Origin of the sequence: Solidesulfovibrio fructosivorans JJ] (genome assembly GCF_000179555.1) — a bacterium.
GTDB lineage: Bacteria > Desulfobacterota > Desulfovibrionia > Desulfovibrionales > Desulfovibrionaceae > Solidesulfovibrio > Solidesulfovibrio fructosivorans.
Window position 1 is genome coordinate 1 of record NZ_AECZ01000002.1, and the last position, 224,976, is coordinate 224,976.

Consider the following 224,976-nt stretch of genomic DNA (forward strand, 5'->3'; position numbering starts at 1 on the left):
TTGAAGGGGGGTCCGGGGGGAAACTTTTTTCAAAAAGTTTCCCCCCGGCCGCCGGAGGCGTCCCACCTCCTCCTACCTTAAATCGAACGCCACCTTGACGCTGCCTGTGGCGCGCTTGTCGAAGGCGGTGCGAAAGGCGTCGGCGTAGGCTTCCAGGCGGAAGGTGTGGGTGAGCAGGCCCTCGGTCGGGTAGCGGCCCGAGGCGAGAAGTTCGAGGGCCAGGGCGTAGGTGCGCACGCGCTGCCCGGGGCGGCGCGGATCGGGCGCTTCGGCGCAGCCCGACGACCCGGCCACGGTCAGCTCCCGGAACCACAGGCTGGAAATATCCACATCCTTCAGGCGCGCCCCGGCTCCGACCATGACGTATTTGCCGCCGGCGCGAAGGGCCAGCAGCCCGGTCTCGAAGGTGGACGACGCGCCCACGCAGTCGAAGACCATGTCCACGCCGCCCTCGATGTTGCCGCCGCCGAGGCTCGTGGCCACGAAGCGCCCGTCGACGGCCGCGGCCAGATCCTTTTTGTTTTTCGCCCGAACGATGGCGTCCGCGCCGCCGGCCTCGGCCAGGGCCGCCTGCGCGGGATGGCGCGCCGTGACCAGCACTTTGGCGTCGCTGCCGAGCCCGCGCAGGCAGCGCACCACATGCTGGCCCAAGATGCCCGCGCCCATGACCAGCACCGTCGCCCCCGGGGCCGGGAAATGCTCGAGCACGGGCTGGAGCGCCGAGGCCAGGGAGTCGGTCAGCACCGCCTCCTCGTCGGAGAGTCCGTCCGGCACCGGCAGGATGCGCGAAGGATGCGCGGCCGTGCGTTCGGCCATGGCCCCGCCGGCGCGGCGGGTAAAGCCCAGAAACGACCCCGGCGGCAGGTCGCCGTCGAGAAAACGCTCGCAGCGGTTGTAATGCCCCTGGCTGCACGGTCCGCACGGGGGCAATCCCCGCACGGCGCAGGGGAGTCCCGGCTCGACCACCACCCGCGCCCCGGCGGCAAGGCCGATTTCCGGCGCGTCCTCGGCCAGACCGGCCACCATCTCGTGGCCCAAAATGAAGGGCAGGCTGGCGTAGGGTTCGAGCAGCGGCGATTCCTTGCCGCGCAAGAGCCCGAGGTCCGAGCCGCAGATGCCGCACATCCGGGGAACAAGCGGCAGCCAGCCCTTGGGCGGATCGAAGGGCACGGTGGCCAGGCCCAGCGGGGCCAGCCAGGGAAAAAAGCGCCTGGGCGCGATCCGCGAGGCGGCGGCGCAGGCGAGATAGCGCGCGACGCTGCGGCGATAGACCAATGCCTTCATGATGGATGGTTTCCTTTCGTTGCCCGGGAGAGGGGTGAATGGCTTGAAATCACGGCGCAATCACGTATAAGGAAGTGACCGTTGCCGGCGCTTCGCCGCCGCGTGACACCCGGGCCATATACCACAAGCGGCCCATCCTCAAGGACCGACAAGGAGACGCACATGCTGATTAAGGATTGGATGAGCAAATCCCCGGTCACGGCCAAGCCCGCCACCTCCATCATGAAGGCGGCGAAAATGATGAAGGAAAACGGGTACCATAGGCTGCCCGTCGTGGACGACAACGGCCGGCTGGTCGGCATCGTGTCCGATCGGGACATCAAGGAAGCCTCGCCCTCCAAGGCCACGACGCTTGACATGCATGAGCTGTACTACCTGCTTTCCGAAATAAAGATCGGCGACATCATGACCAAGACCGTGGTCGCCGTCACGCCGGACGACACCGTGGAAAAGGCGGCCGTGCTGCTTTTGCGCCACAACGTCGGCGGGCTGCCCGTCGTCGACGACGACAACAAAGTGGTCGGCGTCATCACTGACAGCGACATCTTCAAGGTGCTCGTCAGTATCACCGGCGTCTTGAACGGCGGCCTGCAATTCGCCCTGGACCTGCCCGACATCTCGGGCAGCCTCAAAAGCGTGCTCGACGACCTCAAGACCCACGACGTGCGCATCATCAGCATCCTGACGTCCTATGACGAGGCCGCCCCCGGCCGGCGCACGGTCTACATCCGCGTGCATCCCATCGACGACGCTCAGGCCCAAAGCGTCATCGACCGCCTCGCCGCCAACCACCACCTGCTGTACTGGGCCAAAGACAACTTCTAGTCTTTCGCGTACGCCGTCCGGGCCGCCGACGCGGTCCGGGCGGTTGACGCCCGCCCGATCGTGCCTATTTTCCAGAAAGCTTCCGGCCGTCCACCCGGCGGCTGATGCGCGCACAAGGAGACGCAGATGCTTGAAGACCGCTATTGCCCGCATTGCGGGGCGAAACTCGAGTCCTGGCTGGGGCCCCCGGAATCGGGCTGGGGCGAAATTCTCGTTTGCAACAACAACGAGTGCTCCTTTTATCGCAATTCCCAAAAAGACATTCACTTCAAGGATGAGGACAACAGCCTGGGTTGCCGCTACGCCGAAAATCCGGACAACGGCTACTCCTCCTTCAACCTCCTCTCCTATTACAAATAGCCCGCCATCCCCCCGCTTCATGATCCCGACGCGCCGGCTCCGCCGGCGCGTTTTTGTTTGCGGCGTTCGGGGGAAGCCTCGCCCCACAACGGGATTTTCCCCGGGCCACCCTCCCAGGATTTTCAATGGCGACAGGCTGTTGTCCGCGCCAACCCCTGCCTGCCGGCAAACCCGGGAAAGGGCGCGCGCGAGAGGAATGGACCTTTTCAAGAAGGATTTCTTCACGTTAACAATTTGTTTTAAAAGGATTTCATCCAAAATCTCGCTTTGCCTTGCCTGTGACGGCGGCTTTCGACTATTGTGACCGAACGGTCGCGTCGCGGTGACGGGTGCATCCCAGCCCCGGCCCGGCCCCATGACCACGGAACAACCGCCATCCATGAGCCGCATCACCCTCACCAACAGCCAGGGCGTCCTGTGGGCCCGAATGGACGCCGTGCTCGGCGGCCAGCAGGCCCTGGAACTCGAAGCCGCCATCCTCGAAGCTGCCAGCCTCGGCCGCATCGCCGTCAGCGTGCTGGACTTGAGCCAGGTCCCGGCCATGGACAGCTGCGGCGTCGGCGCCCTGGTGCGGCTGCAAACCGCCCTGGCCACCAAAGGCCGACGCCTCATCCTCGCCAACCCCGTGCCGGCCGTGGCCGACGAGCTGCGCCTGCGCGACCTTTACGCCTTCTTCCATATCTCGAGCGACATCCGGCCCGAAATGGACGTCAACCGGCTCCTGCTCGCCCGCGACGCCTGATCCCCGCCGCTTGTTGACCCCGCCGTCGCTTTCGGTCAGACAATAGGCAAGGTCCTTTTTACGCCTGCCCCATGGCAGACGCCCTTGAACCATGCGTTGCAAAGGAGCCTCCCCATGTCCGATCCGAAAAAACTGGCCCAGTCCATCGCCTCCCTGTACCCCGAAATAAGCAAACACGGCATCGCCGTGTCCGTGGCCGAAGACGCGGCCACCGGCGACTGGCTCGTCACCATGACCCACGGCAAGCATACCCTGTCCACCCACCTGTCCAAAAAAGACGCCGACGACTGCCAAAACGGCATCCAGTGCGTCTCCCTCGGCATCCAGATCGGCCGCTTCGTCGAGGACTACTGCCTCGGCCAGGGCGACTGCCCGGTGTAACGGGGGGGCTGCCAGGCCAGGGCTCCGCCCTGGACCCGGCAGGAGAGGCTCCGCCTCTCCTGCACCTCTCCGCCGGGGGGCTTGATGCCCCCCGGACCCCCCTTTACCGGGTTGGGATGGTAAGGCGGGAGTGGGGTTGGTGGTGTTCGTGTTTGTCTTGTTGCCGCAATCGGCCCGGCGACACGAGGCGCTTCGCGCCTCGACGCCGGACACGATTGCGGCAACAACCGCGCCAGCGGCGAAGCGCCGCATTTTAAGAAAACAGCTTTCCGAATGTCGCCCCTTTGGGGCGACCGGCGTGGTGGAGTCGGAATTTGCTTGGGACGAGCCTGCCGCGAAGCGGCGGCAGCGTCCCGACAAATTCCGACTCCATCTTTATCCAGCCGCCCTCTCGCCAGCCAACGTCATCCTCGCCAGGCCAGAGCCGAGAAGGGGGGCCCGGGGGGCCCGTGGCCCCTCGGCGGGGTCCGGGGCGGCGCCCCTGCCAGGGTCCGGGGCGGAGCCCCGCTCCCTTCCTCCCTTCTTCCCGCCCTCCGCTATTCGCCGAGCGGGGCGATGCGCCAGATGTTGCGGGCGTATTCCATGACGGCGCGGTCGCTGGAGAAATAGCCCATGTTGGCGGTATTGAGGATGGAGGTGCGGGTCCAGGCTTCGGGGTCGAGGTAAAGGGCGTTGACCCGGTCCTGGGCTTCGATGCAGGGGCGGTAGTCGGCGGTTATGCAGTAGTAGTCGCCGTGGCCCAGCAGATTGTCGACGATGGGGGCGAACAGGTCGGGTTCGTTCGGGACGAAGTAGCCGCGTCCGATCATGTCCAGGGCTTCGGCCAGTTCCGGGTCGTCGGCCACGCGGCGGCGCGGGTCGAGGCCCCCGGCCCGGGCGGCTTCGACTTCGGGGGCGGTTAGGCCGAAGATGAAGATGTTGTCCGCGCCCACTTCCTGCATGATTTCGATGTTGGCCCCGTCGAGGGTGCCGATGGTGAGCGCGCCGTTGAGGGCGAATTTCATGTTTCCGGTGCCCGAGGCCTCCATGCCGGCGGTGGAGATTTGCTGGGACAGGTCGGCGGCGGGGATGACCTTTTCGGCTTGCGACACGCAGTAGTTGGGCAAAAAGAGCATGCGCAGCCGGCCTTTCATGGCGTTGTCGGCGTTTATGGTCTCGGCCACGGCGGTGATGAGCCGGATGATGCGCTTGGCCATGAAGTAGCCGGGAGCGGCCTTGCCGCCGATGAGGATGGTGCGCGGCGGCACGGGAAGCGACGGGTCGCGGCGCAGGCGGTTGTAGAGGGTGACGGCGTGCAGGACGTTTAGGAGCTGGCGCTTGTATTCGTGCATGCGCTTGACCTGGACGTCGAAGAGCGAGCCGGGGTTGATGCCGAGGCCGATCTTGCGCAGCACGTAGCGGGCGAGGCGTTTTTTGTTTTCGCGTTTGGCGTCGCGCCAGGCTTTCCGGAAGTCCGGGTCCTCGGCCAGGGGAATCAGCTCGGTCAGGCGCGTGAGTTCCGTGACCCAGTCCGGCCCGATACGGTCGGTGATGAGCCTTGAAAGCGCCGGATTGGCCTGGAGCAGCCAGCGGCGCGGGGTGATGCCGTTGGTGACGTTGGTGAATTTGCCGGGGTAGAAGGCGTCGAAGTCGGGGAAGACCTTTTCGCGCAGGATGTCGGAGTGGAGCTTGGCCACGCCGTTGACGGCGTGGCTGCCGACGATGGCCAGGTTGGCCATGCGCACGCGCGAGGAGCCCCGGTCGATGATGGCCATGCGCCAGATCTTGCCCTCGTCGCCGGGGTACTTGGCCCGGATTTCCTCCTGAAACCGGCGGTCGATCTCGGCGATGATTTCCACATGGCGGGGCAGCACGCGTCCCATGAGGTCGAGCGGCCAGGTTTCCAGCGCTTCGGGCAGGACGGTGTGGTTGGTGTAGGCGAAGGTGCGCCGGCAGATGTCCCAGGCCTCTTCCCAGGGCAGGAACTCCTCGTCCACGAGGATGCGCATGAGTTCGGCCACGGCGATGGTGGGGTGGGTGTCGTTGAGCTGGATGGCCACCTGGTCGGCGAAGGCGTCGAAGGACGGGCCGGATTTCTTGTGGCGGCGCAGGATGTCGCGCAAGGTGGCGGCGACCAGGAAGTATTGCTGCTTGAGGCGCAGTTCCTTGCCGGCCACGGGCTCGTCGTTGGGGTAGAGGACCTTGGAGATGTTTTCGGACAGGATCTTGGCCTGCATGGCCCCGACGAAATCGCCCTGGTTGAAATCGCGCAGGGAGAAGCCCTGGGACGAGGCGGCGGCCCAAAGGCGCATGTTGGTGACGTGTTTGCCGTCGTGGCCCGGGATGAGGATGTCGCAGGGCATGGCCATGACCGTGTCCGCGTCGACCCAGCGGTAGCGCAGGTTGCCCTTGTCGTCGTGGTAGGCTTCGCTTTTGCCGTTGAAGCGCACTTCGTAGAGGTGCTCCACCCGGTCGATGACCCAGGGGCTGCCGTGGCGTCGCCAGTTGTCGGCCCTTTCCTCCTGCCAGCCGCCCACGATGGTCTGATGGAACAGGCCGTAGTCGTAGAGGATGCCGTAGCCGTAGCCGGGGATGCGCATGGTGGCGATGGAGTCCATGTAGCAGGAGGCCAACCGCCCGAGCCCGCCGTTGCCAAGCCCGGCGTCGCGCTCCTCCTCGGCCAGGTCCTCGAGCCTGTAGCCCAAAGCCTCGGCTGTTTTGCGGCAGCCGTCCTCCAGGCCCATGTTGGTGACGTAGTTCATGAGGAACCGGCCGGGGAGGAACTCCATGGACAGGTAATAGACCCGCTTGGACATGGTGTCGTAGTAGGTCGCCTGGGTGGCGAGCCACATGCGGATGAGGCGGTCGCGGATGGCGTAGGCCAGGCCGGTGAAATAGCGGAACGGGTCGGGGGGATAGATGTCGTTGCCGAGGTTGGACAGGATATGGCGGCGGATATCATCGCCAAGGGACTCCAGGTGGAGGTCCGGAGTGGCGTCGGCTGGCATGGGCGTCTCCTGGTCCGAGGTGTGGGCGAAGACGGATCAATCGTATAGAATCTACGAAAGGGGCGGGGGAATGTCAAAGCTGGGCGGCCGGAACGCGTTGGGATAGAAAAAAGCCGGGGGACGCTAGCGGCGGACGTCCCCCGGCTTGCCCCCGACCGCCCGCGTGGGTCAAACGGGCGTCCGGGCGAAGGAAGCGGGGTGCCTAGGCCGCTTCCTGAAGGCGGTAGTTGCGCAGCGCGATGCGAAGCGCGGCCACGGGCCAGTTGTCGCAGCCGAGGTGTTCGACGACGCTGGTCATGCGCGGCTGGAAATCTTCGGTGGAGACGGCCTGGGCGTCGTAGACGTTCATGCCGATCACGGTGGCGAGCAGGGCGGCGGTGCACTCGCGGGTGAAATTGCAGCTTTCGACCGCCCCGCCGGCATCGATGATCACGTCGTTTTCGATGAGCAGCTGCACCTTGATGGCCCGGCCGCAGGGGGAGCATTCGCTCACGCCTTCGACGGTGTACCGGGTCAGGGGGGCTACGATCGGAAGAACCGTGGTGATGGTTTCGGGAGCGGTCATGGCGGTCTCCTTTATGATTCGGTCCGTTTGCTTTTTTGTTTTGCGTCTTGCGTGTTGCCTCTCTTTAAGCAACCGGTGTGCCATGCAGCGTATCATTTTGAAATAATAGATGATTCCTTGTATTGGTCTGATGATCGCACCGAAAGGAATATGGCATGTTGCAAAAACGCATCCGAGGTTCCGGGGGATTTTTTGCGAAACCAAGGAAAATGAGCCTGTTAGAGGAAAGAAGGGATGTTGCGTTTTTGCCTCAGGTTGCGGTATTGCACAAAGGCCAAAGCCGCGGTTTGAGAAAAATGTGACGAAGCCGAGGCAATACGAGGCCAGACTTGAGAAAAAAAGTACAATTGCCGGCTGACCCTGTGGCCCGCAACCTCGACGCCATCCTCGACAGCATCGAGGACGGCGTGCTCATCACCGACCACGAAGGGTACGCCCTCAAGGTCAACGCCGCCTACGAGCAACTCACCGGCATGACCAAGCCCGAACTCGTCGGCAAAAACGTCGAGGAGCTCAAAAAAGCCGGGCTGTTCAACATCGCGCCCATCACCCCCGAGATCGTGGCCACCGGCCGCCCGGCCTCCTCCATCCAGGTCACGCGCGACAACCGGTCCATGACCATCGACGGCAAGCCGGTGCGCGACCCGGACGGCAAGGTGAGCCTGGTCGTGCTCTACGCCCGGGACATCACGCTCATGGCCCGCATGCGCGAGCGCATCTCGCGCCAGCAGGAGCTGATCGAGACCTACCAGCACCAGATGGATTTCTTCATCCGCGAGGGTGGGGGCATCACCAACTTCATCGCCGAGAATTCGTCCATGAAGCGGCTGATGGACCTGCTGCGGCGGGTGGCGGCCACGGACGCCGTGGCGTTGGTGCTCGGCGAGACGGGGGTGGGCAAGGAGCTTTTCGCCCGCATGATCCACGAGGCGAGCCCCCGGCGCGACAAGCCGTTCGTCAAGGTGGACTGCGCCTCGATCCCGGAAAATCTCATCGAATCCGAGCTGTTCGGCTATGCCCCGGGCGCCTTTACCGGCGCGCATCCCAAGGGGCGGGTGGGCTTTTTCGAGATGGCCGAGGCCGGGACGATCTTTCTCGACGAGATCGGCGAGATGCCGCTTCTGCTCCAATCCAAGCTTTTGCGCGTGTTGCAGGACCGCGAGGTGATGCCGGTCGGCTCGAGCAAGGCGCGCAAGATCAACGTGCGGGTCATCGCGGCCACCAACCGCAACCTCGAGGCCGAGGCCCGCATGGGCACGTTTCGCAGCGACCTTTTTTTCCGGCTGCGGGTGGCGGTGCTGGAAATCCCGCCGCTTCGCGACCGGCCGGACGACATCCTGCCCCTGGCCCGGCTTTTTCTCCAGCGCTTCGGCTCGCGCTACCGCAAGCGGGCCACGTTGTCCCTCGAGGCCGAGCGGGTGCTGGCCCATTACAACTGGCCGGGCAACGTGCGCGAGCTGGAAAACCTGATCGAGGGGCTGGTCATCACTTGCGACAGCGAGATCACGGCCGACGACCTGCCGACCCCCATGCGGATCAAGGAATGCCTGCTGCCGGCGGCGGCGACCGGCGGACCGGTGGTGCCGGCGGCGGCCATGGGCGGCCCGGACGTGCCCGTGCCGGTCGAGGTCCCCACCGGATCGGCCGTGGCCGTGCCCATGGACTGGGAGCGTCCTTATAAGGAAGTGCTGGCCGTCTTCGAACGCGACTACCTGGAGCGGGCCATCGACCACTTCGGCTCGGTCAACGAGGCGGCCAAACGCCTCGGCCTCGACCGCACGACCATTTTTCGCAAAATGAAGAAGGCTTGCGGCGAGTAGGGCGGGGCGATCCGGGAGGAGGTCCTCGCCGTGGACGCCGTCCCGTTGGCTACGCCGCCGCGTTAGCGCTGCTGGGAAAAGGGCGCGCGCGGCACCGCGCCAAGGCCGAAGAGGTGCAAAACGACCACCACGAACAGCGCCCCGATGGCCCGCCGCATGGCCGTCAGCCGGGCCTCGCGGTAGGCGCTCATGATCCGCGGCGTATCCTGGGCTGGTATCGCGTGCTTCACCAGAAGCGCTTCAAAATCGTGGTCGGATTGCAGCTGATACATCTTCACCCGCTGGGCTTCCCGCTTCAGGGCCGGGGTGATCGGCAATTGCTCGATGTTGTATTTGAAGGCGCCGCTTAAGGAGAAAAGAAGCACCATGCCGATCACGGCGACGCCCAGGGCCTGCCCCACGTTGCGCGTCGAGGCCTGTATGCCGCCCGATTGGGCGGCGTCGCGGGCATTGACCGCCTGGGCGATGATCATGGAGGACTGGGAGGCGACAAAGCCTTGTCCCGCTCCGAGCAAGAAGAGTCCGACGATGAACCAGTCGTTTATTCCCTTGATATTCACGCCGATCCACAGGCAGAGACAGCCGAGCCCGGTGATGACGATGCCGCTTTTGCAAATGCTGTGCGGCGAGATGTTGTAGCACAGCTTCGGGATGCCCATCGAAAACAAAATCATCGGCACGGCCATGGCGATGGTGAGCAGGCCCGAGGCGGTGGGCGTATAGCCGGCGACCAGCTGCGCCCAGGTGACCACCAGAAATCCCACCGTGCCGAAGCAGATGTACAGATAGCTGGTCAAAAGCAGGCCGTCGCGGACCTGGCTGGTGCTGGTATAGGACGAGGGAAGCAGGCACGACTGGTACCGCTTTTCGACATTTCTTTCGAAAAAATACAGCCAGACCAGAAACACCCCCCCGGCCAACACGACGAGCAGGGCCGGCGACATGCCGAAGACGACAAAGGGCGCGTAGATCGGACGGATCATCCCCCAGACCGAGATTTGCGTGATGCCGTAGATCAGGCCGAGCAGTCCCACGGCCGCCAGAATCGCCCCACGGTAATCGAGCCTGATCCCGGAATCGGATTTTTTATCCTCCGGGAGGATGACCTGGGCGAGGAGCGCCTCCACGGCGAAGTAGGCGGCGAGTCCCGCGAAGGCCCAGCGCCAGCCCGCCCCGCTGATGACGTATCCGGCCAGGGGGGGGATGAGAATCGAGGAGAGTCCGGTGGCCGCCCCCATGCTGCCGAAGGCCAGCGCCCGATCCTTGCCTTCATAGAGCACGACGCAAAGTCCCAGTATCGAGGGCACAAGCAACGCCGCGCCAAGGCCGCACAACACCCTGCTGACCCAGCAAAGAAAAACCATATTGGGCGCGAGGGCGAGAGAGATTTCGCCAACGACCAATATGACTGAACCGATGATGTAATTCTTCTTCCAGCCGATGGCCAAGCCAAGCATGCCGCCGAACATCATCAGCGCCCCGGTGACGAGCGAATAGATGATATTGGCCAGCTGGATCTGGTTCATTGTCGCCTGGAACGATCCGATCAAGGCGTTCGTGATCAGGTTCATTGTGGAATTGTCGCCGCAGGTTCCTATTTGAGCCACCATAAGCATGGCCAGCGAACCATACTTGGCAAATGAAGCGTTCGTATTCTTCATGACTCGAATCCTTTCGGACAGCGGGTGGTTTCAGACGACAATTATTGGAACTCGGCGCGGGGTCGCCGGAGAAACGAGTATGGACATAAAGTGCTGTAACGCACTTTATTCCCGAATTCCATCGCAAAGGTGGCCAGGGATAGTTGTGAGACGCTTTTAATCGTGACGGTCTGCTTGGGAGTAACAGCCCGTCACGATTAAAAGTCTTTGGAAAGGGGGGCCGGGGGGAGTACCTTTCCGCAAGAAAGGTTTCCCCCCGGTCGCATCCCGCCCCCTATTGCTGTGCCGGCGGGGCGAGGTTGAATTCGGCGAGTCTGTCGTGGGTGGGGAGCTTTTGCAGCAGCGCGGCGACTTCCTCCGACGGTTCGGCCGGCGTGCCGCAGCCGCAGGAATTGGTCCCGGCGTCGAATTCCGGATTGGCGATGCGGCCCGCCTCGTCCAACACGAAAATCGCCTCCGCGCGCCGGTCTTCCTCATGGAGCGCGATTTCCTTCACCTCGCCCGCCCGCAACACCTCGCCCGAGGCCGTGACGATGGCCCTAAACGGCCCCCGGTAGAGCACCTTGCGCCGCACGGGCGCGGGCTGCGGCTTTCGCGCCACCACCGTGACCGAGTAGAACTGGTGGTCCTGCACCACGCGATACGGGAAGCGCCGCAGAAAGCGGATGCCGACGAACCCGGATTCCTCCAGGATGGCGACGAGGTCCTTTTGCGTCAGCGTCCCGGAGATGCACTCGCCGCGAAGCGTCGGGTCGTTGCAGATGGCGGCCGTGGCCGGTGTTTCCGTGGCCACGTCGGAAAAGACGATGCGCCCGCCGGGCTTCAAGATGCGGAAAATCTCGGCGTAGAGCCGGCGCTTTCGCGTGGAGAGGTTGAGCACGCAGTTGGACGTCACGCAATCGGCCGTGGCGTCGGCAAGGGGCATGGCCTCCAGGTAGCCCTGGAAAAAGACCGCGTTGGCATAGCCCAGAACCTCGGCCGTGGCCCCCGCCGCCGTGCGCGCCCGGGCCAGCATGGCCGGCAGCATGTCCAGGCCGATGACCCGGCCTTTCGCGCCCACCTTTTTGGCGGCGATCAGGCATTCCACCCCGGCCCCGCAGCCGAGGTCCACCATGGTCTCGCCAGGGGAGAGCCCGGCGTCGGCGATGGGCGAGCCGCAGCCGTAGCCACGCACCCGGTAGCGCTCGGGGATATGCTCCACCATGTCCAGCGGATAGTGGACCGGGTTGACGATGTCGCCTTTTTCCACCGCCGCCGCCTCGGTGTAGAAAGCCTTGATCTGCGACAGGCTGCCGGCGTCGGCGATGGACAGCAGGCAGTTGGTGTGGGCCAGGGCCACCTCGCCGTGGGCATGGCAGCTTTCGTGCATCTCGCCCATCTTGAGCGCAAGCCCCGGCCGCCCGGCGGGCAGTCGCGGGGAAACGACCCGGGATTCGCGCGCGATCATCCAGGTGGCCAACCGCTCGAGCAGCGGCTGATAGGGATCATGGCCCGAAAACGTGCCGCTGTGCCGGTAGGAGTGGTCCGGGTCGCCGCCGCCGAGAATGAAGCGCCAGGGCGCGTCGGACGCGGCGCAGGTGGCCTCGCGCAGGCCGGCCAGCACCGGGCTGCCCCTCCAGGCCGCTTCCAGGCCGCCGGCCGCGTCGCTTATGGGCGTGGCCAGGGCGTCCACGCCGATGAGCGCCGGGCTGGGGTAGAGCTTGTCGTCCGGCCCCACGGCCACGGACGTGTAGCCGGCGGTGGTGCCGTCGTGGCGCGTGCCGACCGGGGCGAAGACCTGGGTGGCCAGGGCTTCGAGATTGTCGATGCCAAGCCCCCGGGCTTCGGCCTGCTCGGCCGCGGCGACCACGCTGCGGTAGAGCGCGTCCAGGTCCGGCTGGTCGTCGTGTTCCGCCCGGCCCACGGTGAAATGCCACATGAGATGGAGCCCGGCCGCGCCGACGTCCGCCGCCACGGTAACGACCCCCGGCAAGTCGGCCAGGTTGTCGCGCGTGGGGCAAAAGGAGAGCGTCACGCCGTAGCCGAGGGCGCGGGCCGCGCGGACATCGGCCAGAAGGCGGGTGAACGCGCCGGCGCCGCGCAGCGCGTCGTGGCGCGCCTGCAAGCCGTCGCAGCTCACCTGGAAATGGAGCCGCTCCCGGGGCCAGCGGGCAAGGCCCGGGGTGGCGTCGCCAAATCCCGTGCCGTTGGTGAGCACCACCACATGGGCGGCCGGATCGGCCAGGGCGGCGTCGAGGATGGCCTCGAAGCCGGGGTGGAGAAACGGTTCGCCGCCGGTCAGCGCGAACACCCGGCAGCCGAGGGCCCTGGCCTGGGCGATGCGCGAAAGCGCCGTCGCCGTGGACAACTCGCGGGTCGCGGCCGGGCCGGAGCAGAAAAGGCAGTGGCGGCAGGCCAGATTGCACCGGTCCGTGACGTGGAGCCACAGTTCGGCCAGTCCGGTCAGGGGCAGGGCGGCGGCCCGGCCGGCATAGGGCGCGGGCGGGTTGTCGGGCAGGCGTTCCAGGAAAATAGATGCTTCAATGTCGGGGCGCAGGCCGTCTCCGGCCGCCAGCAAGGCGGCGTCTCCGGCGGCATTGGGCACAAACCAGTCCGGCGCGTCGGGGCGCAGGTAGATTGCGGCGTCATCATGGGCAATCCTGGTCCAAAGCGCGGCATCAAACGGCATAACATCCCTCGTTTGTAGACGATTTTGGTGTTGTGCACGGAGAAACCCGGCAGGAACTGCGATACGGCCTCATAAGGTAGCCCATGCGTCATATCGAGACAAGGGAAGCGCCGCAACGAAAGTTGTCACAGTAACCGAGATTGTGTTGGTGACGCCAATATTCTATGGCATGGTGCGTCGCCCGACGCATGTGACCCGCAAAATCAGCGACCGCCGAAAAACCAGGAGCCTGCTTGCCTTCCCTTCTTTCCCTCGCCAAACCGCCCCTCGGCCCCGTGCGTGATCCCATCGACCCGGATGTCTCCGCGCGCATCGACGTGTTGCGCGCCATCCTCATCGGCCTGATCGTGCTGTGCCACGGCGGCCGGTGGATCGGCGGCAGCGTGCCTCTCGCCTCGCCCGTCGTCACCTTCGTCCTGGCCATGATCAACCAGGGCTTGGACTGCGCGGTCATTCCGCTTTTTTTCGCCATCTCGGGTTTTCTGCTTTTGCGCAAGCTCGAGGCGACGCCCGCGGCCTATGGCCGGTTGTTGCGCGGCAAGGTCATCGCCATCGGCGTGCCGCTGCTTATTTTCAACGGCATCTGGATCGCCTGGCTGCTGGGCGTTGGCAGCATTCCGTTTTTCGCTTCCAAAAGCTTCGTTCTCAACGCCGGCATTGTGCAAAAGCTTCTCGGCATCGGCACGCCGCCGCTCAACTATCCGTTGTGGTTCTTGCGCGACTTGCTTTTTGTCTTTGCGGCCACCCCCCTGTTTTTGGTGTTTTTCCGCTGGCTGCCCCTGGGGGGGCTGGTGTTGCTCGGGCTTTGGTGGTTTCTGGGCGCGCCGGACCAGGATTACTCCCTGCCGGGGTTTTTCTTCGCCTTTTACGCCGGCGGGCTTTTGGTCAGGATGCGGGTCAACCTGCGCGATACGGCCGGTTGGGACAGGTATGTGCTGCCTCTGTTCGCCGGTTTTCTCGTCGTGCTCGGATTGCAGCCGTGGCTTGGGCTCGATGCGCCTGCCCAGGCGGGCCTCAACAAGGCGTACCAAATCGTGGGCGTGGCCGCGTTCTGGTGCATCTCGCGCCAGCGGTGGGTCAAGGGCAGCCGGATGCTGCACCGCATGGCGGCCATGAGCTTTTTCGTGTTCCTCACCCATGAGCCCACGGTGTCCGTCTCGCAGGCCTTGCTCATGCGGGTGTGGCAACCCGCCTCCACACTGGGCCAGCTTGTCGCCTATCCCGCGGTCGGGCTTGCGGCCATTGTGGGGCTTTCGCTGCTCGGCTGGGGGCTGGCGCTGTATGTGCCGAGGCTTTTTTCGGTGTTGACCGGCGCGCCGTTGCGGCTGCGTTTCGCCAAGCCTTCGCCTGAGCCGCGTGTACGGGCTGGCGACGGCCCCGCCGCCAGCGAACCGGCGAAGCGGTAGTCCGGGCGCGCAACTTCCCTTTCCCGCCGGAGCGTTTTGCCAAACGGCTCCATCCTGGTTTACAGGCTGGGTATGACGAAAACCAGCCTGTTTCCGCGTTGGACGGTGGCGGCTCCGGTCGTTGCCTGGGCGCTTTTGGCCGGGGTGCTGCTTGGCCTTGGCGGCTCCGTCTATGCCGCTGTGCTCATGGCCGGGCTTTTGTGGAGCGTCTTTGCCGGCGTGCACCATGCCGAGGTCGTGGCCCATCGGGTGGGTGAGCCGTTCGGGTCCCTGGTGCTGGCCGTTGCGGTCACCATCATCGAGGTGGCGCTCATCGTTTCGCTCATGGTGGCCGGGGGGCCTGAGGCCTCGGGGCTGGCGCGGGACACGGTGTTCGCGGCGGTGATGATCATTTTAAACGCCATTGTCGGCTTGTGCCTGCTCGAGGGCGGGGTGTTGCACAAGGAGCAGGTCTTTCGCGCCGACGGCGTGCGGGCCGCGCTGACGACGCTCGTCGCCATCTCCGTTTTGACGCTGATTTTGCCCAACTACACCACGAGCGTGCCCGGCCCGGTCTACAGCAAGGCGCAGCTCGTTTTTATCGCCATTGTCTCGGCGATCCTCTACGGCACCTTTCTGCTGGTCCAGAATGTGCGGCACCGCTGCTATTTTCTGGCCGAGGGCGATGGCGCGGGCGATGACGTCCATGCCGCGCCGCCGTCCACGCGAGGCGCGTTTTTCGCCGCCGGGCTGCTTCTCGGATGTCTGGGGGCGGTGGTGCTTTTGGCCAAGGCGCTGGCCCCGACCCTGGAGGCGGTGACGGAGGCCATCGGCGCGCCCACGTCTTTCGTCGGCGTGATCATCGCGGCCATCGTGCTGCTGCCCGAGGGCACGGCGGCGGTGCGGGCGGCGCACTGCAACCGGTTGCAGACGAGCCTCAACCTGGCGCTGGGGTCGGCGTTGGCCAGCATCGGCCTGACGATTCCGGCCGTGGCCCTGGTGTCGCTCGTCACCGGCATGCCGCTGTCGCTCGGCATCGACATGAAGGCGACGGTGCTTTTCATCTTGTCGCTTTTCGTTTCGGTGCTGTCCCTCGGCACCGGGCGCACCACGATTTTGCAGGGCGCGGTGCTGCTGGTGATTTTCGGGGTCTACGTGCTGACGGCGATTGTTCCGTAAGGGCGGGGAGATCAAGCTGTCTGAGGGTATCTGCTTAGAATAGCATGAGAAAATGTGAGGCTATTTGCAAAGGGATTGCAGAGCCCCCCTTCTATTTGATGGTTGCTCGTGCGTGATGCGTGCCGTGCTTTTTCCAATTGCGAGGTATCTTAAAGAGAGGATTTCGTAATACAACTTTATAAGTATTTTGCCTTATAGCCCTCTCACCAATTTCACCGAAAATAGAAGATTGATTTTTCTCTCCTGATTTTCCGGAATTTATGTTAAGATTATGATCTTTAGATAATGGTATAGAACACTTGCTGTCACAAGGTGTAGAGTTTTCTAGGCAAGTATCAGTGGCATTGCCTTGTTGGTAGACATACTTTCCAATGTAACTTCCAAGTGTGTAGAGTTCGAAAAGAAAAAGAAGTTTCATGACAGTCCAGACGCTGTTGCTTATTGCAGTTGCGTATAAGACAGAAAATAGCATGATGTGTAATGATTTGTATTGAGTGAAAAAAGCGTAGTGAGCTTTATATTTCCACTCTATAGCAGTAGTTGCCGCTGAGATTAGAATTAAATGGCAAGAAATAATATATAAGAAGTCTGGCAATAGGTGTTCATTCTTGATAAGTTCTTCTGGTAGTAATAAGAGTATCCAGGATGTGGCGATTGTTGCAGGAATAACTAGACCAGAAGAAAGGCCAAAAAGATGGATGAGACTGTCACCTCCCCTTATTGTGTGTTTGCATATTTTTGTCGATTTTTTTTAAGAAAAGATACTTCCTTGGCTTCCCAAATGGAAATTCGCAATAACGCTCCAAAGATACTGATTAAAGTTGCTTCTGAGACAATTAGGCCAAGCCATGCAAGTATAGGGAAAAATATACTTGATTTTATTATATAAATTTTCCCAATTGATTGGATAAAAATTGTCGATGAATTCTGTAACGTATTAAATATATCTGATTTTATTCCCAACGCCATGGCCGAAAAAAGGAATGCATGCGAGGACAGAAGCCAACCGAGCCTTCCTGAGAGAAGGTCGTATTCGGATTTGGTTTCTTGCCTAATACACTTGTATTCTTCTAATTCTGAGAGGGCCATGCCGAGGCGATAAGATATAACATATTATTTGTTGTCAATAAAAAAGCGGCAGACCTCAGGTCTGCCGCTTTTTTATTGGAAAAAATAATTCTCTACCCGACAACCACGTTGACCAGCTTGCCGGGCACCACGATGACCTTGCGCACGGTCTTGCCGTCGAGGTGCTTGGCCACGTTGGCGTCGGCCAGCGCCGCCTTTTCCAGGTCCGCCTTGGACGCGTCGCGCGCCACGCACACCTTGCCGCGCAGCTTGCCGTTGACCTGCACCACCACTTCCACCTCGTCGGTGACCAGGGCGGCCGGATCATGGGTCGGCCAGGGTTGGTCGAGCAGCAGCGTCTTGTGTCCGATTTGCTGCCACAGCTCCTCGCAGATGTGCGGCGCGATGGGCGAAAGCACGGTCAGAAGCGTGGCCACGGCCGAGGAGACGGCCTTGGCCCCCTTGGGCTCGGATTTCAGCGTCTCCACGTTGGCATACAGGAAATTGACCAGCTCCATGGCCGCCGCGATGGCGGTGTTGAACTGGAACCGTTCGCGGATGTCCGCCCCGGCCTTGGCCGCCGTGGCATGCTCGCGACGCCGCAGTTCGGCGAAGAGTTCCGGCAGGCCGCCCTGGCCGAGTTCCCCGGCCGGCGCGCAGGCCGCGACCGGCGACAGGACCGCCGCAAGCTCCTCGGTCACCAGCCGCCACAGCCGCGAAAGGAACCGCGACGCGCCCTCGATGCCCGTGTCGCTCCAGTCCAGGTCCTTTTCCGGCGGCGCGGCGAAAAGGATGAACACCCGCACCGTGTCGGCCCCGTACTTGGCGATCATATCGTCGGGGTCCACCACGTTGCCCTTGGACTTGCTCATTTTCGAGCCGTCCTTGATGACCATGCCCTGGGTCAGCAGGTTGGCGAAAGGCTCGTCGAAGGTGAGGTAGCCCAGGTCGCGCAGCGCTTTGACGAAAAAGCGCGAGTAGAGCAGGTGCAAAATGGCGTGCTCGATGCCGCCGATGTACTGGTCCACGGGCAGCCAGTACTTGGTGGCCTCGGGATCGAAGGGCCGGTCCCGGTCCCTCGCCGAAGCGAAGCGGATGAAATACCACGAGGACTCGAAAAAGGTGTCAAGGGTGTCCGTTTCACGCCGGGCCGGGCCGCCGCAGACCGGGCAGGCAACGTCGGTAAAGGACTTGGACACCGGAAGCGGCGAGCGGCCGTCGGGCAAAAGCGACAGGTCGCGCGGCAGCTCCACGGGCAGATCCTTTTCCGGCACCGGCGCCACGCCGCATTTGTCGCAGTAGATGACCGGAATGGGCGCGCCCCAGTAGCGCTGGCGCGAGATGTTCCAGTCGCGAAGCCGGTAGTTGACGCTTTTGGTGCCGCGTCCGGTTTCGGCCAGCCAGTCGATGATTTTGCCCTTGGCCTCTTCGTTTGGCAGGCCGGTGAACTCGCCGGAATCGACGAGTTTGCCCGGATCGCTGTAGGCGGCCTCCATGGCGGCCGGATCGAGGGTTTCGCCCTCGGGCGCGATGACGACCTTAAGCGGCAGGTCGTACTTGCGGGCGAACTCGAAGTCGCGCTGGTCATGGGCCGGAACGGCCATGACCGCGCCCGTGCCGTAGCCCATGAGCACGAAGTTGGCCACGTAGATGGGGATGGGCTTTCCGGTCGCCGGGTTGATGCAGGAGGCCCCGGTGAAAACGCCTTCCTTTTCCAGATCGTCGGCCCCGCGCACGATGCGGTCCATGTTGCGCACGGATTCGACGAAGGCGTTGACCGCCGTTTCCTGGGGCTTGCCCTTGATAAGCTTTTGCACCAGCGGATGCTCGGCGGCCAGGCTCATGAAGGTGGCCCCAAACAGCGTGTCCGGGCGGGTGGTGAAGACCTTTACGGAATCGGCCCCCTCGACGGGCTCGGCCAGCTTGAAGGTCAGCTCCGCGCCAACCGACTTGCCGATCCAGTTGCGCTGCATGGTGAGCACGCGCTCGGGCCAGCCGCCGACGAGCTGGGCCAGGTCGTCGAGCAGCTCCTCGGCATAGGCGGTTATGCGCAAAAACCACTGCTCCAGGTCCTTTTGCACCACCGGCTGGTCGCAGCGCCAGCAGCAGCCGTCGATGACCTGCTCGTTGGCCAGCACCGTGCCGCAGGTCTCGCACCAGTTCTGGGGCGAATATTTGCGGTAGACGAGGCCTTTTTCCAAAAGCTTTAGGAAAAAGCGCTGCTCATGGACGTAGTAGTCGGGATGGCAGGTGGCCAGCTCCCGGCGCCAGTCGTAGGAATAGCCAAGGCGCTTGATCTGCGTGCGCATGGACTCGATGTTGGAGAGCGTCCAGGCGGCGGGGTGCAGCTTGTGCTTGATGGCCGCGTTTTCGGCCGGCATGCCGAAGGCGTCCCAGCCCATGGGGTGCAGGACGTTGTTGCCTTCCATGCGCTTGAAGCGCGCCACCACGTCGCCAATGCAATAGTTGCGCACATGCCCCATGTGGATGCGCCCGGAAGGGTAGGGGAACATTTCGAGGACGTAGTACTTGGGGCGGGAGGGATCGGCCTCCACCTTGAAGTGGCCGCCTTCCTCCCAGATGGCCTGCCATTTTTTCTCGACGTCCTCGGGCACGTACTTGCTCATGGGGAAATGCTCCTTGGCGTGGGCGCTTGTGGGACACGCACGACGGCGTGGACGCAGTGCGGGTTAGAGGTCCTTGTGGATTTCGAATTCCCCGCTGTCAACGGCCTTGGCGATGGCGTCGAGGATGCCGTTGATGAAGTTGCGGGAGTTCTCGTCGCCGTAGCGTTTGGCCAGCTCGATGGCTTCGTTTAAGGCCACGCGCAGCGGAATGTCCGACCGGTAGAGGATCTCGTAGACAGCCAGGCGCAGGATGGTCAGCTCCACCTTGGCGATGCGGGACAGCTTCCAGTTCTTGGAAAAACGCACGATATGCGCGTCCAGTTCCCGCTGGTTGGTCCAGACGCCGGAGACGAGTTCCCAGGCGAATTCCTGGCCCGAGCCGTCCTCGCCTTCGGCCACGTCGTGGGGACAGCGGGCAAAGACCCGGCGCAGGGACCGCTCGTCGGCGGCGGATTCGAAAATAAGACCGTAGAGGCACTCGAAGGCCTGCTTGCGCGCCTTGCGGCGGGAAACGGGCTTCTTGTCCCCGTTGTGGGAGGCTTCTTCTGGCATGGGGGCGGCTTTTTCTGACATGGCGGTTTGGGCGGCGACGGGCATGGGTTAGAGTTGCTCCATAACCCGCACCATCTCGAGGACGGCGGCGGAGGCTTCCACGCCCTTGTTGCCGGCCTTGGAGCCGGCGCGCTCGATGGCCTGCTCCAGGGTGTCCACGGTCAGGACGCCGAATCCCACGGGCACGTTCGTTTCGAGCATGACGTGGGCGAGCCCCTTGACGCACTCGTTGGCCACGTACTCGAAATGGGGGGTGGCGCCGCGGATGACCGCGCCGAGGCAGATGACGCCGTTGTACTTGGCCGAGGCGGCCAGCTTCTTGGCGGCCAGCGGAATCTCGAACGCGCCCGGCACGCGCACGATGGCGATGTCGTCCCGGTCGGCCCCGTGGCGGGTCAGGTAGTCGATGGCCCCGCCCACGAGGCGGTCGGTGATGAAATCGTTGAAACGGCCGGCGACGATGGCGAATTTGAGGCCTTTGGCGTCAAGCTGGCCTTCGATGGTGGTCACGTGCTGCATGGCGATTCTCCCGGGCGGGGCCGCCCGTTTGGGGATTGCGAAATAACGTCTTCTTCCTGGCTACTCGGCCGCCTGCTGGTCGGGCAGATGGAGCAGATGCCCCATGCGGTCGCGCTTGGTGGTCAGGTAGCAGGTGTTCTCGGCGCAGGGACAGGTCTCGATGGGCACCCGGTCCACCACTTCCAGGCCGTAGCCCTCCAGCCCCACGATCTTTTTGGGGTTGTTGGTCATAAGCCGCATCTTGGATACGCCGAGGGCCACCAGAATCTGGGCTCCGGTGCCGTATTCGCGCAGGTCGGCCTTGAAGCCGAGCTTCAGGTTGGCGTCCACGGTGTCGAGGCCCTGTTCCTGGAGGGCGTAGGCCTTGATCTTGTTGGCAAGCCCGATGCCCCGGCCTTCCTGGCGCATGTAGAGGATGACGCCCTTGCCCTCGGCCTCGATCATGCGCATGGCCTCGTGGAGCTGGTTGCCGCAGTCGCAGCGAAGCGACCCGAACACGTCGCCGGTGAGGCACTCGCTGTGCACGCGCACCAGCACGGGTTCATCCGGGTGGATGTCGCCCTTGACCAGGGCGATATGGGTCTTGTTGTCCTCGCTGGCATCGAAGGCGATGGCCCGGAAGGTGCCGAAGGCTGTGGGCAATCCGGCTTCGGCCACCTTAGTCACGGCGAGCCGGCCGTACTTCATGCGGTAACGGATGAGGTCGGCCACGGTGGCGATCTTGATGTTGTGCTTCTCGGCGAATTCCATGAGGTCCGGCATGCGGGCCATGTTGCCGTCCTCGCGCATGATCTCGCAGATGACGGCGGCGGGCTTGAGTCCGGCGAGCCGGGCCAGGTCCACCGAGCCCTCGGTCTGGCCGGCCCGGTCGAGGACGCCGCCTTCCTTGGCCCGAAGCGGAAAGATGTGGCCCGGGGTGACGAGGTCGTCGGGACCGGCGCCGTCGGCCACGGCGGCCAGGATGGTGGTGGCCCGGTCGAAGGCGGAAATGCCCGTGGACACGCCGACCTTGGCCTCGATGGAAACGGTGAACCCGGTGCCAAACGGCGACTTGTTGTCGTTCGTCATCATGGGCAGCCCGAGCTGGTCGACCATGTCCGGGGCCAGCGACAGGCAGATGAGCCCCCGGCCGTGGGTGGCCATGAAATTGATGGCTTCGGGGGTGACCTTTTCGGCGGCTATGGTGAGATCGCCTTCGTTTTCGCGGTCTTCGTCGTCGACGAGAACAACCATCCTTCCGGAGCGGATTTCCTCGATGGCTTCCTCGATGGGGCTTATGCGCATTGTGGGTATACCTCGTTGGGGGGCCGTGATCCGGCGCCTGTGGAAAAGACCGAAGACCCGGCCGGGCCGGGTCCAAGGGGGAGATAATCTACGCGACCGGGGTTGGCAAGGCAAGAAGGCGAAGGCGTCGCGTCGCGAGAGCTCCTAGGAGCCGAGGGCGGCGCGCACGAAGGCCGCCGGCATCATCGTGGCCTTGCCTATGGCCGCTTCGTCCAGACCCGAGGCGGCCATGCGCCGCACCACCGTCTCCATGGGCTCGGCCACCTCGATGATGTGCCCTTCCGGGTCGCGCGCCCGGAAGCAGCGCTGGCCCCAGGGCTGTTCGGTGACGGCGCAAAGCGGCGCGGTCCGGGCGGCGACCGCCGCATACGCCGCGTCCAGTTCTTCCGTCTCGAAATAGAGTTCGAAATTGTCCCGGCCAAGGGGCCCCTCCGGCAGGGCCAGGGCGTCCCCGAATATGTGGGTGCCGGCCGTGTCCGCCCGCCACAAGGCAAACCCGGCGTAGACCACGTAGCCTTCGAGGATCAGGCTCGGCGTCTGGCCCAACACCTCTTCATAAAAGGCGCGGGCGGCCGCCATGTCGCGCACGAACACGCAGGGGCTGTGGAAGCGGATGGGCATGAAACCTCCTGAAGCAACGTGGTGGGGCCCCAATACCGGCTGACGGTCCGGCCGTCCAGCCCCGCCGCGGAACCGGCGTCGCAATTGACCGGCGGCCTGGACGTATGCCAGAATGTAAGGATCTGTTGCGGGGGTGTGCTTCGCGCCTGTCGCAAGCGATACGGTTGGCGACGGAATGCTGTGCTCTTGAGGTCGGATGGCATTTTCCTTTGACAAGCGGCTTTGCCCCGGGAGTCTGCGGGGTTTTCTTGTAGCCCTTGCCGGCCTTTTCGTTCTCTTGGCTGTTTGGCAAATTGTCGCAATAGCCATTTCCACCCTGCGTGACGTTCCCTTTCCCACACCGTTGCAGACCGGCCGCCGTCTCCTCGAGCTGCTCGCCGGCGCGCGACTGAACGGCCACGACATCCTGACCCATGTCCGGGCCAGTCTCGGCCGCTGGCTGGCCGGGCTGGGGATCGCCGCCACGGGCGGTATCGCCTACGGGGTGCTAGCGGCGCGGTTTCCGCTGTTCGAGGCCGCCGCCGGCCAGATCCCGCGCCTGTTCCTGCTCGTGCCCGGCCTGGCCTGGATCCCGGTGGCCATTTTGGCCTTCGGCATCGGCCCGGCGGCCACGGTGTTTATGATCGCGGCCACGGCCTTCGCCCCCATCGCCGTGGGCGTGCTTTCCGGCATCCGGGGCGTGGACCCGGCGCTGGTGCGCGCGGCCGGGATGCTCGGAGCCGGGAGAAACGCGCTTTTTTTCCGGGTGCTCCTGCCGGCCGCTCTGCCCATGGTCATAACCGGCCTGCGCATCGGCTGCGGCACGGGCTGGCGGGTGCTGGTCGCGGCCGAGATGGTCGTCGGCGCGGGCACCGGCCTTGGCTATTCCATCATCCAGGCCCGCTGGACCCTCGACTATCTTTCCTCCTTCGCCTGTCTGGTCATCATCTGCGCCATCGGCTTTTTCGTGGAAGGCGTGCTGCTCGGCCGTCTGGAGGCCGTGACCGTGCGGCGCTGGTCCCTGGACCGGGAGCGGCCGTGAACGGGGATGCGCGGGCCGTGGTACGCCTTGAGGCCGTGACCCACTGGTACGGGGCCGGGGGCAGGCCGGCCCGGCCGGTGCTGGCCGATTTTTCCCTGCTTGCCGCGCCGGGCGAGTGGCTGTGCGTGCTGGGACCGAGCGGCTGCGGCAAGACCACGCTTTTAAACCTCGTGGCCGGGTTTTTCGCGCCGCGCCGGGGGAAGGTGCTTTGCGGCGGCCGGTCCGTGGCCGGTCCCGGTCCGGACCGGGCCGTGGTCTTTCAGGAGGCGACGCTTTTTCCGTGGCTGACCGTGGCCGGCAACGTGGGCTTTGGGCTTAAGCGGCAGGGCCTTCGAGGCGAGGCCCACGATGCGGCCGTTGCCCGGGAGATCGCGCGCATGGGGCTTTCCGGCCATGCCGGCAAGTATCCCCACGCCCTTTCCGGCGGCATGCGCCAGCGGGTGGCCATCGCCCGGGTGCTGGCCCTGTCCCCGGCCGTGCTGCTTCTCGACGAACCCTTTTCCGCCCTGGACCTGCCCACGCGCGAGCGCTTGCAGGACGAGCTGCTCGCCATCTGGGCCGAGACCGGCGCGACCGTGCTCCACGTCACCCACAGCGTGGAAGAGGCGGCCTACTGCGGCGACCGTGTCCTGGTCATGCCGCGCGCCGGCGGCGGCTGCGTCGAAGAGGTTTCCGTGGACATCCCCCGGCCGCGCGCGCGGCTCGGGCGGGAGGTGATGGGGCTCGAGGCGCGGTTGCGGCACGCGTTGCGGGCCTGTCTGTTGCAAACGCCGGCCGCGACCGAGGAGGGAAAATCGTGAAACGGGGATGGATGCTGGCGGCGGCGCTTTGGGCGCTGGCCATGAGCATGTCGTGCGGCGCGGCCCTGGCCGGGGAAGGGCCCGCGTTGCGGCTGGCCTATCAGGACCGCATCGGCAGCGTGATGCCGATCATCGCCCTGCGCGAGGGCTATTTCAAGGAAGCCGGGCTCGATTTGACGCCGTTGCAGTTTTCCAGCGGTCCGGCCTGTTCCGAGGCGCTGTATTCCGGCGCGGCGGATGTCGCGGCCATGGGCGACACGGCGGCGCTGATCATGGCGGCGCGCGCCCCCGGCATGGTGATGCTGGCCAGCCACGCCACGGGCGAGGGACGCCACCGCATCATGGTCCGGGCCGATTCGCCGCTCAAAACCTTGGCCGATCTCAAGGGCAAGAAGCTCGGCGTCAAAAAGGGCACCTCCACCTACGGCGGGGTGCTGGCGGCGCTCGACAAGGCGGGCATTCCGGCCGGGTCGGTGGAGATCATCGATCTTTCGCCCTCGACCATGACCGAGGCGCTTTTCGCCGGCTCCATCGACGCCTTTGCCGCCAGCGAACCCACGCCGTCCGTGGCCGAGACCAAGGGCGCGCGCCAGCTCGTCGACCTGTCCGGGCTCGGCAACGAGTATCCGATCATGATGCTGGCCCGCAAAAAGTATGTCGCGGCCAACAAGAAGGCCCTGACCCTGTTTTTCGCGGCGCTTAAAAAGGCCGAGGCCTACGCGGCGGCCCATCCCGAGGAGACGGCCCGGATCATGGCCGCGCAGACCGGGTTGCCCCTGCCCGCGACCAAGGCGGCGCTGGCCCGGCATATCTACAAGCTGCGCCTGGACGACGGTATCGTGAAAAGCCTGTCCGCCACGGCGGATTTTCTGGTGCGCGAAAAGGTGCTCCCGGCCGCGCCGGACATGGCCGTGGTCATCGACCGGGAGTTCGTGAACTAAGCGCTAGCGGATGAAGTAGCCCACCGCGCGCCAGGTTCCGTCGGCCTGGCGCGCGAAGGTCACGGTCTCGACGGCGCTTTTCTTCTTGGCGAAGCGGGCGTCGAAGGCCATGACGACGTACGCGCCGTCCGGAGCGCCGGGCAGGGAGGTCTTGCTCTCGGCCCGGGCGAGGCTGCGGGAGGCGAGGGCGCCGAGGGGCTGGCGAAAGGCGGTCAGGGCCTTGATCCAGTTTTCTTTCGTGACGGCGGCCTGGAAAAAGGGCGCGGCTTCCTGCCAGCTCTTGCCGTAATCGCCGGCGTCGATGAGTCCGAGCCAGGCTTTCGCGGCGGTCACGGCCGGTTTCTCCGCGTCGGTCACGGTGGCGTCGGCGGCCGCCAGGGGCGCGGCCCCCAAAAGCAGGATCAGGACGAGCAAAGAAGCGATACGCGTTTTCATGAGGTACTCCAGGTGGGTAGGGAGATCAGAATCCGTGTTGTTTCAGGAAGCCTTCCGTGATCTTCGAGGCCTTCCCGGCCTTGGCCTCCTGCCAGGGCCCGAGCATGCGCAGCACGTATTTCCCCAGCATGTCCGTCTCCATATTGAGGGAGACGCCGGGCTTCCAGGCGGCGATGGTGGTCGCGCCCTGGGTCGAGGGAATGACGTTGACCGTGAGAAACCCGTCGCCGCAGTCGTTGACGGTCAGGCTCACCCCGTCGAGGGCCACCGAGCCCTTGGGCACCACGAACGGGGAAAATTCCTCGGGAAAGGTGATCTTGTAGCGCACAGACTGGCCGAGCCGCGTCACCGACTCCACGGCGGCCAGGCAGTCCACGTGCCCGGACACCAGATGCCCGCCGAGGCGGTCGCCAAGGGCCAGGGCGCGTTCCAGGTTGACCTGGCTGCCGGGCTTGAGCTTGCCGAGGCCCGACTTGGACAGCGTCTCGGCCGAGGCGTAGGCGGTGAATTCCCGGTCCTTGGCCGTCTCCACGGTCAGGCAGGCGCCGTTTACGGCGATGGATTCGCCGATGACGATATTGTCCAGGTCGAAAAGCGCCTGGATGCGAAAGCGCGTCTCGTCGCCGCGCGCGTCCATGGCCGCCACGCGGCCAAGTCCCATCACCAGTCCGGTAAACATCGCGTATCCTTGCAAGAAGGCGGCTCGGTCGCCGCCGGGGTCGTTAGTTGACGTTGACGGATCGCAGCACCGCGTCGAACCGCTTGATCTTGTGCTCCAGCCGGCTCTTGCGCATGGCCTGGCGCTTGTCTTCCCGCTCCCGGGGCGTGTCCGGCGGCCAGCCGTAGACGTCGTCCACGAGCTCGATGATTTTGCCCACGAGGTCGGCGAACGTGTGGTCCTTGGTGTCCTCCACGCCGCTGTCCCGCTTGCCCGCATGGCGCAGCGAGGCGTGGACCTGGAGATTGACCCAGGCGGCCCGCATGGGTTTGCCCAGGCGCAGATATTCGGCGTCCGACAGATTGGCGGCCAGATCCTCGCGCAGCACCGGCTTGGTCTTTTCCCACAAGGCGACGATGTGCTGCTTGTACGTGGCGTCCCCGGGCTCATCCACGGAAAAGGCGGGACGCTCGGCGGCGCATACGGGCCGAAGCCCCAACGAAAGGAGAATGGCGGCCAACAAAATGGCCAGCCGGCCTCGATGTGCGATGTTCATGCCGTGCTCCTTCCGGGGAAACGCGCCCTGCGGCGGTCAGGCCCCCTCGCGTTGCAGCAGGTATTTTTTCATGTCCACGCCCGGGCCGAATCCGACCAGGGCGCCGCTCGATCCCACTACCCGGTGGCAGGGGATGAGCAGCGGAAAGGGGTTGGCGGCCATGACCCGGCCCACGGCCCTGGCCGCCTTGGGCCGGCCCACCCGGGCGGCCAGCCAGCCGTAGCTGACTTTTTGCCCCAGGGGAACCCGGGTCAGGGCGTTAAGCACCTGCCGGGAAAAATCCGATACGCCCCGCCAGGAAAGCGGCAACTCGGGCCAGTCCGGCTCCTTGCCGGCCACATAGCGGCCAAGCGCTGCCTGCAAGGCCTCGCCGGCCGGGGTGGCAAGCGACGGCTCCTGTCCCTCGGACCACATGAGGCGCAGTTTGAGGACCTCGCCGCCGCCCCACTCGATGCCGAGCGCCAGCGGTTTCGCCACGCACATTTCGCTCAGGGTGGGGCTGGGGCTGCTCATGGTGTGTGCCTCCGGGTGTGGTGGGGGAGGAGGCGGGTGCCTCCGGCGGCCTGGGGGACCTTTTTTGAAAAAAAGGTTCCCCAGGACCCCTCCAAAAAACTTTTCATGGGATGCGACGCTGCCGAACGAGTAATGGGGGAATTATACGCGATGGCGCCCTGGGACGCCAGGGGACGTCAGGGGCGCGGCGTATCCCCATGGTCCTTGAGGGACGCCGCGATGTAGACCTTCAGCAACGATTGCCGGGTGATGCCGAGGCGCTTTGCCTGCTTGTCCAGGGCTTCCACCATCCACAAGGGAAAATCGACGTTCACCCGCTTGACGGTCTGATTGACGCGACTGGCCTTGGCAACGTCGAGCAGATCGCCGATATCCTCGCCGCTTTCGAAGAGCGCGTCGAATTCCTTAGCCTTCATACAGCAGCACCTCATTTTTCCTGGACCGCCTGGCGGAGATGATGCGCACCGCTTGGCCCCGAAAGGTGATGACCACGCTCCAATGCTTGCCGGCGATCCGGCCGATGGCGAGAAAACGGGGTTCATCTTCCGTTTTGGCGGGAATGACCAGTAAATCGGGATCATCCCAGAGCGCCTGAATCTCGATGAAGTCAATGCCGTGCTTGGTGCGGTTGGCGTGGCTTTTGTTCGTGTCGAATTCAAAACGCATATAAAAATAGTATAAAAAAAGGAGGGAAAGTCAACCGGCGCGGAGTGCGCCGCAGCGGCGTCACGGGGGTGGGCGAGTGGCGTCGCGGCGGCAGCCCTGCCGGATGTCGCCTTCTTCGAGGGCGGCGGCGATGGCCTCGCGCACCCCGCGCTTGTCCGCCGCCCAGGCCGGGGCGACGAGTTCCCCGGGCGCGGGGTCGGCGTTTAAGCGTTCGACCACGATGTCCGGCCGCAGCCGGGCGATGGCCTCGGCGACCGCCGCGACGTATGTCTCGCGTCCAGGCGGGACGTAGCCCCCGGCGGCGAAAAGTTCCGCCAGGGACGAGCCGGCGACGACCAGCGTGTTGTGGAATTTCACCCCGGTGACGGGAAGATCATTAATAAAGGAAACGGCGGCCCAAAAATCCGCGTTCGATTCCCCGGGCAGGCCGGCCATGAGATGGGCCGTGACGCGAAGTCCGGCTTCGGCCGTCCCCCTTGCCGCCAGGGCGAAGGCGGCCGCGTCGTGGCCCCGGTTGATGCGCGTAAGCGTCGCGTCGCGAACGGATTGCAGCCCCAGGTCCAGGCAGACGTAGGGAAGGGGCACGGCGGCGAGCAGGGCGGTTTTTTCCGCGTCCAGGCAGTCCGGCCGCGTGCCCAGGCAAAGCCCGCAGACGCCGGGCAGGGCGATAAGCTCCCCAAGAAGCCCCTCCAGCCGCGAGGCCGGGCCGTAGGTGTTGGAAAAGGACTGGAGATAGGCGATAAGCGCCTCGCCGCGTCCCCGGGCCGGCGCAGTGAGCTTGTCCCATTGCGCCCGGAGCCCGAAGCCTTTATGGTACAGTCCCGTTCCCGACCCGGTGGCGTTGCAAAAAAGGCACCCCGCGCGGGAAAGCGCGCCGTCTCGATTGGGGCAGGCGCTGCCCGCATCGAGCGGTATTTTTTTTGCCCGGCGGCCGAAAATCCGCCGAAAGGCCTGGGAAAGGGTATTGTAACGCTGGGTCATGGCCGGTCGCCGGGACGGGAAATCAACCGTTGACAACGCGGTGCGAATCGGCAAACACAACGCGTTTACGAGATCACGAGAGCCGAGTTTGCGGCAAGCGAGGCGCTATGTCCAGGATTTTGGATCGCATATTGGGCCTGTTCTCCAACGATCTGGCCATCGACTTGGGAACGGCCAACACGTTGGTGTTCGTCAAGGGCAAAGGCATCGTTTTGTCCGAGCCGTCGGTTGTGGCGGTGAAAAAGGATCCTCGCGGCGGCAACAAGGTGCTTTCCGTCGGCCTCGAGGCCAAACGCATGCTCGGCCGCACCCCGGGCAACATCGTGGCCATCCGGCCCATGAAGGACGGCGTCATCGCCGACTTCGAGGTGACCGAGGCCATGTTGCGCCACTTCATCTCCAAGGTGCACAATTCCAGACGGCTCGTGCGGCCGCGCATCATCATCTGCGTGCCGACGGGCATCACCCAGGTGGAAAAGCGCGCCGTCAAGGAATCGGCCCAAAGCGCCGGCGCCCGCGAGGTCTACCTCATCGAGGAGCCCATGGCCGCCGCCATCGGCGCCAACCTGCCCATCACCGAGCCGACCTCCAACATGGTGGTCGACATCGGCGGCGGCACCACCGAAGTCGCCGTGATTTCCCTTTCCGGCGTGGTGTATTCGAAATCCGTGCGCGTGGGCGGCGACAAGATGGACGAAGCCATCATGCAGTACGTCAAGCGCAAATATAACATGCTCATCGGCGAATCCACGGCCGAACAGATCAAGATCCAGGTCGGCTCCGCCCACCACTCCACCAGCTCCGGCGAGATGGAGGTCAAGGGCCGCGACCTGGTCACGGGCATTCCCCAGAACATCACCATCACTTCCGAGGAAGTGCAGAAGTCCATCTCCGAACAGGTGGAGAGCATCGTGCAGGCCGTGCGCATCGCCCTGGAACAGACGCCTCCGGAACTGGCCGCCGACATCGTGGACCGGGGCATCGTCCTGACCGGCGGCGGGGCGCTCTTGCGCGGCCTCGACCAGCTCCTGCGCGAGGAGACTTCCCTTCCCATCACCGTCGTCGAGGACCCCCTTTCGACGGTTGTCCTCGGGTCCGGCAGGGCCCTCGACAACCTGAACGTGCTGAAGGAGGTCACGATAGATTAAACCGTCCCCCCAGCGGATCGCGATTGGCCTGCTCATCGTCCTTTTTCTCTATCTGGGCCTTTTTACCTGGAACATCCGGACAGGCTACGTCGACACGCTGGCGAGCCATACCGGATTGGAATTCGCCAGGTGGGTCCTGGCTCCGGGAAAATGGGTTCATGGGCAGGTGGCGTCGTTTTGGACCCGCTACCTGTATTTCGTGGGCATCCGGCAGCAAAACGAAGAGCTGCGTCAGGAGCTTGCGGCCGCGAAAGACGAGCTGTCCAGGCTTCGCGAGAACGCCTCGGAAGTGGAGCGCCTGCACCGGCTGTTGTCCATGACTCCGCCCGGCGATTGGACGCGCCAGGGGGCGCGCGTCATTTCCCATCGCCTGGGGCCCAACGCCGCCCTGGAAACGTTTCTCATCGACAAGGGCAGCGCCTCGGGCGTGACCACCAATACCCCCGTCGTCTCTCCGGACGGGGTGGTGGGACGCGTGCTGCGCTATTCTCCGAGCGCGGCCACGGTGCTGCTCATCACCGACCCCAACAGCCGCATCCCCGTGCTTTCCCAAGCCAACCGCACCCAGGGCATCCTCAAGGGCGAGGGCCCCGGCCACGAGCTGATCCTCGAGTACGTGCCCCAGGGCGCGCCCATCGAGGAAGGGGAGGTCCTGGTCACTTCGGGCCTGGAGGAGATTTTCCCCAAGGGCATGCCCGTGGCCAGGGTGACGTCCGTGGGGCGCTACGGGGCTTCGCTTTTCCAGCTTATCCACGCCGCGCCGCTGTTCGATCCGTTGCGCCTTGAGGAAGTGGCCCTGCTGTTCCGGACGTCCGCCGCGGGCCAGCCCGGCTCCGTCGCCGCGGACAAGGCGGCCCGCTATCCCAAGTCCCCGGCGGCCATCGCCCCGGCCACGCGTCCCGGCGACGGGCAAAAGCCGGCCGACGTGCCCAAGACGCCAGCCGCGGCCGCGCGCCAGGAAGGCGTCGCCCCCGCTTCCGCGCCCCAGGCGGTCAAGGCCGCCCCCGCCGACGGACAAAAGCACGAGACCGCCCCCGCCGACAGGGGCGAGCGCAAAAAACGCCGGAAGCCGCCCCGGCACGCGACAGGCCAATGAACCTGGGCCGCATCGTTTTCTGGGCGCTTTTCACCGTCAGCGGGGTCTGGCTCGAAAACGCCATCCCCGGGGTGGACTTTCTGGCCCCTGGCCTTATCCTGGCCATGCAGGAAGAGAAGTGGACGGTGCCCATCTGGCTCGGGCTGGCCTGGCTTTTCATCCAGGAAGGCACCGGCAGCCTGGCCTTCGGCGCGGGGCTTCTGTGGTACGGCGGACTGGCCGGCCTGTACTTTTTCGGCCACTGGCTGTTCGAAGCCCGCAATTTCCTTTTCATGTTCATCGTGGGGCTGTGCCTCGGGGTCATGCATTTCGTGCTCGTGAACCTCATGGCCCTGCTTTTGGACTGGAGCGTCCCCCTGGAGCGGCTGCTCATGGAAAGCGTGATGCAAGCGTTGATCTTCCCCGTCGAATGGGGACTCATCTACCTGATCCACCGTTATCTCCCGGATACCCCCCATGCGGCTTGACAGCGAAGCGCCCCAGCAACAGGCGCCCCGTTCCGGGCTCGTCCTCATCCAGCTCCTGGTGCTGGGCCTTTTTTGCCTGTTCACCCTGCGCCTGTGGTATTTGCAAGTCCACAAGGGGGCCAAGTTCGCGGAGATGGCCCGGGACAACCAGCTGCGGCAAGTGCTCATCAATTCTGCCCGTGGCCGCATCCTGGATAGAAACGGCGTGCCCGTGGCCGTGTCCGAGCCCTCCTTCGCCCTGGGGCTCGTGCGCGAGGACTGCGAGGACGTGCCCGGGACCCTGGCCAAGGTTTCGGAGTGGACGGGCGTGGACAAGGCGGCGCTGGCCGAGACGTTTCGGCGCGGCAAAAAGCGCGTCAAGCCCTTCGAGCCGCTGATCCTCATCACCGACCTGTCCTACGAGGCCCTGGCCCGCATCGAGGCCAACGAGATGTTCTATCCCGGCCTCACCATCGTCATCCGCCAGAAGCGCTCCTATCCCACCGGCCCGCTCATGGCCCACGTGCTCGGCTACGTGGCCGAGGCCAACGAGCAGGAGCTGGAGAAAAATCCCGAGCTGTCCCTGGGCGATTCCGTGGGCAAGCAGGGCCTGGAATACGCCCTGGAGGACGTGCTGCGCGGCTCCAAGGGCAAAAAGCAGGTCGAGGTGGACGCCTTCGGCCGCCAGCACAACGAGCAGATCCTGGAGCCGCCCCAGGCCGGCAAGGACGTGACGCTCTCCATCGACGTCAAGCTCCAGGAGGCCTGCGCCAAGCTCCTGGAGGGCCAGGCCGGGGCGCTTGTCGTCATGGAGCCCGATACGGGCAAGATCAGGGCCATGGTCAGCGAGCCGAGCTTCGACAACAACCTCTTCGTGCTCGGCGTGCCCACGGACAAGTGGAAGGAACTGCGCGACGACCCCCGCCACCCCATCCAGAACCGGGTGACCCAGGGCATCTATCCGCCGGGCTCGGTCTTCAAGCTGCTCATGGCCGCGGCCGGCCTGTCCGGGGGCTACATCAAGCCCGGCGACGTGGTGAGCTGTCCTCCGGCCTACCGGGTCGGCAACCGGGAATTCCACGACTGGAAGAAATCGGGCTTCGGGTCGCTGGCCATGCGGGACGCCCTGGTCCATTCCTGCGACGTCTATTTCTACAAGCTCGGCGACCGCATCGGCATCGACCGCATCCACGAGTACGCCCTGGCCAGCGGTTTCGGCAAACGCACCGGCATCGACCTGCCCCACGAGAAGGCGGGCCTCATCCCGTCCAAGGAATGGAAGCGCAGGCGCTTCGGCGCCGCCTGGAACCGGGGCGAGACGGTCATCGCTTCCATCGGCCAGGGCTACGTGCTGACCTCGCCCCTCCAGATCACCCGCTACGTGGCCGCCCTGGTCAACGGCGGCAAGCTCATGAAGCCCGAGCTGGTGGAAACCGAAGCCCCGAGGGTGGACGCCGACTTGCCGCTCAAGGACGCCGACCGCCAGTTCATCGTGGACTCCATGGTCGCCACCGTGGAACGGGGCACGGGCAAGTCGCTTTACCGCCCCGATGTCGTCATCGGAGCCAAGTCCGGGACGGCGCAGGTGGTCAAGCTCGTAAACCCCGACGTGCGCGTCAAGGGCAAGTTCATGCCCTACGAGCAGCGCGACCACGCTTGGCTGGCGAGCTGGGGCAAGAAGGACGACAAGACCTACGTCGTGGTCTGCATCGTGGAGCATGCCGGCGGGCATGGCGGCGAAATCTGCGGCCCCATCGAGCGCAAGGTCTTCGAGGAGCTTTTCGGCCCCGCCCCGTCCAAAAAGGCCCGCCCCGCGGCCGCGCCCGAGGCCCCGGCCCCGGAACCCGACCCGACCGCCGCCCCGGGCGAAATCCCGGATTAGACCGCAAGTCAAGGACGTTTCATGCCGTTTGACCGCCGTCTGGTTTTTTCCGTCAACTGGCCCCTGCTGGGGCTGACCGCCCTGTTGTTCGGGGTCGGGGTGCTCAACCTCTACTCGGCCAGCGGCTTCCGCATGGGCGACGAACTGTCCCTGCAGCCCTATTACAACAAGCAGCTCATCTGGGGCCTGGGCGGGCTGTGCTGCATGCTGGCCATGGTGCTTTTCGACTACAAGCACCTGGCCACCATCGCCTGGCCCCTGGCCATTTTCGTGGCCGTGCTGCTGGTTATGGTGCTCGTTTTCGGCAAGACCGTGTCCGGGGCCAAACGCTGGCTGCCCATCGGCGGCTACGCCTTCCAGCCGAGCGAGCTGGCCAAGATCGCCATGCTTCTTCTGGCCGCCAAGATCCTCTCCAAACGCTCGGAGCGCATGGGCTGGATCGATCTGGCCGGCATTCTGGCCGTTTCGCTGCCCATGGCCGGGCTCATCATCGTCGAGCCGGACCTTGGCACCGGGCTCAACGTGCTCCTTTTGGTGTGCGGCCTGATCCTCTACCGGGGGCTCACCGGGCCCGTCTTCAAGACCCTGGCCATCGCCGGGCCGATCCTCATCCCCTGCGGCTGGTTTTTCCTCAAGCCGTACCAGAAGGGGCGCATCCTGACGCTCTTCGACCCCCAGCGCGATCCGCTCGGCGCGGGCTACCACATCATCCAGTCCCAGATCGCCATCGGTTCGGGCCAGATGTGGGGCAAGGGCTTTTTGGAGGGCACGCAAAGCCAGCTGCGCTACCTGCCGGAAAAGCACACCGACTTCGCCGTGGCGGTCTTCGCCGAGGAGTGGGGCTTTATCGGGGCCATCGCCCTGCTGACGCTTTTCTGCCTGTTTCTGCTGCAATTCTACGTCACGGCCAGGAACGCCAAGGACCGTTTCGGCAGCTATCTGGCGGCCGGGGTCTTCTTCTATTTCTTCTGGCAAATCCTCATCAATATGGGTATGGTGCTCGGCATCATGCCGGTCGTTGGCATCCCCTTGCCGTTTATCAGCTACGGGGGGAGCGCCACCATCGTGAACTTCACCCTCGTGGGCATCGTCGTCAACGTCTCCATGCGGCGCTTTCTGTTCAAGAAAGGCTAGCGACGGAGACCTTGCGACGCGCGGGGGTGGTCCGTCGCGCCGGCAGCCGGAGGACCACCGTGGGCAAGCACGACATCAACGCCTTTTTGGGGGCCGGAACGTCCTTTGTCGGGCGGCTGGCCTTTGAGGGCGTGGTGCGCATCGACGGGGCGTTCGAGGGCGAAATCGTCTCGTCCGGAACCCTTATCGTGGGCAAGGGCGCGCGGGTCGCCGGCCGGGTCGAGGTCGGACGGCTGGTGTGCGGCGGCGAGGTCGCGGCCGAGGTCACGGCCACGGTGCTGGTGGCCGTGCACGCCACCGGGCGCATGGCCGGGACGGTGCGCACGCCGGCCATGTCCCTCGAGGAAGGGGGACGCATCGAGGGCGAGGTGGCCATGGGCGAGGCGAACGATATTCGCCCGGATCAGGGAAACGGACCGGCGGCGCTGTGCGGCGACGAAGTCGCGCCGCAGGGGGTATGAGGCTGGCATAACAGGCGTTGTGCGGCTTTTCCGTCGTATCGCGGTTTCCCTTTTTGGCAAAAAGGGCTGGACAGGCCGGCCTAAATCCGCTACTGCCGCTTGCTGACTTTGCAAAAATTTTCACAACCTCCCGGAGGGTGCCGATGATTGACCTAAACGCAACGTTTTTCGTCCAATTCGTCAATTTTCTGCTCATCCTGATCCTGCTTAACGTCATCCTCATCGGGCCCATCCGTCGCATGCTCAAAAAGCGTGCGGCATTCATCGCCTCCCAGGTGGACGGCATCGACTCCTTCACCGCCTCCGCCGACACCAAGCTCAAGGACTACGAGGCCGCCCTCGACGCGGCGCGCCAGGCCGCCACGGCCGAGCGCGTGGCCATGAAGGAAGAAGGCCTGTCCAAGGAAAAAGATCTGCTCGACGCCGCCGCGGCCGATGCCGCCGCGACGATGAAGGCGGCACGGGGCGACATCGCCGCGCAGACCGAAGCGGCCCAGAAGGCGCTTTCGGCCAAGATATCCGGACTGGCTTCCAAGGCTGTTGCCAAGGTGCTCGCGGCCTAGGTTTCGGGGGGTTCACGTGGATTTCTCAAGGAAAGGGAGGGTTCAATTGAAAAAGCTCCACCTCATCGCCGCCGCTGTCCTGGTGCTCGGCGTGGCCGCCGTGGCCTACGCCTCCGGGGAGGCCGCGCACGGCGCGGAAGCGGCGCATCACGGGCTTAACTGGAAGGATTTCCTGTTTCGCGTGGTCAACTTCGTGCTGGTCTTCGGCGTGATCGCCAAGCTGGCCGGCAAGAAGATCGTGGGTTTCTTCCGCGGCCGCACGCAGCAGATTGAAAACCAGCTGTCCGACCTTGACGCGCGCAAGGCCGACGCCGCCAAGCGTCTGGCCGACATCGAGGCCTCGATCAGCAACCTGGCCGCCGAGAAGGCCGCCATCGAGCAGGAGTATCGCCGTCAGGGCGAGGCGTTGCGCGACTCCATCGTTGCCGCCGCCGAGGCCAAGGCCGTCCAGATCAAGGCTCAGGCCGCCACCGCCGCCGAAGCCGAGGCCAGGGTGGCCGTGCAGCAGATCCGGGCCGAGCTGGCCGAGTCCGTGGTGTCCGCCGCGGCCGCCATGCTGGAAAAGAAGCTCTCGGCCAAGGACCAGGAAAAGCTTGTGGATGAATACTTAACAAAGGTGGTGTTCAATTGACCGGCAACATCGTCGCGCGCCGTTACGCCAAGGCGCTCTTCGCGCTGGCCAAGAAAGCCGGCAAGAAGGCCCCGGCGGAGTACGGCAAGGACCTGGAGGCCTTTGCCGCCATCCTTGAGGCGTCTCCGGACCTGCTTAAGGTCTTCGCCAATCCCGTCATCGCCGCCGAGGACAAGAAGGCGGTGCTGGCCGGCGTGGTGGGCAAGCTTGGCCTTAAGCCCAATGTCGTCAACTTCCTTTCGCTTCTGGCCGACAAGGAGCGCCTGCCCATCATCCTGGAAGTGGCCGCCTACTACCGGTCGCTTTTGGACGAGACGGAAGGGGTGCTGCGCGGTGAGCTCGTCACCGCCTACGCCCTGGCCGACACCCGGCAGGACCAGATCAAGACCAAACTCGAAAAGCAATCCGGCAAAAAGCTGGTGCTGTCCTTCGCCGTCGATCCCGCCATCCTCGGCGGCGTGCTCCTCAAGGTCGGCGACAAGGTGTTGGACGCGAGCCTTCGCGCCCAACTTGAAATATTGAAAGAACAAATCAAGAGGGGTGAGTAGGGCCATGCAAATCAAAGCGGAAGAGATCAGCCAGATCATCGAACAGCAGATCCAAAACTACGAGTCTCGCGTGGAAATGAGCGAGACCGGCACGGTGCTGTCCGTCGGCGACCAGATCGCCCGCGTCTATGGCGTGAAAAACGCCATGGCCATGGAGCTGCTGGAGTTTCCGGGCGGCGTCATGGGTCTGGTGCTCAACCTGGAAGAGGACAACGTCGGTGTGGCCCTTCTCGGTGAGGACACCCACATCAAAGAGGGCGACCCGGTCAAGCGCACGGGCAAGATCTTCTCGGTGCCCGTCGGCGAAGCCGTCGCCGGCCGCGTCATCGACCCCCTGGGCAACCCCATCGATGGTCTCGGACCCATCGATGCCAAGGAAACCCGCGAGGTCGAAATCAAGGCTCCCGGCATCATCGCCCGTAAGTCGGTCCACCAGCCCATGTACACGGGGCTCAAGGCCATCGACGCCATGACGCCCATCGGCCGCGGTCAGCGCGAGCTGATCATCGGCGACCGTCAGACCGGCAAGACCGCCGTCTGCCTCGACGCCATCCTGGCCCAGAAGGGACAGGGCGTGTACTGCTTCTACGTCGCCATCGGCCAGAAGAAGTCCACCGTCGCCCTGGTCGCCGAGACCCTGCGCCGCTACGGGGCCATGGAATACACCACCATCATTTCGGCCACCGCTTCCGAGCCGGCCTCGCTGCAGTACATCGCCGCCTACTCCGGCTGCACCATGGCCGAGTATCACCGCGACAGCAGCCGCCACGCCCTCATCATTTACGACGATCTTTCCAAGCAGGCCGTGGCCTATCGCCAGATGTCCCTGCTGCTCCGCCGTCCTCCCGGACGTGAGGCCTACCCGGGCGACGTCTTCTACCTGCACTCCCGTCTGCTGGAGCGCGCCGCCAAGCTGTCCGACAAGCTCGGCGCCGGGTCGCTGACCGCCCTGCCCATCATCGAAACCCAGGCGGGCGACGTGTCGGCCTACATCCCGACCAACGTCATCTCCATCACCGACGGACAGGTCTACCTCGAGCCGAACCTGTTCAACGCCGGCATCCGCCCGGCCATCAACGTCGGTCTGTCCGTCTCCCGCGTCGGCGGCGCCGCCCAGGTCAAGGCCATGAAGCAGGTCGCCGGCACGTTGCGCCTCGACCTCGCCCAGTACCGCGAGCTGGCCGCCTTCGCCCAGTTCGGTTCCGACCTGGACAAGGCCACGCAGCTCAAGCTCAACCGTGGCGTGCGCATGGTCGAACTCCTCAAGCAGCCCCAGTACAAGCCCATGGCCGTTGAAGAGCAGGTCATCTCCCTGTTCGCCGGCACCCGTGGCTTCATGGACGACGTCCCGGTCGAGGCCGTGGGCAAGTTCGAGATCGCCATGCAGGAGTACTTCCACAACGCCAAGAGCGACATCCTGGCCGAGATCCGCGAGAAGGAAAAACTTGACGACGGGCTGATCGCCAAGCTCGGCGCGGCGATCGAAGAGTTCAAGAAGGGCTTCAAGGCCTAGCCGGCGCGTTGATCGAAAACAGAAGCTTGTTTTTGTCAACGTCACGACAGGCCTAAAGGGGGAGCCATGCCTGCGCTCAAAGACGTCAAGGTTAAGATAACTGCGGTCAAAAAGACCAAGCAGATCACCAAGGCCATGAACATGGTGGCCTCGGCCAAGCTGCGAAGCGCCCAGGCGCGCATCGAGCGGTTTCGCCCCTACGCCGACAAGTTTTACGAAATGCTCGGCGAACTGGCCAAGGGGGCCGATCCCTCGGTGCATCCGCTGCTCGAAGCCCGCGAGGAAGTGAAGACCGTGCTTTTGCTCGTCGTCACTTCGGATCGCGGCCTGTGCGGCGCCTTCAACCATAACATCACTTCGGCGGCGCTCAAGCTCGCCAGGGCCAAGGCCGCCGAAGGCAAGACGGTCAAGATCATGTGCGTCGGCCGCAAGGGGCGCGACACCTTCCGGCATACGGAGTTCGAGACCGTCGCCGCCTACGTCAACGAGATGAGTTCCTTCGACTTCACCCTGGCCTCGCGCATCGGCGCCGAGGTCATCGGCGGCTACGTCGGCGGAACCTACGACGAAGTGATCATGGCCTTCGGCAAGTTCGTAAGCCTTGCCCGGCAGGAAACCACCCTGCTGCCGGTTTTGCCCCTGTCCCCGGCCGAGGCCGGCGAAGAGGCGGCGGAGCCGGCCGGGCCCAAGGCCGAGTACATCTACGAACCGTCGGTGGAGGGCCTGCTTGCCGAACTCCTGCCCCGGTTCATCAATGTCCAGATCTACCGCGGCCTGCTCGATACTTCCGCCAGCGAGCACGCTGCCCGCATGCGGTCCATGGACAACGCCACCAGGAACTGCGACGACCTCGTCAGCTCGCTGACCCTGGTCTACAACAAGGCCCGGCAGGCGGCCATCACCAAGGAACTGATGGACATCGTCGGCGGTTCCGAAGCACTCAAGGGATAACCAAGGGGGCACCATACAATGAGCGCGACAAGCGGAAATGTCGGAAAAATCGTTCAGGTCATCGGCGCCGTTCTCGACGTCGAATTTCCTGAGGGCAAACTGCCGAGCATTTTGAATGCTCTGGAAATCAAAAACCCAAACAACCCCCATGCCGAAGACCTCGTGGTCGAAGTGGCCCAGCATCTCGGCGACAACGTCGTGCGCTGCATCGCCATGGACTCCACCGACGGTCTGGTGCGCGGCATGGAAGCCAAGGACACCGGCGCTCCCATCAGCGTCCCGGTCGGCAACGGCACCCTTGGCCGCATCCTGAACGTCGTCGGTCGTCCGGTGGACGAAATGGGCCCGATCGAGGCGACCGCCTCCCTGCCCATTCACCGTCCGGCTCCGCCCTTCGTGGACCAGTCCACGAGCATCGAACTGCTCGAAACCGGCATCAAGGTCGTCGACCTGCTGATCCCCTTCCCCAAGGGCGGCAAGATGGGCCTGTTCGGCGGCGCCGGCGTCGGCAAGACGGTTATTCTCATGGAGCTGATCAACAACATCGCCAAGCACCACGGCGGCCTCTCGGTCTTCGCGGGCGTCGGCGAGCGCACCCGTGAGGGCAACGACCTCTACAACGAGTTCAAGGAAGCCGATATTCTGGGCAAAGCTTGCCTTGTTTACGGCCAGATGAATGAGCCCCCCGGAGCCCGTTCGCGCGTCGCCCTGACCGGCCTGACCTGCGCGGAGTACTTCCGCGACGAGGAAGGCCAGGACGTGCTGCTGTTCATCGATAACATCTTCCGGTTCACCCAGGCCGGTTCCGAGGTGTCCGCGCTTCTCGGCCGTATGCCTTCCGCGGTCGGCTACCAGCCGACGCTCGGCACCGACCTCGGCGCCCTGCAGGAACGCATCACCTCCACCAAGAAGGGTTCCATCACCTCGGTGCAGGCCGTTTACGTGCCCGCAGACGACTTGACCGACCCCGCGCCGGCCACGACGTTCTCGCACCTTGACGGCACGCTGGTCCTCTCGCGTCAGATCGCCGAGCTCGGCATCTACCCCGCGGTGGACCCGCTCGACTCCACGTCGCGCATCCTGGACCCGCAGGTCCTTGGCGCGGATCACTACGGCACGGCCCGAGAAGTCCAGCAGATCCTGCAGAAGTACAAGGACCTTCAGGACATCATCGCCATCCTGGGCATGGACGAGCTCTCCGACGAGGACAAGCTCACCGTGTCCCGGGCCCGTAAGATCCAGCGTTTCCTGTCGCAGCCGTTCTTCGTTGCCGCCCAGTTCACCGGCAAGGAAGGCCGCTACGTGAAGCTCGAGGACACCGTCAAGGGCTTCAAGGAAATCATCGAGGGCAAGCACGACGAGATCCCCGAGGGTGCCTTCTACATGGTCGGCGACATCAACGAGGCCGTTGAAAAGGCCACGAAGGGTTAAACGTCATGGCCCAACTTCTCCTTGAAATCGTCACTCCGGACAAGCTCGTCTTGTCCCAGGACGTGGAGTATGTGGGCGCGCCGGGTCTGCTTGGCGAATTCGGCGTTATGGCCAACCACATCCCGTTTCTGTCCGCCCTTGGCATCGGTAGCCTGATGTACAAGGCCGGCGGGAAGGCTCACTACATCTTCGTTTCCGGCGGCTTTGCCGAGGTTTCGGGGAACAAGGTGACCGTCCTTGCCGAGGTGGCCGAGCGCCCCGAGGACATCGATGTGGAACGCGCGCGCAGAGCCCAGGAACGGGCCAAGCAGCGCCTGGAACGTGAACGCGAGAAGGTCGACTTCGCCCGGGCCCAGGCCGCCATGCAGCGTGCCTTCTACCGGATGAAGGTGCGGGAGACCGCCGGCTCCTTGGCGTCCACGGCCCACTAGTCGCAGACGCGAAACGACATGTAACACGGGCGCGGCCATTTGGTTGCGCCCGTTTTTTTTGCCCTCGCCTCGCCGCTTTTGTCCGGGTGCGTTTCCTGGTAGATTGGCGCCCGTCGGGGGGAAAGGGGAAGGTATGGCGAAATCGCTCTTGCTCGAAATCGTGACGCCGGACCGGCTGGTGCTGCGGCTTGACGTTGCATCCGTGACCGGGGCCGGCACGGCGGGCGCGTTTACCGCGTTGCCCCTGCATATTCCGTTTCTCACGTCCTTGACGGTCGGCTACCTGTCCTACCGCGTTGCCGGGGTGGTGAACTCCGTTTTCGTCTCCGGCGGCTTTGCCGATGTCACGTTTGACAAAGTCCTCGTTTTGGCCGAAGCGGCCGAACTGCCCGAGGAAATCGACGTGGACCGCGCCAGGAAGGCCCGGGAACGCGCTGCGGCCCGCCTCGCCGTCGAACAGCGGGAAGACATAGATTATGCCCGGGCCAAATCGGCCCTGCAGCGGGCGATCTTGCGCATCAGGCTGCACGAGCTCGGCAAGAGCGGCCTGGGACCACGCACGGGCGCCTAGCGTCGCCGGCCGCGAGCGGCCTGTTTTCGCCCGTGCCTTCCGGCGCGGCGCGTACATTTTTGCCTGACGGCGTTTGGAGATACGCATGAACGAGCGCATTGGCGCGTTGATTCTGGCGGCGGGAAAGGGGACGCGCATGAAAAGCGACGCCCCGAAAGTGCTCAAGACCCTGCTTGGCGAGCCCATGCTTTGGTATGGCGAGCGGGCCATGGCCGCCCTTTTGGGCGAGCGGGTGCTGACCGTCATCGGGCACCGCGCCGAAGCGGTCGAGGCCGCGTTTCCCGACCTCGCCGGCCGGTTCGTGCTCCAGGCCGAGCAGCTCGGCACCGGCCATGCCCTGTCCGTGGCTATGCCGCGCCTTGTGGACGAAGGCTACACGCATGTGCTGGTGGCCAACGGCGACGCGCCGCTGGTGACGGCCGAAAGCCTGGGCGCGTTTATCAAGGAAGCGCTCGACGCGGCGGCGGATGTCGCCTTCGTGTCCATTGAACTGCCCGATCCCGGCGCGTACGGCCGGGTGGTGCGCCAGGGCGGGGGCGTGCGCATCGTCGAGGCCAAGGATTACGATACGTCGCGTGACGGCCCGGCCACGGGCGAAATCAACGCCGGCGTGTATTTGCTGCGGCTGGAGGCGATCGCGCCGCTTCTGGCCAAATTGCGTAACGACAACAAAAACGGCGAATATTACATCACCGATCTGGTGGCGCTCGGCGCGGAAGCGGGGCTTGCCGTCCTGGCCGTCAACCGGGGCGACGATCCGGCCTATCTCGGCATCAACAGCCCCCGCGAACTGGTCGCAGCCGAGGAGGCGCTGCGCCGCCGCATCGTCGACGCCCATCTCGACGCCGGCGTGGTCGTCCGGGCGGCGGAGGCGGTGCGCATCGGCCCGCGCGTGACCATCGCCCCCGGCGTGGAACTGTGCGGCCCGCTGGAGCTTTACGGCGACACCAGCCTCGCGGCCGGGGTCACGGTCTGGTCACACTGCGTCCTCGCCCGCGCCGCAATCGGCGAAAACGTCACCTTGCATTCTTTTTGCCACTTGCAGGACGCGCGCGTGGCGGCCGGCTGCCAGGTCGGTCCCTATGCCCGGCTGCGCCCCGGAGCGCGGCTTCTGGAAGGGGCCAAAATCGGCAATTTCGTGGAAATGAAGAAATCGACCCTGGGGCCGGGCGCCAAGGCCAGCCATCTCACCTACCTGGGCGACGCCGACGTCGGGGCCGAAGCCAATATCGGGGCCGGCACCATCACCTGCAATTACGACGGCGTCAACAAACACAAAACCGTCATCGGGGCCCATGCCTTCATCGGCTCCAACAGCGCCCTGGTCGCGCCCGTGACCATCGGCGACGGGGCCCTTGTCGGGGCCGGTTCCGTGATTACTTCCAATGTGCCGGACGGGGCTTTGGCCCTGGGGCGCGGCAGGCAAGTGACAAAGCCGCGCAAATAAGATGACGGCTTGATTTTGGGACTGTTCGGGCGTAGATGGAAGCCATGGACATTTTCGATACGCTTGAGCAACGCGTGGAAGAGCTTGTGGCCCTCAAGAAGGCCTTGGAAGAAGAGAACGCGACGCTTCGGGCCGAGGTGGCCAGGCTTTCCGAAGAAAAGAAGGCCGTGGCCGAAAGGATCGACGGACTCCTGGCCAAGCTCCAGGTCGAACTGGAGCCGTAACCTCCCGATCGACGTCATATCAGCCGGGACGGCTGCGGGGTGTCGATGCCCAGTTATAATGTGTCCATTTTGGGCTTTGAGCTGTCTTTCAAGACGGACGCGCGCGAGCGGCGCGTCGAATCCGCCAGGGAACTGGTGGAGCAACGCTGCAACAACATGTTGAAGGCGGGCGGGAAAACTCTCGGTAAGGAGAAATTGCTGGCCTATGTCGCCTTGGGTCTGGCCGACGATGTGCTCATGTCTAACCAGCGGCTGACCGACCTCGAAACCCGGGTCGGGGCGCTGCTGACCAAGATAGATTGATTGCCGCCGTGTGGCGGCTGTTGGAAAGTTCCCTGGAGTGTGCGTGATTGTTGATTTATTTTTGAGCCGATACTCAAAAATAGGATGCCGCGACGTGTGGCTGGTGTGCGTGCCCGGCTGCGACCGGGTGGCCTGAAGGTCAAACAGGGGCGTCCGCCTTGGTTGCCAAGGTTCAAAAGAATTGACGACACGGCGCTCCGGGGCTTTTACATAAACCAGGCAAAGCGCGCCGGCGGCGCCCAAAACCGCCCGCAAGCCTCCCTGGAATCGCGCCAAACCCCTTGCGGCACGCTGCGGGCCGTTTCACGGATTTGAAAAAAAATCCGATCCCTTGCTTTTCGAGTCCCTTCCTCTCCCCGCTTCGGGAGAACCTATGGAATTCTCGACCATATTCATGGGAATTGTGGGCGTGGGACTCGGTCTGCCGGCCGGTTACTACCTCGACAAATGGATTTCCCAAAAAACCCTCAACGAGGCCAAAAGCCTGTCCGACCGCATCCTGGACGAAGCCCGCAAGGAAGCCTCCGCCCATAAGAAGGAAGTCGTTCTGGCCGCCCAGGACGAACTGTTCCGCCAGAAGCAGGAGCTGGAAAAGGAGTTCCGCGACAAGATTGCTTCCGTGGAGGACAAGGAGGAGCAGGTGCTGCGCCGTCGTGAGCGCCTGGAGGAAAAGCAGGAGCTGATCGTCCAGAAGGAATCCGAAATGCTGGCCACGGAAAAGCGCCTGACCGCCAAGGAGCGCGAGCTCGACGAGAAGGGCGAGGAACTTTCCCGGCTGGCCGTCGAACACGACAAGCGGCTCCAGGAGATTTCCGGGCTGACCATGGAGGAGGCCAAAAAGCGGCTCATGGACGAAATCGAGTCCAAGACCCGCCACGAGGCCGCCCGCATGATCCGCCAGATCGAGACCGAGGCCAAGGAAACGGCGGACAAAAGCGGCAAGAAGATCCTGGCGCTCGCCATCCAGCGCTATGCCGGCGATTTCGTGGCCGAGCAGACCGTCACCGCCGTGACGCTGCCGTCCGAAGAGATGAAAGGCCGCATCATCGGCCGCGAGGGCCGCAACATCCGCGCCCTGGAAGCCGCCACCGGCGTGGACCTCATCATCGACGACACGCCCGAGACCGTCATCCTTTCCGCCTTTTCGCCGCTCAAACGCCAGATCGCCAAGATGGCCCTGGAACGGCTCATCACCGACGGCCGCATCCATCCCGCCCGCATCGAGGACATCGTCCACAAGTGCGAGCAGGAACTCGACGTCAAGGTGCGCGAAATCGGTGAGCAGGCCACCTTCGACACCGGCGTCCACGGCATCCATCCCGAGCTCGTGCGCCTTCTCGGCCAGCTCCAGTACCGCACCAGCTATTCCCAGAACGTGCTCCAGCACTCCCTGGAAGTGGCCTCTCTGGCCGGCATCATGGCCGCCGAACTGAACCTCGACGTCAAGCGGGCCAAGCGGGCCGGGCTGCTGCACGATATCGGCAAGGCCGTGGACCACGAGATCGAAGGCCCCCATGCCCTTATCGGCGCGGACCTGGCCAAGAAATACGGCGAACCCGGCGACATCCTCCACGCCATCCAGGCCCACCACGAGGACGTGCCGCCCAAGTCCGTTCTGGCGACCCTGGTCCAGGCGGCGGACAGCCTTTCCGGCGCGCGTCCCGGCGCGCGCAAGGAGCTGCTTGAAAGCTACGTCAAGCGCCTGGAGGAGCTCGAGAACCTGGCCACGGACTTCGACGGCGTGTCCAAGGCCTACGCCATCCAGGCCGGCCGCGAGATCCGGGTCATGGTCGATTCCGAGAACGTGGACGACGACAAGACGTTTCTTTTGTGCAAGGACATTGCCAAGCGCATCGAGGACAACCTGACCTACCCCGGCCAGATCCGGGTCACGGTCATCCGCGAGAAGCGGGCTGTCGGCTTCGCCAAATAGGCGGGCTTTTTCGTGTCGGGGGCGCGTAAGCGCCCCCTTTGTTTTGCGGCATCGAAAATACGTCGGCAAGCCGCGGTCCATGGACACGCCCGATCCCCGCGCCCAGGCGGACGCGGCCGGCGTTGCGGGCGAGATTCTCCGACCCCGGCCGAAGGGAGCGGCCCGCCGCATGCGCATTCTTTTTCTGGGCGATATCGTCGGCCGGCCGGGCAGAAGCATCGTCTTCGAACGGTTGGGCCAGGTCCGGCGCGACCTGTCCCTCGATCTGGTCGTCGCCAACGGCGAAAACGCCTCGGGCGGCATCGGACTGACGGCCAAGGCGGCCCGGCAGTTGCTTGACGCCGGCATCGACGTCCTGACCGGCGGCAACCATATCTTCCGCCACAAGGACATCCTGCCGGTGTTCGCGAGCGAAGACCGCCTGTTGCGTCCGGCGAATTATCCGCCCGGCGCGCCGGGCGTCGGCTGGCGGGTCTACCGGCCGGCCGGCCTCCCCGCCTTCGCGGTCATAAATCTCCTCGGCCGGGTGTTCATGCCGGCCGTGGACTGTCCCTTCCGCGCCGCCGACGCCATCCTGGCCGAAATCCCCACGGACGTGACGCTGTGCCTCGTCGATTTCCACGCCGAGGCCACTTCGGAGAAAAAGGCCCTGGCCTACTACCTGGACGGCCGGGTCAGCGCCGTGCTCGGCACCCACACCCATGTCCAGACCAACGACGCCCAGCTTTTGCCCCGGGGCACGGCCACGCTCACCGACTGCGGCATGACCGGACCGGCCGCCTCGGCCTTGGGCATGGCCCCCGAAGAGGTCATCGCCCGCTATCTGACCGGGCTGCACCATCGCTTCGTCGTGGCCCGCACGCCGCCGGAAATGCAAGGCGCGCTGCTGGATGTTGACGCGGCCACGGGCAAGGTCGTAACTATCGCTGCCTGGCGACTGACGTAAGGGTCGCCGCAAACGGAGGAACCTGCCATGATCCGTCGCCTTCATGCCGTGGCCCTGGCCGCCGCGTTCGTCGTCCTGGCCGCCGGCGCCGCCCTGGCCGCACCCGAGCGCATGGCCATCTACATGACCGTGGCCGGACCGCTGGAGCTGGTGCGCGACGGCGCGACCTCCTCCATTCTGCTCGGCGGCAAGGTCATCCACCAGTCCCAGGGCGCGTCCCTGACCGCCCAGTCCTACATGAGCGTGGGCGATCCGTCCGACGGCTACGACGCGCTCCTGTTGCGCCATGGCGTTGGCGACGCCGAGTGCCCCATCACCTTCGACCTCGTCACCGTGGGGGCCGACAAGGCCTCCCTCGTCACGCCGAATATCAATAAATGTTCGCGGCTGGTGAGCATCAACGTCGACGGCGACAAGCTCATGCTGGTCACGGAAAAGCAAAACGGCCGTACCGAAGTCATCGAATACAACGACGCCAAACGTCGCGGCGGCGGCAAAAAACCATAAGGATACCCATGCTGCGCATCCTCGTGCTGACGGCTCTCATTCTTGCCTCGACCCTTTCCGGTTGCGGCGACGAAACGGTCTACGACTGGCAGCGTCCCCACGATACCTATCAGGTCGGCTCGTTCAGCAAATACCAGAACGCCGAGGCGCTCAAAAGCAAGCTGCAGAAAAACGGCTTCGACTGCCGCATCGAAACCGACATCAAGAACGGGCAGTTTTTTCTCAACGTGCTTGTCGACGTCTACAACAAGACCCCGGACACGCTGCCGCGGCTCGAACAAATAAGCGGCGTCAAGCCGTATCTGCGCGGTCCCAAGACCGGCGAAACGGCCAAGCCGGCCGCCCCGATCCCCGGCAAGGACATCTGATTTTCCGCGAGATTTCCGACAACCCAAAAGGACCCGTCTTGAACATCTTCGACGAACTCTCCTGGCGTGGCCTCGTCCACCAGACCTCCGACGACGCCGGATTGCGCGAGCACCTCGAGACTCCGGGCCGCGTGCTCTACTGCGGCTTCGACCCCACGGCCGACAGCCTGCACATCGGCAACCTGGTGCCGCTTCTGGCCCTGGCCCGCTTCGCCAAGGCCGGGCACAGGCCCCTTTTCCTGCTCGGCGGCGCGACCGGGCTTATCGGCGACCCCAGCGGCAAGGACAAGGAACGCCAGCTCAAGACCGCCGAGACCATTGCCGCCTCGGCCGAGAAGATAAAGACCCATGCCCTGGCCTTTTTCGCCCGCGTGGGCGTTGAAGGCGAGGTCACGCCGGCCAATAACCTGGACTGGACCCGGCCCATGTCCGTCATCGAGTTTTTGCGCGACATCGGCAAGCATTTCACCATCAACTACATGATGGCCAAGGATTCGGTGAAATCGCGCATCGGCCGCGAGGAGACCGGCATCTCCTACACCGAATTCAGCTACATGATCCTCCAGTCCATGGACTTCGAGCACTTAAACCGCACCCTCGGCTGCACGCTCCAGATCGGCGGCGGCGACCAGTTCGGCAACATCACCGCCGGCCTGGAACTCATCCGCCGCAAGACCGGCAACACGGCCTACGGTCTGACCTTTCCGCTGATCACCACCGCCTCGGGCGCGAAATTCGGCAAGAGCGAAAAGGGCGCGATCTTTCTCAACCCCGAACTGACCTCGCCCTACGCCTTCTACCAGTACTGGATCAACGCCGACGACCGCGACGTCTGCAACTTCCTGCGCTATTTCACGTTCCTGCCCAAGGAAGAGATCGACGCCCTGGCCGTGGAAACCGCCGAGCGGCCGCATCTGCGCGCCGCCCAGAAGCGTCTGGCCCGCGAAACCACCGCCATGATCCACGGCGAGGAGGAACTGGCCAAGGTCGAGGCAGTCACGGAAGCGCTCTTCGGCGGCGGCGAGCTCCACGCCGTGGACCCGGGAACCCTCAAGGCCGCCCTGGAAGCCGCGCCGGGACTCAATTTCGAGGCGCTCCCCGACGTGCCGCCGCTGCCCAAGCTCCTGGCCGATATCGGCCTGTGCCCGTCCAACTCCCAGGCGCGCAAGGACATCAAGGCCGGCGGCATCTACCTCAACAACGAACGCGTCCCCTCTGAGGACCGGGCCCTCGTTGCCGAAGACTTTCTCGGCGGCGACCTGCTCATCCTGCGCAAGGGCAAGAAGAACTACGGCGTCGTGACGTTGGGGTAGTGTAGGGGAGGCGGGAAGATGCGGGGCTCCGCCCCTGCACCCCGCCGGGAGGCCGCGGGCCCCCCGGACCCCCCATCCGGTGCGCTTTGGCCGGGCCGGGGAGGGGATGGCTGGCGTGAAGCCGGAGTGTGAAGATGGAGGCGGAATTTGCCGGGACGGTGCATGTCGCTTCGCGACAAGCTCGCCCCGGACAAATTCCGTCTCCACCACGCCGTCGCCCCTGCGGGGCGAAGGGTATCGAATTTTTACTGTGGAAGCCTCATGAGAGGCTCGTATTGATATCGCCCCTTTAAAAGTTTTTGGGGAGGGAGAGGGGGTCCGGGGGAGAGGGAACCCCTTTTTTCAAAAAGGGGTTCCCTCTCCCCCGGTTCATCCTCCCGCTCTTCCCCTCCCTTGGAGGCACTATGCTGGGTGCGCTGGCGCGGTTGGTGAAGGTGGAGCATTCGGTCTTCGCCCTGCCGTTTGCGTATATCGGGCTTTTTGTGGCTGCGGGCGGCTGGCCTGGCTGGCGGGCGTTCGTGCTGCTGACGCTGGCCATGGTGGCGATGCGCTCGTTTGCCATGGCGGTGAACCGGCTGGCCGACGTGCGTTATGACCGGGTCAATCCGCGCACGAGCCGTCGGGAGCTGGTGACGGGCGAGGTGACGCTGCGCCAGGCCTGGGTTTTCACGGCCGTGTGCGCGGTGGTTTTCGTCGCGGCCTGCGCGGGGCTCAACGCCTTGTGTCTGGCCCTTGCGCCGGTGGCGCTGGTCTGGGGCGCGTTTTACAGCGTCACCAAGCGGTTCACCTGGCTGTGCCATTTTGTTTTGGGCTCGGTGCTGGGGCTCGCCCCGGTGGCCGGGTGGCTGGCGGTGAAGCCGGAATTTTCCCTGGCGCCGATCCTCTTCGGCCTGGGCGTGACCTGCTGGACGGCCGGATTCGACGTGTTGTACGCCTGTCAGGACGTGGATTTCGACCGGGAGCAGGGCTTGTGGGCCATGCCGGCGAGATTCGGCGTGGGCACGGCGCTTAAGCTCGCGGCTTTTTCCCATGTCGACGCGGCGCTCTTTTTCCTTTTGGCCGGCTATGCGGCCGGTCTGTCCTGGATCTATTACGCGTTCTGGGCCGTGTGTTCGCTGGTGCTTTTGATCGAACATCGGCTGTTGTCCGAGGACGACCTGTCGCGGATCAACGTGGCCTTTTTCACGCTCAACGGCATTATTGCCGTGCTGCTTGGAATCGGGACGCTGTTGGCGGTATTTCTGGCCCGGTAGCGGGGGGATTCCATGAAGGCGCTGCTGCTGTTCCTGGTCGTATTTTTCCTGCTTTGGGACCTGGGCTGGATGGTGGCGGGCGTGCATCAGATGTTGCCGTGGCGGTTGCGCCGGCTGCGCGACGAAACCCCTCCCGGGCCGCAGGTGCTCGACGTACGCACCCCGGCCGAATTCGCGCTGTTCCATATTCCCGGCGCGATCAACAGGCCCGATGCCCTTCTCGCCGATCCGGCCGCACTTGGCCTCGACCCGAAACGTCCGGTGGTGGTCGCCTGCATGACCGGCCACCGGTCGCCCTTTGTGGCCAAACGGCTGGCCGCCCAGGGCTATGACGCCGCCAACCTCACCTGGGGCATGCTCGGCTGGAAACTCGCCGGCGGCAAATCCGTTTCCGGCGGCACACGGTAGGACGTTCCACACAACACCCATGGCCCCCATCATCTATCTTTTTCTGGCCGCGCTCGGCCTTTCGCTGCTGTTGACTCCCGTGGCGGGATGGCTGGGGCGGCGGTTTCGCATCCTGGCCATGCCCCAGGCCCGCACCGTGCACACCACGCCCATGCCCCGAAGCGGCGGGCTGGCGCTTTTTCTGGCGTTTTTCGGCTGTCTGGCCCTGGCCGGGACGCTGTTGCCGCCTTCCGTGACCGGCATCCTGTTCGACCGGCCCATGCGCTATGTCTACGCCGGGGCGGTGCTGATCTTCGCGGTGGGATTCGCCGACGACAAATGGACGCTGCCGTCCAAGCTCAAGCTGGCCGCCCAGATCGTGGCCGCCTGCGTGGCCTGTTTCGGCGGGGCGCGCATCGCCTCCTTCGCCATCCCCGGGCACTTCACCATCCATTTCGATCTGCTGTCCTACGCCGTCACGGTGTTCTGGTTCGTGCTGCTCATTAACGCCATCAACCTGATCGACGGTCTGGACGGCCTGGCGGCCGGGGTGGTTTTTTTCGCAAGCTCCGTGCAGGCGGTCTTGGCGGGCATGCGGGGCGAGGCGCACACGGCCGCGCTGTTCGCGGTCATGGCCGGGGCGACGCTCGGGTTTCTGCGCTACAACTTCAATCCGGCGAGCCTTTTTCTCGGCGACGGGGGCAGCTATTTCCTGGGCTACATGCTGGCCGCGCTTTCGGTTTCGGGCTCGGTCAAGAGCCAGGTCGGCGCGACGCTGCTCATGCCGCTTATCGCCCTCGGCGTGCCGCTGCTCGACACCATCACCGCGCCGCTACGGCGTTTTCTGCGCGGCCGCGACATGTTCGAGCCGGACAAGCGCCATGTGCACCACAAACTGCTCAGTCGCGGCTGGTCCCAGCGCAAGGTGGTGCTTTTCATCTACGCCATCACCATCTTCCTGGCTCTTTCCGCGCTGGTGCTGGTCAATTTGCGCAACGCCCCGGCCGGGCTGTTCCTGCTGGTCGTCGGCGCGGCGCTGGTGCTTCTGGTGCGAAAAGCCGGCTTTTTCAGCTACTTCGCCGTGGACAAGATCCTCGGCTGGCTGCGCGACGTGTCCGACGACACCGGCATCGCCCGGGAGCGGCGCACGTTTCTCAACCACCAGATCGAGATTTCCCAGGCCCCCGATATCCCCGCTCTTTGGGCACGCATGACCGCCGCCCTGGAGCTTTTGCGCTTCGACATGGCCGAGATGGTCCTTTCCGAAAACGGGGCCGGGTCTTGCCGCCTGCTGCCCGCGCCGCCGGGGAGTTCCCTCGCCGCCGATGCCGCCCCGGATGCCGCCTTTCGCTGGCGTCGGGAGGGCGGTGAAAAGTCGGACCGGGAGCTTTTGTGCTCGCCCGAGGTCATGAAGCTCGAGCTGCCGCTTCTGGGCAGGGACGGGCATGCCCTCGGGGCCTTGTGGCTGGTCAAGGACCTGGGCGCGGACCCGATCAACGAATTCACGCTGCGCCGGGTGGAAAACCTGCGCCGCACGGTGACCGCCACCCTGGAAAAGCTGGCCGCGTCATGAGGGTGTTGCAGGTCGGGAAGTTCTACCCGCCCGACCCCGGCGGCGTGGAAACGGCCACGCGACAGGTCGTGGAACAGCTCGCCGCCTTGGGCATGGAGCCGGGCGTGTTGTGCTTCGCCGGCGAGGGCCCCTACGACGACCTCGGGTTGCCCTGGCCCGTCTGGCGCGCCCCGGCCTTCGCCGCCGTCGCCAGCCAACCCCTGTCCGTCGTTTACGTGCGCCGGCTTGCCGCCCTGGCCCCCCATTTCGACGCGCTCCACGTCCACCTGCCCAATCCCCTGGCCGCCCTGGCCGTCTTTCTGGCCCGGCCCAAGGCCAGGGTCGTCCTGCACTGGCACAGCGACGTCATCGGCAAGGGAACCCTTGCCCGTCTGGTCGCGCCGCTCGAAGGCTGGCTGTGCCGCCGGGCCGATCTGGTCATCGGCCCGACCCCGGTGCACCTTGCCGCCTCCAACCGGGCGGCGGTGATCGCCCCCAAAGGCGCGGTGGTGCCCTTTTGCGTGGACCCGTCCATGCCCTCGCCCGCCGCCGCCGATGCCGCCCGGGTCGCGGCCCTGCGGCAACGCTTCGGCGGGCGCGGGATCGTTTTTTCCCTGGGACGGCTCGTGCCCTACAAAGGCTTCGACGTGCTCATCGAGGCGGCCAAGGCGCTTCCCGGCGACGTCCGGGTCGTCATCGGCGGCGGCGGGCCGCAAGCCGAAAGCCTCGCCGCCCGGATCGAGCGGGAAAATCTCGGCGCAAAGGTCTTTCTGGCCGGCCGCATCCCCGACGCCGCCATGCCCGACTGGCTGGCCGCCTGTGACGTCTTCTGCCTGCCGTCCGTGACCCGGGCCGAAATGTTCGGCATCGTCCAGCTGGAGGCCATGGCCTTTGGCAAGCCGGTCGTTTCCACGGACATCCCCGGCTCCGGCGTGCCCTGGGTCAATCGCCAGGGCGAAACCGGCCTTGTCGTGCCGCCGGGCGACGCCGCCAAACTGGCCGAAGCCCTGACCACGGTTCTGGCCGACGCCTCCCTGGCCGAGCGCCTGGGGCAAGGCGGACGCGCCGCCGTGGCCGGCCGCTTCTCGCCAAAGGCCGTGCGCCGCGCCCTGGCCGAGGCCTACGCCCGGCTGTAGAAACGATCGGTCTTCCTTTACAGCCGCCCATAACCCCGGCTATACCCGAAAAAAACGTAAAGGAGTGCGCCATGTCCGATCAGAAGTGCGGCTGCCCGTGCAGCGCGTTTTCCTCCATGACCTGGGCCGCCTCGGCTCTCGGGTTGCTCTACGTGATCTTCATGTTCTTCGAGGCCACCACCATCCGCTGGTGGATCATGCTGCCGCTGGCCCTGATCAGCTTCATTCTCTTCAATATCCAGCGCGGTCAGACCTCCGGTACGGAGAAAACCTTGTGCGCCTGGGGCTATTGGATCATCCTGATTGCCTTCATCATCCACGACATGTGCCTTTCCGGCCAGCTTGTGGCCGCCTACCAGCGCCTGACCGCCGCCGGCATTCCGCTGCATGGCTAAGCCCATCAGCCTGAATCTGCGCCGCATCTCGCCTCTGGCCACCCAGTCCGAACACGACCGGTTCGCCGTGGCGGATGCGGCGCTTTTGGCCCAAAAAGCCCGCGACGCCGCCGCCAATCCCCGCAAACGCGAGATCCACTGTTTTCACGCCGACAACGCGGCCAGCCTGCACCGCATGATAAACGCACTGCAGCCCGGTACCTACGTGCGGCCGCACCGGCACCTCGATCCGCCGAAAGACGAGGCCTTCGTGCTGCTCACCGGCAGGTTGGGCTTTATCTGCTTCAAGGATGACGGCGGCTTCGACCGCGAGGACTGCGCCATCCTCGACCGCGATCTGGGAACCTACGCCCTGGACGCGCCCGCCGGCGGCTGGCACGCCATCCTGGCCCTCGTCCCGGACACCACCCTCTTCGAAGTCAAACCCGGCCCCTACAGTCCTGCCTCGGACAAGGACTTCGCGCCCTTCGCCCCGGCCGATACCGACTCTGCCGCCCTGGGCTACCTCCAGGCCACCGAAGACCGCTTTCGCATGCTGCTGGGGCTTCCGGCCCGAGACTGGTAGCGAACGGAGGGGGCGGGGCTCTGCCCCGAACCCCGCCGGGAGGCCACGGGCCCCCCGGACCCCCCGTCCGGTGTGCTTTGGCCGGGCGGAGGCGGGGACGGTTGGCGCTCAGGCGGAGTGCGGAGAAGATGGAGGCGGAATTTGTCGGGACGGTGCATGTCGCTTCGCGACAAGCTCGTCCCAAGCAAATTCCGCCTCCACCACGCCGTCGCCCCTTCGGGGCGAAAAGGGTGGAGAAAGATCACCAGAGCCTTTTGAAAAATCCGTTCTTAAAATGCGGCGCTTCGCCGCTGGCGTGGTTGTTGCCGCAATCGCGTCCGGCGTCGGGGCGCGAAGCGCCTCGTGTCGCCGGGCCGATTGCGGCAACAAGAGCAACCCGACTCGCCCCGCACCGTCCACCTTCCCCGCCACCCACCATCCCAACCCGGTAAAGGGAGGTCCGGAGGGCATAAGCCCTCCGGCGGGGTCCGGGGCAGAGCCCCGGTTTCTACGACTCCAACATCCCCACCAACTCCCCGACGTTATCCGCCAGATAATCCGGCTTATGCGCGGCCAGTTCCGCGCGGGGCACGCGGCCGCTGGCCACGCCGGCTGTCAGGGTGCCGGCGGCCTTGCCGGTATCGAGGTCCATGGGGTGGTCGCCGACCATGAGCGACCGGGCCGGGGTGGCGCACAGGGCGGCGAGGGCGTCGAGGAGATGCCGGGGGTCGGGTTTGACGTGCCGGGCGTCGTCGCGGGCCAGGATGACGCCGACGAAGTCCCGGGCGTCGGGAAAGATGCGGTTTATGGCGGCCCGGCAGTTGCGGGTGATGATGCCGATCTTGACGCCTTTGCCGGCGAGCCGGGCCAGGGCTTCCCGGGTGTGGGGGAAGAGGGCGGCCCGGGCGGCGGCTTCGATTTCCTGGTCTTTTATGGCCTGGGCGACCTGGGCCAGGAAGCGGCCGGCGGCTTCGGGGGCGGCGGGGCGGATGCGGGCGGCGAGGGTGGCGGCGTATTCCAGGGCCGGCAGGCCGTTCGGGGGCGGCACTTCGGCCAGGTAGGGCCGGGCGGCGTCGGCGACACGGGCTTTCATGGCGGTGAAGTCGAGGACGAGTTCGGCGAGGGTTCCGTCGAAGTCGAAGACGACGGCGTCGGGGAGGGTACGGATGGGCGGCATGGCGAATGGGCCTCGCCCCGCATTGCCGTGCGGGGCCGCTGTGGTTATGGTGCTGCAATTTTTAGATGCGGCGGGCCGGTCTGGCAAGTCGTGAAACCCTTTTGCCCCTTTTTTTTGCCATGAGTGTAACCCACGACGTCGTCATTGTTGGCGCGGGGCCGGCCGGGGCCACGGCGGCCCAGGTGCTGGCCCAGAAGGGCGTGACGGTCCTTTTGCTGGATAAGGCGGAATTTCCCCGGGACAAGCTGTGCGCCGGGCTCTTGACCTGGAAGGCGGTGGACGTGCTGGAGCGCGTCTACGGCGATACGGCCGAGGGGCTTTTGGCCTCGGGCGTGTTCGATTCCGCCTCGCCCGGCTATCGCATCCGTTTCCGGGAGCGCACCATCGCTTCCGGGGAGATGTTTTATCCGTTTCATTTCACCATGCGCCGGGTGTTCGACAAGCATCTGCTCGACCGGGCCGTGCGTTCGGGGGCCCAGGCGCGTCTCGGCGAGGCGGTGACCTTCGTGGATCCGGTGACGGGCGTGGTCCGGCTGGCCGGGGGCGAGGCGTTTCGCGCCAGATATATCATCGGCGCGGACGGCGTGGCCAGTGTGGCGCGCCGGGCCTGTCCGTTCGATATGGCGGCCTGGAAGCACGGCATGGGCGGAGCCATGGAGTTTTACCTGCCTTATGGCGACCCGCGCCTGGCCGGAGCGGTGCACAAGGACCTGCGCGCGCCGTTCCCGACGGTCTACGCCGGTTTTCTGCGGGCCGGATATGGCTGGGTGTTCCCGCACAAGGACAAGCTCGCCATCGGCATCGGCGGCCACAGCCTGCTTCATGGCAAGGAGTTTCGCGGCAAGTTTCGCGAGTTCCTGGACTTCCTGGGCCTGCCCCGGGAGCTTGCCGACGCGTCCAAGGGGCACGGACTCCCCTACGGCAATTATCTGGAAAAGCCCTGGCACGGCCGGGTGCTGCTGGCCGGGGACGCGGCCGGGTTGGTGGAGACGCTTTTCGGCGAGGGTATCTATTATGCGCTGCGAAGCGGCGAGTTGGCCGGGGCGGCCGTGGCCGACGCTTTGACAAAGGGCCTGGACCCGACGATCCCTTACGGCAAGGGGCTCAAGCGCGATATCCTGCCGGAGCTTGTCTGGTCGCGCAAACTGCGCCGCGTGCTCTACGCCAGCCAGTCCTGGGGATTTTTGCCGCTTCTGTGCTTTGTCCGGGGCGGCGGACGGCTGCTCGGCGAGATGGTGCACGGCGTGCGGTCCTACCGTTTGCTGTTGCGCCGGGCCAAGGGGCCTCAGGAGTCGGCGTGGGGCGGGCGATGATGGGCGCGGGTCGCCCCCGGATCGCGGCCATGGGCCGTGTGCTGCTCGTGGTGGCGCTTATGGCCCTTGCCGTCCTGGCCGGATGCGCCGGCACGGCGAAGAAGAAGCCAGCGCCCAAGCCCACGGGTTTTTCCTCGGCCGACGAGAAAAGCGTCCACGAGTTCATGACGCGGTATCCGAACGCCGTCATGCGCGGCGACGTCCAGGAGCTGATGCGCCTTTATACCAACGACGCCAAAATCGTGCCGCTTTTGGGCGGGGTGATCCGTCCGATCCGGGCCGGGGAAATGAAAAAACGCCTGCCCGGAGTGGTGGCCGAGGAGCGTCGGGTGGGGCTTCGCGTCGTCTTCCACGAGCCCATGCACATCGAGGTCAAAGGGGAGCGGGCCTCGGTGCGGCTGGTGGCCTCGCTTTCCTGGAAGGACAAGGGCAAGGAGCACAAGGCGAACCTGAACTGCTTTTTCGGGCTCATCCAGGACGAGCACTACATCTGGCGCATCAAGGAGGCCCACGGCGAGCCGGTCAAGCAGGACTTCGTCCTGCCGCGGAAGAAAAAGCCGCTGCCCCCCCGCGATGCCAAACCGCGCCGGCCAAGGACAAAGCCGATCGTCATCAAGGGCGAGCCGGAAAACGTGGCGAGACCCGCGCCGCCACAAGAGACGCCCGTCCCAGAAGACACGGGACCGCAGGTTCCGCCGGCTCCAGCCCCAGACGTCGACAAAGGCCCGCAACCCCTTTTCTGAGCATGAAATCCCTGTAGTTGCGGTAATGCTCCGCCCCGGCCAGACGTTCGGCCAGGGGCACGAGCAGCCCCGCCATCCCGCCGGTCGTCGCGGCCGTGTAGTCGACCATGAGCAGATGGCCGCCCGGGCGCGTGACCCGCTCCATCTCGCGCGCCATGGCCAGCCGGTCGGGCTCGGCGTTTTCGTGCAGGGCCAGGGTGATGCAGGCCGCGTCGAAGGTCGCGTCGGCAAAGGCCAGCCGCCGGGCGTCCATGCGGGCGAAGGGGGAGCGGTCGCCGACCGTTTTGTGGGCCACGGCCAGCATGGCCGGCGAGGCGTCCACGCCAAGGGCGTGCAAGCCCGCCCGGCGCAGCATGAGCGTTTGCCGGCCCGTGCCGCAGCATACGTCCAGCACGCGGCCTGCCCCGAGCCGGCGAAGGGCGTCGCGCACCAGCCGGCGGATGGGATCGAGAAACAGCGCCGTGGCCGGGTCGTAGCCCAGGGCCATGAGGCGGTAGGGATCGCCGGCGCTCAATGGTTGCGGCCGAATATCTCGGTCATGGCCCGAAGCCTGGCCGCGAGTCCGTCCTCGAATTGGTCTTCCGTGGCCCGCCAGCCCCAGTTGCCCTTGGCCACGGACGGCATGTTCATGCGCGCTCCCTCGCCGAGGTTGAGCAGGTCCTGCATGGGGGTCACGGCCGTTGCCGCCGCGCTGCCCATGACCAGCCGGATAAGCTCCCAGGACGTCTGCTCCGGCGCGATCTCCCGGCCGAGGTAGGCGAAAAGCGCGCGGAGTCCCTCGGGACCGGCCTCGCCGCCCCGCGCCCAGCCGAGCGTGGTGTTGTTGTCGTGGGTGCCGGTGTAGGCCACGCAGTTGCGCTCGTAATTGTGCGGCGCGTCCCGGTTGGCGGCGATGCCCGGGCCGAAGGCGAATTGCAGGATCTTCATGCCGGGAAAGCCGAAAGCGGCCATCAACTCGCGCACCTCGGCCGTGATGACCCCGAGGTCCTCGGCGATAAGCGGCAGCGACGGGAACCGGCGCAGCATGGCCTTGAAAAGCTCCATCCCCGGCGCCTTGACCCAGGTGCCGCGCACGGCGGTCGCCTCGCCGGCCGGAATCTCCCAATAGGCCTCGAAGCCCCGGAAATGGTCCAGCCGGATGATGTCGTAGACGTCGAGGTTGTGGCGCATGCGGTGCATCCACCAGTCGAAGGCGGTGCGCTCATGGGCCGGCCAGTCGTAGACCGGATTGCCCCAGCGCTGGCCCGTCTTGCTGAAATAGTCCGGCGGCACCCCAGCCACGAAAAGCGGCCGCTTGTCCGCCCCGAGCTTGAAAAGCCCCGGATTGGCCCAGACGTCGGCGCTGTCCTGGGTGACGTAGATGGGCATGTCGCCGATGACCTGGATGTCGTTTTCCAAAAGATGCCGGCGCAGCGCCCGCCATTGGGAAAAAGCCAGGTATTGCACGAAGCGCAGGTACTCGATTTCCTCGGCCTGCCGTTCCCGCACCGCCGATAGCGCCTCGGCCCGGCGGTCGCGCAGCTCCACCGGCCATTCGGCCCAGCCCTGGCCGTCGCGCTCGCGCTTGATGGCCCGGAAAAGCGCATAATCGTCGAGCCAGTGGTCCGCGTCGTGGCAGAAAACGGCAAAGCCCGCGTCCGCCGCCAACCGCTCCCGGTTCTCGGCGAAGGCTCGGCGCATGAGCCCGTCCTTGTAGCTCTCCGCGCCCTCGTAGTCGGCCACGTTCGGCCTGTGTTGCGCATAGCCGCCTTCGATGTCCGCCTCCGTGAGCCAGCCGTCCGCCGCCATGCGCTCGGGGCTTACCAGCAGCGGATTGATGGCAAAGGCGGAATCGCTGCTGTACGGGGAATTGCCGATGTAGGTCGAGGTGGGATTGAGCGGCAGGATCTGCCAATAGGACTGGGCCGCCTTGGCCAGAAACCGGGCGAAACGCCTGGCCCCGGGGCCGAAATCGCCAATGCCGAACCGCGACGGCAATGACGTGATGTGCATCAACACACCACTGGCTCTGCGCTGCATGTGGACTCCTTTGCTGGGCGGAGGAGAGGATGGGGAGAGTGCGGGGGAGGGAACCCCTTTTTGCAAAAAGGGGTTCCCTCCCCCGCGCCCCCTCCCACCCCAAAAACTCCTCATGGGTGCCTAGGTCTTTCACCCTTACCATGACGGTTTTGCGCTTCGGAGGCAACTTTCGCGGGTGTCCGTTGTTCGGTGGGGCGTGCGTCGCCGACCGCCCACGCCCCACCGTATAATGGGGGTCCGGGGGAGCCGTGCTCCCCCGGCGGGGTCTGGGGCGGAGCCCCGGACCTTGTAGTCGCTCTTCTTCCTTACAGCACGTCCAGCCGCGACAGGTTCGGCACGGACAGGGCGTCGAGGGACGGGGTGGGGCCGAGGACCACGATGGCGGCGTCCTTGGCCGCGGCCTCGAGGGCCTCGCCGAATTCCCGGAACTGCCGGATGCTGGCCGAAAGCACCTGGCCGCGCATGGCGGCGCGGATCTCCGGCGTATCGCCCACGAGCCGGCGCACCATGGCCACGTGTCCCTTGGCGTCGGGCAGCATGTGGGCGTCGATGTCGCCGATGGTGCCGATGACGGCCCGGGTCATCTCCTCGGCGTCCAGGTTCGCCTCCAGGAGGTAGCGCCCGGCCTGGCGGAAGGTGTCTATCGTGGCGTCGGTATTGGGGTCGCGGTAGGAGACGAAGACGATCTGTCCCGCCAGCCGGTCCAGGGCGCAGAAGGCGCCGTACGCGCCGCCGCGCACCCGCACGCGGTCCCAGAGATAGGCCATGCGCAGATGGCGGGCGGCCACGAGGTTGGCCCCGTCGAAGGTCCAGCCCGTTTTGGACAGGTCCATGCCGACGCCGACGTAGTGCACCTGGGCCGGGATGGCGATGCCCTCGGCCGGCGGCACCTCGGGCCGGCTCCAGGCGGCCGGGGCGGGCTTGGCGGCGGGCAGGCGGTTTAAAAGTCCCGACACGGCGGTTTCCGTGATGGCCATGGCGTCCGGGGAGACGGTCAGGCCGGCGATGGCCCCCTCGCGGGTCAGCACCACGTCGCGCAGGGTCTCCAGGTCGCGGCGCACGGCGTCGTAATCCGTGTCGATGCGGTCGATGAGTTCGCGCAGATAGAAGAGCTGGGACACGCCGCGCAGGCGTTCGCCCACGCTTCCGGCCAGGGTGTAGCGGGCCCGCAGCCTCGATCCGGCCGTGGCGTGCCCGGCCGGGGCCAACTGGCGTTCCAGGCGCGATTTGGCCTCCAGGGCCATCTGGGCGAAGCGTTCCTTGTTGCCGAAGTCCGTGCCGCTGATGAGTTCCTCGAGGATGTCGAGAAACTCCTGCGCTTTTTCCAAGGTGGCCTTTCCCCGCAGCACCAGCTTGGCCAATGCGTCGTCGGGGCCGGTGCCCACGCGGCTCGCCACCAGCGCCTCGCGGGAGATGCCGCCGGTCTTGGCCGCGATGCGCCGGGTGAGGGTCACGGCGTCGGTGCGGTCGGTGCCGAGCTCCAAAAGCGCCCGGCCGAAAAGCGGCACCAGGGGCAAAAGGTGGTCCGGCACGCCGGAGAGGGGAAAACCCAGGTCGCAATAGACGATGCCCGAGGTCTCCAGGGGATGGAGAAACAGGGAGACCGGGGCGCGTTCCACCATGTCCTCGGGAATGGGCGTTTCGGCGACCGGCAGGTCGTCCAGGGCGAGGCTCGGAATCGTGGCCAGGTCCTCCGGCGTATCCGGGGTTTCCTGGAGCCGGCGCAGTTCCTCCTGTGCGTCGGCGATGGCCTTTTTCCCTTTTTCGTCAAGGCCGGCGGCGACGGCGTCCAGGTCGGCCCGTTCCTCGGCCAGCCGTTTGGCGTCGAGTTCGGTGTCGGGCACCAGCGACAGGGTGACGCGGTGGGGATTGTCCAGAAGGTAGGTGCGGATGGCCTCTTCGAGGACCTTTTCGCCGGCGGCGAGTCTGGTCTTCAGGCGATCGAGGGGGCCGGAAAAGCGCAGCGGCGAAAGCGGGTCGCCGTCGTGAAGCCAGGTGGTCAGCGTACGCAGCATGAGCGAGAGTCCGCGCGGAAACGAGCCGGTGTTGTTTTCCCGCAGCGCGAACTCCAGGGCGTTGACCCCGGCTTCCACGGCGTCGGCCGGCAGCCCGGAATCGGCCAGCCAGGTGAGCGTGCCCCGGATGAGCTTTTCCACCTCCGGGCTCGTGCCGGTCTTGATGCCTTTGAGGCCCACGGAGAAATACATCTGGCGCAGTTCGGTTTCCAGGCCGCCGCCGGCCAGGTCCTCGCCCAGGCCGCTGTCGAGCAGCGCCTTTCGCAGCGGCGAGGAGGGCAGGCCGATCAGCACGTGCTCCAGGACTTCCAACGTGAGCACGAGGTCCTGGTCCGCGGTCTCGGGCAACAGCCAGTTGACGGTGACGAAGCCCCGGTCGGCCTGGCCGGGCGCGGCGGCGTAGGGCATCTCCTTGTCGCGGGGGGCGGTGAAGGGGACCTGGACCGCGACGTGGGAATCGACCGGCCGGGCGTCGAAGCTGCTGAAATAGTCGTCCAGGATGCGCAGGCGTTCGTCCGGGTCGTCGTCGCCGGAGAAAAAGGCCCGGGCGTTGGAAGGATGGTAATAGGTATCGTGGAAGGCCTTGAATTCCTCGTAGGTAAGCGTGGGGATCACCTTGGGATCGCCGCCGGAATCCACGCCGTAGGTGGTGTCCGGAAAGAGCAGACGCTGGGAGAACTCGCCGAGCACGGAATCGGGCGAGGAGTAGGCGCCCTTCATTTCGTTGAAAACCACGCCGCTGCGCGTCAGCTCCTTTGTGGCGTTCCACTCGAAGTGCCAGCCTTCCTGGAGGAAGACGTGTCGTGGAATGCGCGGGTAGAACACGGCGTCGAGATACACGTCTATTAGGTTGTAGAAGTCCCGCAGATTGGTCGACGCAACGGGATAGCAGGTCTTGTCGGGATAGGTGAAGGCATTGAGGAAGGTCTGCAGCGACCCCTTGAGCAGCTCCACGAACGGTTCCTTGACGGGGTACTTGCGCGAGCCGCACAGCACCGAGTGCTCGAGGATGTGGGGCACGCCAGTGGAATTGGCCGGCGGGGTGCGGAAGCTTATGCCGAAGACCTTGTTGGCGTCGTCGAGGGAAAGCGACAGGACCTGCGCCCCGGTGCGGTCGTGGCGGGCCAGGACGGCCCTGGCGGCGTATTCGTCGAGGGTCTCGTCGCGAAGGACGGTGAATCCGAAAGTGGGGGACATCGTTTCTCCTGCGTTTTGCGTTGGGCTCCGGCCGATTTCGAGCCGGACGAATTTTTTCTACACTTTTAAGGGAAAGATGCTATAGCAGGGTCGTGACCGGCCACGGGTCCCGGCCGGTTTGGCAGGGGAAAAGAGGCGCATCCACTTGCGCTTGCTTGCAAAAAGCACTATACCTTTAACCGGAAACCTGAGGGAAGCCACCTGGAATTCGTTTTTTCCCAACTATTTGGGAAATATCCGGGAGGCGGGGTTCGCGTCCTTTCGCGGGCGGACCCTGTTTTTTGCGACGAAAGAGGGTGTTTTTTTGGCAAAGGTGAATCTCATTTCACTTGCTCCGAGGAGGGAGTTATGAACAAGAAACTTCAGATTTTGCTGGTGGCCGTGGTCACCTTGCTGCTGGGATTCAGCGGCCCGGCCATGGCGAAGAAGCAGGTTCCCAAGGTCGATAACTTCATCTATTTTATCGACCATTCGAGCTCCATGGCCTTCTCCTACAAGGGGCAGCGCTATGTGCAGTTCGGCGGTGTCTCTAAGATCATGATGGCCAAGTCCCTGGCCCGTGAGCTCAACAAGATGACCCCCGAGCTCGGCTACAAGGCCGGCCTGTACACCTTCGCCCCGTACAAAGAGTACGCCGCGATGGCTCCCTACAGCCAGGCCACCCTGGGCGCCGCTATCGAGAAGATCTCCACCGACTACAGCGTCTACGGCCGCATGACCCCCATGGGCCGTGGCCTGGAAGACCTGGACAAGCTGCCGCTGTCCACCCTGTCCGGCAAGACCGGCGTGTTCATCTTCTCTGACGGCGACTCCAACTGCGGCGTCGACCCGGTTGCCGTTGCCCAGTCCCTGAAGGCCAAATACGGCGACAACCTGTGCTTCTACATCGTCGACCTGTCCGACAGCAAGCATGGCCAGCAGGTGCTCAAGGCCATCGCCGCCATGGGCAAGTGCAACTGCATCGAGCTCGGCGAAGAGCTGCTGCGCAACGAAGCCGCCCGCGAGCGCTTCCTTGAGTGCGCCCTGTACGAGTGGATCGAAGACGAAATCGTCGTCTTCCGCAGCATCTACTTCGACTTCGACAAGTACAACATCAAGCCCGAATTCGTGCCCGTCCTCGAGGAAGGCACCGCCATCATCAAGTCCAAGCCGACCATGAAGGTTATCCTCGAAGGTAACACCGACAGCATCGGCACCCCGCAGTACAACATGAAGCTCGGCCAGCGCCGCGCCGACTCCGTCAAGGCCTTCTTCGTGAAGAAGGGCATCGACGCCAGCCGCATCGAGGCCATCAGCCTCGGCCTGACCGATCCGGTCGCCACCAACAAGACCGCTCAGGGCCGCGCCCTGAACCGCCGGTGCGTGATCAAGTTCAAGAATATGTAAGCGAGACGTAACCCGTCTCCCTGGCCAGACGCCCTTTGGGGCGTCTGGCCTTGTATTTTGAACGGAGCACTCGGATGCCAAGCGCCAGAACCTGTATCGCCTTCGCGTTCGTTCTCGCCGTCCTTCCCGTCGCCGCCTGGGCCGGCGTCAACATCTACCCCGCTGATGGTCCCGCCCCCACGCTCCACGTGGAAGAGCCCAAGCCGCTGGAATACAAAGTCCGCAAGGGTGACTCCGTGGCGGCTATCGCCAAAAAATTTTCCATCAACTCCAAGGAGTTGATGCAGGCCAACAAGCTGACCGATCCGCGTAAGCTCAAGGCCGGACAGACGCTCAAAATCCCGGGAAAAAACGCCGCTCCCGCCCCGGCCGCCGTGCCCGCCGTCGCGACGAAAAGCGCTCCCGCCGACACTAAGCCGGCCAAAACGGTCGCGGCGGCTCCCGCGCCCGCCGCGCCTGTCGTTGCCGATGCCGCCGCGCGCAAGGCCGGCAAGAAAGGCATGATTGTCGACCCGGGCGTGGATGAAAGCGCCCCGGTCAAAGGCAGGAAGGGCAAGAAGGGCAAATATGCCCCCGCCCCCGTGGTTGCGGCGCCGCCCATCGAAGTCACCGAAAAGATGCGATCCTCCTTCGGCAAGACCGGCGTCATCACGAACAATACCGACGTGCCGCAAAACATCCGCGACGAATTTCTGGTCTATGCCAAGAAGTGGGTGGATGAGCTCGACAGACTCGGCGTCGGCACCATCACCAACAAGAAGATCAAGCAGGTCGGCGACCACTGGGAAGCCAGCTACCGGGTCATCGTCCGGGAATCGCTCGGCGCGGAGGTCAAACGCGTGCAGTACACGCACACCCCGTATGTGGGCCACATCACCTACATGCAGCGTGTCTACACCTGCGATGCGCCGACCAAACAGGCGGCCCTGGCCGGGCCGTACACGTCCAAAGACGAGAACATCCGCGAGATTTTCAGCTACTCCGCCAAGAAGAAAGCCTGGCGCTAGTTTGCGGGAAGCGTGGAGAAGATGCGAGAGGGGGACCCTTTTTGAAAAAAAGGGTCCCCCTCTCGCGCTCTCCCCTCCCAAAAACTTTCAACGATTACGGCATATTCACAGACAACATGCCGTCATTATGAAAAGTCTTTGGAAAGGGGGTCTGGGGGAAAACTTTTCTTCAGAAAAGTTTTCCCCCAGATTTCTTTTTCAAAATTATCAGACCGCCTCGTCGGCGACAGGGTTTCGCAGCACGCCGTAGCCCTCGAGTTCGATTTCGCAGACGTCGCCAGGCTTGAGGAAGACGGGCGGGGTGCGGGCAAAGCCGACGCCGGACGGCGTGCCGGTGACGATGACGTCGCCGGGGGCCAGGGTCATGGCTTCGGAGAGCGCGGCCACAAGCGTGGGCACGTCGAAAAGCATGTCCGCCGTGGACGCTTCCTGCATGATCTCGCCGTTGACCGCCGCAGACAGGCGCAGGCCCCTGGCTCCGAGGGGCAGCTCGTCGGTGGTGCACAGTTCGGGGCCGAACGCGCCCGTATTGTCGAAATTCTTGCCCAAAAACCACTGGCTGGAGCGAAACTGGTAGTCGCGGACGGAACCCTCGTTGAAAAGGGCGTAGCCGGCCACATGGGCCAGGGCGGCCTCGGCCGGGATGTGTCGGCCGCCGATGCCAATGATCGCGGCCACCTCGGCCTCGAAATCGAGTTTCCGGGAGACACGGGGACGTAGCAGCGGGGCGTTGTGGCCGATGAGGGTCGTGGCCATGCGTCCGAAAAAGACGGGGTGCTCGGGCAGGCTCCTGGGGTCGATCTCGATGGCATGGTCCACGTAATTGAGCCCGACGCACAGGATCTTGTCGGGATGCGGCACCGGGGGCAGCAGGCGGACGGCGGAAAACCGCAGTTGCGCATGGGACGGGGCGCCAGCGGCGGCGGCTTCGGCGGCGGCAAGCCCGGCATCGCCCATGGCCAACAGGGACTTCATGTCCCGGGGCAGTTCCGGGGCGGCAATGGCCAGATCAATCAGGACATCGCCCAGCCGCGCACCAAGGCGCGGACCGTCGGCATGGGAAAAGGTGACAAGACGCATGGTCCCTCCTTTACGGCGACTGTGGGACTGTAGAAGGGGGGGCGGCGCGGGTCAAGAACAAGGCCGGAATCCTCGCCTTACGCGAAGGTCATGATCGTCTAGGGAAAAGGGGCAGAAAGGGCGTAAAGCCGATTTGGGGCCGGGAAAGGCCTTTTCAGCGTCCCTGAGGCAGGGACTGGACGTTTGCCAGCTCCGAAAGCACGGTCACAAGCGCCATGCCGCGAAGATCGGGCAGGGACAGGGAAGAAGACAGCTTTTCCAGCAGGCTCGTCTTTTTCTTGGGGCCCTTGAGCAGGGGGACGTCGCCGGTCAGGCCGGTTTCCTTTTTCAGGTAGTCCACGGCCTCTTCCTGGCCGCCGAGCTCGTCGACAAGGCCGAGTTCCAGGGCGCGCGCCCCGGTCATGGCCCGTCCGTCCGCAATGGCGGCGATGGCGTCCTTGGCCAGCTTGCGCTGCTTGGCCACGTCGCCGGAAAACTGCTTGTTGAGGTCGTCGATCAGGCCCTTGAGATAGGCGCGCTGGTCGTCGGTCAGGGGCTTGAAGGGGCTGCCCGCATCCTTGAGCTTGCCCGTGGTCAGGGATTCGAAGTCGATGCCGAGCTTTTGCAGCAGGTCGCGCACATTGGCGAATTGCGTCATGACGCCGATGCTGCCGGTGATGGTGCCGGGGTTGGCGAAGATGCGCCCGGCCGGACAGGCGGCGTAGTAGCCGCCCGAGGCGGCGACGGCGGAGAAGGAGGCCACGACCGGCTTGACCGCGCGCAGCTTTTTGACCGCCATGTACATTTCCTGGGACGGGCCGAAGGCTCCGCCCGGGGAATTGACGCGCAGAACCACGCCTTTGACCGACTTGTCCTCGCGCAGCTTGCGGATAAAGGCCACCACGTCCTCGGCGGCGACGATGGGGCCTTCGATGCGCACCACGCCGATGCGCGGTTCGGCCGCGCCAAGCAGGCTGCCGCCTTCCTCGTCGTGGCCAAAAACGCCGCAAGCGGCCGCGATCCCCAAAACGAGGATCACGGCCGCCACGGCAATAACCAGCCCGAAGAGTCCGGGGCGGCGTGAAGCGAAGGATTGGTTAGCGCTGGGCATCCTCTTCCAACTTCTGACGGAGGAGCTCGCCAAGGTTGCTGCCCGTGTCGGACGGACCAGCGGTGCGGAATTCCTTGGCCTTGCGTTTGTCCTCTTCGTCCTTGATGGACTTGATGGACAGGCCCAGGCGGCGTTCGTCGGCGCTGACGTGGATGACCTTGGCTTCGATCTCGTCCCCTTCCTTGTACAGCTCGGCCGGGGTCTTGACCTTCTTGCGGCTGATCTCCGAGACGTGGACCAAGCCCTCGATGCCTTCCTCGACCTCGACGAAGAGGCCGAAGTCGGTGATGTTGGTCACCGTGCCCTTGACCATGGTGCCGACCGGGTAGGTGTCGGGCACGCGGGTCCAGGGATCCTCGGAAAGCTGCTTGATGCCGAGGGTGAACTTCTCGTTTTCCTTGTCCACGGTAAGGACCTTGGCCATGACGATGTCGCCGGTCTTGAACATCTCGCCGGGGTGGCGGACCTTTTTGGTCCAGGAGATGTCGGAGACGTGGATCAGGCCGTCGATGCCGTCCTCGATGCCGATGAAGATGCCGAATTCGGTGATGTTTTTCACCGAACCCTCAAGGATGGTGCCCTCGGGGTACTTCTCGGCCACGATATCCCAGGGATTGGGCCGCACCTGCTTCATGCCGAGCGAGATGCGCTTCTTCTCGGGATCGACGGAAAGGACCACGACCTCGACCTCGTCGCCGACGTGGACCATCTGGCTCGGGTGGCGCAGCTTGCGGGTCCAGGACATCTCGGAGATGTGGACCAGGCCCTCGACGCCGGCCTCGAGCTCGACGAAAGCGCCGTAGTCGACCAGGTTGGTGACCTTGCCGGCGAGGCGGGTGCCTTCGGGATACTTGCCGGCGATGTTTTCCCAGGGGTCGGACACGAGCTGCTTCATGCCGAGAGAAACTTTCTGCTTCTCCTGGTCGAAGGACAGGACCTTCAGTTCCAGTTCGTCGCCGAGGTGCACAAGCTCCTTGGGGTGCTTGATGCGTTTCCAGGACATGTCGGTGATGTGCATGAGACCGTCGAGACCGCCGAGGTCGACGAACACGCCGTACTCGGTGATGTTCTTGACCCGGCCGGTGACGACCTGGCCTTCCTCGAGGGTCTTGAGCAGATCCTTGCGCATGGAATCACGGCGTTCCTCGAGCAGCACGCGGCGCGAAACGATGACGTTGCTGCGGCGGCGGTTGATCTTCAGAACGCGGAATTCGAACTCCTGGCCGACCAGGGCGTCCATGTCGGGCACGGGCCGCAGGTCGACGTGGGAGCCGGGCAGGAACGCTTCGACGCCACCAAGGTCGACGGTGTAGCCGCCCTTGATGCGGCGCACGATCCGACCGGTGATGACGTCATCTTTTTCCTGGATTTCCTCGAGCTTATCAAAAAGCTGCATCCGTTTGGCCCGCTCGCGGGACAGGTAGATGGTGCCTTCGGATTCGTTCTTGGAGACGACGTAGACGTCGATCTGATCACCGACGGCCACTTCGAGCTCGCCGGCGCCGTCTTGAAATTCACTGACGGGAATCTGGCCTTCGGACTTGAAGTTCACGTCGACGAGGACGTGCTCCTTGCCGATACGCACCACGACGCCCTGGGTGATGGAACCTTCTTCCAGGTCGCCGAAATCCTCATTGAGGTAGTTTTCGAGCGCGGCCTCGAAGTTGACTTCCATATCCGAGTTAGGGTTGGCATTCATTTCCGGGGTTTTGTCCATGAGTTGACCTCCAACGCGATCTATCCCTCGTAAAAAGGATTGTTGGTCGTAGCAGAAAGACCGCGAAGGCACAACTCCAATATCCCGGCGTTTTCAGGGAAAAAAAGGGCTTTTCAAAGGTTCCGCATGTGTCGGAAAGGGCGATAAAGTGCGCTGCGACCGCCGGTTGCGGGATAAAACTCGAGCGAGGTGATCGGAAAAAGTCGGGCAGGACCGCGTGTGGCAGGCCCAGACCGCTCCAGGCGTCGAAAAGCGCCGCGGCCCGCGTTTTTTATACGGCCCGCCCAAGGGGCCAGTCCGCCACGCTGCCGGAAAAGACGACGTGGAGCACGCCGCCGGAGCAGCCACCGTGGCGGGGGCAGTGTAACAGACCAAAAATAAAAAGTTTAGGAAGGGGAGAGCGCGAGAGGGGAGAACCCTTTGCAAAAGGGTTTCCCCTCTCGCATTCTTCCCCATTTCTATAAATCTTCTAGCTCAGCGCCACCACGTCGTAGTCCTTGGTTTCCTCGATGGTGGCGCTGACCATGGCTCCGGGCGCGACGCCGGGGCCGCTAACGTACGTCACCCCGTCGATCTCCGGGGCCTGGAACCAGCAGCGGCCGATGTGCAGGCCCGGCCATTCGCCGTGGACCGCGTCCACGAGAACCTCCTGTTCGGTGCCGGCGTATCGCTCCAGAAGATCGGCGCTGATTTCCTTTTGGGCGGCCATGATCGCGGCCATGCGGCGTTCCTTGACGTCCCGGCGCACCTGCCCCGGCATGGTCGCCGCCGGGGTGCCGTCCTCGCGGTGGTAGGGAAAGACGCCCACGTGCATGAGCCGCGTGCGCTTAACGAAGGCGAGCAGGGCCTCGAAATGGGCCTTCTTTTCGCCCGGCAGCCCCACGATGAAGGTGGAGCGCAGGGCCGCGTCCGGGAAATGCTTGCGCACGCGGTCGACGATCGTGTCCGCGTCCGCCGCCTTGGGCCGGGCCATGGCGGCCAGCATCTCCGGGTGGACGTGTTGGAAGGGGATGTCGAAATAGGGCACGAACGGCCGCCCCGCGCCGGCCAGGAAAGAGAGCAGGGACTCGGTCACGCCGGACGGGTAGAGATAAAGCAGACGCAGCCAGGAAAGGCCGGGCAGCGGCAGGAGCTTTTCCAAAAGCGCCTTGAGGCCTTCCTTCATGCCGAGGTCGCGGCCGTAGGCGGTCACGTCCTGGGCCACGAGCACCAGCTCTCTGGCCCCCTGGTCGATGAGCCCCTTGGCCTCGGTGATAAGCCCGTCGATGGGCCGGCTGGCCAGTTTCCCCCGGATGGCGGGGATGGTGCAGTAGCGGCAGGCGTGGTCGCAGCCCTCGGCGATCTTGAGATAGGCGTAGGAAGGGGGCGTGCTGCTTCGGCGTCCGGCCGGGGCGTCGGCGTCGGCCCCGAGCGCCGTGGCCAGGCGGCCGGGAATCAGGTCGAGCTCGGTCGGCAGGCCCCAGATGTCGACTTCGGGCAGGCCCTCCCGCAGCTCCTCGCCGTACCGGGCCGGCAGACAGCCCATGACCGCGAGCCTGGGCCTTGGGGAACACTCGCGGATGGTCGCGGCCAGCTCCAGGATGGCGCCTACGGATTCCTCCACTGCCGGGGCGATGAAGGCGCAGGTGTTGACCACGACCAGATCGGCCGCGGCCGGGTCGTCCACCATGACTGTGCGGAAGGGCAGGGCGCCGAGGGCGGTTTCGGTGTCCACGCGGTTTTTGGGACAGCCGAGGCTTACGGCGTGAACTTTGTATGTGTGGGCCATGTTCCGGCTTCCATCCTTGCGGGCGATGTCGGGCCGGGCTACCATGGGTGGTCTTAAATGGCAAAACCGCCGGCAGCGGCCGGCCCGGAGGGGCCATGCGCATCGACCCCGAACTGCCGCCCCGCCTTTGTCTTTTTGGCGACGGCCGACAACTTCTCGATTGTTTCGAACTGGTCCGGCAGGCGGGCGTGCGCGGTCCGGGCAGCGCCTTCGACGGCATGGAGCTTGCCGCCGCCCCGGCCGACGGCGACGCGACCCCGGCCGGACAGGCCCGGGAACTCGGCATCGGTTGGACCGAGGACGTTTCGGCTCTGCTCGAAAGCGAGTCCTCGGGCCTGGTCGTCCTCGTGACCGAGGGCGTGGGCCTGCCCTGCGCGCTGCCTGAGGGCTGGCGCATCCTGGCGCCCGAAGACGCCCGCCTGCTTTTCACCGTGGCCTCGCGCGCCGCCGAGGTCCAGGCCTGCCGGCCGGACATGGCCCGGGCCAGACGCCTGCTGGCCAACCTCTTCGACAACATGGACGACGAGATCGCGTTGCTCGCTCCGGACGGGACGCTCCTCGACGCAAACGCGAATCTGTCCAGACGCTTGGAACGGCCCCGGGAGGAACTCGTCGGCCTGCCGGCGCAGGAGGCCTTTCCGGATTTTCCTGATCTGGACGCTCCTGGAGAGGCGGGCGCGCCTTCTGTCCATGCCGCCCTGGCAGAGGGACGCAAGGCCAGCCGCGACGGGTCGCGGGTCGATCGGCGCGGACGGCTGCGCTATTTCCGCACCGCCTTTTATCCCGTGCCCGGCCCGAGCGGTCGGCCGGACCATGTGGCCGTGCTGCGCCGCGACATCACCCACGACGTCTTTCTGGAGCGCCGGCTGCAAAAATCCGAACGCCTGGCCGCCATCGGCGAGCTGTCCATGTTCATCTCCCACGAGATCCGCAATCCGCTTTTCGCCATCGCCGGTTTCGCCAACGCCCTGCTGCGGGCCAAGGACCTGGGCGAAGCCAGCCGGGAGAAGGCCTCCATCATTCTGTCCGAATCGCGGCGGCTGGACGAAATCCTCAAAGACATCACCAATTTCGCCCGCCCCACCGTGTCCAGGCCCGGCGAGGTCGATCTGGCCGACGTGGCCCGGCGCACCACGGCGCTCATGCGCCATGCCCTGGAGAGCCAGGGCATCACCGTCACCCTCGATCTCTCGCCGAACGCGCCCGTGGCCCGTGGCGATCCCGAGACGCTGACCCAATGCCTGGTCAATTGCCTCAAAAACGCCATGGAAGCCATGCCGGACGGCGGCCACATCATGGTATCCACCGGGCTGCGCGATGGCCGCGCCCTGCTCTCCGTCACCGACGACGGCCCCGGCATCCCCCCGGACATCCTGCCCCAGGTGTTCAATCCCTTTTTCACCACCCGCGACAAACGCGCCGGCCTGGGACTCGCCATGACAAAGAAGATACTGGAAGACCTGGGCGGCAGCGTGGAATTGGAAAGCGTTCCGGGAAACGGCACCACCGTGGTCCTTTCCCTGCCCCCGTACCTGGAACTGTCCCCCGAGGAGGTTTGATGGACAGGCTCGCCACGGCCGCGCCGACCCAAGTGGTGCTGGCCACCCGTAATAAGGGAAAAATAAAGGAATTAAACGCGCTGCTTATGCCGCTCGGCGTGCGCGTCGTCGGGCTCGACGCCTTTCCGGACATCGGCGACATCCCCGAGACCGGGGAGACGTTTCTGGATAACGCCCGCATCAAGGCCCAGGCCGTGTGCAAAGCCACCGGCCTCGTCAGCCTGGCCGACGACTCCGGGCTGTGCGTGGATGCGCTTTCCGGCGCGCCGGGCGTGCACTCGGCCCGCTTCTCCGGCGAACACGCCAGCGACGCCGCCAACAACGCCAAGCTGCTCGCCGCCATGGCCCATGTGCCCGAACGCGACCGGACCTGCCGCTTCGTATCCGTGGTCGTGGCCGCCTGCCCCGACGGCCGGGAGCTGACGGCCGAAGGGACCTGGGAAGGCCGCGTGCTCGCCGCGCCGGCCGGGAACGGCGGTTTCGGCTACGATCCGCTTTTTTTCGACTCCACGGCCGGCAAATCCTCCGCCGAACTGACGCCTGAGGAGAAAAACGCCCGCAGCCATCGCGGCAAGGCCCTGGCCAAGCTGGTCGCGGCCTGGCCGGGATTTTGGGGAGAAGAATAGGGGATAGGGGGTAGAGGATAGAGGGAGAAGGACGGCGGCAGGAGCGGGGTGCTGCCCCGGGCCCCGGCAGGAGAGGCTCCGCCTCTCCCGCACCTCTCCGCCGGGGGGCTTGATGCCCCCCGGACCCCCCTTGACCGGGTTGGGATGGCGAGCGGGGGCGGAGTTGTCGGGAGGCGGAACACGACGTTTGTCGCCGCGATCGGCCCGGCGGCACGAGGCGCTTCGCGCCCCGACGCCGGACGCGATCGCGGCGGCAAGGCGCGCCAGCGGCGAAGCGCCGCATGGAAAGACGAGGAGTGGGGAAGGCTGGTGGAGTGACGGCAATCTCGCACGAACGGGAGGACGCCATGACCAAGTCGTATCTGCTGTGCAAGTGCGCCGGGGAAGACCGGATTCCCCTGGTGGTCTTTACCGCCGACAACGTCGACGAAGCCCGCGAGGCCCCGACGTGGCTGCGGCGCAAGCATCCGGAACATCCCGGCCTGCGCTTGAAGCCCGGGGAATTCTTCGAGATAGTGGAGAAGGACCTTTGCCCGGCGGAAGAATGGGACGCGGCCCTGGCCCGTATCCATGCCGACGCTTCGGCAGCGAAAGGGTCCTGACGGGCCGCGTTCCGTGAGCCCGCGACGGCGGGCGAAAAACTACGGCATGCGCAGGTAGCGGGCGTCCATCCAGCCGGGAACGCCGGAATCCGACACCACGATGCGCGCCCAGCCGTTTTGATATTCATAGACCCGCACGGCCTGGCCCCGGTAGACCACGGTGCGCACGTCGCAGCCCGGAGACGGGCAGACCCGCACGTTGACCGAATCCGCGCCCACAACGCGCACGTATCCGGCCGGCGGCGGCGGCGTCAGGTCGATGGAAACGCTGCATCCCACGCCGAGGACCGTCAGCAACAGCAGCAGCCCCAAGGTGTTCGCAATTTTCGCTTTCATGGCTCCCCCTCGCGAAACTTCGCGGCATTTTGCGTTTTTATGCCTGACAGGGGATGCTTTGTCCAGGAATTCCTTGACTTTTTTCCAATATGATGGCTTTTCGAAGAACATGAAGCTGACCATTGTTGTGGACAACAATACGCTCATTGACCGCTACCTGCTCGGCGAGCCCGGCTTTTCCCTGCTGTTGCGCGACGGCGGCCGGCGGGTGCTTTTCGATTGCGGCTATTCCGACGTGCTGTGCAAAAACGCCGCCCGGCTCGGCATCGACCTGGGCGAACTCGACGTGGTCGCCCTGTCCCACGGCCACCTGGACCATACTTGGGGCCTGGCCCATCTGCTCTCCCTTTTCAACGACCGCGCCTGCGAGGGCCGCGTCGGTTCCCGGCCGCTCCTGGTGGCCCATCCCGATGCCTTTTTGCCCAAACGCGTCAGCGGCATGTTCATCGGCTCCATGGTCTCCGAGACAGCCCTGGGCGACCACTTCACCATGCGCCTGACCCGCGAGCCCTTGCGCCTGACGGATTGGCTCTTTTTCCTGGGCGAGATTCCCCGCCGCATTCCCTTCGAAGCGCCGACGCCCCTCGGCGTGCGCGTCACGCTCAAGGGCGCGGTCCCGGACCTGCTCCCCGACGATTCCGCCCTGGCCTATCTTGGGAAAAAAGGTCTCGTCATCATCACCGGCTGCGCCCATGCCGGCATTTGCAACATCGTCGCCCACGCCCGGGAAGTGACCGGCGAACGGCGCGTGTCGGCCATCATCGGGGGGCTGCACCTCCACGACGCCGCGCCCGACCGCATCGACGCCGTGGCCGCCTGGCTGGCCGAGGCCGGCGTCGCCGCCCTCTATCCCTGCCACTGCACCGGGTTCGCCGCCACCCTGGCCTTAAGCCGGGTCCTGCCCGTAAACGAAGTCGGTGCGGGCTTGTCCCTCACCTTCGACTAACCTTCCCGCCTTGCTCCGGAAACCCTTTGGCGGGAAAAGCCGCCAGGACCTTCCCCCGCTTTCGGCAAGGCCGCAAAGGAGATGCGCCATCATGTGGGACGCCAAGCCGCCCAGACACGATGTTTCCCGCTTAACAGACCAGGATATCTATCTTTTCAAGCAGGGCAACCACTTCGACTTGCCGGAGAAGCTCGGCTCGCAAGCCCTGACCGTGGAAGAAGAACCGGGCGTTCATTTCGCCGTCTGGGCCCCCAACGCCAAAACCGTGTCCGTCATCGGGGACTTCAACGGCTGGGAGCCGGGCAAACACCTCATGGCCCCGCGCCAGGACGCCTCGGGCATCCACGAATGCTTCATCCCCGGCCTCGGCAAGGGCGCGCACTACAAGTACCACATCGAATCGAGCGTGGGCGATTACCGGGCCGACAAGGGCGATCCCTACGCCTTCTACTGGGAAACCTCGCCGAGCACCGCCTCCATCGTCTGGGACCTCGACTACCAGTGGAACGACGCGACCTGGATGGCCTCGCGCCACGAGAAAAACGGGTTTTCCGCGCCGGTTTCCATCTACGAGGTGCACCTCGGCTCGTTTAGGCGCGTCCACGAGGACCGCTACCGGTCCCTGTCCTACCTGGAGATGGCCGACCATCTTACCGAACACGTGCTGCGCTGCGGTTTTTCCCACGTGGAGTTCCTGCCCATCATGGAGCACCCTTTCTTCGGCTCCTGGGGCTACCAGACGCTTGGCTACTTCGCCCCCACCAGCCGTTTCGGCTCACCCCAGGACTTCATGGCGCTCATCGACCGGCTCCACCAGAACGGCATCGGTGTCGTCCTCGACTGGGTGCCCTCCCATTTTCCCACCGACGGCCACGGCCTGTCCTTTTTCGACGGCACCCACCTCTACGAGCACGCCGACCCCAAAAAGGGCTACCACCCGGACTGGAACTGCTACATCTTCAATACCGGCCGCTACGAGGTCCGCGAGTTCCTCATCTCCAGCGCCCTGTTCTGGCTCAAGAACTACCACATCGACGCCCTGCGCGTGGACGCCGTGGCCTCCATGCTCTACCTCGACTATTCCCGCCGTGAGGGCGAATGGATTCCCAACATCCACGGCGGCCGGGAGAACCTGGATAATATCGCCTTCCTGCGACGCCTCAACGAAATGGTCTACAGCCGCTTCCCCGGCTGCGAAACCATGGCCGAGGAATCCACCTCCTGGCCCATGGTGTCGCGTCCCCCATACCTCGGCGGACTCGGGTTCGGCATGAAGTGGAACATGGGCTGGATGCACGACACCCTGCGCTACTTCTCCCGCGACCCGATCTTTCGCAAATACCACCACGGCGAACTGACCTTCAGCATCTGGTACGCCTTTTCGGAGAATTTCATCCTGGCCCTGTCCCACGACGAGGTGGTCTACGGCAAAGGCAGCCTGCTTCGGAAAATGCCCGGCGACGACTGGAAACGCTTCGCCAACCTGCGCTTGCTCTACGGCTACATGTTCGGCCATCCCGGCAAGAAGCTGCTTTTCATGGGCGGCGAGTTCGGCCAATGGCAGGAATGGAACCACGACGCCGAACCGCAATGGGAATTGCTCGACTCCCCCCCGCACCAGGGGGTCATGCAATGGGTCGCGGACTTAAACCGGGTCTACAAGGAAGAAACCGCCCTGCACCAGCGCGATTTCAAGCCCGAAGGCTTTGAATGGATCGATTACCGCGACGCCGAAGCCAGCGTCCTGGCCTTTCTGCGGCGCGGCAAAGACCCCGCCGACGTGCTGCTCGTGGCGCTCAACTTCACCCCCGTGCCGCGCGCCAGCTACCGTATCGGCGTGCCTATCCCCGGCCTGTGGACCGAACTGCTCAACAGCGATTCCAAGCTCTACGGCGGCTCCGGCCTCGGCAACGCCGGCGCGGTCATGGCCGAGGAAATCGAAAGCTTCGACCACCCCTATTCCCTCAACCTTACCCTGCCGCCTTTGGCCGTTGTGTTTCTGCGTCCGGCCCGGTGAGGGATGATGGAGCCGGCATGAGGCAATGAGGCTGGGGCGCCGCCCCAGACCCCGGCGGGGGCTCTGCCCCCGCACCCCGCCGGAGGGCTTATGCCCTCCGGACCTCCCTTTACCGGGCCGGGATGGTGGGTGGAAAAGCGGGGAGACGGTGCGGGGTGGGTTGGGTTGATCTTGTTGCCGCAATAGGCCCGGCGGCACGAGGCGCTTTGCGCCTCGACGCCGGACGCGATTGTGGCAACAACCACGCCAGCGGCGAAGCGCCGCATTTCAAGAACAAGACGGATAGATTTGAAAAGTTCGCCCCGAAGGGGCGACGGCGTGGTGGAGGCGGAATTTGCTTGGGACGAGCCTGCCGCGTAGCGGCGGCATCGTCCCGACGAATTCCGCCTCCATCTTCTCCGCACTCCGCCTTACCGGCAAGCCTCCGCCCCCCCCCCGTCTAGCCAAAGCACACCGGACGGGGGGACCGGGGGGCCCGTGGCCTCCCGGCGGGGTCCAGGGGCAGAGCCCCTGGCGAAGGGGTGCCGGGGAGGCGGAGCCTCCCTGGCCGCTCGTCAATCCGCCCAGACGACGCGGTTGCGGCCGGTGCGTTTGGCTTTGTAGAGGGCGGCGTCGGCGTCGGCGAGCATGTTTTCGATGGAGCCTTTGGGCTTGTCGCACAGGCCGATGCTGATGGTGACGCCGACGGAGATGTTGCCGGCTTTGGCTTTGGAGCGTTCGATGCTGTTGCGCAGGTCGTTGAAGGCGGCCAGGGCCTGTTGTCCTTCCAGGCCCATGGCCAGCACGCAAAATTCCTCGCCGCCCAGGCGCGCCACGATATCGCGGCCGCGGAAGCGGTTGGACAGGCCGTGGGCCACGTGCTTGAGCACTTCGTCGCCCACGGCGTGGCCGTAGGTGTCGTTGACGCGTTTGAAGTGGTCGATGTCGAGCATGGCCAGGGTCATGGGTTCTTCGCCCCGGGCCAGGCGCTTGTAGCAATCCTTGGATGTTTCGAAGAAGTGGCGGCGGTTGTAGAGGCTTGTCAGCGGGTCGCGGATGGAGGTCTCGCGCAGTTTCTGGATGTATTCGAGCATTTCCAGGTTCTGGGTGACGCGGCAGTAGAATTCCTCGCTGGAGAAGGGCTTGTTGAGGAAATCGTTGGCCCCGTTTTTGATGAACCGGGCGGAGAGGATGGTGTTGCCGTAGGCGGAGATGCCGATGACGGCCACTTCGTCCTTGCGTTTGCGGCGTCGGATCTGGCGGGTGAGTTCCACGCCGTCCATGCCGGGCATGAAGTAGTCGGTGATGACGACTTTGATTTCGGGGTGGCGCTCCAGCACGGACAGGGCGTAGGGGCCGTCGTCGGCCTCGTGGACGATGAATTCGTGGGCGGTAAGCAGGCGCACGAGGTGGTGGCGCACGGTCTGGGAGTCGTCGGCGACGAGGATATGGACGAACTTGTTGAGCGAGATGCGCCGCACGAGCGAGCACAGGTAATCGAGGCTGTCCGGGGATTCCTTGGACACGTAGTCCACGACTTTCTTGGCCCAGACGCGGTCGCGGACTTCGGATTCCACGTCCCCGGTGAAGACGATGGAGGGGATGCCCCGGGAGATGACGTAATCGACGATGCCGCCGTCGGGACAATCCGGGAGGTGCAGGTCGAGCAGGGCGACGAAAAATGTGTCATTGTCCGGATTTTCTTCAAGGATGTAGCGGGCTTCTTCGAAATTCGAGGCCCAGCAGACATTGAAGAACAGTTCATCCTCGATCTTGCGGATGAGAATGCGGGCAAAGACCTTGCTGTCTTCGACGATAAGTACTTTTTCCATGCGGGAACAACCGACCGGCACGGGACTACATAAATTTCAGGATAGTCGAGATCGGCCTGAAAAGCCAGTCGCCAGGCGGGTTATTTTGCCGCCACGTCTTGCGTTCGCCGCAGAAGCGACGGTAGGGTGCCGAAAAATGGACAGCAAGGAGGGGATATGCGCTGGGGAGCATTTGTGGCGGCGCTGGTCATGGTGTTGGCTTTGGGCCAGACGACGTGGGCCAAGGGGGGCGAGGGGTTTGCCGGAACGCCTTTCGGCAGCAGGCTTGCCGCGCTGCCGTCCTTTATGAAGCTCAAGACGGTGGGCGACATCAACTACGCCGTGAACCTCAATGAACCCTACAGGCTCAATGGCAAGGCGCCGGTGGTTTTTTACGGGTTCGTCCAGGGTCGGATGTTTGCGGCCTACGTGCGTCTGGACGGCATCATCGGCCATGCCGCGCTGGCCAAGCGGCTGACCGCTGAATTCGGCAAGCCGTCGATCATGACCGAGGGGGGCACCGAGATTCTGCGCTGGCGCAAGGGCGACCTCAAGGTCAAGCTCAAGTTCGATCCGGCGGCCGGTTCCCTCAAGCTCGCCTATTATTCCATCAGGTATGGTTCCCCGGCGGCCAGGGTCCTGGCCGAGCCGGACGCCGTCGATCTCGATGAACTGGCCCGCACCTATGAGAAGGACAAGATCGCCAAGGGCGTCACCCTGCCCAAGGGCCCGGCCCGCAAGTGGTATTCGCCCAATGACGCCGGCATCGCCGATCCGACTCGCACGATCCCTGGCAAGTGAGGGGCCCCGGGCGCTCCTGGATGAGCCGACCCGCACCCTGGTGGAGCGATTGCCCGAGGGGGTGGCGGTCCTTGACGCCTCGCGCGTTTTTGTGCGCGGCAATGCGTCGGGCCGCAACCTCTTGGAGGTCCCCGGGGCGGCCTGCCACCGGGTGATTTTCGGCCGGAACGCGCGGTGTCCCGGCTGTCCGTGCGACGGCGGCGACACGCCCGTCCAGGGGGCGCGGGCGGCCTGCGCTCCCCTGGCCGGGGACGGCGGCGCGTCGGCCGGCGCGGTGTGCGTGTTTTCCCCGGCCGTGGGGACGTTTGATCCGGGTCGACTGGCCGTGGCGGTCGAATGCGCCTTTGCGGCCGTTTTCGTGGTGGACCGCGATTTCCGCTTTCTTTACATCAATCGCGCCTTTGAGCGGTGGTATGGCCGCAGGCGGAGGGAGCTTCTTTCCCGGCCCATGGCGGACTGCATGGACGCCGAGGCATTCGCCCGTTTCCGGGCGACGGCCCTGGAGGTCTTCGACCGGGGGGCGATGCGGGAAGAAGAGGTGCGCCGCACCGTTGACGGGCGCGAGCGGAATTTTCAGACCACGCTGCTTCCGCTGGTCGGCGAGGACGGCGTCGTGGATGCCGTGTGCTGCCTGTTTACGGAGATCACCTCCCATCGCCGGGCGCAGCGCGAACTCGACGCCAGCCGGCGTCGCTACCAGGCCATCGTCGAGGACCAGACCGAGCTGGTGGTGCGCCTCGATGCCCGGTTGCGCCGGGTGTTCGTCAATCGGGCCGTGGCCAGGATCGCGGGCCGTCCCGTGGAGGACATGCTCGGCAGTCTGTTTCTGGAGGACGTGCCCGAGGGGGAGGGGCTGCGGGAGCGCATCCTGGCGTTGACGCCGCGCGCGCCGGTGGTGGATGTCCGCCATATGCTCACCCTGCCCGACGGCCATCAGCGCTGCCTGAACTGGACGGTGCGCGCCATTTTCGACGAGGCCGGGCGCGTCGGCGAATACCAGGCCATGGGCCGCGACGTGACGGCCTATTGGCGCATGGAACGGGAGCTCATACGCAGCGAGGCCAAGTACCGCGACATTTTCGAGCACTCGGCCGAGGGCATCTTCCAGTTCGATCCGGACGGGGCCATGGCCGCCTGCAATCCCGCCCTGGCCCGCATCCTCGGCTTTGCCTCGCCCGAGGAGGTCCTGCTCGAGCAGGGGGATCTTTTTTCCCGCATCCAGGCCCGGCAGCAGGACCGGCTGGAATTTTTGCGCCTGCTCGCCCAGCACGGGCGGGTGTTCGATTTCGAGATGCAGGTGGTGCGCCGCGACGGCCGGGCGGTCTGGGTGTCCATCAACGCCCGGGCGGTGCTCGACGAGTCGGGCCGGCTGCAGCGCGTCGAGGGCGCGGCCCGGGACATCACCGATCGCAAGCGCGCCGAGGAAGAGCGCATGCTTTTGGTCTCGGCCGTGGACCAGAGCGCCGAGGGGCTGGTCATCGTCAGCCGGGATTTCCGCCTGGAATACGCCAACCCGGCCTTCGCCCAGATTGTCGGCGGCCAGGGCGGGGCGGGCGGACTTGACCTGGAGCGCCATCTCGGCATCTTTCTCGGCGAGTCGGTGCGCAAGATGCTGGGGCTCGGCCTTCGCTGGTCGGGCCGGTTGCGCCTGCCCCGTTCGGACGGGGAGGAGGGCGTGGCCGAAACGCTCATTTCCCCGGTGCGCGACGCCGCCGGGCAGATCACCAACCACATCATGCTCGTGCGCGACATGACCTACGAGATGGGCCTGGAAAAGCGGCTGCGGCAAGTGGAAAAGCTCGAGGCCATCGGCGTTTTGGCCGGGGGCGTGGCCCACGACTTCAACAACATCCTGACGCCCATCCTGCTCAATACCGAGATGATTTTGGCCGACATCCCCTGGAAGGACCCGCTGCGAAAGCCGCTGGCCGATGTGGTTCGGGCCTCGGAGCGGGCCAGGGACCTGGTGCGCCAGCTCCTCACCTTCAGCCGCCAGGGCGAGCTGACCGTGGGGCCGCTGCCTTTGAACCCGCTGGTCAAGGAGACGCTCAAACTGGCCCGGGGCATGATCGAGAAGCGGGTGGAGATCCGCCAGCGGGTGTCGGAGCTGGCGCTCACCATCGAGGCCGATCCGGCCCAGATCCATCAGGTGCTCATGAACCTGTGCCTCAATGCCGCCCAGGCCATGCCCGAAGGCGGGGTGCTGGAGGTGGGGCTTCTCGCCATTCCCGAGCCGCCGCGGCCCCTCGGGCCGTGCCTCGCCGCCGGCACGCCGCTGACCGAGCTGCCGCCCGGACCGTACGCCAAGCTCTGGGTCTCCGACACCGGACACGGCATGACGGCGGATATCTGCGACCGCATCTTCGAGCCCTTTTTCACCACGAAAAAGCCCGGCCAGGGCACGGGCATGGGCCTGGCCGCGGTGCACGGCATCGTCAAGGGCTGCGGCGGGGCGGTGCTGGTGACGAGCGCCGTGGGGCGGGGAAGCCTGTTCGAGGTGTTCTTCCCCCTGATCCCCCGCCCCGGGTCCGAGAAGGGTCAGTTGATGGGCACGTCGAGCAGTTCGTAGCCCTTCCAGCCAGGGCCGTCGAAATGCCACCATTCCGACGGCAGCGGTTCGAAGCCTTCCTTGGCCATGGCCGCTTCCAGCCGCTTGGCGTTGGCCCGGGCGGCCGGGTCTCCGCCGGCGTAGTTGCGCCGCGCCTTTTCCGTAAAATCGTCGAATCCGGACGGCATGGGCATTTCCTGGCCCGTGGCGGTCACCAGGGTCAGGTCCACGGCCGCGCCCCGGTTGTGCTTGGACCCGGAGACGGGCTTGCCGTTTTTCTCCACGGGCTTGGCCACCCAGTCCTCGTTGGGCACCAGGGCCCAGAACTTTTTTTGGATGGAAAAGGGCCGGTAGCAGTCGAAGACCTTGAGCCCGAGGCCCTCTTTTTCGAGATTCGCCTGGACCCTGGCCAGCCGTTTGGCCACGTCGGCCCGCAGGAAGCAGCGGGCGGCCGGGTACACGGCGACATGGGTGAAATTGTCCGGTGTGGCGTAGCGCATGTCGAGTCGGATGTCCGGGGCGACGGTGGCGATGTCGACCAGCCCGGCCTCCTCTGGGGTGGCGGGGCCGGCGGCGTGGGCGGCGGGGGCCAGGAAGACGGCAAGGCACAGGGCGAGCAGGGCGACGGCGCGGCGTGTCATGGCAAGCCTCCGAGTGTTTTAGCCACAATGTCGTTTGGGCCGGGAATGTCAAGAAAAGGTCGGCGCGTCCCTTCCGCGCAAAAAAGGCCGGGCCCCAGAAGGGGCCCGGCCGGCGTCGGTCGTGGCGATGCGGACGTCTAGAACGTGTACTTGAAGCCGAAAGAGACCTTCCAGGCGTCTTCGGCCTTGTTGGCCAGGCGGCGGCCCCAGACGTTCTTCTGGAACTGGCTCGGATGGGCCCAACCGGTCTCGAGGATCAGGGCCAGGTTTTCGTAGAGCATATACTTGCTGTCGAAGTTGAGCCCGATGACCCACTCCTTGTCGGTCAGGTCGCGGCCCATCTGGAAGATGGGATTGCTGCCGAGAACGAAGTTGGCGTAGCGGATGGCCTTGGCCGAGTTGTTGCCGTGGACGTAGGCGAAGGTGAAGCGCTGGGTCAGCTTCTCGATGAAGCTGATGTTGTTGAGCGACGCGCCAAAGCCCCAGTTGCCCACGGGCGAGATGCCCATGTTGGAGCCCTTGACCAGTTCCTGGCCGCCGTCGAACAGGAAGCTGTTGCCGGCGTTCCAGGAGATGGTGCCGCCGTCGTGCTGGCCGCCGCGCCCGGAGCCGGGGAAGAAGTTCGGCATGCGCTCGGAGCCGTTTCTGGTGGAGCTGTCTTCGCCGGTGGACCAGAAGCCGAAGGCCTGGGGCGTGAGCACGTCCCAGCCGGTGTACTCGGCCGCGGCGTCGATGAACCAGCCGTTACGCACGTTTTTGGCGTACTCGTTCATGCCGTGCTGGCCCCAGATCACGTCGGCGTAGAACTTGAAGGGGTCGAGCGCCAGCACCTCGAGGGTCGTGCCGGCCCACATGGCGGTGATGAAGTTGTTCTTCCAGCCCACGGGCGCCATGCTGAAAAGGCCCGAGGAAATGAGGCCCTCGGCCCAGCCGGCTTCGGTCAGGTAGTGGCCGCCCTTGCCGCCGACGCCGAAAAGGGCCCACGGCGTGGCTTTGAAGCCGTCCATGGTGAACGGCAGGGCCAGCATGTAGCCTTCCTCGTTGGAGTAGATCGAGGTGGTGGTCGGGGCGTAAGTGCGGTCACTGGCGATGGTGCGCACGTAGGCCAGGACCATGGACAGGTGGTCCTGAATCAGCGGGGCGGTGATGATCAGCGACGAAACGTTTTCATCGAAGACCACGCTGCCGGCGAAGAAGGACGACTGCGGGATGGAGGCCGGCTGGAGACCGGCGCTGATCTGCACGTCGCAGCCCGGCCATTTGAACTGCAGGTAGGCCTGGTAGACTTCCACGGCCACGGTCGGGTTGGCGGCGGTGAAGGTGCCATGGCCCCAGACGTCTTCGACGAGGATGCCCAGGCGGAACTTGACGGCCTCGTTGGCGATGAAATCGGAACGCAGGCGGAAGCGTTCCCAGATCTCGAAGCGGTCCTCCGTTTGGGATCCGGCGGGCCGGATGTTGCCGGCCTCGTTGGTCCATTTGGCGGTGTTCCAGCCGGTGAAGTTCCGGTTGGCGAAAAAGTTGCCGTAGACGAGCGCATCGCCCGTCATCCGCACTTCGGTGGCTGCCTGGGCGCGGACGGCGGCCGTGAGCATGAGCGCGGCCGCGATGATGCACAAAAGACGTTTCATGTTCCCTCCTCCGTGGCGAGTGTTTCCCAATTCCCCAACCGACGCCTTGGAAAACGCGACGGACCCGGGCCGCCGCGCGGCCCGGGTCCCGGACGGCCGTAGCCTAGAAAGGCAGCGGCTTGCCCGCGAGTAACAAAAAGGCCGGGATGTAAAGCCCGACCGGGACCCATATGATCAGCGACCACGCCAGAAGCTTGGCCGACAGTTTCCCGTAGGCATTCAGCCACACTTCGAGGGTCAGCACGGTGTAGCCGGCACAGGCCAGCGTGAAATAATTGCTGCCTTTGACGTGGTAGTAGAGCAACATATAGATGAAGGAAATGATGGCCACGGTCAAGCTTACGTTGCCTACGGAACGCAGGTTGTCGAGCCCGGTCAGCAAGGCGTAGGCCACGACACAATACAGGAGCCCATGGGCAAAAAGCAGTCCAGCCGTGAACGCATCGTTTTGGATGGCGTTGACAAAAGCGCCGATCACGACGCAGATGCCCACTAAGCCGCAAATGGCGCCCGTTCCCTTGGCCTCGCCGTAGCCGAGAAAGAGCAGGGCCACAGGCAGCCACATCAAGGATATGGCGATCAAAATAGCCAGCGTCATCACTTCCCCCCACCGTTACTGGTTAAGCGTTTCTCACTCCTCCCATTACACCAAGCGTTTACGTCGTGAAGCCGCCGCGCCGCCGCGTTTAAGCGGCGCTGTCTCCGACAGTTTCCGGGCCTGGCGCGAAAGCCGACGCGCCGGCCGCGGGCCGGGTTCGCGCCATCGCGTCCCGGGGGCCGTTTTGGATGCTTCGCCTATGGCAAATACCGATCCGAAAAAAATAATGCTATATTTCAGTATGATATAAAATCATGTGGCGGTTGTGGGACGCGCGGTGGGACTTGGCCATCTTGATTTTCCAAGGAATTTCGGCGGGGGGGTGGTGAAAATTCAGACTATTGCTTGAAAAAACAATTTGTTATCGGTAATGGGAATTTTTGTCACAACCGGAAACAGTGTTGAGTCAAAGTTTCTCAACTTTTGTGACAGGGTAATATTTACCCGCAAAAAAAGTGCCCGGGAGGAAATGCCCCGAACCGGGAAACATGGCGGTCGTGTTGCAAGGCCGGGCAAGGCGGGCTACAGGTGGCCACAACGTAATCCGGGCGCGGGCGGACGCCCGGGCGTCCGGCGGGACGGCGGGCCGAAGGCGGCCGGCGCGTTTCCCCGGATGTGACGTGTCCTTAAAAGGAACAGTTGTTCTTTTCCGGGATAATCTATTCGAATAGTTGTTTTTTTCTGAAGATACGGACGTCTTTTCAAGGGACGCGACAGGAAGTGCAAGACCGCTTCGGAAAACGCCGGCAGGCGGCTTTCGCGAAGCCAAACGGACGCCTGATGTTACCATCGGCGGGGAGAGCGTATGTGCGGCATCATCGGGTACTGCGGGCATCGGCCGGCCGTTCCGGTCATCGTCGAAGGGCTCAAGCGGCTGGAATACCGTGGCTATGATTCCGCCGGCGTGGCGTTTCTGCAGGGCAAGGACCTCATTACGGTCCGGGCCGAAGGCAAGCTGGTCAACCTCGAGACCAAGCTCGCCGCCCAAAACGTCTACCTGGCCACCTCCGGCGTGGGCCACACCCGCTGGGCCACCCACGGTCTGCCCATCGAAAAAAACGCCCATCCCCACTGCGACGCCTCCCGCTCCATCGCCCTGGTCCACAATGGCATCATCGAGAACTACCAGGACCTGAAGAAAGAGCTGGCCGCGGCCGGCGTGCGCTTCGCCTCCGAGACGGACACCGAGGTCCTGGCCCAGCTCGTGGGCCATTACTATAAGGAAAAGGGCTCCCTGGCCGAGGCCATCTCCAAGGCCCTCTCCCGGGTCGAGGGCGCCTACGCCATCGTGGTGGTCAGCCGCGACAACCCGGGCATGCTCTACGCCGCCCGCAAGCAGTCGCCGCTGGTCATGGGCGTGGGCGTGGGCGAGAATTTCCTGGCCTCGGACATCCCGGCCTTTCTGCCCTACACCCGCGAGGTGGTCTTTCTCGACGACGGCGAGATGGCCCGCATCGACGCCGGCTCCTGGCAGGTCCTGGACGTGGCCACGCTCGCGCCGGTGAAAAAGGAGGTGCAGCACATCTCCTGGGACGTCAGCGCCGCCCAGAAGGGCGGGTTCAAGCATTTCATGCTCAAAGAGATTTTCGAGCAGCCGCGCGTCATCGCCGACTGTCTGGCCGGGCGGGTGCAGCGCGGCTCGGAGCGGGTCGCGCTGCCCGAGCTCGAGGCCATGGACGCTCCCGAGCGCCTCTTCATCGTGGCCTGCGGCACCTCGTACCACGCCGGGCTGTGGGGCATGTACCTCATGGAGCAGTGGGCCGGCATCCCGACCCGGGTGGAGATCGCCTCGGAGCTGCGCTACCGCGAACCGGTCCTCGGTCCGGGCGACACGGTGCTGGCCATCAGCCAGTCCGGCGAGACGGCCGACACGCTGGCCGGCATGCATCTGGCCAAGGCGCGCGGGGCGCGGGTCATCGGCCTTTGCAACGTGGTCGGCTCGAGCGTGGCCCGGGAGGCCGACGTGGTGGTCCATACCCAGGCCGGACCGGAAATTTCCGTGGCCTCGACCAAGGCCATGTGCTCCCAGCTCACGCTCCTCACGCTTATGGCCATGGTCTTTGGCCAGAAAAAGGGCGTGCTGCCGGCGGATGTGGCCGCGCACTGCGTGCCGGCCCTGGAAGGACTGCCGGCGCTTCTGGACGGCATCCTGCCGGCGCTTCGGGAGCGGGCCAAGGAGCTGTGCCGGGTTTACTCCGAGGCGAGGAGCTTTCTCTTTCTCGGACGCGGCCTGTGCTATCCCCTGGCCCTCGAGGGGGCGCTCAAGCTCAAGGAGATTTCCTACATCCACGCCGAGGGCTATGCCGCCGGCGAGATGAAGCACGGCCCCATCGCGCTGATCGACCCCAAGTTCCCCACCTTCGCCCTGGCTCCCCATGACGGGCTCTATCCCAAGGTCAAGTCCAACCTCCAGGAGGTCCAGGCGCGCGGCGGCAAGATCATCGCCCTGACCCAGCCAGGGGCCGACCTCGACGTGGACCACCCCTGGGAAATCCCTGCGGCCTGGGGCCCGCTGTCCACCTTCCTCATGCTGCCGGCGCTCCAGCTTTTCGCCTACGAGATGGCCGACTACCTGGGCAAGGACGTGGACCAGCCGCGAAACCTCGCCAAGAGCGTCACTGTGGAGTAGGCTGCCGGCGTGGTACGAATGACGGCGTTTTTCGGGCGGCTGGGCGGGATCCTGGCGGTCGTGGCGCTTGCGCTGCTTCTGGCGGCGGGAGCGGTTCGGGCGGCGGGCGTGGCCGCGGGCTATCAGGCGGCGGTCAAGGAATTCAAAGCCCTGCGCGACGATCCCGGTTCCAAGGACCGGCGCGACCTGTGGAAGGCGCTCGACGCCAAGCTGGCCGCCCTGGCCAAGGCGGCGGGCAAGGACCCGCTCGGGGCCAAGATTCTTTATTACGAGGCCTGGACCAACGCCGAGCTGGCGGAGCGGTCCTACCTGGACGCGGACTGGGAGGCGGCCGCTTCCCTCTACGCCCGGGTGGCCAAGGCCTACCCGCGCCATGCCTGGAGCGACGACGCCCTGCTGCGCCGGGCGGATATTCTGGCCGAGCACCTCAAAAAGCCCGACGCGGCCAAGGCGGATTTGCGCCGCATCCTGCGCGACCATCCCAAGGGCGACATGGCCGACCAGGCCAAAAAGCTTCTGGCCGCGGCGGAGGCCGACGCCGCCAAGGACAAGCCGGAGCCGGCCAAGGCCAAAGCCCCGGACAAGTCCCCGACCAAAGCCTCGGCAAGCGCCAAGGCCGCCGAGGCCCGGAAGTCCTCCGGCCCGCCTCCCGCCACCTCGGCCCGGCCGGCCGTGCTCAGGCGGGCGGTGGTCAAAACGGGTTCCGCCGGCGGCAGGCTCACCCTGACCCTGGACCGGGAAACGACCTATCGCTACCAGCTGCTCGACCAGAAGCGTTCGGACGGCGAGCAGGTCAAGCTCCTCTATATCGACCTGGACAACACCCGCACCGGCTCCGCCATTCCCTCGGAAAAGCGCTTCGCCAAAGGCGTGGTGTCCCGGCTGCGGGCCGGCTATTTCACGCCGGATACCGTGCGCGTGGTCCTCGAACTGGACGGGGTGCGGCAATACGAGATCCATTCCGAGGACGGGCCGTTTCGCATCGTCCTCGATCTGGACGGCGAATCCGGCGGCGGGAGCAAAGGCCAGTTTCGGGCCGAGGCCTCGGGCAAACGGGGCGGCAAGTCCGCCAAATCGGCGGACGAGGACGCGGCCTCGGGCAAAAAGGCCCAGGTGGCCAAGGCCGCGCCGGAAAAGGCGGACCGCAAGCCGCTGACACCGTCGGCGGCCGGAAAGAAGAACCTCGGCAGCCTGGTCGAGCAGCTCGGCCTTTCCGTGCGCACCGTCATGATCGATCCCGGACACGGCGGCAAGGACCCCGGCGCCCAGGGGCTTTACGGCGTGACCGAAAAGGACGTGAACTTGCGATTCGCCAAGGAGCTCGGCGCGATACTGCGCAAGCGGGGCTTCAAGGTCCTTTATACGCGCACCAGGGACGTGTTCATCCCCCTGGAAAAGCGCACGGAGATGGCCAACAGCCAGGGCGCGGACCTCTTTGTCTCCATCCACTGCAACGCCCACGGCGACCCCGGTTCCTCGGGGCTCGAGACCTATTCCCTGAACCTGGCCAATTCGCGCGACGCGGTGCGCGTGGCCGCCCGGGAAAACGCCGCCTCCCAGAAAAAGATCAGCGATCTCCAGGCGATTTTAAGCGACCTGATGCTGTCGTCCAAGACGTCCGAGTCCAAGGACCTGGCCAAATTCGTGCAGAAGCGGACCGTCAGCGAACTGCGCGGCAAGTACCGCATCCGCGACCGGGGACCCCACGAAGCGCCCTTTTTCGTGCTCATCGGGGCCAACATGCCGGCCGTGCTGGTGGAACTCGGTTACATCACCAATCCCACCGAGGCCAAGCGCCTGAGTTCAGACGCTTACCTGCGCAAGCTGGCCGACGGGCTGGCCGACGGCATCGTCGCCTACAAGAAACGCATCGAACGCTACGCCAAAATCTGACCAGAGGTTTTTCATGCCCCAGCCGCACCGCTTCGACGACCGCCTCATCGTGGCCCTGGACCTGCCCACGGCGCGGGAGGCCTTGGAGATGGTCGACCGCCTCGCCCCGGCGGTGGGATTTTTCAAGGTCGGCCTGCAACTTTTTCTCGACGCCGGTTTTTCCGTGTGCGACGCGCTGTCCAAGCGGGGCTTCAAGGTCATGCTCGACCTCAAGTTCCACGACATCCCGCAGACCGTGGCCCTGGCCACGCGCCAGCTCGCCGGCCACGACATCGCCCTGGCCACGGTCCACGGCTACCCGCAGGTGGTGGAGGCGGCGGCCAAGGCCAAGGGCGCGACCAAGGTCCTGGCCGTCACCGTGCTGACGAGCCTCGGCCAGGACGAATTGCAGCAGACCGGCTACGCCGGGTCCCTGGTCGACCTGGCCAGGGTGCGGGCCGAGGCCTCGCTCGCCGCCGGAGCCGACGGCGTCGTGTGTTCGCCCCTGGAGGCGGGAGCCCTGCGCCGGCGTCTCGGCGGCCTGCCCGTCATCGCCACCCCCGGCATCCGTCCCCTGGACAGCGCCCCGGACGACCAGACCCGCACCGCCACCCCGGCCGCGGCCATCGCCGCCGGAGCCACGCACATCATCGTCGGCCGCCCCATCACCAAGGCCCCCGATCCCCTCGCCGCCGCCCGGGACATCCTGCGGGAGATCGGTTAGCGCGGCGGGCGCGACCGCTTCCTCACGCCCGTCGCACCTCGACGGTGTTGTCGTTGAGCGTCGTGGCCTCGCCGATGTCCGAGAGGCGCTCGTGGTGCAGGGTGTTGACCAGATTGCCGTTGGCGGACTGGCTGGCCCGGAATATGCCGGCCGCGGCGACCGCGCCTTTGGCGACCAGGGGCGTGACGCGGGCGACGAAGGGCACCTCCCCGAGATCGTTATGCGCCGTGACGGCATCGCCGTCGGCAATGCCGCGCGCGGCCGCATCCCCGGGGTGCATGGCCAGGGTCATCGGCCCGCGACGCGTCACCAGTCCCTCGCGTTCCAGAAAAACGGAGTTGAGCGTCTCGACGCTCGGCGCGGCGATGAGCCGCAGGGGATAGGGACCGCCGTGGTTCTCCCGATACCCCGGCAGGGGCGCGGCCAGGGCGCTATTGACGATTTCCATCTTGCCGGACGGCGTTTTCCAGGCGGTGTGATCGGCATACGGGACTGATACCAGCCCGCCGCGTCGCAACGTCTCCCGTTGCCCGTCGGAAAGCCCCTGCAACGCGGGCATCGGATGGCGCAGCAGTTCTTCGAGAAGCGCTTCCTCGCCGCGATCGAAATGGCTGTCCGTATAGCCCATGGCCTGGGCGAGCAGGCGGAAGATGTCCCAGTTGCTTTTGCAGGCGCCCGGGGCGGGGATCGCCTTGTAGGCCGTGCCGAAGGTGCAGTAGCCGTAGGAGCTGTAACAATCGGTGTGTTCGACCGAGAACGTGGCGGGGAGGATGATGTCGGCATAACGCGCCGTGTCGGTCATGAACCGCTCGTGCACGACGGTGAAGAGTTCCGGGTTGCGCAGCCCGCGCCGGATGCCTTGCTGGTCGCAGACCGAACCGACCGGATTGCTGGCATACACATGCAGGCAACGGATCGGCGTTTGCGTTTGCCCGGGACGAAGCGCCGAGGCCAGCTTGTTGATGTTGACCCTGCGCGCGGTGTTTTTTCGCAAATCCGGGCGCGTGATGCGCCTTGCGTCCACATAGGGGCCGCCGCCGGGATCGCAGCCGCACAGCCCGCCTCCCCGGCGCTTCCAGGCTCCGGTGAACGCGGACAGGATGGTGATCAGGCGCACGGTCATGCCGCCGTTTCCGTGGCGCGAGTTGCCGCTGCCCAAAATGATGGCCGGCGCGGACGCGGCGGCATACTCCCTTGCCAGGGCGACGATGACGCGCGCGGGAACCCCTGTCACGCCCTGCGCCCATAACGGCGTGCTCGCGGCGAGGGAGGCCTTGAATTCCTCGAAGCCGAGGCTTTCCTTTTCCAGAAAATCGAAATCGGCCAGGTTCTCCGCGACCAGGACATGCATCATGGCCAGGGCCAGGGCCCCGTCCGTGCCCGGGGTGATCAGCACCACCTGGTCGCAGTGGGGAGCCATATCCTGCGCGTAGCTTTCGATAAGGACGACGCGCTTGCCGCGTTTTCGCGCCCTGAGCAGGTTCGCCATGCCTTGCAGCCGCGTGGCCTTCATGTTGGCGCCCCAGACGAGGAAGAAATCGCTGTCGTCGAGTTCCCTGGGGTCGAGGCAGCCGGTCTTGCCCACCACCGCCGCGTATCCGGCGCCCTTGGCCGAGGCGCACAGGGTCTTGACCAGGGAGCACGCTCCCATCCTGTTGAACAGGGCGTCGCCGCAGTTGCGCTGGATTAGGCTCATGACCCCCGAGTAGTAAAACGGCAAGATGGAGTCCGGCCCCGATTCGCGAAGCGCGCGTCGCCATTGCGCCGCGATGGCCGCAATGGCCTCGTCCCAGGAAATCGGCGCGAAACGGCCCGACCCTTTGGCGTCGACACGCGTAAGCGGCGTGAGAATCCGGTCCGGCGCATGGATGGATTTTTCGTAGCGCCGCATCTTGGCGCAGATCTTGCCGTGGGGCGCGGGGGCGTCGTGGTCGCCCTGCACGCCCACGATGCGTTCGCCGTCGGTTTTGACCAGCAGGCCGCAGGTGGTGGGACAGTCGTAGGGACAAATGGCTTTCTGGAATGGCATGCCGCGCTCGGAGAAGATGGTGATGCACAGGGCGTATCGTCGTCGATCCGCCTTCCCGCCTTGGAGAAACTATCGAAAGTTTTGGGGAGGGGAGAGCGCGAGAGGGGAACCCTTTTTTCAAAAAGGGTTCCCCTCTCGCATCCTCTTCTATCTCCCCCCCACACCGTGCTGGGTGAAACGGGCGCGTTTGCCTTCCTTGGCCGCTTCCCAGGTGGGTTCGCTCCAGGCAAGGGGCGTGGCGCGCGACGGCGTCACCTTGACCGGCGAGTCGTCGACGCCGGCCACGTCGACCTGCACGTCTCCGGGGATGGCCATGGCCTTGGGATTGAAGGAGGCGAAAAAGGCGGCGGCGTCGGCGACGGTTGCCGCGTCCCAGACCGCGCCGGGAAGTTTCCGCGCCACGCCGAGGGGGCCGGGCAGGGTGCGCACCTTGAAGACGAGGTCGTCCGGGTCGAGGATGGCTTCCAGGCGCGCGTTGTCCGCCTGGTTGCGGCCGATGACCAGCCAGCGGTTTCCCGTCCAGTATTGCCGGCCGATGTTGGCCAGGGCGAAATCCGCCGCCGTGGGCGCGGGCTTGTGGATGAAAAGCGGGAAGAAGCGCTTGGCCGAGGGCTCCTCGGTCAGCAGGCAGCCGCCGGCCGGGGTGGGAATCTCGGTCAGGCCGAAGGTCTTGGCCAGGACCATCTGATCCTTGCGGCCGCGTCCGGAGATGGCGTGGAGCCGCGTACGGTCCACGAGCCCGGACGTTTCGGCCTCGGTTTCGGGCAGGCGCTTTGCGCAAAGCGGCCGCAGGAGCAGTCCCCGCGTGGCCGAGTCGCGGCTGATGATGTTGAGCGCGTCCAGGCGCTGGGACATGGGCCGCTGGCCGAGGACCTCGCCGGAGATGACAAACGACGCGCCGTAGGTCGGCAGCAGCTCCTTGGCCAGGCGCAGCATGAGGATCTTGCAGTCCACGCAGGGGTTGAGAAATTTCCCCAGGCCGTGGGCCGGGCTGGCGGCCAGCATGGAGACGTAGGCGTCGGACACGTCCACCGGGACGATGTCGAGTCCGTAAATGTTTTTCCAATGGTCGATCTTGTCGGGTTTGCCGAAAAAGGGGCTGACAAAGTGCAGGCACAACACGTCGAGCCCTTGGGCCATGACGGTTTTGACGGCCAATATGCTGTCGAGGCCGCCGGAGAAAAGGGCCAGGGCGTGGTAGGATTTCATGCGGCGTAGCTAAGGGTTCGCCGGCCGCCTGGCAAGGGGCGCGGCCGGCGTCGCCGAAGTTGCCGGTCGGCAGGGATTTTGCTATTAAAACACCCTTTGCGCCCCACACTTTTTGCAGGAGTCGGCAAATGGCCCGCAAACCAGCCCAGTCCCCGGAAGATTTCCGTAACGAAGCCCTGGCCACCGCGCTCACCACCATCGAGCGCAAGCACGGCCAAGGCGCTGTCATGCGCCTGGACGACGCGGCCCATGTGAAGATTCCGTCCATCCCCACCGGCTCTATCGGTCTCGATCTGGCCCTTGGCATCGGCGGCATCCCCAAAGGCCGCATCACCGAGATTTACGGCCCGGAATCCTCGGGCAAAACCACGCTCGCCCTGCACATCATCGCCGAATCGCAAAAACTCGGCGGCACGGCGGCCTTCATCGACGCGGAACACGCCCTGGACGTCAACTACGCCCGGCGGCTCGGCGTCAATACCCCGGAACTGCTCATCTCCCAGCCCGACTACGGCGAGCAGGCCCTCGACATCGCCGACCTGCTCGTGCGATCGGGAGCCGTGGACGTGGTGGTCATCGACTCTGTCGCGGCGCTCATTCCCCAGGCCGAACTCGAGGGCGAGATGGGCGAGACCCAGGTCGGCGGCCAGGCGCGGCTCATGTCCCACGCCATGCGCAAGCTGACCGGCACCATCCACAAGTCGCAGACCTCGGTCATCTTCATCAACCAGATCCGCATGAAGATCGGCATGACCGGCTACGGCAGCCCGGAAACCACCACCGGCGGCAACGCGCTCAAATTTTACGCCAGCGTGCGCCTGGACATCCGCCGTATCCAGACGCTCAAGGACAAGGAAGAGACCTACGGCAGCCGCTGCCGGGTCAAGGTGGTGAAGAACAAGGTCGCGCCGCCGTTTCGCGAGGCCCAGTTCGACATCCTTTACGGCACGGGCGTTTCCCGCGAGGGCGAGCTCATCGACATGGGCGTGGACGCCGGCATCGTGGACAAGTCCGGGGCCTGGTTCTCCTTCGGTTCCGAACGTCTGGGCCAGGGCCGCGACAACGTGCGGGCCTTTCTCCAGGAACATACCGACATTCGCGGACAGATCGAAGGCAAGCTGCTCGAGCACCTGGGCTTCGCCGAGGGTACGCCGCCGCCCATCTCCCCCGAGGCCATCGAGGAAGAAGACGGCATGTAATGGAAAAGCCGGGGTGTCCTGCCCCGGCCCCGCCCCCTGCCTGGGGTCAAAAGGGATTCGACGATGTGCGCCAACGCGTTGGCGTGCCCGTCGAATCCCTTTTGGCCCCGCGAAGGGCGAATGCGCATTGAAACCATAACCCTGACCTTCTTATGAAAGGGGGGCCGGGGGGGAGACTCCCCCCGGTGGGGAGGTCCCGGAGGGCGACGCCGCTTCGGGCTCCCCCTCCAGCGGAGGCATACGACAATGATGACGGCTCATGAAATCCGCGCCAAGTTCCTGGACTTCTTCGCTGCCCAGGGTCACCAGAAAGTGGCCTCCTCCCCGCTGATCCCGCGCGAGGACCCTTCGCTGCTTTTCACCAACGCCGGCATGGTCCAGTTCAAGAAGGTCTTTCTCGGCCAGGACAAGCCCGGCTACAAGCGCGCCACCACCTCGCAGAAGTGCCTGCGCGTGGGCGGCAAGCACAACGATCTGGAAAACGTCGGCCGCACCGCCCGCCACCACACGTTTTTCGAGATGCTCGGCAATTTTTCCTTTGGCGACTACTTCAAGGAAGACGCCATCCGCTTCGCCTGGACCTTTCTGACCGAGGTCATCGGCCTGGACAAAAGCCGGCTCTACGCCACGGTCTACCAGGACGACGACGAGGCCTTCGGCCTGTGGCAGAAGGTGGCCGGGCTCAGCCCGGACCGCATCTACCGGCTGGGCGAGAAGGACAACTTCTGGTCCATGGGCGACACCGGCCCCTGCGGCCCCTGCTCGGAGATCATGTACGACCGGGGCGAGGAGGTTTCCTGCGGCCCCGATTGCGGCATCGGCACCTGCGACTGCGACCGGTATCTGGAAATCTGGAACCTCGTGTTCATGCAGTACGACCAGCTGGAGTCCGGCGAGCGCGTGGCCCTGCCGCGTCCGAGCATCGACACCGGCATGGGGCTCGAGCGCATCGCCGCCGTGGTCCAGGGCGTGCACTCCAATTTCGACATCGACCTGTTCCAGACCATCATCGCCACGGCGGCCTCCATTGCCGGCGTGACCTACGGCGCGACCGACGAGCAGGACACGGCCCTTCGCGTCATCGCCGACCACAGCCGGGCCGTGGCCTTTCTGGTGGCCGACGGGGTCATGCCCTCCAACGAGGGCCGGGGCTATGTGCTAAGGCGGCTCATTCGCCGGGCCCTGCGTTTCGGCAAGCTCATCGGCCTGTCCGATCCTTTCCTGTTCAAGACCGCCGGCACGGTGGTCGAGGTCATGGGCGACGCCTACCCCGAGCTTGTGGCCACGCGCGACTTCATGGAGCGCATGGTGCGCGAGGAGGAGGAGCGTTTCGGCGTGACCCTGGACAAGGGGCTGGCCATCCTGGCCGAGGAGCTCGACCGCATGGAGGCGGCCGGCGAAAAGACCATCACCGGACAGTTCGCCTTCAAACTCTACGACACCTACGGATTCCCGCTGGACATCGTCAACGACGTGGCCGGCAAGCGCGGCATCACCACCGACGAGGACGGCTACAAGGCCTGCATGGCCGAGCAGAAGGCCCGGGCGAAAAAGGCCTGGAAGGGCAGCGGCGAGACCGATCCGGCGGTGCTGTTCCTGGAGCTGCTCGAATCCGGCATGAAGTCCCGGTTCGTGGGCTATGAGACGCTTACGGCCCAAAGCCGCGTCAACGCGCTCATTTCCGCCGAGGGTCAGGCCGTGGAACGGCTCACCGCCGGCGAGACCGGCTACGCCGTGTGCGCCGTGACCCCGTTTTACGGCGAATCCGGCGGCCAGGCCGGCGACGTGGGCGCCATCACCACGCTGACCGGCAACGCCACGGTGACCGGCACCATCAAGGCCGGCCCGGAGCTGACCGCGCACCACATAACGATTGCCGCGGGCGAAATCCTGCTCGACCAGGAGGCCGATCTGGCCGTGGATACGGCCGTTCGCGCCGCGACCGCCCGCAACCACACCTGCACGCACCTGCTCCACAAGGCGCTTAAAAACGTGCTCGGCAGCCACGTCAACCAGGCCGGGTCGCTGGTGACCCCGGACCGGCTGCGCTTCGACTTCACCCACATCGCGGCCATGACCCCGGACGAGCTTTCCCGGGTGGAGGACGAGGTCAACGCGGCCATCCTCCTCGACGCGCCGGTGACGACCGAGGTCCTGCCCCTCGAGGCGGCCCGGGCCAAGGGCGCGACCGCGCTTTTCGGCGAGAAGTACGGCGATACGGTGCGCGTGGTCGAGGTGCCGGGCGTGTCCATGGAATTTTGCGGCGGCACGCACCTTTCCGCCACCGGCCAGGCCGGCAGCTTCCTGATTCTCGCCGAATCGGGCGTTGCCGCCGGCACGCGGCGCATCGAGGCGGCCACGGGGCTCAACACCATCAAGCACGTGCGCGAGATGCGCGGCGAGCTGGACGAAAGCCTGCACGCGGCCAAGGCCAAGGCCGGGGAGCTGCCCGGGCGTATCAAGAAGCTTCAGGACGACATCAGGGCTCTGACCAAGGAAAAGGAACAGCTCGCCGCCAAGCTGGCCTCGGGCCAGGGGCGCGACCTGCTCTCCGGCCTCGAGGAGATCGGCGGGGTGAAAGTGCTTTGCGCCAAGGTCGACGCGCCGAACATCAAGGCGCTTCGCGAGGCCATGGACGATCTGCGCAGCAAGGTTCCGTCCGGGGTCGTGGCCATCGCGGCCGAGCAGGACGGCGGCAAGGTGAGCCTCATCGTGGCCGTGAGCAAGGATTTGCACGGCCGTTTCACCGCGCCGGCGCTCATTAAAGAAGCGGCGGCGGCGGTCGGCGGCTCGGGCGGCGGCCGTCCGGACATGGCGCAGGCCGGCGGCACCAATCCGGCCGGCATCGAAGAAGCCTTCGCCAAGGTGCGGGCGGTGGTCGCCGGGTAATAGCGGCCGAGGAGACTCGGGGCGCCGCCCCGGACCCCGCCGGGGGGCTGCCGCCCCCGGGCCCCCCGATGCCGGGGAATGGGCCATGACAACTGTTGAGGGCGGTTCCGCAAGGAGCCGCCCTTTTTATCGGCGAAAAACGTCCTGGCTCAGGCGATGGCTTTGGCCGCGCCCGCCTCCCGGCCTTCCCGCTCGAGTTCGGACATGAGGGTTTCGAGGTCCTGGGTCTGCCGGGTCAGCTCGCCGACAGCCCGGGCCGCATCGGCCATGGAGCGCGAGGTGGCCTCGGAGATAGAATTGACCGCGTCGATGGAGCGGTTGATCTCCTCGCTGGTCGCGGATTGCTGCTCCGCCGCCGTGGCGATGGAGCGGACCTGATCCGAGGCGTCCTCCACCAGGTGCACGATTTCCGCCAGCGCCTCGCCGGCCGTGGTCGCCAGCCCGCTTGCCTCCTCGACGGCCTGGCCGGACTGGACGACGTTTTCCACGTTGCGGTTGGTGCCCTGCTGGATGCCCGAGATGGCCTCCCCGACCTCCTTGGTGGCGGTCATGGTTTTTTCGGCCAACTTCCTGACCTCGTCGGCGACCACGGCGAAGCCGCGTCCGGCCTCGCCGGCCCGGGCCGCTTCGATGGCGGCGTTTAAGGCCAGCAGGTTTGTCTGGTCGGCGATGTCGGAAATGACGTTCATGATGCGGCCGATGTCCTGGGCCTGATCGCCAAGCCGGCCCATGTCTTCCTTGAGGGCTTCGGACTGGCTCCGCACCCGGCCGATGCTTTCCACCATCTTGTTGACGACGTCCGCGCCGCTGCTTGCTTTCTTGCGCGCCGCGTCGGTCGTTTCGGCGGCGTTGGAGGCGTTCTTGGCCACCTCGAGCACCGTGGCGTTCATCTCTTCCATGGCCGCGGCGGTCTCGGCCATGCGTTGGGACTGGTCCTGGGCGCCGTGGTTGGAGTCGTCGATGTGGCTCGAAAGTTCCGACGAGGCCCGGGACACGATGCCGACGACGCCTTCGAGCCGGCCCGCCGCCTGGCAGAGCCCTTCGGCCCTGGCCCGGTGCGCTTGCCCCATGGCCTCCTCGGCGGCCTGGCGCGCCTGGTGGGCGGCCTGGGCCTTCTCCTCGCTGTCCCTGGTCTTGGCTTCGATGGCCGCGATGTTGGCCCGAAGCGTCTCGACCATGGTGTTGAGAGCGCGCTCCATGTGGGCGGCTTCGTCATTGCCGGCGGCGCTCAGATGGATGTCCAGGTCGCCGGCGGCGCAACGCATCGCCGCTTCGGTCGCCTGCCGGATGGGTTTGGTGATGGAGGCGATGATCACGAGGCACAAGCCGATCAGCACGAGAAGGCCCAGGCCGATGCCGGTGAAGATGCCCGTCAGCACGGAGCGGATGTGCTTTTCGTTCTCGGTCCGGATGGCCGCTTTGGCCCGCTCCACGTTGTCGATGTAGATGCCGGTGCCAATCCACATGTCCGTGCCGGGGATCATGGCGGCATAGGCCAGCTTCGGCTGGTCGCCCTGGCCCGGCTTGGGAAAGATGTATTGGACGAATCCGCCGCCGGCTTTGGCCTGTCGCAGCAGTTCGCGCACGTAGTACACGCCGTTCGCGTCCTTGGCCCCGCCGAGGTCCGTGCCCTGCTTGGCCTTGGCCGGAGGCAGCGCGACATTGACCGTCCCCTGGTAGACGAAGAAATAGCCCGATTGGTCCTTTTCGAAGCGGACCTGGTCCACCATGGCGCGGATGGTTTCGATGCGTTTGGCCGGATCCGTTTCGTTCCTGATGGCCTGGCCGAGGGCCTCGGCCAGGGTGTTGGAGGCCACGGCCAGCTTCTCGCGTTGCCCCTGCATCAGGATATCCTGGGTCGTCTCGATGGTATGGGTCGACTGTGTGCCCATGCCTATATAGAAAGTCAGTACGACCGCGCCGATAAAAAGCGCAAAAAGGACAAGCAGTAAAATAAAACGCCATGTGATGGATATCTTGCGGAGAACGGAGGTCCCCCCGCCGGATGCAACCGTATGCGCGCTCATGGCATCTCCCTTTGTCTTGTTGGCAAGACTATCGACAACTCTTTGCAAAACAATAGACTATAGCGAAGGGCAATGCAACGCGCAGGGCGATTTCCATACGCGGTCCATTCGGGCGGGCAGAGGGGCGGGGTGTTTCGCGGCGGGCGGGAACAGAGCGGGCGTCGCGGAAAAGCTATTGCACTGTTTCGTAGAAGTCGCAAAGCGCGCGAACGAGAAATTCCTCGTTCCAGACGTCTTCCATGAAGGCGCGCGATGTCGCGCCGATGTCCCGCCGCCTGTTCGGGGCGAGAATCAGTTCGCGCAGGGCGTTTTCCAATTCCGTCGCGTCATGGGCCAGGACCCAGGGCGGGGCGTCGCAGTGGAAAAAGTCCCTGATCGTGGCGATGTTCCAGTCGTCGAGCCCGGCGATGACCGGAGTGCCCTGGGAAAGCGCCTCCAGGGACGATATGCCGAAATAGCCCTGCATGTGATCGAAGACGATGTCGCAGGCCTGTTTCCGGGCCAGGCAGTCGGCGTGGCTGGCGTTCTCGATGATGTCCCAGGTGATCTCGGGAAGCTCGGCCTTGAGCCTTTGGCACACGGCCAGCAGCGTGTCCGTGTTTTTGAGACCCCTGCGGGTGGGGGAATGCCCGAGGCGCACCGTGCCGTCCGGCCGGCGCGGGTGCGGCATGTAGGCCGGGTCTCGTTCGGGCACGAGGTTCGGCTGCCAGCGCGCCCCGGGGAGTTTCGGCAGCAGGTCGGGCGTGGAGACGAGCAGGTTTTTGCGCCCGAGCTCCCGGTATTTCTTTTGGAAAAAGGCCGGGTCGGACCGGAACGCGTGGTGGCCGTGGTGGTGGTGGACGATCTTCTTGCCGGCCAGAAACGGCGCGGCGGTGATGTCGCCAAGCGGCATGTGCTCGTCGGCCAGCATGTGGAAGTGGAACACGTCGGCCGTTTCGAGCGCGTCCGCCAGTTCGTCGCGCCCGGCCGCGTCGAGCCAGGGCACGTGCAGGTCCTTGGGGTAGAGGTTGTTGTAGCGCAGCTGGGTCGTGACCAGCCGGCAGGTATGGTCGGTGAGCCGGTTGATGGCGCTTCGAAAAAGCGATGCCGTGCCGGCGGGATCGTTTTCCGCAATCATGACGATACGCATGGGGCGTCTGTAACCGCTTGGGCCGGGGAGTCAACAGGCGGCGCGCACGCCTTGCCCCGGGCAAAGCACAACGCCGCGGCCACGAGGCTGGCCGCGCCGGCGTCCACGGCCGCGGCTTCGAGGCTTTCCAGACGCGCGAGCAGCGGCTCGGGATCGGCGTCGCGCCGGGGCAGGCCCAGGCGTTGCAAGGCGTCGGCGACTTGCCGTCGCGCCTCGCCGCGCTGGCGCATGTCCCGGCGGCAGGCGCGGGCGTCGCTTGCGGCCAAGCCACGGATATCCCCGGCCTCCACCGCTGCGTCCTTGGCGCGAAGGGCCGCCGCGCGCCCGGCCCGGGCCCCGAACACCAGGCAGGCCGTGGCCATGGCCCCGCCCAGCCGGTTGGCCCCGTGCATGCCCGTGGCGCATTCCCCGGCGGCGAAAAGTCCGGGCACGTCGGTTGCTCCGGTGGCGTCGATCACCGCGCCGCCGTTGGCGGCATGGGCGGCCAACACCGCCTGGAACGTCGCCTCTCCCTCGGTGATGGCGGCGATCCCCAGCCCGTCGGCATGGTCCAGGACGAACCGGTCCAGGGCGGCGTCGGCAAGGCCGTGGCCGAGCGGACAATGCCCTTCGCGCCCGGCGGCCGCCGTGCGGACGTCCCCGGGCAGGGCGACGGACCGGCCGGCGTCGTCGCGAAGAACCGCTTCGCCGGTCGCCAGCCGCCATACGGGCCAAAACCGCCTGGTCGCGCTGTCCATCCACATCCACTGCATGAAGGCCGTGTTGGCCATGTCCGCCCCGGCCTCGGCCAGCATGCCGTGACCCCAGCCGCTGCCGCCCCGGCCGGCCTGGTTGTACAGCCACAGCCCGGCCGTGCCGCCCATGGCCGCGATCGTCTCGCGGGCCGGGGCGACGAATCGCCGTCCGGCATAATCCTCCACCAAGGCCCCGCGCACACGGCCGCCGTCCGGGTCGCGCAGCAGGGACAGGGCGGTCAGCCCCGGCGAAAAGCGCCCGCCCAGGGACGTCACGCGGCGGTGCAGGGCGTCGAAAGCGGCGGGCAGGTCCTCAAGGATCACGGCGCGGCGGGAATGCGGGGAAAAGCAGGACGGCTGACCGGCGGGATGGCCGTCCGCGTCACGCCGCGGGGACAGCCCCAGTTCCTCCAGCTCCCGGCAGCGCGCGGCCGCTTCGTCGGCCAGCGCGGCGACAAGGTCGGGGCGGACGAAGCCCGGGCGGCCAAGGGCGGTCGCCTCGCGGCAAAACGCCTCGCGCGCCGCGTCGTCGGCCGGCACGTGCAGACCGAGGCGGCCGTTGCGGTTGGCAAACGACGATCCCGTCGGCCCGGGCCAGGGCGCGACCACGGTCACGGCCGCCCCGGGAACGGCGGCGAGGGCCGCCCGGGCCGCGCACAGCCCGGCCAGCCCGGCGCCGAGGATCAAAACGTCACAGGGGGGCAGGGTATTGATGTCGAAATCCATACGGTGCGGCCTCCGGCGGCCATGGGGCGGGTTTTGGACAACGTCGCCCCTTCAAAAAATTTTCAGAGGGGCATGCGCGTGATGCTCCGGCATGGCTCTCCTCTTACACTGGTCCGGGAAGGCTGGGAAACCATTCTCCCCATGCGATGGCCGAAGAGGGGGTGTGTTTTCTTCGAAAAAATGCTATTGTGATTTTGAAACCCTTAAAAATAGGTGGTTGGAAGCGGCACGGCCTGTGCCGTCCGGGGGTGGCATTTTGACCCATTTTTTCCCGACGGCTAGCGCACTTTGTCTTTTTGATTCTAATAGGCTTGAATTCCATTATTTTTTGAAATCGGTCCGGAGGCGCTCCACGCCCCGGACCGGTGCCGGACGTATCCGGGGGAACCGCTTTCCGGGTGACTCTCCCCTGGGTGTTTTTGTTAATAGCCTGTGTATACAGGCTTTTTTTTGTTGGTCCGGTTATTGCTGTTTCCGGGGCAGGCGTGAGGAAGAAGGGCCTGCTTTGGCGTGGAAGACGGCAGACATGGCTCAAGGGAATAAGCCCCCTTAGATTGTGAAAATAATCACAATCTAAGGGGGCAGGAATGTAACGGGGATAACGGATCAAGGCCTTCCGGGCAGGAGAAAGGACGGTGGGCGTAGCGCCTCGTTTTTCCAAGAACTTTAAAATGCCACAAGGAGAGGTGTTTTTGTATGCAAAACTCAACTTGCCAAGCGGTCGGCGAATGCAGGGTGCCGGAACATGCGGTTCTGCCGCAGCCGCTGTACCGGGAAGTCGTTCAGTTTATTGAATCCCTCCCTCAGAAAGAGGGGCATCTCGTCACCGTGCTCCATAAGGCGCAAAGTGTTTTTGGCTATCTGCCCATCGAAGTGCAGCAGTTTGTGGCCGATCACATGGAAGTTCCCCTGGCGCAGGTCTACGGCGTCGTCAGCTTTTACACCTTTTTCACCATGGTGCCCAAGGGCAAGTATCCCATTTCCGTGTGCATGGGCACGGCCTGCTTCGTCAAGGGCGCGGACAAAGTGGTCCATGCCTTCAAAGAGCAGCTCAAGATCGATATCGGCGACGTGACCCCGGACGGCAGGTTCTCCATCGACACCCTGCGTTGCGTCGGCGGCTGCGCCCTGGCTCCCATCGTCATGGTCGGCGAGAAGGTCTACGGCAACGTGACGCCGGGGCAGGTCAAGAAAATCCTGGCTGAGTACTAGCGCAACCGCGTGCGATTTACAGATAAGGAGCGCGTTAAATGAGCACTATCCGATCCTTTGAAGATCTCAAGGCCAAGCGCCAGGAGATTCTTGACCGCAAGGCCGCCAGAAACGGCAAAACCATCATCAACGTGTCCCTGGCCACCTGTTCCATCGCCGCCGGCGGCAAGGTCGCCATGGAGGCCATGCAGGACGAAGTGGCCAAGAACGGGCTGACCGGCGTGGAATTCATGCAGTCCGGCTGCATGACTTACTGCTATGCCGAACCCACGGTGGAGATCACGCTGCCGGGCAAGGACCCCGTCGTCTTCGGCGGCGTGGACGAAAACAGGGCCCGGGAACTCGTCACCGAGTACGTCATGAAGGGCGAACCGGTCGAGGGAATCATCCCCGTCAACTACGAACGGGTAGTCCTGTAATAGCAACTACCGGGAGACGACGATATGGCAGCGACGACCACGGAAAAAAAGCAGCTTCGGATCGCCACCCGCAATTGCGGCTTCATCGATCCGGAAAGTATCGACGATTACATCGCCCTGCGGGGCTATGAGGGCCTGGCCAAGGTCCTGACCATGACCCCGGCCGAGGTGGTGGACCTGGTCAAGCGCTCGGGCCTGCGCGGCCGCGGCGGCGCGGGCTTCCCCACCGGCATCAAGTGGGGCATCGCGCTCGGCAACAAGGCCGACCAGAAGTACATGGTGTGCAACGCCGACGAAGGCGACCCGGGCGCGTTCATGGACCGCGCCGTGCTCGAGGGCGACCCCCACTCGGTGGTGGAGGCCATGGCCATCGGCGGCTACGCCATCGGGGCCACCCGGGGCACGGTCTACATCCGGGCCGAGTATCCCCTGGCCATCAAGCGCCTCAAAAAGGCCATCGACGACGCCCGCGAGTACGGCCTGCTCGGCGAAAACATCTTCGGCTCGGGCTTCGATTTCGACATCGAACTCAAGTACGGCGCCGGCGCGTTCGTCTGCGGCGAGGAAACGGCCCTGATCCGCTCCATGGAAGGCAAGCGCGGCGAGCCCGTGACCAAGCCGCCGTTCCCGGCCCAGTCCGGCTATTGGGAAAAGCCCACCATCGTCAACAACGTGGAGACCTTCGCCAATATCCCCGCCATCATCATCAACGGCGCGGATTGGTTCTCCGGCATCGGCACCGCCACCTCCAAGGGCACCAAGGTGTTCGCCCTGGCCGGCAAGATCCAGAACGTGGGCCTGATCGAAGTCCCCATGGGCATCAGCCTGCGCGAGGTCATCTTCGACATCGGCGGCGGCTGCCCCGACGGCAAGGCCTTCAAGGCCGTCCAGACCGGCGGCCCCTCCGGCGGCGCGCTGGCCAACAAGGACCTCGATGTGGCCATCGACTACGAGTCCCTGGCCGCCTGCAAGTCCATCATGGGTTCCGGCGGCATGGTCGTCATGGACGAGGACGACTGCATGGTCTCCGTGGCCAAGTTCTTCCTGGACTTCACCATGGACGAGACCTGCGGCAAGTGCACCCCCTGCCGCATCGGCTCCAAGCGCCTCTACGAGATCCTGGACCGGATCACCAAGGGCAAGGGCACCCGGGCCGACCTCGATCGGCTCAAGTCCCTGTCCGAGATCATCAAGGACACGGCGCTGTGCGGCCTCGGGCAGACCATGCCCAACCCCATCCTGTCCACCATGGATACCTTCGCCAATGAATACGAGGCCCATGTCGACGACAAGAAGTGTCCGGCCCACGTCTGCACGGCCCTGCTGACCTACACCATCGATCCCGCCAAGTGCACGGGCTGCGGCCTGTGCACCAGGGTCTGCCCGGTGGAGTGCATTTCCGGCACGAAGAAGCAGCCCCACACCATCGATACCACACGGTGCATCAAGTGCGGCGCCTGCTACGACAAGTGCAAGTTCGACTCCATCATCAAGCAATAAGGATCCAAGGAGGTCCGCAATGTCCATGCTGACAATAACCATAGACGGCAAAACGACGTCAGTGCCGGAGGGCAGCACCATCCTGGATGCCGCCAAGACGCTCGACATCGACATTCCGACCCTGTGCTACCTCAACCTGGAGGCCCTTTCGATCAACAACAAGGCCGCCTCCTGCCGCGTCTGCGTGGTCGAGGTCGAGGGCCGGCGCAACCTGGCCCCGTCCTGCGCCACCCCGGTCACCGACAACATGGTGGTCAAGACCAACACGCTGCGCGTCCTGAACGCCCGCCGCACCGTGCTCGAGCTGCTGCTGTCCGACCACCCCAAGGATTGCCTCGTGTGCGCCAAGTCCGGCGAGTGCGAGCTGCAGACCCTGGCCGAGCGCTTCGGCATCCGCGAGTCGCCCTATGACGGCGGCGAAATGTCCCACTACCGCAAGGACATCTCCGCCTCCATCATCCGCGACATGGACAAGTGCATCATGTGCCGCCGTTGCGAGACCATGTGCAACACGGTCCAGACCTGCGGCGTGCTCTCGGGCGTCAACCGCGGCTTCACCGCCGTGGTCGCCCCGGCCTTCGAGATGAACCTGGCCGACACCGTGTGCACCAACTGCGGCCAGTGCGTGGCCGTGTGCCCCACCGGCGCCCTGGTCGAGCACGAGTACATCTGGGAAGTGGTCGAGGCCCTGGCCAACCCGGACAAGGTCGTCATCGTCCAGACCGCCCCGGCCGTGCGCGCGGCCCTCGGCGAGGACCTCGGCGTCGCCCCCGGCACCTCGGTCACCGGCAAGATGGCCGCCGCCCTGCGTCGCCTGGGCTTCGACCACGTCTTCGACACCGACTTCGCCGCCGACCTGACCATCATGGAGGAAGGCTCGGAATTCCTCGACCGCCTGGGCAAGCACCTGGCCGGCGACACGAATGTCAAGCTGCCCATCCTCACCTCCTGCTGCCCGGGCTGGGTCAAGTTCTTCGAACACCAGTTCCCGGACATGCTCGACGTGCCCTCCACGGCCAAGTCGCCGCAGCAGATGTTCGGCGCCATCGCCAAGACCTACTACGCCGACCTGCTCGGCATCCCGCGCGAAAAGCTCGTGGTCGTCTCGGTCATGCCCTGCCTGGCCAAGAAGTACGAGTGCGCCCGTCCGGAATTCTCCGTGAACGGCAACCCGGACGTCGACATCGTCATCACCACCCGTGAGCTGGCCAAGCTCGTCAAGCGCATGAACATCGACTTCGCCGGGCTGCCCGACGAGGACTTCGATGCGCCGCTCGGCGCGTCCACGGGCGCGGCCCCGATCTTCGGCGTCACCGGCGGCGTCATCGAGGCGGCGCTGCGCACCGCCTACGAGCTGGCCACCGGCGAAACCCTTAAGAAGGTCGACTTCGAGGACGTGCGCGGCATGGACGGCGTCAAAAAGGCCAAGGTCAAGGTCGGCGACAACGAGCTTGTCATCGGCGTGGCCCACGGCCTTGGCAACGCGCGGGAACTCTTGAACCGCGTGCGCGCGGGCGAGACCTTCCACGCCATCGAGGTCATGGCCTGTCCGGGCGGCTGCATCGGCGGCGGCGGACAGCCCTACCACCACGGCGATGTGGAACTGCTCAAAAAGCGCACCCAGGTCCTCTACGCCGAGGACGCGGGCAAGCCGCTTCGCAAGTCCCACGAGAACCCGTACATCATCGAACTCTACGAGAAGTTCCTGGGCAAGCCGCTCTCCGAACGCTCGCACCAGCTGCTGCACACCCACTACTTCAAGCGGCAGCGCTTATAACAGAGGAAGAGTCTGGGAGGGGCGTCGCCCCTCCCAGACCCTCCTCACCAGAAGGGGCGCCGCCCCTTCTGGACTTCCCCGCCGGGGGGAATAATTCCCCCCGGCCCCCTTTAACGGGGCAAGGTTCTTTGACAGTGTTCCTCCTTAACTCCTCCCGTGGCAGGCTGGTGACCTGTCCGTGGCGCCGGAATCGACGCGGCGTCGGCTTACGAAGCAAGGCGTGCCGTCGCGTCGATTCCGGCGCCACATGACGGGGGGACCGGGGGGCATCAAGCCCCCCGGCGGGGTGCAGGGGCGGAGCCCCTGCCTCCAGGTGATCTTTCTCATAATTCGTGTTACCGAAGCCGCCGCAGCGTGCGCGGTGCGGCCGGATGGTCCGGTCCCCGACACACGCATGGGTCGCCACTTGGGGAGTTGTCACATGCGACAGGAAAGCGATGCCCTGGGAGCAAGGCAGCTCCCCGAGGGCGCCCTGTACGGCATCCACACGCTTCGGGCCGTCGAGAATTTCCCTCTATCCGAAACGCGCCTTTTCCCGGAATTCATCCGCGCCTACGCCATGGTCAAGGCGGCCTGCGCCAAGGCCAATCTGGACACCGGCCATCTGGACCCGGGGAGGGCCGGGGCCATCGTGGCCGCCTGCGACGAGATCGCCAAGGGCCGGCATGCCGACCAGTTCCCGGTCGATCCCTACCAGGGCGGGGCCGGCACCTCGACCAACATGAACGTCAACGAGGTGGTGGCCAACCGGGCCTTGCAGCTTTTGGGCAGGCTCCCGGGCGAGTATGATTTCCTTTCGCCCCTTGGCCACGTCAACCTGCACCAGTCCACCAACGACACCTACCCCACGGCGCTTAAGGTCGCGGCCTTGTGGCTGCTCAAGGAACTGGAAGCGGCCACGGCGCGTTTGCAGGAAGCCTTTCAGGAAAAGGAGGCGGCCTTTGCCCACGTGGTCAAGGTCGGTCGCACCGAGTGCATGGACGCCGTGCCGCTCACCCTTGGCATGGAGTTCGGGGCCTTTGCCGAGGCGATCTCCCGCGACCGCTGGCGCATTTTCAAGTGCCGCGAGCGCATCAAGCAGGTGTCCCTGGGCGGCACGGCCGTGGGCACCGGGCTTGGCGCGCCGCGCGAGTTCATTTTCCGGGCGGCCGAGCATCTGCGAAACCTCACCGGGCTGCCGCTTTCCCGGGCGGAAAATCTCGTGGACGCCACGGCCAATGCCGACCCCTTTGTCGAAGTCTCGGGTATTCTCTCGGCGTACGCAGCGAATTTACTGAAGATTTCCTCGGATCTGCGGCTTCTGGCCAGCGGCCCGGCCACCGGCATCGGCGAGATCCGCCTGCCCGCGCTCCAGGCCGGTTCGTCCATCATGCCCGGCAAGGTCAATCCCGTGATCCCGGAATGCGTGGGCCAGGTGGCCTTGCGCGTCGCCGCCAACCATCAGGCCCTGACCCTGGCCGCCGGCCTGGGCCAGCTCCAGATCAACCAGTTTTTGCCGCTGGTGACCCAGAGCCTGCTCGAGTCGCTGCGGCTCCTGCGCCAGGCGACGCGGCTTTTCGCCGACAAGTGCGTGGCCGGCATCACGGTCGACGAGGACCGCTGCCGGGAGCTGGTGGAAAAAAGCCATGCCCTGGCCACGGTGTTGGTGCCGGCGCTCGGCTACGAGGCCGTCTCGAAGCTCATGGCCGAAGCCGAGGCCAAGGGCGTGCCCCTGGCCGAACACCTCGAGGCCGCCGGCATCCTCTCCCGCGAAGCCGCCGACGCGCTGCTCTCGCCCAAACGCATGCGCAAGCTCGGCTATGAGGCCGGGGATTACGCGGATGTGATGGCGTCAGGGGAGAACCGGGGCTCCGCCCCGGACCCCGCCGAGGGGCCACGGGCCCCCCGGACCCCCCATAAAGGGGAGGAGAAGTGATGGAAGAGGGCGGACAGGAAATACGCGTGTACGCCGGGCTCGGCGAGACCGGGCTGCCCCAGGCCGTGGCCGGGGCCGACAGGCTCTTTTTCCACGCCGGCATGTATTCCAATTTCGGCCGGGACCCGGAAATGGCGGCGGCGCTCGAAACCGCGCTGACGCGGCCCGGCTTCGAGCGCCTGGACATCGTGTCCTTCGATCCGGTGGCCGGCGCGGCCTACTGGGAGGAGTTCCGGGCCATTTTGCGCCGGGATGTGCCGGAAGTGACCCTGCGCCGCGAATTCGCCGCCTCGGCCGCCTTTTGCGACGCCCTGGCCACGCGCCATCCGACCAAGGTCAGGCTTTTTCGGACAAAGGCCATGCCCCTGGCCCCGATCCTGCTCGTCGGCGACACGATCTTCGCCGGCCATTACCTCCATGGCTCCGTCCCCGCGCCCCAGGGCCTGTGGCTGGCCATCCCGGCCGATGTGGCCGATCTGCTTTCCCGGGCCGAGGACGACGCCTCGCCCGAGGTGCTGGACCCTGTGGCCAAAGGGGCCTACCGGCTGGTGTGCGAATGCGTGGCCGCGCGAAACGCCTCGCGCCGACTGGCCTGAGGTCCGGAAATTCCCATGCGTCCATCCGAGATCACGAAACTGCTCGCCGGCGCCGACGATGCAGGGCTTTTTTCCGCCGCCGACGCCTTGACGCGGCAGAACTTCGGCCTGGAAATCTACCTGCGCGGCATTATCGAGTTTTCCAACCACTGCGCCAACAACTGCCGCTACTGCGGCCTGCGCCGGGCCAACAGGGGGCTTGCCCGCTACCGCATGGATGTGGACGACATCCTGGTCGCGACCGCCCTGGCCGGGGAAGTCTCCATCGGCACGGTGGTGCTCCAGTCCGGGGATGATTTCGCCTATTCCAAGGAGGATATCGGCCGCATCGTGACCGGGGCCAAAGCGTCCTCGGGCGTGGCCGTGACGTTGTCCCTTGGCGACCGACCCGCCGCGGACCTCGATTACTGGCGTTCCTGCGGCGCGGACCGTTATCTGCTCAAGATGGAGACCTTCGACGAGGCGCTCTACGCCCGCTCCCGGCCGGGACTGACCGTGGCCGACAGGCTGGGGCGCATCGAGACGCTTCGCGCCGCCGGCTACGAGGTGGGCTCGGGCATCATCACCGACCTGCCCGGCATGACGTTGGATATTTTGGCCAGGGACCTCCTGCGCCTGGCCGAGTTGGACCTGGACATGATCGCGGCCGGACCCTTCGTGCCCCATCCCGACACGCCCTACGGGGCCGAGGCCGCCGGCTCCGTCCTGATCGCGCTGCGGGCCATGGCCATCCTGCGCTTGCTCAATCCCCTGGCCAACATCCCTTCCACCTCGGCCTTAAGCGCCCTTCGCGAAGGGGCCAGGGAGCAAGGGCTCACCGTCGGGGCCAACGTCATCATGCCGTCGCTGACCCCGGAAACCGTCAGCGCCGCCTATAACATCTATCCCGGGAAAAACGCTTTTCGCGCCGACGCCGCCTCGCGCGTGGAAGCCGCCCGCGCCGCCATACGCCGCGTGGGCCGCCTCCCGTCCACGGCCGTCGGCGGGTCAAAGAGGAGACGCCGTCATGGCTGAGTCCGAGACCAAGGCCCCGCGCGGGGTCCGGCTGGTCATCACCTTTGTCGGCCGGCGCAATGCCGGCAAGTCGTCGCTCATTAACGCCGTCACCGGCCAGGAAGTGGCCATCGTGTCCGATTTCGCCGGCACCACCACCGACCCGGTGGCCAAGCCCTACGAGCTGCTGCCGCTCGGGCCGGTCACCTTTTACGACACGGCCGGCCTCGACGACGTGGGCGAACTCGGGGCGCTGCGGGTGGCCGCCACCAGGAAGGTGCTGTGGCGCACGGACATCGCCGTGGTGGTGGCCGACGCCGCCGGGCTCACCGACGCCGAACGGGATATTATCGCCGACATCCGCCGCCTGGAGATTCCCATCCTCCTTGTCTGCAACAAGGCCGACCTGGCCGCGCCGTCCGAGGCCGACCTTACCTGGTGCCGCGACCAGGGCCTGCGAACCGTCGTGGCCAGCGCCGCCACGGGGGAGGGCGCGACCGAGGTCAAGGAGGCGCTCATCGCCCTGGCCCCGCCCGAAGCCGTGCGCGAGCCTGTCTTGGCCGGCGACCTTTTCGGCGAGGGCGACACCGTGGTCTGTGTGGTGCCCATCGACCTGGCCGCGCCCAAGGGCCGGCTCATCCTGCCCCAGGTCCAGGTGATCCGCGAGATTTTAGACGGCGACGCCACGGCCGTGGTGGTCAAGGAGCGCGAACTGGAAGCGGCGCTTTCCAACCTCCGCCGGCCGCCGGCCCTGGTCATCACCGACTCGCAGGTCATCCTCAAAGTCTCGGGCGACGTGCCCGAGGACGTGCCCCTGACCACCTTTTCCACGCTGTTCGCCCGGTTCAAGGGCGATCTGCCCACGCTCGCCGCCGGGGCCGCCACCATCGACAAACTGCGCGACGGCGATACCGTGCTCATGGCCGAGGCCTGCTCCCACCACGTCCAGGCCGACGACATCGGCCGGGTCAAGCTGCCCCGGTGGATCTCCCAGTACACGGGCAGGGACCTCGAATTCGAGATGTACTCGGGCCACGATTTCCCGGACGACCTGGAACGCTTCGCCCTGGTCGTGCACTGCGGCTCGTGCATGCTCGGGCGCATGGAGATGCTGCGGCGCATCAAGGAATGCCAGCGCCGGGGCGTGCCCGTGACGAATTACGGCGTGGCCATCTCCAAGGTCCAGGGCGTGCTGGAGCGCGTGTTGCGACCTGTGTTGCGTTAGAATTTTGAGGAAAGGGAATGCGAGAGGGGAACCCTTTTTGAAAAAAGGGTTCCCCTCTCGCGCTCTCCCCTCCCAAAAACTTCTACCGGTTACAGGCGCGGTAACGCTAACACTCTGTAACCGCTAAAAGTCTTTGGAAAGGGGGTCCGGGGGGAAACTTTTCTACAGAAAAGTTTCCCCCCGGTTGCCTCTCCCGCCTTCCCCCGCCACCCACTCCAGCACGCTGCGGATGCGGTGGCGGTAGGTGTGGCGGGTCGCGATCAGTTCGCGCCAGGCTGTTTTGAGGTCTTCGGCGTCATGGCTGAGGCGTTTGGCCAGGTCGGGGATGTCCCGGGCCGTCCGGTAGGCGATGGGCTTGGTCAATTCGGATGGGAAAATATCGAGTCCGGGCGTGTGGTCGGTGAGCAGGCATCCGCCGGCGGCCCAGACGTCGAAATGGCGCTGGGTCAGGCCGTGGGGCAACAGCGGGCTGACGGCCCCGACAACGGCCCGGGCCGAGGCGTAGAGCCCGGGAAGCGCCTCGCGGTAGGGCACGGGCGGCAGCCAGGCGAACGGCGCTTCGACGAGTTTCCGCCAGGCCGCGTCCCCGCACACGGCCAGTTTCCCGGTCCGGGCCGCCTCGCGGATGACCAGCCGTCGCCAGGCCTGGCCCGATTCCTCCGCGCCGTAGCCCACGCGACGGGCGTCGCGTCCGGGCCACAGGGACGCGACGCCAAGCCGCTTTTCCCACCAGCCGAAATCGGGACGCTCGCCGCGTGAAAGCAGGGCCATGGCCTCGTCCCACAGGGCGGGGTCGAGACGTAGGCCCGAGAAAAAAAGCGCCTTGTCCGGAAAGGCGCTGCGGCCGACGAAGAGGAGCTTGCCGGCAAGCTCCGGCCGGTCGGGCGTGGCCCTGAAAAAGGCAGGGTCCGCGGCCAGGGGCAGATGATGCACGGCCCTTGCGCCATGGCGCTTAAGCGGCTCCACGAACCAGTCGTCGGTGACGCAAAGGACCACGTCGCGCCAGGCGGTCGTCTTGACGCCGGACAGACAGTGAAAGGGGTTGTCCACGCACCAGACGACCACCGGCACCCCGGCCCGGGCCAGAAGCGCCTGGACCTCGCCGTGGCGGTCGAGGCCCGTGAAATTGACGGAGAAAAAGAGGGCCGGCCGCTCGCGCTCCAACGTGTCCAAGAGCCCGGCCCGGTCCACGACGCGCACGCTAAAGCCCTCGGCCTCGAATCCGGCCGTAAGGCCCGGGGCGACCAGCCCGCCCGTGTCCCGGGGCAGCAGGGCGATTTCCCCCCGGCGGGGGGCGTCGGGGACAACCGGCAGCAAAAGCGCCGCCCGCACCGGGCTCCAGAAGCGCGGGAAAAGGGTTCCGGCCTGCCGGTACAGCAAAATGTTGGCATGGGCGGCCAAAGCGGGATCGAAGGAGGCAAGCGGGGTCCAGCCGGCCGGGATGGCGGCGCGCCAGGCGGCGTCGGTCTGGGCGAGAAAGGCCGGGCACTCCAGGTAGCGCACCCGGGCCCCGGGCGGGAGCGTGGCGGCAAGCGCCTGGGGGGCGGGGCCGAGGCCGAGCACCAGCCAGTCCGGGCTTTCGGCGCGGGAGACGATCTCGTGGCCCGGGGCCAGGGTCTTGGCCGCGCCCAGTTCGTCGGTGACGCGCAGGCGGCTGGGGGATTGCGCCATGGTCCACGATCCTTCTTGCGGCCGGGGAGGCCGGCGGGGCATGGCCCGGATCGACCCGAAATCGCGGCCCCTGTCAAGGCGGGGCGGCTTGACAAGCCGGGCGCGGCCAAGGCATGGCGCGAACCATACCGTGATGCTTCCTGCCACCCGCCTTTTTCACGCGGCTCCGCTGCCGCTTCTGGTCACCGCGCTTTTCTTGGCGGCGGCGGTTTTTTTCGCCGCCCATGCCCACCTGACGGCCAGGCATCTCGCCTTCATCCCGGCGGGCCTTGCCGTAAGCGCCGCCTTGCTGGCCCTTGGGGACGCCCTGTCGCGCCACGCCGAGTCCCGGCGCGTGCGGCGGATGCTTGCGCGCCACGGCTTCGACGAACGGGTCTTCGACGCCATGGCCGCCTCGCGCTGCCAACGCGACGCCGCCCTTTGCGCGGCCGGGGAGACCGGTTTCCTGGCGCAGGCCCGGGCCTATTACCATTCCCTGGGCTACCGCTGGCACCACCTGCTTCCCGACGGCGCGAGGCGCGCGCCGTGGCGGCTTTTTGCCCCGCGTTTTTTCAAAAAGAGCTTTCTGGCCTTCGGCCATGCCCGCCGCGGGCGAAAGGAACCGGGCGGGCCGGGGAAAACCTAGTCGGCGGACCGCAGCGCGCCGTCCGCGTCCCGGGGGCCGACGGCCCGCCAGATCGCTTCCAGCACCGCCTCCACGCCCTCGCCGGTCAGCGCGGACATGAAAAGGACCTTCTGCCCGGCGGCCTCGGCCGCCTCCCGGCGCGCGGCCAGGTCTTCCGGGGGCAGCAGGTCGATCTTGTTGACCACGCGGATCTGGGGACGCTCGGCCAGGGCCGGGTCGAAGCGGCGCAACTCCTCGTCCACCACGTCGAAAGCCTCGAAGATGCCTTCCGGCGAGGCGTCCTCGGCCGAAACGACATGCAGCAGCACCCGCGTGCGCTCCACGTGGCGCAAAAACCGGTGCCCTAGGCCGTGGCCCAGATGCGCGCCCTCGATGAGCCCCGGAATGTCGGCCAGCACCAGCCGGTCGCCGTAGTCGTTTTCCACCACGCCGAGGTTGGGGGTGAGCGTGGTGAAGGGATAGGCCGCGATCTTGGGCCGGGCCCGGGACACGGCCCCGATGAAGGTGGACTTGCCGGCGTTGGGCAACCCGATGATGCCCACATCGGCCAGCACCTTGAGCACGAGCCGGATGCGGCGCTCCTCGCCCGGTTCGCCGGGCTGGGCGAAGCGCGGCGTGCGCATGGTGGCCGAGGCGAAGTGCAGGTTGCCCTTGCCGCCGCGCCCGCCCCGGCAGGCGACGAAGGTCTGCCCCGGTTCCGTCAGGTCCACGAGCAGGGGTTCCTCCGGGACCTCATCCTCATCCTCGTTCTCCACCTCCACCGGCGCCTCGTCCTCGCCCGCGTCTGCCTCGTCCTTTCCGATTTCGTACACGGGCTTGAACGAGGGGGGGGACTCCGGAACCTCCTGGTCCTCGGGGGCCGCTTCCGCGGGCTCCAGGGGGGGCAGTTCGTAGAGTTCGGTGCCGACGGGCACGTCGATAACGAGGTTCTCGGCCGCCTTGCCGTTTTTCTGGCGGCCCATGCCGCCCTCGCCGTTTCGGGCCTCGTAGATGCGCCTGAGGCGCAGGTCGTACAGGGTGAGCAGGTCCGGGTCGGCCCGGAAAACGATATCGCCGCCCTTGCCGCCGTCGCCGCCGTCCGGGCCGCCCCGGGGAATGAACTTCTCGCGGCGAAACGACACCGAGCCGCGTCCGCCCTTGCCCGAGCGGACGATGATCCAGGCCTCATCGACAAAACGCATAACCCCTCCGGTCGCCCTTCGCGTCGCGTCCCCGGAATCCGTGCCTACGGCTTCCGAAGCGGCTCCGTTCGAACAAGCTTGTTTTCAGGGACACAACACTTACGGCCGCAGTCTGGCGAGCCTGTCCTCGCGGCCCACCAGCACCAGCTTGTCGCCGGTCCCAAGCGGCTCGTCGGCCTTGGGGATAAAGGAATAATGTTGGACGTCCGCCCGCTTCCAGGCAATGACCTGGACTTGGTGCTTGTTGGTGAGATCGAGCTGGCGCAGAGTCCGGCCGGCCCAGTCGTCGATGCCGATCTCTTTTATGGCCACGTCCTTGTCCATGGGCAGGTACTCGATTAGCCCCGGGCTGGCTAGCTGGTGGGCCATGTTCTTGGCCGCGAAGCGTTCGGGGATGAACACCGTGTCCACGCCGATTTTCATGAGCAGCTTCTCGTGGTCCGTGGACACCGCCTTGACCCATACCTGGGGCACGCCGAGCTCCTTGAGGTAGAGCGAGATAAGGATGCTCGCCTCCATGGAGTGGCCCACGGAAACGACGACGTGGGACATCTCCTCCACATGGATCTGGGCCAGGGCCCGCTTGTCCTTGGCGTCGAGCTGGTAGACCTGGGTGAAGATGTTCTGGGCGTTTTTTACCTTTTCGGGATTGCCGTCCACACCGATCACCGGCCGCCCGAGCTCCACCAGGCAACGGCCCATGTGAAAGCCGAACTTGCCGAGCCCGATGATGCATACCTGATCTTGGGCCATCTTCCCTCCGCGAAAAAACGACATGGCGACGTTTACCCTATCATCATGCCCTGCTCGGGCCAGCGGTAGCGCAGGGGTTCCTGGAAGGCCTGGAGCACCGAGAGGAAAAGGATCGGGCCAAGGCGTCCCACGAACATGAGCAGGGTGATGGCGATCTTGCCGGCCGGCGTCAGGGTCGGGGTGATGCCCGTGGACAACCCCACCGTGCCGAAGGCGGAGACGACCTCGAAGAGGATCTCCAGGAACCGGCCGCCGGATTCCACATGCGGGGCCACCGCCCCTTCGGTAAAACACAAGAGCAGCACCGCGCCAAGCACCATTCCGCCGGCGAGCACGGTCAGGGTCACGGCCCGGTCGATGCCGGCCTCGTCCACGGCGAAACGGCCGATGACGGCCTGGCGGCGGCCGAACATGCGCGACTTGCCGAAAGCGCACAGCACGGCGAACGTGGTGGTCTTGATGCCGCCGGCGCAGGAGCCCGGGGAGCCGCCGATGAACATCAAAAAGACCATGATGACGAGCGAGGCGTCGGCCATGCGGCCGATGTCGAGGGTGTTGAACCCGGCCGTGCGGCAGGTGACGGACTGGAACAGCGCGGCCATGGCCTTGTCCGCGACCGACAACGCCCCGTAGCGGTCGCCCAGAAACTCGCCGAAAAAGATCATGCCCGCCCCGGCCAGAATCAAGACGGCCGAGACCGTGAACACGATGCGGGAATGCCAGGACAGGCGAAACACGCGGGTTTCGCGGCGGAAAAAACGCGCAACGCGCGAACGGGCCGCCCGGTAGCCCTCGATGAGCACGCCGAAGCCCAGGCCGCCGCTGACGATCAGCCACATGAAGACGCAGTTGATGCCCGGGTTGCCGACATAGGAGGCGAGGTTGTCCTCGCGCAGGGCGAAGCCCGCGTTGCAGAAGGCGGATATGGAATGGAACACGGCCGAATAGGGCGCGAAACCGACCGGGTCGAGGACGTACAGCCCAAGCGCGCCCACGGCCTCGATCACGGCCGTGACCAGCGCCATGCGGGTGAGGAAACGGCCCAGGTGGAAGGTCGTGTCGTGCAGCAGGCTTTGCCCCACGGCGATATGGTCGGCCAGGGAGACCCGACGTCGCCAGAGATAGAAGATGAGCGTGGAAAAGGTCATGATGCCGAGTCCGCCGAGCTGGATCAGGGCCAGGATGACGGTCTGGCCGAAAAGCGTGAACCGGGTTCCGGTATCGACCACGGTCAGTCCGGTGACGCAGGCGGCCGAGGTGGCGGTGAAAAGCGCGTCGAGAAACGACACCGCCCCGCCCCGGCAGCTTACCGGCTGGTGCAGCAAAAACGCGCCGACGAGGATGGCCCCGGCGAACACGTGGATGGGCAGCGCCAGGGGCGCGAACAGTTTCTTATGCCACATGGGGTCCGAAGGTAGCGCAGGGAACGTCGATTCTCCAAGGCCCCGCGCGCCAAAAAAATGGGGGGCTCGGTGGGAGCCCCCGCGCGGGAGATGAAGGAGAGGTCAGAACAATAGGGAGGTATTGTCTGCTCTGGGTCCCCTAATATCCAAATCCCGTGCCAATACATTCGATAAGATTTTCTCTTTTTATTCAAGCATGTTGACAGGATAAGTAAATATGTATAGGTTCCTGTCGCGTCAGAAAAGTGTCCTGTTTTACGGTAAAACCGGAGATGTTGCTGCAAAATGGGAAAATCGTGACGCCAAACCGAGTGGCGCTTGTACGGCAAGCGTGCGCGCTTGCCAAGGGAAAAGAAACCGGGGGAAAACCTTTCTTGCAGAAAGGTTCTCCCCCCGGGCCCCCTTTCCAAAGATTTACAGCGGTTACAGAGCGGTATCGTTTAGTCGCCTGTAACCGTTAAAAGTTTTGGGGCGGGGAGAGCGCGAGAGGGGAACCCTTTTTCAAAAAGGGCTCCCCTCTCGCATTCGCTTCCATTTCCCTTCCTACTTCTCGTCCGGCAGGAAAACGCGGATGATATCGTCGACCTGGGCTTCGGCCGCGGCCACCACGTCGGGCAGGCGCTCCACGGGCACGTCCAGGGTGTCCCAGGCGGCCGGGGACAGCGGCGGGGCGTAGACTTCGCCGCTCGAGCCCAGGCCGAGGGCCCCGACCATGGCGTCCGCCGTGTGGGTGAGGGCCGGCATGGGCATGCCCATGTGGGAGAGGTTGCCGTGGTGGTGGCGCACCGCCTTTTCCAGGCTTTCCGGAAAGCGCCATTTGCGCAGGAGCATGCCGCCGAGGGTGGCGTGGTCGAAGCCGAAGAGGCGTTTCTCGGCCTCGCGCAGCAGGATGCCTTCCCGCCGGGCCAGGGCGAGGGCGTGGGCGGCGTGGCGGGCCACGTTGCGGTAGAGCACCAGCCGGCCCATGTCGTGGAGGAGTCCGGCCACGAACAGCCGCTCCACGTCGAGCCCGGCCTCGGGGCCGGCCAGGGTCGAGGCGATCACGCCGCAGCCGACGCTGTGCTTCCAGAAGGCGCGCATGTCCACGAGCCCGCTTGGCAGGTCCTTGAAGATGGCGATGACCGAGATGCCGAGCGCCAGGGTGGTGAGCTGGCGGCTGCCGACGATGGTCACGGCGCGCGACAGGGTGTCCACCTTGACCGGGAAGCCGTAGAAGGCGCTGTTGACCAGGCGCAGGAGCTTGGCGGCCAGGCCCGTGTCCTTGCCGAGGGCGTCGGCCGCCTCCCGGGAGGTGCTGTTGGGGTCGTTTAACACCTCGTTTATGCGCACGAAGACGTCGGGCAACGAGGTGAGCTTGGGGTCGGATTCGATGATGGCCATGGGGCCGGGCGCCGGCGTTTCCGGCGCGGGCGGCAGCAGGTCCGCCGGTATCGGGCCGGGCAGGGACAAGCTGGCCGGGCCCCGGCAGACGAGTGTCCTAGCCGCCCGGGCCAGGCTCAGGTCGTAGAGCGCGGCCATGGCCGGATGGGCGAGGTCGGCATGGACGAAACGCGGGAGCAGGAGTTCCTTGGCCTCCTCGATCGCCTGGCTGTCCGGCGTGGTCTCCGGCGCGATTTCGGACGCTGGAAACTGCTCCGCGTCCTCGCTGCGGCAGACCGTGGCCGCGCCGACGCCCCAGACCGGGAACAGGCGCAGATGCCGTTCGGTCAGAACGGTTTGCTCCGGCAAAAGCAGCGTGCCGTCCCGCCGGCACACCGGCTCGGCCAGAATCATGCCCGCGGCAAGGGCGGCAAGGGGAAGGCTTGTGTTCATGGCATGGCCCCGGGAGGCGCGCACGGGCGGCCTGTTTGTCTCTTTGAGATAGGTATTCCGCGCGATTGTCAAGGAAGGCGGGCCGGGCCGCGCCGGCCCTGGAAAACGGACTGTACATTTTTCGGCTCGCCGCTACCATGCCGCCGGGAGCGTACACCACATGGTCAAAAAGCCGCTTGCGGTCGTGATGAGCCTCGATGTCGAGGAAGAGGGACTCTTTTCCGGTTCCTACCCTCGGGAGGGGGGAGGGCTGTCCAATATCCCCCGGCTGCGAAAGCTGGGCTTCCTGCCCCGGGACTTCGGCCTGCCGCTCACGTTTCTGTGCGATTATCCGGTGGCCGTCGACCCGGCCAGCGGCGAGACGATTCGCGACCTCGTCTCCCGCTTCGGCGGCGAGATCGGGGCGCATCTGCATCCCTGGAACACGCCGCCCTTTCCGGACATGCCCTGGCCCGAGCCGGTATCCACGGCCGTCATGCCCCTGGACGTCTTCCGGGACAAGCTGGCGACGCTCCAGCGGGCCGTGGCCGCCTTTGCCGGGGCCCCGGCCGTATCGTTCCGCATGGGCCGGTGGAACCTTTTCAAGCGGGCCATGGCCGTGCTGCCCGAGGCCGGTTTCCTGGTCGATTCGAGCGTTGCCCCGTTGCGCCATGTGCCGCGCGGGCCGGACCATTTCCTGGCCCCGGCCGATCCGTACTGGCTACGTCCGGCCGGGCCGGAGGGCAAAAAACTGCTCGAAGCGCCGACCACCCAGGTGCCGCTGGTGCCGGGAACGCCGCGACTGGCCCATGCCTTGGCCGGGCGGTTGCCCCGGAAAGCCGGGGACGCTGTGCTCGGGGGATTCATGAAAACCGCCACGCTCGGGGTCAATCCGGTCTGGATGCCCGAGGCCACCATGCGGCTGGCCGTGCGGACCCATGTCCGGCGCGGCGGCAGGGCGATCACCCTGTTCTGGCATTCCTCGGAGCTTTTGCCCGGGGCCAGCCCGCATTTTCCGGACGAGGCGGCGGTGGAGGCGTTTTTGGCGAAGGTCCGCCGCTTCGCCGGCTGGCTGCGGCGGACCTTCGACGTGCGCGGGACGACGCTCAAAGAGCTCGCCGGGCCGGCGTTCAGCTGGCCTGACAGGAGCCGTTCGTCGTCTCGTCCTTGTAGTACGGGGGAGTGGGGCTAGACAGGCTGCGGCCGTTCTTGTCGAAGATGGGGTAGCTTTTGCGGCCCCACTTCTGGAGGCGGAACTGGACAGAGGTGGCCAGCACGCCGAGGCCGTAGGTGCAGCTGCGGCGGAAGTTGATGGACGAGGCCTCCTCGAAGTACTTGGTCGGGCAGGACACCTCGCCGATGCGGAAGCCGAAGTAGATGGTCTGGGCCAGCATCTGGTTGTCAAAGACGAAGTCGTCGGAATTTTCCCAAAGCGGCAGGGTTTCCAGCACCTTCCGGGAGAAGGCCCGGTAGCCCGTGTGGTATTCCGAGAGCTTGGCCCCGAGCAGCAGGTTCTGGCTCAAGGTCAGGAAGCGGTTGGAAACGTATTTGTAGAGAGGCATGCCGCCGCGAAGGGCCGTGCCGCCGAGGATGCGCGAGGCGATGACCGCGTCGTATTCGTCGCTGGTCACCAGATTGGCCATGGCCGGGATGATCTTCGGCGTGTACTGGTAGTCGGGGTGGACCATGATGACCACGTCGGCGCCGGTCTTGAGCGCCTCGGCGTAGCAGGTCTTCTGGTTGCGTCCGTAGCCCCAGTTTTGTTCGTGGCGGAAGCAGCGCAGGCCAAGCCTTTGCGCCTGCTCAATGGTGTTGTCCCGACTGCAATCGTCGACGAGGATGACCTCGTCGACGATGTCCTTGGGGACTTCGTCATAGGTGCGTTCGAGGGTGGAGGCCGCATTGTACGCGGGCATGACCACCACCACTTTTTTTCCGTGCATCATGGGTTGTCGCTCCAGGGGGTCGCCGGATCGAAAATGAAACGGCGGAATGCGCCGCATGCAGTGACGCGGCCAAACGAGGCACTAATCCCGAAATCGGGGTGTCTGTCAACCTTTGCCGGGGGGGAGGATGGCGAAGAGGGTGCGAGAGGGGAACCCTTTTTGAAAAAAGGGTTCCCCTCTCGCGCTCTCCCCTCCCCAAAACGTTTAACGGTGACCGGTATGATAGCGATATCATATTGTAATTATTAAAAGTCTTTGGAAAGGGGGCCCGGGGGGAGAACCTTTCTTCAGAAAGGTTTCCCCCCGGCTCTTCTCCCCCCGACTCCATTACATGCGTTCCCGAAGCGGCCAGCCCAGGGGCGGCGGTTCGCGGGTGGGCAGCACGGCGCAGGCGTTCGGGCCGTCGCTTTGGGCCGGGACCACGCTTGCGGGCAGGGGCAGTCCGGCGAATCCCGTGTTCGCGAGGCCCACGTCCAGGCTGAGCCGTGTTCCGGGGGCGCTCCACAGTTGCGCCCCGCCGCCGGACAGGGCGAAGCGCACGTAGAGTTTTTCCGCCGGATGGGGCAGGCGCACCTCCCGGGCCATGCGCATTTTGCCGCCGTACCAGAAAAAATCCCCCGCGCTGCGCAGCTCTCCAAGCACGTGGTATGTCGCGCCGTCCGTGGAATAGGTTGCGCGCACGCGGTTGTGTCCCGTGCCGTCGGTCAAGACGCGCGGATACCAGGCCAGGCGAAAGCCGGTGATGGGGGCGGCGCCGGGGGCGGCGGTCACGGCGTAGGTCAGAAAACACGGCGCGTCGCCGGCGCAGGTAAGGGCGGGCGAGCCCGGCACGGCGGCCACGGCGTGGTCGAGGAGCGTCTGGGAGAGCAGGGCGGAAAGCGGCGCGTCGAAGCCCGGGGAAAAGTGGACCAGCCCTTTGCCGTCGGCGTCCAGGAGCAGCTTCGATCCGGCCGGGGCGGCGACCGGCAGGGTGAGGCGCGTTTTCCCGACGCGGACCGTCTGGCCGGCGAGGTCTCCGGAGGCGACAAGGCCCCTGGCGGTGATCGCCCGGCCGAAGCCGGGGAGGACCGGGCGCGGTGCGGACGATACGCTGGTGAAGGGGTGGCGCAGGCCGGGGTCGAAGTATCGGGCGCGGATATTGCCGGCGGCGTCGGTCAGGGTCGCGACCGGCGCGTCGTCCGGGTAGGTGGCCAGATAGGCGGCCAGGGCCTCGGGGCCGCCGAGCGACAGGTCCGGCCGGTCCGTGTCGGCGAAGCCGAAGAGCGTCTCCCCGCCGAGGACCGCCGCGCCGTCGAGGCCCGGCAGCACCCGGGTGTTGGCCGCGATGGCCGTTGCCCGGCGCTCCCAGACCGGCCTGACGGCAAGCGTGGGGGGCGAGGCCGGCGGGGCGAGGCGCAGGCCGGCGAATTCCAGCGCGCCGTCCACATGGCCGGGGTCGAGGCCGAGGGCGATGTAGACAAGCCCCGTGGCCGGGTCCGGAGCGGGCAAGTCCACGGTGAGGCGCTTATGCGTCGTGCCCGGGGCGAAATCGGCCGCCCGGACCGTGGCCGCCGTGACCAGGGCGTTCGGGTCCGTGCCCACGGCCACCGTGGCCGTGGTTTCCGGCAGGGAGGCCTTGCCCGGGCGCAGGGAGAAATCCACCGTGGCCCGCGCCTTGGCCTGCCCAAAGCCGGGCGGGGCGGCGAAGGCGAAAACGGCCCGACCCGGAATGCGGCAATCGTACAGGGCCAGGGTGGCGTAGCCGAGGTCCGGGGCCATGTTGTCGGCGCTGTAGACGTCGGCGAAAAAGGACAGATCGGCGAAGTCGGCGGCGTAGGGGACGTCCAGGGGCAGGGGGGACCGGTTGACCACGCCGCCTTTGGCGCTGTCGGCCCAGAAGCTCTTGGCCACGGGCACGAGGCCGGCAAGCGGCCGTTTGTGCACGAGGTCGTCCGGGGTGAGCAGGAAAAAGCGGCGGTAGCGGCGGTCGGGCAGGGCGGCGGCTGTGCGGAACGCGCCGCGCAGATACCAGTCGGCGACGATCTTCAGGTGCCGGTTGCGGTAGTAAAACAGCCAATCCACGTTGTCCTTGGCCGCGATCAGGTCGGCCAGCACGCTTTTGATGCTCGGGCTGTCGCGCTTCACGTAGATGGGCAGCGTCTCGAAGGTGGGCATGGAGCAGGCCGCGGCCAGAAGCACGGCCAAGGCCGTGACGCTTTTGGCGGACAGGCGGCGAAACAGCGCGCATACGGCCTCGATGCCGCCGGCGGCCAGGTAGACATAGAGAAAGAAGATATTGACCAGATAGCGGATGGAGACATGGATTTGCGTGGGCAGGGCGGCGGCCATGCCCAGGGCGCAAAGGGACCATATTCCGAGGGCGCAAAGGGGCCGCAGCCGGCCCATGGCGATGTGGCGCGCAAGCCCGACGCCGGCCAGCACGGCCAGAAAGGCCGGCCAGGGCGCGCCGCCCTGGTAGTAGGCGGCGGCGAAGGCCTTGAGCACGGCGGCGAATCCGGCCGAATCGAAACGGTCGCCTGTGGGGCCGTCGGCATGGATGGTGCGCACCTGGAAGATGTGGGCCGGCAGCCAGGGCAGGTAGGCCGCGAAGACCGCCACGGCGCAACAGGCCGCTTTTGCCAGGAGCCGCAGGGCCGCCCGCCGCTCGCGTCGCCACAGCAGGGCCGCCCTTGCCGCCACGATGAGCCCTTCGGCGAAAAACGTGGCCGCGGCCAGGTACGACGCGTAAAACATGAGGATATTGGCCAGGGTGAAGCCGATCCAGTCGCGCCGCCGGCCGGTCGCGGCCAGGGCCCGGGACAGGAAATAGAGCCCGAGCAGGGCGAAAAGCAGGTAGAGGGCGTAGGGCCTGGCCTCGCGCGAATAGTGGATGTGGAAAAGCGACAGGGCGCAGAGGGTCGCGGCGGCCATGGCCGTGGTGTTGGAAAAAAGCCGCCGGCCGAGCAACCAGACCACGGGGATGGTCAGGGTGCCGGCGATGACGCTCGGGAGCTTCACCGCCCAGTCCGTGGCTGGGAAGAGGACGAGGCTTGCGTGCACGAGCAGGTGGAAAAGCGGCGGCGAGGAGTCGAGGCTCACGTCGCTCGGCCCCTCGAAGGCCAGCGACGGCAGCATGTCGCGAAGCGGCCAGGAGGCCCGGCCGAGCGTCACGAATTCGTCCCACCACAGCCCCACCACATCCAGGGCGTAGAGCCGCAGCCACAGCCCGACGAGGGTCAGGCCGGCGATAAGGGCCCAGTCGGGCCCGAGGGAAAAGGCGCGACGCGGCGCGTGGCTGTCGGCAAAGGTCATGGCGCGGCCCTGCCGTCCAGGTTGGCGTCGAGGGTGGCGCGCTGGGCCGGGGTGAGTTCCCGAGCCGCCGTGGCGGCGGCGTCCCTGGCGGCCTTGGCCTCACCCGGCGAAAGTCCGGGCAGGCGCAGGGCCCGGCCCAGGTGCCAGTAGGCCCAGTACGGATCGGCCGGGACGCCCCGGCCGGCAAGCAGGGCCTGCCCGACGGCCAGATAGCCCTGTGGCGATCCGGCCCGGGCGGCCCGGAAAAACCAGGCAACGGCCAGGGTGGGATCGGGCGTCCCGTCCGCGCCTTCCAGGGCGAGCTGCCCACGGACCACGGCCGCGCCGGGGTCGCCGGCGCCGTAAGCCGCCTCCAGACAGGCGGCCGCGCCGGGAACGTCGCGGGGCGCGGCGGAAAGAAGGGCTGTCGCGGCCGCGACCAGAGCCTTGGCGTCGGCGGTTTCCCCCGCACCGGGACAGGCGGCGGCAAAGGCCGTCGCGGCCGCCAGCAGGACGCAGCCAAGGGCCGCGCAAAGGGCGGCAAGAAGGCGACGGGGAGCGCAATCGGCGGAAAAAGACGGTTGCGGCAAGAGCTAGGACCTTTTTTCGTGGGGATACTTGCAGGCGGGCCTGCCGTTGTCTTTGCCGAGCATGCGCACGAAGATCTCGCCCGTGGTCGAGGCGAAAACGATCTTGCGGCCGCGCTCGCCGCCCACGTTGGAGGCGGCCACCCGCAGTCCCAGTTCGGCCAGGGTGGCGAAGGCGATCTCCACATTGCGCCGCCCGACCGAAAGCTCGTCGGCGAAAAGGGCGCAGGCGCCGCCGAACACCTTGCACTCGATATGGTGCAGCGGCACGCCGCGATAGGTGAGCCGGTGGACCATAGTGGTGATGGCCGAGTCCACGAACTTGTAGGGCGTGCCCTCCGCGCCCTGAAGGCGATATTCCGCCGCCCTGGGCAGCAGGGCATGAAAGATGGCGGCCAGGCCGTGCCTGGGCGCGAAGAAGGTGACGGACACGCAGGACCCGAGCACGGTATGGGCCATGGTCGGCCGCTCGTAGAGTCCGCCTTGGGCCACGTTGAGGAAGGCCACGTTATGGCCGGGAAATCTATCTAGAAGGCCTTGCATGGGGGGGATCGTTTTCGAAGTCATCGGCCTCGAGCGGATTGTCGGCAAGGCCGAGGCTGGCCAGGGCTTCGAGCAATGTCTTCGGGGTGAAGGGTTTGGTGACGTAGGCCTGGGCTCCGGATTCGAACTGGGCGCGCAGCATGTTGCCCGGATCGTCGAGGCTGGAAAGCATGACGGCCGGCGTGCGGCGTTCCTCGGCGATGCCGTCGGCGGTTTCCTGGCGGCGGATGCCGGCCAGGGCGTCGTGGCCGGAAAGTTCGGGCATGAGAATGTCCATGACGATCAGATCGTAGGTCTGGCCTTTTTTTCGGGCGGCCTGAAACATGGCCAGGGCCTCGCGGCCGTTGGCGGCCTCGTCCGACGTGAAGCGGTCGCCCAGGGCCTGGATGATAAGATAGCGCTGGTAGCGGCTGTCGTCGACGATCAGGGCGCGAGGCATGGGTCACCCTCCGTTTTTTTCGTGTCGTGTCTTCGAGGTCCGTTATCCGTCTAGCCGGGCCGACAGAGTCATGAAATTCCCGTTGCGGCGGCGTTGTCGCCCGTGCCCTTGTCCTCGGCCAGCGCGGCGTGCAGCAGGCCCGGGACATCCACCACCAGGGCCATGTCCCCGTCCTCGGTGACCGTGGCCCCGAGCACGCCGGCCACCTTGCCGAGCGCCCGCCCCAGGTGCTTGAGCACCGCCTGCTTGCGCCCGACCACCCCGTCGACCACGAGTCCTGCCCGGCCTTCGTCGCGGCGCAACGTGACCACATGGGAGGTCTCCGGCGTGGGGCCGGGCAGGCCGAAAAAATGGCGCAGGCACACCAGCGGCATGGGCTCGCCGCGCAGTTCCATCACGCCCCGCCCCCGGTGCATGGCCGTCGCCGGCGGCAGCTCCAGGCACTCCTCCACATAGTCGAGGTGCAGGTAATACGTTTCCGCCCCCAGCCGCACTTCCAGACAGTCGATGATGGCCAGGGATACGGGCAGGCGGATGGTGAAGACGGACCCGGCCCCCGGGGTCGAGGCCACCTCGATGCGGCCACGCAGGGCGTCGATGCCCTCGCGCACGGCGTCCATGCCCACGCCCCGTCCCGATACCGCGCCCACCCGGTCGGCCGTGGACAGGCCCGGCAGGAAAATCAGCTCCAGAGCGGCGTGCGCATCATAGGGCCGGTCCGGGGGAATGCGCCCGGCGGCCACGGCCTTGCGCCACAGCTTGGCGGCGTCGATGCCCGCCCCGTCGTCGGCGATGGCGATGACCACGTCGTTGCCGTCCTGGCGGGCGGCCAGGCGTATGGTCCCGCGCCGGGATTTGCCCAGGGCCTGCCGGGCGTCGGGCGGCTCGATGCCGTGGTCCACGGCGTTTCGAAGCAGATGGATGCAAGGCGTATTGAGCTGTTCGATGACGGCCTTGTCAAGCTCGGTGTTCTCGCCGTCCATGACCAGCTCCGCGTCCTTGCCGAGCGTGGCGCAGGTGTCGCGCACCAGCCGGCGGTATTTGGGAAAGCTGATCTTGATGGGCAAAAGACGCAGGCCCAGCACCTGGTCGCGCAAAAGCGCCGCCAGCCGCTCCACCTCCTCGGCCACGTCGCGCAGCTCCTCGTCCGGGCGGCGGGCGGACAGGGCGGCCAGCCTCGCCTGGGCGATGCCGAGTTCGCCCACGCGGTCGACCAGGATGTCGAGTTCCCGGGCGTCGATGGCCAGCTTGCGGATGCGCTCGTCGGCCTTGGCCTCGCCCGGGGCCGTCTCTTCGACGGGTTGCGACGGTTGCGCGGGGGGCTGTTCGTGTTGTTCGAGCAGGGCGGCCATACGGGCCATTTCCGGGGCCACGTCGCGGCGGCTCCCGGCCACGGGGGCCTCGACCATGGTTTTGATCACGTCGAAAACGGCCAGAAGCTCGCCGATGAGCCCCCGGGTGACGGGCAGCCGCCCTTCGCGCACGGCGTCGAGGACCGATTCCACGGCATGGGCGAGCTCGGCCAGGTTCGCGGCCCCCACGGCCCCGGCGTCGCCCTTGATGGTGTGGGCGGCGCGAAACACGGCCGCCACCTTGGGGCCGAGCGCGTCCGGACCGGCGGATTCCAGGTCGAGGATGGCCGCTTCGATGCCGCTGAGCTGCTCCAGGCAGCTTTCGGCGAAAAGTTCGAGTATTTTGTCGTCTTCGACCATGGTCGTGGCGTGACTGGCACGCCACGGAAGTGTACGGGCCAAGGGCCCTGGAAGCAAGGAGCATCGGCGCGGAAAGGGACGCGGCGCGTACCCGGGGGGCCCCCTTGTCTTACGAAAGGAGTCCCCCAGGACCCCCTCCCCAAAGACTTTTCCCGATAACAGTATATCACCGTTGAAAGTTTTTGGGAGGGGAGGGCGCGGGAGGGGAACCCTTTTTTCAAAAAGGGTTCCCCTCCCGCATCTTCTTCCCTTCTAAAGCGCCCCAAGGGGCGCGCGGCGGTCGCGGACCACGGAATTGCCGGCCCGGGATTTGGCGAACTTTTTCACTTCCGCCACCCGGTGGCTCAAGTCCTCGAAGGTGATGGGCGTGGCGAACAGGCATTCCAGGATGCCGATGGACAGGGTGATGAAGGGAAAATCCTTTTCCACCCCGTCGCGGCTTTTGCCCCGGATGTAGCCGCGCTCACGGTCTTCCGGGGTGTAGAGCCTGGGGACCTCGGCGGCGAAGGCGGCGACCACGGCGTCGGCCACGGCGTCGGCCGCGCCGCGGGCGGCGATGACCACGAAGTCGTCCCCGCCGACGTGGCCCACGAAATCGCCGGGCGAGCCCTGGCGGGCGACGGCCTCGCGCAGGACCTGCGAGGTGAGCAGGATGACCTTGTCGCCCTGGCTGAAGCCGTAGACGTCATTGTAGACCTTGAAGTTGTCGAGGTCGACGTACATCATCGAGCAGGGCAGTTTTTCCCGGCCCCGGCGCTGGAATTCCTGTTCGATGGCCACGTTGCCGGGAAGCCCGGTCAGGGGATTGGAGCCCTTGGCCAGCTCCACCTGGACCTTGGCCAGGGTGTCGAGCATTTTTTGCACCGACACGGTGCCGCACAGCTCGCCGTCCCGGGTGATGACGATGTCGTCGTAAATCTTGGTGGCCACGCGGTTCATGGCCAGCCGGGCCGCCTCCTCGATGGGCGTGTCGCAATCCACGCACAACGGGCTTGCGTCCATGAGCCGGGTGATGCGTTTCCTGTGGTAGAGGTCCACGCCGAACTTGGAGGCCAGGGCCTTGTCCAGATTGTAGTTCATGAGCAGCCCGGCCGGGGCCTTGCCCTCCACCACCACCACGCTGCACATGGCCGGCTTGTCGGCCAGAAGCGCCTTGACGTCGCCCACGCGTTTTTCCGTGTCCACCTCCAGGCACGGGGCCAGCAGGTCGCCCACCGGGGAGGAGCATTTCCAGTCTCCGACGTTGGCGTGGCCAAAGCTGGCTTTCGGCGGTATGGGCATGCCGCCCTCGGGCTTGGGATAGGCCGGCGCGCCGAGGTAGTAGCCCTGGGCGGCGTGGACGCCCATGGAGACGAGGGAGCTTAAGGCCAGATCGGTTTCCACGCCCTCGGCGATGACCTTGGCCCCGATCTTTTCGGCCATGAGCACGAGGGTTTCGACCATCAGCCGCTTGAAGGGGTTGCATTCGATGTCGCTCGTCAGGGTGATGTCGGCTTTGAAGAAATCCGGGCGCAGCCGGGCCAAAAGCATCATGTTGGACTGGCCCGCGCCCACGTCGTCGATGGCGGTCAGGAAACCCAGGTCGCGGTAGGTGTCGAGGATGTCCGGCAGGGCGGCCAACTCGCTTATGGACAGGCGTTCGGAGAATTCGAGCACCATCTGGTTGCGTTCGAGATTGTACTCGCCGACAAGGCGGGCGAACTCGCGGGGTTGGCGGTCGTGGCCGGACAGGCTCGCGGGGCCGACGTTCAAGAAGAGTTTTTGCCGGGGATTGAGCCGCCCGACGCCGGAGACGGCCTGGCGCCACAGGCATTGTTCCACCTCCAGGGCCTTGTCCGTGGAGCCGAGCAGCTCGAAAAGCCGCAACGCGTCCTGGATGGGGATGCCGGAGCCGCTTCGGGCGTAGGCTTCCCAGCCGGAGGTCGCGCCGGTGGCCAGGTCGACCACCGGCTGGTAGACGACGCCCGTGAAACCCTGGGCGAAAAGGGTCTTGATTTCCGCCGGGGAGGGGAAGGCCGTCGCGTCGATTTTTTGCTGGGCCAGCCGCTTGGCCTTGCACACGGCGGCGAAAAGAACGGCTGTCTGGGACATGTCCCGGTCGGGCTCCAGCCGGGCGAAGCCCACGCGCAGGTCGATCTCTTCGCCGCACACCAGCCGCATCCGCTCGATGGCCGCCCCGGTAACGGCGGCCCGGTAGGCCAGGTAGAGGAAAAACAGCTCGTCGGGATCGCTGCCGTCGTGCTCGAAAAGCAGCACGTAGTCCCCGGGCGAGGCTTCCTGGATGAAGTGCAGCGCGCCTTCGGGGTAGATGGCGGCGAAGCGCTCGATGGCTTCGTCCAGGCAGGCGCGCAGGCAGGCCAGTCCCGCTTCCATGCCGATGCCGGAGTACTTCAGGTGAAAATCCGCCACCTGCAAGGTCAAGATGGCCAGGTCGCCTTCCAGGAGGTTGCCGGTGCATTCCAGAAGCGAGGCCAGGCGCGGCCGGACCTGGGGCACCTTGCCGGCCAGGGATTTGTTTTGTTCGAGCATGTGCTTGAACATGATCGAGGAATCGAAGAGTTGCTGGTTCACGCTCCCTCCCCAAAACGCCCCGGGCGCGCACGGTCTGCGCTTTTCCTAAGCCCGAATCCGGGAAAAAGCCCGTCGGCGGCGGCAAGGGCCGGTGACATTTCATTGACAAATTCGCGTCGCCTGTGATGATCGGAGTTTTTCGGATAGCCTCGGAAAGTCATGCGTGGGAAAATGCCGTTTGCGGGTCTGCTGGCCCTTCTGATTTTGCTGTCGTGCCGCGGGGGAGCGGCTCTGGCCGATGCGGCGGGGCTTGGCTTCGGCATCATTGCGACTTCCGCCTCGCAGACGCTGCTCGACGCCTGGCGGCCGCTTCTGGCCGACCTGTCCGCCTTTCTCGGGGAGTCCGTCTCGCCCAGGATCTATGACGACTATGCCGGCGTGATCTGGGCCATGGCCGCCGGCCGCGTCCAGGTGGCCTGGCTCGGCAACAAGTCGGCCATCGAGGCCGTGGACCGGGCCGGCGGCGAGGTCGCCCTGCGCAGCGTCGACCCGGCCGGGCGCACCGAATATTACTCCCATCTGCTCGTGCGCCGGGATTCCGGGCTGGCCGACGTCGAGACCGTTTTCGCCCGGGCGGGGCGGCTCACCTTCGGCGACGGCGATCCCAATTCCACTTCCGGCCACGCCGTGCCGGCCTACTATCTGTTCGCCTCCCGGGGCATCTCCCCGCGCGCCGTGTTCAAACGGGTGGTTTCGGGCAACCACGAGGAGAATTTCCTCGGCGTGGGCACCGGCCGCCTCGACGTCGCCACCGGCAACAGCGTCGATCTGGCGCGCCAGCGGCAGCGCTATCCCGGGTTCGCCCGGGATGTCGTGACCATCTGGACCTCGCCGCCCATTCCCTCGGACCCCATCGTCTGGCGGGCCGATCTTCCGGCCGGGCTCAAGGACCGCATCCGGGCCTTTTTCCTGGGTTACGGCCGGGCCGCCCCGGACAAACCGGCGACGCGACTGGCCCACGAGCGGAAGATCCTGGCCGCGCTCAGCCGGTCGGGCTTCGAAGCCTCCGACAACAGCCAGCTCACGCCCGTCCGCATCATCGAACTGTACCGCGAAAAGCTCCGCCTTGCCTCCACGAGCGGCCCGGACCGGGAGATGAGACGAAAACGGCTCGAAACCATAGAGGAACAACTGCGCCGGCTCCTGGCGATGCAGGCGAACATGTGACGCCGCGCCCAGAGGGTGGGGGCGTTTTATAAACGACATTTCACGGGCATGTCGCGTCAAAAGGGCATGCGCGAAGGTCGAGGATACGACACGAGCATGGCGATTTTCGGTAACCGTCCATACCTCGGGCTGGCCACCAGGGTCCTGCTTCCGGCCTTGGCCGTGGCCCTGACCGTGGCCGCGATCATGTATCTGGTCTTTACGGCCCGGTTCGCCCGGCAGGCCCAGGAGGACCTCAAAACCCGCCTGGACAGCCTGCTCACCGCCCAGGCCGCCGAACTCGAGGCCCCGGTCTGGGAATTCGACCAGGCCACCATCGACCGGCTTTTCCGCAGCTATGCCCAGAACCCGGACCTGCAATGGATCCGGCTCTACGACGCCAAGGGGACGCTCGTGGCCCATTCGGGCGCGGACCCGGGACCGGGCGTGCGGATCCTTACGGCCAGGCGGAACCTCATCCATCATGCCGGGGGCGAGACCTACGCCGTCGGCCGGCTGGAGGCCGCCTATCACGACGGTCGCATCCGCCAGGGGCTGGCCAGCCGGCGGGAAGCCGACCTGCCGACTGCGGCCGCGCTGATCGTGCTTTTGGCCGCCGGGCTTGTATGGGCCGTGCGCTGGCGCATCGGCATGCCGCTGGGGCGTCTTCGCGACGCGCTGACCCGCAGCCATGCCACCGGCCGGCGCGAACCCCTGCCTTGGACCAGCCGGGACGAGATCGGGCAGGTGGTCGCGGCCTACAATGCGCTGCTCGGCGAGATCAACCAGCACACCCGGCAGCTCGAGCGGGCCAACGACGAGCTGGAGACGGAAAACGCCCAGCGCCGGCTGGCGGAAAAGCGCTTGCTCCTTTTTAAAACCGCGGTGGAGGCCACGGACGCGGCCATGGTCATCACCGACCGCCGGTTGACGGTGCTGGAGGTCAACGCCGCCTGCCTGCGCATCACGGGATTCGCCGCCGGCGAGCTGCACGGGCGCTGCGCCCGGGAGACCTTTCTAGCCGCCCACGACGCGACCCTTCACCGGGCCATGCTGGACGGCCTCACCCGGCGCTCCGCCTGGTCGGGCGAATGCCCGGGCCGGTCGCGCTCGGGCAAGACGCTGCCGCTGCGCCTGTCCATAAACGCTCTGCCCCTCGACGACGACGCCGGCAGCCATCTGGTGCTGGTCTTTTCCGACGTCACCAAGGACAAGGCCACCGAAAAGCTCCTGAAAAACCTGGCCTATTCCGACGCCCTGACCGCGCTTCCCAACCGGGCCCTGTTCCTGGACAGGCTGGAGCGGGAAATTTCCATCGGCACGCGGCGTTCGCGCGGCTTTGCCCTGCTTTTTCTCGACCTCGACAACTTCAAATACATCAACGACAGCTTAAGCCACTCCGTGGGCGACCAGGTGCTTTCGCTCATTGCCGGGCGCATGCGCGCCTGCCTGCGCGACGAGGACACCCTGGCCCGCATGGGCGGCGACGAATTCACGGTGATTTTGCGCGAGACCACGGACCCGGCGGTGGCGGCGCGCCTGGGCGAGAAGCTCGTCGATGCGGCGTCGCGGCCCCTCAAGGTGGAGGGCGCGGCCATCGAGGTCGGGGCCAGCATCGGCGTGGCCCTTTTTCCGGCCGACGGCCGGGATTCGGACGCGCTCATGCGCAACGCCGACACGGCCATGTACCTGGCCAAGTCCGAGGGCGGCGGCCGGGTCCGTTTTTTCGAGCCCGCCATCGCCGAGGAGGCCAAGGCCCGCCTCGAACTCAAAAACAACCTCAAGCGGGCCATCGAGGAGAAGGCGTTCGTTCTGCGCTACCAGCCCATCGTGTCCATGGCCACGGGCGTGGCCGAACATTTCGAGGCGCTGGTCCGCTGGATGCGTCCGGACGGCATGGTCCCGCCGGATCGGTTCATTCCCCTGGCCGAGGAAACGGGGCTCATCATCCCCATCGGCCGGCTCGTGCTGGACATGGCCTTTGCCCGTCTGCGGCGGTGGCGCGAGGAGGGAAGCTCCATACGCCTTGCCATCAATATCTCGCGCAACCAGTTCCAGGACGAGGATTTCGTCGAGGACCTCATCAACAGGGCCCGGGCGGCCGAGGTCGACCCGGCCACGGTGGTGCTCGAGATCACCGAATCCATGATCATCGCCGACCCCCAGGCGGCCAAAGTCATCCTGGGACGGCTCATCGTCAGCGGCTTCCGCATCGCGGTGGACGACTTCGGCGTGGGCTATTCGTCCTTAAGCGTGCTGGTGGAATACCCGGTGCACATCGTCAAGCTCGACAAATCGCTTATCAAAAGCCTGGAATACGACGTGCGGGCCCGGTCCATGGTCTCGGGATTCATCGCGCTGTTCCAGCGTCTGGGCCTGGAGGTTGTGGCCGAGGGCGTGGAAACGGCCTCGCAGCACGAATTCTTGTCCCTGGCCGGCTGCGATCTGGCCCAGGGCTGGCTCTACGGCAAGCCGCTGCCCCCGGAGGCGGCAAGCGCCCTGGGCCGGGCGGCGGCCGTCCGGCCGGACAACGCGGCGGACGACCGGGACGCCGCGCCCTCCCGCAAGCAGTAGCGCCCCGTTATCCCGCCGCCAGCGTCTGGCCGAGGGCGGCGCTGGACGGCGTCCCCGGCCAGGCCATAACCGGAATCACGCCAAAGCCCACGATCGAACCCGAGTCCGCGTACAGGTATTGCAAGGTCTGCATGTCCAGCACGCCGAACATGGATTTGTAGGTGTCGGTCTCGTTGTAGGACATGACCGTGTAGTCGGTGTTGTCCAGGATATCCGGCAGGGTTTGCGTGTAGGCCGTGTCGTCGAGGCCCAGGGTGTGGCCGATCTCGTGCAGGATGGTCTCGTAGCCGAGCGTCCCCGGCCGCGCGTCGGCCAACGTCCCGCCCCACTCGGCGTTGTCCAGGTAGACGTAATCCTGGCGGTCGATGGTGGTCGTGCCGTCGTCGGCGGCGATGAGTACCTCGTTCGTGCTCGTCAGGGCCAGGGTGCCGGGATCGGCGATGTCCGCCGTGCCGAAGGCCACGTCGGCGCCGGAAACGTCGGCCGTTTCCACGAAATGGAGTCCGGTCAGCGGTTCGGCCGTGGCGTAGACGAGCCGCACGGCCGCCTGCTGTCCGAGGTCGAGGGGGGCGAAGTCGACGACCGTTTCGCCCGCCGGCAGGGCCGTGGTCATGAAGCCGTAGGTCACGGTCAGCCCTGTGGAGGGCGATTCCTCGGTCCAAAGGGGCAGTCCTTCCCAGACCAGGGAGTCGATCAGGACATCGCCGCTTAAGCTGGCGTAAGCGGCGGACAGGTCGGTTTGGGCCATGGGTTCCTCCGGCGGCGGGAAGCGCCGCGTTGCCGCTGCCTAAACGATGCTTCGGATGAAATCCACGCGCTTTCAAACGCCGGCGCGTTTTTTCTTCTGCACCCAGAACTGGTACATCTCGATAAACGTATCGGGATACTGTTGTTCGAAGGTGTTCCAGTCGGACAGGTTCGTTGCCGGCTGGTCGGACGGATGGAGCCGGCGGTAGGCTGTCAGGGGCGCGGCGTCGAGGTCGAAGCCCAGAAGCCGCAGTCCGTTGTCGTGGAGAAACGACTTGATCTCCAGCAGGTCGGTGGTGTGTTCGCAGACATGGAAGAGCATGTCGCGGCAGCCGCTTAAGCTGAAAAAATCGCACAGGAGCACCTGGCGCAGGGGATCGTCCGGCGGCAGGCGCAGCAGTTCCTGACGGCAGCGCCGCATGGACTCCGCCGTGGCCGTATAGCCCTTGGCCTGGAGAAAGACCCTGGCCCGCACGATGCCGCGCCTGGCCAGCGAGCTGTAAAAGCCGAGCCGCATGCAGCCGCCCGGGCGCAACAGCGTCAAGAGCGTGCGCCAGCCGGCGAAAGGATCGGCCAGATGGTGCAGCACGCCGGAGGCCTCGATGACGTCGAAGCGGCGGTCGAGCGCCCCGAGGCGCAGGATGTCGGCCTGGGCGAAGGCGATGTTTGTCGCACCGGCCTGGGCCGCCTTGCGTTTGGCGTAGCCGAGGCTGGCGAGGCTTAAGTCCAGGGCCTTGACGTCCGCGCCGCGAAAACGGCGGGCCGTCTCCAGGGCATGCTGGCCCGTGCCGCAGCCGGCCACGAGCACGTCGAGGCGGTCGTCGCGGCCAAGGGGCGTATAGGCGACCAGCGGGAAGCGGCGGCGCATGAAAGCGTCGAAGGCCACGGGCGCGTCCACCGGCGCGACCCGCACCCAGCGCGGGTAGGGGTTTTCCTCGTACTGCCGGCGCACGCGCAGCGACACTTCGTCGTCGATGGGGGTAAGGCGCTCCATGGATTCTCGAAGCCTCGCCTCGATGGCCGGTTGTCCCACCTGCTGGTCGACGACGGCGGCCAGGGGCTCGGGCCAGTCGCGACCGGGCAGCCGGTCGGCCCCGACAAGCGCGCCGAGCAGGCCGTAGGCCCCGGCGGCCGCGACCCACAGGGCCGGAAGCGGCCGGTCGGCGGCGAGAGCCTCTTCCAGCCCGCGCCGCAGCGCTTCGGCTTGCCCCGCTTCCGCCTCCGAGACGGCGAAGGCGTATTCGTTGATGCAGCATTGCCGGGCCAGGGCGGCGTAAAAGGCCAGCCCGGCCGGCTCGGCGAGGTCGTCCGGCGGCGTCTGGGCCGCGACGGTCAGGAGCGCCGCGCGGGCCAGGGTCAAAAAGCGCTCCATCTCCACGGTGGGCATGGGCGCGGCCGTAAGGAGCCGGGCGAGCAGCGGATGGGCGGCCAGTGCCGCCGCCCCGGCCGGGGCGAAAAGTTCCGTGGCGGGCACGGGCTCGGGCCAGGCCGCGACGGCCCGGCGCAGGCACGGCCCCACTTGCGCGTCGTGCTCCAGCACGCGCGCCGCCGGTCCGGCCAGCATTTCCGGCCGGTCCCACGGTCCGGCCAGCGCCCGGCCGAGCATCCCGAGGCCAGCCGCGTCCAGCTTCCAGGGCGGCAGGCGGCGCAAACAGGCGCAAAAAAGCCGCTTGGCCTCGATGCCTTCCCCGACGGCCAGGGAGTGCGTGACATATCCCATGGCCAGGGCCGGGTCGGCCTCCTGGGCGAGCAGACAGCCGGCGAGCAGGTCCAGGGCCTCGGGCTGGTCCGGGCGCAGATGCAGGGCGGCTTTGGCGCACGAGGCCGCTTCGGCGTGCAGGCCCAGGTCGGCCAGGATCATGCCCCGGCTGATCAGGGCGAAGCCGTACTGGGGATCGGCGGCCAGGGCCTGGTCGTAGCAGGCCAGTGCCTCCTCCAGCCGGCCCCGCGCCTTGAGCGTGTTGCCGAGGTTGTAGTGGGCCTTGGCGTGGCCGGGCGCAAGGGCCAGGGCGCGGCGGTAGCTTTGGGCCGCCTCCTCGTGGCGTCCGGCCGCCTCCAGGGCGGCCCCGCGATTGGTCAGGGCGGCGACCGAATCGGGGGTGAGCTCCAGGGCCCGGTCGTAGCAGGCCACGGCGGCTTCGAGGTCGCCGGTGTCGGCCAGGGCCAGGCCGAGGTTGGTCCGGATGTCCGCGACGTCGGGGGCCAGGGCGGCGGCCCGGGTCAGGCGCGCGACCGCTCCGGCCGCGTCGCCCCGGGTCAGGCGCAGCGTGCCGGAGACGCTGAAACCGAAGACGTCCTGCGGCAGCCGCAGGGCCAGGGCGTCGGCGCGGCGTTCGGCCTCGTCGCGGCCGCCGGCGTTGACGAGGGCCACGATGGCCAGTTTTTCCTCACGGACAGGATCCAGGCTTGCAGCGGGGGGAGCCTCCTCGGACATGCGCATACCGACCCTCCGGGGTTTTGGGAGTTACGGTCACGATTATCAGAAATCCCGGGCGCGACCAAGGCGTTTTCGCGGCCGGCCGGGCTTTTCGCCGCGCTTTACGCTTCTTCCGGACTGCGATATTTTGGGAAATGGCGGCGTGTCGGCAGGCGCGCCCGCGGCCCGATGTTCGGGGGCCGGGGCGGCCGACCGGATGCTTCGCCGGATCCCAAACGCCAGAAAACAAAGGAGGTATCGGGCATGGCGGTATTTCACTGCAAAAACGCGGACGATGTGCTGCGGGCCGTGAAGGACTACAACGTTTCGTTTGTCCAGTTCTGGTTCATCGATGTTCTGGGCGTGCTCAAAAGCTTCCAGATCACCCCCCGGGAACTTGAAAACGCCTTCGAGGAGGGCATGGGCTTCGACGGGTCCTCCATCACCGGGTTCACCAAGATCCAGGAATCGGACATGGTGGCCTTTCCCGATCCGTCCACCTTTCAGCTCGTCGCCTGGCGGCCGTCCGACCGTCCGGTGGCCCGGCTTTTTTGCGACGTGAAAAATCCCGACGGCACGCCCTTTGCCGCCGACTCCCGCTACGTGCTCAAGCGGATGCTCAAAAAGGCCGCCGACCTCGGCTTCACCTACTATGTTGGGCCGGAACTGGAATTTTTCCTGTTCGCCAATTCGACCCAACCGCAAATCCTGGACTACGGCGGCTATTTCGACGCCCCGCCGCGCGATTTGGCCAACGACGTGCGCCGCGACATCAATTTCGCCCTGGAATCCATGGGCGTGGCCGTGGAATACAGCCACCACGAGGTGGCCCCGAGCCAGCACGAGATCGACCTGCGCTACCAGGAAGGCCTCATCATGGCCGACTACGCCCAGACCTACCGGGTGGTGGTCAAGGAGATCGCCCGCAAGCACGGCTGCTACGCCACCTTCATGCCCAAGCCCCTGTTCGGGGAGAACGGCTCGGGCATGCACTGCCACCAGTCGCTTTTCCGGGGCTCGAAGAACGCCTTCTACGACGCCTCCGACGTCTACCACCTCTCGGCCGAGGCCAAGAGCTACATCGCGGGACTGTTGCGCCACGCCCCGGAATTCGCCTGCATCACCAACCAGTGGGTCAACTCCTACAAGCGGCTGGTGCCGGGCTACGAAGCCCCGGTTTACCTCGCCTGGGCCCGGCGCAACCGTTCGGCGCTCATCCGGGTGCCCATGTACAAGCCGGGCAAGGAAGCGGCCACGCGCATCGAACTGCGCAGCCCCGACCCGGCCTGCAACCTCTACCTCTGCTTCGCGGCCATGCTCGGCGCGGGGCTCAAGGGCATGGAGGAGGGCTACGAGCTGGAGCCGCCCATCGAGGAGAACATCTTCAAGATGACCGACGAGGAAATGGTGGCCAAGGGCATCTCCTCGCTGCCGGGCAGCCTGCGCGAGGCCGTGGACCATCTGGAGAAAAGCGAACTGATGCGCGAGGTGCTCGGCGACCATCTGCACGCGGCGCTGATCGAGAACAAGAAGGCAGAGTGGGACGCTTACCGGACCCAGGTCACGGAATGGGAGATCGAGCGCTATCTGCCGATTTTGTAATCCCTTCGCAACCGGTCCTTTTTGAAAAGGCCGACCGAAGGCGGCCTTCAGGCTGCCAACAAAGTCCCCGCCCCTGGCGGGGACTTTGTTGATCGTGCGCCGGAGCAAGAAAAGGAGGAGGCGTCACAACGACGTAAAAGGGGCGACAATGACCAGTATAACTATACTATTAAAAAGGGTATGCATTTTCGTATGGCGCTTGGCATTGCGGAATATCATCCGGGATAGTCTTTCTCATGATTTCCAAAATGCAAATGCGCAATACGGGAAGCGAAATATCCGCGAAGGCCAGGAAGTCTAGCCAGACAGCCAAACCATTTCCAACGTTCCTTATAAAAATCAAAATAGTTCCATTCCGTTACCAACTGGAGACAAGGATGCCATGCCGTTAGGTCTTTCGCATTTTTAACGCTCCATAAAAATTCCGGTACGCTGGCCGTCATCTTTACGGATTCATGTTTGTTGCTCTTGCCTACAAGGAAGGGCGGCAGTATTTCCAACAGCATTTCGGCACCAGCGAATCGATTCACCATCGCCCGGAACAACGGTCGCAATCTTTCTTCCGGAAAATACATGAACAAGCCTTCGGCGATCAGCAAGAAGGGCCCCCTGGCCTCGACGGCATCCATCCAGGATAGGTCGAAGACGGATTTGGCGATGCAGCGGCAGGTTTCATTCTCCGGAAAAAACCTGCGCCGCCAGGCGATGGCCTCGGGCAGATCCAGGTCGTACCAACAGACATTGCGGAGAGCCAGGCGATGGTACCTGGTGTCCAGACCCGCCCCAAGATTGATCACCACCACGTTTTCGTTGCGATGAAGAAAATCGCGCACAAAATCATCCAGAAGCATTGTCCGCACGGCAACGCCGACCTGTGTGAGGCGCGCCTTGTTGAATCTGGAAAAATCGTAGTCGATGCGCGCGAGCATTTCGACGGCCTTGGGATCACGAACGATGGGTCGCGCGGACAGTGTCTCCATGGCCTTCGCCCAAAGGGGTATGAGCATGGTTTCCGGAATGCCCCGGAGAGGCTCTTCCCTGCCATTGCCATGATCCAGGTGCGGTGCTTCCGCCACGCGGCTTTCCATATCGAGAGCCCGGTTCACGCTTTTTGTCCGGCGACAAGCAGGCTGCTCTGGTGATGCCCCGCCGACGCCACGGTGATGTTGTCGAAACCAACCTCGCGGAGGACGTTCTCGAGAAACTCCCGGCCGATGGCATGGGTGGAGTAGCCGGCCATGCGGGTCATGAATTCCCGTCCCTGAACAATGGAGGCGGGAACACGGCTTTCGGGGCTCATGTGATGGGAGACAACCCACCCCCCGGGCGTCAGGGCGGCGTGGAACATGGACAACACGTCCGCGAGGTTGTCCATGAAGCCATAAAGCACGTGGGAGACGAACAGCAGATCGTATCGTTCCGACTCCAGCGACGTCTTGCGCAGATCACAGGAAAAGGCGGTCATCCTGTCGGCATACCCCCTGGCGGCGATGCGGTCGGCCGCCGCCTCGGCCACTTCCGGCAGATCGACCAAGTCCGCCCGAAGACGCGGGTTTTTGTCGAGAAGGGCCATGGCGAAGGTGCCGTGGTTGCCGCCCACGTCGCACATGCGCCGCCATCGGTCGAACCCCGGCAAACCGGAGAGGAAGGCCACGGCTGCCTGCAGGGGGCCGATTCGGGCGAACTGCTCGGCGCCCTCCAGGGTGTCCTCCACCGCCCAAAGCGCGTCGGTATCACTGCGCAGGTCCGCCGTGCCGCGCAACAACCCCGTGAAATCCGTCGCAATGCTCCGGATGAATCGCTGGTTCAACTCCATGCCCTTGCCCATGAAAAACGGGGAGTCATGTCTGAGATATTCCGCGGCAAGGGGCGTTGCCCGATATGCTCCCGCGTCAGTGGCGAGCAGGCCAAGGGATGCCAGCAACGCAAGCAGCGCCTCTGTTTTCGCCTCTTGGAATTCGAATTTCGCGGCGACCTCACTCGGCGCGAGGGAGACGTCGGCCAGAACGTCGAAAATGCCGAGGCGCGTGCTTTCCAAGACGGCGCGGGAGGCTATTTCGGATATCGCCAGTGCCTCGAGGAGAGTGAAATCGGTTTGGGGAACGGACAAATTTTGCGTCATGGGAGAGCCTCCTTGTCGCATGACCAGCTGAAGGAAAAATATCGATAACGAGAATCATTGTCAATGACAACTCCCGTCGATCATCTCACATGTCAATTGTCCGGAGAGGCCGTGATTACAATCGCATATCGGAACGGGGGCTGCAAAACCAGCCATGGTGAGCCTTGTCCTTGCCTGGGCCTCGAACGGAATAATGCCGCTGCGACCGTCCGAAGAACCAAGAAGGGGACCCTCGACCATCTCTCGGCGGGCTTTGCCATGAGACGCCCGGTTTGGCCCAGGCGCGCCATGCCCGGCATTCGACGACCGGGCGCGCACTCCGGTCACGGTCTTCCGGACGGACCCACTTCCTGACAGCCTGGATACGCTCTTCTTCCAAAATTGTTATTTTTTGCTTGTCAGAGATGGCAAATTGTGCCAAGCAGACCTCGGTTTTTCCGTGTCTTCCGTGGTATGCTTCAAAAATGAAGGATGTTTCAAATTTGTAGGTTGTTTTCGACCCTCAGACACCCTTCTCGAAGCAAAACGAGACCGAGTTTCCAAAAAAATATTATAATTCGATATATTATTAAAATGGCCTGCTTTTTGCTGGTTACCGGTCCGCGGGGCCGAGGAGAGCGGCCCGCGCGATGCGATCATGGCAGCGGCGGCCTACGGCCGACAATATCACAACATCTTCTAAGATCAGGGGGGTTTATGGCACACAGACGGAATCTCTACAAAATGGGCGCGATGGCGGCCCTGGCCGTTTTGGCCCTGCCCGCGCTGGCCCTGGCCCAGGACGCGGCCGCCAAACCCGAGTTCCTGTCCATCATGGACGGCAACACCATGTGGACGCTCGTGGCCGCCACGCTGGTCATGTTCATGCAGGCCGGCTTCGCCATGGTCGAAACGGGTCTGACCCGCGCCAAGAACGCCGGCAACATCCTCATGAAGAACATGTTCGACTTCGCCGCCGGCTCCATCGCCTTTTTCCTGATCGGCTACGCGCTCATGTTCGGCGACGACATCGGCGGCTTCATCGGCTTTTCCAACTTCGGTCTGTCCCACGCCAATACCGCTTCCCCTGACGGCCTGTGGAACTACACCTACTGGTTCTTCCAGTGCGTGTTCGCCGCCACCGCCGTGACCATCGTCTCCGGCGCCATCGCCGAGCGCACCAAGTTCATCGCCTATCTGTTCGTCAGCTTCGTGGTCACCGCGCTGATCTACCCCATCTCCGGCCACTGGATCTGGGGCGGCGGCTGGCTGTCCAAGTTCGACGCGCCCATGATCGACTTCGCCGGTTCCACCGTGGTCCACTCCGTGGGTGGCTGGATCGCCCTGGCCGGCGCCATGCTCATGGGGCCGCGCATCGGCAAATACACCGCCGACGGCGTCTCCCGGGCCATCCAGGGCCATAACCTGCCGCTGGTCGCGCTTGGCGTCTTCATCCTCTGGTTCGGCTGGTTCGGATTCAACCCCGGCTCCACCACCGCCGCCACCGGCAACATCGGCCTGATCGCCGTGACCACCAACCTGGCCGCCTGCGCCGCGGCGCTGACCGCCATGATGACTTCCTGGATCCGCTACGGCAAACCCGACGTCTCCATGTCCCTTAACGGCGTCCTCGCCGGCCTGGTCGCCATCACCGCCGGTTGCGCCAACGTCTCGCCCATGGGCTCCATCATCATCGGGCTTTGCGCCGGCATCCTGGTCGTCCTGTCCGTCGAATTCATCGACAAGGTGCTCAAGATCGACGACCCGGTCGGCGCCATCTCCGTGCACGGCGTGTGCGGCGCGTTCGGCACCCTGATGGTGGGTCTGCTCGCCAGCCCGGATTTCGGCGGCGTGGCCGGCCTGCTCTACGGCGGCGGCATGGCCCAGTTCATCACCCAGGTCATCGGCGTGGGCGCGGTGTTCATCTGGGCCTTCGGCACCGGTTTCATCACCTTCTCCCTGCTCAAGGCCACCGTCGGCATCCGGGTCACCGAGGAAGAGGAACTCAAGGGCCTGGACATCACCGAGCACGGCTCCGAAGCCTACAGCGGCTTCCAGATCTTCATCACCGAATAAGCACGGGATACCGGGAGATTATATATGAAACTCGTTACCGCCTATTTCCGGCCTGAAATGCTCAATGCCGTCAAGCAGGCCCTGTACGCCAAGGGCATCCATGGCATGTCCGTCACCAACATTGCCGGCTGCGGCCGCCAGAAGGGCTACACCGAGCAGTACCGCGGCGTCATCGTCGAGGTAAACCTGCTCAAGAAGCTGCGCCTGGAAGTCGCCTGCGCCGACGGCAAGGTCGCCGACGTCATGGACGCCATTTCCTCCGGCGCCAAGACCGGTAAGGAAGGCGACGGCGTGATCTTCGTCCAGGACATCTCTGACGCCCGCCGCATCCGCACCGGCGAGAGCGGCAACGGCATCCTGGGCTAGCTTCTTCCCGCCCAGTCCGGAACCATCCGACAAAAAGGCCCCTTCCGCTCGCGGGAGGGGCCTTTTTGCGCGGCATTGGACGGGGAAACCGTGTCTCGGGAGGGCGTGACGGCCGTTCCGGGGCTGCCGGCCCGCCATGGGAGGACTGCTCGACGCGCCGGGAAAGGCGGAAGGCGCGGGTGGGGCTCCCCGCTTTCGCGCGCGGCAATGCCGCATGGAGACGCAGCCATCTTGACAGCAAAGCTGGACGGTGCGCATGTTGGCGACACTGGAGGGCTTTCATGGACGCTCCCGGCCCCGGCGATACGCGGCATTTTCGACAATTTTGCGATGCCCTGCCCGAGGCGGCCCTGCTTGTGGACGCCGAAGGCCGGGTCCGGCATGCCAATGCCGGGGCGGTGCGCCTTTTCGGCAATGTGTGCGGCCATTCCTGTCCCCTGCCCGGACCGTCCGCCCAGGACGGGGGCGACCGGGAATGGGCCGACGGCGGACGTCTCTACCACATCCGGCGCATCCGGCTGACCGCCGCCGACGGCAGCCTGTTTTTTCTGGATTGGATTCGGGACGCTTCAGAGCTCGCGGCGCTGCGGGGCCAGCTCGCCCGCTGCCAGCGACAGTTTTCGACCATCGTCGAAAACGTCATGGAAGGCGTGACCATCGCGGTGAACGGAAAGCTGGCCTACGTCAATCCCTTCATGGAACGCCTCACGGGCTACGACGCGGCCACCTTGCTCGCCAGGCCGTTTACCACGTTTCTCCACGAGGAAGACCGCGACGGCGTGCTGACGAACCACAAGCGGCGCCTGGCCGGCCAGCCCGCCCCGCCGGGCCAGGTTTTCCGCATCCTGACGCGGCGCGGCGAAGCCCGGTGGGTCCAGGCGGTTTCGGCCCGCATCGAATGGGAAGACGCGCCGGCATCGTTGAGTCTGCTGTCCGACATCACCCCCCAACGTCAGGCCCAGCTCGCCTTGGCCGAGCTTATCCGCGACCAGGAATCCCGCATCGCCAGCCGTACCGCCAGCCTGCGCGAGGCCAACCGCACCCTGGAAACCGCCAACGAACGGCTGACCCGCGAGATCGAGGAACACGAGCGCACCGCCCGGAAACTCACCGCCGCCCGCAAGAAGGCGAGCCAGGCGTCCAAGGCCAAGTCCATCTTTCTGGCCAACATGAGCCACGAGATCAGGACGCCCCTGAACGTCATCCTGGGCATGGCCGATCTGGCCTTGCGGCCGGACAGCCAGGGGCAGGTGGACCACGTGCGGGCGCTCGAAATGATCCGCGAGGCCGGCGCGTCCCTGCGCGCGCTCCTCGGCGACCTGCTCGACCTGTCCCGGATCGAGGCCGGCCGGCTCGATCTCGAATCCATCCCCTTTTCCCCGAGCCGGGTCCTCGACGCCGCCTTGTCCGGCCATGCGGTGCTGGCCGCGCGCCAGGGGCTCGCCCTCGAGGGCCATGTCGCCTCGGACGTGCCGGAGACCCTTGTCGGCGATCCCGGCCGGCTCGGACAGGTGCTGGCCAATCTGATCGGCAATGCCCTCAAATTCACGCCTGCGGGGCGTATCGACGTGTTCGTGCGCCGGGGCGACGGTGACAAGGAGGGCGGCTGTCCCGAGCCGGAAGTGGTTACCCTGCTTTTTTCCGTGCGCGACACGGGAGTGGGCATCGATCCGGAAAAGAGAAAGGCCATTTTTCAGAGCTTTCGCCAGGCCGACGAATCCATCACCCGGCAATATGGCGGTACGGGACTTGGGCTGGCCATCTGTCGCCGTCTGGTCGGCCTGCTCGGCGGACGTATCCGCGTCGCCAGCCGCCCCGGCGAAGGCAGCGAGTTTTCCTTCACCGCCCGCTTCGCCCTGCCGCAACCGGGGCAAACCGCTCCGGCGGAGCTTGGGGCCGCGCCGGGCGCGGGCGCAACGGCCGGGCCGCCCTTGCCGCCCCTGGATATCCTGCTGGCCGAGGATTCGGAGCTTTCCGCGGAAATGCTCCTGACCTTCCTCGTCCCCCGGGGACACCGGATCACGCGGGTGGTCAACGGCCGGGCCGCCCTGGACGCTCTGGCCATGGGCCGCTTCGATCTCGTGCTCATGGACATCCGCATGCCGGTCATGGACGGCCTGGCCGCCACCCGGGCCATCCGGGACGGGCGGGTGGAGGGCTGCGACCCGAATCTGCCCATCCTGGCCCTGACCGCCCATGGGGCCACCAAGGACCGGGAACGCATCCTGGCGGCCGGAGCCACGGATTACCTGTCCAAGCCCGTCAACCTGGACAAGCTGCTTGCGGCCATGGCCCGGATGACGACGGGAAAAGGCGGCCGCGCGTCGCCGCCGGCCGCTCCCGCGGCCAAAGCCGGGGCAACGCCGCCCGGCGGCGCGGAGGACGTCCCGTTCGATGCCGGCCGCGCCGAGGCGCTGGAGAATCTCGGCGGCGACAAGGACCTCTATGAGCGCCTGGTGACAGTCTTTTTACGGGATACGCCAAGGGATCTGGAACGGCTGCGCGTCGCCTTGGTCGAGAGCGATACGGAAGCCACGGTCCTCGTCGCCCATACCCTCAAGGGCAATGCCGCCGTGGTCGGGGCAAGCCCGGCCTCGGCCCGGGCCAGGATGCTGGAGATGGCCGCCCGCCAGGGGCTCACGGACGCGCTGCCGGGCTTGTACGACCCCTTGGCCGCGGCGTTTGGCCGGGCCCTTGAGGGCTTTGCCGCCAAGGGCCTCAAGCCGGCGTCGTCATAGGACGGCGCGGCCGGCGATCGTTTGGGGCGCGTCGTTCGCGCGCCGCGCCCGCTTCTTGCGCATGGGCTTTAGCCGACAAGGGCCTGGGCCACGGCCTCGAGCACCGTTTTGGCCTGCAGCGGTTTGGCCAGGGCGCATTTCGCGCCGTAGCTTCTGGCCCAGCCCAGCGTTTCGGTATCGGTGAAGGTGCTGCCGGCGCTCATGGCCACGATCGGCAGTCCCGGACGCATCTCCAGCAATTCCTTGATGGTGGCCAGTCCTTCCTTGCCGGGCATGAAGATGTCCACAAAGGCCATGTCGGCCGGGCTTTCCCGGAAGGCGGCCACGGCGGCGTCGCCGTCGGCGGCTTCCGCGACCGTGTGCCCGGCCTTTTCCAGAATGTCGCGCAGCATGGTGCGCGTGATCGCCGCATCGTCGACGACAAGAATCCGTGCCACGATGGTTCGCTCCTCTTACGCCGCGCCGCGTCTAGGCCGGCAGTTGCCCGGGGCCCGCATCGCCGGAGTCCGTGGATTGCATCCGGGCTATCAGTTCGTTCAATTCCGCGGCTTCCTCGTTGAGGCCGCGCACCGCCGTGACCGAAGCCTCCATGCCCTCGCGGATGTCCAAGGCCACGCGGCTGACTTCCTCCGTGGCCCGGCTGATCTGGTGGGCCGTGGCCGACTGCTGTTCGGCGGCCGTGGCGATGGTCCGGATCTGGTCGGCCGTGCTCTCGACCATGCCCACGATGGCGTCGAGGGCCGTGCCGGCCTTTTCGGCGATCCGGGTGCTGCGGGCGACGGCCTCCGCCGCCTTGATCGTTTCCTCGTTGCCGCGCCGCGCGCCTTGCTGCACGGCATCGATGGCCTGGCCCACCTCCCGGGTGGCGGCCATGGTCTTTTCGGCGAGCTTTCTGACCTCGTCGGCCACGACCGCGAAGCCCCGTCCGGCATCGCCGGCCCGGGCCGCCTCGATGGCGGCGTTTAAGGCCAGCAGGTTCGTCTGGTCGGCGATGTCGGAGATGACGTCCAGCACCTTGCCGATGCCTTCGGCGCGCTGGCCGAGTTCGCCCATGTCGGCGCGCAGTTTCTCGGCCATGGTCTTGACGTCCTCGATGGCCCGCATCACCTCGCGCACCATGTCCGAGCCCTGCCGCGCCTGTGACTTGGCATCCTCGGCGCTGCCCGCAGCGGCCCCGGCGTTCTGGGCGACCTCCAGCACGGTGGCGTTCATTTCTTCCATGGCCGTGGCCGTTTCCTCGGTGCGCCGTCGCTGGTTGGACACGCCGTCGCTCGTGCGGTCGATCAGCTCGGCCAGGGATTTGGCGTTGTCCGAAAGCCGGGTGGCAATGCCCTCGGCCGTGCCGGCGGCCTGGGCGATGAGGCTGTTTTGTTCGACCAGGGCTTCCTGCTGGAGTTTGACCCGGGTCAGGGTGGCCAGCATGGCGAACACGCCGAGCATGCGTCCGTCCTCCCCGCTTATCGGCGCGGCGTCGATCTTGACGAAGAACCGCTCGCCCCAGGCGTAGGTCCCGTCGTACTCCACGTTGGTCATGATCTCCCGGTGGCCGAGCACCTCACTTAGCGTCTTCGACACCGGGGGGTGCGCGGCGAAAACGTCGCGCAGGTTGCGGCCGGTGTAGTGCTCCGGCTCCTTTTTCTCGCCCAGGAAATGGGCCAGCCAGCGGTTGACCAGAAGCACCGTGCCGTCCGGGCCGGCCACCACGCAGGGCATGGTGATGGAGTCGAGGATGCCCCGGGCGAATTCCAGCTCTTCCTTGAGCTTGGCCACCATGGCCCGGATGGAGGACGCGAGCTGGGCCATTTCCGCCGTCAGTTCCGCCCCCACCGATGCGCCGAGTTCGCCGCCGGCCACCCGGTCGGCGTAATCCACGATGGCCCGGATGGGCCGGTTGACCAGACGGCGCATGATGAGAAACGTCAGCGCCGCCATCAGCACGAGAAAGGCGACGGAGGCGATGACGAGCTTGACCGCGATGGCGTGCACGGCCTTGTCCAACTGGGCCGATTCGTCGGCCACGGCCTGGTCGATGCCGTCGATATAGTCGCCCATGCCGATGATCCAGTTCCAGGGCCGAAACAGCATGACGTAGCTGAGTTTGGGGTAGAGCTCCTTGGTCGCGCCCCCGCCCGGCAACGGCTTGGACCAGTCGTAGGTCACGAAGCCGTCGCCGGTCTTTTCCACGGCCTCGAGCATGGCCTGGGCGATGTTCTTCGTGTTCGCCGGGAAATCCTCCACCGCGCCGTCGGCGCCGGATTGCAGGCTCCTCGCCCGGTTCTGGTCCGGCATGTCCATGACCTTGCCGTCGAAATCGGGCCGGATGGGGTGCATGACCATGCGCGGAACGGGTCTGGTCGTGTCGTAGATGAAGAAGTAGTTGCCGTCGGGCAGGCGCATCTTGGACACCTGCGCCTTGGCCTCTTCCCGAAGCCGGGCCGTGGCGTCCTCGATCCAGGCTCCGGAGCCGAAGACCCAGCCAAGTTGCGGCATAAGGCGCACGTAGGAGACCTTGGGCTTGGGATCGCCCGGCGCGTCGGGCTTGTCCCACATGTAGGACACCATGCCCTCGCCGGAGGCCTTGGCCACCTTGACCATGTCGTTGAAAAGCGCCACGCCCTTGGGGTCGCGGAAGCCGGAAAGGTCCTTGCCGTCCAAGGCGGGCTTTACGGGGTGCATGACCATGCGCGGAGTCAGGTCGTTGATCCAGATGTAGTTGCCGCCGTCGAAACGGGCGTCCCTGGCCATTTCCTTGATGCGGGCGAGCAGCTCCTCGCGGGGCATCGTGTCCTTGTGGGCGGCGTAAAAGGCCTCGGCCTGGTTGACCACGGCGTCGACCACGGCCTTCAGGCGGTCGTGGGCGCGTTTTTTGAGCGCCTCTTCGTCCTTGGACACGTCGTAAAAGTAGTTGATGACTCCGTAGACTTGCTTGACCGTTTCCATCTCCCGCGCTTTGGCCTGGGCGTAGAGCTTTCGCCGCAGGGCCCGGCCGTTGTCGTCGCGGTATGCGCCCAGTTCGTAAATGAAAAAGCCCACGGACAGCGCGGAGAGGGCCGTGAGCATGAGGATGCTGACAATGACGATCTTGAGGCTGATGGACCAGTCCTTGATGCTTGTCATGGCGTCTTCCCAGAGGCTCTCGCGGGTTGTCGTGCCCCGGGTCGGAAAGGAACCGACCGAAACAAGGTGTGTCAGAATGAAATATTCTATGAACGAAGAATTATCGGATGGCAAGGGCGCGCGCTCGGAACATCTTTTCTTTTGGCCGGACCTTTGGCATAAGGCTGGCAAGATGCGCCTATGATCACGTTCTACGAATTCGCCACCAATCTGTTCGACCCCATTCACGTCGTCTGGGAACACCCTAAAACACGCCGGGCCGTGGCCATAAGCCAGGTGCTCGCCTTTTGCGTCGGCCTTGTCGGCATCGAGCTCAACGTGCGGGGAGTTCTGCCGCCGTTTCTGGCCCGCATCACCCCGACGTCCCATTTCTACGCCATCAACCTGGCCTTCACGCTGGTGCTCGTCCAGGAGGTGATGGACCTCATCTTCGTGCTGCCCTGTTCGGTGACCAAATCCCTGGGCAAGCAGTTCGAGGTGCTGTGCCTCATCTTGCTGCGCGACGCCTTCAAGGAGCTGGTGCATCTGCACGAACCCATCGCCAGCGCGGATTTCGGCCATGTGCTGTTGCCCATGCTGGCCGACGGCGTCGGGGCGCTGCTCGTCTTTATCGGATTGGGATTTTATTACCGGCACTATCGGGCCCGGACCCAGGGGCCAAGGGGGCCGTGGCTTTACCCGTTCGTGGCCTACAAGAAGTTCCTGGCCTTTTGCCTGCTGGTTTTCTTTTTGTCCTTCGGCCTGTGGGTGGGCTGGCAGGAAGTCGTCTACGGACAGCATCACGACTTTTTCCTGATCTTTTACACGGTCCTCATTTTCAGCGACATCTTTATCGTGCTGTTGTCCCACACCTATCTGCCGGCGTTCGAATCGATTTTCCGCAATTCCGGTTTCGCGCTGTCCACGCTGCTGATACGGTTCGCCCTGGCCGCCCCGGCCTATTACGCGCCGCTTCTCGGCGTGTGCGCCATGGTGCTTGCTTACGGCGTTTTCGTGGCCAGCGACGCTTTCGCCAAGGACGGCTGATCCGGCCTGGGGCGTGGACATACGGAGGTCCGGCATGGAAACGGTTTATTCCTTTACGCCCATCGGCGTTATCCGCAGTCCCTATTCCAGTCTGGCCGGCATGCCGGTCCAGCCCGGCGGGGCGCGAAACGCCCTGGGCCGGCTGGAGCTTTTGCCCGAACTGGTCCCGGCCCTGGCCGACCTGACCGGGTTTTCCCACGTCTATCTCATCTACGTCTTCCACGCCTCGCGGGGGTTCGACCCGAGGGTGGTGCCCTATCTCGACGACACGCCGCGCGGGCTTTTCGCCACCCGCGCCCCAAGACGCCCCAACCCCATCGGGCTTTCGGTGGTGGCGGTGGAATCGGTTGCCGGCAATGTGGTGACCGTGCGGGGAGTCGATGTGCTCGACGGCACGCCGCTTCTCGACATCAAGCCCTATGCGCCGGGCTTCGACGCCCCGGGATGCGCGATACGCTGCGGCTGGATGGAGGGCCGCGACGGGGCCGTGGCTTCGACGCGGGCCGACGCCCGGTTCGCGCCCGAGGACGACGGGGAGGCGGAGAAGGTTTGAGTGCCCCGATCGGGGTTAGTGGCAGCGCAGTTTGCCCGCCTGGGCCGCGCCCACGGCGAAGATGAGCGGCCGCACCCCGGAGGCCCGGCCCACCTCGCCGCGCGTGGCCAGGGCTGCCCGCTTGTCGCCGTAGCGTCCGGCCAGCACCCGGTAGCGCCGGTCCTTGCCCTTTCCTTCCACAGCCACGCAGGCCGGGATGCCCCGGCGGCGGATTCTGGCGGCTTGCGCGTCGGCGTTGGCGGCATCGGCGAACAGCCCGGTCTGCAAGGCGTAAAATCCGGTTGCCGGCGCGGCGGCCGGCTTGGCGGCGGCCGGTTGGGCCGGGGGTCCCTTCGCGGTGGCGGCGGGTTTGCTTGCGGCCTCGGACGGTGCGGCCTTTGGCGCGGACTGTGGTTGGGGCGTCTCCGAAGCGGCCTCGGGGGCCGGCTTTGGCGCGGCTTCGCTTGTCGGGGCCGGGGCCGGGGCCGGGGCGGTGGGCGCGGCCGGCCGCGCGTTGGGAGCTGCTCCGTCCGGCGCTCCGGGCAGGGCTTCCTCGGCTGCGGGAGGAGTGACGATACTTCGGATCGCGGACCCGACCACGGTGAAGGACGCGGCGGCAAGCCGCGTTTCGCCGTCGTAGACCGCAAGCGACCATTGCCCGGGCATGGCCCGGCCCGGCGGATAAAATGCGTAGACGATGGCCGCCGGCTCCCCTTTTCGCGCCGATACGCGCCAGCGGTCCACGGCCGTGCCGTCGCCCGTCGCCGTGGGCCGCGTGAGCCGCGCTTCCAGGAGGACCGTCCCACCGCCCGCCTCGCCGGCCGGGGTGAAGCGGCAGCCGAGCCCCTTGTCCGTGTTCAGGACGGCTTCGCCCGGCCGCACGTCCTTGGCGGCGGGCCAACCGTCGGCAAGGCCGGGGTCCGTGGTCAGCGCCCCGCACACGTCGAAGCCGAAGGAGCCGGATCGGGGAGTCTCCTGCGCGGCGCAAAGCCTTGCGGGCGAAAGGGCCAGGGCCAGCAGCAGGCAGGCCGCGCCGAGACGGGACAGGGAGAGGCGTTCGGACATAGGCGGCGAAGCTATCCGGCGAGGTGCTCGAGCAGGCGTTTGGCCGGGGCGTAGTCGGGGTCGAGCTCCAAAGCGGCGCGCAGGCAGTCGCGGGCTTTGGCCAGGTTGCGGCAACGGTGGTGGGCCGTGGCGATGTTGTAGCCGACCGAGGGCGCCTGGGTCATGAGTGTCGGATCGGCCGCCAGGGCTTTTTCAAAAAAATCCAGCGCGATATCATGCTGCTTGCCGTCGGCGTGGGCGACGCCCATGTTGTAGAGCAGGCCGGCGTCCCCGGGGGCGATGTTCAGGGCCTTGGCGTAGTTTTCCACGGCCTGGGACCACAATCCCTGGCGGCGGAGCAATATGCCGCGATCGTTGAACATCCATAAATCGGCCTGGGACAGCGCCTCGCCCTTGGCCTCGATGGCCTCCGTGACGAAGCGCAGCGCCATCTCCTGGTCCTTTTCGCCGATCTTGCGGGCGATCTCCATCAGCGACTCGCTGACCATGTCCGAGGCCACCCGGGTGACCACGCGCCGGGCCTCCTCGAAACAGCCCTTGGCCTTCTCGGTGTCGCCTTTGGCCAGGTACGTCTCGCCGATTTCCACCTTGCGCTCGAAATTGAGTGGCGACAGGCTGTCCAGGCGCGTCAGGTAGGCCAGCCGCTTGTCCATCTCGCCGGATTCCCGGCACAGTTCGACGAGCCTTTTGAGCGGCTCGATAAAGAGCTTCTCCACCCGGGCGGCGGCCTGGTAATGCTTTTCCGCGGCCTCGTATTCCCCCCGCTTTCGCGCCACATCCCCCAAAAGCAGGTGGCACTTGAGGCTGTCGGGCTTGATCTCCATGGCCTTGGCCGTGATGCGTTGCGCCTGTTCCAGATCGCCCGATTCGATCAGCTCCGCCGCCCGGTCGAGGAGCACGCCGAGCTGGTTGTTGGGACGGATGGCGAAGGCGATCTTCTCGATGATGGCGTTGGCCGAGATGGGCTTGGTGATGAAGCTGTCGGCCCCGACCTCGTGGGTCAGCACCATCTCCTCCCGGGAGATCTCGGTGCTGGCCACAATCACCCGCACCCGGTCGGCATAGAAGTTCTTGAGCACCTTGATGGTCTTGATGCAGGTGGTCTTGCGCATGCGCCGTTCGAGAAAAAGCAGCAGCGGCACGGGCAGGCGCGTCACGGCCTTGTTGGCGAAGGTCACGGCCTCGTCGTATTCGGCGGTATCGCGGCATGTCGCCCGCACGTCCACGCGGATGCCGGCCAGGGTCAGCTTGACCATGCGGGCGAAGCTCTCGTCGTCGGTGGCGATGACCGCCATGCCGCCCGCGGCGAAATAGTCCAGGACGATGCGCTCGTAACGTCTGGTCGCCTGGTCCGTTTTGACGCGCATGATGTTGTTGGACATGGAAAACCTTTTCTATGTCTCCGGCAGGGCGTTCCTGACCCGGCGCAGAAGCGCCAGCAGCTCCGGGTCGGTCATGTCGGAGGCGGCGGTTTCGGTTGTGGGTGAAAGCACCTTGAGGGTTTGTTTGCGAAACGCGCCGAGGTCATGCAGACGTTCGATCAGCCCCGGGTCCACCACCTGTCCGGCCACGGCCGCCTTTTCGCCGGTGCCGAGACAGATGTCCTCTTCCAGAACCATGCCGGCCGTCAGGGACGTGACCGAGGCCTCGCCCCGGCTGTAGCCTTCCCGCGAGCCGGCCAGTACGCCGAGCAGTTCCAGCGCCTTGGGGTCGTAGAGCCCTTCGCGCTCGGCCATGACGGCCAGGGCCTCGTCGCGGCCGACCCCCGAGGTCAGCAACCGGTCGTAGTCCAGGGCCACCTTGAGCAGGCGCGAGCCGAGGGGAATTTGCTTGCCCGAGGGGCCGTCCGTTCCCTCGCCGGCAAAAGGCGTTTCCTGGTGGCGAATGATGTGGGCCACTTCGCCGAGTTTGGGGATATTGTCCAGAATGTCCGCGCCGATGGCCGGATGGCGGGCGAAAAGCGCGGCCCGCTCGCCCTTGAGGGTCCCTTTCGCCCGCAGGGTGGCGAACATGGATTCGGGCATGACCATGGCCCCGAGCTGGGACAGGATGACGGCCAGCTCGATGCGCCAGATATCCGGGGCGTCGCAGTAGCGGGCCATGTCCGTGACCAGCCGCTTGACCCGGGCCGAACGGGCCGTGGCCTCGGGATTGAGCAGCTCCAGCAGGTCGGTGAGCACCTTGATGATGCCGCGAAGCGACCCTTTGAGAAATTCCTTTTCACCCGTGACCTGGAGATACTGGGCCACGCCCGCCGCCAGGGCTTCCTCCAGTTCCTCCTCGGGGCAGGGCTTGGCCAGGAAGCGGAACACGCCGCCGACGTTGACGGCGCGCATGGCTTCCTCCAGGCCGGCATATCCGGTGAGCATGATGCGGATGGTGTCGGGACAGGCCTTTTTGAGCCGGGCAAGCAGTTCCAGGCCGTCGATGCCGGGCATGCGCAGGTCCGCCACGACCACGGCGTAGGGGCCGTTCTCGGTGACGGCCTCCAGGGCGCGAAGCGGCCCCTCGGCCACGTCGATGGCGAATTTGCGTCGCAGCTTGCGCTTCAGCGATGCGGTGAGTTCCGCGTCGTCGTCGACGAACAGTATTTTTTGTCTGACGCCCATGCCTGATGGATTGAAGTGGTTTTATGCGGTCCCGTCGCCGTTTTCCGCCGGAAACCGAAGGAAAAACGTGACGCCTTCCCCCGGCCGGTTCGCCACCTCGATGCCGCCGCCGTGGCGGGACATGATGGCCTGGCTTATGGCCAGCCCCTGCCCCGTGCCCTTGCCGGCGGGCTTGCTGGTGAAAAAGGGGTCGAAGATGCGTCCCTCGTCGGCCGGATCGATGCCGGCGCCGTTGTCCGCCACGGCGACGGTCACGCCCTGGGGCTCGAGGCTGGTGGCGATGGCGATGCGGCCGTGTCGCCAGGGCTCCCGGCCCACACGCTCCTCCACCGCCTGGGCGGCGTTTATGACCACGTTGAGCAACACCTGGGACACCTCGTGGGGTTGACCGTACACCAAAGGCAGCCCGTCAGCGAGTTTTAATTCCACCTCCGCCACGTGTTTCCAGGCGTTGCGGGTGATGGTGACGATGTCGCGCACGGCGGCGTTGATGTCGAAAAAAAGCGATTCCGCCGTGCCCGGGTGGGACATCTGGCGCATGGCCGCGATGATCTCGGACACCTGGCGCAGGCCTTTGCGGGAATTGGCGATGGCGGCGGGGATCTCCTGGCGCAGATAGTCGAGTTCCGCGTCCTCGAGCAGCGCTTCGAGCTCCTGGCCCACGGCGGCGATCTCCCCGCCGGCTCCGGCGGCCAGCGCGGCCAGACGCCGGCAGGCGTCGGCCACGCGCAGGATGTCCGTGAAGGATTCCTCGAGGAAGCCGACGTTGTAGGTCACGTACTGGACGGGGGTGTTGATCTCGTGGGCGATGCCGGCGGCCAGGCAGCCGATGGCCTGCATGCGCCGTTCCTGGAGCGTCTTGAACTCCCGGGCCTTGATTTCGGCCAGGTCCTGGCCGAGGAGGAGCACGCCGGGCCGGGACCCGGACGCGGCCGGCGGCACGGGGTTGACCGTGAGTCCCAGCATGCGTTCGTCTCCCCCCGGTATGCGGCAGCGCACCTCGTCCACGCGCACCGGGGACAGCCTGTCGCGGCTTGCGGCCACGGCCTCGCGCAGCGCCTGCCCCTCCCAGTCAAGGGGCAAGGCGAAGAAGTCCTTTCCCTTCGCCTCGCCGGCCGCGATTCCGAAGGCGGTTTCGGCGCCAGCGTTGAACCGGCGCACGCGATCCTCGCCGTCCAGGCTCACCAGGATGGAGCGGATGGAGGCGAGCAGCATTTCGATGTCCTGCCCGGCCATGGCCATCTCCCGTTCGGCCGAGACGCGCCGGCTGATGTCGCGCACGATTTCGGCCAGGCCGAAGACGCGGCCGTCCGGTCCCCGCAACGGATGGCAGACGCTTTCCACCTGGCGCGTCGCGCCGTCCGGCCCGACGACGTCGGCCACGCGGCTGACCGGCTCTTCGGCGGCAAGCGCCTGCTCGGCCAGACAAGGCCGGCAGGCCTCGCCCACGGCCGGGCAGGGGCGGCCCACGACGAACTCCCCGGGATAAAAACGGCGCAGGGCTCCGTTGGCGGCCACCACCTTGCGGTCCGTGTCCAGAAAGCACAGGCCCACAGGCAGCGCGTCGAGCAGGGCCTCGAAATACGGGGCGCGGAGATCGGGCCCGTTTTGGGGGCGTTGCGGGCGGGACCGGCTCACGAGGGCGTTTCCTCGATCCAGATGGCGAAAGCCGCCTTTCCGGCCGGCGTGTCGCAGCGGATGCCGAGCGACTCCTCCCGGGGATGGAAAAACGCGCCGTCGCGGGTCATGCGCATTTCGTGGGAAAGCAGCGAGGCGTCCCGCAGCATATCCTGGAAAAAAACCAGGACGCACGTAAAAAACGCGTCCAGGGGATTCTCGGCCGCCGTTGCGCCGGCTTCCCGGCAAAGACCGGCGGCGAGGGGGGCGCTTAGGCCGATGGCCGCGCACAACCGTCGGCGTCCGGAGAGAATGCCGGTGATGCGACCTGTTTCCGGGTAGACCGCCATGTCTTCGGGTTGGCCGAGGGCCGCCACCTCCAGCGTAAGCCCGGCGAACCGGCGCATGACCCGTTCCGTCGCCATGACCAGCAGTTCGGCCGCCTTGTTGTCGGCGAAAAAGTCCTGGATGTAGCGCAGGCTGACTTGGCCGGATTGGCGCAACGCGAAGTGGCGGCCCAAAAGCCGCTTGTACTGCTCCCGGTCGATGTGGCCGCGAAGGAGCAGGGCTTCGCCGAGATAGGTGTGGTGGACCTTCTGGAAAAACAGCAGCTGGTCGAGGTCCTTTCGGGAAAGCCGGCGTTCCTCCACGGCGATGTCGCCGAAAAGCCTGGGGTCGGCCCGCTGCCGCCGGCAGATGCCGTTCACTTCGCCGGGGCTGAGCACGCCCCTGTCCACGGCCATCTCGCCGATGCGCCGGTTGTGTTCCTTCTGGAAGCGCAGGCCGTCGGCAAGCTGTTCTTCGCTGATGGCCCCTTGCTCCACGAGAAAACGTCCAAGAAAATTCATGGCGATCCTCTTTCGATGCGACCGGACGCCGCCGGTCACCACTCGGCGAACTCGTCGTCGCGCCCGCGTTTCCCGAGGATATTCTCTTCCGCTTCCTTCTTCGAGACGGCGCGCAGAAGGCCTTGTCCTTCCTCGAAAGCGGGATTTATGGCCAGGCCCATCTCCAGAAATTTCCGGGCCAGCTTGAACTTGCCCTTTTCGTAATAGGTCCTGGCGATGTTGTAGAGCAGGTTTTCGTCCCGTTTTGTCAGGCGGTACGCCTTGAAATAATACCGCAGGGCCTGGGCATACATCTTGTGTTTGCGCATCTTGATGCCGAATTCGTTGAAAAGATGCTTGTGCTCCTCGCCGAAGGCCGCTTCCAGGGTGATGATGCGACGGCACACCAGGTTGGCGTTGTCCACCTCGCCCCGGTCGAGATAGGTGAGCCCCAGGCCGAAGGTGGCCCGGATGTGCTCCTCGTCCACGCGCAGGGCGTTTTTGTATTCGAACTCCGCGGACATGAACTCGGCCTGCTCCCGGTGCTCGTCGGCCGCGTCCACGGTTTCGCGCACCTGGCGCAACATGGGCAGGACCTTGTTCATGTACAGGTCGGGCTCCGGCAGGTAGTTCGAGAGCAACTCCTCCTTGGTCACGACCCGCGACTTGCCCGACGGGATGAAATGTTTGTTGAGGACGCGCAGGAGGTAGGAGCCGTCTTTTTGCTCCTCGGCAAAGACGTGGATGTTCTGCTGCACCTTGCGCTTGGTGGAGCCGAAGCCGATGACGGACTGCTCCTGGGTGGAAAAGACTCCCCGGAACAGTTCCTCCTTGGGGTGTCCCTGCGGCGAGGGGGACGAAGACGTGGCTTCCATGGCGGCGTCCTTACCCATCGAGGATCTTGGCGAAGGCCAGTTTTTCGGCCGGCGGGACCAGGACCCGCCAGCGCGGTTTCCTGCCCAGGTTCGCGGCGAGGTCGGCCAGCCGCCGTATGGACGCGGCATTGAGTTCGAGCCCTCGGCCGAGGGTCAGCTCCCCCTTGAGGTCGAGCACGTCCTGGTCGAGCAGCATGCCCGGGGCGAGTTCCTCGGCCTCGGCGAGACGGGGCTCGAAACCGTCCGGCAGGGTGGCCAGGGTTTCGAGGGCGTCGAGGATTTCCGGGTCGTACCAGCCGAGACGGTCGCGCATGCGCTCGATGGCCAGGGCCACGCCCTCGGCTTCCCGGCGCTTGTGCCGGTACATGGCTTCCAGGGTGTCGAAATCCAGGGCCACCTTGAGGATGCGCGCGCCGTAGGGGATCTGTTCCCCGCTGACGCCGTCCGGGGGCAGGCCGCCGCCGTCGTAGCGCTTTTCCTGATAGGCGATGATTTCGGCCACCTCGCGCAGGCGCGGGATGTTGGACACGAGGTCGGCCGCGATCTTGGGATGCATGGCGAATTCGTAGGCCTTGTCGCCGGGCAGTGGGTCGCCCCGGTAGGCCTTGCGCAAGGTGTCGGCCGGCATGGCGGCGCAGCCGATCTGGGACAGCATGGCGGCGAGTTCCAACCGCCAGGCTTCCTCCATGCCGAGGTACACGGCCAGATCCACGGCCAGGCGCTTGACCCGGGAGGACTTGCCGAAGGCTTCCGGGTTGACCATCTCGAGCAGGTTGGTGAGCAGCTTGATGGTGCCGCGCACCGTGCCCCGCAACAGCTCCTTTTCCGAGGCCAGAAGCTGGTGCTGGCGCAACGCCGCACCCAGGGCCTCCTCCAGCTCTTCTTCGGGGCAGGGCTTGGTCAGGAAGCTGAAGACCTTGCTTTTGTTGACCGCGGCCATGGCCACGGAAATGTCGGCAAAGCCGGTGAGGATCACTCGAACGGCATCGGGGCACAGTTCGCGCACCCGGCCCAGAAATTCCACGCCGTCCATGCCGGGCATGCGCAGGTCGGAGACGACCACCGCCACGTCGAGGCCTTCTTCGAGCAGCGTCAGCCCGATTTCCGGGCCCGCCGCCGTTTCCACCGTATATTGCTTGCGAAAGGCGCGGGCGTATGAGGCCAGAATCTCCTGATCATCATCCACGAACAGGATGCATGGCTTGTCCATGGGGGCTCCAGGGAGGACCGGCATGCGACGGATAACCGGCCCGATCCTCCCTGGATAGGGCATCTTGGACGGTTGTTCAAGACACGAGGCGTCCAGATAAGCTATAACGGATGTCAGGTTTGTCCCGGGGCCATCATCCCGGCGTGCGCGAACGGCGGCAGGACGGCGAGCAAGGCGGTTTTGCCCCGTCCGCTCCAGTCCCCAAGCGACAGGGACGCCTGCAGGCGGTAGGCCCCGGACTGCGCCAGGTCTCCGTCGCGGACGACATAGGTCAAAAAGCGCGTCTCGCCGTCTTCCGTCGTGATCGCCGCCTGCCACCTGGCCGTGGACCCGTCCGGCTTGCGCACCATGATGGCCGGGGCTGTCGCGGCGGTGATGTCCCGCCCGCAGTCAAGGACGATCCGGAGTCCCGCATCGCCCTGGTAAATCGCATCGGCCATGATCCCTCCTTATGCTCGCTCCGTTTCGATGGGGGAAGCCAGGCGTATGGCGACGGCAAAAGGCGACGCCTTTCGCGCCGTCGTCGTGATGGGCGAGGTCAGGCGCGCGACTTCGCGTACGGGGGCTTCCACGGCCAGGGATCGCGCCAGCAGGCCCAGCAGGGAAGCCGGCGCCCCGGCCGCGCTTGTCGGCGTGGCGGCGGCTGTCCGGGTGACGATCGGGGTTTGGACGGCGTACGGGGCCACGATGGCCACTGACGCCCCCGCATGTTCGCCCGTGGCGAACGATGAGGTCTCGGCCGCCACGCCGGCGTCGACCCTGGCCGCGTCATTGGCCTCCCGGGCCGTGGGGCCCAACGCGGTGGACGGGACGGCCGCCTTGGCCGCGCCGGTTCCGGATGCCGCGTTCGCCCCGAAAGACCCTTGCGCGGAAGATACCGCGACAAGCGTCGTCGGGACCTGCCAGGCGACATGCAGCTCGGGATATCCCGTGCCGTTGCCAAAGCAGTAAAACACGCGTTCGGCGCCGGAAGAGCTTGCGCTATCCAGCACAAAGATCTGCAGGGCGTTTCCCGCCGCCCACCCCGCCCGGTCCACGACCTCCTGGATGGCGGAAGCGATATCCGGAGAATCGTACGCCTGTGCCGTCCAGTCGCCGGGAAACCAGTCCACGCCGCTGGATTTCGCGCGGCTGTTGGCGTCGGCAATGGATGTCGGCGCGGACGGGGAGTCGGCCAGCTCGGCGCGAACGCTCCAGGCTATCGGCGACGAGGTATGGTTGCCGTTGGAGGTGAGCCGCAAGATCGCGGACGTGATCGTCGCCCCCTGGGGAATGGCGACATTTTGGAACCGTGCCCAGGCGCTTTCGCTGTTGCCGCTGTAGTTGCCCGCGGCGGCTGTCCGGCCGTTGTAGCCGGTTGATGAAAACCAGCCGCCGTTATTAAACCAATAGCCGGTATCCGTGGAGGTCGCGGGATGAAAGACGCAGCTCGCCATGGATGGGCCCTAGCGCATCACCACGACGCCGCCGGTGTCGAATTGCACCGTGAACGTGCCGCCCGTAACGCCTTTTTCCTCGCCGAAGTCGAGCAGGCACACCAGCGGACCGGTCAGCGCGCCCACGGTCTTGTCGGCATAGACGGCGGCAAAGCGGGCCGTGACCGTGGCTTCGGTCCAGCTCGGATCGTCGGCGTCGAGCACGGCCGCGTCGCCGGAAAGGGTCCAGGTCACCCCGGCGAGGGCCTTGCCGCCGCTCGTGTAGCCCGTGCCGGAGACTTCCTGTTCGGCCAGGTCGGCATAGACGGTGTGGCCGGCATTTGGCGTATGGGCGCTGGTGAGCAGGGCCAGACGCAGGGTGTCGGAAGCCAGGGCGAAGACGCCGTCGCCCAGGGACCGCTTGAACGCCGGATAGATCAGATTGGCCATGACTGTTCCTCCTTGGTTAGACCTTGTAGTTGTAGTTGTGGTTGTAGCTTTCCCGGAAGCCGTTCGACTTGGTGGTCGATTCGCTGACGGAGCGCTGGGTGGACTCGGTGGTGGAGGTGTTCGTGCGCTGGCCGATGGACTCGCTGTAGCCGATCTGGGCCGAGGCATTGACGGAGCTTAGGGCGCTGGCCGCCATCTGGGCCGAGACCTGGGCCCCGGAACGGATCTTCTCCGCTTCCAGGCGCAGCTCGCCGAGGGAATTTTGCAGCAGCATGTCCGCTTCCTTGATGGAGACCTCGGCCGCCTTGAGATAGGCGTCGATCTGGCCGGCATGGTCCTTGGCGCGCAGGTCGGCGTCGGCCCGGCGCGCGGCAAGGCGCGCTTCGTAGCCGCGAAGGGCCAGCTCCTTGTCCCTCAGCAGCGCCTCGGCCCTTGCCCGGGCCTGGGCCAGTTCGGCCTCGAAGCGGGACACGTCGGCCTTGTGGGCCTCGAGCCTGACCCGGTTTTCCTCGGACAAAACGGCCAGCCGCGTTTCCGCCACGGTTTTGGTCGCGGCCACGCGTTCGCCGTAGGCCCGCACTTGCTCGGCGTAGATGTGCGCCTTGGCCTCCTGGCCGGCCATGGCCGCGGCCTGGGCGTTGTAGCGGGAGGTGTTGGCGTTGACGCCCGCCACGTAGGCCTGGATTTGGGCCTCGTAGGCGTTTAAGCGGTCGCGGCCGAGGGCCGACTTGGCCGCCGCGCCCTCCATGCGGGCCTTGTAGAGCCCGACCAGGGCGCTGACCCCGGACAGTTCGGCCAGATACAGGTCGGCGGCGCGCTTTTGGGCCTCGCCGGAAAGCCGCGCCCCTTCGAGGCGCACCTTGTAGGCCTCGAGGTCGGACAGCGCCGCCCGGATGCGGGCCTCGAACACCGCCGCGTCGGCCTGGTAGCGGGCGAGCTGGGCGTTGTGGATGGCCACTTCGGCGTTGAGGGCCTCGTAGCCGTACTGGGCCAGCGCCTTGGCCCCGTCGAAGGCGCGGGCGGCGCGCTGGTTGAACAGCTCGATGTTTTGCGCCTCCAGGGCCAGCGCCTGTTCCACGGCGGCCCTGTCCGCCGCCACAGCCAGGTCGGCCTGCTTGGACAGGATATTGAGGTTTTCCTCGGCCAGCCGGTCGGCATGGTCGGCGTAGATCTGGCGCATGAGCTCGGCCATGGGACCGCTTAAGGCCGAAGCCCCCCGGGCGGCGAAAGCATCGCCAAGTTCGGTGAGCCGTTTGGCCAGCTCGTCCTCGGCCCGTTTTTGCGCCCGTTTCCAGAGTCTTTCCTCCAGCTCGGCCCCCTGGCCCGCGCCGCCGTCGACAAGGGCCTTGGCGAGCTTGCCCGCAATCGCCGCGCGCACCGGCGAGTCGTAGGCCTCCTCTCCCGGCAGGACGAAGAGGTTTCCCGGCGCGACAAGCTCGGGCATGGGCGGCCGTTCCCCCTCGAAGGTCGGGGTGATGGGGCCGGGCAGTTCGGGGATGGTGACGGCATCGAAGACCGGCGGATCGGGCAGGACGATGGCCGGATCGGCCGGGAATTCGATGTCCGGCACGCCCGGCGCGTCGCCCGGGGCCTCGGGCCAGGTCAGATCCGGATCGTCCGGCAGGCTGATCTCCGGCGGGGCGACGGTGAAGTCCGGCGTTTCGATGCCGTCGAGGCTGGTGGTGGCCAGTTGCGGGGCTGTCGGCGCGGCGACCTCGCCGAGGGTTACGGCCTCGAGGTTCGGAACATCGGGCAGACCGGCGTATTCCGGCGCGTCGGGCAGGTCGGGCAGGTCCACGGACGGGTAGGTGAGTCTGGCTACGCCGCCGAGCTGGTTTAAAAACGAGATGGCGGAAAGCCAGGCGTCGTTGGCGTAGTTCTGGGCCGTGTCGAACTTGTTGCGGACGATGCCGGCCGCGCCGGTGGAATCGCTCATGACGCCTCCTTGGGGATGATGATCGGGGTGAGCCCGGCGGCGGCCGCCTGGCCGAGCTCGTGGTCGTCGGCCACGAACAGGCCGGTGAGCCCTTCGAGCTGGAGCAGGTAGGCCTGGTCGGCGGACAGGGCGTAGTGGAAAAAGCGGGGCAGGGCCACGTCCATGACCGGATTCATGCGGTAGGCCCCGATGGCCGCGCCGGTGCGGCCGTTATGGAGCGTCCAGGCGTTGACGCCGCTGGCCTGGTAGACGCAGGCGTCGTCCATGGCGCAAAGGGGCTGGTTTCCGGTCCAGACCGAGGCCGCGGCGTCGTCTTCCCGGGCCACGTAGACGCGCACCGTGCCGTCCGCGCCATGGGTCATGGCCACGTGGTGCCACAGCCCGTATGTGAGGGGATCGCTCAGGGCCGGGGCGAAGCCGAACTGGCTTTCGAAGTTGGACAGGCGTGCTCCGAGCAGCCGGTTGCCGTTGTAAAGAAAGAGCCCGGCCGCCTGGAGGCCGAGGATGAAGCCGTGGGGATGCGGGTAGGCGTGGCCGGCCGCGTCGCGGTAGGCGTCGCCGGTTAGAAGCGGCGCGTCCGGGCAGGCCGTGTCCACGCGTCTGGCCCCGGCAAGCTCCTCGATATGGGTGGTGAAGTCCGTATTCCAGGGCGGCCAGGGATAGGTGACGGTTTCCGTCCAGCCTGGGTGGAGATGCGGCGAGCAAAAGCCCAGCACCGGGGAGATGCCGCCCGGGCAGTCCCAGGTGAAGTCCGTGCCGTCCCCGCTTTGCAGAAAATAGGCGCGGAAGGGATTGCGCACGCCCATGGCGTCGTAGGTGTAGTCGTATTCCAGGGGCTCGTGCAGGCGCACCAGGCAGCTGACGGAAAAAGGCGCGTTGTCGGGAATGTGGGCCCGGCCGAAAAGCAGGCCCGAGGCCGCGCCGCCGGGGAGCGCGAACACGCCCGGATCGCGCGCGATGCCGGCCTGGGGCAGGCCTTCGGGCATGGCCAGCCCGGCTTGCGAGGGCGCGATGACGGTGACGTCGTTGCCGAGCCCCAGGGACCAGCCGGCCAGGTCGCCGTCGGTGACGGCATTTTGCAGGCTTGTCATCCCCTCGTAGCGGGCCAGGCAGTCCGGGATGGCGAAAAAATCGCCTTCCCTCTCCGGGAGCGGCCGGAGCGGGGGACGTTCGCCTGCCCGGGAACTTCCGTGGCGCGGGGCCACGATGTCCACCCGGTCGAGGCTGCCGGTGCGGGCGCACACGATGGTTTCGCCGCCGGAGAGTCGCAGGACGCGGGAGCAGACCGGCAGGTCGAACACGTTTTCCCGGTCCATGATCGCAAGCTCCCGGAGGGCCTGGCCGCGCAGCCCGGCAAGGGTTGCGGCGTCACCGTCGTAGCGCAGGCGCGGCGTGGGGCGGAAGTCCCGGTTCACGCCAGCCTCCGGTCAAGGGGCAGGGCGACGAGGCTGACGGCCCCGAGATCGAACGCGCCCCGGGCGCGGCTTGCGATCTCCACCCGCCAGTGGTTGCCGCGCCCCCGGCCGAGCCGGGCCACCGCGCGGCCCGGGAGCCCCTCGCTTCCGGCCGGTCCGGCCGTACCTTCCAGGACCGAACCATCCGAACTTTGGGCGGAAACGGCGGTTTCGCCGTCGATACGCCCTTCGAGGGCAACGCCGAGCAACCGTTTGGGGCCGGGCTGGCCGCAGTCGGTCGCCGGTAGGGTCAGGCGCGCGGCAATGGGCGCGCCGTCGTCGGTGTCGCCGCCGAGGCGGTACAGGCGCGTCCCATCGGAGAAAACGACCGCCTCGCCGTGGCGGCAGGCGGCAACGACCGGCAGACCGGCCAGGCTCGTTACCGCGCCGCTGTCCAGTTCCAGGGAAAACCCGATGGTCGTCATCACCACTCCTCGCCGACGGCGGCGTCACAGGGACAGCTTTCCAGAATCGCGTCGCCGGGCCTGGCCAGGCCGCGCGCGCCAAGGGCCGCCGCCTGGAGCATCGCCTGTACGATGGCGATTTCCCGGCCCTCGGCCAAAGCCTCCGGCACGGGCAGGGACAATCCTCCCGGGGCCAGGGAACCGGGCGTGCCGCCGGCGGCGCAGCGCGGCCGGGGAAGCAGGCAAAGCGCCCTTGCGACGCGTCCCGCCTCGCCATGGCCCAGGTTGCGCCACAGGGGCATTGCGACGCGCCCCGCGACCAGCACGCCCGTCCGGGCCGCACCCGCGCTTCGCGCCCGGCCAAAGCGCATGGCCGCCGCAGCGCCGCCGCCCGCCTGGGCGGCAATTTCGGGAAGCGACGGGGCAAGACGGGCCTTGCCGCCGCAAGCCGCGCCCAGGGCGGCGGCCGGGAGCGTCACTCCGGCCTGAACCGACCCGGCCGAACCGGATACGGTTGGATGCGGGATGCGGGCAGAACCGCGCGCCCCCGCGCCTGCCCGGCAGCGCATCCGGCCGGAGGGAACCTCCAGGGAGGCGTTGCCGCCGAAGGTGCCTGAAGCGTCGAGGGCGGCGGCCGGAAGCGCCACCGCGTCGGCCGTGGCCCGGGCGAAAAAGACCGCCGCGTCCTGGCGCACCGTGAAAAAGGAGCCGGCGGTCAAGGCATAGTCCACCACGGCGTAGTAGGCCGCCGCGCCGAGCACGGGCAGGCCGGCGACCGCGCCCTGGGACGCGCCGCGTGTCCAGTCGAGGGCCACCCAGCGGCCGTCGGTAACCCGTCGGTAGCCCACCCAGCTGTGCCCCTCGCGGTCGATGCCCACCCGGCCGAAAGCCGTGACCAGCCGGTCGGCCGGCACCCCGGCGGCGAGCAGCAGGGCATGCAACAGGATGGCCCCGTCCTCGCAGTCGCCGCAGCCCCGGAAGGCGGTGCCCAGGGCGCAGTTCCAGACATCCGCGTCGTCGCCGTCCGCGACGTAGGCCACGCGCCGGGCCACGGCCGCGAGCATGGCTCCGGCCAGGACGTCCCAGCCCGTCGACGCATCCGCCAGCGATGCGGCCACAGTGGCCAGTTCGGGATCGTTAAGGCAGAGCAGGCCGACCACGGCGGCGGACCCGGCCCGGCTGGTCACAGGGCTGTCCAGGCCGCACAGGTAGGCGTGGGCGGCGAGGGCCGGCAGTGTCGCCGCACCGGAGGCCATGCGCGCGGAAGTGGCGTCCAGGCCGTAGGCGGCCATGGCCGGCAGCGCGGCTTCCCCGCAGGCTCCGGCGAGCCCCAGGCCGAACAGGGGGGTGAGCGTCGCCCGGGCCTTGCGGGCCAGACTGGCCTGTCCGGTGATTCCCGGGACCGGCAGGCTGCCCCCGCCCCAGGCCGGACGCCAGCCGTCGGTGGTCGCCAGAACGGCCAGTCCGGTCAGGGACAGGCTTGCGGCCGGCCGCCAGTCGCCCGAGGCGGCGATTTCCGGCCGGGGCAGGGGGATGCCATCGGCGGCGGTGACCACGCCGCAGGTGCCGGTGCCCGCAACATTGCATTGGAAGGCGGCCAGGCCCGAAGCGGTGAGGTTTTCTTCCTCCACGGCCTCCATGGTCAGGATGTACCGCTCAAGAGAGGACATGGCGCCTCCCTGGCAGCACGAGCCGCACGCGCACTCCGGCAAAGGGGTTGTGCCGCGAGCTTTGCTTCGGCGCGGGGCCGGCGGAGGACGGTTCCGCGTCGCTCAGGTCCTGGAGGGGCCGGGGAAGCAGGGGCGGCACGGGGCGTTCGGTCGCGCCGGCATCCGGTGCTTCCGGTATCTCCGGTAGAGGGGTCAGCATGGGCGTCACCTTCGGGAAAAAGGATTGTCGGCGGACTCAGAACGTGCCGTAGAGCACGAGTTCGGACACGAGGTAGGTGCCGTAGATGTCCGGCTTGAAGTCCGAAATCACCATGCGGTAGGCCAGGAAGTAGTGGCTGTCGGGGATATCCATGCGGTCGGACAGGAACACGGCCGGGTCCCACCAGGAGCAATCCTCGTCGTCGTAGGGGCTTTTGTAAACCATGCGCATTCCGGTGAAGTCCTTCATGTCCAGAAGCGTGCTCCAGTGGACCTCGTCGTTGGAGCCTTCCAGGGTGAAGCTGGTGGGATTGGCGCAGGGGCCTGAGCCGCAGGGGCAGTAGATGCGCTCGTCGGAGACGCTGCAGGCGAATTGGAAACCCGTGACTTTAAGCGGCTGGGCGAAGCGCGCGCCCACGTATTCGGGCACGGCGTTTTTCGGGTCGGGCCGCCAGCAGCCGTTGACCATATCGCCCTGGCCGATCATCTGGTTGCGCACGGACCAGGGTTCGTAGGAGCCGCAGGTGGAGTAGAAGACTTCGCCCGAGGCGCGCACGACGCGGTCCTCCTCGGCCGGGACATGGCCGAAGACATCGTTGAAGCGGCGTACGAAAAGCAGGTCCCGGTAGAGTTCCGGCGCGGCGGCGTCGGGGCTGACCATGGTGACGGCATCGCCCGAGCGGCTGTAGATGGAGATGGATTCCATGGCGATTTCCTACAGTTGGAGGGCGACGTCGCCGCCGAGTTGCAAGGTGCCGGTCACCACGATGCCGCCTGCCGGCATGTCCCCGCGATACCAGAGCACGCTGGTCCGGCCCGTGCCGTCGTCGTCCTGGAGATAAACGGTGTCCGGCGCGGCAAGGGGGGCCGACAGGTCGGTTTCGGCCGGGATCAGCGTGTCCCAGACGTCCACGGTCTCGAAGGAGCGGTACACGCCCGTGGCCTCGACCCGGATGCCCTTGACCAGAGCCAGGGCGTAGCGGGAGGCGTCCGCGTCCGGCAGGTAGAACCGGCCGTAGCCGTAATGGGCCAGCTTGAGCGAGAAATCGTCGTCGTCGCCGGTGTCGGAATAGATGGTTTCCAGCGTCGGCAGGGGTTCGCCGGGGGTGAGGGTCCCGGAGAGCACGCCGCTTCGGGGCGTCTGGGACAGGGTGACCCGGCTGCCGTAGGAATAGGGGGTGGCCCGGGCCGTGTCGAAGGCCTGGCCGCAGGTCACGCGGATGCGGGCGGGAAAGCCTTCGAAGCGGCAGTGCATGGAAAGCGGATAGATGTCGGACATGATCCCTTCCCCGCCGGCATGATGCCGGGTTTCATCTTCTTTGGTTTGATTCGGTCATCTGGTGGTTGGCCGGTGGGAGGGGTGTGGCGGCCGCGTGCGGCGTATATTTTGAAGAATACGCCTTCGCGCCCGCTCCACCCCGCCCACCGGCCCAGGCCACGCGTCCCATGAGCGGGGGTGATTTCCGGCTCGATCACCTTCCACTGACACGGGCCCTCCGCCCCATGTTCGGGAACGATTTCCGCCCCGATTTTTCCCAGTCCTGATCTTGCGATCCAGGTTTGGGACCGGTCCCTGGCAGGCCATCCCCCCCGGAGACGGAATCCTCTGCGCACATGAGCGGACAACCCTATGGTTTCTCTCCGAATTTGAAGTTGTAACCTTCTGAAACCTCTTTAAAAGTTTTTGAGGGTAGGGGGTCCGGGGGGAGGGAACTTTTTTCAAAAAGTTCCCTCCCCCCGGTTCCTCCCTTCACCTCCCTACGAGGCCGGCATGGTGACGACGAAGCTGTCGATGGTGGTGGTGGCGCCGGCGGTGATGGCGGTGCTCGACATGTTGAGCTGGGCTCCGGAGGTGGAGACCGAGCCGTCGAAGCGGGCGTGGCTGGTATCCGATCCGGTGGTCATGTCGTTGGCGTAGAAGCGAAACCAGCCGGCGGTGCCGGTTGTGGCGGCCGCGCCGGACCAGACCTCGGAGGAGGCCTTGGCGCAGGAGCCGCCGGAGGGTTCGGCGAAGTTGAGGCCATTTACGGCCGTACCGGCGGTGAAGGTCCCGGAGGAGACGGTGATCTCCAGGAGATGGGAGACGCTTTCGCCGTCGTCGGCGCTGGAGGGTTGCACGCCCGGGAAGATGCGGATCACGCCGTTTTGCATGATGGTCTTGAAACCCTCGGTGCCGAGCAGCTTGTTGCGAAGACCGGTGGAGAGACGCAGGGCCATGGGTGGCGCTCCTTTGTGTTGTTGCTAGGCGTTGATGAAGAGCAGGTAGCGGCGGTTTGTGGCCACGGCGCGGGCCTTCCCCGGCGGGATGGCGGCTGCGGCCAGGCGCGTGACCCGGCCGTCGGCCTCGCCCCGGTAGACGCCGTCCGTTCCGGCCCAAAGGGCCGCGTCGCCGGCAAGCGTCTGTCCGGCCACGGCCTCGCGGCGACCGGCGGCCAGGGTTGCGTCGCTGCCGGGCAGGGGCGGCGTGGGGCAGACCCGCTTGAAGGTCATGGCCTTTTTCGGGTCGTACCCGGCGGCAAAGACCACGCCGGCGTCGTCGCCGATGTAGAGCCCGCCGCCGACGGCGCGCAGAAACCGCACCTGGCCGGTGGCCGGCGGCAGGAATCCGGCCACGCCGTCCACCCAGTCGAAGAGCCCGGCCCCTTCGGTAAAGCGCACCAGATTGCCGGAGGCGATCCAGATGCGGCCGGCAAAGTGGGCCAGGTGCTTGCCGGGCGGCGGCGGGACGAAACGGCCGGACCGGTCCGGGCCGGGATAGGTTCCTCCGCCCCAAGGCAGGGCCGCGCCGTCGCGGAGGCGGCCGGTTTCGAAGCCGTTGGTGAAGTAGACCGTGTCGCCGACGGTGAGGAAGACGACGCGGCCTTCGGGGGTGAGGTCCCCGCGCAAAAGGCGCGGTTCTCCCTGGCCGGGGATCAGCCAGATGCCGCCCTCGCGCGCGCCGTAGAGGTTCGCGCCGTCGGAGAAAAGCGTCGTGAATCCCGCTTCCCCGATGGCCGCGTAGCCGGGACGGCGGCGGATGCGGCCGGAGACGACCTCGACGTTGACGGCCCGGGCCAGCTCGAAGCGACCGGTGTCCGGTTCGCAGACCAGGGACAGGGGCGATCCCGACTGGCCAAGGCCCAGGCAGCGGGTGAGCCGCAAGTTCTTGCTCACGGCCAGTCCTCCCCGAAGACCGGCAGGCCGCCGTCCCAGGAGCCGGGCACGTCCACCGGCTCCTCCTGGATGACGGCCGGGCCGGCCAGGGCGACAAGCTCCGCCAGGGCCGCCTCGAAACGCCGGGCATAGGCGGCGGTCTGGGGCTTTTTGCCCTCGGCCCCTTCCTCCAGGCGCTCGAAGATCTCCCGGCAGGCGAAGCTGACCAGAAGCGGCCCGGCCAGATGCGGCGGCAGGCAGGCCGGCTTGTCGGACAGGGTGACCAGCGGATCGGGCAGGCGGTAGTAGCCCACGGTCAGCGTCGCGTCGGCGGTTGGCGCGGGCCGGGCGAAAAGCCGGCCGCCTCCGACGGCCACGCAGCGGATGCGCCCGCGCGCGCCGAAGCGGATTTCCCGCCGCAGCGCAGCCAGGTCCGGAGCCACCCGGACCCGGCTACGCCCGGGGAGGAGGAAGGCATAAACGGGGCCGTGCTGCATGTCCGCCGGCAGCGCGGCATGCCCCTGTCCCGCCGGAAAGGGGAGTTGCGCCTCGGCGGCGAGCCCCGGCAGCCGGGCGGCGGCGGCGGCGGCCATGAGCCCGCGCCCGAGGGCCCGCAGGATTTCGCTCTCGCCGACCGCCGGATCGCCGACGATGTCGGCCACCTCGGCCATAAGCCCGGCCACGGTGTCGGGGCAGGCGTTTTTCCGTCCTTCGGCCGCAGCCCGGGGCAGGGAGAGTTGCGCTTGCGCCATCACATCCTCCAGAATCGTCTTTTGCGCGCGGGGGCTAGTCCAAGGTCAGGAAGCAGGGCTGGCACAGCCCGGCGGTAAAGGCCGCGCCAAAGGCCACGCCGGCCACGGGCTGGTCGGTGTCCAGGGTGGCGTTCATGGCGGTGAGGCTGCCGGCCGTGGCCCCGGGCACCAGCATGCTGCCCACTTCGGCCGTGCCGCCGGCCAGGCAACAGCCCACGCCGCCGGTCTGGGCGAAGTAGTAGTGTCCGGCCGGCACGTCGCAGGGCGTGACCCCGACCGGCAGGTTCTCCTCGGTAGCCGAGGCCGTGACCCCGGCCCAGGGCGAGGGCACAAGGGAGACCTTGGATTCGGTGGTGAGCGCGCCGCGCACGGGCTCGGCCAGGGTGAGGATCACCGTGCCCGAGGCGGGGCAGGCGGTGTTGGAGAGGATGCGATACTGCCGGCCCTGGCCGGAGGCGTCGGCCACCTGGAGGAAGCCGTCCTCGTAGGCGTTTTCGGCCACGGCCGCCGTTCCCACGGTCAGGGAGACGACCCGGTCGCCGACGGCGGCTTCGGTGGCGGCAAGGTTTTGGTGCGCGGCCACGGCGGCCGGGGCCATGCCGAGGCTGCCGGCGGCCAGGGCCGACGCGCCGGCCTTGGCGTAGCGGAATTTGCGGCCGTCGGCGGTGATGCGCAGCGCGCCGATGGTCTCGCGTTTGGCCGGCGAGGTCTCGGCCACGTCCTGGGTGAAGGAGAGCTTCATGGGTTGGGCCATCATTTCCTCCTGAAGAATTGGGGTGTCGGCGCCTAGGACAGGTTGGAGTGGCAGGCGTGGGCCTTGCGGTTGGAACAGATCAGGTTGCCGTGCCAGAGGATCTTCATGGAGCGTCCGGCCGGCCCGGCCAGGTCGACCCAGGGCTGGCGGGCGAAAAAGCCGTTCTGGTGGATGGCGAAGCCGAGGTAGTTGGTGTTGACGGCGAAGCAGTGTCCGGCCGGACAGTAGTCGTCGGCGGCCAGGACCATGCCCTCGTAGACGAGGTGGGTGAAGCCGGCGCTGGCCACGCCGTCGTCGGTGACGAAACGCTGCTGCACCTGGAGGATGCGGGACACCTTGTTGTAGAGCGACTCGGTGGTCACGGCCACGTTGGGCTTGCCGTCGCGGCCGTCGGAGACCTTGGCCGCGCTGCGCAGCTCCTGGAGCGTTTCGAGGCTCATGGTCCCGGCCGCGTTGTTGGTCACGCCCTTCCAGGGGGTGGTGCCGTCGGCGGCCACGAGGTCGGCTTCGGCGATGCCGCCGTAGGCCTTGTCCGCATCGGTGCTGGTCAGCGCCCGCAGACCGGTCAGGGTCGGGGCCTCGTCGCCGGCGGCGGAATAGAGCGTCGAGGCCAGCCAACTGGAGCAGGTGCGCTGGGCGGTCTCGATTTTCTGGGTCACGAACTGCACGGCCGCGTAGTCGCCGCTGGCCGCCACCTCGTCGGTCAAATAGACCGTGGCGTTGCCGTAGGCGTGCTTCCAATGGAAGGCGGCGGCGTTGACCGACACGCGGTCGTCGCTCGACAAGGTGTCGGAGCGGGTGAAAAAGCCGCCCTCGGCGTCGGAATAGTTGAGCGGCACGCGGATTTTTTCACCCCCGGCCGGCCGCTCGAAGAGCCCCGCCTGTCGGTTCATGAGCAGGTCGAGGAGGAAGGAATTGCGGAAGTAGATGTCCACGGCCCGACCGCCGGCGGCCGCGAAATAGTCGCTGGTGATGGCTTCGATTTCGGTCATGGAAAGCGACATGAGGCGTCCTCCCTGGTTGGGTTAGATGTCGCCGGACTGGCGACGGGCCAAAAGGCGGGCGGCCAGCACGGCGTTGATGCCGCCGAACTTCTCGGGCGCGGCCAGATCGGGGTCGGTCCCTTCGCCGCGTCCGGCCCCTGACGGCGCGCGGCTCAGGGTGCGGGCCAGGCGTTTGGTCCGGATGCGCTCCAGGGTCCTGGCTTCGCCTTCGGCGGCCGCGTCCTGGCGGGCCTTTTCCAGTGCGGCGTCATGGGCCTGTCCCTCGGCCTCGAGCCTGGCGGCGAAGTAGGCGCCCGCATCGTCCAGCAGCGGGTTGGCGCGTTTCTGGACTCCCAGCGCGCCCGAGGCGGCCAGTTCCCGGTAATCCGGGTGCTCGGCCACGAAACGGGCCATGAGCGCGTCGCGCTCGTCCTGGCGGCGCTTGTCCTCCAGGGCGTCGAGGCGCGAGGCGAGCAGCGCTTCGAGGCGGTTTTCCAGGGCCGAGAGAAACGACTGCGGGTCGGCGGCAGACGCGTCGGCGGTTGGCGCGACCGGGGGCGTCTGCGGCAAGGTGCGGGGTTCGGCGTCCATATCTCCCCTTGCGGGTTAAAGGGTTGTCGGGAGCCGGCCGAAGCCGGGCCGTCGGCGTATGGAAGCGGCCGCTAGAGGCCGTTTCTGGCGATGAAGCGTTCCCTGACTTCCCGGCGCACCGCGTCGTTTCGGGCCGCGGGGCGGCGAAATTCGCCTGCCTCCATGGGGCGGATCTTTTCGCCGCGCAGAAAACGCCGGTAGTTGGCGCGGCTGGGGTCGGCCAGAAAGGCGCGGACATGGGGGCTTGGCGACGCCTTGTCCACGACGTCGGTCACCGAATCGATCCAGTCGGCGTCGGCGCGGTAGGCCTTGCCCACGGACACGAGGCGTTCGGCCGTGCCGCCGCAGGCGCAGACCCCATCACTTCCGTCCATGGGGGCCATGGCCTCGAACGTCCGACCGCACACCCGGCAGCGGAAGTCATACAGCGGCATGCTCACCCTCCTTCCCGGCCTTTCCGGCAAAGGGGGCCTGGGGGGAATTATTCCCCCCGGCAGGGGAGTCCGAGGGGGCGGCGCCCCCTCGGGGCTTCGCCTCCTCACGCCCTTCCATCCTCTCCAGCACGCCGGCGCGGCTGGACCAGTCGAGCTTTTCGAGCAGATCGCGGCGGTCGATGGCCCCCATCTGGTAGAGGGCCAGGGCTTCCTCGCGCTGTTGGACGCGGGAGACGGGCATGGTGGAGCCGGAGACGACGGTCAGGCGGGCCGGGATGCGGCATTTGGCCCCGTGGATGGGGGCGGCCATGGCCCGGCCGTTTTCGGTGAAGCTGATCCAGCGTTCCTCGGTGTACCAGTTCTGCATGTGGCTCAAAAACATGCGGCCGCGTTCGCGGATCAGCCGGGAGTAGTTGCGGATCTTGCCGCGAAGGAGCGTGGCCGCCTGTTCGATCAGGGCGGCGATGGCCTTGTAGGCGATGACGGGATGGTCGGGGGCCGTGGCGCGCTCGATCTCGCCGATACCGGAGATCTGGCTGAACATTTCCCGGTAGATGCCGAGCACCGACTCGATGTCCTTGGTGTTGTTGGTGAACTCCAGGTAGCGGATGCCCTGGGCGGCGGCCATGGAGGCCGGGTTGACGATGCCCTGGCGGTTGGTGAAGGCGGCGTTGGCCACGCCCGAGTCGCGGGGGTTGATGATTTTGGGCCGGGCGCAGCGGTCCTTGTGGTAGGTGAGCTGGGACAGGCACTTGTTGACCTCGAGCTGGAGCTCGGCGAGCTGCTCGAAATCCGACGCGCCCCAGAGGCTGGCCGGATCGGTGAGCGAATTGGCCAGGGCGAAGGGGAAGCGGTCGTAAAGGTAGCTGGCCACGGCCTCGGCTTCCTGCAACTCCGGGTTGATGGAGGGGTTGCCCTGGTCGGACAGCACCACCTCGCCGGCCCCGGCCACGGTGACGCAGCGAATAAACCCGGGATAGCGCGGCATGTCGCCGTCCATGGTGTAGTCGCGCGCCCAGCATTCGCACACCAGGGTCGCGTCGTCGCTGGGACCGTCGCCGCCGCTTGCGCCGACGATGGTCCGCACCACCTCGCCGAAGCGGCCGAAAAGCCCCTGACGCGAGCCGTCGCCCGTAATCGCCTCGCGGCGGCCGTCGCCAAGCTGGGCCAGAAGGGCGGCGTCGCTGGTCAGCTTGCCGGCCGCCTTGGGCCAGCGGCGTTTGGCTTCGCGCAGGCTCATGGGGGTGAAGTGGAGCACGGCCTCGGCGTCCTGGATGTCCGGGCAGGAGGTGGGGTAGACGCCGAAGGCGAAGGGGTCGACCACCACGGTGCGCACTTCGCCGAGGCCGTATTCCAGGTCCGGGTCGAACACGACCTTTTCCACGGCCACGCCGTAGGTCTCGCCGTTTATGACCGAACGCTCGAAGATGGCCTGCTGTTCCTGCTCGGTCCACCACCAGGCGGCGGCGCGCTCCAGGGCCCGGAAAAGCTCTTCGTCGCCGGCCGGGCCCACCCGGTTGACGTTGAAGGTGGGGTTGTTGTCGGTGAGCATGTTGACGGTGCGCTGGCGGTGCAGGTGGAGCAGGTTGGCGCTGACCAGCGGCACCCCGGGGCGCGCGCCCCCCCGCCAGGCCCGGTTGCGGCCAAGGCGGTAGTTGGCGGTCCATTTGTCGGCCAGGCCCAGCCGCACCTTGTCCGTGACCACGGCATGGAGCAGCTCGAAGACGCGCCGGCCGACCAGTTCCGGCCGGTCGGCCGGGGGCAGCAGCTCGTGGGAACGCGTGGATTCGGCCATTATTTTCCTCCCTTGCGGGTGCGCTTCCCGGCTTCCCGGCGGATGGCGGGCTGCCCGACGGGCAGGGGGCCCCGGTCGGATTCGAGGCTGTCGCGGCTGTCCGGGGCGTAGCCCTGGGGATGGTGGCGGCAGAAGGGACAACGGGCGTCGTCAAAGGACGCCTCGGGATCAAAGGGCGGTGGGAAGCCGGGCTCCAGGGGGCCGAACACGGCGCCGGTCAGCGGCGGAGTGAGGTCGGCGGGGTCAAAGGCGGCGATGGCGGCGTGGCAAAGTCGGCAGCGCAAGATCATGTTCGGGCCTCCCGTTTTGCGGCGGCTTCCCGTGCCGCCCACAATTCGGATCAGTCCATGGGAACCGGCCCAAAACCAGCCAGTTCGCGTCACTTTTTCGGGAAGGGCCCGCTTTGGGCGGAATCGACTGAGCGCTCAGGGGAGAAATGCGTTTGAAAATGAGAAAAAAATCCCAAGGACACGGCATGTTGGGGGCCATTTGCATTGTACCCTGCCGGGCTTTGCGCTAGCTTGGGACGTAACAAAATTTTTTCCCAGGGAAGGAGACGCCTATGCTTGGTACGGAAAAGAAAGTCCGGGCTCTGTACGGCGACGTCATGGGAAGCCAGGCCGACAGCCCGGCCGTCGAGGCCAGGGAAACCGCCACATCGGCCCGGGCCGGGCTTGTCATCGCGTTGCTGGCCGTGATCTTGGCCTGCGGAGTCTATGTGGCCCTGGACGCCAAACTGTCGTCGGTTGCGGGTGTGACGACGCAAATGGCGGCGCTGGACGCCAAGGTCGCGGCGCTGGACGCCAAGGTCGCGTCCTTCGACAAGCTGCCGGCCCAGATCCACAAACAGATGCAGGCCGATCGCCTGGCCGCTTTTGCCGCCGCGGCCCAGGGCCTGGCCGCAAGCCTGGACACCGACGCCCAGAAGGCGGCCATGGCCAAGATCGCGGAAGCGGCCAAGGCGCTTCAGGTCGAGGTGGCCAAATAGGGATACGCCCCGGGGGGGGACGGTAGGGCGGATCTCGTTGTCGGCCTTTCCGGCGGCGACCACCCCGTCGCCTTTGCCGGTGGCCTCGAGCAGGCGCCCTGGCGGAAAGCCGCCGTGTGCGCTCACGGACCACAACGCGTAATCACATTGCCGCGCTGCAAGTCAAAAGGGCCGCATCCTTCGGGACGCGGCCTTTTTTTACGGCGCGGGATGCGGGCGCGCGGCTATTTTTGAAAGTGGGCCAGGGACTTGTTGAGTTCGTAGAGCAGGGTGGTCAGCCGCACCAGATAGGTTTCGTAGAGTTTTTGCACGTCGGAGGCGGCGGGAAGCTCGATTTCCTGGTTCCGGGCCGTCAGGAAATAGACCATGTTGTTGAGGAAGGTGATGATGTTCTTGCTGCGGCTGTAGATGTACTGGTTGACCTCGGCATCGTCCGTCTGGCCGCGTTTGAGGGAGATGTAGAGGATGTCGACGAGGTTGTTGAGGCTGGTCGTGACCTTCTGGTGGGTGTCGAAGAGGAAGCGGAGCTTTTTGTATTCCGCCGCGTCCTTGTCCTTTTCATAGGTCTGGAGCATGGCCACGATGCGGCCGTCGGACGGGCGCGTCTCGTCGTAATACTTGATGACGTCGTCCAACATGACCACGAGGGTCGCCTCGTCGGGGCGGCCGGCCTGCTGCGGGGACTCGGCCAGGGCGGCCGTGGCCGCCAGGGTCAGCAGGCAGACGAGGGCCGTCGGGCGGAAGATGCGAAGAAAAAGTACAGTCGGCATGGCATCGGGTTCCCGGTTCCTGCGCGCAGGAAGTTACGGCTTCTTCTTTTTGTTGCAGGTGTCGCAGGGGGCTTCCTCGCCGCCCTTGGGAGCCACTTTGCGCAGCACGTTTTCGAAATCCTCGAGCGGGGCCGCGCCGCGCACCGAAACGCCGTTGACCAGGAAGGTCGGCGTGGCTTCGATGCCGAAGGCCCGGGCCTCGGCCACATCGTCGTCGATGCGTTTGGCCAGGGCGGGATTTTTGAGATCGCGCTTGAGCTTGGGGATATCCGCGCCAAGCTTGACGGCCAGGGCGTAGAGCGCCGGCTCGCCGGCCTGCTCGATCTCCTGCTGGGCGGCGAAGACCGCGTCGTGGAAGGCGAAGGCCAGCTTCGGGTCCTGGGCGGCCAGGGCCTCGTAGAGCAGGGCCGCCTGCCGGGACAGGTCGTCCGTGGCGTAATGCTTGAAGAGCACCCGTACCGAGTCCGGATGGCGCTCCATGAATTTCTTGAGGGTCGCGGCGCCCCGGGCGCAGTAGGGACACAGGAAATCGGAATAGACCACCACCGTGATGGGGGCTGTCGCCGGACCGCGCATGGCCCGGGCCGGATCGATGACCGGGGACAGGGGCTTTTTGAGCTCCGCGTCCACCTGGGCCAGCCGCGCGGCGTCCTGGTTTTCCTGCTGGCCGGCCAGGACAAGGGCGTAGAGCTCTTGTTTCTGCTTGGCCAGGGCATCGAGGACCATGTCGGGATGTTCGTTTAGGGACTGGCGCACGGCGTTGTCCGAAGTGGCCGGCGAACAGGCGAAAAGGGCCAGGGTGGCGAACATGACGAGAACGGTGCGCGCAAACATTGGCTGTTCCTTTGAAAGCGGATGACCTCGACTGGAGAGCCTACCTTGGGATGGGGGAATTGCAACAATTATTTGTGAAGTGCAAGGGAAACGAGCGGCAACGATTGCATTTTTTTTGCGTTGGGGTATGTATGGCAATGGCCCCTGTCCGCACTGGCAGGGCGGGGATGCATACGGATGCCAAGGAGGCAGCATGAAACGAATCGCGGTGTTTTTTTTCGCGCTGGTGCTGTGCGGCGCGGCTGCGGCGGCGCTGGCCGCCGGGGATGCGGCCAAGGGGGAACAGCTGGCCAAGGGCTGTGCCTGCCACAAGAGCAAAGGTGACCTCAACGGCAAGGACGTGGCTACGCTGACCGCGGCCATGCAGGCCTTCAAGGAAGGCAAGGGCGCCAACAAGGCCATGATTTTCATCATGAAAAAACAGTCGGACGAGAATATCGCCGATCTGGCCGCCTATTACGCCTCGCTGCCGAAGAAGTAGTCTACGGCTTGATTCGTCCGCGTAAAAAAGCCATGGGAACCCGTCGTTCCCATGGCTTTTTTTACAAGGTGGTTTCATGAAACGCGTGCTTTCCCTGACGCTGCGCATCGCCCTTGTGGCGGGCTGTTTGATTTGGGCCCTGTGGGGCGTCGACCTGCGCGGCCTTTGGCGCGCGTTGGCATCCTTTCACTTGTGGGCGGTGGCCTTGTATGCCGTCATGCCCTTGCTGGGGGCCGTGCCGCCGGGGCTTCGGCTGCGTTTTCTCATGGCCGACCGCGTCGACCGGGCGACCGGTGTGCGGGCCTGCCTCATGAGCGTGGCGCTTAACAACGTGCTGCCGGCCAGGCTCGGGGAAATGGCCAAGGCGCTGTATCTGCGCCGCGAAGCGAAGGTGTCCCTGGGCCGGTCCCTCGAGGCCGTCTTCTGGGAGCGGTTTTTCGATCTCAACGCCTTGCTCGTCCTTGGCGCGGCCGTGGCGGCGCTGCTCGGCCAGGGGATGGTGCTGTATCCGCTTTTGGCCGTGGTGGGCGGGGGCTGGTGCTTTTTGGCCCTTTTGCGGCTGCGCCCCGGCGCGGCCCATGCCCTGACCCGGCTGATCCCGATCGAGGGGTTGCGACTTTTCGCGGCCGAAATCCTGGAATTTTTGTCCGTCAACCTGCGGATCGGCTTCCTGGCGCGGCTGGCGCTTTGGACGCTTGCCACCTGGACCGGCTATGCCGTCATGTACGCCGTGGGGCTTTGCCTGATGGCCGGGCTGCCGGCCGATCCTGTGCTGGTGCTGACGGTCTTCGCCGTGGCCACCCTCGGCTTCGCCATACCCGGCGCGCCCGGGGGCATGGGCGTGTACGAGGCCTCGGTGGTGCTGGCCCTCGGCTGGTTCGGGGTGGACCGGGACCGGGCCTTTGCCGTGGGGCTGGCCATGCATTTGCTGCAGTATCTGCCGCTGACCTTGGCGGGGCTGTGGAGCCTGGCCGCAAGCGGCATGAGCCTTCGCGACCTGCGTAGCCAGGCGCGCCAGGCCCGGGAGGAGGCCGTCTGAGGCCGGGCGCGCGGGGACCGGCCGTCTCCGCGCGAGCCGTCGTCTATTTCACGGGCACGGCGTTCCCGCCGAGCTTTTCCCGGTGCTTGTCCAGGTGCCACTGGTAGAAGATGTCGGTCAGGCCGGCGATCACGTGGTCCTTGACCGGCAGCCAGCGGAGCTTGCCGGCCTTGGCGTCGATCGTGCCGTCGGCCAGAAATTCCAGGCCCAACAACTGGTCGCGGCTGACCCGGTCCACGGCCACATGGCGGATGCGGGCCACCATCCAGAATTCGTGCGATCCCGTCACGCGCGGTTCGTTGAACTGGAGGTGCACCACCACCCGGTCGCCCGTGGCCATGTCCATCTCCCGTTCCCGGATAAGCGGCGCGCGCAGGACCAAGCGCATGCCCCCGGCCGAGATGTCGGCCAGCCGGGCCAGGCCGCTTTGGAAATCGCTGCCCTTGACGGCCGGAGCGTCCAGGGCAAAGCCCCGGCATTTGTCGTAGCGCCATAAAAAGGCCTTGTGCAGCCGCGACAGCTCCGGCTCCACCCGCAGACTCTTGCGCCGCTGGCCGAAGACGAACTTTTCCGGTTCGACGAGACGCAGTTTGGCCTGGCCGGTCCTTCCCGTGGCCGCCGCCCGGATGCGGCTGTCGAAGGTGTAGAAATCCTCGTCCAGGCTGCCGTTGCGCAGCACCACCCGGAAATAGCCTTTCACGTCCAGGCCCACCCAGTGGGGACCGGTCGCGGCCTTGCCCACGCTTTCGAGAACGAGTCCGCGCGGCGAGAAATCCAGGATGGCGCAGTTAAGCTCCGCAAGGCCCGTGACGGGCTGGGGGAGCGACAGAAAACAGCGGGAGCGTTGTGTGATGGCTTCTTCCATGAGACGGCGGGACTGCTTGTGCGCGGTCATGGTGGGGCTCACGACGATGCGATCCGTTGGTTGTCGGAGGGAAAACGGACGCGCTTCGGTTATGGATTGGTACGACAGGCCGGATGCGGGACCCGGTGGACTTTTCCTACAATAGAAATCGCGGCCAGGGCAATGACCGTTTGCAACGAGGGTTTCCTCGTTTGCCGCAGGTCCCCGGACTCTTTTCAATTTTCCCGGCTCGTGCTACCTGGCCGGCCGTGTTCGTGTTGCACGAACGGGGGAATTCTTATGTGCAAGGAGAGGGGAGAAATGGTTGCGGCATGGTTCCGGATCAGCGTCGTTTTTACGGCGCTTCTTTTTTTCGGCGCCTCCGAGGCATGGACCAAGACGGTTTTTCTGGGCGGGAGCCAGACGGTCGGCTGGAACTACGTGGACGGGTTCGAGGGCGTGATCAACAAGGGCGCGGTGAGCAACACCACGGCCAAGATCCTCAAGAGCCTTTCGCCGGTGGTGCGGATGCGGCCGGAAAAGATCTTTATTCTGGAAGGCATAAACGAATTGTGGAGCCCCAACGCCAGCATCCTGGCCCGTTACCGGGAAATCCTGCGCCGCATCGGCCAGGGCTCGCCAAAGACGCTCATTTTCGTGCAAAGCGTTTTGCCGGTGGTCAACCGGCCGGACCTGTCCAATGACAAGATCGTGGAGCTCAACGCCGGGCTCAAGGCCCTTTGCGCCGAGATGCCCCACTGCATCTACATCGATCTCCACAGCCATTTCGTCGTCAACGGGGCGCTCAATGCGAGCCTCACCTCCGACGGCGTGCATCTGCGCCCGGAAGGCTACGCCCTGTGGCGTTCGGTGATCGACAAGTACGTCGCGCTCACGAACGAAGAGCTTACCCGGCCCGAGACCCTGGCCGGACTTGGCGCCCATGCGCCGGTCGTCAACTGACGACGCAAGATCACCCGGGCAAGGCGGGCTTGTCGACAAAGCCAAGTGGATCAGGCCGCTGAGAAGGTTCGCGTGCAAGGCGCAAGAAAAGTCCAAGGCCGACGCGTAGATCACTACGCGAGGGTTTGGAGTTTTGGAAGCAACGCGGCAATCGGGCCTTTCTCGGCGGCCTGAGGCGGGCCTGGTCCGGCTTTTTTTATGCCTTGTCGTAAAACGCCTGCACAAAATCGCCGTTTCATGTATTGGGAAGGCTGGACCCGAAACAGCAAGGAGGATCGTCCCATGAAGCGTGCGCTTGCGGTGCTTGTTGCGTTCTTTGTGCTGTGTTTGGCCGATGCGGCCATGGCCTGGAAGAAGCCGCCCTTTGAAAATGTGGATAAAAACAAGGACGGTTTCATTGTTTACGAGGAAATGGTGGTCTTCAACTCGGGACTGACGCTGGTGCGCTACGGCGTCATCGACCTCAACAAGGACGGCAAGATCGACCGGGCGGAATATGTGGCTATGGGCGGCCGCACGGTCGGCCGGGCGGTCCGGGGCAAACACTACAAGAAGGCGTGGTGGCGCTGCTCGGGCCGGGAGGGCATGGACCTTTTCATGCGCGGCACGGACCTGCTCGTTGCCGGCGACAACGCGGCGGCGGCGGCCATGCTTTCCCAGGCCGTGACCAAGCGGCTTTGCGTGGATTACCTGAGCTACGCCTACTACAACCTGGGCATTGCCTGCATGCGCCTTGGCGATGACGCCTGCGCCAAGGCGAGTCTGGAGAATGCCCGGGCGCTCAATGTGAACAACACGGTGCCGCCGAACGATTTCGGGCTGGCCGGCACGCCTCGGGCGGGAGCCCAGCCGTAGGCGCGCACGTTTGAGGCGTCGGCAAGTGGCGCGGGGAACGCCAGGGCGTTCCCCGCGCCATCCCGGTCGACGCTCTTGACAGGCCGGGTCGGGATGTTCAACCAAGGGCGCAGGAATGCCGCAGGCACTGCGGCGGTTTAGCGGAGGCAGCCCTTGGGCAACGTGCTCATCATCGACGACGATCAGACCATACGCGACGCCCTGGCCAGGGTGGTCACACGGCTTGGCCACGCGCCCCAGATGGCCGCCACCCTGTCCGAGGGGTTGCGCCGGGCCGGAGACCGGGACGTGGATGTGGTCTTTCTCGACGTGCGCATGCCCGACGGCAACGGCCTCGACGCCATCGGCGACATCCGCCGCACCCCGTCGAATCCCGAAGTCATCGTCATCACCGGCTGGGGCGACCCGGACGGCGCGGAACGGGCCATGCGCCAGGGCGCGTGGGACTACATCGAGAAGCCGCCGTCGGTGAAAACCATGACCGCGCCCCTGGTCAGCGCCATGGAGCATCGGCGTCGGGGCCGGGATACGGCCAAGCCGGTATCGCGCTTTCGTTTCGCGGGCATCGTCGGCGACAACGCCAAACGGGCCCAATGCCTGGATCAGGCCGCCAAGGCCGCCCCGAGCGACGTCAACGTGCTGCTGACCGGCCCCACCGGCGCCGGCAAGGAGCTTTTCGCCCGGGCCATCCACGAGGGCAGCCTTCGCCGGGACGGGGCGTTCGTGGTGGTGGACTGCGCGGCGTTGCCGGCGGGCATTGTGGAAAGCGTGTTGTTCGGTTCGGAAAAGGGCGTGTACACCGGCGCGGACCGGCGTCGGGAAGGCGTGTTGCTGCGAGCCCATGGCGGGACGCTTTTTTTGGACGAAGTGGCGGAGATGCCGCTCTCGGTGCAAAAGGCCTTTTTGCGCGTGCTCCAGGAACGCCGGGTGCGCCCCGTGGGCGGGCTCGAGGAGGCGGCCTGCGATTTCCGGCTGGTGGCCGCCACCAACCAGGATCTGCCGGAAATGGTGCGCCAGGGAATGTTCCGGGAAGATTTGCTCTTCCGGTTGCAGGGCGTGAGCATCGAACTGCCGCCTCTGGCCGGACATCCCGAGGACATCTTGGAATTCGCCGACCATTTCGCCGTCGAGGCGGCGGAAAGGTTCGGGGGCGCGCCCCGGGTCTTTTCCGAGGATTTTTCCCGGGCTCTGCTCGCCTACCCCTGGCCCGGCAACGTTCGGGAACTCAAAAACACCATGGACGGCGCATTGGCCCTGGCCGGCGGCGACGAGGTGCTGCTGCCCGTGCATCTGCCCCTGCACATCCGGGTCTGCGTCGCCCGGAACCGGGTTTCCGCCCGGGCCGCCGCGGCCACCACGCCCTGGCCCATGGCCGGGGGAATGCCCCTGGCCGGGAATCTCCCGCCGTTTCGCGAATTCCGCGACAAGGGCGAGGGCGATTACCTGCGCGCCCTGACCGGCCGATACGCCGGCGACATCTCCCGCATGCTCGACGTGTCGGGGCTTTCGCGCTCCAGACTCTACGCCCTGCTCAAAAAGCACGGGCTGACTGCCGCCGGGGCGTAAACGCCGCTTTCCCCCAGTCCTTTCGCCGGCTTTTTTCACGACCGGCTAAAGATGCCCGCCTCGTCCGTCGAAAGGAACATCAAGGAATGTCGCGTGTAACCGGCATGGGGCCGGTTGCGTCGTCGCCCTACCCGGACGGTGCCCAGGTGAAGTATATCGTGATCCTCATCGGCATCATCGGTCTTGTGACCTACATCTTCGTGGGCGGGCCCAATGCCGTCACCGGAGCCGCGGACACGTATGTCGATCGCCGCCAAGCCGTCTGGACCGCCATTGCCGGGCTCGAGGCCAGACGCCGCGACATGCTGATCCGGGCCAGCATGCAAATGGGCTCGGCCTATTCCCCGGTGTCCAAGCTGTCCCGGGGCGGCGCCTACGCCGCCGGCTACCGCACAGGATTCAGCCAGGGCTACTTCGAGGGCAGCTTTCTGGCCGAAAGCCGCCGCCCAAACCCACTTTTTTTCTCTATTCCAAATCCTTAAGAAGAGGATAAGAGAATGCGAGAGGGGAAACCCTTTAAAAAGGGCAGTAGCCCCTCTCGCGCTCTCCCCTTCCTAAATTTTCTAATTGTGACGAGGCGTATTCGGATAACACGCCGTCATTATGAAAAGTCTTCGGAAGGGGGCTTGGGGGAAACCTTTCTTCAGAAAGGTTTCCCCCAAACTCTTTATCGCAACCGTGCGCCGATGCGGTCGGCCACGGTCATGACGGCGAGCACGTAGAGGTCGCTGTGGTTGTAGGCGTAGACCACGGCTTTGGTTTCGGCTTCGGTCATGCCGGGTTTCCAGCCGTGGCCGCGCAGGTAGCTGGCCACGCTCACGATGGCGTCGCTCGGGCAGAACAGGTCGATGACCCCGTCGCCGTCGGCGTCCACGCCGTAGCGCAGGGCATTGGAGGGCATGAACTGGCAGATGCCGATGGCTCCGTAGATGGAGCCAGGGATGGCGGCCGGGGCCTGTTTCTTGGCGGCGGCGTAGCGCAAAAGGGCCGCGAGTTCCTGGTAGGCCCACTGGGACCGGTCCTTGGCGGCTTCGGCGGCGAAGGCGGCGCGGTCCGAATCGCCGTGCAGCGTCTTCATGTACGGGGCGATCTGGTCGAGTTGCGAACTGCGGGCCAGACTCGCCAGGACGCTTAAGGCGTCGCGGTTGCCGAGGAAGGAGCCGAGGTTGGTCTCGACCACCAGGAAGGCGGCGATAAGCTCCGGCGGCGGGCCGTATTCGCGTTCGGCCTTGTCGAAGGCGGCCTTGTGTTCGCCCACGAACAGCGCGGCGGCGTCGATGATGGTCGGGGACAGGAAATGGCGGTAATTGCTGCGGGTCAGGGTCTTGTGGCTGGGCTTGGGCCGGGGCTCGAATTTCTTTCGGACCATGGCGTCGACCTTGCGGGCCATGATTTCTGGCGAATAGGTCACCGCGCCATCGGAGAACGTCCGGGCCAGGGTTGCCTTGTCCAGCCCGTCGGCGGCGAGCCTGCCGACGAGCGGCGTCCAGCCGCCCGCGTTGATCACGGCCGGCGCGGGGCTTGGAGCCGGAGTGGGCGCGGATGGCGGTTCGGATGCGGTTGCCGGGCCGGAGATGGCGGGGACGGCAGGCGCCGCGGTCGTGTCGCCCGTGGCCACCGTCGGCGTCGGGGCGGGCGCGGCATCGATTCCCGCATGCGCCGGTCCGGGGGCCTGGGTGGGGGCGCAGGAGGCGAGGGCCGCCAGCACGGCCAGACATATTGCCAGGCGTAGGAGCAGCCCGCGTGGGGCGTTTGCGCGAGGACGCGTGACCATGGTCAGCGTCCGCGTCCGAATTTCTCGAATTCCGCGAAAGCGCCGCGCTTGGCCCGGTTTTTGGCTTTGATGTCGCGCAGCAGGTCCGCCGCTTCCACCGGAGCCACCTTGGGGCCCCGGGACAGCTGTCCCGGCTCCAGGAACTGGCCGCCGAGATCGGTCAGCTCGTCGAGGGTGAGCATGGACCCCGCCGGTTGGGCGGGCTGGGGCTGTTGCGCCGTCGTCTGCGGCGCGGCTTCCGGGGCTGGCGGGATCGGGGCGGTCGTCTCGGGGACCGGCTTCGGCTGCGGCGTGGCGGCTGGCGCGCTACGGCGCTGTCCGGTGGCGGCCAGGCGCGGTACGAGGGCCTGGCGCATAAGGCGCACCTCGGCCAGGATTTCCTTTTGGACCGCGAGAATCTCGCGCAAAAGCGATTCTTCCATGTCCGGGGTCTAGCATGGGCCGAAAGGTGGGTAAAGCCGTCAAGGCCGATCCAGCTGGGCCACGGCCGGGCTCATGGAGGTCAGGGCGGCATTGGCCAGCAGCTTCGCGCCGTAGGGCGTCAGATGCACGCCGTCCGGGGTGCGGGCCGTGCGCGGGCCGCCCGGAGCGGGCAGGGTCCTGGCGTAATGCCCGGACGCGTCGGCCAGGGTGCGCCAGACGTCCACGTATTGGCAGCCGGGCAGGGCGGCGATCTCTTTGGCGATGACGGCGTTGATGGCGGCCACGTCGGCATTGAGCCGGGGATTGGCCATGACCGGCGAGCCCACCCAGTAGATGCGGGCGGCCGGGTTGTGGCTTCGGGCCAGCGTGACCAGCCGGCGCACCCGCCTGGCGTATTCCGCGTTCCAGCCCGGACGGCCGAAGGCCACCTTCTTTCCGTCCGGCCGGGTCATGGTCTTGTCGTCGTTGGCGGCGATCATGATGACCACGGTATCGGGCTTGGCTTTCGCCAGGGCGGCCATCTCGCGTTCCCAATCGAAGAAATCGGGCCTGGCCAGACCGCTCGAAACCTTGCCCCGGGCGGTAAAGCTGGTGCCGGGGCGGCCGGCCAGCATGGGGCGCAGGGCATTGGCCAGGAAAATGGACAGCGAATCCCCGGCCACGAGCACCGAACGCCCGGGGGCGATGCCCAGCGACGGGCGCGGCGCGGCGGCCTTCGCGACCGGAGCGGGGGCGGGCGACGTCGTCTTCTTGACGGCGACCTGGCGCGGGATCGGAGCCGGCCTGGCGGCGGGAGCGGCCTTCGCCGGCTCGGGCGCGGGGGGATCAAGGGCGGCAAGGGTTACCAGCCGCAACCGGCGGCCGGGGCCGCCGAGGTGATGGTCTTCGTTGACGGCCACCGGACCGGACAGCGGATGGGTGGCTTCCTTGTCCACGGTCAGACGCACCTGGTAGGCCGCGACGGTTTCCCGCACGGCGTGCAGATCCGGTTTGGCGGCGGCTTGCGGGGCGTTGGGCGTAAGGTCGAGGGACGCCACCAGGGTGCGCAGGGAATCGTCGCCGGCCGGCCGTGGCGCTGGAACAGGGTCGCAGTACGGCGCGCTGGGCGCGCCGCAGAGCATGGCCACGAGTGCGGCCAGAAAAAACAGGCTCTTGCCGATCCGGAAACGTGTCGGAAGCATGGCGTCTGTCGTGGCGTCTGGCATGGCGGTGAGGGTGGTTTGCCGCCGTCCGGATCGTCCGGCCGGGGCTTGGCCGGTGGAAATGCAAGGCTCGGGCCGAAACTGTCTTTTACTTACTATCTTGAATTATTGTATTTTGTCGAAGAGGCAGGGCGTCACTTCGCTGACGCCGTTGTCCGAGGCCGGTAAAGCCGGTTGCCTTTTGGCGGCGGCGACGCTAGCGTGCGCCACACTTTGGGCCTATTTTCCGGAGATTAAGCAGACCCCGCGATGAACATCACCAGCTTTGAATTCGCCTTGTTTTTCGCGGCGATACTGCCGCTCAACTGGATCCTGCGCCGCTGGGCCGCCCCCTACAGGGTGTTTTTGCTCCTGGCGTCCTACGTCTTTTACGCCTCGTTCAACGCCAAGTTTCTGCTGATCCTTCTGGTCTTCAGCTTCCTGACCTGGTTTTTCGCCGTGGTCTTCGCCGAGACCTCCGACCTGCGGTTCCGACGATTCTGCATGATCCTCTACGTGGCGTTTTCCCTGGGCATGCTCATTTTCTTCAAGTATTACGAGATGCTCTACATCTCCGCCGACTGGCTCTTCCGCAGCGTATCGGTCGAAAATCCCGTGCCCCTGCTCGACGTCATCATGCCCATCGGCATCTCCTTTTTCACGTTCCAGGGCATGTCCTACGCCATCGACGTCTACCGGGAGCCGGCCAAGGTGGAGCGCAGCCTGATCGAGGTCTTTTGCTTCATCTCCTTTTTCCCGACCATTCTGTCCGGGCCCATCCTGCGGGCCGGCAATTTTCTGCCCCAGCTCAAAAACAACAAAGTGGAGCCGGTGGATTTCACCCGGGCCTTTTACCTGCTCACCCGGGGGCTCATCAAAAAGATCATCATCTCGAGCTACCTGTCCGAGCATATCGTGCGCGCGACCTTCGGCGCGCCCGAAGGGTTTTCCTCGGCCGCCGTGCTGGTCGGGGTGCTGTCCTACTCCGCCCAGATCTACTGCGACTTTTCGGGCTATTCCGATCTGGCCCAGGGCATCGCGTTGCTGATGGGCTTCAACGTGCCGGACAACTTCAACGCGCCCTACATCTCCCAGTCCCTGCGCGATTTCTGGCGGCGCTGGCACATCACCTTCTCCGTGTGGCTGCGCGATTACCTCTATATTTCCCTTGGCGGCAACCGGAAGGGCCGCACGCGCAAATTCGTAAACCTGATCGCCACCATGGGCCTTGGCGGCCTGTGGCACGGCGCGGCCTACAATTTTCTGGTCTGGGGCTTCATCCATGGCTTCGGGCTGGTGGGCAACCACCTGATCATGGAATACCGCAAGGGCCGGGCGGCGGCCCGGGCGGCGGCGGGCATCCTGCCGCCGTCGGGTCCCACCGCTTCGGGCATGGCCTGGGCGACGCTTTGCTGGCTGACGACGTTTTCCTACGTCACGGTGGCCTGGGTCTTTTTCGGGGCCGAGGATGCGGGCAAGGCCGTGGACATCCTGAGACGCATCGCGGCCTGGGACCCCTCGGGCGCGGGATTCCGGCCCACCTGTCTGGTGCTGGTGGGGCTCGTCCTGGCCGTGCAGCTTCTCAATTGGTCGGGCCGGGACGTGTTTCGCCGGGGCTTCGAATGGCTGCCCATGCCGCTGCAGGGACTGGCCCTCGGCATCGCGGCGACGCTGATCCTCAAGCTCGGCCCGGACGGCGTTCTGCCGTTTATTTATTTCCAGTTTTAGAGGCGAAGAAAATGCGAGAGGGGAAACCCTTTAAAAAGGGTTCTCCCCTCTCGCGCTCTTCCCTTCCTCAATTTTTCAACGAATACGGCTCGAGATTGGTAACACCTTGCCATTGCTAAAAATATTTTGAAGGGGAGCCTGGGGGGAGAACCTTTCCGCAAGAAAGTTTTTCCCCAAGACTCTTTTTTTTCCTGTTTTTCCGCCCCATTCCATAAATTTGGTATTTTTCTTGTAAGCAAGGCCCCGTTCTGGTAAGGTGACCCTTCAGGATGGGATACGGCCATGGCGGCTGTGCCAGATCGCAAGCGCCTCGAATCGTTGGGGAAAACGAAGTTCAGGAGGCTTTGGCGCTTGTCGGGGCGCAGCGTTAGGGACGCTGGCTGTTTGAGTTTCTTATACCATCCCGGGTCGCGTTTCTTACATTATCATGCCGCTGCCAGGGCTTGCCGGACGCGATGGGGGTCGCGGAAGGAAGTCGTGGGAGAGGCGATGAGGTGTGTTTCATGCGAAACCCGAGTCAGGCCCTCCTCCTGGCCGTATTGATGGCGTCCCTGATCCTGCCTCCGGTGTTGCCGGCGGCCAAGGCGGCTGCGGCCGGCCCTGCCCATAACACGCGGACGCGCATCCTGCTTGTGGGCGACTCTCTTTCCATCGGTCTTGGCAAGCAGCTGGAAACCGTTTTCGCCGGCCAACCCGGCGTGCGTTTCGAGCATCTGGGCAAGGTCTCGAGCGGGCTGGCCAATCCGGCCTTTTTCGATTGGGACGCCCATCTGACCTCCCTGGTCGCGGCCAGCCATCCCGACATCGTGCTCGTCATGGTCGGGGCCAACGACGACAAGCCGTTGCCCGGCGCGAACGGCAAATCGCTTCCGTTTGGCACCAAGGCCTGGGACGCGGCCTATGCGGCGCGCCTGTCCAAGCTCCATGCCATCGTCCGGGCGGCCAACCCCGGCGCTTCCGTCTATTTCATCGGCGTGCCGGTCATGGCCGATGCCGCCTTCGACAAAAAGATGATCCATATGAGCGGGGTTATCGCGGCCACGGCGCGCCGCCTGCCCGACAGCCATTATATCGACGTGCGCGACGTCCTTGCCGCCGCCGACGGCGCGTTCGCCCCGATGGCCAGGACCCCGGACGGCGGCCTGACCAAGTTGCGGGCCGACGACGGCGTGCATATTTCCGGGACCGGCTCCCGGCTTCTGGCCGGACGCTGCCTGGAAGCCGTGGCCGACCCGGCCGGACTGCCCAGGGCGCGGCTTTTGGCCTCCATAGAGGACAGGAACGCCCGGCCGGTGGCCGGCGCGGCGGCCAAGCCCGCCGTCGTGCCCGTCACGATGGTGGCCGCCGTGACGCCCGAGCCTGCCAAGCCGCGCACCGCAAAACCCCAGGCCGCCAAGCCGGCAGTCGCCAAAGCGCAGGCGCGGCCGGCCAAAACGCCCGAAGTGGCGGTCGCCGCGGCCAAGCCCGCTTCTCCGGCGACTGCCGCCGCCTACACCGTGGCCGACGGCGACACGCTTTGGTCCGTGGCCAAGCGCCTCGGCGTCTCGGCCGATGCCCTGACCCAGGCCAATCCGGGTGTGGACCCGCGCCGTATGTCCATCGGCCAGTCCCTGTCCGTGCCGGCCGGCGGCGCGATGGTGGCCGCGGCCGCGTCGGCGACCCAGTCCGCCCTTGCGGCCGGACATGGGCATATCGTGGCCGAGGGCGACAATTATTGGTCCGTGGCCCGGCGTTACGACGTGAGCGTGGCCGCCCTGACCGCCGCCAATCCGGGCGTGGACCCGACCAGGCTGCGCATCGGCCAGGAACTCGTCATTCCCGGCGCCGCTTCCGGCGCGCCGGTCCATGTCGCGGACGACGGCCGCTACGTGGTGGCCGACGGCGACAATTTCTGGTCCATCGCCCACCGCCTCGGCATCGACGTGGCCGCGCTCACCCAGGCCAATGCCGCCGTGAACCCGCAAAAGCTCCAGCCCGGCCAGGTGCTGTCCCTGCCCGGCGTGAGCAAGGCCGACAGCGGCGACCACGCTCCGGCCCTCGAGTCCCGCACTGTCGGCGACGCCGCCCTGTATCCCGTGGCCAAGGGCGATACCCTGTGGGGGCTTTCCCGCCGCTTCGGCGTGGACCTCGATACGTTGCTCACGGTCAACGGCGAGGTCGATCCGTCCCGGTTGCAGGTCGGCCAGCTCGTGACCATCCCCGGCGGCCAGCCCGTGGCTTCCGCCGAGACCCTGGCTTTTCCGGTGTCCGAGGGCGATACCTTGGCCAGCATCGCCAAGCGCTTCGACGTGAGCGTCGCGGAGCTTATGGCCGCCAATCCCGGCGTCGATCCGCTCCGCTTGCAGGTGGGGCAGGTGCTGCGGGTGCCGTCGTCGCTGGCCGCCGTGGCCGCTTCGGGCTCGGGCCGGCAGACCCCGGCCCAGGCTTCCGTTCCCGTGGCCAATCCCGCCGAGGCAACGCCCGCGCCCGGCCGGAGCCCGCGCCAGCACACCGTGTCGCTCGGCGATACGGTCTGGGACATCGCCCAGCGCTACGGCCTCAGCGTGGAGCGCATTCTTGCCGCCAACAGCGGTCTGGACCCCATGCATCTGCGCATCGGCCAGACCATGCGCCTGCCCGGCGATGCCGTTGTGACCATGGCGGCGGTCCGCTGATTGTATTTTATGGTTTAGGGCCGTCCGAAGGACGGTGTGCCCCTTCGGCGGCCGGCGGGCTGTCGCGGGGTATCGCGGCGGAACCGCCGGGTGGGCCTAGGCTATCGGCCTGAAGTCCGATTCCGGACGGGACGATCCGTTTTTTTTTGCGACCAAGCGGGAAGGGCCGCGAAGGTCCCGGCCATGGGGAGTATGGCCGGGACCTTCGCGGCCCTTGGCGTTTGGGGAACGGTTCCTCTCCCGGCGGGCGGGCGCTTCGCCGGGGAGACGCGGTCCTTTAGAGCATCACCCAGACGGCGATGAGGCCGGTTGCGGTCATGGTGATGGTGTAGGGCAGGGCCAGACGCACCATCTGTCCATAAGACAGCCGGATCAGCGGGGCCAATGCCGAGGTCAAAAGAAACAGGAACGCGGCCTGGCCGTTGGGTGTGGCCACGCTCGGGATGTTGGTGCCGGTGTTGATGGCCACGGCCAGCCGGTCGAACTGGTTTATGGCCGCCGTGACCTGGGGCAGCACTTCCTTGGGCAGCGTGGCCAGGACGTCGGCCCGTTGGATATGGGCGTCGGTCAGCTTGGCCAGCAAATCGGCCCCGCTCATGCCGAGGCCCTGCATTCCGGAAAAGAGCTGGATGAAATGGGCTTTGGTCTCGGTAATGTAGACCGTGGCCACGAACACGTTGTCGCTGATCATGGAGAGCAGGCCGTTGGCCAGGTAATAGGCCGCGGTCTGGGTCTTGCCGGAAAGCGACAGCACGAACCCGATGACCGGCGCGAACAGGTGCTGGTCGTGGATGACGGCCACGATGGCGAAAAAGACCACGAGCAGGGCGGTAAACGGCAGGGCCTCGGTGAAGGCGTTGCCGATCTGGTGCTCCTCGGTGCGACCGCAGAAGGCGGTGAGCAGGATGATGATGGAAAGGCCGATCAACCCCACTTCGGCCAGATGCATGGCCAGGGCGATGACCAAGTATATGGCGGCCGCCGCCTGGACGTACAGGATGGCCCGTGCCTTGTTGGTCATGCCGGCATCGCGCCGGGCGTCGTCTTCGGCCAGGACCCGGCGCACGGTGGCGGGCAGGGTATGGCCGTAGCCGAAGAGACGGAAACGCTCGACACCGACGCAGGTGAGAAGGCCCACGGCCAGAACCGGCATGGAGACCGGCGCCACCTTGATGAAAAACTCCGCGAAGTGCCAACCCATTTCGTGGGCCACCAGCAGGTTCTGCGGTTCGCCCACCAGCGTGCACACGCCGCCAAGGGCCGTGCCCACCGCGCCGTGCATCATGAGGTTGCGCAGGAATCCCCGAAATCCCTTGAGCTCGCGCCGGCAGGCGTCGTCGAGGCCGGTTTCGTCGCCAAGTATGCATTTTCCGGCCGAGGCATGGCGGTGGTAGACCTCGTAAAAGCCCAGGGCCACGGCGATGATGACGGCGGTGACGGTCAGGGCGTCGAGGAAGGCCGACAGGAATGCCCCGGCGAAGCAGAAAAGAAGCGACAGCAGGATTTTCGAGCGCACCTTTATGAGCAGCTTGGTGAAGGTGTACTGGAGCATGTCCTTCATGAAATAGATGCCAGCCACCATGAAGATCAGCAGCAGGATGACGGGAAAGTTGTGCAGAGCCTCGTTATAGAGGGTCTCCGGCGAGGTCATGCCCAGGATAACGGCTTCCAGGGCGAGCAGGCCGCCGGCCGGCAGCGGATAGCAGGAAAGCGCCATGGCCAGGGTGAAGATGAACTCGGCGATAAGCACCCAGCCGGTGACGAACGGGCCGGCCAGCTGCAGCAGGATGGGGTTGGCGATGAGAAAGGCGGCGATCGTCAGTTTGTACCACTCGGGCGAAGCGCCGAGCAGGTTGGAGATAAAAGCCTGAGGCAACGTCTTGGTCATGCGGATGCTCCTTGGGCGCGCGTGATCGGGCGTATCGGCCGATACGATAATAGTATTACAATATCGTAATTCTCTCGTCGGGCCAAGGAGTTCCGGCGGCCGGGCGCGGGGGGTGGGGCCGGATCAGGCGGCGGGCCAGACGATACGGATGCGGCCCGGAGCCATGTCCAGGCGCGCGCCCAGACGCTCGGCCAGGGCGTGGCCTTCGCTTTCGTCCGGGGCGGGGGCCTTAGGATCGAGCCCCTCCAGGGCCAGGGCCGTGCCGTCGGTCTCGGCCCGGGAGGCGACGGTGAGGGCCCGATTCGGGCCGGGGCGCTCCAGGGCGATGTCCAGGCACCAGGCGACAAGGCGGCACAGCAGGAACGGATCGGCCGTGACCGTGGCCGGGTCGCCGGAAAGCGTCGAAAGTTCCACCTTGCGCATGTCGGCCTGCCGGCAGGCCAGGGCCACGGCCAGGGCGGCGGCCTCGGGCAGGGAGACGGCGCGCCGGGCCTCGTCCGGGGTGTGGGCGAAACGGTTGAAGTGGGTGAGCAGCGCGTCGCCCCTTCGCACCTGGCGCAGCAGGCAGGCGGCGGCCGCGGCCAGCCGTTCGGGTTCGAGGGGCATGCCCTTCCCGGCCATGCAAGCCAGGTCCTCGAGCAGGCCGGCCTGTTCGTGCATCACGGCCAGGACGTTTTTGAGTTCATGGGAAACCGAAGCGCTGACGCGGCCGAAAAAAAGCAGGTCGTCGCGTTGCGGCATGGGCGTATCCTCCTCATGCGTCCCCGCGATCGGGGAAGTCTCCGTTAGCCCTGGCCGCCGGCCAAAGCCGTGTTGATGGCGGCGATGAGGTCGTCGATGCGCACGGGTTTGACCAGGTAGCCGGCGGCTTCGGCCGAGCCGGCCCGGAAATCCTCTTCCGAGCCATGCCCGGTCATGAAAATGAACCGCATGCCGGGACGCAGGCGCTGAAGTTTCTTTTTGAGGTCCAGGCCGCTTAAGCCCGGCATTTTCATGTCCAGCACGGCCAGGTCGTAGGCCCCGGCCCGGACCTTGTCCGAGGCCTCGTCGCCGTCCGTGGCGTACGCGGCCTCGATGCCCCGCAAATTGAGCCGTTCGGCCAGGGCCGAGACCAGCTCCTTCTCGTCATCCACGAGCAGTATGCGCATTGTCGGCGTCTCCTTTGGACAGCGGGAACGTCACGGTGAAGGTCGAGCCGTGGCCGAGTTCGCTTTCCACGGCCAGCGTGCCGCCAAGTTCCTGCACGAGCCCGTAGGTGATGGAGAGCCCGAGCCCCGTGCCGCCCTTCTTCTTTTTGGTGGAATAAAACGGTTCGAAGATGCGTTTGACGTCGGCGGCCGGGATGCCGCAGCCGTTGTCCGAGACGCTTACGGCCACGCTCTCCGGGTTGGGCGCGAAGACGCGCAGGCACAGATGGCCGCCGTCGTCCATGGCCTGGAAGGCGTTGTTGACGAGGTTCAAAAGGATCTGCTGCAGCTTGCCCTGGTCGGATTCGATGTCGGGCACGTCCGCGGCGGCCTCCACCTCCACCTTGATGCGGCGGTATTCGGCTTCCTTGGTCAGGAAGCTCAAGACCTCCTCGGCGGTCTTGCGCAGGCTGACGCCCGCGACGTGGACTTCCTGGTGCCGGGCAAAGGACAGCAGGCGCTTGGTGATGGTGCCGGCGCGCTCCACGGAGCCCAGGATGGAGTCGATAAGCCCGGCCAGGCGTTCCGGGCTCGGCGGCTCCTTGGCGTAGCGCAGGAGGTCCTGCATGAGTCCGGCCTTTTCATTGATGATGGCCAGGGGGTTGTTGATCTCGTGGGCCACGCCGGCGGCCAGCCGGCCGATGGAGGCCATGCGGTTGGTGTGCTCCATCTGTTGCAGGGTTTTGGCCCGGGTCTGGTCGGCGGCGTGGATTTTTTCCACCATGTAGGTGGCCACGCCCACGATCACGACCAGGATGACGAGCATGCTCGCGGCCAGAAAGCCGAAGAGGTCCAGGCGCATGGCGTACCAGGACTTCATGAGTTCGGCCTGCCTTTTGACCACCATGAGGATCAGCGGCGTGCGGTCGATGTAGGCGTAGCCGACGATGAGGCCGCTTTCGGCGGTCTCGGTCTCGAAAACCTCGGTGCGCTCCGAGGGAGACGGCACCGGCAGGCGCAGATGCTCGAAGACCGCGCCGTGGGAGCGGGACATGGTCTGGAGCACGCCCTGGTGGTTGATGAGGAAGGCGTCGCCGCCGCCGGACAGGTCGAGGTTGGCGAGGATGTCGTTTATGCGCTGGGTGTCGACCGTGGCGCGCAGCACGAAAAAGCCCCCGTCGGGACGGGAGGCGCGCACGGCGATGACCATGTGGGGGACGTTGCGAAAGCCCAGGAAGATGTCGCTGATGTAATGCCCCGTGGCCGCGGTGGCGGTGAACCAGGGCTCCTTGGAGTAGTCGATGCCGAGCAGGTCGTAGGGGCCGACGTAGGCGATCTGCTTGCCGGTGTCGTCGATGACGCCGAGGTCCATGAAGCCGCCGAAGGCGGCCTTCAAGTCCTTGAGCAGCTCGGCCAGGCGGCCGGGCATGGCCAGGGAGGCGTAGGCTTCCTCGCGGGCGGCGAAATTGAGCGCCGCCAGGCGTTCGTCCACGAAATAGGTCAGGGTGCGCCGGGTATTGGAGGTGGTGATGGTGGTGCGGTGCAGGTTTTCCTGGGTGACGGCCCGCTTGGTGACGCCAAAGTCGATGACCGTCATGATGCAAAGGGGCGTGAGCGAGACGGCGGTCAAGAGCGCTACCGACAGCCACCACAACCGGCGGTAGTTGAACAGGCTTCGGTACGGCCCCCCCGCGTCGGCGGCGCCGTCCCAGAATTGCGGGCGCAAACGGCGGAAAATCCCCATGACGGCCCATCCTTGTGAGCGGATTTTGCGGAAGGCGACCCTTTGAAACGGGTTTTCCCTCCCGCGCTCCCCTTCCTCAAATCACATCGCGCTGCACGTCGGTGTAGGATTGCATAAATGCCAGGGAAGGCTTTGGAAAGGGGAGGTGGGGGAAAACCTTTCCAAAAACAAGGTTTCCCCCCGCGAAAGCCCTCGCACGCGGTGCGCGCGGGTCAACCGGCGGCCTTTTTCGAACGCACCTTCTCGTTGGCCTTTTTCAGGGTTTCGCTCAAAAGCTCGATGTCCACGGGCTTTTGCAGATAGGCGAACGCGCCCAGGCGCATGCATTCCTCGCGGTCGGTGTCGGAGCCGTGGCCGGTCAGGATGATGACCTCGACGTCGGGGCGCTCGGCCTTGGTGCGCTTTAAGACCTCCAGGCCGTCGACGCCGGGCATCTTGAGGTCGAGCACCATCACTTCCGGTTCGTCGTCGGCGATCATCTCCAGGGCGGATTCGCCGTCGAAGACCGCGTGGGCGCCGACTTCGCGCATGGACAGGCGTTCGGAGAGCGTCTGGACGAATTCCCGCTCGTCGTCGACGAGCAGGACCTTGGTCGGCATCTCGAAGTCGGCTCGGCGGTAGATGTCGGTCTGGTAAAAGCCCTTGCCCACCTTGGTGACCACGTCGGCGACGCCGTCGATCTTGCCGGCGATGCCGCGCAGTTCGTTTTCCAGGCGGTCGAGGAGCAGGACCTTCTTGTTGATGGTGAGGGTGACCACGCCGTCACGGGCGCAGACCCACACGTCGTGGCCTTTGCCGGTGACGGCCGTCTCGACTTTCGCCGCGAGCAGGAAATCCTTGGCGCAGCGGCGGGAGGCGTCGGTGACGGCGACGGCCGGGTCGGCCAGATGCTTGATGACGAGCATGGCGGCCTCCTCCACGGACGTTTTGTCCATGGGGATGACCATGTCGTAGAGGGCCGGGGCCCAGGGGTCCTTGGCCTCGGCCACGAGTTTGGTCCAGGTGGCCCGGTCCTCGTCGCCGCGCTCGAGGACGCGCTGGGCGTCGCGGTCGGACAGGCCGGCCTCCTCGGCGGCGGCGGCCCGGCGGAAGGTGGCGTCGGCAATCAGGCAGGCGCGCAGCACGTGGGTGATCTCGCGGGGGGGGAGCAGGGCGCAATAGCCGGCGATGAGGAGTTTTTCCTCTTCGACCAGGCGGGTGGCCAGGGCCAGGCGCAGCCAGGCGGCGGCGCGCTGCTTTTCGTGGGTGAACTTGTTGAACACCGAGGTCTTGGCCGAGAAGGCTTTTTCGATCTTGTCCAGGCCCAGGCCGGAGAGCTTGGCGGCGAGGAGGGTGATGTCCTCGTCGTGAGCGACCGGCAGGCCCGTTTTCTCGGCCAGGGCCGCGACCACCGACTGTTCCTTGCAGTATACGCCGCTGAAAAGGGAGATGACGGACATTGTGGCGACTCCTTGGTATTCGTGCTTAGGCGCCGGGCAGACGGCAAACGCTGGTCAGCGGACAACTCTCGCCGGGGGCGTGCCAGGAGTCCTTGTGCACGGAGCACAGGGCCTGATTGAGATCCGGATAGAGGTGATCCTCGCCGATATGTTCCAGGAGGTGGGTCCGTTTCATGACGTCCATGACGGATTCCTTCACGCCGCAAAGGGAGATGTCAAGGCCGGCGCTGCGGATCCGGTCCACAAGCAGGGACAATGCTTCCTCGCCCGAGGCGTCCATGTCGTTGACGCCGTCCGTGGCCAGGATGATGTGCTTGAGGTTCTTGTTGGACTGCATGCGCTCGGTGATCTGGTCTTCCAGAAAGCTCGCGTTGGCGAAGAACAGCGTGCCGTCGAAGCGCACCACGGCCACATACGGGCATTCGGCCAGCTTGAACACCGAAGCGTCGCGGTAGGCGCTGTCCTCGGTCAGCGACAGGGAGGCCACGCGCGGGCGCATGCTCTTGTAGAGGAAGACCAGAAGCGACAGCACCACGCCGATCATGATGCCCTTGTCCAGGTGCGGGGCGAAGACCAGGGTGGCGAGGAAGGTGATGATGGAGATGGCGCCGTCATACCACTGGGCCTTCCAGGCGTGGATGAAGCCCGAGGCGTTTAGGAGCCCGATGACGGCCATCATGATGACGGCGGCGAGCACGCTCTGGGGCAGGTTGTAGAGCAGGGGGGTGAAGAAAAAGAGCGTGATGACCACGGTGGCGCTGGTAAAGACCGAGGAGAATCCGGTCACCGCGCCGGCCTGCAGGTTGACGGCCGAGCGGGAGAACGAACCCGAGGCGGGGTAGCTCTGGGCCGCCGAGCCGAGCATGTTGGCCAGGCCCTGGCCGATGAGTTCCTGGTTGGGGTCGAGCCGCTGGCCGGTCTTGGCGGCCATGGCCTTGGCGATGGAGATGGCTTCCATGAAGCCGAGCAGGGCGATGATGGCGGCGTAGGGGAAGAGCTTGAGCATGACCTTGAGGTCGAACTTGGGGATGCTGATGCCGGGCAGGCCCGAGGGCACCACGCCGACCACCTGGCCGCCGCCGATCATGGGCAGCGTATCCGTCTTGAGCGGGCTGTTGCCCACGCGCATGATCCAGGTCCGGCCGTCGGTCGCGGCTCCGGCCGGCGCCTCGCCCTGGAGGTAGAAGGCGAGCTTTCCGCCTTCGCCGGGCACGGCGGTGAGCAGGTACTGGCGCAGCTTGGTGCGGTAGAGGCTGCTGTCCTCCTTGGCCACGGTCTTTTGCAGATCGAGCAGGGCCAGCTCATGGGCGATGTTTATGGCTTCCGTGGCGTCGCCCGAGGCTTTGGCCGCATCCTCGCGCGGGGTCATGGCGGCGCGCTTGGCGGCTATGGCCGGCAGCTCGGCGGCGGCCTTGTTGAAGGCCTCGATGTCGGCCACGACCTGGGCCGACTTGATGGAAGCGATGTCCACCTTGGCGTTGTGCTCGAAGCCGATGCCCCAGGACACCAGCGTGGTGATGACCACGGCCACCAGCACGTTGGGGATGCGGGGATTGAGCTTTTTGAGCCCGAACATGATGGCGAAGGCGGCCGCCCCCATGATCAGCGTCGGCCAGTGGGTGTGGTGTACGGCCGCGGCCACCACCCGCATGATGGTTTCATAGTAGTGGTCGGCCGCGTCCACGGACACGCCGAACATCTTGGACAGCTGGGAGGTGGCGATGATGAGCGCGCCGGCGTTGGTGAAGCCGTTGACCACGGGGTGGGACAGGAAGTTGACCACCAGCCCCAGGCGCAACACGCCGAGCGCGAACTGGAAGATGCCGACGAGCAGGGCGAGCAGGATGGCGTAGGCGATGTAGCCTTCCGATCCGGCCGTGGCCAAAGGCGCCAGCGACGCCGAGGTCATCAGCGAAACCACGGCCACGGGGCCGGTGGCGAGCTGCCGGCTGGAGCCGAAAAGCGCGGCCACCAGCGGCGGCAGAAACGAGGCGTACAGGCCGTAGTAGGGCGGCATGCCGGCCAGCTGGGCGTAGGCCATGGATTGGGGGATGAGCACGAGGGCTACGGTGAGGCCGGCTATGGCGTCGGCCCGAAACGCCGCCATATTGTAGCCCTTGAACCAGCCGAGGAAGGGAAAGATTCGCAGCAGCATCAGCAACTCCCGTCACGTGGTTTGGCCAGCATCCTGCGGCAGGATGCGATCAGCTCGTCGAAAAGCGCCCCGGCGTCGTAGAGGTTGCAGGTCTTAAGCCGCAACAGCCCGTCGACCATGGCGAAAAGGATCATGGCGGTTTCCCGGGGCGGAAAGTCTCCCATGGATCCGTCGCGCTGGCCGGCGCGCACCACACGCTCGAAGATATCGGTCAGGCAGCTGTAGATGGCCGCCAGATGGGCCCGGCATTCGTTGTTGTCCTCGGCCAGCTGGTGGGGAAACTGGCGCTGGAGCAGGGTGAATTCATGCTCCATGAGGCCCGAGAGATGGAAGTAGAAGGTCACGGCCTCTTCCATCATCTCCAGGCCCGAGGCGAACTCCCGGCCGGTGAAGGCGGCGTCGTACTCTTCCAGGATGCGGGTTTTGGCCTGCTCCAGAATGGCGATGAGAAGCCCTTCCTTGCTCTTGAAATGATAAAAGATCGTGCCCTCGGCGGTGCCGGTCACCTTGCAGATGTCCTGCATGGTGGTGTCCTGGAACCCCTTGTGGGCGAACAGCACGGTGGCTGCGTAGCGGATGGCTTCTTTTTTCGTCATGTGAAGTCCGGCACAATTCGACTGAGTGCTCAGTCGGTTTTTTCTTATGCCGGGCCCCCAAGCGTGTCAAGAAAATAGGGCAATTTTGTTTCGATTTGAAACACATAAATTATTCTTGTTAATCAATGGATTATAAAAAAATACTCAAAACCTACCTGGAAAAGGTTCTTCGCGTTTCAGTGGTGTTGCAAAGTGGAGGATTAGCCAAATTTACCATAAAATAATAATTAATATAATATGTTATTCACAAAATCTGTCCGAGAGAACCAGCCCCTTGAGGCGTTTTGGGGGAGGGAGGGGGGCCGGGGGAGGGAACCCCTTTTTGCAAAAAGGGGTTCCCTCTCCCGGGATAACCCCGCGTTGACGCTCCCGATAAGTTTGTCTACCATATTCGTATGGATGGCTGCCCCAGGGGCGGCCTCCTCCCGCCCAATCCCCGCCAGGAGGCCGCGGCCATGAAGCTCACCACTCGAAGCCGTTACGGAACCCGCATGATCCTGGACATGGCCCTCCATGCCGTCGACGGCCCGGTGCGCATCAAGGACGTGGCCGCCCGCCAGGGCGTTTCCATCAAATATCTGGAAAAGCTCGTGCGCGAGCTCAAGCAGGCCGGATTCGTGCGCAGCCGTCGCGGGCCGCGCGGCGGGCACGAACTGGCCAAGCCCCTGTCCGAGATCACCGTCGGGGCCATCGTGCGGGCCCTGGAGGGGGATATTTCCCTGGTCGAGTGCGACGGGGAGGGCAGCGGGCAATCCTGCCCGCGCCTGGCCGACTGCCTGACCCGCGAGGTTTGGGCCGAGGCCGCCCGGGCCATGCACGAGCGCCTCGACGCCATCACTTTGGCCGATCTGGTGGCCAAGGCCGACGCCAAGGCGCGTCAGGATGCGGCCTGTCGGTGAATTCTACTTGAACGCACGCGCCCTTTTGCCCTATTGTGGATCAGTTTCCAGCAGAAACAGGCCTGGGGGGATGGGCGCGGCATGGCTCAAGGGGAGAAAAGCGAAGGGCGCAAAAGCGTCCTGATCGTCGAGAACGACCTTGCCTCGGCCGATCAGTTGCGCGCGCAGATCATGCGTTTGGGCTACCAGGCCCTGGGGCCGGCCACGGATGTGATGACGGCCATGGACATGGTCGCCAGGCTCGTCCCGGACATCGCCATCATCGACCTGTCGCCGGCCGATGCCACCATCGGCCTGGACCTGGGGCGCACTGTGGCCGCCAGGAATATTCCCGTCATCTTCACCACTGCCAAGCATGATCTCGGCATCATGTTCCGGGCGGCCCAGGCCAAGCCCAGCGGGCTGCTGCTCAAGCCCCTGGAACCGCATATGCTGGCCGTGGCCTTGGAGACGGCCCTGCGCCTTCGGGCCGAGGATATGCTCGCCCGCCGTTGCCAGGACCTTTCCGAAAGCGAGCGGCGTTTTCGGGCCGTTTTCGAGCAGGCCGGCGTGGGGGTCAATCGCCAGACGCCCGAAGGGCGTTTCATCGAGGTCAACGAACGTTTCGCCCGCCTGCTCGGCCGGCCGGTCATGGAAGTAATCGGCCACTCCTACCGCGAATTCACCCACCCCGACGACCTGGAAGGCCAGGAGGCGGCGTTTCGGGACCTGCTGGCCGGCCGCAAGGATTCCGTGGTCCGGGAAAAGCGGTACGTGCGCCCGGACGGGTCCATCGTCTGGTGCCGTATCAACCTCACGGCCGCCCGGGATAGACAGGGGCACCCCGAGTGCCTGCTGGCCGTCACCGAGGACATCACCGCCCGCAAGCGGGCCGAAACCGAACTCATCAACCAGCTCGCTTTCCAGCGCAGCCTCATGGACGCGGCCGTCAACCCCATTTTCGTCCAGGACCCCGCAGGCCATTACGTCAGCATCAACAAGGCCTGCGCGACCCTTTTGGGCATGACCATCGAAAGCGCCCAGGGGCTGACCGCCCGGGAGATTTTTTCCGACGACCTCTGGGAGGAACTGGCCGAGCGCGACCGGGAAATCCTGAGCCAGGGCGGCGTGCAGGAATTCGAGGTGGCGCTGGAGGATGCCTCGGGCCGGCTGCGTCACCTGGTGCTCAACCGCGCCCGGTTCGACGATGCCGAGGGCCATCCCCAGGGTATTGTCAGCGTGGGCACCGACGTCACCGACAGCAAGCGGGTGGAAAAGGACCTGCGCGACGAGCAGGAGGTGCTGCAGCGCATCCTGGCCGGCATCCGGGCCGGGATCTTCATTATCGACCCCAGGACCAAGCGCATCGAAGACGTCAACCCCGTGGCCGAGGAACTGTGCGGCCGGTCCCGCGAGGAGCTCGTGGGCGAGCCTTGCCGGGCGATCTGCTGGCGGGGCATGGACGGGCGCGAAGTGACGGCCTGTCCCCTCATGGAACGCAACATCCTCAACGAGGAAATGCGGCTCATGCGTCCCGACGGGCGCACCGTGCCGGTGATAAAGACCGTGATTTCGGCCAAGCGTCGGGGCGAGGTGCGGCTTTTCGAGATCGTCTTCGACGTCAGCGAGCGCAAGGCCCTGGAGCGCCAGCTGGCCGTGGCCCAGAAACTCGAATCCATCGGCGAACTGGCCGCCGGCATCGCCCACGAGATCAATACGCCGACCCAGTACATCGGCGACAACCTGCATTTTCTGTCCACGGCCTTTGCCGGGCTCGGCACGGCGCTGTCCAAGATACAGGCCGAGGCCGAACGGCTGGCCGACGCGGCCGGTGATGCCGCCGCGCGCGAAGCCATCGCGGCGGCGAGAAGCGAGGCGGATGTGGATTTTCTGCTGGAGGAGGCGCCGCGCGCCCTGGAGCAGTCGGTGGAGGGCGTGGCCCGGGTCACGGCCATCGTTTCGGCCATGAAGAAGTTTTCCCATCCCGGGGGTGAGGAAAAGACCGCCGTGGACATCAACGCGGCCGTGGAAAACACCGTCACCGTGGCCAAAAACGAATGGAAGTACGTGGCCGACGTGGTCCTCGAGCTGGACCGCGGCCTGCCGCCGGTGTTCTGCCTGCCTGGGGACTTCAACCAGGTCATCCTCAACATCCTCGTCAACGCCGCCCACGCCGTGGCGGAGAGGGTCAAGGGCACGGCCGAGAAGGGCGTCATCACCATCCGTACCGCCGCCGACGGCGACAATCTCGTTTTGTCCGTGACCGATACGGGCATGGGCATTGCCGAGGAAAACCGCGGCAAGATTTTCGATCCGTTTTTCACCACCAAGGAAGTGGGCAAGGGCACGGGCCAAGGGCTCGCCATCACCCACAACATCGTGGTGAGCAAGCATGGCGGCGCCATCGATTTCGAGACCGAACCCGGCCGGGGCACCACGTTTTACGTGCGGGTGCCTTTTGGCGGAAAGCCGGCCGGCGCGCCGTCCGGAGCCAGCGCGTGAAGACCCGAATCCTGTTCGTCGACGACGAACCCAATGTGCTGTCCGCCCTGCGCCGCATGTTCCACGACATGCGGGGCGAGTGGGACATGGCCTTTGCCGCCGACGGCCCCACGGGGTTGGCCATGATCGCCGAGCGGCCTTTCGACGTGGTGGTGGCCGACATGCGCATGCCGGGCATGGACGGGGCCATGTTTTTGCGCGAGGTCCAGATCCAGAACCCCGGCGCCATCCGCATCGTGCTTTCCGGCCATTCCGACCGCAACATGGTGCTCGAGACCGTGCGCCCGGCCCACCAGTTTCTGCCCAAGCCCTGCCAGCCGGCCGACCTCAAGGCCGTCATCGACAGGAGCCTGTCCCTGCGCGAGGTCTTTCTCGACGAGCGCGTCAAGGACGTGGTGGCCCGTCTCGACCGGCTGCCCACCGTGCCCCGGCTCTACGCCGACCTGCTCGGGCTGCTGGCCCAGGAGGAGCCGTCCATGCGCGAGGTGGCCGGGCTCATCGCCCAGGACGTGGGCATGTCCGCCGGCATCCTGAAACTCGTCAATTCCGCCTTTTTCGGCCTGCGCACCCATGTTTCGAGTCCGGCCCATGCCGTCAACCTGCTCGGGCTCGACGTGGTCAAGGCGCTGGTTCTCGGGGTGGGGCTTTTCGACAGGTTCGACAAGGAGGCCTTTCGCGATTTCGACCTGGAAAAGCTCTGGGGGCACAGCTTTGGCACCGGCCGGCTGGCCCGGGAGATCGCCGAACAGGAAGAGGCCACCTCGGCCGTGAAGGAGTACGCCTATATCGCCGGGTTGCTCCACGACGTGGGCAAACTGGTCATGGCCACCAATTTTCCGGACGCCTACCGGGACGTCATCGCCGCCTGCCGCGAGGGTCAGGGCACCGTCCTCGACATGGAGCGGATGTATTTCGGCGCCTCCCATGCCGAGGTCGGCGCGTATCTGCTCGGGCTTTGGGGCGTGGAGGATCCGGTGGTGCGGGCGGTGTACCTGCACCATGAGCCCGGACGCGACCAGCGGGCCGGGTTCTCGCCGCTTCTGGCGGTGCATGTGGCCAACCGCTTCGAGCACGAGCTGGTGGTGATCCACCAGGGCTATGCCTTAAATCCCCTGGACGAGCTGTACCTGGCCGCATCCGGGCTGTCGGACCGCCTGCCCGCGTGGCGCGAGGCCTGCGCGGCGGTGGTGGCCCGGGGACCGATTCCCGAAGATATCTGACGCCAACGCCGCCTGGGCTTGCGGGGCGCGTGCCGGGAGGGACGTTATGGACCTGACGACGACGCTGCACGGAACCTGTCTGGTGGTGGAAATCCATTCCCCGGAAGTGGACCACACGGTCAGCGAGGACTTCAAGGAGGCGGTGCTCGCGCGCTTTGAGACGTCCGGCGCGCGCGAACTGCTGCTCGACCTCGGTCCGGTGTCGTTTCTCGACAGCAAGGCCATCGGCGCCATGGTGTCGGTACGCAAGACCGTCACCGCCAAGGGAGGCAAGCTCGGGCTGTACGGGCTTCAGCCTAATGTGGCGAAGATCATCCGGGTGGTGACCCTCGGCACGCTGTTCGAGGTCTACCCGGACCTGCAGACGGCGCTGGAGCGGGCCTGCGGGTAACCGCGCGCGAAGCGGGGGCGTTGCCGCTTAATCCGAAAGCCGGCGCAACGCGGCCATGGCCAGGTCGTCCTGGAGGATGCCCTTGCAAAAGGGCAGGGCCGCTTCGATGATTTCGCCGATCAGGTCCTTTGGCGCAACGTCCGGGCGCAACAGCTGCAGCAACCGCCTTTCGCCGAAGAACTCCCGTCCCGGCGAGCGCAGCTCCGTCAGTCCGTCCGTGTAGCAAAACAGGATGTCGCCCGGGGTGAAGGCCACGGTCTGGTCCGTGAAGGCATGGTCCGCAATGATGCCGAGGGCCGGGTCCTGGGAGTCGATTTCCACAATTCCCTTCGAAGACAGGATAAACGTCGGCACATGCCCGGCCGAGACCACGGTCAGCATCGGTCTTGTCCGCTCGATGCGGCACAGGACCATGGTCACGAACATGTCCAGGTCGCCGCCGTCGAGCATGTCGCATAAGAGCGTGTTGCACCGGCCGACGATCGCGGCCGGGGTGAGCCGCTCGGCGCGAAGCGAGACGAGCAGGCCCTTGCACACGGCCATGAGCATGGCCGCCGAGGCCCCGTGCCCCGAGATGTCGGCCATCAGCAGGTACACGCCGTCGCCGTCGTCCCAGGCCTCGTAGAAGTCCCCGCCCACCTGTTCCTGGGCTTGGTACACGGCCGCTGAATCGAATCCCGGAAAATTGAGGTCCTTGGGAAGGAGCTGGCGCTGCACGCAGCCGGCCAGGTAGCGCTCGCGGGAAAATAGGGCGTTTTGGGCCCGCAGTTCCCGCCCCAGGCGCGAGAGTTTGAGGTGCAGCGACAGCCGGGCCGCCAGTTCCTGGCGGTGGTAGGGCTTGGAGATGAAGTCGTTGGCCCCGGCCGAGAGGGCCTCGGCCCAGACGCGGCGGTCGGTTTCGGCGGACAGAAAGACGATGGGCACTTCGGCGAGCCCCGGCAGGGCCCGGATGCGGCGGATGGCCTCGATGCCGTCCATGCCCGGCATGACGAGGTCGAGCAGGATCATGTCCGGCCGGGCGCGGCCGGACAGGTCCACGGCTTCGGCCCCGTCGCGGGCCTCGATGACGTCGCAGTCGAAAAGGCCGGTCACATGGCGCTTGATGACTTCCCGGAAGATCGGATTGTCGTCGGCGATGAGCACCCGCGCCATAAAACCGCCCCTCCGCGCCGCCTCAGCGCGGCACGAGGATGTAGGCCTGTCCCGTGCCTTTCATGAGCCCCGCCTGATGGGCGGCCTTGTCGCCGGGACCGAGGTAGAGGTCGAAATGGTTGCCGCGCATGCAGCCCGTATCCTGGGCCATGACGAACCCGGTGAACCGCTCCGAGGCCGGGCCGGGATAGCCGGGCAGGTCGGCGTCCAGGACCATGAGCGCGCCGTAGGGCACGAAGCCCGGGTCCACGGCCACGCTGGCATGGGGCGTGACGGGCACGCCCATTGCCCCGACCGGCGGCGTCTGGGACGGCTTGAAATAGATGTAGCTCGGGTTGGCCGTCAGATACTGTTTGATCTGGCTCGGGTGTTCTTCGAGGTAATGGCGGATGGCCTGCATGCTCATCTCCGCGTCGGTGAAGCAGCCGGCGTTGACCATGACCCGGCCCACGCCCACGTAGCGGCGGCCGTTGCTGCCGGCGTAAAGCACATAGCTGGTGGAGCCGTCCTCCACGAAGCGCAGCCGGCCCGAGCCCTGAACGTGCAGAAAAAAGACGGCAATGGGGTCCCTGGCCCAGCCGATCTCCAGCCCCTTGCCGCGAAGCGCCCCGAAAAAGTCGATGGCCTCGCGGTTGTATTTCTTGGCCATCCTGCCGCCGGGATTGCGGTAGATGGGCCAGGCGTAAGGGCCGTGCTCGGTGCGCGAAACCTCGATGGTGGGCGCGTAGTAGCCCGTGACCAGGGTTTGCGTGGGCAACGGGACCCAGGTGAAATACCGGGCGAGCACGGACGGGTCGCGGTCGAGTTCGGGCAGGATGCGGCGGAAGGTCACAAGCCCCTGGCGCAGGCGGCCCCAGGTGAGCGTTGCGCCGGGGACGTCCACAGCCACGGCCGAGGCGGGTTTTCTGGATGCGTAGGCGATGGAGCGGTCCACGGCCGGGGCCAGGGAGGAAAAGCTTGGAATCTGCTGGCTGGTCGGGGAGATGCGGGCATCCCAGGGGCCGAGGGGCCTGGGCGCTGCCGGGATTTTTTGGGTGGTCGCCGGCCTGGTCGGAGCCGGTTTCCGTACCCCGGCGCAACCGGCCAGGGCGAGTACGGCGGCCAGGATGCAGCAGGCCGACAGGAGACGCGAGAAATTGGATATATGCCGTCGCATATCCGAGCTATAGCGCGGCGCTTGGGCGTTGGCAACGCGGTCGGCGAAAATGCCTGGACAAGGGGCCGGGCCGATGTGTTGCCGCCGTTTCGACCAGTGATAACAATATGCGGCAAGAGTGCTGAAAAGTCAATGTATTGCGTTGTTGTGAAAAAGCGCGGATAGCGTCCACAATCCCCGAGGAACGCATTGCCGCCGTCGGTGGCGTGTCCAGGGAAAATGACAACGGACAAAGGGAACGTAACGCCATGCATGATCGTATTCTTGTTCTTGGAGCGTCTGGTCTTGTCGGCGGCCGGGTTTTGCAATTGCTTTCACGGCACGGCTACGATGCGGTTGGCGCCTCGCGTCGGCAATGCGATGGAGCCTGGGCGCGCTTCGACCTGCTCGATCCGGCCACCCATGCCCCGGCCCTGGCCGGAGTCGGGGCGGTGATGCTCCTGTCGCGGCCGGGCGACACGCAGGCCCATGTCCATGCCGCGCCCTTCATCGAGGCCATGGTCGCCGCCGGCGTGCGGCGCGTGGTCGACCTCTCGGCCTTGGGGGCCGAGCGCCGCCCGGATTTTTCGACCCGCCTGGTCGAACGGCTTGTGGAGGATTCGGGCCTGGCATGGACGCATGTACGGCCGAATTTCTTCGCCCAGATGCTGGCGCGGCCGCCCCTGTCCACGGAAATCGCGCGCCAACGCACGCTGCGCTTGCCCCTGGAGGCGGCCAAGGTGGCCTATGTCGACGCCTTTGACGTGGCCGCCGTGATCTTCCGGGCCCTGACCGACCCGGAGCTTGCCGGCCGGGCGGTCACGATAAGCGGCCCCGAAGCGCTCGACCACGAGGAGGTTGCCCGGCGTCTGTCCGCCGCCCTGGGCGAGACGGTCCGCTATGTCGCCATTTCCGAGGCGGTGGCCCGCGAACTGCTTGCTGCGCGCGGTTTTCCCGCGCCCCAGATCGAGCGGGTGCTGGAGTTTTACGCGCTTTGCCGGCAGGGGCTTTGCGCCACGCCCGACACCCGGACGGCGCGGCTTCTGGGCCGGCCCCTGGGCACGTTCGATGCGGTCATTGGCGCCAACCTGCCGGCTTGGCGGGGGGACGCGGCGTAAGGAGAGAACTTTCGGGCGTCCTGGAGGAGCCCGTTTTTCCGGGGAGGGCCGTCGGAACCGCTTGCCGGCGGACCCCGACGACCCGTCTGGTCAGGGCAGCGGGTGGGTGCGGGCGTAGGCGAGCAGGTCCTCGTAGATTTCCTGGCAGGTGGCCACGGGCACGTCCGGGGCGAAAAGAACCGTGGGGCTGGTCGTGGTGAAAAGCTTGGCCCAGGGCTTGTTCTGCAACTCTTCCCAGGCTCCCCAGCGTCCGTAGCTGATGACGCCCTGCACGCCTTGCAGGCGCAGCTCGAAGGACTCGTAGCCCATGGGGCCCTGCAGGGTCTGGGGACGGCTTTCATGAAACGGCCCGGCCTGGGCGGAAAAATAGAACCAGCCGCCGATCTGGATGTCCCCGAACCAGCGGTCCCCGTCGACCAGGCGATCCGTTTCCATAAGAAGCGTCCTGAAATCCTCGGCCATGCCCGTCCTCCTTGGCGTATCGTGAGGCAAGCTTGTAGCCCGGGGAGCGGCTTCGGGTCAACGGCCGCCGTTTTGGGACAGGGCGAGCAGGTGCTTGAACACCGCCGACACGTAGCGTCCAGACACCACGTCGGGCAGGGGAAAGCGCGGCAGGTTTTCGCCGCCGAGTCCTCCGGCCAGGGCCAGGAACACCTGGCGCGACAGGGTGGCCAGTCCCGGCTCCAGCGCCTTTTCCCACAACCGCGTCGCCGCCTCGGCCTCGATGCCGTTCGTCAGGCAGGCCAGGGGACGGTTGGCGAAAATCAGGCACTTGTCCTGTCGCGACAGCGGGCACAAGCGGGCCCAGGCCGAAAGGCAGTGGGTGTTTCCCGCGCCGTAGCGGGCGGCAAGCTTTTCGATTTCCCGGGAGGCCCCGGCCGCGTCCTCGATGACGGCCAGGCGCGTTTCGCTGTCGAGGTCCACGTTGATGCGGTGGCTGACGTGCACCGCCTCGACAAGGGACAGGGACAGCGGCGTGCGGCAGCAGCGGGCGTGATCGCGCCCGCACCGGGGCAGCCCCTTGGCGGCGATGCGCGCGGCCGCGACCAGCCCGGCGTAATCGCCCAGGAACGGGGCCAGGTCGACCAGATGGCCGCTTTCCAGGCGCGGTTCGCGGATGGTGAGCCGGCCGGCCGCCCGGCCGTAGCGCCGGATGGTCCACCACTGGTCGAAGTTGGCCGGTTTGGCGCGAAGGGGCCGCAGCACCCGGGCGGCCATCTTGTGGCCGAGCCCCCGGCGCAGCAGGTAGGCGTTTAAGACCGTGCCGGTGCGGCCGATGCCGTGGCGGCAGTGGATGAGCACCTTCTTGCCGAGGTAGATGGCCTCGTCGAGCCAGGCCAGCGCTTTTTCCAGGGCCGGCAGGTCCGGGGCTTGCTCGTCGGGCACGGGCAGGTAATAGACTTCGAAGCCGGCGGCGGCCTCGATGTCGTGCAGGTCGCAAAATTCCGCGCACAGGTTGAGGATGGCCCCGATGCCCTGGTCCTTGAGCGACTTCAGTTGCTCGTTGGACATGGGCGCGCCGCCGACGGCCAGATGTTCCGTGACCCAGGTCAGGGGGTAGGCGTGGTCGTCGGTCCCGGCGGTCATGGCTGGCGGACGTTTTCCGGCGTTACCGGTCGGTTCTGGCCAAAAACGCCTCCACCCAGGCGTCGGCGTCGGCCTGGTCGGACAGGCGCATGTCGAGGAGCCGGGTCGCGGCGAGCAGGCAGCCGAGCATGGCCAGGCGTTTTTGCGCGATATGTTCGGGCACGCGGGCAAGGGTCGCGTCGAGCAGGTCGCCGGAGGCGCGCACGGTGAAGCCGAAGTGGGTCAGGATGCGGCGCACGCAGGCCAGGCGCAGGGCCCGGCTGGCGAAATCGGCTCCGCCGCCCTTGAAGCGGAAATTGACGAAGTTTTGCGCTTCCTTGGGGCCGCAGAGGGCGTCCACCACGGTGAAGTGGTAGCCGAAGCGCAGCATGACGTGGGCGTAGAGGTCGGAGATGACGGCGTAGCTGGCCAGATGGCGGGCCTCGCCGGTAAAAAGGCCGGCGCTCGTGCGGTCGAGGGCCGCATCGTCGGTGATGGGCGGTCCCTCGGGCCAGGGAGCGTCCTCGGCGGCCAGTCCCGACCACAGGGCCCACATGGGCGCGCTCTTGATCTGGTCGGGTCGTAGCTCCTTGTCCGTTGCCGCGGATTCGAACACGCCCCCGCCGAGGTCGAGCACGTACATGCTCATGGGCAGGGCGCTTTTGACCTTGCGGGCCGAGGCCAGTCCCCGGCCGTCGTCGCCGACCAGGGAAAACATCTCGGTCACGGCCTTCTCGTGGGCGAAGCGCACGATGTCGTGAAAGGACCTGACCTTGGACGGCGTGAAATCCGGGGAGGCCGGGTCGGTCAGAGTGAGCCGGGCCAGAAGCGGCACCAGCCGCTCGAGCCGTTCGGCCACGGGCGAGCCGGCGGTGGGGGGCGCCTGGGCCGGGCGGCCCAGGAGTTCGGCCACCCGGCCGGGATAGACCGCCCCGGCGTCGGCGTCGACGGTCACTTCCTCTCCCTGGGGCAAAAGCGCGAAGGCGTCCGGCACCCCGGTCAGGACGGGCAGGCCGAATTCCCGGGCCACCGAAGCGAAATGCCCGGCCCGGCTGCCGGAAGCGGCGACCACGGCCGCGAGCCTGTCCACGGCCCGGGCCAGCGTGGTCGGCAGGGTGGGGGTGACGAGCACCGTGCCCGGGGTGATGGCCTCGATGTCGAGGATCGTCGGGGCATGGGCCACCACGCCGGCGGCCGCGCCGCCCGAGGCCCGCATGCCGCCGGCGGCGAGCGGCCGGGCGCCCCCGGCGACGGGGGGGCTCTTCCGGGGCGTTTCGGGCCTCGTCCTCCACGGCCATGGGCCGGGACTGGAGCACATGGAGCGCGCCGTCGGCGGTGGCCGCCCATTCCACGTCCTGGGGCGCGCCGAAGGCGTTTTCCAGGGCCAGCCCCAGTGCGGCGAGCGTGGCGGCGTCGTCGTCGGAAAGGACTTTCGTGTCGGGGGAAAGGCGCTCGAGCAGGGCATGCGGCGGCTCGTGGGAAAGCGCCAGCCGTTCGGGGCTGACGGCCCCTTCGACCAGGTCGCCTCCCAGGCCGGGCACGGCGTAGACGGCCATGGGCGCGCCCGGCGCGGCGCTGTCCCGCGTGTAGAGCACGCCCGAGGCGACGGCCGGCAGCATGGGCAGGTAGAGCACGGCCATGGGCGTTTCCGTATCGGCAAATCCGGTCAGCGCCCGGTAGGTGATGGCCTTGGCCGTGTATTTGCCCGCGACCACCTTGCGGTAGGCGGCCACGGCGTCGGCGGCGTCGACGCCGAGCAGGCTCTCGTACTGGCCGGCGAAGGAGGCGCGCCCGTCCTCGGCCACGGCCGAGCTGCGGGCGGCCAGGGTAACCGTCGTCCCGTCCGGATTTCGGGCCAGGGCGGCGGCGGCTTCGGCCAGCGGCCCGGCCACTTCGTCCGGCACCGTGGCCGCCAGGACCAGCCGGCGGATTTCGGTCGCCGCCGTGGCCACGTCGTCGGGCTTGGACAGGTCCACCCGGCGCAGGGCGCGGTCGATTTTCGGGCGCAGTTCGCAGGCCTCCAGGAAATAGCGGAACGCGCCAGTGGTGACCACGAACCCGGGCGGCACGGGCACTCCGGCGTCGACCGCTGCCCGGGCCAGATTGGCGGCCTTGCCCCCGGCCCGTCCGGCGTCGCCGGCCACATCGGCGAGGGGCACGACAAAGGGCTGGGCCATCTCGTCCCCCGGCACGTCCAGGGCCATCTGGACGTAAAAATCGACCTTCTTGGCGTATTCCGGCAGATCGAGATAACGGGTGGGGGACAGGCGCGAAAGCCGGGTCACCATCTCGTCCACGGCGGCGCGCAGCCGCTTGGTCAGGTGCACCACCCTGGCCCAGTCCGCCACGGTCGTTCCGTAGTGGATGTCCTCCACGGCGGCGATCAGCTCCAGGCAGACGTCGTCGAAGCGCAAAAGTTCCCGGAAGGCGTTGTACTTTTCCCGCAAGAGCACGCCCGGGGCAAAGACCTGGTAGGTCCAGCGTCTGAAAAGTTCCTTGGAAAACACGTCCCCTCCGGCCTATCCCGCGTCCAGACCGGCGAGCGCTTCCGCGACCTTGCGCTCCAGCTCTTCCTTGTCGATGGGTTTGACGCAGTATTCGCAGGCCCCCAGGCGCACGGATTCCCGGGCGGTCTCCAGGGTGGGATAGCCGGTCAGCATGATGACGCGGGTTTCCGGGGAGAGCTTCTTGATTTCCTCAAGGACTTCCACGCCGCTCAATTTCTTGAGCTTCATGTCGAGGATGGCCAGCTGGGGCTTTTTCTTGGCCACATGGGCCAGGGCCTCCTCCTCCTCGGTGAAGACGCCGACGGTATGCCCTTTGCGTTCGAGAATGCGCTTGATGACGACGCCGGCGTCGATGACGTCGTCGAGAACGATGATTGCGGCCATGGGCGTTATCCCTCCATGGGGCCGGCGGGCAGCGGCCCGCCGATGGTTTCTTCATGCTCGAGGGGCAGATCCACGATGAAGACGGCTCCCGGACCGGGAGCGCCTCCCGTGTCCACGTTGTCGAAAAAGCCCTGGGGTACGGGGCTTTGCACGCTGATGGAACCGCCGTGGTCCTGGATGATGCCGAAGGAGACGGAAAGCCCGAGGCCTGTTCCCTGGCCCACGGGCTTGGTGGTGAAAAACGGGTCGAAAATGCGCGAGCAGTTCTCGGGCGGGATGCCGGGCCCGGTGTCGGCGAACCAGGCCGTGACCTTCTGGTCGGCGACGAAAAGGCGCGAACGCACGAGCAGCGTGCCTCCCTGCCAGCCCATGGCGTCCCGGGCGTTGGAAAGCAGGTTGATCCAGACCTGTTTGAGCTTTTCGGGGTCGCCGTAAATGATGGGCATGCGGTCGTCGAGGTCCGTGACGATGGCCGCGTGTTCGAGGGAAAAGGCGTGGCGCACGAGGGTGATGGCTTCCATGAGCGAGTTGTTGAAGCACATTTCGATCTTGGCGCTTTCGGCCTGTCGGGAAAAGCCGAGCAGGTCGGCCACGATTTTGCGGCAGACCTTGGCCTGTTTCTCGATGGTTTGCAAATCGGCATGGATCTGGCTGTCGGTCGGCACGTCGTCCTGAAGGAGCTGGGCGTAGCCGAGGATGACGCCAAGCGGGGTGTTGATCTCGTGGGCCACGCCGCCGGCGAGCTTGCCCAGCGACTCCATCTTCTGGGACTGGATGAGCTGTTCCTGGAACTGCTTGAGCTGGGTGACGTCGCGGGCGGTGCGCAGGAGGCCGATGGCCCTGCCCCGGGAATCGGTGATGGGCACGCGCACCACGTGGAGCCAGACCGTGGTTCCGTTGCGGCGTAGCGACACTTCCCTGTCGCTCGGGCGCGAGCTTGCCAGCACCAGGGCGTTTTCATCGTGCATGGCCATGCCTTCGTCGGCCGGGAAGATGTCGCGGTCCGTGGTCCCGACGATGTCCTGGGGATCGAGGGCGACAAAGGCGGCAAAGGCGCGGTTGACGGCCAGATAGGCGAGGTTTTCGTCGAGCAGGCAGACCAGGTCCGGGGTGGCGTCGAGGATGGTGCGCAGCAGCCGCTCCTGGCGCTTGAGCACCCGCTCGGTCCGGCGCAGCTCGTCGAGGTGGGTTTTCAAGGAAACGGCCATGACGTCGAAGGTTTCGGCCAGATCCTGGATCTCGTCGCCCTTCTGGGCGGCGTAGACCGGGCAGCCCCGGCACGATTCCGGCCCCTCGCCGCGCTGGTCGGGCGAGGCGGTCAGCCAGCAGCGGCGGTCGCGGTCGCCGTAGGCCGGACAGGCGGTCTTGTCGCAGGCGAGCATGGACGAGCAGGAGAAAAGGGCGCGCGGCCCGGCCCGCTGGTCCAGGTTGCCCTTGACCACTTCCTCGGCATGGGACTTGAGGCGGTTGATGCGCTCGGTCACGCGCCGGGCGAAAAGCGTCGAGGGGGCCAGGGCCGCGATCATGGCCGTTGCCGAGTAGAAGACGATCATCAGCGCCAGCCTGTCGGCCCCGGCCTCGGCCTTGGTGCGCGAAAGCCCGATGCGGGTGGTGCCGAACGGCGTGCCGACAATGACCACCGGGGCGGCGAAGTCGTCGATGTATTCCCGGCCGTCGTCGAGGAGCTGGATGTGGGGCGCGCCGTTTTTCGGGGCATTGACCGTGCGCAGTTCCACCGGGAAGCCGCCCTTGAAGGTGTGGACCAGCACGTTGCCGTCGCGGTCGAGGATGAAGGCGTAGACGATGTCGTCGACCTTTTTGAGCTCGTCGACCATGTTTTTGAGCCGCAAAAGGTCCATGGACAGCATGGCGTCGGAGACCCGCATGGCCAGGTTCTCGGAGAGCACCATGCCGCGCTTTCTGGTCTCGGCCCTCAGCGATTCCGCCGCCGCCCGCCAGGTCAGGTAGGCCAGCGGAATGGTGATGAGTCCGACGATGAGCACGATGCCGCAGTTGATCTTGGTGCGGAAACTCAGGCGCGAGAGCTTGGGCCAGGCGATCATGCGTCCTCCTCGAGGGCGTCGAGGCCCAGCTTCTCGGCCAGCTGGCGCACGGAGCCGTAGTCGGCGTCCGTGGCCGGGATGATGCCGCGCATGCCGGCCGTGGTGAGGATCACGGCATCGTCGGGGCGGGCCATGGACAGGTGGAACATGGCCTTGGCGATGCGGTCCACGATCCGCGGCGAGAACCCGGCCCGGGCGGCGTAGACCCAGCCGGGATAGTCCTTGCTCTCGGCCAGCACGCGAATCTGGCCGATGTCGATCTTGCCGCGCAGGATGTCGAGAGTGCCGTCGCGAATGGAGCCCACGTCGTAGGTGCCGGCGAAAACGGCCAGCACCACCTTCTCCTGTTTGCCGCCAGGCCCCGGGGCGAAGCTTATCTCGGCGAAGTCCCGCCGCCTGATGCCGTGCTCGAAAAACTCGCCCAGGGCGTAGAGGTAGCCGCCGGCCGAGGACGGGTCCACGGCCATCCAGCGCTTGCCCCGGCAGTCCTCCAGGGTTTTTAGGGCCGCGTTGTCGCGGCGGCAGATGATCTGGCTCTTGAAATCCGGCTTGCCCGAGGGCTCGATGATGCGGGCAAAGGCCCGGGCCCCGGAGCGGGCCATGCGGATGTAGGCAAAGGGGTTGGAAAAGGAAATGTCGATTTCGCCGCGCTCCACCATGCGCACGTGTTCCTCGAAAGTATCGGGGAATATCTGGCGCAGGTTGAGCCCCGTGGCCCGGCCGAGGTATTCGAGCAGCAGCCGGTGGCGCTCGTAGGAGACGGTGTGGGCGTACTGGGGCAGGTAGGCGTAGGTGATGGCCTTGGGCGGCAGGCGCAGGGTGGGTTCCTCGCGCTTGGACAGGTCCACGCGCACGGCGTCCTCGCCGTTGCCGCAGCCCCACAGCAGGGCGGCGGGCAAGGTAAAAAGGGCGCAAAGCGCCTCGCGTCGCCGCATGGTACGACCTCCTGGATGTTCTCCAGGATACGTGACTTTTGGCCGGCTGGGAAGGGCGGGACGTTTTTCCGTTTGTCCCGGGGCGTTAGGACTTGTCCGGCTGCGAATCGGCGGTTTGGGCTTCCTGTGGCTTGCCGAGTTCGGTCCAGGGACGCAGGCGCACGCGCTTGGCGGCCACCTCCCGGCGCAGCCGCTCCACGCGGCCAAAAAGCGGCAGGTAGCGCCAAAACGACCACATGACCAGGCGGAAAATGAGGTAGAGCCCGAGGAAGACGGCGTTGTAGCGCACGAAGTAGCCGGGGAAAAGCGGGATGTCGATGTCGGTGAAGCGCATCGACAGCCAGGCCAGGACAAAGGGCAGGGGCCAGATGGAGACGGAAAAAAGGGCCGCTCCGGCGAAAAAGGATTTGCCGAAGGCCTCGTTGGCTTCCTTGTTGGCGGCTTTGTAGGCGACCTTGTCCCGGGCCTCGATGGCGGCCACGGACAGGTTGTGCATGCGCACCATCTCGGCTTCTTCCTTGGTGTAGTGCTTGCGGTTGAAAAGCCAGACCAGGTCGAAGGTGATGCGGCCCACAAGCAGGCAGGCCAGGGCCAGGACAGCGGTGCCCAGGTAGAAGGCGGCCGTGGAATTGGGCAGGAGCCGGTAGGGGGCGATGAGTATGGCGTCGAGGATGTTGAACACGAGAGGTAATGGTTCCCGAAAGTTATGAAGTTTTGCGTTGGCTGGTTGGCCGGTGGGGGATGGTCACGCCGGCCATGTTCGGGGGCAATCCCCCGCAAGCTTGCCGTGTGACTTCAGCCCATCCTTGCAAAAAACACAAGGTATTCCTGTCGGCCTTCGGGCATATCCCCGCGGCTATTTCTGGACGGATACCTTTGGGGAAGTTTTTGGGGGAGGGGGTCCGGGGGAGGGACCTTTTTTCAAAAAGGTCCCTCCCCCGGCAACACGCTATCAAGACTTCTAAATTAGATGCTGATGCCGAAGAAGCCACGCAGGACGTAGCGGCTGCCGACATACAGGGCGAGGATGATGAAAAGGCGCTTGAGCCAGATGTCGGGAATGTACTTGGAGGTGCGGGGCCCGATGACGGAGCCGAGCACGATGCCGAGCAGTTCGATGCCGATCAGGTGCCAGTGAATGGCCACGCCGCCGGACATGAAGGTGGTGATGGAGGTGATCATGCCGACCAGCACGGCCAGGGCGGAGGTGCCGGCGGCCAGGTACATGGGCAGCTGGGCCACGTTGGTCAGGAAGGGCACGAGCAGGAAGCCGCCGCCAACGCCGAGGAAGGCGGCCACGGCGGCGATGATGATGCCGCCGACGAAGGGGATCAGCGGGTTGAAGGAGAATTCCACGCCGTAGAAGGTGAAGGACACGCGGGTGAGGGCAATGCCGGTGACATGGACGCCGAGGGCCTTGGTGTCGATCTGCTCGCCGCTCTTCTGGCGCTTGACGGTTTCCTCGAAGGCCTTGGCGGCTTCCTTGGCCTTTTTCTTGCTGGCCTGGGCGGCGGCGGTGGTGCCCCAGAAGAGGTAGACGCCGAGCAGCAGGACGAACAGGCCGAAGTAGCCCTGGTAGGCGGAGAAGGACACCTTGCCCTGGGACAGGGTGACGGACAGCCAGCTGCCGGCGATGGAGCCGGCGCCCAGCGACACGGCCAGGGGCAGCACAAGGCGGCCCATCTTCCAGTAGTTGAACGAGGAGATCAGCGCCGACAGGCCGACCAGGCACTGGTTGGACACGCGGATGGAGTCGGTGATGAACTTGTTGAGCGAGGGCGCGGTGTTTTTAAACGACTTGGCGTAGTTGCCGAGGCCGTACACCGTGATGTGGCCGACGCCGGCCATGACGCCGCCGAAGGCGCCGACGGTGGAGAAGATCCAGCCGACCCACACGGCCCAGCAGAAGGCCAGGATGAGGTTGACCTGGGGCGCGCCGGGGATGCCGAGGAAGCCTTTGGGCGCGGCCGGGTCGATGTGGCCGGGGCCGGTGCCGGTGGGGGCCGAGGCGATGGCGTCGGCCAGCTTGTCGGCAAAGGCCGGATGGGTCCACATGGTCAGGACCACCAGGGCGACGAGGCCCAGGGGCAGGGTCAGTTTCCAGTTTTTCACGATGCGTTCTCCTTGCTTTGGCGGCATCCGTAGAACCGTTGCGCAGTGGGCGCGCGGTCGGGTCGTGACCGCGGCCGCTCCTTGAGCCGGAAGCGGGGCGACACCATGCCTGCCGCCGCAATTGAAAGCCTTGTCGCGTGCAACCACTGTTTCATGCGAGATGCGTCATGCGTTGCCAGCCTGCTTCGCATGTCGCGAAATGCGTGTTGCAGCAGTCGCCCAAGGCCGTCCGACCGTCCGTGACGGGCCGTAAAAGATTTTGTTGCAATATAGAGCAGTATCGCCCTTTCCTGTCAAGACGACACTGCAATCGTTCCGTTTTTCGCAATGAAACGGACGCCGGGGCGAAAAATCCGGGGGAAACGGCGGGGCTGATTGTGATCTATTTCACAAATAAGAGCCCGAAGCCGAGGCGATATCCTTTTCCGCCGCGACGAGATGTTCGATGGCGATGAGGAGAACGGCGTAGCTGAACGCCAGCCTGAAACTCAATTTCCCGAACAGATTTTTGTGTTGGCTTATGGGTTTCCCTTACTTGCATCGTGGTTGTAAACGCGCCGATGTCCCCATTGTTCGTGGGAGGAGACGAGTACTCCAGGTCTTAGTCGTCGGATACGGGATCGTACCGCAAGACATGCTTGTATGCCGCACGGAAAGTACAATCCGCATGATGGTCATCGTATGTCAGATGCGGGGAGATGAAAAGAAATGAATCCAATCGACTGTATTCTCGGGGAAATGGCGTGCCGAAAACCTGTCCCGTTACTGGACGGGTTCGCGCCGGTTTTCCTTTGACCGCACAGGGGACTCGGGATATACCCCGCTTGCCCCGGCCCCGGACCCCGGGTAGCCACTCCCGTGGAGGCCTTTGCCGATGCTCCCGTTTTTCGGATCCAAAAGTGAAAAGGATATTGGCGAGCGGCTGCTTGGCAAGCCGCGCCGCTTCCGTCTGCCCCGCCATGGCGCGGCCGTGACCGTCCACGGCCGGCTGGTCGCTTTCTTTCGTCGTGAGCACGAGCCCGACGGGCTCATGCCGCCGGCGCCTGGCCGGGTGGAGCTCATCGCGCTTTTCGTCACCCGGGCAGGCCGCTACCTCGCCTACTATGTCGTGGCCTACCCCGAGACCGAAGACATCGCCGGCCGCCACGAATACATCCATGTCCTGGAGAACCTGACGTCCGTGCGGACTTTTCTGGCCGCCATGCACTACCCCAACCGGTTCGACTTCGCGGACAGGCTGGTGGGGCAGGCCCTGGCCACCCTGGAAGGCGTTCAGGCCAAGGGGAAAAAGGTCGTCCGGGCCGACGACGGCATCGAAACGCTGGCTCCCGTTCCCACCCCGGCCCCGACCCCGGCGCCGATCGATACGACCGCCGCCGTCGCTGACACTCCCGACACTCCCGGCACTCCCGCCCCGCTTGTCGCGGGAGGAGGGGGGAAGGATGCCTCCGGCGGCCAGGGGAAAACTTTTTAAAAAAAGTTTTCCCCTGGACCCCTTTCAAAAACTTGTAACGGGACGTCAGGAGAAGCCTTCCTCCGTTCCTCGGAGAGAAGGACGTTTCCGTTATGGGAAGAGGGGTTCCATTGCCCCTTGCGAGGGATCGTCAGCCAGCGGACAGGGACAGGCTGACCGCATATCCCGGTATTGGGCAACGTTTCGAAGGGTGGAATTTCGTCGCTCTGTGAGGCGGCGTTGCTGGGACGGGAATATTCCCGGGCACGGCGGTGTTTGCGAGCGAAAAGCGCCTGTCCGGGTCCGTCGGCGTGGGCGGGGCGGGCGCGAAGGCGTATTCTTCAAATATGCGCCGCGCGCGGCCGTCCCGCCCACCCCGACGGACAGCCGACAAATCCAAGCCTGCCGCAGACTCTATTGTTATGCGAGGGAAACGCTTCCCGGAAGCGCTTCCCCCGCAGCCAGTGATCCCCGTCGTTTTTCTTTCTCTTCCCTACATCTGCCGCAGCAGGACGCGTTTGCCGTAGGCCTCGCGTTCGTCCGGCGCGGGCGCATCGGGGCGCACGAAACGCAGGGCGTGGGCGGTGCAGCCGGTGACGCAGGCCGGATCCAGCCCCGCGTCGATGCGGTCGCGGCAGTAATCGCACTTGACCACCTTGCCCGTGGCTTCGTTCCACTGGGGAATGCGCCAGGGGCAGGCCTGGATGCAGGCCTTGCAGCCCACGCACAATTCTTCCCGCACGTAGACCACGCCGTCGTCCTCGCGCCGGGTCATGGCCCCGGTGGGGCAGGCCGGCACGCACCATGGCTTTTCGCAGTGGTAGCACGACATATAGAGGTTCAAAAGGCGCGGCTTGCCCTTGGCCATGTCCGGGCCGACGGACACCAGCTTGCCCGGTTTGGCCGAGGCCGGCACGCCGTTTTTGACCTGGCAGTGCACCTCGCAGGCATGGCAGGCGATGCAGCGCTTCTTGTCGAGTTGGATCATGTACTTGCTCATGCGGGCTCCTTGGCGGCGGCGGGCTCGGGCGACGCTTCGAGGGCCTGCTTTCGCAGGCGGGTCAGCAGGTCGAGGCGGAAGTCTTCGCGCCGCGTGCCGATGAAATAGGCGTGGCGGGAAAAGCGCAGCGAAGCGACGGGGCAGATTCTCACGCACTGGCCGCACAGGCTGCACAGGGAATAGTCGTAAGTAAAAACGCCGGGGAACTTGCAGCCCTTTTGCGGGGCCGGGGCCATCATCTCGATGCGGGGGATGAGCTCCCCGACCATCTCCTCGGCCTCGCGCCCCTTGGGGCCGGCGTCGCCCACCGGGCAGGCCACCGATAGGCAGTTCGATGGACAGGCCCGCACGCAGGCCCCGCAGGCCACGCAGCGCGGGCTCCCCGGATCGTCCTCCTTGCCGACCAGCTCCACATGTCCCCGGTAGCTGTCGAGGTTTTTCACCTCGCCCATGGGGTAAAGCACCGTGACGTTCGGCTTGGTCAGGGCTTGGCCTGTGATGCCGAGGCCCACAAACAGACTTTTGATTCCCGTGGCCGCTTCGGCCAGGAGTTCGGTCAGGGTCACGCCCAACCTCCTGCGGCGTTCACCGCTCACGTCGAAAACAGTATTTTTCCCAGTATAAACGGTTTTTTCGGTCTCCTGTCAACGATTGGGGCATAAGTTCCCGCCTTCACAAACATTGCCTGCGGATAGCGTGATTCAGTATAGTACACGTTCCTCATTTCACAACACTTTTTTCTTGCCACGGGTCACGAATTTCAAGTAATGCGTGAAAGAATCAAATATTTCCGGCAAACGCAACGCCGCCTGGATTGGAGCGAATCATGGAACGAAAACAAGTCTACAGCGTCTGCGGCATGTGCACGGTGCGCTGCCCGATGATGGCAACGGTCGCGGACAACACCGTGGTGCATCTGCAAGGCAACCCCCATGCCGCCGGCATCAAGGGGGCGCTTTGCGCCCGCGGGGCGGCCGGCGGGGCGCTTATCGCCGACGACGAACGGCCCCAGTTTCCGATGATCCGGGCCGGCGAGCGCGGCGAGGGCAAATGGCGCAAGGTGTCCTGGGACGAGGCCTTGGCCTACGTGGCCGGGAAGCTTTCCGGCATCAAGGATGCCCACGGCGCGCGCTCCATCCTGCTGTCCGATCGCGGCGGACCGTTTCGCGACATGCACCGGGCCTTTTTGAAGGCGGTCGGCTCCCCCAACTACTGCAACCACGACGCGGCCTGCGCCAGAAACGTGCAGCACGCGGCCCTGTCCCTTTTCGGCTTCGGCCGCAAGGACGTGGCCTACGACTACAAGAGCAGCAAGCATGTGGTGCTTCAGACCCGCAACATCTTCGAGGCCATAAACGTCAAGGAGGTCAACGACCTGCTCGACGCCAGGGAATCAGGGGCCAAGATCACCTGCATCGACGTGCGCAGCACGGTCACGGCGGCCAAGGCCGACAACTTTTTCATGATCCGGCCCGGCACGGACTACGCCTTCAACCTGGCCGTCATCCATGTGCTTTTGGCCAAGGGGCTTTACGACCGGGAGTTCGCTTCGGCCTGGATCAAGGAGCGCGACCTGGAGGCGCTCAAGACCTTCGTCGAGCCGTACGGCCCCGAATTCGCGGCCGCCGAAACGGGCATCCCGGCCAAGCGCATCGAGGCCCTGGCTTCCCAGCTCGCCGCCGCCGCCCCGGCCGTCATCTGGCACCCCGGCTGGATGACCGCCCGTTACGGCGACTCCTTCAACGTCTGCCGCTCGGCCTACATCATCAACATCCTGCTCGGGGCCATCGGGGCCAAGGGCGGGCTGCCGCTCACCAACAAGGCGGCCCACGTGGGCAAGAAGGGGCTCAAGACCCTGGTGGGGCTTTTTCCCAAGCCCGAGGACAAGCGCGTGGACGGCGTGGGCTGGATGGAGGGCCGCACCCATTTCGACACCGGGCCGGGGCTGGTCAACCTGGCCTACGAGGCCATCGAGACGGGCGAGCCCTATCCGATCAAGGCCTACATCGCCCATCGCCACGATCCGCTCATGGCCTTTCCGGATTCGGCCGACGTCAAGCGGCGCTGGAAGAACCTGGAGCTGCTTGTTTCCGTGACCTTCTCCTGGTCGGACACGGCCTGGTTTTCCGACGTGGTCCTGCCCATGTCGCCGTACCTGGAGCGCGAGTCCATGATCGCGACCAAAAGCGGCGTGTCGCCGTCGTTGTTCGTGCGCCGGCGGGCCCTCGAGCCCCGGTTCGACACCCGGGCCGACTGGGAGATCTACCGCGACCTGGCTCGGGTCATGGGCATAAAGGAGCTGGATTTCGCTTCCATCAAGGACATCTGGGCCTTCCAGCTGGCCGATACCGGCTACGCCATCGACGATTTCGAGGCCACGGGCATGGTCAAGCTCGGCGGGCCGCTCTACCGCCCGGTGGACGAAAAGACCTTCAAGACGGGCTCGGGCAAGATCGAATTCATAAATCCCAAGCTCGAGGCCGACGGCCTCGTGTCCCTGGCTCCTTACGTTGCCCCGGCCAGCCCGCCGGAAGGGCGTTTCCGGGTCAGCTTCGGCCGGGTGGGGCTGCACACCCAGGGCCATACCGTCAACAACCCGCTGCTTTTTGCCCAGATGCCGGAGAACGTGCTGTGGATAAACAGCGACGAGGCGCAAAAGCGCGGCATCGCCGACGGGGCCGTGGTCGAGGTGCGAAACGGTTCCTACGCCGGGCGGCTTAAGGCCAAGGTGACGGAGGGCATCCATCCTGAAACCGTCTTCATGGTGCACGGCTTCGGCCATACCCTGCCCGTGGAGAGCCGGGCCCGGGGCCGGGGCGTGGCCGACAACGAGCTTATGCCCCAGGGCATCGCCAACTGGGACAAGAGCGGCGGCGGCGTGTCCATGCAGGAGCACTTTGTCACTGTGACACCGGTCTAGATGGCTTGGGAATCCAGGTACGGCGCGGGATTTTCGATTTTTTCCCCGCGCCGTGCTATCGGCGTGGGAGTCACGAAAATTTTGAAAACCCGTTGACCAAATGTAGTTATGTTGGTAAAAACCAAACGCATATGGATGCCACACCCCCGACCAGAGAAGAACTGTGTCCCTTCCCCCTGCGCCAGTCCATCGGGTTTCTTCTGGTGCGCACGGCGCTTCGGCTGCGCCTGCTCGGCAACACCATCCTGCAGGAGGCCGGGGAAGACCTCACGGTGGACCAATGGGGCATCCTGAATCTGCTTTGGGAATCCGACGGCCAGACGCCGGTGGAACTGGCCCGTCGCGCCGACAAGGACAAGCCCAACGTCACCCGGTTGCTGCAAATCCTGGAAGACAAGGGATATGTCGCGCGCCAGCCCGATCCCAAAGACCGGCGCAGCCACAGAATCCTTTTGACCGAGGCCGGCCGGGCCATCAAGGACCGGCTGCTCGAACTGGGCTCCACCTGCCACGAGCGCGCCTGCGCGGGGCTCTCCGCGCAGGAAGTGGCCACGCTCAAGGATCTGCTCAACCGCGTCTATCGCAACGTTTTCTGATTTTCTTCTTCCAGTGCCGCATCGCGGCCCGAGGTTACCATGGCACAACTGCATGAAAAAGCGGTCGAGGACAGCTCGATCGGTCCGTATAGCTTTGAGCAATTTTTGGAAGTCGCCGCCGCCTTTCACGGCAATCCCGCGCCGGGACTCATTATAGGCGGCTTCATGGTGGACGCGGCCAGGGCCTTTCTGCCCGAGGGCATCCTTTTCGACGCCGTGGTCGAGACGAAAAAGTGCCTGCCCGACGCGGTCCAGATCCTCACGCCGCCAAGCTTCGGCAACGGCTGGATGCGGGTGCTGAACCTCGGCCGCTACGCTTTGTCCCTCTACGACAAGTTCACGGGCGAAGGCTATCGCGTCTGGCTCGATCCCGGGCATTTGCGGGCCTGGCCGGAAATTCATTCCTGGTACCTCAAGACCAAGCCGAAAAAGGAACAGGACCGGCAGCGTCTTTTCGCCGAGATCAAGGCCGGCGGCCGTTCGCTTTGCCGGGTGGCCAAGGTGCGGGTGCGGCCGAATTTCGTGGCCAAGCCCCACATGGGGGCCATCGGCGTGTGCCCGGTTTGCGGCGAGGGCTATCCCGCCGCCGACGGGGCCATCTGCCGGGGCTGCGCCGGCGAGGCGCCCTATGTCCGGGAAAACGAGTCGCCGAGGCTTCGGGCCATGCCGGTCGGCGAGGCGGCCGGCCGCCGGGCGCTTCACGACATGACCCGCATCGTGCCCGGCCGCTCCAAGAGCGTGGAATTTTCCGCCGGGGCCGCCATCACCGCCGGCGACGTCTGCCGGCTTCAGACCATGGGCAAGAACCGGGTCTACGTGGAGGATCTCTCCGAGCCGGACGGCGAATTCATCCATGAAAACGAAGCCGCCCTGGCCTTTGCCGAGGCCATGGCCGGTCCGGGCATCGTGACTTCCGGGCCGCCGCGCGAGGGCAAGGTGGAACTGCTCGCCGAGGCCGACGGCCTGCTCACCCTGGACAAGGAGCGTCTGGTCGCCTTCAACCTCATCGAGGGCGTCATGTGCGCCAGCCGGCAGGCCAATCTGGTGGTGGAGGCGGACAAGGCCGTGGCCGGTTGCCGGGCCATTCCGCTGTACCTGCCGCGCCGGGTTTTTTCCGCCGCCATGCATGTGCTCGAGGCCGGGCCGCTTTTCGTGGTGCGGCCGATTCGAAAGGCCAAGGTGGGCGTGCTGGTCACGGGCACGGAGGTCTTTTCGGGGATTATCGAGGACAAGTTCGAGCCTGTGGTGCGGGCCAAGGTCGAGGCGC

Annotated in this window: 194 protein-coding genes, 1 other RNA gene and 1 pseudogene (1 of these 196 only partly in view); 91 read left to right on the top strand and 105 right to left on the bottom strand. The window is 65.8% G+C overall.

The window, feature by feature from the left end; translation table 11 throughout:
* Nucleotides 1-72: 72 nt before the first annotated feature.
* The gene (locus DESFRDRAFT_RS01515) at nt 73-1,284 is read right to left on the bottom strand and encodes a zinc-dependent alcohol dehydrogenase (RefSeq protein ID WP_005990439.1); all 1,212 of its coding nucleotides are present in this window, start codon (nt 1,282-1,284) and stop codon (nt 73-75) included.
* Between the two features lie 162 nt (nt 1,285-1,446).
* Here DESFRDRAFT_RS01515 and DESFRDRAFT_RS01520 point away from each other — a divergent pair, with 162 nt between their 5' ends.
* The 4 genes from DESFRDRAFT_RS01520 (at nt 1,447) to DESFRDRAFT_RS01535 (ending at nt 3,592) form a co-directional block, all read left to right on the top strand.
* Nucleotides 1,447-2,109 (top strand): CBS and ACT domain-containing protein, encoded by a 663-nt coding sequence (locus DESFRDRAFT_RS01520; protein ID WP_005990440.1) that lies wholly within the window; start codon nt 1,447-1,449, stop codon nt 2,107-2,109.
* A 126-nt stretch (nt 2,110-2,235) separates the two neighbouring features.
* The gene (locus DESFRDRAFT_RS01525; RefSeq protein ID WP_005990441.1) at nt 2,236-2,469 is read left to right on the top strand and encodes a hypothetical protein; all 234 of its coding nucleotides are present in this window, start codon (nt 2,236-2,238) and stop codon (nt 2,467-2,469) included.
* Nucleotides 2,470-2,848: 379 nt separating this feature from the next.
* Nucleotides 2,849-3,211: an STAS domain-containing protein gene (locus DESFRDRAFT_RS01530; RefSeq protein ID WP_005990442.1), complete on the top strand. Its 363-nt coding sequence runs from the start codon at nt 2,849-2,851 to the stop codon at nt 3,209-3,211.
* 114 nt (nt 3,212-3,325) lie between these two features.
* Nucleotides 3,326-3,592: a hypothetical protein gene (locus DESFRDRAFT_RS01535; protein WP_005990443.1), complete on the top strand. Its 267-nt coding sequence runs from the start codon at nt 3,326-3,328 to the stop codon at nt 3,590-3,592.
* Between the two features lie 536 nt (nt 3,593-4,128).
* Here DESFRDRAFT_RS01535 and DESFRDRAFT_RS01540 read toward each other — a convergent pair.
* Together DESFRDRAFT_RS01540 and DESFRDRAFT_RS01545 are read right to left on the bottom strand one after the other, a co-directional pair.
* Nucleotides 4,129-6,579 (bottom strand): glycogen/starch/alpha-glucan phosphorylase, encoded by a 2,451-nt coding sequence (locus tag DESFRDRAFT_RS01540; protein WP_005990444.1) that lies wholly within the window; start codon nt 6,577-6,579, stop codon nt 4,129-4,131.
* A gap of 202 nt (nt 6,580-6,781) precedes the next feature.
* On the bottom strand, nt 6,782-7,144 hold the full coding sequence (locus DESFRDRAFT_RS01545; protein ID WP_005990445.1) for an iron-sulfur cluster assembly scaffold protein: 363 nt from the start codon (nt 7,142-7,144) through the stop codon (nt 6,782-6,784).
* A gap of 155 nt (nt 7,145-7,299) precedes the next feature.
* Here DESFRDRAFT_RS01545 and DESFRDRAFT_RS22475 point away from each other — a divergent pair, with 155 nt between their 5' ends.
* Both DESFRDRAFT_RS22475 and DESFRDRAFT_RS01550 read left to right on the top strand, forming a co-directional pair.
* On the top strand, nt 7,300-7,446 hold the full coding sequence (locus tag DESFRDRAFT_RS22475; protein WP_158306958.1) for a hypothetical protein: 147 nt from the start codon (nt 7,300-7,302) through the stop codon (nt 7,444-7,446).
* A gap of 27 nt (nt 7,447-7,473) precedes the next feature.
* Entirely contained in the window at nt 7,474-8,964 is a 1,491-nt protein-coding gene (locus DESFRDRAFT_RS01550; RefSeq protein ID WP_005990446.1) for a sigma-54 interaction domain-containing protein, read from the top strand.
* 62 nt (nt 8,965-9,026) lie between these two features.
* Here DESFRDRAFT_RS01550 and DESFRDRAFT_RS01555 read toward each other — a convergent pair whose 3' ends face one another.
* Both DESFRDRAFT_RS01555 and DESFRDRAFT_RS01560 read right to left on the bottom strand, forming a co-directional pair.
* Complete coding sequence (locus DESFRDRAFT_RS01555; protein ID WP_005990448.1) at nt 9,027-10,625, bottom strand: MFS transporter; 1,599 nt, start codon at nt 10,623-10,625, stop codon at nt 9,027-9,029.
* Nucleotides 10,626-10,899: 274 nt separating this feature from the next.
* Entirely contained in the window at nt 10,900-13,293 is a 2,394-nt protein-coding gene (locus DESFRDRAFT_RS01560) for a methyltransferase domain-containing protein (protein ID WP_005990450.1), read from the bottom strand.
* 233 nt (nt 13,294-13,526) lie between these two features.
* Between DESFRDRAFT_RS01560 and DESFRDRAFT_RS01565 the strand changes: the two genes are divergently transcribed.
* Together DESFRDRAFT_RS01565 and DESFRDRAFT_RS01570 are read left to right on the top strand one after the other, a co-directional pair.
* Nucleotides 13,527-14,699, top strand: coding sequence for an acyltransferase family protein (locus DESFRDRAFT_RS01565; protein ID WP_005990452.1), 1,173 nt, complete (start codon nt 13,527-13,529; stop codon nt 14,697-14,699).
* Between the two features lie 72 nt (nt 14,700-14,771).
* Complete coding sequence (locus DESFRDRAFT_RS01570; protein WP_005990454.1) at nt 14,772-15,857, top strand: calcium:proton antiporter; 1,086 nt, start codon at nt 14,772-14,774, stop codon at nt 15,855-15,857.
* A 91-nt stretch (nt 15,858-15,948) separates the two neighbouring features.
* Here DESFRDRAFT_RS01570 and DESFRDRAFT_RS21730 read toward each other — a convergent pair whose 3' ends face one another.
* From DESFRDRAFT_RS21730 to DESFRDRAFT_RS01595, 6 genes are all read right to left on the bottom strand, one after another.
* Nucleotides 15,949-16,275 (bottom strand): hypothetical protein, encoded by a 327-nt coding sequence (locus DESFRDRAFT_RS21730; protein WP_144004880.1) that lies wholly within the window; start codon nt 16,273-16,275, stop codon nt 15,949-15,951.
* Between the two features lie 763 nt (nt 16,276-17,038).
* Nucleotides 17,039-19,552, bottom strand: a complete 2,514-nt coding sequence (gene leuS, locus DESFRDRAFT_RS01575) for a leucine--tRNA ligase (protein ID WP_005990456.1) — start codon at nt 19,550-19,552, stop codon at nt 17,039-17,041.
* A 63-nt stretch (nt 19,553-19,615) separates the two neighbouring features.
* Nucleotides 19,616-20,104, bottom strand: a complete 489-nt coding sequence (gene nusB, locus DESFRDRAFT_RS01580) for a transcription antitermination factor NusB (protein ID WP_043793612.1) — start codon at nt 20,102-20,104, stop codon at nt 19,616-19,618.
* Between the two features lie 48 nt (nt 20,105-20,152).
* Nucleotides 20,153-20,623 (bottom strand): 6,7-dimethyl-8-ribityllumazine synthase, encoded by a 471-nt coding sequence (ribH, locus tag DESFRDRAFT_RS01585; RefSeq protein ID WP_005990460.1) that lies wholly within the window; start codon nt 20,621-20,623, stop codon nt 20,153-20,155.
* Nucleotides 20,624-20,683: 60 nt separating this feature from the next.
* A complete protein-coding gene (locus DESFRDRAFT_RS01590) occupies nt 20,684-21,907 on the bottom strand; it encodes a bifunctional 3,4-dihydroxy-2-butanone-4-phosphate synthase/GTP cyclohydrolase II (RefSeq protein ID WP_005990462.1) in 1,224 nt (407 codons plus the stop codon).
* Nucleotides 21,908-22,051: 144 nt separating this feature from the next.
* Complete coding sequence (locus DESFRDRAFT_RS01595; protein WP_005990463.1) at nt 22,052-22,528, bottom strand: VOC family protein; 477 nt, start codon at nt 22,526-22,528, stop codon at nt 22,052-22,054.
* A gap of 277 nt (nt 22,529-22,805) precedes the next feature.
* Between DESFRDRAFT_RS01595 and DESFRDRAFT_RS01600 the strand changes: the two genes are divergently transcribed.
* The 3 genes from DESFRDRAFT_RS01600 to DESFRDRAFT_RS01610 are packed head-to-tail and all read left to right on the top strand — an operon-like array spanning nt 22,806 to nt 25,290.
* Nucleotides 22,806-23,549, top strand: coding sequence for an ABC transporter permease (locus DESFRDRAFT_RS01600; protein ID WP_199533102.1), 744 nt, complete (start codon nt 22,806-22,808; stop codon nt 23,547-23,549).
* Nucleotides 23,546-24,349, top strand: a complete 804-nt coding sequence (locus DESFRDRAFT_RS01605) for an ABC transporter ATP-binding protein (protein WP_005990468.1) — start codon at nt 23,546-23,548, stop codon at nt 24,347-24,349. Before DESFRDRAFT_RS01600 ends, DESFRDRAFT_RS01605 begins: the two co-directional genes overlap by 4 nt.
* On the top strand, nt 24,346-25,290 hold the full coding sequence (locus DESFRDRAFT_RS01610; protein ID WP_005990470.1) for an ABC transporter substrate-binding protein: 945 nt from the start codon (nt 24,346-24,348) through the stop codon (nt 25,288-25,290). The genes DESFRDRAFT_RS01605 and DESFRDRAFT_RS01610 overlap by 4 nt, the downstream gene beginning before the upstream one ends.
* 3 nt (nt 25,291-25,293) lie before the next feature.
* Here the strand turns inward: DESFRDRAFT_RS01610 and DESFRDRAFT_RS01615 are convergent, their stop codons facing one another.
* From DESFRDRAFT_RS01615 to DESFRDRAFT_RS01645, 7 genes are all read right to left on the bottom strand, one after another.
* On the bottom strand, nt 25,294-25,725 hold the full coding sequence (locus DESFRDRAFT_RS01615; protein ID WP_005990472.1) for a DUF4019 domain-containing protein: 432 nt from the start codon (nt 25,723-25,725) through the stop codon (nt 25,294-25,296).
* 25 nt (nt 25,726-25,750) lie between these two features.
* A complete protein-coding gene (locus DESFRDRAFT_RS01620; protein ID WP_005990474.1) occupies nt 25,751-26,404 on the bottom strand; it encodes a riboflavin synthase in 654 nt (217 codons plus the stop codon).
* Nucleotides 26,405-26,447: 43 nt separating this feature from the next.
* The gene (locus DESFRDRAFT_RS01625; protein ID WP_005990476.1) at nt 26,448-26,939 is read right to left on the bottom strand and encodes a hypothetical protein; all 492 of its coding nucleotides are present in this window, start codon (nt 26,937-26,939) and stop codon (nt 26,448-26,450) included.
* 36 nt (nt 26,940-26,975) lie between these two features.
* Nucleotides 26,976-27,452, bottom strand: coding sequence for a methylated-DNA--[protein]-cysteine S-methyltransferase (locus DESFRDRAFT_RS01630; RefSeq protein WP_005990478.1), 477 nt, complete (start codon nt 27,450-27,452; stop codon nt 26,976-26,978).
* Nucleotides 27,453-27,628: 176 nt separating this feature from the next.
* Nucleotides 27,629-27,868, bottom strand: coding sequence for a type II toxin-antitoxin system BrnA family antitoxin (brnA, locus tag DESFRDRAFT_RS01635; RefSeq protein WP_005990480.1), 240 nt, complete (start codon nt 27,866-27,868; stop codon nt 27,629-27,631).
* Complete coding sequence (locus DESFRDRAFT_RS01640; RefSeq protein ID WP_005990482.1) at nt 27,858-28,118, bottom strand: BrnT family toxin; 261 nt, start codon at nt 28,116-28,118, stop codon at nt 27,858-27,860. Before DESFRDRAFT_RS01640 ends, brnA begins: the two co-directional genes overlap by 11 nt.
* A 60-nt stretch (nt 28,119-28,178) precedes the next feature.
* A complete protein-coding gene (locus DESFRDRAFT_RS01645; protein WP_005990483.1) occupies nt 28,179-29,099 on the bottom strand; it encodes a TIGR01212 family radical SAM protein in 921 nt (306 codons plus the stop codon).
* 107 nt (nt 29,100-29,206) lie between these two features.
* On the opposite strand from DESFRDRAFT_RS01645, the gene DESFRDRAFT_RS01650 reads away from it, so the two are divergent.
* From DESFRDRAFT_RS01650 to DESFRDRAFT_RS01785, 29 genes are all read left to right on the top strand, one after another.
* Nucleotides 29,207-30,247: a rod shape-determining protein gene (locus tag DESFRDRAFT_RS01650; RefSeq protein WP_005990485.1), complete on the top strand. Its 1,041-nt coding sequence runs from the start codon at nt 29,207-29,209 to the stop codon at nt 30,245-30,247.
* Nucleotides 30,248-30,413: 166 nt separating this feature from the next.
* Complete coding sequence (gene mreC, locus DESFRDRAFT_RS01655; protein ID WP_233489539.1) at nt 30,414-31,343, top strand: rod shape-determining protein MreC; 930 nt, start codon at nt 30,414-30,416, stop codon at nt 31,341-31,343.
* Nucleotides 31,340-31,810: a hypothetical protein gene (locus DESFRDRAFT_RS01660; RefSeq protein WP_005990489.1), complete on the top strand. Its 471-nt coding sequence runs from the start codon at nt 31,340-31,342 to the stop codon at nt 31,808-31,810. The genes mreC and DESFRDRAFT_RS01660 overlap by 4 nt, the downstream gene beginning before the upstream one ends.
* Nucleotides 31,800-33,671: a penicillin-binding protein 2 gene (gene mrdA, locus DESFRDRAFT_RS01665; protein WP_005990491.1), complete on the top strand. Its 1,872-nt coding sequence runs from the start codon at nt 31,800-31,802 to the stop codon at nt 33,669-33,671. Before DESFRDRAFT_RS01660 ends, mrdA begins: the two co-directional genes overlap by 11 nt.
* Before the next feature lie 21 nt (nt 33,672-33,692).
* The gene (gene rodA / locus DESFRDRAFT_RS01670; RefSeq protein ID WP_005990493.1) at nt 33,693-34,805 is read left to right on the top strand and encodes a rod shape-determining protein RodA; all 1,113 of its coding nucleotides are present in this window, start codon (nt 33,693-33,695) and stop codon (nt 34,803-34,805) included.
* 59 nt (nt 34,806-34,864) lie between these two features.
* Nucleotides 34,865-35,266, top strand: a complete 402-nt coding sequence (locus DESFRDRAFT_RS01675) for a bactofilin family protein (RefSeq protein WP_005990494.1) — start codon at nt 34,865-34,867, stop codon at nt 35,264-35,266.
* A 143-nt stretch (nt 35,267-35,409) separates the two neighbouring features.
* Nucleotides 35,410-35,829: a F0F1 ATP synthase subunit B family protein gene (locus DESFRDRAFT_RS01680; protein ID WP_005990496.1), complete on the top strand. Its 420-nt coding sequence runs from the start codon at nt 35,410-35,412 to the stop codon at nt 35,827-35,829.
* A gap of 46 nt (nt 35,830-35,875) precedes the next feature.
* Nucleotides 35,876-36,460 (top strand): F0F1 ATP synthase subunit B family protein, encoded by a 585-nt coding sequence (locus DESFRDRAFT_RS01685; protein WP_005990499.1) that lies wholly within the window; start codon nt 35,876-35,878, stop codon nt 36,458-36,460.
* Complete coding sequence (locus DESFRDRAFT_RS01690; protein ID WP_005990501.1) at nt 36,457-37,008, top strand: F0F1 ATP synthase subunit delta; 552 nt, start codon at nt 36,457-36,459, stop codon at nt 37,006-37,008. Before DESFRDRAFT_RS01685 ends, DESFRDRAFT_RS01690 begins: the two co-directional genes overlap by 4 nt.
* Before the next feature lie 4 nt (nt 37,009-37,012).
* On the top strand, nt 37,013-38,521 hold the full coding sequence (gene atpA, locus DESFRDRAFT_RS01695; RefSeq protein ID WP_005990504.1) for a F0F1 ATP synthase subunit alpha: 1,509 nt from the start codon (nt 37,013-37,015) through the stop codon (nt 38,519-38,521).
* Between the two features lie 66 nt (nt 38,522-38,587).
* On the top strand, nt 38,588-39,472 hold the full coding sequence (locus DESFRDRAFT_RS01700; protein WP_005990506.1) for a F0F1 ATP synthase subunit gamma: 885 nt from the start codon (nt 38,588-38,590) through the stop codon (nt 39,470-39,472).
* Nucleotides 39,473-39,490: 18 nt separating this feature from the next.
* Nucleotides 39,491-40,903 carry a F0F1 ATP synthase subunit beta gene (atpD, locus tag DESFRDRAFT_RS01705; protein WP_005990508.1) on the top strand — a complete coding sequence of 471 codons (1,413 nt, stop codon included), beginning with the start codon at nt 39,491-39,493 and terminating at the stop codon, nt 40,901-40,903.
* A 5-nt stretch (nt 40,904-40,908) separates the two neighbouring features.
* Nucleotides 40,909-41,334, top strand: coding sequence for a F0F1 ATP synthase subunit epsilon (locus DESFRDRAFT_RS01710; RefSeq protein WP_005990510.1), 426 nt, complete (start codon nt 40,909-40,911; stop codon nt 41,332-41,334).
* A 133-nt stretch (nt 41,335-41,467) separates the two neighbouring features.
* A complete protein-coding gene (locus tag DESFRDRAFT_RS01715) occupies nt 41,468-41,905 on the top strand; it encodes a F0F1 ATP synthase subunit epsilon (protein WP_005990512.1) in 438 nt (145 codons plus the stop codon).
* 85 nt (nt 41,906-41,990) lie between these two features.
* Nucleotides 41,991-43,352, top strand: a complete 1,362-nt coding sequence (glmU, locus tag DESFRDRAFT_RS01720; RefSeq protein WP_005990514.1) for a bifunctional UDP-N-acetylglucosamine diphosphorylase/glucosamine-1-phosphate N-acetyltransferase GlmU — start codon at nt 41,991-41,993, stop codon at nt 43,350-43,352.
* A gap of 44 nt (nt 43,353-43,396) precedes the next feature.
* Nucleotides 43,397-43,576, top strand: a complete 180-nt coding sequence (gene zapB / locus DESFRDRAFT_RS01725; RefSeq protein ID WP_005990517.1) for a cell division protein ZapB — start codon at nt 43,397-43,399, stop codon at nt 43,574-43,576.
* A 45-nt stretch (nt 43,577-43,621) separates the two neighbouring features.
* The gene (locus DESFRDRAFT_RS01730; protein WP_005990519.1) at nt 43,622-43,879 is read left to right on the top strand and encodes a cell division protein ZapA; all 258 of its coding nucleotides are present in this window, start codon (nt 43,622-43,624) and stop codon (nt 43,877-43,879) included.
* Between the two features lie 26 nt (nt 43,880-43,905).
* Nucleotides 43,906-44,087, top strand: a non-coding RNA gene (gene ssrS, locus DESFRDRAFT_RS20985) — 6S RNA.
* Nucleotides 44,088-44,252: 165 nt separating this feature from the next.
* Nucleotides 44,253-45,812 carry a ribonuclease Y gene (gene rny, locus DESFRDRAFT_RS01735; RefSeq protein WP_005990521.1) on the top strand — a complete coding sequence of 520 codons (1,560 nt, stop codon included), beginning with the start codon at nt 44,253-44,255 and terminating at the stop codon, nt 45,810-45,812.
* A gap of 169 nt (nt 45,813-45,981) precedes the next feature.
* Nucleotides 45,982-46,758, top strand: a complete 777-nt coding sequence (locus DESFRDRAFT_RS01740; RefSeq protein ID WP_043793600.1) for a TIGR00282 family metallophosphoesterase — start codon at nt 45,982-45,984, stop codon at nt 46,756-46,758.
* A gap of 27 nt (nt 46,759-46,785) precedes the next feature.
* Nucleotides 46,786-47,265: a hypothetical protein gene (locus DESFRDRAFT_RS01745; protein ID WP_005990525.1), complete on the top strand. Its 480-nt coding sequence runs from the start codon at nt 46,786-46,788 to the stop codon at nt 47,263-47,265.
* Nucleotides 47,266-47,273: 8 nt separating this feature from the next.
* On the top strand, nt 47,274-47,633 hold the full coding sequence (locus tag DESFRDRAFT_RS01750) for an SPOR domain-containing protein (protein ID WP_005990527.1): 360 nt from the start codon (nt 47,274-47,276) through the stop codon (nt 47,631-47,633).
* A 38-nt stretch (nt 47,634-47,671) separates the two neighbouring features.
* On the top strand, nt 47,672-48,946 hold the full coding sequence (gene tyrS / locus DESFRDRAFT_RS01755; RefSeq protein WP_005990529.1) for a tyrosine--tRNA ligase: 1,275 nt from the start codon (nt 47,672-47,674) through the stop codon (nt 48,944-48,946).
* A 404-nt stretch (nt 48,947-49,350) separates the two neighbouring features.
* A complete protein-coding gene (locus DESFRDRAFT_RS01760) occupies nt 49,351-50,199 on the top strand; it encodes a 4-hydroxybenzoate octaprenyltransferase (RefSeq protein ID WP_005990531.1) in 849 nt (282 codons plus the stop codon).
* 12 nt (nt 50,200-50,211) lie between these two features.
* Nucleotides 50,212-50,607 carry a rhodanese-like domain-containing protein gene (locus DESFRDRAFT_RS01765; protein ID WP_005990533.1) on the top strand — a complete coding sequence of 132 codons (396 nt, stop codon included), beginning with the start codon at nt 50,212-50,214 and terminating at the stop codon, nt 50,605-50,607.
* Between the two features lie 19 nt (nt 50,608-50,626).
* A complete protein-coding gene (locus tag DESFRDRAFT_RS01770) occupies nt 50,627-52,159 on the top strand; it encodes an MraY family glycosyltransferase (protein WP_005990535.1) in 1,533 nt (510 codons plus the stop codon).
* On the top strand, nt 52,156-53,274 hold the full coding sequence (locus DESFRDRAFT_RS01775; RefSeq protein WP_005990537.1) for a glycosyltransferase: 1,119 nt from the start codon (nt 52,156-52,158) through the stop codon (nt 53,272-53,274). The genes DESFRDRAFT_RS01770 and DESFRDRAFT_RS01775 overlap by 4 nt, the downstream gene beginning before the upstream one ends.
* Nucleotides 53,275-53,345: 71 nt before the next feature.
* Nucleotides 53,346-53,669: a hypothetical protein gene (locus DESFRDRAFT_RS01780; protein WP_005990539.1), complete on the top strand. Its 324-nt coding sequence runs from the start codon at nt 53,346-53,348 to the stop codon at nt 53,667-53,669.
* A complete protein-coding gene (locus DESFRDRAFT_RS01785; RefSeq protein WP_005990541.1) occupies nt 53,662-54,234 on the top strand; it encodes a WbuC family cupin fold metalloprotein in 573 nt (190 codons plus the stop codon). Before DESFRDRAFT_RS01780 ends, DESFRDRAFT_RS01785 begins: the two co-directional genes overlap by 8 nt.
* A 487-nt stretch (nt 54,235-54,721) precedes the next feature.
* Here the strand turns inward: DESFRDRAFT_RS01785 and DESFRDRAFT_RS01790 are convergent, their stop codons facing one another.
* A complete protein-coding gene (locus DESFRDRAFT_RS01790) occupies nt 54,722-55,390 on the bottom strand; it encodes an HAD family hydrolase (RefSeq protein WP_005990543.1) in 669 nt (222 codons plus the stop codon).
* 101 nt (nt 55,391-55,491) lie between these two features.
* Here DESFRDRAFT_RS01790 and DESFRDRAFT_RS01795 point away from each other — a divergent pair, with 101 nt between their 5' ends.
* Complete coding sequence (locus DESFRDRAFT_RS01795; protein ID WP_233489540.1) at nt 55,492-56,703, top strand: NAD(P)/FAD-dependent oxidoreductase; 1,212 nt, start codon at nt 55,492-55,494, stop codon at nt 56,701-56,703.
* Nucleotides 56,704-57,315: 612 nt separating this feature from the next.
* On the opposite strand, the gene DESFRDRAFT_RS20990 is transcribed toward DESFRDRAFT_RS01795, so the two are convergent.
* The 3 genes from DESFRDRAFT_RS20990 to DESFRDRAFT_RS01810 all read right to left on the bottom strand — a co-directional run bounded on the left by DESFRDRAFT_RS20990 (nt 57,316) and on the right by DESFRDRAFT_RS01810 (nt 62,677).
* A complete protein-coding gene (locus tag DESFRDRAFT_RS20990; RefSeq protein WP_005990551.1) occupies nt 57,316-57,960 on the bottom strand; it encodes a class I SAM-dependent methyltransferase in 645 nt (214 codons plus the stop codon).
* Complete coding sequence (malQ, locus tag DESFRDRAFT_RS01805; protein ID WP_005990553.1) at nt 57,957-59,465, bottom strand: 4-alpha-glucanotransferase; 1,509 nt, start codon at nt 59,463-59,465, stop codon at nt 57,957-57,959. The genes DESFRDRAFT_RS20990 and malQ overlap by 4 nt, the downstream gene beginning before the upstream one ends.
* A 305-nt stretch (nt 59,466-59,770) precedes the next feature.
* A complete protein-coding gene (locus DESFRDRAFT_RS01810; protein WP_005990555.1) occupies nt 59,771-62,677 on the bottom strand; it encodes an insulinase family protein in 2,907 nt (968 codons plus the stop codon).
* A 348-nt stretch (nt 62,678-63,025) separates the two neighbouring features.
* Between DESFRDRAFT_RS01810 and DESFRDRAFT_RS01815 the strand changes: the two genes are divergently transcribed.
* A complete protein-coding gene (locus DESFRDRAFT_RS01815; protein ID WP_005990557.1) occupies nt 63,026-64,063 on the top strand; it encodes an OmpA family protein in 1,038 nt (345 codons plus the stop codon).
* A 74-nt stretch (nt 64,064-64,137) separates the two neighbouring features.
* Nucleotides 64,138-65,070: a LysM peptidoglycan-binding domain-containing protein gene (locus tag DESFRDRAFT_RS01820; protein WP_005990559.1), complete on the top strand. Its 933-nt coding sequence runs from the start codon at nt 64,138-64,140 to the stop codon at nt 65,068-65,070.
* Nucleotides 65,071-65,277: 207 nt separating this feature from the next.
* On the opposite strand, the gene DESFRDRAFT_RS01825 is transcribed toward DESFRDRAFT_RS01820, so the two are convergent.
* The 4 genes from DESFRDRAFT_RS01825 to rimO all read right to left on the bottom strand — a co-directional run bounded on the left by DESFRDRAFT_RS01825 (nt 65,278) and on the right by rimO (nt 70,725).
* Complete coding sequence (locus DESFRDRAFT_RS01825; RefSeq protein ID WP_005990561.1) at nt 65,278-66,150, bottom strand: fumarylacetoacetate hydrolase family protein; 873 nt, start codon at nt 66,148-66,150, stop codon at nt 65,278-65,280.
* 154 nt (nt 66,151-66,304) lie between these two features.
* Nucleotides 66,305-67,240, bottom strand: a complete 936-nt coding sequence (gene sppA, locus DESFRDRAFT_RS01830; protein WP_005990563.1) for a signal peptide peptidase SppA — start codon at nt 67,238-67,240, stop codon at nt 66,305-66,307.
* Complete coding sequence (locus DESFRDRAFT_RS01835; RefSeq protein WP_005990565.1) at nt 67,227-68,957, bottom strand: 30S ribosomal protein S1; 1,731 nt, start codon at nt 68,955-68,957, stop codon at nt 67,227-67,229. The genes sppA and DESFRDRAFT_RS01835 overlap by 14 nt, the downstream gene beginning before the upstream one ends.
* 469 nt (nt 68,958-69,426) lie before the next feature.
* Complete coding sequence (gene rimO / locus DESFRDRAFT_RS01840) at nt 69,427-70,725, bottom strand: 30S ribosomal protein S12 methylthiotransferase RimO (RefSeq protein WP_005990567.1); 1,299 nt, start codon at nt 70,723-70,725, stop codon at nt 69,427-69,429.
* Between the two features lie 95 nt (nt 70,726-70,820).
* Between rimO and DESFRDRAFT_RS01845 the strand changes: the two genes are divergently transcribed.
* From DESFRDRAFT_RS01845 to DESFRDRAFT_RS01855, 3 genes are all read left to right on the top strand, one after another.
* Nucleotides 70,821-72,284, top strand: a complete 1,464-nt coding sequence (locus DESFRDRAFT_RS01845) for a two-component system sensor histidine kinase NtrB (protein WP_005990568.1) — start codon at nt 70,821-70,823, stop codon at nt 72,282-72,284.
* On the top strand, nt 72,284-72,910 hold the full coding sequence (locus tag DESFRDRAFT_RS01850) for an XTP/dITP diphosphatase (protein ID WP_005990569.1): 627 nt from the start codon (nt 72,284-72,286) through the stop codon (nt 72,908-72,910). The genes DESFRDRAFT_RS01845 and DESFRDRAFT_RS01850 overlap by 1 nt, the downstream gene beginning before the upstream one ends.
* Before the next feature lie 347 nt (nt 72,911-73,257).
* On the top strand, nt 73,258-73,512 hold the full coding sequence (locus DESFRDRAFT_RS01855) for a hypothetical protein (protein WP_005990570.1): 255 nt from the start codon (nt 73,258-73,260) through the stop codon (nt 73,510-73,512).
* Nucleotides 73,513-73,551: 39 nt separating this feature from the next.
* Here the strand turns inward: DESFRDRAFT_RS01855 and DESFRDRAFT_RS01860 are convergent, their stop codons facing one another.
* Nucleotides 73,552-73,848, bottom strand: a complete 297-nt coding sequence (locus DESFRDRAFT_RS01860; RefSeq protein ID WP_005990571.1) for an SH3 domain-containing protein — start codon at nt 73,846-73,848, stop codon at nt 73,552-73,554.
* A gap of 109 nt (nt 73,849-73,957) precedes the next feature.
* Here DESFRDRAFT_RS01860 and DESFRDRAFT_RS01865 point away from each other — a divergent pair, with 109 nt between their 5' ends.
* Both DESFRDRAFT_RS01865 and glgB read left to right on the top strand, forming a co-directional pair.
* Entirely contained in the window at nt 73,958-74,794 is an 837-nt protein-coding gene (locus DESFRDRAFT_RS01865) for an MBL fold metallo-hydrolase (RefSeq protein WP_005990572.1), read from the top strand.
* A 91-nt stretch (nt 74,795-74,885) separates the two neighbouring features.
* Nucleotides 74,886-76,811 (top strand): 1,4-alpha-glucan branching protein GlgB, encoded by a 1,926-nt coding sequence (glgB, locus tag DESFRDRAFT_RS01870; RefSeq protein ID WP_005990573.1) that lies wholly within the window; start codon nt 74,886-74,888, stop codon nt 76,809-76,811.
* 554 nt (nt 76,812-77,365) lie between these two features.
* On the opposite strand, the gene DESFRDRAFT_RS01875 is transcribed toward glgB, so the two are convergent.
* A complete protein-coding gene (locus tag DESFRDRAFT_RS01875; protein ID WP_005990575.1) occupies nt 77,366-78,622 on the bottom strand; it encodes a response regulator in 1,257 nt (418 codons plus the stop codon).
* A 156-nt stretch (nt 78,623-78,778) separates the two neighbouring features.
* Between DESFRDRAFT_RS01875 and DESFRDRAFT_RS01880 the strand changes: the two genes are divergently transcribed.
* Together DESFRDRAFT_RS01880 and DESFRDRAFT_RS01885 are read left to right on the top strand one after the other, a co-directional pair.
* Nucleotides 78,779-79,402 (top strand): hypothetical protein, encoded by a 624-nt coding sequence (locus DESFRDRAFT_RS01880; RefSeq protein ID WP_005990577.1) that lies wholly within the window; start codon nt 78,779-78,781, stop codon nt 79,400-79,402.
* Nucleotides 79,356-81,971 carry a PAS domain S-box protein gene (locus DESFRDRAFT_RS01885; protein WP_005990579.1) on the top strand — a complete coding sequence of 872 codons (2,616 nt, stop codon included), beginning with the start codon at nt 79,356-79,358 and terminating at the stop codon, nt 81,969-81,971. Before DESFRDRAFT_RS01880 ends, DESFRDRAFT_RS01885 begins: the two co-directional genes overlap by 47 nt.
* Here DESFRDRAFT_RS01885 and DESFRDRAFT_RS01890 read toward each other — a convergent pair.
* The 3 genes from DESFRDRAFT_RS01890 to DESFRDRAFT_RS01900 form a co-directional block, all read right to left on the bottom strand.
* Nucleotides 81,941-82,591, bottom strand: coding sequence for a M15 family metallopeptidase (locus DESFRDRAFT_RS01890; RefSeq protein WP_005990581.1), 651 nt, complete (start codon nt 82,589-82,591; stop codon nt 81,941-81,943). The two genes, DESFRDRAFT_RS01885 and DESFRDRAFT_RS01890, sit on opposite strands and share 31 nt — an antisense overlap.
* A 137-nt stretch (nt 82,592-82,728) precedes the next feature.
* Entirely contained in the window at nt 82,729-84,222 is a 1,494-nt protein-coding gene (locus tag DESFRDRAFT_RS01895) for an outer membrane homotrimeric porin (protein WP_005990583.1), read from the bottom strand.
* Nucleotides 84,223-84,325: 103 nt separating this feature from the next.
* On the bottom strand, nt 84,326-84,820 hold the full coding sequence (locus DESFRDRAFT_RS01900) for an AmiS/UreI family transporter (RefSeq protein WP_005990585.1): 495 nt from the start codon (nt 84,818-84,820) through the stop codon (nt 84,326-84,328).
* Between the two features lie 805 nt (nt 84,821-85,625).
* Here DESFRDRAFT_RS01900 and glmS point away from each other — a divergent pair.
* The 3 genes from glmS to pyrF are packed head-to-tail and all read left to right on the top strand — an operon-like array spanning nt 85,626 to nt 90,045.
* A complete protein-coding gene (glmS, locus tag DESFRDRAFT_RS01905; RefSeq protein ID WP_005990587.1) occupies nt 85,626-87,449 on the top strand; it encodes a glutamine--fructose-6-phosphate transaminase (isomerizing) in 1,824 nt (607 codons plus the stop codon).
* 18 nt (nt 87,450-87,467) lie between these two features.
* Nucleotides 87,468-89,342: an N-acetylmuramoyl-L-alanine amidase gene (locus tag DESFRDRAFT_RS01910; RefSeq protein WP_043793603.1), complete on the top strand. Its 1,875-nt coding sequence runs from the start codon at nt 87,468-87,470 to the stop codon at nt 89,340-89,342.
* Nucleotides 89,343-89,355: 13 nt separating this feature from the next.
* On the top strand, nt 89,356-90,045 hold the full coding sequence (pyrF, locus tag DESFRDRAFT_RS01915; RefSeq protein ID WP_005990589.1) for an orotidine-5'-phosphate decarboxylase: 690 nt from the start codon (nt 89,356-89,358) through the stop codon (nt 90,043-90,045).
* A gap of 22 nt (nt 90,046-90,067) precedes the next feature.
* Here the strand turns inward: pyrF and DESFRDRAFT_RS01920 are convergent, their stop codons facing one another.
* Together DESFRDRAFT_RS01920 and DESFRDRAFT_RS01925 are read right to left on the bottom strand one after the other, a co-directional pair.
* On the bottom strand, nt 90,068-92,074 hold the full coding sequence (locus DESFRDRAFT_RS01920; RefSeq protein WP_005990590.1) for a molybdopterin-containing oxidoreductase family protein: 2,007 nt from the start codon (nt 92,072-92,074) through the stop codon (nt 90,068-90,070).
* A 147-nt stretch (nt 92,075-92,221) separates the two neighbouring features.
* Complete coding sequence (locus DESFRDRAFT_RS01925) at nt 92,222-93,283, bottom strand: adenine nucleotide alpha hydrolase family protein (RefSeq protein WP_005990591.1); 1,062 nt, start codon at nt 93,281-93,283, stop codon at nt 92,222-92,224.
* A gap of 128 nt (nt 93,284-93,411) precedes the next feature.
* Here DESFRDRAFT_RS01925 and recA point away from each other — a divergent pair, with 128 nt between their 5' ends.
* Nucleotides 93,412-94,482 (top strand): recombinase RecA, encoded by a 1,071-nt coding sequence (gene recA / locus DESFRDRAFT_RS01930; RefSeq protein WP_005990592.1) that lies wholly within the window; start codon nt 93,412-93,414, stop codon nt 94,480-94,482.
* Between the two features lie 246 nt (nt 94,483-94,728).
* A complete protein-coding gene (alaS, locus tag DESFRDRAFT_RS01935) occupies nt 94,729-97,371 on the top strand; it encodes an alanine--tRNA ligase (RefSeq protein ID WP_005990593.1) in 2,643 nt (880 codons plus the stop codon).
* Nucleotides 97,372-97,520: 149 nt separating this feature from the next.
* Here the strand turns inward: alaS and DESFRDRAFT_RS01940 are convergent, their stop codons facing one another.
* From DESFRDRAFT_RS01940 to DESFRDRAFT_RS01950, 3 genes are all read right to left on the bottom strand, one after another.
* A complete protein-coding gene (locus DESFRDRAFT_RS01940) occupies nt 97,521-99,398 on the bottom strand; it encodes a methyl-accepting chemotaxis protein (protein ID WP_005990594.1) in 1,878 nt (625 codons plus the stop codon).
* Nucleotides 99,399-99,570: 172 nt separating this feature from the next.
* Nucleotides 99,571-100,527 carry a glycosyltransferase gene (locus tag DESFRDRAFT_RS01945; protein ID WP_043793605.1) on the bottom strand — a complete coding sequence of 319 codons (957 nt, stop codon included), beginning with the start codon at nt 100,525-100,527 and terminating at the stop codon, nt 99,571-99,573.
* A complete protein-coding gene (locus DESFRDRAFT_RS01950) occupies nt 100,512-101,987 on the bottom strand; it encodes an FAD-binding protein (protein ID WP_005990598.1) in 1,476 nt (491 codons plus the stop codon). Before DESFRDRAFT_RS01950 ends, DESFRDRAFT_RS01945 begins: the two co-directional genes overlap by 16 nt.
* Before the next feature lie 696 nt (nt 101,988-102,683).
* On the opposite strand from DESFRDRAFT_RS01950, the gene hndA reads away from it, so the two are divergent.
* The 8 genes from hndA to hydF all read left to right on the top strand — a co-directional run bounded on the left by hndA (nt 102,684) and on the right by hydF (nt 111,624).
* Nucleotides 102,684-103,199, top strand: a complete 516-nt coding sequence (gene hndA / locus DESFRDRAFT_RS01955) for an NADP-reducing hydrogenase subunit HndA (protein WP_005990600.1) — start codon at nt 102,684-102,686, stop codon at nt 103,197-103,199.
* A gap of 38 nt (nt 103,200-103,237) precedes the next feature.
* Complete coding sequence (gene hndB / locus DESFRDRAFT_RS01960) at nt 103,238-103,618, top strand: NADP-reducing hydrogenase subunit HndB (protein WP_005990601.1); 381 nt, start codon at nt 103,238-103,240, stop codon at nt 103,616-103,618.
* Nucleotides 103,619-103,642: 24 nt separating this feature from the next.
* Complete coding sequence (gene hndC, locus DESFRDRAFT_RS01965) at nt 103,643-105,118, top strand: NADP-reducing hydrogenase subunit HndC (RefSeq protein WP_005990602.1); 1,476 nt, start codon at nt 103,643-103,645, stop codon at nt 105,116-105,118.
* A gap of 19 nt (nt 105,119-105,137) precedes the next feature.
* Nucleotides 105,138-106,895 carry an NADP-reducing hydrogenase subunit HndD gene (gene hndD / locus DESFRDRAFT_RS01970; RefSeq protein WP_005990603.1) on the top strand — a complete coding sequence of 586 codons (1,758 nt, stop codon included), beginning with the start codon at nt 105,138-105,140 and terminating at the stop codon, nt 106,893-106,895.
* Nucleotides 106,896-107,316: 421 nt separating this feature from the next.
* Nucleotides 107,317-108,810, top strand: coding sequence for an aspartate ammonia-lyase (locus tag DESFRDRAFT_RS01975; protein WP_005990604.1), 1,494 nt, complete (start codon nt 107,317-107,319; stop codon nt 108,808-108,810).
* Nucleotides 108,810-109,406 carry a hypothetical protein gene (locus DESFRDRAFT_RS01980; protein WP_005990605.1) on the top strand — a complete coding sequence of 199 codons (597 nt, stop codon included), beginning with the start codon at nt 108,810-108,812 and terminating at the stop codon, nt 109,404-109,406. The genes DESFRDRAFT_RS01975 and DESFRDRAFT_RS01980 overlap by 1 nt, the downstream gene beginning before the upstream one ends.
* Before the next feature lie 15 nt (nt 109,407-109,421).
* Complete coding sequence (hydE, locus tag DESFRDRAFT_RS01985; RefSeq protein WP_005990606.1) at nt 109,422-110,420, top strand: [FeFe] hydrogenase H-cluster radical SAM maturase HydE; 999 nt, start codon at nt 109,422-109,424, stop codon at nt 110,418-110,420.
* Nucleotides 110,413-111,624 (top strand): [FeFe] hydrogenase H-cluster maturation GTPase HydF, encoded by a 1,212-nt coding sequence (hydF, locus tag DESFRDRAFT_RS01990; protein WP_005990607.1) that lies wholly within the window; start codon nt 110,413-110,415, stop codon nt 111,622-111,624. Before hydE ends, hydF begins: the two co-directional genes overlap by 8 nt.
* Before the next feature lie 162 nt (nt 111,625-111,786).
* On the opposite strand, the gene DESFRDRAFT_RS01995 is transcribed toward hydF, so the two are convergent.
* Entirely contained in the window at nt 111,787-113,295 is a 1,509-nt protein-coding gene (locus tag DESFRDRAFT_RS01995) for a glycosyltransferase family protein (RefSeq protein WP_005990608.1), read from the bottom strand.
* Between the two features lie 133 nt (nt 113,296-113,428).
* Between DESFRDRAFT_RS01995 and DESFRDRAFT_RS02000 the strand changes: the two genes are divergently transcribed.
* Entirely contained in the window at nt 113,429-113,920 is a 492-nt protein-coding gene (locus tag DESFRDRAFT_RS02000) for a hypothetical protein (RefSeq protein ID WP_081458394.1), read from the top strand.
* Here the strand turns inward: DESFRDRAFT_RS02000 and cgtA are convergent.
* From cgtA to DESFRDRAFT_RS02020, 4 genes are all read right to left on the bottom strand, one after another.
* Nucleotides 113,917-115,101, bottom strand: coding sequence for an Obg family GTPase CgtA (cgtA, locus tag DESFRDRAFT_RS02005; protein ID WP_005990613.1), 1,185 nt, complete (start codon nt 115,099-115,101; stop codon nt 113,917-113,919). The two genes, DESFRDRAFT_RS02000 and cgtA, sit on opposite strands and share 4 nt — an antisense overlap.
* Before the next feature lie 99 nt (nt 115,102-115,200).
* Entirely contained in the window at nt 115,201-115,854 is a 654-nt protein-coding gene (locus DESFRDRAFT_RS02010; RefSeq protein WP_005990616.1) for a potassium channel family protein, read from the bottom strand.
* Between the two features lie 32 nt (nt 115,855-115,886).
* A complete protein-coding gene (locus DESFRDRAFT_RS02015) occupies nt 115,887-117,257 on the bottom strand; it encodes a TrkH family potassium uptake protein (protein WP_005990618.1) in 1,371 nt (456 codons plus the stop codon).
* A 543-nt stretch (nt 117,258-117,800) separates the two neighbouring features.
* The gene (locus DESFRDRAFT_RS02020) at nt 117,801-119,069 is read right to left on the bottom strand and encodes an HDOD domain-containing protein (protein ID WP_043793621.1); all 1,269 of its coding nucleotides are present in this window, start codon (nt 119,067-119,069) and stop codon (nt 117,801-117,803) included.
* Nucleotides 119,070-119,229: 160 nt separating this feature from the next.
* Between DESFRDRAFT_RS02020 and DESFRDRAFT_RS02025 the strand changes: the two genes are divergently transcribed.
* Nucleotides 119,230-120,240, top strand: coding sequence for a polysaccharide deacetylase family protein (locus DESFRDRAFT_RS02025; protein WP_005990621.1), 1,011 nt, complete (start codon nt 119,230-119,232; stop codon nt 120,238-120,240).
* Here DESFRDRAFT_RS02025 and DESFRDRAFT_RS02030 read toward each other — a convergent pair.
* From DESFRDRAFT_RS02030 to DESFRDRAFT_RS02060, 7 genes are all read right to left on the bottom strand, one after another.
* The gene (locus DESFRDRAFT_RS02030; RefSeq protein ID WP_005990623.1) at nt 120,179-120,994 is read right to left on the bottom strand and encodes a glycosyltransferase family 2 protein; all 816 of its coding nucleotides are present in this window, start codon (nt 120,992-120,994) and stop codon (nt 120,179-120,181) included. The two genes, DESFRDRAFT_RS02025 and DESFRDRAFT_RS02030, sit on opposite strands and share 62 nt — an antisense overlap.
* Before the next feature lie 327 nt (nt 120,995-121,321).
* Nucleotides 121,322-124,285: a glycosyltransferase family 39 protein gene (locus DESFRDRAFT_RS02035; protein WP_005990626.1), complete on the bottom strand. Its 2,964-nt coding sequence runs from the start codon at nt 124,283-124,285 to the stop codon at nt 121,322-121,324.
* Nucleotides 124,282-124,854 (bottom strand): SEL1-like repeat protein, encoded by a 573-nt coding sequence (locus DESFRDRAFT_RS02040; protein ID WP_005990628.1) that lies wholly within the window; start codon nt 124,852-124,854, stop codon nt 124,282-124,284. Before DESFRDRAFT_RS02040 ends, DESFRDRAFT_RS02035 begins: the two co-directional genes overlap by 4 nt.
* A 3-nt stretch (nt 124,855-124,857) precedes the next feature.
* Nucleotides 124,858-125,394, bottom strand: a complete 537-nt coding sequence (locus DESFRDRAFT_RS02045; RefSeq protein ID WP_005990630.1) for a chemotaxis protein CheD — start codon at nt 125,392-125,394, stop codon at nt 124,858-124,860.
* The gene (locus DESFRDRAFT_RS02050) at nt 125,375-125,833 is read right to left on the bottom strand and encodes a response regulator (protein WP_005990631.1); all 459 of its coding nucleotides are present in this window, start codon (nt 125,831-125,833) and stop codon (nt 125,375-125,377) included. Before DESFRDRAFT_RS02050 ends, DESFRDRAFT_RS02045 begins: the two co-directional genes overlap by 20 nt.
* Before the next feature lie 68 nt (nt 125,834-125,901).
* Nucleotides 125,902-127,545: a chemotaxis protein CheA gene (locus tag DESFRDRAFT_RS02055; protein WP_005990633.1), complete on the bottom strand. Its 1,644-nt coding sequence runs from the start codon at nt 127,543-127,545 to the stop codon at nt 125,902-125,904.
* Between the two features lie 252 nt (nt 127,546-127,797).
* Nucleotides 127,798-130,116 carry a GGDEF domain-containing protein gene (locus DESFRDRAFT_RS02060; RefSeq protein ID WP_005990634.1) on the bottom strand — a complete coding sequence of 773 codons (2,319 nt, stop codon included), beginning with the start codon at nt 130,114-130,116 and terminating at the stop codon, nt 127,798-127,800.
* 171 nt (nt 130,117-130,287) lie between these two features.
* Here DESFRDRAFT_RS02060 and phnD point away from each other — a divergent pair, with 171 nt between their 5' ends.
* Together phnD and DESFRDRAFT_RS02070 are read left to right on the top strand one after the other, a co-directional pair.
* The gene (phnD, locus tag DESFRDRAFT_RS02065) at nt 130,288-131,283 is read left to right on the top strand and encodes a phosphate/phosphite/phosphonate ABC transporter substrate-binding protein (RefSeq protein ID WP_043793607.1); all 996 of its coding nucleotides are present in this window, start codon (nt 130,288-130,290) and stop codon (nt 131,281-131,283) included.
* A 96-nt stretch (nt 131,284-131,379) separates the two neighbouring features.
* Nucleotides 131,380-133,836, top strand: coding sequence for an EAL domain-containing protein (locus tag DESFRDRAFT_RS02070; protein WP_005990637.1), 2,457 nt, complete (start codon nt 131,380-131,382; stop codon nt 133,834-133,836).
* A gap of 7 nt (nt 133,837-133,843) precedes the next feature.
* Here DESFRDRAFT_RS02070 and DESFRDRAFT_RS02075 read toward each other — a convergent pair whose 3' ends face one another.
* Both DESFRDRAFT_RS02075 and DESFRDRAFT_RS02080 read right to left on the bottom strand, forming a co-directional pair.
* Entirely contained in the window at nt 133,844-134,584 is a 741-nt protein-coding gene (locus DESFRDRAFT_RS02075) for a zinc metalloprotease (protein ID WP_005990639.1), read from the bottom strand.
* 72 nt (nt 134,585-134,656) lie between these two features.
* Nucleotides 134,657-137,023 carry a tetratricopeptide repeat protein gene (locus DESFRDRAFT_RS02080; RefSeq protein ID WP_005990641.1) on the bottom strand — a complete coding sequence of 789 codons (2,367 nt, stop codon included), beginning with the start codon at nt 137,021-137,023 and terminating at the stop codon, nt 134,657-134,659.
* Between the two features lie 240 nt (nt 137,024-137,263).
* Between DESFRDRAFT_RS02080 and DESFRDRAFT_RS02085 the strand changes: the two genes are divergently transcribed.
* Nucleotides 137,264-138,601 carry a glutamine synthetase family protein gene (locus tag DESFRDRAFT_RS02085; protein WP_005990643.1) on the top strand — a complete coding sequence of 446 codons (1,338 nt, stop codon included), beginning with the start codon at nt 137,264-137,266 and terminating at the stop codon, nt 138,599-138,601.
* A gap of 215 nt (nt 138,602-138,816) precedes the next feature.
* On the opposite strand, the gene DESFRDRAFT_RS02090 is transcribed toward DESFRDRAFT_RS02085, so the two are convergent.
* Complete coding sequence (locus DESFRDRAFT_RS02090) at nt 138,817-139,689, bottom strand: class I SAM-dependent methyltransferase (RefSeq protein WP_005990644.1); 873 nt, start codon at nt 139,687-139,689, stop codon at nt 138,817-138,819.
* A 14-nt stretch (nt 139,690-139,703) separates the two neighbouring features.
* Complete coding sequence (locus DESFRDRAFT_RS20580) at nt 139,704-140,723, bottom strand: class I SAM-dependent methyltransferase (RefSeq protein ID WP_005990646.1); 1,020 nt, start codon at nt 140,721-140,723, stop codon at nt 139,704-139,706.
* 696 nt (nt 140,724-141,419) lie between these two features.
* On the opposite strand from DESFRDRAFT_RS20580, the gene DESFRDRAFT_RS02100 reads away from it, so the two are divergent.
* The 3 genes from DESFRDRAFT_RS02100 (at nt 141,420) to DESFRDRAFT_RS02110 (ending at nt 145,882) form a co-directional block, all read left to right on the top strand.
* Nucleotides 141,420-142,778 (top strand): ammonium transporter, encoded by a 1,359-nt coding sequence (locus DESFRDRAFT_RS02100; RefSeq protein ID WP_005990647.1) that lies wholly within the window; start codon nt 141,420-141,422, stop codon nt 142,776-142,778.
* Nucleotides 142,779-142,802: 24 nt separating this feature from the next.
* Nucleotides 142,803-143,144 carry a P-II family nitrogen regulator gene (locus DESFRDRAFT_RS02105; protein ID WP_005990649.1) on the top strand — a complete coding sequence of 114 codons (342 nt, stop codon included), beginning with the start codon at nt 142,803-142,805 and terminating at the stop codon, nt 143,142-143,144.
* A gap of 281 nt (nt 143,145-143,425) precedes the next feature.
* The gene (locus DESFRDRAFT_RS02110) at nt 143,426-145,882 is read left to right on the top strand and encodes a PAS domain-containing hybrid sensor histidine kinase/response regulator (protein WP_005990650.1); all 2,457 of its coding nucleotides are present in this window, start codon (nt 143,426-143,428) and stop codon (nt 145,880-145,882) included.
* A gap of 68 nt (nt 145,883-145,950) precedes the next feature.
* Here DESFRDRAFT_RS02110 and DESFRDRAFT_RS02115 read toward each other — a convergent pair whose 3' ends face one another.
* Together DESFRDRAFT_RS02115 and DESFRDRAFT_RS02120 are read right to left on the bottom strand one after the other, a co-directional pair.
* Nucleotides 145,951-146,319 (bottom strand): response regulator, encoded by a 369-nt coding sequence (locus tag DESFRDRAFT_RS02115; protein WP_005990652.1) that lies wholly within the window; start codon nt 146,317-146,319, stop codon nt 145,951-145,953.
* A gap of 31 nt (nt 146,320-146,350) precedes the next feature.
* Nucleotides 146,351-148,999, bottom strand: a complete 2,649-nt coding sequence (locus tag DESFRDRAFT_RS02120; protein WP_005990654.1) for a cache domain-containing protein — start codon at nt 148,997-148,999, stop codon at nt 146,351-146,353.
* 180 nt (nt 149,000-149,179) lie between these two features.
* On the opposite strand from DESFRDRAFT_RS02120, the gene DESFRDRAFT_RS02125 reads away from it, so the two are divergent.
* A complete protein-coding gene (locus tag DESFRDRAFT_RS02125) occupies nt 149,180-150,025 on the top strand; it encodes a hypothetical protein (RefSeq protein WP_005990656.1) in 846 nt (281 codons plus the stop codon).
* 34 nt (nt 150,026-150,059) lie between these two features.
* Nucleotides 150,060-150,578 carry a tRNA (N6-threonylcarbamoyladenosine(37)-N6)-methyltransferase TrmO gene (gene tsaA, locus DESFRDRAFT_RS02130; protein ID WP_005990658.1) on the top strand — a complete coding sequence of 173 codons (519 nt, stop codon included), beginning with the start codon at nt 150,060-150,062 and terminating at the stop codon, nt 150,576-150,578.
* 15 nt (nt 150,579-150,593) lie between these two features.
* Here the strand turns inward: tsaA and DESFRDRAFT_RS02135 are convergent, their stop codons facing one another.
* The 25 genes from DESFRDRAFT_RS02135 to DESFRDRAFT_RS02255 form a co-directional block, all read right to left on the bottom strand.
* Entirely contained in the window at nt 150,594-151,622 is a 1,029-nt protein-coding gene (locus DESFRDRAFT_RS02135) for an SPOR domain-containing protein (protein ID WP_005990660.1), read from the bottom strand.
* A gap of 11 nt (nt 151,623-151,633) precedes the next feature.
* A complete protein-coding gene (locus tag DESFRDRAFT_RS02140) occupies nt 151,634-153,004 on the bottom strand; it encodes a tetratricopeptide repeat protein (protein ID WP_005990662.1) in 1,371 nt (456 codons plus the stop codon).
* A 12-nt stretch (nt 153,005-153,016) separates the two neighbouring features.
* Nucleotides 153,017-154,231, bottom strand: a complete 1,215-nt coding sequence (locus tag DESFRDRAFT_RS02145; protein WP_005990664.1) for an HD domain-containing phosphohydrolase — start codon at nt 154,229-154,231, stop codon at nt 153,017-153,019.
* Nucleotides 154,232-154,252: 21 nt separating this feature from the next.
* Complete coding sequence (locus DESFRDRAFT_RS02150) at nt 154,253-155,869, bottom strand: PAS domain-containing protein (RefSeq protein WP_005990666.1); 1,617 nt, start codon at nt 155,867-155,869, stop codon at nt 154,253-154,255.
* Nucleotides 155,866-156,696, bottom strand: coding sequence for a hypothetical protein (locus tag DESFRDRAFT_RS02155; protein ID WP_005990668.1), 831 nt, complete (start codon nt 156,694-156,696; stop codon nt 155,866-155,868). Before DESFRDRAFT_RS02155 ends, DESFRDRAFT_RS02150 begins: the two co-directional genes overlap by 4 nt.
* 35 nt (nt 156,697-156,731) lie before the next feature.
* Complete coding sequence (locus DESFRDRAFT_RS02160) at nt 156,732-157,550, bottom strand: tetratricopeptide repeat protein (RefSeq protein WP_005990670.1); 819 nt, start codon at nt 157,548-157,550, stop codon at nt 156,732-156,734.
* Between the two features lie 10 nt (nt 157,551-157,560).
* Nucleotides 157,561-158,760, bottom strand: coding sequence for an HD domain-containing phosphohydrolase (locus DESFRDRAFT_RS02165; protein WP_005990673.1), 1,200 nt, complete (start codon nt 158,758-158,760; stop codon nt 157,561-157,563).
* Between the two features lie 113 nt (nt 158,761-158,873).
* Nucleotides 158,874-159,200 (bottom strand): hypothetical protein, encoded by a 327-nt coding sequence (locus tag DESFRDRAFT_RS02170; protein ID WP_005990675.1) that lies wholly within the window; start codon nt 159,198-159,200, stop codon nt 158,874-158,876.
* A 9-nt stretch (nt 159,201-159,209) separates the two neighbouring features.
* Nucleotides 159,210-160,196 (bottom strand): hypothetical protein, encoded by a 987-nt coding sequence (locus tag DESFRDRAFT_RS02175; protein WP_005990677.1) that lies wholly within the window; start codon nt 160,194-160,196, stop codon nt 159,210-159,212.
* Between the two features lie 9 nt (nt 160,197-160,205).
* Nucleotides 160,206-160,625 (bottom strand): hypothetical protein, encoded by a 420-nt coding sequence (locus DESFRDRAFT_RS02180; protein WP_005990679.1) that lies wholly within the window; start codon nt 160,623-160,625, stop codon nt 160,206-160,208.
* 16 nt (nt 160,626-160,641) lie between these two features.
* Complete coding sequence (locus DESFRDRAFT_RS02185) at nt 160,642-162,561, bottom strand: coiled-coil domain-containing protein (RefSeq protein WP_005990681.1); 1,920 nt, start codon at nt 162,559-162,561, stop codon at nt 160,642-160,644.
* Nucleotides 162,558-163,976, bottom strand: coding sequence for a hypothetical protein (locus DESFRDRAFT_RS02190; protein ID WP_005990683.1), 1,419 nt, complete (start codon nt 163,974-163,976; stop codon nt 162,558-162,560). The genes DESFRDRAFT_RS02185 and DESFRDRAFT_RS02190 overlap by 4 nt, the downstream gene beginning before the upstream one ends.
* Nucleotides 163,973-164,440: a hypothetical protein gene (locus tag DESFRDRAFT_RS02195; RefSeq protein ID WP_005990685.1), complete on the bottom strand. Its 468-nt coding sequence runs from the start codon at nt 164,438-164,440 to the stop codon at nt 163,973-163,975. The genes DESFRDRAFT_RS02190 and DESFRDRAFT_RS02195 overlap by 4 nt, the downstream gene beginning before the upstream one ends.
* Complete coding sequence (locus DESFRDRAFT_RS22630; protein ID WP_005990686.1) at nt 164,440-166,089, bottom strand: transglutaminase domain-containing protein; 1,650 nt, start codon at nt 166,087-166,089, stop codon at nt 164,440-164,442. Before DESFRDRAFT_RS22630 ends, DESFRDRAFT_RS02195 begins: the two co-directional genes overlap by 1 nt.
* Nucleotides 166,090-166,324: 235 nt before the next feature.
* On the bottom strand, nt 166,325-166,993 hold the full coding sequence (locus DESFRDRAFT_RS02205; RefSeq protein ID WP_005990689.1) for a hypothetical protein: 669 nt from the start codon (nt 166,991-166,993) through the stop codon (nt 166,325-166,327).
* Between the two features lie 9 nt (nt 166,994-167,002).
* Complete coding sequence (locus DESFRDRAFT_RS02210) at nt 167,003-167,566, bottom strand: hypothetical protein (protein WP_005990690.1); 564 nt, start codon at nt 167,564-167,566, stop codon at nt 167,003-167,005.
* 479 nt (nt 167,567-168,045) lie between these two features.
* The gene (locus DESFRDRAFT_RS02215) at nt 168,046-168,504 is read right to left on the bottom strand and encodes a hypothetical protein (RefSeq protein WP_005990691.1); all 459 of its coding nucleotides are present in this window, start codon (nt 168,502-168,504) and stop codon (nt 168,046-168,048) included.
* 24 nt (nt 168,505-168,528) lie between these two features.
* Nucleotides 168,529-169,440: a hypothetical protein gene (locus DESFRDRAFT_RS02220; protein WP_005990693.1), complete on the bottom strand. Its 912-nt coding sequence runs from the start codon at nt 169,438-169,440 to the stop codon at nt 168,529-168,531.
* Entirely contained in the window at nt 169,437-170,171 is a 735-nt protein-coding gene (locus DESFRDRAFT_RS02225) for a phage adaptor protein (RefSeq protein ID WP_005990695.1), read from the bottom strand. Before DESFRDRAFT_RS02225 ends, DESFRDRAFT_RS02220 begins: the two co-directional genes overlap by 4 nt.
* 34 nt (nt 170,172-170,205) lie before the next feature.
* Nucleotides 170,206-170,925 (bottom strand): hypothetical protein, encoded by a 720-nt coding sequence (locus DESFRDRAFT_RS02230; RefSeq protein WP_005990697.1) that lies wholly within the window; start codon nt 170,923-170,925, stop codon nt 170,206-170,208.
* A gap of 32 nt (nt 170,926-170,957) precedes the next feature.
* Complete coding sequence (locus tag DESFRDRAFT_RS02235) at nt 170,958-171,929, bottom strand: phage major capsid protein (RefSeq protein ID WP_005990699.1); 972 nt, start codon at nt 171,927-171,929, stop codon at nt 170,958-170,960.
* Nucleotides 171,930-171,950: 21 nt separating this feature from the next.
* Nucleotides 171,951-172,499 (bottom strand): hypothetical protein, encoded by a 549-nt coding sequence (locus tag DESFRDRAFT_RS02240; RefSeq protein WP_005990701.1) that lies wholly within the window; start codon nt 172,497-172,499, stop codon nt 171,951-171,953.
* Between the two features lie 71 nt (nt 172,500-172,570).
* The gene (locus tag DESFRDRAFT_RS02245; protein WP_005990703.1) at nt 172,571-172,933 is read right to left on the bottom strand and encodes a zinc ribbon domain-containing protein; all 363 of its coding nucleotides are present in this window, start codon (nt 172,931-172,933) and stop codon (nt 172,571-172,573) included.
* Nucleotides 172,920-174,728 (bottom strand): portal protein, encoded by a 1,809-nt coding sequence (locus tag DESFRDRAFT_RS02250; protein WP_005990705.1) that lies wholly within the window; start codon nt 174,726-174,728, stop codon nt 172,920-172,922. Before DESFRDRAFT_RS02250 ends, DESFRDRAFT_RS02245 begins: the two co-directional genes overlap by 14 nt.
* Nucleotides 174,728-175,018 carry a hypothetical protein gene (locus tag DESFRDRAFT_RS02255; RefSeq protein ID WP_005990706.1) on the bottom strand — a complete coding sequence of 97 codons (291 nt, stop codon included), beginning with the start codon at nt 175,016-175,018 and terminating at the stop codon, nt 174,728-174,730. The genes DESFRDRAFT_RS02250 and DESFRDRAFT_RS02255 overlap by 1 nt, the downstream gene beginning before the upstream one ends.
* Before the next feature lie 272 nt (nt 175,019-175,290).
* Here DESFRDRAFT_RS02255 and DESFRDRAFT_RS02260 point away from each other — a divergent pair, with 272 nt between their 5' ends.
* Nucleotides 175,291-175,716, top strand: coding sequence for a hypothetical protein (locus tag DESFRDRAFT_RS02260; protein ID WP_005990708.1), 426 nt, complete (start codon nt 175,291-175,293; stop codon nt 175,714-175,716).
* Between the two features lie 224 nt (nt 175,717-175,940).
* Here DESFRDRAFT_RS02260 and DESFRDRAFT_RS02265 read toward each other — a convergent pair whose 3' ends face one another.
* Both DESFRDRAFT_RS02265 and DESFRDRAFT_RS02270 read right to left on the bottom strand, forming a co-directional pair.
* Complete coding sequence (locus tag DESFRDRAFT_RS02265) at nt 175,941-176,486, bottom strand: hypothetical protein (protein ID WP_005990710.1); 546 nt, start codon at nt 176,484-176,486, stop codon at nt 175,941-175,943.
* 33 nt (nt 176,487-176,519) lie between these two features.
* Nucleotides 176,520-177,320 carry a DsbA family protein gene (locus tag DESFRDRAFT_RS02270; RefSeq protein ID WP_005990712.1) on the bottom strand — a complete coding sequence of 267 codons (801 nt, stop codon included), beginning with the start codon at nt 177,318-177,320 and terminating at the stop codon, nt 176,520-176,522.
* 193 nt (nt 177,321-177,513) lie between these two features.
* On the opposite strand from DESFRDRAFT_RS02270, the gene DESFRDRAFT_RS02275 reads away from it, so the two are divergent.
* Nucleotides 177,514-177,801 carry a c-type cytochrome gene (locus tag DESFRDRAFT_RS02275; protein ID WP_005990714.1) on the top strand — a complete coding sequence of 96 codons (288 nt, stop codon included), beginning with the start codon at nt 177,514-177,516 and terminating at the stop codon, nt 177,799-177,801.
* A gap of 76 nt (nt 177,802-177,877) precedes the next feature.
* Entirely contained in the window at nt 177,878-178,840 is a 963-nt protein-coding gene (locus DESFRDRAFT_RS02280; RefSeq protein ID WP_005990716.1) for a lysylphosphatidylglycerol synthase transmembrane domain-containing protein, read from the top strand.
* Nucleotides 178,841-178,883: 43 nt separating this feature from the next.
* Here the strand turns inward: DESFRDRAFT_RS02280 and DESFRDRAFT_RS02285 are convergent, their stop codons facing one another.
* A complete protein-coding gene (locus DESFRDRAFT_RS02285; protein WP_233489541.1) occupies nt 178,884-179,747 on the bottom strand; it encodes a PilZ domain-containing protein in 864 nt (287 codons plus the stop codon).
* 258 nt (nt 179,748-180,005) lie between these two features.
* On the opposite strand from DESFRDRAFT_RS02285, the gene DESFRDRAFT_RS02290 reads away from it, so the two are divergent.
* The 4 genes from DESFRDRAFT_RS02290 (at nt 180,006) to DESFRDRAFT_RS02305 (ending at nt 183,550) form a co-directional block, all read left to right on the top strand.
* Nucleotides 180,006-180,647: a GDSL-type esterase/lipase family protein gene (locus tag DESFRDRAFT_RS02290; protein WP_005990720.1), complete on the top strand. Its 642-nt coding sequence runs from the start codon at nt 180,006-180,008 to the stop codon at nt 180,645-180,647.
* Between the two features lie 282 nt (nt 180,648-180,929).
* The gene (locus DESFRDRAFT_RS02295; protein ID WP_005990722.1) at nt 180,930-181,502 is read left to right on the top strand and encodes an EF-hand domain-containing protein; all 573 of its coding nucleotides are present in this window, start codon (nt 180,930-180,932) and stop codon (nt 181,500-181,502) included.
* Between the two features lie 153 nt (nt 181,503-181,655).
* A complete protein-coding gene (locus tag DESFRDRAFT_RS02300) occupies nt 181,656-183,068 on the top strand; it encodes a sigma-54-dependent transcriptional regulator (RefSeq protein ID WP_005990724.1) in 1,413 nt (470 codons plus the stop codon).
* An 86-nt stretch (nt 183,069-183,154) separates the two neighbouring features.
* Nucleotides 183,155-183,550: a hypothetical protein gene (locus tag DESFRDRAFT_RS02305; protein ID WP_005990726.1), complete on the top strand. Its 396-nt coding sequence runs from the start codon at nt 183,155-183,157 to the stop codon at nt 183,548-183,550.
* A 185-nt stretch (nt 183,551-183,735) separates the two neighbouring features.
* On the opposite strand, the gene DESFRDRAFT_RS02310 is transcribed toward DESFRDRAFT_RS02305, so the two are convergent.
* The 3 genes from DESFRDRAFT_RS02310 to DESFRDRAFT_RS02320 are packed head-to-tail and all read right to left on the bottom strand — an operon-like array spanning nt 183,736 to nt 186,446.
* On the bottom strand, nt 183,736-184,842 hold the full coding sequence (locus tag DESFRDRAFT_RS02310; RefSeq protein ID WP_005990728.1) for a lytic murein transglycosylase: 1,107 nt from the start codon (nt 184,840-184,842) through the stop codon (nt 183,736-183,738).
* Between the two features lie 2 nt (nt 184,843-184,844).
* Complete coding sequence (locus tag DESFRDRAFT_RS02315; RefSeq protein ID WP_005990730.1) at nt 184,845-185,264, bottom strand: hypothetical protein; 420 nt, start codon at nt 185,262-185,264, stop codon at nt 184,845-184,847.
* A 39-nt stretch (nt 185,265-185,303) separates the two neighbouring features.
* On the bottom strand, nt 185,304-186,446 hold the full coding sequence (locus DESFRDRAFT_RS02320; RefSeq protein ID WP_144004883.1) for an SGNH/GDSL hydrolase family protein: 1,143 nt from the start codon (nt 186,444-186,446) through the stop codon (nt 185,304-185,306).
* Between the two features lie 270 nt (nt 186,447-186,716).
* On the opposite strand from DESFRDRAFT_RS02320, the gene DESFRDRAFT_RS02325 reads away from it, so the two are divergent.
* Both DESFRDRAFT_RS02325 and DESFRDRAFT_RS23070 read left to right on the top strand, forming a co-directional pair.
* On the top strand, nt 186,717-188,174 hold the full coding sequence (locus DESFRDRAFT_RS02325) for an MBOAT family O-acyltransferase (protein WP_005990735.1): 1,458 nt from the start codon (nt 186,717-186,719) through the stop codon (nt 188,172-188,174).
* Between the two features lie 503 nt (nt 188,175-188,677).
* Entirely contained in the window at nt 188,678-190,828 is a 2,151-nt protein-coding gene (locus DESFRDRAFT_RS23070) for a DUF459 domain-containing protein (RefSeq protein WP_005990736.1), read from the top strand.
* Nucleotides 190,829-191,105: 277 nt separating this feature from the next.
* On the opposite strand, the gene nhaB is transcribed toward DESFRDRAFT_RS23070, so the two are convergent.
* From nhaB to DESFRDRAFT_RS02365, 7 genes are all read right to left on the bottom strand, one after another.
* Complete coding sequence (gene nhaB / locus DESFRDRAFT_RS02335) at nt 191,106-192,716, bottom strand: sodium/proton antiporter NhaB (protein WP_005990737.1); 1,611 nt, start codon at nt 192,714-192,716, stop codon at nt 191,106-191,108.
* 123 nt (nt 192,717-192,839) lie between these two features.
* Entirely contained in the window at nt 192,840-193,457 is a 618-nt protein-coding gene (locus DESFRDRAFT_RS02340) for a hypothetical protein (protein WP_005990739.1), read from the bottom strand.
* Nucleotides 193,458-193,501: 44 nt separating this feature from the next.
* Nucleotides 193,502-193,864, bottom strand: a complete 363-nt coding sequence (locus tag DESFRDRAFT_RS02345) for a response regulator (protein ID WP_005990741.1) — start codon at nt 193,862-193,864, stop codon at nt 193,502-193,504.
* Entirely contained in the window at nt 193,842-195,587 is a 1,746-nt protein-coding gene (locus DESFRDRAFT_RS02350; protein WP_005990743.1) for a sensor histidine kinase, read from the bottom strand. The genes DESFRDRAFT_RS02345 and DESFRDRAFT_RS02350 overlap by 23 nt, the downstream gene beginning before the upstream one ends.
* Nucleotides 195,588-195,799: 212 nt before the next feature.
* Nucleotides 195,800-197,026 (bottom strand): response regulator, encoded by a 1,227-nt coding sequence (locus tag DESFRDRAFT_RS02355; RefSeq protein ID WP_005990745.1) that lies wholly within the window; start codon nt 197,024-197,026, stop codon nt 195,800-195,802.
* A 25-nt stretch (nt 197,027-197,051) separates the two neighbouring features.
* Nucleotides 197,052-199,181 (bottom strand): SulP family inorganic anion transporter, encoded by a 2,130-nt coding sequence (locus DESFRDRAFT_RS02360; RefSeq protein ID WP_005990746.1) that lies wholly within the window; start codon nt 199,179-199,181, stop codon nt 197,052-197,054.
* Nucleotides 199,181-199,777 (bottom strand): TetR/AcrR family transcriptional regulator, encoded by a 597-nt coding sequence (locus tag DESFRDRAFT_RS02365; protein ID WP_005990748.1) that lies wholly within the window; start codon nt 199,775-199,777, stop codon nt 199,181-199,183. The genes DESFRDRAFT_RS02360 and DESFRDRAFT_RS02365 overlap by 1 nt, the downstream gene beginning before the upstream one ends.
* Before the next feature lie 455 nt (nt 199,778-200,232).
* On the opposite strand from DESFRDRAFT_RS02365, the gene DESFRDRAFT_RS02370 reads away from it, so the two are divergent.
* From DESFRDRAFT_RS02370 to DESFRDRAFT_RS02385, 4 genes are all read left to right on the top strand, one after another.
* The gene (locus DESFRDRAFT_RS02370; protein WP_005990751.1) at nt 200,233-200,676 is read left to right on the top strand and encodes an RrF2 family transcriptional regulator; all 444 of its coding nucleotides are present in this window, start codon (nt 200,233-200,235) and stop codon (nt 200,674-200,676) included.
* A gap of 81 nt (nt 200,677-200,757) precedes the next feature.
* The gene (locus DESFRDRAFT_RS02375) at nt 200,758-203,157 is read left to right on the top strand and encodes a hybrid sensor histidine kinase/response regulator (RefSeq protein ID WP_005990754.1); all 2,400 of its coding nucleotides are present in this window, start codon (nt 200,758-200,760) and stop codon (nt 203,155-203,157) included.
* Complete coding sequence (locus DESFRDRAFT_RS02380; protein ID WP_005990756.1) at nt 203,154-204,377, top strand: response regulator; 1,224 nt, start codon at nt 203,154-203,156, stop codon at nt 204,375-204,377. The genes DESFRDRAFT_RS02375 and DESFRDRAFT_RS02380 overlap by 4 nt, the downstream gene beginning before the upstream one ends.
* Nucleotides 204,378-204,423: 46 nt before the next feature.
* A complete protein-coding gene (locus tag DESFRDRAFT_RS02385) occupies nt 204,424-204,768 on the top strand; it encodes an STAS domain-containing protein (protein WP_005990758.1) in 345 nt (114 codons plus the stop codon).
* 27 nt (nt 204,769-204,795) lie between these two features.
* On the opposite strand, the gene DESFRDRAFT_RS02390 is transcribed toward DESFRDRAFT_RS02385, so the two are convergent.
* Entirely contained in the window at nt 204,796-205,920 is a 1,125-nt protein-coding gene (locus DESFRDRAFT_RS02390; protein WP_005990760.1) for a PP2C family protein-serine/threonine phosphatase, read from the bottom strand.
* Between the two features lie 22 nt (nt 205,921-205,942).
* Nucleotides 205,943-207,076, bottom strand: a complete 1,134-nt coding sequence (locus DESFRDRAFT_RS02395; RefSeq protein ID WP_005990761.1) for an MltA domain-containing protein — start codon at nt 207,074-207,076, stop codon at nt 205,943-205,945.
* Nucleotides 207,077-207,324: 248 nt separating this feature from the next.
* Between DESFRDRAFT_RS02395 and DESFRDRAFT_RS02400 the strand changes: the two genes are divergently transcribed.
* Entirely contained in the window at nt 207,325-208,173 is an 849-nt protein-coding gene (locus DESFRDRAFT_RS02400) for an NmrA family NAD(P)-binding protein (protein ID WP_005990762.1), read from the top strand.
* 90 nt (nt 208,174-208,263) lie between these two features.
* On the opposite strand, the gene DESFRDRAFT_RS02405 is transcribed toward DESFRDRAFT_RS02400, so the two are convergent.
* The 9 genes and pseudogenes from DESFRDRAFT_RS02405 to DESFRDRAFT_RS02440 all read right to left on the bottom strand — a co-directional run bounded on the left by DESFRDRAFT_RS02405 (nt 208,264) and on the right by DESFRDRAFT_RS02440 (nt 217,740).
* Nucleotides 208,264-208,635 (bottom strand): hypothetical protein, encoded by a 372-nt coding sequence (locus tag DESFRDRAFT_RS02405; protein ID WP_005990763.1) that lies wholly within the window; start codon nt 208,633-208,635, stop codon nt 208,264-208,266.
* 57 nt (nt 208,636-208,692) lie between these two features.
* Nucleotides 208,693-209,760, bottom strand: a complete 1,068-nt coding sequence (locus DESFRDRAFT_RS02410; RefSeq protein WP_005990764.1) for a protein-tyrosine phosphatase family protein — start codon at nt 209,758-209,760, stop codon at nt 208,693-208,695.
* 22 nt (nt 209,761-209,782) lie between these two features.
* Nucleotides 209,783-210,955 carry a PEP-utilizing enzyme gene (locus DESFRDRAFT_RS22815; RefSeq protein WP_005990765.1) on the bottom strand — a complete coding sequence of 391 codons (1,173 nt, stop codon included), beginning with the start codon at nt 210,953-210,955 and terminating at the stop codon, nt 209,783-209,785.
* Nucleotides 210,956-211,061: 106 nt separating this feature from the next.
* A pseudogene (locus tag DESFRDRAFT_RS22820) lies at nt 211,062-212,027 on the bottom strand (PEP/pyruvate-binding domain-containing protein); the annotation flags it as partial.
* Between the two features lie 231 nt (nt 212,028-212,258).
* Nucleotides 212,259-212,630: a response regulator gene (locus DESFRDRAFT_RS02420; protein WP_005990766.1), complete on the bottom strand. Its 372-nt coding sequence runs from the start codon at nt 212,628-212,630 to the stop codon at nt 212,259-212,261.
* Nucleotides 212,631-212,635: 5 nt separating this feature from the next.
* Nucleotides 212,636-214,693 (bottom strand): ATP-binding protein, encoded by a 2,058-nt coding sequence (locus tag DESFRDRAFT_RS02425; protein ID WP_005990767.1) that lies wholly within the window; start codon nt 214,691-214,693, stop codon nt 212,636-212,638.
* The gene (locus DESFRDRAFT_RS02430; protein WP_005990768.1) at nt 214,690-215,628 is read right to left on the bottom strand and encodes a phosphate/phosphite/phosphonate ABC transporter substrate-binding protein; all 939 of its coding nucleotides are present in this window, start codon (nt 215,626-215,628) and stop codon (nt 214,690-214,692) included. Before DESFRDRAFT_RS02430 ends, DESFRDRAFT_RS02425 begins: the two co-directional genes overlap by 4 nt.
* 85 nt (nt 215,629-215,713) lie before the next feature.
* A complete protein-coding gene (locus DESFRDRAFT_RS02435) occupies nt 215,714-216,310 on the bottom strand; it encodes a hypothetical protein (protein ID WP_005990769.1) in 597 nt (198 codons plus the stop codon).
* Between the two features lie 284 nt (nt 216,311-216,594).
* Nucleotides 216,595-217,740, bottom strand: coding sequence for a sulfite exporter TauE/SafE family protein (locus DESFRDRAFT_RS02440; protein ID WP_005990770.1), 1,146 nt, complete (start codon nt 217,738-217,740; stop codon nt 216,595-216,597).
* A gap of 874 nt (nt 217,741-218,614) precedes the next feature.
* Between DESFRDRAFT_RS02440 and DESFRDRAFT_RS02445 the strand changes: the two genes are divergently transcribed.
* Entirely contained in the window at nt 218,615-219,214 is a 600-nt protein-coding gene (locus DESFRDRAFT_RS02445) for a hypothetical protein (protein ID WP_005990771.1), read from the top strand.
* A 472-nt stretch (nt 219,215-219,686) separates the two neighbouring features.
* On the opposite strand, the gene DESFRDRAFT_RS02450 is transcribed toward DESFRDRAFT_RS02445, so the two are convergent.
* Nucleotides 219,687-220,193 (bottom strand): 4Fe-4S dicluster domain-containing protein, encoded by a 507-nt coding sequence (locus tag DESFRDRAFT_RS02450; protein ID WP_005990772.1) that lies wholly within the window; start codon nt 220,191-220,193, stop codon nt 219,687-219,689.
* Nucleotides 220,190-220,759, bottom strand: coding sequence for a 4Fe-4S binding protein (locus tag DESFRDRAFT_RS02455; RefSeq protein WP_005990773.1), 570 nt, complete (start codon nt 220,757-220,759; stop codon nt 220,190-220,192). Before DESFRDRAFT_RS02455 ends, DESFRDRAFT_RS02450 begins: the two co-directional genes overlap by 4 nt.
* Nucleotides 220,760-221,019: 260 nt before the next feature.
* On the opposite strand from DESFRDRAFT_RS02455, the gene DESFRDRAFT_RS02460 reads away from it, so the two are divergent.
* From DESFRDRAFT_RS02460 to DESFRDRAFT_RS02470, 3 genes are all read left to right on the top strand, one after another.
* On the top strand, nt 221,020-223,113 hold the full coding sequence (locus tag DESFRDRAFT_RS02460) for a molybdopterin-dependent oxidoreductase (RefSeq protein WP_005990775.1): 2,094 nt from the start codon (nt 221,020-221,022) through the stop codon (nt 223,111-223,113).
* A gap of 131 nt (nt 223,114-223,244) precedes the next feature.
* Nucleotides 223,245-223,709 (top strand): MarR family winged helix-turn-helix transcriptional regulator, encoded by a 465-nt coding sequence (locus tag DESFRDRAFT_RS02465; RefSeq protein WP_005990777.1) that lies wholly within the window; start codon nt 223,245-223,247, stop codon nt 223,707-223,709.
* Between the two features lie 39 nt (nt 223,710-223,748).
* Nucleotides 223,749-224,976, top strand: the 5' portion of a protein-coding gene (locus DESFRDRAFT_RS02470; protein WP_005990779.1) for an FmdE family protein. The gene runs 416 nt beyond the window's last position; only the first 1,228 of its 1,644 coding nucleotides appear in the window; its start codon is at nt 223,749-223,751; its stop codon lies off the right edge, out of view.

What these genes read in the sequence shown, in the direction of transcription:
- DESFRDRAFT_RS01515 (WP_005990439.1), bottom strand. Translation starts at nt 1,284, where the DNA reads ATGAAGGCATTGGTCTATCGCCGCAGCGTCGCGCGCTATCTCGCCTGC.
- DESFRDRAFT_RS01520 (WP_005990440.1), top strand. Translation starts at nt 1,447, where the DNA reads ATGCTGATTAAGGATTGGATGAGCAAATCCCCGGTCACGGCCAAGCCC.
- DESFRDRAFT_RS01525 (WP_005990441.1), top strand. Translation starts at nt 2,236, where the DNA reads ATGCTTGAAGACCGCTATTGCCCGCATTGCGGGGCGAAACTCGAGTCC.
- DESFRDRAFT_RS01530 (WP_005990442.1), top strand. Translation starts at nt 2,849, where the DNA reads ATGAGCCGCATCACCCTCACCAACAGCCAGGGCGTCCTGTGGGCCCGA.
- DESFRDRAFT_RS01535 (WP_005990443.1), top strand. Translation starts at nt 3,326, where the DNA reads ATGTCCGATCCGAAAAAACTGGCCCAGTCCATCGCCTCCCTGTACCCC.
- DESFRDRAFT_RS01540 (WP_005990444.1), bottom strand. Translation starts at nt 6,579, where the DNA reads ATGCCAGCCGACGCCACTCCGGACCTCCACCTGGAGTCCCTTGGCGAT.
- DESFRDRAFT_RS01545 (WP_005990445.1), bottom strand. Translation starts at nt 7,144, where the DNA reads ATGACCGCTCCCGAAACCATCACCACGGTTCTTCCGATCGTAGCCCCC.
- DESFRDRAFT_RS22475 (WP_158306958.1), top strand. Translation starts at nt 7,300, where the DNA reads ATGTTGCAAAAACGCATCCGAGGTTCCGGGGGATTTTTTGCGAAACCA.
- DESFRDRAFT_RS01555 (WP_005990448.1), bottom strand. Translation starts at nt 10,625, where the DNA reads ATGAAGAATACGAACGCTTCATTTGCCAAGTATGGTTCGCTGGCCATG.
- DESFRDRAFT_RS01560 (WP_005990450.1), bottom strand. Translation starts at nt 13,293, where the DNA reads ATGCCGTTTGATGCCGCGCTTTGGACCAGGATTGCCCATGATGACGCC.
- DESFRDRAFT_RS01570 (WP_005990454.1), top strand. Translation starts at nt 14,772, where the DNA reads ATGACGAAAACCAGCCTGTTTCCGCGTTGGACGGTGGCGGCTCCGGTC.
- DESFRDRAFT_RS21730 (WP_144004880.1), bottom strand. Translation starts at nt 16,275, where the DNA reads ATGAAACTTCTTTTTCTTTTCGAACTCTACACACTTGGAAGTTACATT.
- leuS (WP_005990456.1), bottom strand. Translation starts at nt 19,552, where the DNA reads ATGAGCAAGTACGTGCCCGAGGACGTCGAGAAAAAATGGCAGGCCATC.
- nusB (WP_043793612.1), bottom strand. Translation starts at nt 20,104, where the DNA reads ATGCCAGAAGAAGCCTCCCACAACGGGGACAAGAAGCCCGTTTCCCGC.
- ribH (WP_005990460.1), bottom strand. Translation starts at nt 20,623, where the DNA reads ATGCAGCACGTGACCACCATCGAAGGCCAGCTTGACGCCAAAGGCCTC.
- DESFRDRAFT_RS01590 (WP_005990462.1), bottom strand. Translation starts at nt 21,907, where the DNA reads ATGCGCATAAGCCCCATCGAGGAAGCCATCGAGGAAATCCGCTCCGGA.
- DESFRDRAFT_RS01595 (WP_005990463.1), bottom strand. Translation starts at nt 22,528, where the DNA reads ATGCCCATCCGCTTCCACAGCCCCTGCGTGTTCGTGCGCGACATGGCG.
- DESFRDRAFT_RS01615 (WP_005990472.1), bottom strand. Translation starts at nt 25,725, where the DNA reads ATGAAAACGCGTATCGCTTCTTTGCTCGTCCTGATCCTGCTTTTGGGG.
- DESFRDRAFT_RS01620 (WP_005990474.1), bottom strand. Translation starts at nt 26,404, where the DNA reads ATGTTTACCGGACTGGTGATGGGACTTGGCCGCGTGGCGGCCATGGAC.
- DESFRDRAFT_RS01625 (WP_005990476.1), bottom strand. Translation starts at nt 26,939, where the DNA reads ATGAACATCGCACATCGAGGCCGGCTGGCCATTTTGTTGGCCGCCATT.
- DESFRDRAFT_RS01630 (WP_005990478.1), bottom strand. Translation starts at nt 27,452, where the DNA reads ATGAGCAGCCCCAGCCCCACCCTGAGCGAAATGTGCGTGGCGAAACCG.
- brnA (WP_005990480.1), bottom strand. Translation starts at nt 27,868, where the DNA reads ATGAAGGCTAAGGAATTCGACGCGCTCTTCGAAAGCGGCGAGGATATC.
- DESFRDRAFT_RS01640 (WP_005990482.1), bottom strand. Translation starts at nt 28,118, where the DNA reads ATGCGTTTTGAATTCGACACGAACAAAAGCCACGCCAACCGCACCAAG.
- DESFRDRAFT_RS01645 (WP_005990483.1), bottom strand. Translation starts at nt 29,099, where the DNA reads ATGACCCAGCGTTACAATACCCTTTCCCAGGCCTTTCGGCGGATTTTC.
- DESFRDRAFT_RS01650 (WP_005990485.1), top strand. Translation starts at nt 29,207, where the DNA reads ATGTCCAGGATTTTGGATCGCATATTGGGCCTGTTCTCCAACGATCTG.
- DESFRDRAFT_RS01660 (WP_005990489.1), top strand. Translation starts at nt 31,340, where the DNA reads ATGAACCTGGGCCGCATCGTTTTCTGGGCGCTTTTCACCGTCAGCGGG.
- mrdA (WP_005990491.1), top strand. Translation starts at nt 31,800, where the DNA reads ATGCGGCTTGACAGCGAAGCGCCCCAGCAACAGGCGCCCCGTTCCGGG.
- rodA (WP_005990493.1), top strand. Translation starts at nt 33,693, where the DNA reads ATGCCGTTTGACCGCCGTCTGGTTTTTTCCGTCAACTGGCCCCTGCTG.
- DESFRDRAFT_RS01680 (WP_005990496.1), top strand. Translation starts at nt 35,410, where the DNA reads ATGATTGACCTAAACGCAACGTTTTTCGTCCAATTCGTCAATTTTCTG.
- atpA (WP_005990504.1), top strand. Translation starts at nt 37,013, where the DNA reads ATGCAAATCAAAGCGGAAGAGATCAGCCAGATCATCGAACAGCAGATC.
- DESFRDRAFT_RS01700 (WP_005990506.1), top strand. Translation starts at nt 38,588, where the DNA reads ATGCCTGCGCTCAAAGACGTCAAGGTTAAGATAACTGCGGTCAAAAAG.
- atpD (WP_005990508.1), top strand. Translation starts at nt 39,491, where the DNA reads ATGAGCGCGACAAGCGGAAATGTCGGAAAAATCGTTCAGGTCATCGGC.
- DESFRDRAFT_RS01710 (WP_005990510.1), top strand. Translation starts at nt 40,909, where the DNA reads ATGGCCCAACTTCTCCTTGAAATCGTCACTCCGGACAAGCTCGTCTTG.
- DESFRDRAFT_RS01715 (WP_005990512.1), top strand. Translation starts at nt 41,468, where the DNA reads ATGGCGAAATCGCTCTTGCTCGAAATCGTGACGCCGGACCGGCTGGTG.
- glmU (WP_005990514.1), top strand. Translation starts at nt 41,991, where the DNA reads ATGAACGAGCGCATTGGCGCGTTGATTCTGGCGGCGGGAAAGGGGACG.
- zapB (WP_005990517.1), top strand. Translation starts at nt 43,397, where the DNA reads ATGGACATTTTCGATACGCTTGAGCAACGCGTGGAAGAGCTTGTGGCC.
- DESFRDRAFT_RS01730 (WP_005990519.1), top strand. Translation starts at nt 43,622, where the DNA reads ATGCCCAGTTATAATGTGTCCATTTTGGGCTTTGAGCTGTCTTTCAAG.
- rny (WP_005990521.1), top strand. Translation starts at nt 44,253, where the DNA reads ATGGAATTCTCGACCATATTCATGGGAATTGTGGGCGTGGGACTCGGT.
- DESFRDRAFT_RS01740 (WP_043793600.1), top strand. Translation starts at nt 45,982, where the DNA reads ATGCGCATTCTTTTTCTGGGCGATATCGTCGGCCGGCCGGGCAGAAGC.
- DESFRDRAFT_RS01745 (WP_005990525.1), top strand. Translation starts at nt 46,786, where the DNA reads ATGATCCGTCGCCTTCATGCCGTGGCCCTGGCCGCCGCGTTCGTCGTC.
- DESFRDRAFT_RS01750 (WP_005990527.1), top strand. Translation starts at nt 47,274, where the DNA reads ATGCTGCGCATCCTCGTGCTGACGGCTCTCATTCTTGCCTCGACCCTT.
- DESFRDRAFT_RS01760 (WP_005990531.1), top strand. Translation starts at nt 49,351, where the DNA reads ATGCTGGGTGCGCTGGCGCGGTTGGTGAAGGTGGAGCATTCGGTCTTC.
- DESFRDRAFT_RS01765 (WP_005990533.1), top strand. Translation starts at nt 50,212, where the DNA reads ATGAAGGCGCTGCTGCTGTTCCTGGTCGTATTTTTCCTGCTTTGGGAC.
- DESFRDRAFT_RS01770 (WP_005990535.1), top strand. Translation starts at nt 50,627, where the DNA reads ATGGCCCCCATCATCTATCTTTTTCTGGCCGCGCTCGGCCTTTCGCTG.
- DESFRDRAFT_RS01775 (WP_005990537.1), top strand. Translation starts at nt 52,156, where the DNA reads ATGAGGGTGTTGCAGGTCGGGAAGTTCTACCCGCCCGACCCCGGCGGC.
- DESFRDRAFT_RS01780 (WP_005990539.1), top strand. Translation starts at nt 53,346, where the DNA reads ATGTCCGATCAGAAGTGCGGCTGCCCGTGCAGCGCGTTTTCCTCCATG.
- DESFRDRAFT_RS01785 (WP_005990541.1), top strand. Translation starts at nt 53,662, where the DNA reads ATGGCTAAGCCCATCAGCCTGAATCTGCGCCGCATCTCGCCTCTGGCC.
- DESFRDRAFT_RS01790 (WP_005990543.1), bottom strand. Translation starts at nt 55,390, where the DNA reads ATGCCGCCCATCCGTACCCTCCCCGACGCCGTCGTCTTCGACTTCGAC.
- malQ (WP_005990553.1), bottom strand. Translation starts at nt 59,465, where the DNA reads ATGCAGCGCAGAGCCAGTGGTGTGTTGATGCACATCACGTCATTGCCG.
- DESFRDRAFT_RS01810 (WP_005990555.1), bottom strand. Translation starts at nt 62,677, where the DNA reads ATGTCCCCCACTTTCGGATTCACCGTCCTTCGCGACGAGACCCTCGAC.
- DESFRDRAFT_RS01815 (WP_005990557.1), top strand. Translation starts at nt 63,026, where the DNA reads ATGAACAAGAAACTTCAGATTTTGCTGGTGGCCGTGGTCACCTTGCTG.
- DESFRDRAFT_RS01820 (WP_005990559.1), top strand. Translation starts at nt 64,138, where the DNA reads ATGCCAAGCGCCAGAACCTGTATCGCCTTCGCGTTCGTTCTCGCCGTC.
- DESFRDRAFT_RS01825 (WP_005990561.1), bottom strand. Translation starts at nt 66,150, where the DNA reads ATGCGTCTTGTCACCTTTTCCCATGCCGACGGTCCGCGCCTTGGTGCG.
- sppA (WP_005990563.1), bottom strand. Translation starts at nt 67,240, where the DNA reads ATGCCCAGCGCTAACCAATCCTTCGCTTCACGCCGCCCCGGACTCTTC.
- DESFRDRAFT_RS01835 (WP_005990565.1), bottom strand. Translation starts at nt 68,957, where the DNA reads ATGGACAAAACCCCGGAAATGAATGCCAACCCTAACTCGGATATGGAA.
- rimO (WP_005990567.1), bottom strand. Translation starts at nt 70,725, where the DNA reads ATGGCCCACACATACAAAGTTCACGCCGTAAGCCTCGGCTGTCCCAAA.
- DESFRDRAFT_RS01845 (WP_005990568.1), top strand. Translation starts at nt 70,821, where the DNA reads ATGCGCATCGACCCCGAACTGCCGCCCCGCCTTTGTCTTTTTGGCGAC.
- DESFRDRAFT_RS01850 (WP_005990569.1), top strand. Translation starts at nt 72,284, where the DNA reads ATGGACAGGCTCGCCACGGCCGCGCCGACCCAAGTGGTGCTGGCCACC.
- DESFRDRAFT_RS01855 (WP_005990570.1), top strand. Translation starts at nt 73,258, where the DNA reads ATGACCAAGTCGTATCTGCTGTGCAAGTGCGCCGGGGAAGACCGGATT.
- DESFRDRAFT_RS01860 (WP_005990571.1), bottom strand. Translation starts at nt 73,848, where the DNA reads ATGAAAGCGAAAATTGCGAACACCTTGGGGCTGCTGCTGTTGCTGACG.
- DESFRDRAFT_RS01865 (WP_005990572.1), top strand. Translation starts at nt 73,958, where the DNA reads ATGAAGCTGACCATTGTTGTGGACAACAATACGCTCATTGACCGCTAC.
- glgB (WP_005990573.1), top strand. Translation starts at nt 74,886, where the DNA reads ATGTGGGACGCCAAGCCGCCCAGACACGATGTTTCCCGCTTAACAGAC.
- DESFRDRAFT_RS01875 (WP_005990575.1), bottom strand. Translation starts at nt 78,622, where the DNA reads ATGGAAAAAGTACTTATCGTCGAAGACAGCAAGGTCTTTGCCCGCATT.
- DESFRDRAFT_RS01880 (WP_005990577.1), top strand. Translation starts at nt 78,779, where the DNA reads ATGCGCTGGGGAGCATTTGTGGCGGCGCTGGTCATGGTGTTGGCTTTG.
- DESFRDRAFT_RS01885 (WP_005990579.1), top strand. Translation starts at nt 79,356, where the DNA reads ATGACGCCGGCATCGCCGATCCGACTCGCACGATCCCTGGCAAGTGAG.
- DESFRDRAFT_RS01890 (WP_005990581.1), bottom strand. Translation starts at nt 82,591, where the DNA reads ATGACACGCCGCGCCGTCGCCCTGCTCGCCCTGTGCCTTGCCGTCTTC.
- DESFRDRAFT_RS01895 (WP_005990583.1), bottom strand. Translation starts at nt 84,222, where the DNA reads ATGAAACGTCTTTTGTGCATCATCGCGGCCGCGCTCATGCTCACGGCC.
- DESFRDRAFT_RS01900 (WP_005990585.1), bottom strand. Translation starts at nt 84,820, where the DNA reads ATGACGCTGGCTATTTTGATCGCCATATCCTTGATGTGGCTGCCTGTG.
- glmS (WP_005990587.1), top strand. Translation starts at nt 85,626, where the DNA reads ATGTGCGGCATCATCGGGTACTGCGGGCATCGGCCGGCCGTTCCGGTC.
- DESFRDRAFT_RS01910 (WP_043793603.1), top strand. Translation starts at nt 87,468, where the DNA reads ATGACGGCGTTTTTCGGGCGGCTGGGCGGGATCCTGGCGGTCGTGGCG.
- pyrF (WP_005990589.1), top strand. Translation starts at nt 89,356, where the DNA reads ATGCCCCAGCCGCACCGCTTCGACGACCGCCTCATCGTGGCCCTGGAC.
- DESFRDRAFT_RS01920 (WP_005990590.1), bottom strand. Translation starts at nt 92,074, where the DNA reads ATGCCATTCCAGAAAGCCATTTGTCCCTACGACTGTCCCACCACCTGC.
- DESFRDRAFT_RS01925 (WP_005990591.1), bottom strand. Translation starts at nt 93,283, where the DNA reads ATGAAATCCTACCACGCCCTGGCCCTTTTCTCCGGCGGCCTCGACAGC.
- recA (WP_005990592.1), top strand. Translation starts at nt 93,412, where the DNA reads ATGGCCCGCAAACCAGCCCAGTCCCCGGAAGATTTCCGTAACGAAGCC.
- alaS (WP_005990593.1), top strand. Translation starts at nt 94,729, where the DNA reads ATGATGACGGCTCATGAAATCCGCGCCAAGTTCCTGGACTTCTTCGCT.
- DESFRDRAFT_RS01940 (WP_005990594.1), bottom strand. Translation starts at nt 99,398, where the DNA reads ATGAGCGCGCATACGGTTGCATCCGGCGGGGGGACCTCCGTTCTCCGC.
- DESFRDRAFT_RS01945 (WP_043793605.1), bottom strand. Translation starts at nt 100,527, where the DNA reads ATGCGTATCGTCATGATTGCGGAAAACGATCCCGCCGGCACGGCATCG.
- DESFRDRAFT_RS01950 (WP_005990598.1), bottom strand. Translation starts at nt 101,987, where the DNA reads ATGGATTTCGACATCAATACCCTGCCCCCCTGTGACGTTTTGATCCTC.
- hndA (WP_005990600.1), top strand. Translation starts at nt 102,684, where the DNA reads ATGCAAAACTCAACTTGCCAAGCGGTCGGCGAATGCAGGGTGCCGGAA.
- hndB (WP_005990601.1), top strand. Translation starts at nt 103,238, where the DNA reads ATGAGCACTATCCGATCCTTTGAAGATCTCAAGGCCAAGCGCCAGGAG.
- hndC (WP_005990602.1), top strand. Translation starts at nt 103,643, where the DNA reads ATGGCAGCGACGACCACGGAAAAAAAGCAGCTTCGGATCGCCACCCGC.
- hndD (WP_005990603.1), top strand. Translation starts at nt 105,138, where the DNA reads ATGTCCATGCTGACAATAACCATAGACGGCAAAACGACGTCAGTGCCG.
- DESFRDRAFT_RS01975 (WP_005990604.1), top strand. Translation starts at nt 107,317, where the DNA reads ATGCGACAGGAAAGCGATGCCCTGGGAGCAAGGCAGCTCCCCGAGGGC.
- DESFRDRAFT_RS01980 (WP_005990605.1), top strand. Translation starts at nt 108,810, where the DNA reads ATGGAAGAGGGCGGACAGGAAATACGCGTGTACGCCGGGCTCGGCGAG.
- hydE (WP_005990606.1), top strand. Translation starts at nt 109,422, where the DNA reads ATGCGTCCATCCGAGATCACGAAACTGCTCGCCGGCGCCGACGATGCA.
- hydF (WP_005990607.1), top strand. Translation starts at nt 110,413, where the DNA reads ATGGCTGAGTCCGAGACCAAGGCCCCGCGCGGGGTCCGGCTGGTCATC.
- DESFRDRAFT_RS01995 (WP_005990608.1), bottom strand. Translation starts at nt 113,295, where the DNA reads ATGGCGCAATCCCCCAGCCGCCTGCGCGTCACCGACGAACTGGGCGCG.
- DESFRDRAFT_RS02000 (WP_081458394.1), top strand. Translation starts at nt 113,429, where the DNA reads ATGCTTCCTGCCACCCGCCTTTTTCACGCGGCTCCGCTGCCGCTTCTG.
- cgtA (WP_005990613.1), bottom strand. Translation starts at nt 115,101, where the DNA reads ATGCGTTTTGTCGATGAGGCCTGGATCATCGTCCGCTCGGGCAAGGGC.
- DESFRDRAFT_RS02010 (WP_005990616.1), bottom strand. Translation starts at nt 115,854, where the DNA reads ATGGCCCAAGATCAGGTATGCATCATCGGGCTCGGCAAGTTCGGCTTT.
- DESFRDRAFT_RS02015 (WP_005990618.1), bottom strand. Translation starts at nt 117,257, where the DNA reads ATGTGGCATAAGAAACTGTTCGCGCCCCTGGCGCTGCCCATCCACGTG.
- DESFRDRAFT_RS02020 (WP_043793621.1), bottom strand. Translation starts at nt 119,069, where the DNA reads ATGAACACAAGCCTTCCCCTTGCCGCCCTTGCCGCGGGCATGATTCTG.
- DESFRDRAFT_RS02025 (WP_005990621.1), top strand. Translation starts at nt 119,230, where the DNA reads ATGGTCAAAAAGCCGCTTGCGGTCGTGATGAGCCTCGATGTCGAGGAA.
- DESFRDRAFT_RS02030 (WP_005990623.1), bottom strand. Translation starts at nt 120,994, where the DNA reads ATGATGCACGGAAAAAAAGTGGTGGTGGTCATGCCCGCGTACAATGCG.
- DESFRDRAFT_RS02035 (WP_005990626.1), bottom strand. Translation starts at nt 124,285, where the DNA reads ATGACCTTTGCCGACAGCCACGCGCCGCGTCGCGCCTTTTCCCTCGGG.
- DESFRDRAFT_RS02045 (WP_005990630.1), bottom strand. Translation starts at nt 125,394, where the DNA reads ATGCAAGGCCTTCTAGATAGATTTCCCGGCCATAACGTGGCCTTCCTC.
- DESFRDRAFT_RS02050 (WP_005990631.1), bottom strand. Translation starts at nt 125,833, where the DNA reads ATGCCTCGCGCCCTGATCGTCGACGACAGCCGCTACCAGCGCTATCTT.
- DESFRDRAFT_RS02055 (WP_005990633.1), bottom strand. Translation starts at nt 127,545, where the DNA reads ATGGTCGAAGACGACAAAATACTCGAACTTTTCGCCGAAAGCTGCCTG.
- phnD (WP_043793607.1), top strand. Translation starts at nt 130,288, where the DNA reads ATGCCGTTTGCGGGTCTGCTGGCCCTTCTGATTTTGCTGTCGTGCCGC.
- DESFRDRAFT_RS02070 (WP_005990637.1), top strand. Translation starts at nt 131,380, where the DNA reads ATGGCGATTTTCGGTAACCGTCCATACCTCGGGCTGGCCACCAGGGTC.
- DESFRDRAFT_RS02075 (WP_005990639.1), bottom strand. Translation starts at nt 134,584, where the DNA reads ATGGCCCAAACCGACCTGTCCGCCGCTTACGCCAGCTTAAGCGGCGAT.
- DESFRDRAFT_RS02080 (WP_005990641.1), bottom strand. Translation starts at nt 137,023, where the DNA reads ATGCGCATGTCCGAGGAGGCTCCCCCCGCTGCAAGCCTGGATCCTGTC.
- DESFRDRAFT_RS02085 (WP_005990643.1), top strand. Translation starts at nt 137,264, where the DNA reads ATGGCGGTATTTCACTGCAAAAACGCGGACGATGTGCTGCGGGCCGTG.
- DESFRDRAFT_RS02090 (WP_005990644.1), bottom strand. Translation starts at nt 139,689, where the DNA reads ATGGAAAGCCGCGTGGCGGAAGCACCGCACCTGGATCATGGCAATGGC.
- DESFRDRAFT_RS20580 (WP_005990646.1), bottom strand. Translation starts at nt 140,723, where the DNA reads ATGACGCAAAATTTGTCCGTTCCCCAAACCGATTTCACTCTCCTCGAG.
- DESFRDRAFT_RS02100 (WP_005990647.1), top strand. Translation starts at nt 141,420, where the DNA reads ATGGCACACAGACGGAATCTCTACAAAATGGGCGCGATGGCGGCCCTG.
- DESFRDRAFT_RS02105 (WP_005990649.1), top strand. Translation starts at nt 142,803, where the DNA reads ATGAAACTCGTTACCGCCTATTTCCGGCCTGAAATGCTCAATGCCGTC.
- DESFRDRAFT_RS02110 (WP_005990650.1), top strand. Translation starts at nt 143,426, where the DNA reads ATGGACGCTCCCGGCCCCGGCGATACGCGGCATTTTCGACAATTTTGC.
- DESFRDRAFT_RS02120 (WP_005990654.1), bottom strand. Translation starts at nt 148,999, where the DNA reads ATGACAAGCATCAAGGACTGGTCCATCAGCCTCAAGATCGTCATTGTC.
- DESFRDRAFT_RS02125 (WP_005990656.1), top strand. Translation starts at nt 149,180, where the DNA reads ATGATCACGTTCTACGAATTCGCCACCAATCTGTTCGACCCCATTCAC.
- tsaA (WP_005990658.1), top strand. Translation starts at nt 150,060, where the DNA reads ATGGAAACGGTTTATTCCTTTACGCCCATCGGCGTTATCCGCAGTCCC.
- DESFRDRAFT_RS02135 (WP_005990660.1), bottom strand. Translation starts at nt 151,622, where the DNA reads ATGTCCGAACGCCTCTCCCTGTCCCGTCTCGGCGCGGCCTGCCTGCTG.
- DESFRDRAFT_RS02140 (WP_005990662.1), bottom strand. Translation starts at nt 153,004, where the DNA reads ATGTCCAACAACATCATGCGCGTCAAAACGGACCAGGCGACCAGACGT.
- DESFRDRAFT_RS02145 (WP_005990664.1), bottom strand. Translation starts at nt 154,231, where the DNA reads ATGGGCGTCAGACAAAAAATACTGTTCGTCGACGACGACGCGGAACTC.
- DESFRDRAFT_RS02155 (WP_005990668.1), bottom strand. Translation starts at nt 156,696, where the DNA reads ATGAATTTTCTTGGACGTTTTCTCGTGGAGCAAGGGGCCATCAGCGAA.
- DESFRDRAFT_RS02160 (WP_005990670.1), bottom strand. Translation starts at nt 157,550, where the DNA reads ATGGAAGCCACGTCTTCGTCCCCCTCGCCGCAGGGACACCCCAAGGAG.
- DESFRDRAFT_RS02165 (WP_005990673.1), bottom strand. Translation starts at nt 158,760, where the DNA reads ATGGACAAGCCATGCATCCTGTTCGTGGATGATGATCAGGAGATTCTG.
- DESFRDRAFT_RS02170 (WP_005990675.1), bottom strand. Translation starts at nt 159,200, where the DNA reads ATGGCCGATGCGATTTACCAGGGCGATGCGGGACTCCGGATCGTCCTT.
- DESFRDRAFT_RS02175 (WP_005990677.1), bottom strand. Translation starts at nt 160,196, where the DNA reads ATGGCGAGCTGCGTCTTTCATCCCGCGACCTCCACGGATACCGGCTAT.
- DESFRDRAFT_RS02180 (WP_005990679.1), bottom strand. Translation starts at nt 160,625, where the DNA reads ATGGCCAATCTGATCTATCCGGCGTTCAAGCGGTCCCTGGGCGACGGC.
- DESFRDRAFT_RS02185 (WP_005990681.1), bottom strand. Translation starts at nt 162,561, where the DNA reads ATGAGCGATTCCACCGGCGCGGCCGGCATCGTCCGCAACAAGTTCGAC.
- DESFRDRAFT_RS02195 (WP_005990685.1), bottom strand. Translation starts at nt 164,440, where the DNA reads ATGACGACCATCGGGTTTTCCCTGGAACTGGACAGCGGCGCGGTAACG.
- DESFRDRAFT_RS22630 (WP_005990686.1), bottom strand. Translation starts at nt 166,089, where the DNA reads ATGTCCTCTCTTGAGCGGTACATCCTGACCATGGAGGCCGTGGAGGAA.
- DESFRDRAFT_RS02205 (WP_005990689.1), bottom strand. Translation starts at nt 166,993, where the DNA reads ATGGAATCCATCTCCATCTACAGCCGCTCGGGCGATGCCGTCACCATG.
- DESFRDRAFT_RS02210 (WP_005990690.1), bottom strand. Translation starts at nt 167,566, where the DNA reads ATGTCCGACATCTATCCGCTTTCCATGCACTGCCGCTTCGAAGGCTTT.
- DESFRDRAFT_RS02215 (WP_005990691.1), bottom strand. Translation starts at nt 168,504, where the DNA reads ATGGCCCTGCGTCTCTCCACCGGTCTTCGCAACAAGCTGCTCGGCACC.
- DESFRDRAFT_RS02225 (WP_005990695.1), bottom strand. Translation starts at nt 170,171, where the DNA reads ATGGCGCAAGCGCAACTCTCCCTGCCCCGGGCTGCGGCCGAAGGACGG.
- DESFRDRAFT_RS02230 (WP_005990697.1), bottom strand. Translation starts at nt 170,925, where the DNA reads ATGGCCCAACCCATGAAGCTCTCCTTCACCCAGGACGTGGCCGAGACC.
- DESFRDRAFT_RS02235 (WP_005990699.1), bottom strand. Translation starts at nt 171,929, where the DNA reads ATGTCGCTTTCCATGACCGAAATCGAAGCCATCACCAGCGACTATTTC.
- DESFRDRAFT_RS02240 (WP_005990701.1), bottom strand. Translation starts at nt 172,499, where the DNA reads ATGGACGCCGAACCCCGCACCTTGCCGCAGACGCCCCCGGTCGCGCCA.
- DESFRDRAFT_RS02245 (WP_005990703.1), bottom strand. Translation starts at nt 172,933, where the DNA reads ATGCCGCTGTATGACTTCCGCTGCCGGGTGTGCGGTCGGACGTTCGAG.
- DESFRDRAFT_RS02250 (WP_005990705.1), bottom strand. Translation starts at nt 174,728, where the DNA reads ATGGCCGAATCCACGCGTTCCCACGAGCTGCTGCCCCCGGCCGACCGG.
- DESFRDRAFT_RS02255 (WP_005990706.1), bottom strand. Translation starts at nt 175,018, where the DNA reads ATGATCTTGCGCTGCCGACTTTGCCACGCCGCCATCGCCGCCTTTGAC.
- DESFRDRAFT_RS02260 (WP_005990708.1), top strand. Translation starts at nt 175,291, where the DNA reads ATGCTTGGTACGGAAAAGAAAGTCCGGGCTCTGTACGGCGACGTCATG.
- DESFRDRAFT_RS02265 (WP_005990710.1), bottom strand. Translation starts at nt 176,486, where the DNA reads ATGCCGACTGTACTTTTTCTTCGCATCTTCCGCCCGACGGCCCTCGTC.
- DESFRDRAFT_RS02270 (WP_005990712.1), bottom strand. Translation starts at nt 177,320, where the DNA reads ATGTTTGCGCGCACCGTTCTCGTCATGTTCGCCACCCTGGCCCTTTTC.
- DESFRDRAFT_RS02275 (WP_005990714.1), top strand. Translation starts at nt 177,514, where the DNA reads ATGAAACGAATCGCGGTGTTTTTTTTCGCGCTGGTGCTGTGCGGCGCG.
- DESFRDRAFT_RS02280 (WP_005990716.1), top strand. Translation starts at nt 177,878, where the DNA reads ATGAAACGCGTGCTTTCCCTGACGCTGCGCATCGCCCTTGTGGCGGGC.
- DESFRDRAFT_RS02290 (WP_005990720.1), top strand. Translation starts at nt 180,006, where the DNA reads ATGGTTGCGGCATGGTTCCGGATCAGCGTCGTTTTTACGGCGCTTCTT.
- DESFRDRAFT_RS02295 (WP_005990722.1), top strand. Translation starts at nt 180,930, where the DNA reads ATGAAGCGTGCGCTTGCGGTGCTTGTTGCGTTCTTTGTGCTGTGTTTG.
- DESFRDRAFT_RS02305 (WP_005990726.1), top strand. Translation starts at nt 183,155, where the DNA reads ATGTCGCGTGTAACCGGCATGGGGCCGGTTGCGTCGTCGCCCTACCCG.
- DESFRDRAFT_RS02310 (WP_005990728.1), bottom strand. Translation starts at nt 184,842, where the DNA reads ATGGTCACGCGTCCTCGCGCAAACGCCCCACGCGGGCTGCTCCTACGC.
- DESFRDRAFT_RS02315 (WP_005990730.1), bottom strand. Translation starts at nt 185,264, where the DNA reads ATGGAAGAATCGCTTTTGCGCGAGATTCTCGCGGTCCAAAAGGAAATC.
- DESFRDRAFT_RS02320 (WP_144004883.1), bottom strand. Translation starts at nt 186,446, where the DNA reads ATGCTTCCGACACGTTTCCGGATCGGCAAGAGCCTGTTTTTTCTGGCC.
- DESFRDRAFT_RS02325 (WP_005990735.1), top strand. Translation starts at nt 186,717, where the DNA reads ATGAACATCACCAGCTTTGAATTCGCCTTGTTTTTCGCGGCGATACTG.
- DESFRDRAFT_RS23070 (WP_005990736.1), top strand. Translation starts at nt 188,678, where the DNA reads ATGCGAAACCCGAGTCAGGCCCTCCTCCTGGCCGTATTGATGGCGTCC.
- nhaB (WP_005990737.1), bottom strand. Translation starts at nt 192,716, where the DNA reads ATGACCAAGACGTTGCCTCAGGCTTTTATCTCCAACCTGCTCGGCGCT.
- DESFRDRAFT_RS02340 (WP_005990739.1), bottom strand. Translation starts at nt 193,457, where the DNA reads ATGCCGCAACGCGACGACCTGCTTTTTTTCGGCCGCGTCAGCGCTTCG.
- DESFRDRAFT_RS02345 (WP_005990741.1), bottom strand. Translation starts at nt 193,864, where the DNA reads ATGCGCATACTGCTCGTGGATGACGAGAAGGAGCTGGTCTCGGCCCTG.
- DESFRDRAFT_RS02350 (WP_005990743.1), bottom strand. Translation starts at nt 195,587, where the DNA reads ATGGGGATTTTCCGCCGTTTGCGCCCGCAATTCTGGGACGGCGCCGCC.
- DESFRDRAFT_RS02355 (WP_005990745.1), bottom strand. Translation starts at nt 197,026, where the DNA reads ATGTCCGTCATCTCCCTTTTCAGCGGCGTATACTGCAAGGAACAGTCG.
- DESFRDRAFT_RS02360 (WP_005990746.1), bottom strand. Translation starts at nt 199,181, where the DNA reads ATGCTGCTGCGAATCTTTCCCTTCCTCGGCTGGTTCAAGGGCTACAAT.
- DESFRDRAFT_RS02365 (WP_005990748.1), bottom strand. Translation starts at nt 199,777, where the DNA reads ATGACGAAAAAAGAAGCCATCCGCTACGCAGCCACCGTGCTGTTCGCC.
- DESFRDRAFT_RS02370 (WP_005990751.1), top strand. Translation starts at nt 200,233, where the DNA reads ATGAAGCTCACCACTCGAAGCCGTTACGGAACCCGCATGATCCTGGAC.
- DESFRDRAFT_RS02375 (WP_005990754.1), top strand. Translation starts at nt 200,758, where the DNA reads ATGGCTCAAGGGGAGAAAAGCGAAGGGCGCAAAAGCGTCCTGATCGTC.
- DESFRDRAFT_RS02385 (WP_005990758.1), top strand. Translation starts at nt 204,424, where the DNA reads ATGGACCTGACGACGACGCTGCACGGAACCTGTCTGGTGGTGGAAATC.
- DESFRDRAFT_RS02390 (WP_005990760.1), bottom strand. Translation starts at nt 205,920, where the DNA reads ATGGCGCGGGTGCTCATCGCCGACGACAATCCGATCTTCCGGGAAGTC.
- DESFRDRAFT_RS02395 (WP_005990761.1), bottom strand. Translation starts at nt 207,076, where the DNA reads ATGCGACGGCATATATCCAATTTCTCGCGTCTCCTGTCGGCCTGCTGC.
- DESFRDRAFT_RS02400 (WP_005990762.1), top strand. Translation starts at nt 207,325, where the DNA reads ATGCATGATCGTATTCTTGTTCTTGGAGCGTCTGGTCTTGTCGGCGGC.
- DESFRDRAFT_RS02405 (WP_005990763.1), bottom strand. Translation starts at nt 208,635, where the DNA reads ATGGCCGAGGATTTCAGGACGCTTCTTATGGAAACGGATCGCCTGGTC.
- DESFRDRAFT_RS02410 (WP_005990764.1), bottom strand. Translation starts at nt 209,760, where the DNA reads ATGACCGCCGGGACCGACGACCACGCCTACCCCCTGACCTGGGTCACG.
- DESFRDRAFT_RS22815 (WP_005990765.1), bottom strand. Translation starts at nt 210,955, where the DNA reads ATGCGGGCCTCGGGCGGCGCGGCCGCCGGCGTGGTGGCCCATGCCCCG.
- DESFRDRAFT_RS02420 (WP_005990766.1), bottom strand. Translation starts at nt 212,630, where the DNA reads ATGGCCGCAATCATCGTTCTCGACGACGTCATCGACGCCGGCGTCGTC.
- DESFRDRAFT_RS02425 (WP_005990767.1), bottom strand. Translation starts at nt 214,693, where the DNA reads ATGATCGCCTGGCCCAAGCTCTCGCGCCTGAGTTTCCGCACCAAGATC.
- DESFRDRAFT_RS02430 (WP_005990768.1), bottom strand. Translation starts at nt 215,628, where the DNA reads ATGCGGCGACGCGAGGCGCTTTGCGCCCTTTTTACCTTGCCCGCCGCC.
- DESFRDRAFT_RS02445 (WP_005990771.1), top strand. Translation starts at nt 218,615, where the DNA reads ATGCTCCCGTTTTTCGGATCCAAAAGTGAAAAGGATATTGGCGAGCGG.
- DESFRDRAFT_RS02450 (WP_005990772.1), bottom strand. Translation starts at nt 220,193, where the DNA reads ATGAGCAAGTACATGATCCAACTCGACAAGAAGCGCTGCATCGCCTGC.
- DESFRDRAFT_RS02460 (WP_005990775.1), top strand. Translation starts at nt 221,020, where the DNA reads ATGGAACGAAAACAAGTCTACAGCGTCTGCGGCATGTGCACGGTGCGC.
- DESFRDRAFT_RS02465 (WP_005990777.1), top strand. Translation starts at nt 223,245, where the DNA reads ATGGATGCCACACCCCCGACCAGAGAAGAACTGTGTCCCTTCCCCCTG.